Source organism: Exiguobacterium sp. s143 (assembly GCF_018618895.1).
Taxonomy (GTDB): Bacteria; Bacillota; Bacilli; order Exiguobacteriales; family Exiguobacteriaceae; genus Exiguobacterium_A; species Exiguobacterium_A abrahamii.
Map to the genome: position 1 here is coordinate 277900 of NZ_JACSMX010000001.1, position 224344 is coordinate 502243.

257 protein-coding genes, 1 tRNA gene, 4 pseudogenes and 1 riboswitch (2 of these 263 running past the window's edge) are annotated in these 224344 nt (G+C 47.5%); of the genes and pseudogenes, 110 read left to right on the top strand and 152 right to left on the bottom strand.

The genetic code is table 11. From position 1 onward, the window contains the following. Positions 1 to 233, bottom strand: the 5' end (the start) of a protein-coding gene (locus KNQ03_RS01610) for a DUF58 domain-containing protein (protein WP_214723213.1). 814 nt of this gene lie to the left of the window's left edge; 233 of the gene's 1047 nt are visible here — the first part of the coding sequence; its start codon is at positions 231 to 233; its stop codon lies off the left edge, out of view. A 2-nt stretch (positions 234 to 235) separates the two neighbouring features. After that, the gene (locus KNQ03_RS01615) at positions 236 to 1144 is read right to left on the bottom strand and encodes an AAA family ATPase (protein ID WP_058265957.1); all 909 of its coding nucleotides are present in this window, start codon (positions 1142 to 1144) and stop codon (positions 236 to 238) included. 222 nt (positions 1145 to 1366) lie between these two features. Between KNQ03_RS01615 and KNQ03_RS01620 the strand changes: the two genes are divergently transcribed. Further along, entirely contained in the window at positions 1367 to 1594 is a 228-nt protein-coding gene (locus KNQ03_RS01620) for a hypothetical protein (RefSeq protein ID WP_214723215.1), read from the top strand. 33 nt (positions 1595 to 1627) lie between these two features. Here KNQ03_RS01620 and KNQ03_RS01625 read toward each other — a convergent pair whose 3' ends face one another. The 9 genes from KNQ03_RS01625 to KNQ03_RS01665 form a co-directional block, all read right to left on the bottom strand. Then, positions 1628 to 1843 carry a DUF3006 domain-containing protein gene (locus KNQ03_RS01625; RefSeq protein ID WP_050677950.1) on the bottom strand — a complete coding sequence of 72 codons (216 nt, stop codon included), beginning with the start codon at positions 1841 to 1843 and terminating at the stop codon, positions 1628 to 1630. Between the two features lie 21 nt (positions 1844 to 1864). Further along, the gene (locus KNQ03_RS01630) at positions 1865 to 2725 is read right to left on the bottom strand and encodes a ComEC/Rec2 family competence protein (protein WP_214724280.1); all 861 of its coding nucleotides are present in this window, start codon (positions 2723 to 2725) and stop codon (positions 1865 to 1867) included. Continuing rightward, positions 2722 to 3273 carry a histidine phosphatase family protein gene (locus tag KNQ03_RS01635; RefSeq protein ID WP_029341723.1) on the bottom strand — a complete coding sequence of 184 codons (552 nt, stop codon included), beginning with the start codon at positions 3271 to 3273 and terminating at the stop codon, positions 2722 to 2724. Before KNQ03_RS01635 ends, KNQ03_RS01630 begins: the two co-directional genes overlap by 4 nt. A 46-nt stretch (positions 3274 to 3319) precedes the next feature. Further along, positions 3320 to 4114: a DUF3307 domain-containing protein gene (locus KNQ03_RS01640; protein WP_214723217.1), complete on the bottom strand. Its 795-nt coding sequence runs from the start codon at positions 4112 to 4114 to the stop codon at positions 3320 to 3322. Beyond that, complete coding sequence (locus tag KNQ03_RS01645) at positions 4111 to 4758, bottom strand: hypothetical protein (RefSeq protein ID WP_214723219.1); 648 nt, start codon at positions 4756 to 4758, stop codon at positions 4111 to 4113. Before KNQ03_RS01645 ends, KNQ03_RS01640 begins: the two co-directional genes overlap by 4 nt. Positions 4759 to 5043: 285 nt before the next feature. Next, positions 5044 to 5514 (bottom strand): NUDIX domain-containing protein, encoded by a 471-nt coding sequence (locus KNQ03_RS01650; protein ID WP_231681758.1) that lies wholly within the window; start codon positions 5512 to 5514, stop codon positions 5044 to 5046. A gap of 298 nt (positions 5515 to 5812) precedes the next feature. Continuing rightward, on the bottom strand, positions 5813 to 8218 hold the full coding sequence (gene parC / locus KNQ03_RS01655) for a DNA topoisomerase IV subunit A (RefSeq protein WP_064299873.1): 2406 nt from the start codon (positions 8216 to 8218) through the stop codon (positions 5813 to 5815). Next, positions 8211 to 10181, bottom strand: coding sequence for a DNA topoisomerase IV subunit B (parE, locus tag KNQ03_RS01660; protein WP_035407952.1), 1971 nt, complete (start codon positions 10179 to 10181; stop codon positions 8211 to 8213). Before parE ends, parC begins: the two co-directional genes overlap by 8 nt. A gap of 178 nt (positions 10182 to 10359) precedes the next feature. Further along, complete coding sequence (locus KNQ03_RS01665; RefSeq protein WP_023468336.1) at positions 10360 to 10761, bottom strand: CoA-binding protein; 402 nt, start codon at positions 10759 to 10761, stop codon at positions 10360 to 10362. Between the two features lie 429 nt (positions 10762 to 11190). Between KNQ03_RS01665 and KNQ03_RS01670 the strand changes: the two genes are divergently transcribed. From KNQ03_RS01670 to KNQ03_RS01710, 9 genes are all read left to right on the top strand, one after another. Continuing rightward, complete coding sequence (locus tag KNQ03_RS01670) at positions 11191 to 12231, top strand: tyrosine-type recombinase/integrase (protein WP_214723221.1); 1041 nt, start codon at positions 11191 to 11193, stop codon at positions 12229 to 12231. Between the two features lie 30 nt (positions 12232 to 12261). Then, positions 12262 to 14871, top strand: coding sequence for a DEAD/DEAH box helicase (locus KNQ03_RS01675; protein ID WP_214723223.1), 2610 nt, complete (start codon positions 12262 to 12264; stop codon positions 14869 to 14871). After that, the gene (locus KNQ03_RS01680) at positions 14868 to 15398 is read left to right on the top strand and encodes a glycerol-3-phosphate acyltransferase (RefSeq protein WP_214723225.1); all 531 of its coding nucleotides are present in this window, start codon (positions 14868 to 14870) and stop codon (positions 15396 to 15398) included. Before KNQ03_RS01675 ends, KNQ03_RS01680 begins: the two co-directional genes overlap by 4 nt. Positions 15399 to 15410: 12 nt before the next feature. Further along, the gene (locus KNQ03_RS01685; protein WP_214723227.1) at positions 15411 to 16961 is read left to right on the top strand and encodes a GNAT family N-acetyltransferase; all 1551 of its coding nucleotides are present in this window, start codon (positions 15411 to 15413) and stop codon (positions 16959 to 16961) included. Positions 16962 to 17250: 289 nt separating this feature from the next. Next, on the top strand, positions 17251 to 17928 hold the full coding sequence (locus KNQ03_RS01690) for a 50S ribosomal protein L25/general stress protein Ctc (protein ID WP_023468341.1): 678 nt from the start codon (positions 17251 to 17253) through the stop codon (positions 17926 to 17928). 95 nt (positions 17929 to 18023) lie between these two features. After that, positions 18024 to 18123, top strand: a riboswitch (TPP riboswitch). Positions 18124 to 18223: 100 nt separating this feature from the next. Beyond that, positions 18224 to 18796, top strand: coding sequence for an ECF transporter S component (locus KNQ03_RS01695; protein ID WP_047390306.1), 573 nt, complete (start codon positions 18224 to 18226; stop codon positions 18794 to 18796). Next, a complete protein-coding gene (locus KNQ03_RS01700; RefSeq protein ID WP_251140224.1) occupies positions 18793 to 20322 on the top strand; it encodes an ABC transporter ATP-binding protein in 1530 nt (509 codons plus the stop codon). Before KNQ03_RS01695 ends, KNQ03_RS01700 begins: the two co-directional genes overlap by 4 nt. Then, positions 20294 to 21016 carry an energy-coupling factor transporter transmembrane component T family protein gene (locus KNQ03_RS01705; protein ID WP_214723229.1) on the top strand — a complete coding sequence of 241 codons (723 nt, stop codon included), beginning with the start codon at positions 20294 to 20296 and terminating at the stop codon, positions 21014 to 21016. The genes KNQ03_RS01700 and KNQ03_RS01705 overlap by 29 nt, the downstream gene beginning before the upstream one ends. 55 nt (positions 21017 to 21071) lie before the next feature. Then, on the top strand, positions 21072 to 22103 hold the full coding sequence (locus KNQ03_RS01710; RefSeq protein WP_214723231.1) for an NAD(P)/FAD-dependent oxidoreductase: 1032 nt from the start codon (positions 21072 to 21074) through the stop codon (positions 22101 to 22103). A gap of 72 nt (positions 22104 to 22175) precedes the next feature. Here KNQ03_RS01710 and KNQ03_RS01715 read toward each other — a convergent pair whose 3' ends face one another. Next, a complete protein-coding gene (locus tag KNQ03_RS01715; protein WP_055968162.1) occupies positions 22176 to 22994 on the bottom strand; it encodes an alpha/beta fold hydrolase in 819 nt (272 codons plus the stop codon). A gap of 154 nt (positions 22995 to 23148) precedes the next feature. Between KNQ03_RS01715 and KNQ03_RS01720 the strand changes: the two genes are divergently transcribed. Together KNQ03_RS01720 and KNQ03_RS01725 are read left to right on the top strand one after the other, a co-directional pair. Continuing rightward, on the top strand, positions 23149 to 24417 hold the full coding sequence (locus KNQ03_RS01720; protein WP_214723233.1) for a hypothetical protein: 1269 nt from the start codon (positions 23149 to 23151) through the stop codon (positions 24415 to 24417). Beyond that, positions 24414 to 25670 carry a hypothetical protein gene (locus KNQ03_RS01725; RefSeq protein WP_214723235.1) on the top strand — a complete coding sequence of 419 codons (1257 nt, stop codon included), beginning with the start codon at positions 24414 to 24416 and terminating at the stop codon, positions 25668 to 25670. Before KNQ03_RS01720 ends, KNQ03_RS01725 begins: the two co-directional genes overlap by 4 nt. Position 25671: 1 nt before the next feature. Here KNQ03_RS01725 and KNQ03_RS01730 read toward each other — a convergent pair whose 3' ends face one another. From KNQ03_RS01730 to KNQ03_RS01745, 4 genes are all read right to left on the bottom strand, one after another. Further along, entirely contained in the window at positions 25672 to 25908 is a 237-nt protein-coding gene (locus KNQ03_RS01730; protein WP_029341740.1) for a hypothetical protein, read from the bottom strand. A gap of 118 nt (positions 25909 to 26026) precedes the next feature. Continuing rightward, positions 26027 to 26356, bottom strand: a complete 330-nt coding sequence (locus KNQ03_RS01735; RefSeq protein WP_035407890.1) for an antibiotic biosynthesis monooxygenase — start codon at positions 26354 to 26356, stop codon at positions 26027 to 26029. 32 nt (positions 26357 to 26388) lie between these two features. After that, positions 26389 to 27012 carry a hypothetical protein gene (locus KNQ03_RS01740; RefSeq protein ID WP_214723237.1) on the bottom strand — a complete coding sequence of 208 codons (624 nt, stop codon included), beginning with the start codon at positions 27010 to 27012 and terminating at the stop codon, positions 26389 to 26391. Then, on the bottom strand, positions 27009 to 27440 hold the full coding sequence (locus KNQ03_RS01745; RefSeq protein WP_214723238.1) for a GNAT family N-acetyltransferase: 432 nt from the start codon (positions 27438 to 27440) through the stop codon (positions 27009 to 27011). Before KNQ03_RS01745 ends, KNQ03_RS01740 begins: the two co-directional genes overlap by 4 nt. Positions 27441 to 27484: 44 nt before the next feature. Here KNQ03_RS01745 and KNQ03_RS01750 point away from each other — a divergent pair, with 44 nt between their 5' ends. Beyond that, positions 27485 to 28270, top strand: a complete 786-nt coding sequence (locus tag KNQ03_RS01750; RefSeq protein WP_214723240.1) for a pentapeptide repeat-containing protein — start codon at positions 27485 to 27487, stop codon at positions 28268 to 28270. Positions 28271 to 28337: 67 nt separating this feature from the next. Here the strand turns inward: KNQ03_RS01750 and KNQ03_RS01755 are convergent, their stop codons facing one another. Further along, entirely contained in the window at positions 28338 to 29060 is a 723-nt protein-coding gene (locus KNQ03_RS01755; protein WP_251140225.1) for a nucleotidyltransferase domain-containing protein, read from the bottom strand. Next, complete coding sequence (locus tag KNQ03_RS01760) at positions 29050 to 29523, bottom strand: hypothetical protein (protein WP_029341746.1); 474 nt, start codon at positions 29521 to 29523, stop codon at positions 29050 to 29052. The genes KNQ03_RS01755 and KNQ03_RS01760 overlap by 11 nt, the downstream gene beginning before the upstream one ends. A gap of 199 nt (positions 29524 to 29722) precedes the next feature. On the opposite strand from KNQ03_RS01760, the gene KNQ03_RS01765 reads away from it, so the two are divergent. Next, entirely contained in the window at positions 29723 to 30292 is a 570-nt protein-coding gene (locus KNQ03_RS01765; protein ID WP_064299856.1) for a recombinase family protein, read from the top strand. Positions 30293 to 30317: 25 nt separating this feature from the next. Here KNQ03_RS01765 and KNQ03_RS01770 read toward each other — a convergent pair whose 3' ends face one another. Beyond that, on the bottom strand, positions 30318 to 30725 hold the full coding sequence (locus KNQ03_RS01770) for a hypothetical protein (protein ID WP_023468357.1): 408 nt from the start codon (positions 30723 to 30725) through the stop codon (positions 30318 to 30320). 145 nt (positions 30726 to 30870) lie between these two features. On the opposite strand from KNQ03_RS01770, the gene KNQ03_RS01775 reads away from it, so the two are divergent. Then, entirely contained in the window at positions 30871 to 31254 is a 384-nt protein-coding gene (locus KNQ03_RS01775) for a hypothetical protein (protein WP_029341748.1), read from the top strand. Between the two features lie 18 nt (positions 31255 to 31272). Here KNQ03_RS01775 and KNQ03_RS01780 read toward each other — a convergent pair whose 3' ends face one another. After that, positions 31273 to 31800: a hypothetical protein gene (locus KNQ03_RS01780; RefSeq protein ID WP_214723242.1), complete on the bottom strand. Its 528-nt coding sequence runs from the start codon at positions 31798 to 31800 to the stop codon at positions 31273 to 31275. 110 nt (positions 31801 to 31910) lie between these two features. On the opposite strand from KNQ03_RS01780, the gene KNQ03_RS01785 reads away from it, so the two are divergent. Continuing rightward, positions 31911 to 32510, top strand: coding sequence for a TetR/AcrR family transcriptional regulator (locus tag KNQ03_RS01785; RefSeq protein WP_064299855.1), 600 nt, complete (start codon positions 31911 to 31913; stop codon positions 32508 to 32510). Positions 32511 to 32549: 39 nt separating this feature from the next. Here KNQ03_RS01785 and KNQ03_RS01790 read toward each other — a convergent pair whose 3' ends face one another. The 13 genes from KNQ03_RS01790 to KNQ03_RS01850 form a co-directional block, all read right to left on the bottom strand. Continuing rightward, complete coding sequence (locus tag KNQ03_RS01790) at positions 32550 to 33839, bottom strand: MATE family efflux transporter (protein ID WP_214723244.1); 1290 nt, start codon at positions 33837 to 33839, stop codon at positions 32550 to 32552. Then, a complete protein-coding gene (locus tag KNQ03_RS01795; protein WP_251140226.1) occupies positions 33833 to 34570 on the bottom strand; it encodes an ABC transporter ATP-binding protein in 738 nt (245 codons plus the stop codon). The genes KNQ03_RS01790 and KNQ03_RS01795 overlap by 7 nt, the downstream gene beginning before the upstream one ends. Then, the gene (locus KNQ03_RS01800; protein WP_214723248.1) at positions 34549 to 35295 is read right to left on the bottom strand and encodes an ABC transporter ATP-binding protein; all 747 of its coding nucleotides are present in this window, start codon (positions 35293 to 35295) and stop codon (positions 34549 to 34551) included. The genes KNQ03_RS01795 and KNQ03_RS01800 overlap by 22 nt, the downstream gene beginning before the upstream one ends. Further along, positions 35243 to 35986: an ABC transporter permease gene (locus KNQ03_RS01805; RefSeq protein ID WP_214723250.1), complete on the bottom strand. Its 744-nt coding sequence runs from the start codon at positions 35984 to 35986 to the stop codon at positions 35243 to 35245. The genes KNQ03_RS01800 and KNQ03_RS01805 overlap by 53 nt, the downstream gene beginning before the upstream one ends. A gap of 80 nt (positions 35987 to 36066) precedes the next feature. Then, positions 36067 to 37002 (bottom strand): ABC transporter permease, encoded by a 936-nt coding sequence (locus KNQ03_RS01810; RefSeq protein WP_156323168.1) that lies wholly within the window; start codon positions 37000 to 37002, stop codon positions 36067 to 36069. Next, positions 37002 to 38519, bottom strand: a complete 1518-nt coding sequence (gene nikA, locus KNQ03_RS01815) for a nickel ABC transporter substrate-binding protein (protein ID WP_214723252.1) — start codon at positions 38517 to 38519, stop codon at positions 37002 to 37004. The genes KNQ03_RS01810 and nikA overlap by 1 nt, the downstream gene beginning before the upstream one ends. A gap of 160 nt (positions 38520 to 38679) precedes the next feature. After that, positions 38680 to 39594 carry a methyl-accepting chemotaxis protein gene (locus KNQ03_RS01820; protein WP_231884657.1) on the bottom strand — a complete coding sequence of 305 codons (915 nt, stop codon included), beginning with the start codon at positions 39592 to 39594 and terminating at the stop codon, positions 38680 to 38682. Positions 39595 to 39710: 116 nt separating this feature from the next. Next, positions 39711 to 40469: an SDR family oxidoreductase gene (locus KNQ03_RS01825; protein WP_064299848.1), complete on the bottom strand. Its 759-nt coding sequence runs from the start codon at positions 40467 to 40469 to the stop codon at positions 39711 to 39713. A 107-nt stretch (positions 40470 to 40576) separates the two neighbouring features. After that, the gene (locus KNQ03_RS01830; protein ID WP_214723254.1) at positions 40577 to 40759 is read right to left on the bottom strand and encodes a hypothetical protein; all 183 of its coding nucleotides are present in this window, start codon (positions 40757 to 40759) and stop codon (positions 40577 to 40579) included. Positions 40760 to 41053: 294 nt separating this feature from the next. Continuing rightward, on the bottom strand, positions 41054 to 41491 hold the full coding sequence (locus KNQ03_RS01835; protein WP_023468370.1) for an Asp23/Gls24 family envelope stress response protein: 438 nt from the start codon (positions 41489 to 41491) through the stop codon (positions 41054 to 41056). A 42-nt stretch (positions 41492 to 41533) separates the two neighbouring features. Next, positions 41534 to 41740 carry a DUF2273 domain-containing protein gene (locus KNQ03_RS01840; RefSeq protein ID WP_035397250.1) on the bottom strand — a complete coding sequence of 69 codons (207 nt, stop codon included), beginning with the start codon at positions 41738 to 41740 and terminating at the stop codon, positions 41534 to 41536. 15 nt (positions 41741 to 41755) lie between these two features. Next, positions 41756 to 42298: an alkaline shock response membrane anchor protein AmaP gene (gene amaP / locus KNQ03_RS01845; protein WP_214723256.1), complete on the bottom strand. Its 543-nt coding sequence runs from the start codon at positions 42296 to 42298 to the stop codon at positions 41756 to 41758. A 284-nt stretch (positions 42299 to 42582) separates the two neighbouring features. After that, positions 42583 to 43026, bottom strand: coding sequence for a hypothetical protein (locus tag KNQ03_RS01850; protein WP_214723258.1), 444 nt, complete (start codon positions 43024 to 43026; stop codon positions 42583 to 42585). 85 nt (positions 43027 to 43111) lie between these two features. Between KNQ03_RS01850 and KNQ03_RS01855 the strand changes: the two genes are divergently transcribed. Beyond that, a complete protein-coding gene (locus KNQ03_RS01855; RefSeq protein WP_023468374.1) occupies positions 43112 to 43840 on the top strand; it encodes an SDR family oxidoreductase in 729 nt (242 codons plus the stop codon). 73 nt (positions 43841 to 43913) lie between these two features. Here the strand turns inward: KNQ03_RS01855 and KNQ03_RS01860 are convergent, their stop codons facing one another. From KNQ03_RS01860 to KNQ03_RS01870, 3 genes are all read right to left on the bottom strand, one after another. Beyond that, positions 43914 to 44882: an LLM class flavin-dependent oxidoreductase gene (locus tag KNQ03_RS01860; RefSeq protein WP_214723260.1), complete on the bottom strand. Its 969-nt coding sequence runs from the start codon at positions 44880 to 44882 to the stop codon at positions 43914 to 43916. 62 nt (positions 44883 to 44944) lie between these two features. Beyond that, positions 44945 to 45634 (bottom strand): ABC transporter ATP-binding protein, encoded by a 690-nt coding sequence (locus KNQ03_RS01865; RefSeq protein WP_023468376.1) that lies wholly within the window; start codon positions 45632 to 45634, stop codon positions 44945 to 44947. Positions 45635 to 45741: 107 nt separating this feature from the next. Further along, positions 45742 to 46134, bottom strand: a complete 393-nt coding sequence (locus tag KNQ03_RS01870; protein ID WP_023468377.1) for a hypothetical protein — start codon at positions 46132 to 46134, stop codon at positions 45742 to 45744. 197 nt (positions 46135 to 46331) lie between these two features. Here KNQ03_RS01870 and KNQ03_RS01875 point away from each other — a divergent pair, with 197 nt between their 5' ends. Continuing rightward, on the top strand, positions 46332 to 46850 hold the full coding sequence (locus KNQ03_RS01875; RefSeq protein ID WP_214723262.1) for a DUF4256 domain-containing protein: 519 nt from the start codon (positions 46332 to 46334) through the stop codon (positions 46848 to 46850). A gap of 137 nt (positions 46851 to 46987) precedes the next feature. Beyond that, the gene (locus KNQ03_RS01880; RefSeq protein WP_023468378.1) at positions 46988 to 47851 is read left to right on the top strand and encodes a sensor domain-containing diguanylate cyclase; all 864 of its coding nucleotides are present in this window, start codon (positions 46988 to 46990) and stop codon (positions 47849 to 47851) included. Here the strand turns inward: KNQ03_RS01880 and KNQ03_RS01885 are convergent. After that, positions 47813 to 48502 carry an alpha/beta fold hydrolase gene (locus KNQ03_RS01885; protein WP_214723264.1) on the bottom strand — a complete coding sequence of 230 codons (690 nt, stop codon included), beginning with the start codon at positions 48500 to 48502 and terminating at the stop codon, positions 47813 to 47815. The two genes, KNQ03_RS01880 and KNQ03_RS01885, sit on opposite strands and share 39 nt — an antisense overlap. Then, the gene (locus KNQ03_RS01890; RefSeq protein WP_214723266.1) at positions 48499 to 49344 is read right to left on the bottom strand and encodes an alpha/beta fold hydrolase; all 846 of its coding nucleotides are present in this window, start codon (positions 49342 to 49344) and stop codon (positions 48499 to 48501) included. Before KNQ03_RS01890 ends, KNQ03_RS01885 begins: the two co-directional genes overlap by 4 nt. A 39-nt stretch (positions 49345 to 49383) precedes the next feature. On the opposite strand from KNQ03_RS01890, the gene KNQ03_RS01895 reads away from it, so the two are divergent. Together KNQ03_RS01895 and KNQ03_RS01900 are read left to right on the top strand one after the other, a co-directional pair. Further along, positions 49384 to 50049 (top strand): HAD family hydrolase, encoded by a 666-nt coding sequence (locus KNQ03_RS01895; protein WP_214723268.1) that lies wholly within the window; start codon positions 49384 to 49386, stop codon positions 50047 to 50049. After that, positions 50046 to 50429 (top strand): GNAT family N-acetyltransferase, encoded by a 384-nt coding sequence (locus tag KNQ03_RS01900; RefSeq protein ID WP_075642370.1) that lies wholly within the window; start codon positions 50046 to 50048, stop codon positions 50427 to 50429. Before KNQ03_RS01895 ends, KNQ03_RS01900 begins: the two co-directional genes overlap by 4 nt. Here the strand turns inward: KNQ03_RS01900 and KNQ03_RS01905 are convergent. From KNQ03_RS01905 to KNQ03_RS01915, 3 genes are read right to left on the bottom strand one after another with little or no spacing between them, the layout of a single operon-like run. Beyond that, positions 50421 to 50858 (bottom strand): GNAT family N-acetyltransferase, encoded by a 438-nt coding sequence (locus KNQ03_RS01905; RefSeq protein WP_214723270.1) that lies wholly within the window; start codon positions 50856 to 50858, stop codon positions 50421 to 50423. The two genes, KNQ03_RS01900 and KNQ03_RS01905, sit on opposite strands and share 9 nt — an antisense overlap. A gap of 14 nt (positions 50859 to 50872) precedes the next feature. After that, positions 50873 to 51328, bottom strand: a complete 456-nt coding sequence (locus KNQ03_RS01910) for a type 2 periplasmic-binding domain-containing protein (RefSeq protein WP_214723272.1) — start codon at positions 51326 to 51328, stop codon at positions 50873 to 50875. Further along, positions 51325 to 51819, bottom strand: coding sequence for a sigma-70 family RNA polymerase sigma factor (locus KNQ03_RS01915; RefSeq protein WP_214723274.1), 495 nt, complete (start codon positions 51817 to 51819; stop codon positions 51325 to 51327). The genes KNQ03_RS01910 and KNQ03_RS01915 overlap by 4 nt, the downstream gene beginning before the upstream one ends. A 138-nt stretch (positions 51820 to 51957) precedes the next feature. Here KNQ03_RS01915 and KNQ03_RS01920 point away from each other — a divergent pair, with 138 nt between their 5' ends. The 7 genes from KNQ03_RS01920 to KNQ03_RS01950 all read left to right on the top strand — a co-directional run bounded on the left by KNQ03_RS01920 (position 51958) and on the right by KNQ03_RS01950 (position 56747). Then, positions 51958 to 52983, top strand: coding sequence for a serine hydrolase domain-containing protein (locus KNQ03_RS01920; protein ID WP_251140258.1), 1026 nt, complete (start codon positions 51958 to 51960; stop codon positions 52981 to 52983). Beyond that, positions 52980 to 53390, top strand: coding sequence for a hypothetical protein (locus KNQ03_RS01925; RefSeq protein ID WP_058713129.1), 411 nt, complete (start codon positions 52980 to 52982; stop codon positions 53388 to 53390). The genes KNQ03_RS01920 and KNQ03_RS01925 overlap by 4 nt, the downstream gene beginning before the upstream one ends. Then, positions 53387 to 53947 carry a P-loop nucleotide/nucleoside kinase family protein gene (locus tag KNQ03_RS01930; RefSeq protein ID WP_214723278.1) on the top strand — a complete coding sequence of 187 codons (561 nt, stop codon included), beginning with the start codon at positions 53387 to 53389 and terminating at the stop codon, positions 53945 to 53947. Before KNQ03_RS01925 ends, KNQ03_RS01930 begins: the two co-directional genes overlap by 4 nt. A gap of 164 nt (positions 53948 to 54111) precedes the next feature. After that, positions 54112 to 54918, top strand: a complete 807-nt coding sequence (locus KNQ03_RS01935) for a phosphotransferase (protein WP_214723279.1) — start codon at positions 54112 to 54114, stop codon at positions 54916 to 54918. Between the two features lie 38 nt (positions 54919 to 54956). Further along, entirely contained in the window at positions 54957 to 55388 is a 432-nt protein-coding gene (locus KNQ03_RS01940) for a hypothetical protein (RefSeq protein ID WP_214723281.1), read from the top strand. A 51-nt stretch (positions 55389 to 55439) separates the two neighbouring features. Beyond that, a complete protein-coding gene (locus tag KNQ03_RS01945) occupies positions 55440 to 56423 on the top strand; it encodes a DUF2268 domain-containing putative Zn-dependent protease (RefSeq protein ID WP_214723283.1) in 984 nt (327 codons plus the stop codon). Positions 56424 to 56432: 9 nt separating this feature from the next. Further along, entirely contained in the window at positions 56433 to 56747 is a 315-nt protein-coding gene (locus KNQ03_RS01950) for a hypothetical protein (protein WP_214723285.1), read from the top strand. 91 nt (positions 56748 to 56838) lie between these two features. Here KNQ03_RS01950 and KNQ03_RS01955 read toward each other — a convergent pair whose 3' ends face one another. Genes KNQ03_RS01955 through KNQ03_RS01975 form a run of 5 tightly spaced genes read right to left on the bottom strand, consistent with a single transcriptional unit; the run spans position 56839 to position 61513 of the window. Further along, positions 56839 to 58152 (bottom strand): HAMP domain-containing sensor histidine kinase, encoded by a 1314-nt coding sequence (locus KNQ03_RS01955; protein ID WP_214723287.1) that lies wholly within the window; start codon positions 58150 to 58152, stop codon positions 56839 to 56841. Next, positions 58149 to 58820: a response regulator transcription factor gene (locus tag KNQ03_RS01960; protein WP_023468396.1), complete on the bottom strand. Its 672-nt coding sequence runs from the start codon at positions 58818 to 58820 to the stop codon at positions 58149 to 58151. Before KNQ03_RS01960 ends, KNQ03_RS01955 begins: the two co-directional genes overlap by 4 nt. 16 nt (positions 58821 to 58836) lie before the next feature. Continuing rightward, positions 58837 to 59982 (bottom strand): ABC transporter permease, encoded by a 1146-nt coding sequence (locus KNQ03_RS01965; protein ID WP_214723289.1) that lies wholly within the window; start codon positions 59980 to 59982, stop codon positions 58837 to 58839. Continuing rightward, positions 59979 to 60656, bottom strand: coding sequence for an ABC transporter ATP-binding protein (locus KNQ03_RS01970; protein WP_058713134.1), 678 nt, complete (start codon positions 60654 to 60656; stop codon positions 59979 to 59981). Before KNQ03_RS01970 ends, KNQ03_RS01965 begins: the two co-directional genes overlap by 4 nt. Further along, on the bottom strand, positions 60656 to 61513 hold the full coding sequence (locus tag KNQ03_RS01975) for an efflux RND transporter periplasmic adaptor subunit (protein ID WP_214723291.1): 858 nt from the start codon (positions 61511 to 61513) through the stop codon (positions 60656 to 60658). Before KNQ03_RS01975 ends, KNQ03_RS01970 begins: the two co-directional genes overlap by 1 nt. Positions 61514 to 61681: 168 nt before the next feature. Between KNQ03_RS01975 and KNQ03_RS01980 the strand changes: the two genes are divergently transcribed. From KNQ03_RS01980 to KNQ03_RS17245, 7 genes and pseudogenes are all read left to right on the top strand, one after another. Then, positions 61682 to 62377, top strand: coding sequence for an ABC transporter ATP-binding protein (locus KNQ03_RS01980; protein ID WP_214723293.1), 696 nt, complete (start codon positions 61682 to 61684; stop codon positions 62375 to 62377). Positions 62378 to 62404: 27 nt separating this feature from the next. Then, the gene (locus KNQ03_RS01985) at positions 62405 to 63172 is read left to right on the top strand and encodes a hypothetical protein (protein WP_214723295.1); all 768 of its coding nucleotides are present in this window, start codon (positions 62405 to 62407) and stop codon (positions 63170 to 63172) included. A gap of 19 nt (positions 63173 to 63191) precedes the next feature. After that, positions 63192 to 65834, top strand: a complete 2643-nt coding sequence (locus KNQ03_RS01990) for an ABC transporter permease (RefSeq protein ID WP_214723297.1) — start codon at positions 63192 to 63194, stop codon at positions 65832 to 65834. Positions 65835 to 65886: 52 nt separating this feature from the next. Next, the gene (locus tag KNQ03_RS01995) at positions 65887 to 66303 is read left to right on the top strand and encodes an NUDIX hydrolase (RefSeq protein ID WP_214723299.1); all 417 of its coding nucleotides are present in this window, start codon (positions 65887 to 65889) and stop codon (positions 66301 to 66303) included. A gap of 14 nt (positions 66304 to 66317) precedes the next feature. Then, on the top strand, positions 66318 to 68936 hold the full coding sequence (locus KNQ03_RS02000; RefSeq protein WP_214723301.1) for an ABC transporter permease: 2619 nt from the start codon (positions 66318 to 66320) through the stop codon (positions 68934 to 68936). A 17-nt stretch (positions 68937 to 68953) separates the two neighbouring features. Beyond that, positions 68954 to 69280: an HAD-IIIA family hydrolase gene (locus KNQ03_RS17240; protein WP_371743232.1), complete on the top strand. Its 327-nt coding sequence runs from the start codon at positions 68954 to 68956 to the stop codon at positions 69278 to 69280. A gap of 15 nt (positions 69281 to 69295) precedes the next feature. Beyond that, a pseudogene (locus tag KNQ03_RS17245) lies at positions 69296 to 69481 on the top strand (HAD hydrolase-like protein); the annotation flags it as partial. 201 nt (positions 69482 to 69682) lie between these two features. On the opposite strand, the gene KNQ03_RS17145 reads toward KNQ03_RS17245, so the two are convergent. Next, complete coding sequence (locus KNQ03_RS17145) at positions 69683 to 69805, bottom strand: hypothetical protein (RefSeq protein ID WP_256443265.1); 123 nt, start codon at positions 69803 to 69805, stop codon at positions 69683 to 69685. A gap of 265 nt (positions 69806 to 70070) precedes the next feature. Between KNQ03_RS17145 and KNQ03_RS02010 the strand changes: the two genes are divergently transcribed. Both KNQ03_RS02010 and KNQ03_RS02015 read left to right on the top strand, forming a co-directional pair. Continuing rightward, positions 70071 to 71327, top strand: coding sequence for a hypothetical protein (locus KNQ03_RS02010; RefSeq protein ID WP_214723303.1), 1257 nt, complete (start codon positions 70071 to 70073; stop codon positions 71325 to 71327). A gap of 30 nt (positions 71328 to 71357) precedes the next feature. Next, positions 71358 to 72611, top strand: a complete 1254-nt coding sequence (locus tag KNQ03_RS02015; RefSeq protein WP_214723305.1) for a hypothetical protein — start codon at positions 71358 to 71360, stop codon at positions 72609 to 72611. Position 72612: 1 nt separating this feature from the next. Here KNQ03_RS02015 and KNQ03_RS02020 read toward each other — a convergent pair whose 3' ends face one another. Continuing rightward, entirely contained in the window at positions 72613 to 73143 is a 531-nt protein-coding gene (locus KNQ03_RS02020) for a nucleotidyltransferase family protein (protein WP_214723307.1), read from the bottom strand. Next, positions 73140 to 73727, bottom strand: coding sequence for a TetR/AcrR family transcriptional regulator (locus KNQ03_RS02025; RefSeq protein WP_214723309.1), 588 nt, complete (start codon positions 73725 to 73727; stop codon positions 73140 to 73142). Before KNQ03_RS02025 ends, KNQ03_RS02020 begins: the two co-directional genes overlap by 4 nt. A gap of 155 nt (positions 73728 to 73882) precedes the next feature. On the opposite strand from KNQ03_RS02025, the gene KNQ03_RS02030 reads away from it, so the two are divergent. After that, positions 73883 to 74599 (top strand): ABC transporter ATP-binding protein, encoded by a 717-nt coding sequence (locus KNQ03_RS02030; protein ID WP_214723310.1) that lies wholly within the window; start codon positions 73883 to 73885, stop codon positions 74597 to 74599. Beyond that, positions 74599 to 75627 (top strand): ABC transporter permease, encoded by a 1029-nt coding sequence (locus KNQ03_RS02035; protein WP_214723312.1) that lies wholly within the window; start codon positions 74599 to 74601, stop codon positions 75625 to 75627. The genes KNQ03_RS02030 and KNQ03_RS02035 overlap by 1 nt, the downstream gene beginning before the upstream one ends. Here the strand turns inward: KNQ03_RS02035 and KNQ03_RS02040 are convergent, their stop codons facing one another. Next, positions 75628 to 76308 carry a hypothetical protein gene (locus KNQ03_RS02040; RefSeq protein ID WP_214723314.1) on the bottom strand — a complete coding sequence of 227 codons (681 nt, stop codon included), beginning with the start codon at positions 76306 to 76308 and terminating at the stop codon, positions 75628 to 75630. It lies immediately after the preceding gene. Positions 76309 to 76411: 103 nt separating this feature from the next. On the opposite strand from KNQ03_RS02040, the gene KNQ03_RS02045 reads away from it, so the two are divergent. The 3 genes from KNQ03_RS02045 (at position 76412) to KNQ03_RS02055 (ending at position 77224) form a co-directional block, all read left to right on the top strand. Further along, the gene (locus KNQ03_RS02045) at positions 76412 to 76756 is read left to right on the top strand and encodes a DUF2200 domain-containing protein (protein ID WP_214723316.1); all 345 of its coding nucleotides are present in this window, start codon (positions 76412 to 76414) and stop codon (positions 76754 to 76756) included. Between the two features lie 12 nt (positions 76757 to 76768). Beyond that, positions 76769 to 76939 (top strand): hypothetical protein, encoded by a 171-nt coding sequence (locus KNQ03_RS02050; protein WP_214723318.1) that lies wholly within the window; start codon positions 76769 to 76771, stop codon positions 76937 to 76939. A gap of 75 nt (positions 76940 to 77014) precedes the next feature. Next, complete coding sequence (locus KNQ03_RS02055) at positions 77015 to 77224, top strand: hypothetical protein (RefSeq protein ID WP_214723320.1); 210 nt, start codon at positions 77015 to 77017, stop codon at positions 77222 to 77224. Between the two features lie 53 nt (positions 77225 to 77277). Here the strand turns inward: KNQ03_RS02055 and KNQ03_RS02060 are convergent, their stop codons facing one another. The 6 genes from KNQ03_RS02060 to KNQ03_RS02085 form a co-directional block, all read right to left on the bottom strand. Further along, entirely contained in the window at positions 77278 to 77820 is a 543-nt protein-coding gene (locus KNQ03_RS02060; RefSeq protein ID WP_050678013.1) for an NADPH-dependent FMN reductase, read from the bottom strand. 54 nt (positions 77821 to 77874) lie between these two features. Then, the gene (locus KNQ03_RS02065) at positions 77875 to 78858 is read right to left on the bottom strand and encodes a ring-cleaving dioxygenase (protein ID WP_035397186.1); all 984 of its coding nucleotides are present in this window, start codon (positions 78856 to 78858) and stop codon (positions 77875 to 77877) included. A 58-nt stretch (positions 78859 to 78916) separates the two neighbouring features. Continuing rightward, the gene (locus KNQ03_RS02070; RefSeq protein ID WP_214723322.1) at positions 78917 to 79351 is read right to left on the bottom strand and encodes a MarR family winged helix-turn-helix transcriptional regulator; all 435 of its coding nucleotides are present in this window, start codon (positions 79349 to 79351) and stop codon (positions 78917 to 78919) included. Between the two features lie 136 nt (positions 79352 to 79487). After that, entirely contained in the window at positions 79488 to 80111 is a 624-nt protein-coding gene (locus KNQ03_RS02075) for a Type 1 glutamine amidotransferase-like domain-containing protein (RefSeq protein ID WP_214723324.1), read from the bottom strand. A 25-nt stretch (positions 80112 to 80136) separates the two neighbouring features. After that, a complete protein-coding gene (locus tag KNQ03_RS02080) occupies positions 80137 to 80895 on the bottom strand; it encodes an aminoglycoside phosphotransferase family protein (RefSeq protein ID WP_214723326.1) in 759 nt (252 codons plus the stop codon). Beyond that, entirely contained in the window at positions 80892 to 81317 is a 426-nt protein-coding gene (locus KNQ03_RS02085) for an Lrp/AsnC family transcriptional regulator (protein ID WP_214723328.1), read from the bottom strand. The genes KNQ03_RS02080 and KNQ03_RS02085 overlap by 4 nt, the downstream gene beginning before the upstream one ends. 136 nt (positions 81318 to 81453) lie before the next feature. On the opposite strand from KNQ03_RS02085, the gene KNQ03_RS02090 reads away from it, so the two are divergent. Next, positions 81454 to 81612, top strand: a complete 159-nt coding sequence (locus tag KNQ03_RS02090) for a DUF1272 domain-containing protein (RefSeq protein ID WP_081637378.1) — start codon at positions 81454 to 81456, stop codon at positions 81610 to 81612. A 35-nt stretch (positions 81613 to 81647) separates the two neighbouring features. Here the strand turns inward: KNQ03_RS02090 and KNQ03_RS02095 are convergent, their stop codons facing one another. Next, positions 81648 to 82112: a DUF4188 domain-containing protein gene (locus tag KNQ03_RS02095; RefSeq protein ID WP_214723330.1), complete on the bottom strand. Its 465-nt coding sequence runs from the start codon at positions 82110 to 82112 to the stop codon at positions 81648 to 81650. Position 82113: 1 nt separating this feature from the next. Further along, the gene (locus KNQ03_RS02100; RefSeq protein ID WP_075642403.1) at positions 82114 to 82650 is read right to left on the bottom strand and encodes a PadR family transcriptional regulator; all 537 of its coding nucleotides are present in this window, start codon (positions 82648 to 82650) and stop codon (positions 82114 to 82116) included. A 147-nt stretch (positions 82651 to 82797) separates the two neighbouring features. Between KNQ03_RS02100 and KNQ03_RS02105 the strand changes: the two genes are divergently transcribed. Beyond that, positions 82798 to 83070 (top strand): hypothetical protein, encoded by a 273-nt coding sequence (locus KNQ03_RS02105; protein WP_214723332.1) that lies wholly within the window; start codon positions 82798 to 82800, stop codon positions 83068 to 83070. 5 nt (positions 83071 to 83075) lie between these two features. Here KNQ03_RS02105 and KNQ03_RS02110 read toward each other — a convergent pair whose 3' ends face one another. Then, a complete protein-coding gene (locus KNQ03_RS02110; protein ID WP_214723334.1) occupies positions 83076 to 83633 on the bottom strand; it encodes a histidine phosphatase family protein in 558 nt (185 codons plus the stop codon). Next, the gene (locus KNQ03_RS02115; protein ID WP_214723337.1) at positions 83630 to 84292 is read right to left on the bottom strand and encodes a Type 1 glutamine amidotransferase-like domain-containing protein; all 663 of its coding nucleotides are present in this window, start codon (positions 84290 to 84292) and stop codon (positions 83630 to 83632) included. Before KNQ03_RS02115 ends, KNQ03_RS02110 begins: the two co-directional genes overlap by 4 nt. A 90-nt stretch (positions 84293 to 84382) precedes the next feature. On the opposite strand from KNQ03_RS02115, the gene KNQ03_RS02120 reads away from it, so the two are divergent. The 5 genes from KNQ03_RS02120 to KNQ03_RS02140 all read left to right on the top strand — a co-directional run bounded on the left by KNQ03_RS02120 (position 84383) and on the right by KNQ03_RS02140 (position 87257). Continuing rightward, on the top strand, positions 84383 to 85102 hold the full coding sequence (locus KNQ03_RS02120; protein ID WP_214723339.1) for an alpha/beta fold hydrolase: 720 nt from the start codon (positions 84383 to 84385) through the stop codon (positions 85100 to 85102). Between the two features lie 81 nt (positions 85103 to 85183). Continuing rightward, positions 85184 to 85891, top strand: coding sequence for a hypothetical protein (locus KNQ03_RS02125; RefSeq protein WP_214723341.1), 708 nt, complete (start codon positions 85184 to 85186; stop codon positions 85889 to 85891). A 10-nt stretch (positions 85892 to 85901) separates the two neighbouring features. Next, a complete protein-coding gene (locus KNQ03_RS02130; protein ID WP_214723343.1) occupies positions 85902 to 86606 on the top strand; it encodes an AAA family ATPase in 705 nt (234 codons plus the stop codon). Between the two features lie 104 nt (positions 86607 to 86710). Further along, on the top strand, positions 86711 to 87058 hold the full coding sequence (locus KNQ03_RS02135) for a hypothetical protein (protein ID WP_214723345.1): 348 nt from the start codon (positions 86711 to 86713) through the stop codon (positions 87056 to 87058). Continuing rightward, entirely contained in the window at positions 87039 to 87257 is a 219-nt protein-coding gene (locus KNQ03_RS02140; RefSeq protein WP_214723347.1) for a helix-turn-helix domain-containing protein, read from the top strand. Before KNQ03_RS02135 ends, KNQ03_RS02140 begins: the two co-directional genes overlap by 20 nt. Here KNQ03_RS02140 and KNQ03_RS02145 read toward each other — a convergent pair. The 3 genes from KNQ03_RS02145 to KNQ03_RS02155 all read right to left on the bottom strand — a co-directional run bounded on the left by KNQ03_RS02145 (position 87232) and on the right by KNQ03_RS02155 (position 89231). Continuing rightward, complete coding sequence (locus KNQ03_RS02145; RefSeq protein WP_133207369.1) at positions 87232 to 87642, bottom strand: SRPBCC family protein; 411 nt, start codon at positions 87640 to 87642, stop codon at positions 87232 to 87234. The two genes, KNQ03_RS02140 and KNQ03_RS02145, sit on opposite strands and share 26 nt — an antisense overlap. Before the next feature lie 75 nt (positions 87643 to 87717). Continuing rightward, the gene (locus tag KNQ03_RS02150) at positions 87718 to 87948 is read right to left on the bottom strand and encodes a hypothetical protein (protein WP_214723349.1); all 231 of its coding nucleotides are present in this window, start codon (positions 87946 to 87948) and stop codon (positions 87718 to 87720) included. Continuing rightward, positions 87945 to 89231: a right-handed parallel beta-helix repeat-containing protein gene (locus KNQ03_RS02155; RefSeq protein ID WP_214723351.1), complete on the bottom strand. Its 1287-nt coding sequence runs from the start codon at positions 89229 to 89231 to the stop codon at positions 87945 to 87947. The genes KNQ03_RS02150 and KNQ03_RS02155 overlap by 4 nt, the downstream gene beginning before the upstream one ends. A gap of 117 nt (positions 89232 to 89348) precedes the next feature. On the opposite strand from KNQ03_RS02155, the gene KNQ03_RS02160 reads away from it, so the two are divergent. Then, on the top strand, positions 89349 to 89927 hold the full coding sequence (locus tag KNQ03_RS02160) for a hypothetical protein (RefSeq protein WP_214723353.1): 579 nt from the start codon (positions 89349 to 89351) through the stop codon (positions 89925 to 89927). A gap of 36 nt (positions 89928 to 89963) precedes the next feature. Here KNQ03_RS02160 and KNQ03_RS02165 read toward each other — a convergent pair whose 3' ends face one another. Continuing rightward, the gene (locus tag KNQ03_RS02165) at positions 89964 to 90578 is read right to left on the bottom strand and encodes a histidine phosphatase family protein (protein WP_214723355.1); all 615 of its coding nucleotides are present in this window, start codon (positions 90576 to 90578) and stop codon (positions 89964 to 89966) included. 144 nt (positions 90579 to 90722) lie between these two features. Here KNQ03_RS02165 and KNQ03_RS02170 point away from each other — a divergent pair, with 144 nt between their 5' ends. Next, positions 90723 to 91598, top strand: a complete 876-nt coding sequence (locus KNQ03_RS02170; RefSeq protein ID WP_214723357.1) for an alpha/beta hydrolase — start codon at positions 90723 to 90725, stop codon at positions 91596 to 91598. Between the two features lie 274 nt (positions 91599 to 91872). On the opposite strand, the gene KNQ03_RS02175 is transcribed toward KNQ03_RS02170, so the two are convergent. Both KNQ03_RS02175 and KNQ03_RS02180 read right to left on the bottom strand, forming a co-directional pair. Beyond that, a complete protein-coding gene (locus KNQ03_RS02175; RefSeq protein ID WP_064299789.1) occupies positions 91873 to 92583 on the bottom strand; it encodes a hypothetical protein in 711 nt (236 codons plus the stop codon). Continuing rightward, positions 92580 to 93110: a nucleotidyltransferase family protein gene (locus KNQ03_RS02180; protein ID WP_251140227.1), complete on the bottom strand. Its 531-nt coding sequence runs from the start codon at positions 93108 to 93110 to the stop codon at positions 92580 to 92582. The genes KNQ03_RS02175 and KNQ03_RS02180 overlap by 4 nt, the downstream gene beginning before the upstream one ends. Before the next feature lie 186 nt (positions 93111 to 93296). Here KNQ03_RS02180 and KNQ03_RS02185 point away from each other — a divergent pair, with 186 nt between their 5' ends. Together KNQ03_RS02185 and KNQ03_RS02190 are read left to right on the top strand one after the other, a co-directional pair. Beyond that, complete coding sequence (locus KNQ03_RS02185; protein WP_064299787.1) at positions 93297 to 93884, top strand: hypothetical protein; 588 nt, start codon at positions 93297 to 93299, stop codon at positions 93882 to 93884. A gap of 65 nt (positions 93885 to 93949) precedes the next feature. Further along, a complete protein-coding gene (locus KNQ03_RS02190; RefSeq protein ID WP_214723361.1) occupies positions 93950 to 97186 on the top strand; it encodes an FtsX-like permease family protein in 3237 nt (1078 codons plus the stop codon). Between the two features lie 52 nt (positions 97187 to 97238). Here the strand turns inward: KNQ03_RS02190 and KNQ03_RS02195 are convergent, their stop codons facing one another. The 13 genes and pseudogenes from KNQ03_RS02195 to KNQ03_RS02255 form a co-directional block, all read right to left on the bottom strand. After that, positions 97239 to 98162 (bottom strand): DMT family transporter, encoded by a 924-nt coding sequence (locus KNQ03_RS02195; RefSeq protein ID WP_064299785.1) that lies wholly within the window; start codon positions 98160 to 98162, stop codon positions 97239 to 97241. Positions 98163 to 98267: 105 nt separating this feature from the next. Continuing rightward, entirely contained in the window at positions 98268 to 98738 is a 471-nt protein-coding gene (locus KNQ03_RS02200) for a hypothetical protein (protein ID WP_149427462.1), read from the bottom strand. A 33-nt stretch (positions 98739 to 98771) separates the two neighbouring features. Next, the gene (locus KNQ03_RS02205; protein WP_149427464.1) at positions 98772 to 99089 is read right to left on the bottom strand and encodes a hypothetical protein; all 318 of its coding nucleotides are present in this window, start codon (positions 99087 to 99089) and stop codon (positions 98772 to 98774) included. 29 nt (positions 99090 to 99118) lie between these two features. Next, positions 99119 to 101563 (bottom strand): ABC transporter permease, encoded by a 2445-nt coding sequence (locus tag KNQ03_RS02210; RefSeq protein ID WP_214723363.1) that lies wholly within the window; start codon positions 101561 to 101563, stop codon positions 99119 to 99121. Then, positions 101560 to 102309 (bottom strand): ABC transporter ATP-binding protein, encoded by a 750-nt coding sequence (locus tag KNQ03_RS02215; protein ID WP_214723365.1) that lies wholly within the window; start codon positions 102307 to 102309, stop codon positions 101560 to 101562. The genes KNQ03_RS02210 and KNQ03_RS02215 overlap by 4 nt, the downstream gene beginning before the upstream one ends. A gap of 97 nt (positions 102310 to 102406) precedes the next feature. Next, positions 102407 to 102802 (bottom strand): annotated as a pseudogene (locus KNQ03_RS02220) (cytidine deaminase); the annotation flags it as partial. Positions 102803 to 102958: 156 nt separating this feature from the next. Next, a pseudogene (locus KNQ03_RS02225) lies at positions 102959 to 104034 on the bottom strand (RNA-guided endonuclease TnpB family protein). Between the two features lie 4 nt (positions 104035 to 104038). Beyond that, positions 104039 to 104436, bottom strand: a pseudogene (tnpA, locus tag KNQ03_RS02230) (IS200/IS605 family transposase). Between the two features lie 181 nt (positions 104437 to 104617). Beyond that, a complete protein-coding gene (locus KNQ03_RS02235; RefSeq protein ID WP_214723367.1) occupies positions 104618 to 105388 on the bottom strand; it encodes an ABC transporter permease in 771 nt (256 codons plus the stop codon). After that, positions 105385 to 106086: an ABC transporter ATP-binding protein gene (locus KNQ03_RS02240; protein WP_214723369.1), complete on the bottom strand. Its 702-nt coding sequence runs from the start codon at positions 106084 to 106086 to the stop codon at positions 105385 to 105387. The genes KNQ03_RS02235 and KNQ03_RS02240 overlap by 4 nt, the downstream gene beginning before the upstream one ends. A gap of 96 nt (positions 106087 to 106182) precedes the next feature. Next, the gene (locus KNQ03_RS02245; RefSeq protein WP_167507577.1) at positions 106183 to 106623 is read right to left on the bottom strand and encodes an NUDIX domain-containing protein; all 441 of its coding nucleotides are present in this window, start codon (positions 106621 to 106623) and stop codon (positions 106183 to 106185) included. A 10-nt stretch (positions 106624 to 106633) separates the two neighbouring features. Beyond that, positions 106634 to 107005: a hypothetical protein gene (locus tag KNQ03_RS02250; protein WP_214723371.1), complete on the bottom strand. Its 372-nt coding sequence runs from the start codon at positions 107003 to 107005 to the stop codon at positions 106634 to 106636. Next, positions 107005 to 108609, bottom strand: coding sequence for a M3 family metallopeptidase (locus KNQ03_RS02255; protein WP_214723373.1), 1605 nt, complete (start codon positions 108607 to 108609; stop codon positions 107005 to 107007). The genes KNQ03_RS02250 and KNQ03_RS02255 overlap by 1 nt, the downstream gene beginning before the upstream one ends. A 159-nt stretch (positions 108610 to 108768) precedes the next feature. On the opposite strand from KNQ03_RS02255, the gene KNQ03_RS02260 reads away from it, so the two are divergent. Together KNQ03_RS02260 and KNQ03_RS02265 are read left to right on the top strand one after the other, a co-directional pair. Further along, positions 108769 to 108975, top strand: coding sequence for a helix-turn-helix transcriptional regulator (locus tag KNQ03_RS02260; RefSeq protein ID WP_023468455.1), 207 nt, complete (start codon positions 108769 to 108771; stop codon positions 108973 to 108975). Further along, a complete protein-coding gene (locus KNQ03_RS02265; protein WP_214723375.1) occupies positions 108972 to 109670 on the top strand; it encodes a DUF3169 family protein in 699 nt (232 codons plus the stop codon). Before KNQ03_RS02260 ends, KNQ03_RS02265 begins: the two co-directional genes overlap by 4 nt. 44 nt (positions 109671 to 109714) lie before the next feature. Here KNQ03_RS02265 and KNQ03_RS02270 read toward each other — a convergent pair whose 3' ends face one another. After that, on the bottom strand, positions 109715 to 109864 hold the full coding sequence (locus tag KNQ03_RS02270; RefSeq protein ID WP_023468457.1) for a hypothetical protein: 150 nt from the start codon (positions 109862 to 109864) through the stop codon (positions 109715 to 109717). 100 nt (positions 109865 to 109964) lie between these two features. On the opposite strand from KNQ03_RS02270, the gene KNQ03_RS02275 reads away from it, so the two are divergent. Further along, positions 109965 to 110147: a hypothetical protein gene (locus tag KNQ03_RS02275; protein ID WP_023468458.1), complete on the top strand. Its 183-nt coding sequence runs from the start codon at positions 109965 to 109967 to the stop codon at positions 110145 to 110147. Between the two features lie 6 nt (positions 110148 to 110153). Continuing rightward, positions 110154 to 111017 (top strand): NAD-dependent epimerase/dehydratase family protein, encoded by an 864-nt coding sequence (locus KNQ03_RS02280; protein WP_214723377.1) that lies wholly within the window; start codon positions 110154 to 110156, stop codon positions 111015 to 111017. A gap of 46 nt (positions 111018 to 111063) precedes the next feature. Here KNQ03_RS02280 and KNQ03_RS02285 read toward each other — a convergent pair whose 3' ends face one another. Beyond that, the gene (locus tag KNQ03_RS02285; RefSeq protein WP_214723379.1) at positions 111064 to 112053 is read right to left on the bottom strand and encodes a phosphotransferase; all 990 of its coding nucleotides are present in this window, start codon (positions 112051 to 112053) and stop codon (positions 111064 to 111066) included. Between the two features lie 86 nt (positions 112054 to 112139). Between KNQ03_RS02285 and KNQ03_RS02290 the strand changes: the two genes are divergently transcribed. From KNQ03_RS02290 to KNQ03_RS02300, 3 genes are all read left to right on the top strand, one after another. Continuing rightward, positions 112140 to 112538: a VOC family protein gene (locus KNQ03_RS02290; protein ID WP_214723381.1), complete on the top strand. Its 399-nt coding sequence runs from the start codon at positions 112140 to 112142 to the stop codon at positions 112536 to 112538. Between the two features lie 122 nt (positions 112539 to 112660). Next, positions 112661 to 113002 carry a PadR family transcriptional regulator gene (locus KNQ03_RS02295; RefSeq protein ID WP_023468462.1) on the top strand — a complete coding sequence of 114 codons (342 nt, stop codon included), beginning with the start codon at positions 112661 to 112663 and terminating at the stop codon, positions 113000 to 113002. Further along, on the top strand, positions 112999 to 113343 hold the full coding sequence (locus KNQ03_RS02300) for a DUF1048 domain-containing protein (protein ID WP_326933877.1): 345 nt from the start codon (positions 112999 to 113001) through the stop codon (positions 113341 to 113343). The genes KNQ03_RS02295 and KNQ03_RS02300 overlap by 4 nt, the downstream gene beginning before the upstream one ends. Positions 113344 to 113392: 49 nt before the next feature. Here KNQ03_RS02300 and KNQ03_RS02305 read toward each other — a convergent pair whose 3' ends face one another. Genes KNQ03_RS02305 through KNQ03_RS02325 form a run of 5 tightly spaced genes read right to left on the bottom strand, consistent with a single transcriptional unit; the run spans position 113393 to position 115216 of the window. Next, positions 113393 to 113746: a hypothetical protein gene (locus KNQ03_RS02305; protein WP_214723383.1), complete on the bottom strand. Its 354-nt coding sequence runs from the start codon at positions 113744 to 113746 to the stop codon at positions 113393 to 113395. Then, positions 113743 to 113958, bottom strand: coding sequence for a helix-turn-helix transcriptional regulator (locus KNQ03_RS02310; RefSeq protein WP_214723385.1), 216 nt, complete (start codon positions 113956 to 113958; stop codon positions 113743 to 113745). Before KNQ03_RS02310 ends, KNQ03_RS02305 begins: the two co-directional genes overlap by 4 nt. 56 nt (positions 113959 to 114014) lie before the next feature. Continuing rightward, positions 114015 to 114470, bottom strand: coding sequence for a GNAT family N-acetyltransferase (locus KNQ03_RS02315; RefSeq protein ID WP_251140228.1), 456 nt, complete (start codon positions 114468 to 114470; stop codon positions 114015 to 114017). A gap of 16 nt (positions 114471 to 114486) precedes the next feature. Next, on the bottom strand, positions 114487 to 114831 hold the full coding sequence (locus KNQ03_RS02320; RefSeq protein ID WP_244290034.1) for a DUF3147 family protein: 345 nt from the start codon (positions 114829 to 114831) through the stop codon (positions 114487 to 114489). Continuing rightward, positions 114812 to 115216 carry a MarR family winged helix-turn-helix transcriptional regulator gene (locus KNQ03_RS02325; protein WP_214723387.1) on the bottom strand — a complete coding sequence of 135 codons (405 nt, stop codon included), beginning with the start codon at positions 115214 to 115216 and terminating at the stop codon, positions 114812 to 114814. The genes KNQ03_RS02320 and KNQ03_RS02325 overlap by 20 nt, the downstream gene beginning before the upstream one ends. A gap of 75 nt (positions 115217 to 115291) precedes the next feature. Between KNQ03_RS02325 and KNQ03_RS02330 the strand changes: the two genes are divergently transcribed. Both KNQ03_RS02330 and KNQ03_RS02335 read left to right on the top strand, forming a co-directional pair. Beyond that, positions 115292 to 115648 (top strand): hypothetical protein, encoded by a 357-nt coding sequence (locus KNQ03_RS02330; RefSeq protein WP_214723389.1) that lies wholly within the window; start codon positions 115292 to 115294, stop codon positions 115646 to 115648. A 12-nt stretch (positions 115649 to 115660) separates the two neighbouring features. Beyond that, positions 115661 to 116428 carry a nucleotidyltransferase domain-containing protein gene (locus KNQ03_RS02335; protein ID WP_214723391.1) on the top strand — a complete coding sequence of 256 codons (768 nt, stop codon included), beginning with the start codon at positions 115661 to 115663 and terminating at the stop codon, positions 116426 to 116428. On the opposite strand, the gene KNQ03_RS02340 is transcribed toward KNQ03_RS02335, so the two are convergent. After that, positions 116417 to 117127: a class I SAM-dependent methyltransferase gene (locus tag KNQ03_RS02340; RefSeq protein WP_214723393.1), complete on the bottom strand. Its 711-nt coding sequence runs from the start codon at positions 117125 to 117127 to the stop codon at positions 116417 to 116419. The two genes, KNQ03_RS02335 and KNQ03_RS02340, sit on opposite strands and share 12 nt — an antisense overlap. Positions 117128 to 117310: 183 nt before the next feature. On the opposite strand from KNQ03_RS02340, the gene KNQ03_RS02345 reads away from it, so the two are divergent. After that, positions 117311 to 117946, top strand: a complete 636-nt coding sequence (locus tag KNQ03_RS02345; RefSeq protein ID WP_023468471.1) for a homing endonuclease associated repeat-containing protein — start codon at positions 117311 to 117313, stop codon at positions 117944 to 117946. Positions 117947 to 117994: 48 nt separating this feature from the next. Here the strand turns inward: KNQ03_RS02345 and KNQ03_RS02350 are convergent, their stop codons facing one another. The 3 genes from KNQ03_RS02350 to KNQ03_RS02360 are packed head-to-tail and all read right to left on the bottom strand — an operon-like array spanning position 117995 to position 119266. Further along, positions 117995 to 118405, bottom strand: a complete 411-nt coding sequence (locus KNQ03_RS02350) for a DUF4362 domain-containing protein (protein ID WP_214723395.1) — start codon at positions 118403 to 118405, stop codon at positions 117995 to 117997. A 17-nt stretch (positions 118406 to 118422) separates the two neighbouring features. Continuing rightward, the gene (locus KNQ03_RS02355) at positions 118423 to 118884 is read right to left on the bottom strand and encodes an SRPBCC family protein (protein ID WP_251140229.1); all 462 of its coding nucleotides are present in this window, start codon (positions 118882 to 118884) and stop codon (positions 118423 to 118425) included. Between the two features lie 16 nt (positions 118885 to 118900). Then, positions 118901 to 119266, bottom strand: a complete 366-nt coding sequence (locus KNQ03_RS02360) for an ArsR/SmtB family transcription factor (RefSeq protein WP_055968349.1) — start codon at positions 119264 to 119266, stop codon at positions 118901 to 118903. Between the two features lie 136 nt (positions 119267 to 119402). Between KNQ03_RS02360 and KNQ03_RS02365 the strand changes: the two genes are divergently transcribed. Next, positions 119403 to 120257, top strand: coding sequence for a LysR family transcriptional regulator (locus KNQ03_RS02365; RefSeq protein ID WP_133207403.1), 855 nt, complete (start codon positions 119403 to 119405; stop codon positions 120255 to 120257). Here KNQ03_RS02365 and KNQ03_RS02370 read toward each other — a convergent pair. Then, positions 120245 to 120874 carry a hypothetical protein gene (locus KNQ03_RS02370; RefSeq protein ID WP_149427502.1) on the bottom strand — a complete coding sequence of 210 codons (630 nt, stop codon included), beginning with the start codon at positions 120872 to 120874 and terminating at the stop codon, positions 120245 to 120247. The genes KNQ03_RS02365 and KNQ03_RS02370 overlap by 13 nt on opposite strands. A 118-nt stretch (positions 120875 to 120992) precedes the next feature. Here KNQ03_RS02370 and KNQ03_RS02375 point away from each other — a divergent pair, with 118 nt between their 5' ends. The 3 genes from KNQ03_RS02375 (at position 120993) to KNQ03_RS02385 (ending at position 123672) form a co-directional block, all read left to right on the top strand. After that, positions 120993 to 121760 carry an SDR family NAD(P)-dependent oxidoreductase gene (locus KNQ03_RS02375; protein WP_214723399.1) on the top strand — a complete coding sequence of 256 codons (768 nt, stop codon included), beginning with the start codon at positions 120993 to 120995 and terminating at the stop codon, positions 121758 to 121760. A 62-nt stretch (positions 121761 to 121822) separates the two neighbouring features. Continuing rightward, a complete protein-coding gene (locus KNQ03_RS02380) occupies positions 121823 to 122620 on the top strand; it encodes an SDR family NAD(P)-dependent oxidoreductase (protein WP_214723401.1) in 798 nt (265 codons plus the stop codon). 26 nt (positions 122621 to 122646) lie between these two features. After that, positions 122647 to 123672, top strand: coding sequence for a phosphotransferase (locus tag KNQ03_RS02385; RefSeq protein WP_214723403.1), 1026 nt, complete (start codon positions 122647 to 122649; stop codon positions 123670 to 123672). Positions 123673 to 123689: 17 nt separating this feature from the next. Here the strand turns inward: KNQ03_RS02385 and KNQ03_RS02390 are convergent, their stop codons facing one another. Further along, positions 123690 to 124937 (bottom strand): polysaccharide deacetylase family protein, encoded by a 1248-nt coding sequence (locus tag KNQ03_RS02390; RefSeq protein ID WP_214723405.1) that lies wholly within the window; start codon positions 124935 to 124937, stop codon positions 123690 to 123692. Positions 124938 to 125131: 194 nt separating this feature from the next. Between KNQ03_RS02390 and KNQ03_RS02395 the strand changes: the two genes are divergently transcribed. After that, positions 125132 to 126547: an NAD-dependent succinate-semialdehyde dehydrogenase gene (locus KNQ03_RS02395; protein ID WP_029341858.1), complete on the top strand. Its 1416-nt coding sequence runs from the start codon at positions 125132 to 125134 to the stop codon at positions 126545 to 126547. Positions 126548 to 126724: 177 nt separating this feature from the next. Next, the gene (locus KNQ03_RS02400) at positions 126725 to 127171 is read left to right on the top strand and encodes an NUDIX hydrolase (protein ID WP_214723407.1); all 447 of its coding nucleotides are present in this window, start codon (positions 126725 to 126727) and stop codon (positions 127169 to 127171) included. Between the two features lie 144 nt (positions 127172 to 127315). Here KNQ03_RS02400 and KNQ03_RS02405 read toward each other — a convergent pair whose 3' ends face one another. After that, positions 127316 to 127750 (bottom strand): carboxymuconolactone decarboxylase family protein, encoded by a 435-nt coding sequence (locus KNQ03_RS02405; protein WP_029341860.1) that lies wholly within the window; start codon positions 127748 to 127750, stop codon positions 127316 to 127318. Between the two features lie 120 nt (positions 127751 to 127870). Between KNQ03_RS02405 and KNQ03_RS02410 the strand changes: the two genes are divergently transcribed. After that, complete coding sequence (locus tag KNQ03_RS02410; RefSeq protein ID WP_214723409.1) at positions 127871 to 128302, top strand: Lrp/AsnC family transcriptional regulator; 432 nt, start codon at positions 127871 to 127873, stop codon at positions 128300 to 128302. 52 nt (positions 128303 to 128354) lie between these two features. Here KNQ03_RS02410 and KNQ03_RS02415 read toward each other — a convergent pair whose 3' ends face one another. Together KNQ03_RS02415 and KNQ03_RS02420 are read right to left on the bottom strand one after the other, a co-directional pair. After that, positions 128355 to 130370, bottom strand: a complete 2016-nt coding sequence (locus tag KNQ03_RS02415) for a Na+/H+ antiporter (protein ID WP_214723411.1) — start codon at positions 130368 to 130370, stop codon at positions 128355 to 128357. A gap of 56 nt (positions 130371 to 130426) precedes the next feature. After that, positions 130427 to 131335, bottom strand: coding sequence for a helix-turn-helix transcriptional regulator (locus KNQ03_RS02420; protein ID WP_214723413.1), 909 nt, complete (start codon positions 131333 to 131335; stop codon positions 130427 to 130429). A gap of 83 nt (positions 131336 to 131418) precedes the next feature. On the opposite strand from KNQ03_RS02420, the gene KNQ03_RS02425 reads away from it, so the two are divergent. Continuing rightward, on the top strand, positions 131419 to 131943 hold the full coding sequence (locus tag KNQ03_RS02425) for a dihydrofolate reductase family protein (protein ID WP_214723415.1): 525 nt from the start codon (positions 131419 to 131421) through the stop codon (positions 131941 to 131943). Positions 131944 to 131993: 50 nt separating this feature from the next. Here the strand turns inward: KNQ03_RS02425 and KNQ03_RS02430 are convergent, their stop codons facing one another. From KNQ03_RS02430 to KNQ03_RS02440, 3 genes are read right to left on the bottom strand one after another with little or no spacing between them, the layout of a single operon-like run. Further along, entirely contained in the window at positions 131994 to 133214 is a 1221-nt protein-coding gene (locus KNQ03_RS02430) for a cation:proton antiporter (RefSeq protein ID WP_023468483.1), read from the bottom strand. Positions 133215 to 133217: 3 nt separating this feature from the next. Further along, positions 133218 to 133718, bottom strand: a complete 501-nt coding sequence (locus KNQ03_RS02435; RefSeq protein WP_029341865.1) for a cation:proton antiporter regulatory subunit — start codon at positions 133716 to 133718, stop codon at positions 133218 to 133220. Positions 133719 to 133742: 24 nt separating this feature from the next. Further along, positions 133743 to 133961, bottom strand: coding sequence for an AbrB/MazE/SpoVT family DNA-binding domain-containing protein (locus tag KNQ03_RS02440; RefSeq protein WP_058264909.1), 219 nt, complete (start codon positions 133959 to 133961; stop codon positions 133743 to 133745). 248 nt (positions 133962 to 134209) lie between these two features. On the opposite strand from KNQ03_RS02440, the gene KNQ03_RS02445 reads away from it, so the two are divergent. Continuing rightward, complete coding sequence (locus KNQ03_RS02445) at positions 134210 to 134515, top strand: hypothetical protein (RefSeq protein WP_214723417.1); 306 nt, start codon at positions 134210 to 134212, stop codon at positions 134513 to 134515. Here KNQ03_RS02445 and KNQ03_RS02450 read toward each other — a convergent pair. Beyond that, positions 134498 to 135121 carry a hypothetical protein gene (locus tag KNQ03_RS02450; RefSeq protein ID WP_214723418.1) on the bottom strand — a complete coding sequence of 208 codons (624 nt, stop codon included), beginning with the start codon at positions 135119 to 135121 and terminating at the stop codon, positions 134498 to 134500. The genes KNQ03_RS02445 and KNQ03_RS02450 overlap by 18 nt on opposite strands. Before the next feature lie 3 nt (positions 135122 to 135124). Beyond that, complete coding sequence (locus KNQ03_RS02455; RefSeq protein WP_214723420.1) at positions 135125 to 135694, bottom strand: GNAT family N-acetyltransferase; 570 nt, start codon at positions 135692 to 135694, stop codon at positions 135125 to 135127. 130 nt (positions 135695 to 135824) lie between these two features. Here KNQ03_RS02455 and KNQ03_RS02460 point away from each other — a divergent pair, with 130 nt between their 5' ends. Continuing rightward, complete coding sequence (locus KNQ03_RS02460; protein WP_214723422.1) at positions 135825 to 137036, top strand: MFS transporter; 1212 nt, start codon at positions 135825 to 135827, stop codon at positions 137034 to 137036. 16 nt (positions 137037 to 137052) lie between these two features. Here KNQ03_RS02460 and KNQ03_RS02465 read toward each other — a convergent pair whose 3' ends face one another. The 3 genes from KNQ03_RS02465 to KNQ03_RS02475 form a co-directional block, all read right to left on the bottom strand. Next, complete coding sequence (locus tag KNQ03_RS02465; RefSeq protein ID WP_214723424.1) at positions 137053 to 137598, bottom strand: ribonuclease FAU-1 family protein; 546 nt, start codon at positions 137596 to 137598, stop codon at positions 137053 to 137055. Positions 137599 to 137703: 105 nt separating this feature from the next. After that, positions 137704 to 139161, bottom strand: a complete 1458-nt coding sequence (bglA, locus tag KNQ03_RS02470; protein WP_214723426.1) for a 6-phospho-beta-glucosidase BglA — start codon at positions 139159 to 139161, stop codon at positions 137704 to 137706. Between the two features lie 24 nt (positions 139162 to 139185). Beyond that, positions 139186 to 141078, bottom strand: coding sequence for a beta-glucoside-specific PTS transporter subunit IIABC (locus KNQ03_RS02475; protein ID WP_214723428.1), 1893 nt, complete (start codon positions 141076 to 141078; stop codon positions 139186 to 139188). 163 nt (positions 141079 to 141241) lie between these two features. Between KNQ03_RS02475 and KNQ03_RS02480 the strand changes: the two genes are divergently transcribed. From KNQ03_RS02480 to KNQ03_RS02495, 4 genes are all read left to right on the top strand, one after another. Continuing rightward, the gene (locus KNQ03_RS02480) at positions 141242 to 141952 is read left to right on the top strand and encodes a GntR family transcriptional regulator (RefSeq protein WP_214723430.1); all 711 of its coding nucleotides are present in this window, start codon (positions 141242 to 141244) and stop codon (positions 141950 to 141952) included. Positions 141953 to 141964: 12 nt separating this feature from the next. Beyond that, the gene (locus KNQ03_RS02485; protein ID WP_214723432.1) at positions 141965 to 142411 is read left to right on the top strand and encodes a hypothetical protein; all 447 of its coding nucleotides are present in this window, start codon (positions 141965 to 141967) and stop codon (positions 142409 to 142411) included. 33 nt (positions 142412 to 142444) lie between these two features. Next, positions 142445 to 142516: a YnfA family protein gene (locus KNQ03_RS17250; RefSeq protein ID WP_371743246.1), complete on the top strand. Its 72-nt coding sequence runs from the start codon at positions 142445 to 142447 to the stop codon at positions 142514 to 142516. A gap of 142 nt (positions 142517 to 142658) precedes the next feature. Continuing rightward, positions 142659 to 143099 (top strand): hypothetical protein, encoded by a 441-nt coding sequence (locus KNQ03_RS02495; RefSeq protein WP_214723434.1) that lies wholly within the window; start codon positions 142659 to 142661, stop codon positions 143097 to 143099. 254 nt (positions 143100 to 143353) lie between these two features. Here the strand turns inward: KNQ03_RS02495 and KNQ03_RS02500 are convergent, their stop codons facing one another. Then, on the bottom strand, positions 143354 to 143707 hold the full coding sequence (locus KNQ03_RS02500) for a hypothetical protein (RefSeq protein WP_214723436.1): 354 nt from the start codon (positions 143705 to 143707) through the stop codon (positions 143354 to 143356). Between the two features lie 329 nt (positions 143708 to 144036). On the opposite strand from KNQ03_RS02500, the gene KNQ03_RS02505 reads away from it, so the two are divergent. After that, complete coding sequence (locus tag KNQ03_RS02505; protein ID WP_023468496.1) at positions 144037 to 145422, top strand: MFS transporter; 1386 nt, start codon at positions 144037 to 144039, stop codon at positions 145420 to 145422. A gap of 42 nt (positions 145423 to 145464) precedes the next feature. Here the strand turns inward: KNQ03_RS02505 and KNQ03_RS02510 are convergent, their stop codons facing one another. The 3 genes from KNQ03_RS02510 to KNQ03_RS02520 are packed head-to-tail and all read right to left on the bottom strand — an operon-like array spanning position 145465 to position 147397. After that, on the bottom strand, positions 145465 to 146097 hold the full coding sequence (locus tag KNQ03_RS02510; protein ID WP_214723438.1) for an HAD hydrolase-like protein: 633 nt from the start codon (positions 146095 to 146097) through the stop codon (positions 145465 to 145467). After that, positions 146094 to 146588, bottom strand: coding sequence for an AAA family ATPase (locus KNQ03_RS02515; protein WP_214723440.1), 495 nt, complete (start codon positions 146586 to 146588; stop codon positions 146094 to 146096). Before KNQ03_RS02515 ends, KNQ03_RS02510 begins: the two co-directional genes overlap by 4 nt. After that, a complete protein-coding gene (locus KNQ03_RS02520) occupies positions 146585 to 147397 on the bottom strand; it encodes an MBL fold metallo-hydrolase (RefSeq protein ID WP_214723442.1) in 813 nt (270 codons plus the stop codon). Before KNQ03_RS02520 ends, KNQ03_RS02515 begins: the two co-directional genes overlap by 4 nt. A gap of 129 nt (positions 147398 to 147526) precedes the next feature. On the opposite strand from KNQ03_RS02520, the gene KNQ03_RS02525 reads away from it, so the two are divergent. Next, entirely contained in the window at positions 147527 to 147910 is a 384-nt protein-coding gene (locus tag KNQ03_RS02525) for a VOC family protein (RefSeq protein ID WP_244290037.1), read from the top strand. 44 nt (positions 147911 to 147954) lie between these two features. On the opposite strand, the gene KNQ03_RS02530 is transcribed toward KNQ03_RS02525, so the two are convergent. Both KNQ03_RS02530 and KNQ03_RS02535 read right to left on the bottom strand, forming a co-directional pair. Next, complete coding sequence (locus KNQ03_RS02530; RefSeq protein WP_058703992.1) at positions 147955 to 148383, bottom strand: hypothetical protein; 429 nt, start codon at positions 148381 to 148383, stop codon at positions 147955 to 147957. A 328-nt stretch (positions 148384 to 148711) separates the two neighbouring features. Beyond that, a complete protein-coding gene (locus KNQ03_RS02535; RefSeq protein ID WP_241492567.1) occupies positions 148712 to 149107 on the bottom strand; it encodes an RrF2 family transcriptional regulator in 396 nt (131 codons plus the stop codon). Between the two features lie 296 nt (positions 149108 to 149403). Between KNQ03_RS02535 and KNQ03_RS02540 the strand changes: the two genes are divergently transcribed. The 7 genes from KNQ03_RS02540 (at position 149404) to KNQ03_RS02570 (ending at position 155367) form a co-directional block, all read left to right on the top strand. Continuing rightward, complete coding sequence (locus KNQ03_RS02540) at positions 149404 to 151719, top strand: HAMP domain-containing sensor histidine kinase (protein ID WP_214723444.1); 2316 nt, start codon at positions 149404 to 149406, stop codon at positions 151717 to 151719. Further along, positions 151709 to 152014 carry a hypothetical protein gene (locus KNQ03_RS02545; protein ID WP_133207422.1) on the top strand — a complete coding sequence of 102 codons (306 nt, stop codon included), beginning with the start codon at positions 151709 to 151711 and terminating at the stop codon, positions 152012 to 152014. The genes KNQ03_RS02540 and KNQ03_RS02545 overlap by 11 nt, the downstream gene beginning before the upstream one ends. Positions 152015 to 152026: 12 nt before the next feature. Beyond that, complete coding sequence (locus tag KNQ03_RS02550; protein WP_149427520.1) at positions 152027 to 152578, top strand: cysteine hydrolase family protein; 552 nt, start codon at positions 152027 to 152029, stop codon at positions 152576 to 152578. A 207-nt stretch (positions 152579 to 152785) separates the two neighbouring features. After that, a complete protein-coding gene (locus tag KNQ03_RS02555; protein ID WP_058264888.1) occupies positions 152786 to 153667 on the top strand; it encodes a manganese catalase in 882 nt (293 codons plus the stop codon). 5 nt (positions 153668 to 153672) lie between these two features. After that, complete coding sequence (locus KNQ03_RS02560; protein ID WP_055968392.1) at positions 153673 to 153891, top strand: hypothetical protein; 219 nt, start codon at positions 153673 to 153675, stop codon at positions 153889 to 153891. Then, positions 153884 to 154177 carry a spore coat protein gene (locus tag KNQ03_RS02565; protein WP_029341888.1) on the top strand — a complete coding sequence of 98 codons (294 nt, stop codon included), beginning with the start codon at positions 153884 to 153886 and terminating at the stop codon, positions 154175 to 154177. Before KNQ03_RS02560 ends, KNQ03_RS02565 begins: the two co-directional genes overlap by 8 nt. A gap of 74 nt (positions 154178 to 154251) precedes the next feature. After that, positions 154252 to 155367: a hypothetical protein gene (locus tag KNQ03_RS02570; protein WP_055968393.1), complete on the top strand. Its 1116-nt coding sequence runs from the start codon at positions 154252 to 154254 to the stop codon at positions 155365 to 155367. A 42-nt stretch (positions 155368 to 155409) separates the two neighbouring features. Here KNQ03_RS02570 and KNQ03_RS02575 read toward each other — a convergent pair whose 3' ends face one another. Next, the gene (locus tag KNQ03_RS02575; protein WP_055968395.1) at positions 155410 to 155799 is read right to left on the bottom strand and encodes a thiol-disulfide oxidoreductase DCC family protein; all 390 of its coding nucleotides are present in this window, start codon (positions 155797 to 155799) and stop codon (positions 155410 to 155412) included. Between the two features lie 202 nt (positions 155800 to 156001). Between KNQ03_RS02575 and KNQ03_RS02580 the strand changes: the two genes are divergently transcribed. Then, positions 156002 to 156745, top strand: a complete 744-nt coding sequence (locus tag KNQ03_RS02580; protein WP_055968397.1) for an SDR family oxidoreductase — start codon at positions 156002 to 156004, stop codon at positions 156743 to 156745. A gap of 55 nt (positions 156746 to 156800) precedes the next feature. Here KNQ03_RS02580 and KNQ03_RS02585 read toward each other — a convergent pair whose 3' ends face one another. The 4 genes from KNQ03_RS02585 to KNQ03_RS02600 are packed head-to-tail and all read right to left on the bottom strand — an operon-like array spanning position 156801 to position 158539. Continuing rightward, entirely contained in the window at positions 156801 to 157259 is a 459-nt protein-coding gene (locus KNQ03_RS02585) for an NUDIX hydrolase (RefSeq protein ID WP_214723446.1), read from the bottom strand. Then, entirely contained in the window at positions 157231 to 157956 is a 726-nt protein-coding gene (locus tag KNQ03_RS02590; RefSeq protein WP_214723448.1) for an alpha/beta fold hydrolase, read from the bottom strand. The genes KNQ03_RS02585 and KNQ03_RS02590 overlap by 29 nt, the downstream gene beginning before the upstream one ends. Continuing rightward, positions 157946 to 158359, bottom strand: coding sequence for an RDD family protein (locus tag KNQ03_RS02595; protein WP_214723450.1), 414 nt, complete (start codon positions 158357 to 158359; stop codon positions 157946 to 157948). The genes KNQ03_RS02590 and KNQ03_RS02595 overlap by 11 nt, the downstream gene beginning before the upstream one ends. A gap of 12 nt (positions 158360 to 158371) precedes the next feature. Beyond that, positions 158372 to 158539 (bottom strand): hypothetical protein, encoded by a 168-nt coding sequence (locus tag KNQ03_RS02600; RefSeq protein ID WP_156323149.1) that lies wholly within the window; start codon positions 158537 to 158539, stop codon positions 158372 to 158374. Between the two features lie 125 nt (positions 158540 to 158664). On the opposite strand from KNQ03_RS02600, the gene KNQ03_RS02605 reads away from it, so the two are divergent. Then, positions 158665 to 159588 (top strand): zinc-dependent alcohol dehydrogenase, encoded by a 924-nt coding sequence (locus KNQ03_RS02605; RefSeq protein ID WP_214723452.1) that lies wholly within the window; start codon positions 158665 to 158667, stop codon positions 159586 to 159588. On the opposite strand, the gene KNQ03_RS02610 is transcribed toward KNQ03_RS02605, so the two are convergent. The 3 genes from KNQ03_RS02610 to KNQ03_RS02620 form a co-directional block, all read right to left on the bottom strand. Then, positions 159570 to 160166, bottom strand: coding sequence for a hypothetical protein (locus KNQ03_RS02610; protein WP_214723454.1), 597 nt, complete (start codon positions 160164 to 160166; stop codon positions 159570 to 159572). The two genes, KNQ03_RS02605 and KNQ03_RS02610, sit on opposite strands and share 19 nt — an antisense overlap. Then, a complete protein-coding gene (locus KNQ03_RS02615) occupies positions 160167 to 160898 on the bottom strand; it encodes a DUF5694 domain-containing protein (protein WP_214723456.1) in 732 nt (243 codons plus the stop codon). It lies immediately after the preceding gene. A gap of 108 nt (positions 160899 to 161006) precedes the next feature. Next, positions 161007 to 162359, bottom strand: a complete 1353-nt coding sequence (locus KNQ03_RS02620) for a phenylacetate--CoA ligase family protein (protein WP_214723458.1) — start codon at positions 162357 to 162359, stop codon at positions 161007 to 161009. 334 nt (positions 162360 to 162693) lie between these two features. On the opposite strand from KNQ03_RS02620, the gene KNQ03_RS02625 reads away from it, so the two are divergent. Beyond that, positions 162694 to 163392: an AraC family transcriptional regulator gene (locus KNQ03_RS02625; RefSeq protein ID WP_371743247.1), complete on the top strand. Its 699-nt coding sequence runs from the start codon at positions 162694 to 162696 to the stop codon at positions 163390 to 163392. A gap of 55 nt (positions 163393 to 163447) precedes the next feature. Here KNQ03_RS02625 and KNQ03_RS02630 read toward each other — a convergent pair whose 3' ends face one another. Together KNQ03_RS02630 and KNQ03_RS02635 are read right to left on the bottom strand one after the other, a co-directional pair. Then, positions 163448 to 164797 carry a phenylacetate--CoA ligase family protein gene (locus tag KNQ03_RS02630; RefSeq protein ID WP_023468514.1) on the bottom strand — a complete coding sequence of 450 codons (1350 nt, stop codon included), beginning with the start codon at positions 164795 to 164797 and terminating at the stop codon, positions 163448 to 163450. Between the two features lie 245 nt (positions 164798 to 165042). Next, positions 165043 to 165432, bottom strand: coding sequence for a hypothetical protein (locus tag KNQ03_RS02635; protein ID WP_035397030.1), 390 nt, complete (start codon positions 165430 to 165432; stop codon positions 165043 to 165045). Between the two features lie 159 nt (positions 165433 to 165591). On the opposite strand from KNQ03_RS02635, the gene KNQ03_RS02640 reads away from it, so the two are divergent. Together KNQ03_RS02640 and KNQ03_RS02645 are read left to right on the top strand one after the other, a co-directional pair. After that, positions 165592 to 167016 carry an NAD(P)H-binding protein gene (locus KNQ03_RS02640; protein WP_064299730.1) on the top strand — a complete coding sequence of 475 codons (1425 nt, stop codon included), beginning with the start codon at positions 165592 to 165594 and terminating at the stop codon, positions 167014 to 167016. Positions 167017 to 167136: 120 nt separating this feature from the next. Next, positions 167137 to 170724: a dynamin family protein gene (locus KNQ03_RS02645; protein ID WP_214723462.1), complete on the top strand. Its 3588-nt coding sequence runs from the start codon at positions 167137 to 167139 to the stop codon at positions 170722 to 170724. Between the two features lie 284 nt (positions 170725 to 171008). On the opposite strand, the gene KNQ03_RS02650 is transcribed toward KNQ03_RS02645, so the two are convergent. The 3 genes from KNQ03_RS02650 to KNQ03_RS02660 form a co-directional block, all read right to left on the bottom strand. Further along, positions 171009 to 171917: a LysR family transcriptional regulator gene (locus tag KNQ03_RS02650; protein WP_214723464.1), complete on the bottom strand. Its 909-nt coding sequence runs from the start codon at positions 171915 to 171917 to the stop codon at positions 171009 to 171011. A 12-nt stretch (positions 171918 to 171929) separates the two neighbouring features. Continuing rightward, positions 171930 to 172880, bottom strand: coding sequence for a magnesium/cobalt transporter CorA (gene corA / locus KNQ03_RS02655; RefSeq protein ID WP_214723466.1), 951 nt, complete (start codon positions 172878 to 172880; stop codon positions 171930 to 171932). 481 nt (positions 172881 to 173361) lie between these two features. Continuing rightward, complete coding sequence (locus KNQ03_RS02660) at positions 173362 to 173910, bottom strand: hypothetical protein (protein ID WP_023468520.1); 549 nt, start codon at positions 173908 to 173910, stop codon at positions 173362 to 173364. Positions 173911 to 174194: 284 nt separating this feature from the next. Between KNQ03_RS02660 and KNQ03_RS02665 the strand changes: the two genes are divergently transcribed. Continuing rightward, complete coding sequence (locus KNQ03_RS02665) at positions 174195 to 175313, top strand: NAD(P)/FAD-dependent oxidoreductase (protein WP_035397025.1); 1119 nt, start codon at positions 174195 to 174197, stop codon at positions 175311 to 175313. A 42-nt stretch (positions 175314 to 175355) separates the two neighbouring features. Continuing rightward, positions 175356 to 175679, top strand: coding sequence for a hypothetical protein (locus KNQ03_RS02670; RefSeq protein ID WP_133207443.1), 324 nt, complete (start codon positions 175356 to 175358; stop codon positions 175677 to 175679). A gap of 78 nt (positions 175680 to 175757) precedes the next feature. Here the strand turns inward: KNQ03_RS02670 and egtD are convergent, their stop codons facing one another. From egtD to KNQ03_RS02695, 5 genes are all read right to left on the bottom strand, one after another. Further along, the gene (egtD, locus tag KNQ03_RS02675) at positions 175758 to 176714 is read right to left on the bottom strand and encodes an L-histidine N(alpha)-methyltransferase (RefSeq protein ID WP_055968420.1); all 957 of its coding nucleotides are present in this window, start codon (positions 176712 to 176714) and stop codon (positions 175758 to 175760) included. Then, positions 176714 to 177994, bottom strand: a complete 1281-nt coding sequence (egtB, locus tag KNQ03_RS02680) for an ergothioneine biosynthesis protein EgtB (protein WP_214723468.1) — start codon at positions 177992 to 177994, stop codon at positions 176714 to 176716. Before egtB ends, egtD begins: the two co-directional genes overlap by 1 nt. 124 nt (positions 177995 to 178118) lie before the next feature. Then, on the bottom strand, positions 178119 to 179102 hold the full coding sequence (gene guaC, locus KNQ03_RS02685) for a GMP reductase (RefSeq protein ID WP_214723470.1): 984 nt from the start codon (positions 179100 to 179102) through the stop codon (positions 178119 to 178121). A 160-nt stretch (positions 179103 to 179262) separates the two neighbouring features. Beyond that, entirely contained in the window at positions 179263 to 179769 is a 507-nt protein-coding gene (locus KNQ03_RS02690; protein WP_214723472.1) for an NUDIX domain-containing protein, read from the bottom strand. Further along, positions 179756 to 180313, bottom strand: coding sequence for a GNAT family N-acetyltransferase (locus KNQ03_RS02695; RefSeq protein WP_149427536.1), 558 nt, complete (start codon positions 180311 to 180313; stop codon positions 179756 to 179758). The genes KNQ03_RS02690 and KNQ03_RS02695 overlap by 14 nt, the downstream gene beginning before the upstream one ends. Positions 180314 to 180457: 144 nt before the next feature. On the opposite strand from KNQ03_RS02695, the gene KNQ03_RS02700 reads away from it, so the two are divergent. The 6 genes from KNQ03_RS02700 to KNQ03_RS02725 all read left to right on the top strand — a co-directional run bounded on the left by KNQ03_RS02700 (position 180458) and on the right by KNQ03_RS02725 (position 185175). Next, a complete protein-coding gene (locus KNQ03_RS02700) occupies positions 180458 to 180718 on the top strand; it encodes an RNA polymerase sigma factor (RefSeq protein ID WP_214723474.1) in 261 nt (86 codons plus the stop codon). Positions 180719 to 180961: 243 nt separating this feature from the next. After that, positions 180962 to 181162: a cold-shock protein gene (locus KNQ03_RS02705; RefSeq protein WP_023468529.1), complete on the top strand. Its 201-nt coding sequence runs from the start codon at positions 180962 to 180964 to the stop codon at positions 181160 to 181162. Positions 181163 to 181246: 84 nt separating this feature from the next. Then, positions 181247 to 181612 (top strand): nuclear transport factor 2 family protein, encoded by a 366-nt coding sequence (locus tag KNQ03_RS02710; RefSeq protein WP_047394207.1) that lies wholly within the window; start codon positions 181247 to 181249, stop codon positions 181610 to 181612. Between the two features lie 124 nt (positions 181613 to 181736). Then, a complete protein-coding gene (gene serC / locus KNQ03_RS02715; RefSeq protein ID WP_149427537.1) occupies positions 181737 to 182801 on the top strand; it encodes a 3-phosphoserine/phosphohydroxythreonine transaminase in 1065 nt (354 codons plus the stop codon). Beyond that, positions 182802 to 183959, top strand: a complete 1158-nt coding sequence (locus tag KNQ03_RS02720) for a phosphoglycerate dehydrogenase (RefSeq protein ID WP_214723476.1) — start codon at positions 182802 to 182804, stop codon at positions 183957 to 183959. Positions 183960 to 183972: 13 nt separating this feature from the next. Beyond that, positions 183973 to 185175 carry a DUF1015 domain-containing protein gene (locus tag KNQ03_RS02725; RefSeq protein WP_214723478.1) on the top strand — a complete coding sequence of 401 codons (1203 nt, stop codon included), beginning with the start codon at positions 183973 to 183975 and terminating at the stop codon, positions 185173 to 185175. Positions 185176 to 185230: 55 nt separating this feature from the next. Here the strand turns inward: KNQ03_RS02725 and KNQ03_RS02730 are convergent, their stop codons facing one another. Then, positions 185231 to 187003, bottom strand: coding sequence for a glycoside hydrolase family 13 protein (locus KNQ03_RS02730; protein WP_214723480.1), 1773 nt, complete (start codon positions 187001 to 187003; stop codon positions 185231 to 185233). A 194-nt stretch (positions 187004 to 187197) separates the two neighbouring features. Here KNQ03_RS02730 and KNQ03_RS02735 point away from each other — a divergent pair, with 194 nt between their 5' ends. Next, positions 187198 to 187911, top strand: coding sequence for a YebC/PmpR family DNA-binding transcriptional regulator (locus tag KNQ03_RS02735; RefSeq protein WP_214723482.1), 714 nt, complete (start codon positions 187198 to 187200; stop codon positions 187909 to 187911). Positions 187912 to 188156: 245 nt separating this feature from the next. Beyond that, a complete protein-coding gene (locus tag KNQ03_RS02740; protein WP_023468536.1) occupies positions 188157 to 188450 on the top strand; it encodes a hypothetical protein in 294 nt (97 codons plus the stop codon). A 40-nt stretch (positions 188451 to 188490) separates the two neighbouring features. On the opposite strand, the gene KNQ03_RS02745 is transcribed toward KNQ03_RS02740, so the two are convergent. Beyond that, positions 188491 to 188742: a hypothetical protein gene (locus KNQ03_RS02745; protein ID WP_029341919.1), complete on the bottom strand. Its 252-nt coding sequence runs from the start codon at positions 188740 to 188742 to the stop codon at positions 188491 to 188493. A 357-nt stretch (positions 188743 to 189099) separates the two neighbouring features. On the opposite strand from KNQ03_RS02745, the gene KNQ03_RS02750 reads away from it, so the two are divergent. The 7 genes from KNQ03_RS02750 to mnhG are packed head-to-tail and all read left to right on the top strand — an operon-like array spanning position 189100 to position 194887. Further along, the gene (locus tag KNQ03_RS02750; RefSeq protein WP_149427542.1) at positions 189100 to 191505 is read left to right on the top strand and encodes a Na+/H+ antiporter subunit A; all 2406 of its coding nucleotides are present in this window, start codon (positions 189100 to 189102) and stop codon (positions 191503 to 191505) included. After that, the gene (locus KNQ03_RS02755; RefSeq protein WP_056062059.1) at positions 191502 to 191942 is read left to right on the top strand and encodes a Na(+)/H(+) antiporter subunit B; all 441 of its coding nucleotides are present in this window, start codon (positions 191502 to 191504) and stop codon (positions 191940 to 191942) included. Before KNQ03_RS02750 ends, KNQ03_RS02755 begins: the two co-directional genes overlap by 4 nt. Position 191943: 1 nt before the next feature. Next, positions 191944 to 192285 (top strand): Na(+)/H(+) antiporter subunit C, encoded by a 342-nt coding sequence (locus tag KNQ03_RS02760; protein WP_023468540.1) that lies wholly within the window; start codon positions 191944 to 191946, stop codon positions 192283 to 192285. Then, positions 192278 to 193765, top strand: a complete 1488-nt coding sequence (locus KNQ03_RS02765) for a Na+/H+ antiporter subunit D (protein WP_149427543.1) — start codon at positions 192278 to 192280, stop codon at positions 193763 to 193765. Before KNQ03_RS02760 ends, KNQ03_RS02765 begins: the two co-directional genes overlap by 8 nt. 3 nt (positions 193766 to 193768) lie before the next feature. Continuing rightward, positions 193769 to 194245, top strand: coding sequence for a Na+/H+ antiporter subunit E (locus KNQ03_RS02770; protein WP_047395595.1), 477 nt, complete (start codon positions 193769 to 193771; stop codon positions 194243 to 194245). A gap of 47 nt (positions 194246 to 194292) precedes the next feature. Next, the gene (locus KNQ03_RS02775) at positions 194293 to 194529 is read left to right on the top strand and encodes a Na(+)/H(+) antiporter subunit F1 (protein WP_369792030.1); all 237 of its coding nucleotides are present in this window, start codon (positions 194293 to 194295) and stop codon (positions 194527 to 194529) included. Next, positions 194513 to 194887, top strand: a complete 375-nt coding sequence (gene mnhG, locus KNQ03_RS02780) for a monovalent cation/H(+) antiporter subunit G (RefSeq protein ID WP_047395592.1) — start codon at positions 194513 to 194515, stop codon at positions 194885 to 194887. The genes KNQ03_RS02775 and mnhG overlap by 17 nt, the downstream gene beginning before the upstream one ends. A gap of 53 nt (positions 194888 to 194940) precedes the next feature. Here the strand turns inward: mnhG and KNQ03_RS02785 are convergent, their stop codons facing one another. The 22 genes from KNQ03_RS02785 to gltB form a co-directional block, all read right to left on the bottom strand. Then, positions 194941 to 195384, bottom strand: coding sequence for an Rrf2 family transcriptional regulator (locus tag KNQ03_RS02785; protein WP_050678277.1), 444 nt, complete (start codon positions 195382 to 195384; stop codon positions 194941 to 194943). Positions 195385 to 195601: 217 nt separating this feature from the next. Continuing rightward, positions 195602 to 196498, bottom strand: a complete 897-nt coding sequence (locus tag KNQ03_RS02790) for a glycerophosphodiester phosphodiesterase (RefSeq protein WP_214723484.1) — start codon at positions 196496 to 196498, stop codon at positions 195602 to 195604. A gap of 152 nt (positions 196499 to 196650) precedes the next feature. Beyond that, complete coding sequence (gene odhB / locus KNQ03_RS02795; protein ID WP_214723486.1) at positions 196651 to 197907, bottom strand: 2-oxoglutarate dehydrogenase complex dihydrolipoyllysine-residue succinyltransferase; 1257 nt, start codon at positions 197905 to 197907, stop codon at positions 196651 to 196653. A gap of 35 nt (positions 197908 to 197942) precedes the next feature. Further along, positions 197943 to 200783 (bottom strand): 2-oxoglutarate dehydrogenase E1 component, encoded by a 2841-nt coding sequence (locus tag KNQ03_RS02800; RefSeq protein WP_214723488.1) that lies wholly within the window; start codon positions 200781 to 200783, stop codon positions 197943 to 197945. Between the two features lie 312 nt (positions 200784 to 201095). Continuing rightward, positions 201096 to 201824: an amino acid ABC transporter ATP-binding protein gene (locus tag KNQ03_RS02805; RefSeq protein WP_023468549.1), complete on the bottom strand. Its 729-nt coding sequence runs from the start codon at positions 201822 to 201824 to the stop codon at positions 201096 to 201098. Further along, on the bottom strand, positions 201821 to 202465 hold the full coding sequence (locus tag KNQ03_RS02810) for an amino acid ABC transporter permease (protein WP_023468550.1): 645 nt from the start codon (positions 202463 to 202465) through the stop codon (positions 201821 to 201823). Before KNQ03_RS02810 ends, KNQ03_RS02805 begins: the two co-directional genes overlap by 4 nt. A gap of 31 nt (positions 202466 to 202496) precedes the next feature. After that, positions 202497 to 203264: a transporter substrate-binding domain-containing protein gene (locus KNQ03_RS02815; RefSeq protein ID WP_214723490.1), complete on the bottom strand. Its 768-nt coding sequence runs from the start codon at positions 203262 to 203264 to the stop codon at positions 202497 to 202499. A 202-nt stretch (positions 203265 to 203466) separates the two neighbouring features. Then, positions 203467 to 203550, bottom strand: a tRNA-Leu gene (locus KNQ03_RS02820). Positions 203551 to 203592: 42 nt separating this feature from the next. Then, a complete protein-coding gene (locus KNQ03_RS02825; protein ID WP_029341930.1) occupies positions 203593 to 204525 on the bottom strand; it encodes an alpha/beta hydrolase in 933 nt (310 codons plus the stop codon). 21 nt (positions 204526 to 204546) lie between these two features. Then, entirely contained in the window at positions 204547 to 204888 is a 342-nt protein-coding gene (locus tag KNQ03_RS02830) for a hypothetical protein (protein ID WP_050678281.1), read from the bottom strand. A 15-nt stretch (positions 204889 to 204903) separates the two neighbouring features. Further along, on the bottom strand, positions 204904 to 205914 hold the full coding sequence (locus KNQ03_RS02835; RefSeq protein ID WP_214723492.1) for a S66 family peptidase: 1011 nt from the start codon (positions 205912 to 205914) through the stop codon (positions 204904 to 204906). A gap of 185 nt (positions 205915 to 206099) precedes the next feature. After that, on the bottom strand, positions 206100 to 206462 hold the full coding sequence (locus KNQ03_RS02840; protein ID WP_023468555.1) for a DUF779 domain-containing protein: 363 nt from the start codon (positions 206460 to 206462) through the stop codon (positions 206100 to 206102). A gap of 22 nt (positions 206463 to 206484) precedes the next feature. Then, on the bottom strand, positions 206485 to 208005 hold the full coding sequence (adh, locus tag KNQ03_RS02845; RefSeq protein WP_023468556.1) for an aldehyde dehydrogenase: 1521 nt from the start codon (positions 208003 to 208005) through the stop codon (positions 206485 to 206487). Positions 208006 to 208203: 198 nt separating this feature from the next. Continuing rightward, positions 208204 to 208728, bottom strand: coding sequence for a TraR/DksA C4-type zinc finger protein (locus KNQ03_RS02850; protein WP_023468557.1), 525 nt, complete (start codon positions 208726 to 208728; stop codon positions 208204 to 208206). A gap of 68 nt (positions 208729 to 208796) precedes the next feature. Continuing rightward, positions 208797 to 209594: a hypothetical protein gene (locus tag KNQ03_RS02855; RefSeq protein WP_050678284.1), complete on the bottom strand. Its 798-nt coding sequence runs from the start codon at positions 209592 to 209594 to the stop codon at positions 208797 to 208799. A 238-nt stretch (positions 209595 to 209832) separates the two neighbouring features. After that, positions 209833 to 210975, bottom strand: a complete 1143-nt coding sequence (locus tag KNQ03_RS02860; RefSeq protein WP_214723494.1) for a mannitol-1-phosphate 5-dehydrogenase — start codon at positions 210973 to 210975, stop codon at positions 209833 to 209835. Between the two features lie 2 nt (positions 210976 to 210977). Continuing rightward, the gene (locus tag KNQ03_RS02865; protein ID WP_231884652.1) at positions 210978 to 211415 is read right to left on the bottom strand and encodes a PTS mannitol transporter subunit IIA; all 438 of its coding nucleotides are present in this window, start codon (positions 211413 to 211415) and stop codon (positions 210978 to 210980) included. A 34-nt stretch (positions 211416 to 211449) separates the two neighbouring features. Then, positions 211450 to 212880, bottom strand: coding sequence for a PTS mannitol transporter subunit IIBC (locus tag KNQ03_RS02870; protein WP_050678286.1), 1431 nt, complete (start codon positions 212878 to 212880; stop codon positions 211450 to 211452). Positions 212881 to 213072: 192 nt separating this feature from the next. Further along, positions 213073 to 215085 (bottom strand): BglG family transcription antiterminator, encoded by a 2013-nt coding sequence (locus tag KNQ03_RS02875; RefSeq protein WP_214723496.1) that lies wholly within the window; start codon positions 215083 to 215085, stop codon positions 213073 to 213075. Then, on the bottom strand, positions 215078 to 215371 hold the full coding sequence (locus tag KNQ03_RS02880; protein WP_023468563.1) for a PTS sugar transporter subunit IIB: 294 nt from the start codon (positions 215369 to 215371) through the stop codon (positions 215078 to 215080). Before KNQ03_RS02880 ends, KNQ03_RS02875 begins: the two co-directional genes overlap by 8 nt. A 158-nt stretch (positions 215372 to 215529) precedes the next feature. After that, positions 215530 to 216996 carry a glutamate synthase subunit beta gene (locus KNQ03_RS02885; RefSeq protein ID WP_214723498.1) on the bottom strand — a complete coding sequence of 489 codons (1467 nt, stop codon included), beginning with the start codon at positions 216994 to 216996 and terminating at the stop codon, positions 215530 to 215532. Continuing rightward, a complete protein-coding gene (gene gltB, locus KNQ03_RS02890; RefSeq protein WP_214723499.1) occupies positions 216993 to 221465 on the bottom strand; it encodes a glutamate synthase large subunit in 4473 nt (1490 codons plus the stop codon). The genes KNQ03_RS02885 and gltB overlap by 4 nt, the downstream gene beginning before the upstream one ends. A gap of 294 nt (positions 221466 to 221759) precedes the next feature. Between gltB and KNQ03_RS02895 the strand changes: the two genes are divergently transcribed. Next, entirely contained in the window at positions 221760 to 222602 is an 843-nt protein-coding gene (locus KNQ03_RS02895) for a transporter substrate-binding domain-containing protein (RefSeq protein ID WP_064299704.1), read from the top strand. A gap of 2 nt (positions 222603 to 222604) precedes the next feature. Continuing rightward, complete coding sequence (locus KNQ03_RS02900) at positions 222605 to 223282, top strand: amino acid ABC transporter permease (protein WP_214723501.1); 678 nt, start codon at positions 222605 to 222607, stop codon at positions 223280 to 223282. An 81-nt stretch (positions 223283 to 223363) separates the two neighbouring features. Here the strand turns inward: KNQ03_RS02900 and KNQ03_RS02905 are convergent, their stop codons facing one another. Then, positions 223364 to 224344, bottom strand: the 3' portion of a protein-coding gene (locus KNQ03_RS02905) for a putative bifunctional diguanylate cyclase/phosphodiesterase (protein ID WP_371743233.1). It continues 861 nt past the right edge of the window; 981 of the gene's 1842 nt are visible here — the last part of the coding sequence; its start codon lies beyond the right edge, outside the window; its stop codon occupies positions 223364 to 223366.

A 224344-nucleotide genomic window follows, 5' to 3' on the forward strand; every position in this document is an offset into this window, starting at 1 on the left:
TCGAACGGTATCTGGATCGTTTCCTCTCGAAAAGCGCGAACGGTCTCAAGGAGGCGGACGCGAATCCGCTTCGCAACGTATTCGAGATAATACGGCATCACCCAGCCATATAATGTATAGGCGAGTAATAAAGCCGCAATCCAGACAGGACCATAGAGTCCCACGATGACGCCACTTGCACCTGTCATCGTAAGAATGATGAGGTTAAAGCCTTTTGGTATGATCAATTGCATGATTACACCTCAGTTGGAACAGTGAGTGAATCGAGAACCTGCTCGACGAGACGTTCGTTCGATAGCTTCAGCGTCGCTTCGAGCGTCAAAACAAGACGGTGGGCAAGCAATGGCGTCGCCAAGTGCTTGACGTCCTCTGGTGTGACGTACGTCCGCTCCTGCATCCAGGCCCGTGCTTTTGCTGCTTTTAAGAGTGCGAGCGTCGCTCGTGGACTCGGTCCGATCTCAACGTCACGATGGGCGCGGAGTGCGTCACAGACATCGAGTAAGTAGTTTTCGACGCTATCTTCGATTGAGACGGCGACGACTTCCTCTTTCCAGTCATTGAGTTGTTCGAGCGGAATCTGTAGTTCGGCTGCTGTTAAGTGCGCCCCGCGTAATAATGCTTTTTCCGCTTGACGTGTCAGGGGAGCGAACGACAACTTGAACAAGAAACGGTCGAGTTGGGCATGCGGTAATGGGAATGTACCGTGTCCATCGAACGGATTTTGTGTCGCGATGACAAGAAAGTGTTGCGGTAACGTATAAGATGTATCCCCGATCGTCACTTGCCCTTCCGCCATTGCCTCGAGCAATGCTGACTGTGTCCGTGGAGTCGTCCGGTTGATTTCATCGACGAGTACGATGTTCGCGAACAGCGGACCAAACCGTTGTTCAAACGATCCTGTCAGCGGGTTGAACAGCTCCATCCCAAGTAGGTCGGTCGGTAACGTATCCGCTGTACATTGAACACGTGAGAACTTCGCTTCGAGTGTCTGCGCCAGTGCTTTTGCTAATGTCGTCTTACCGGTCCCCGGACGGTCTTCGAGCAACACATGACCTTCTGCGAGCAAGCCCATCAATAAATGATCAATCACATCGTCCTGACCAAGGACAGATTGTTTGAGTGATGTACGTAACGTTTGAAACATGGATGATTCCCCCTTTAAGATGCATCGTATTTCTAAAGTGTACGAAAATTCAGAAAAAACTGCTAGTGATTTTCCAGGAATCACGCATAAAGAAATACGTCTATCTTTTATACTACCAGTTTCATCCAAAAGTTTCGTAAAATATCAAAAAAATTGAAACAGGATTATGAAGTTACTTAGCGAATAGAAGGATATAGTCATTGGAATAGGGAGGATGGACAGATGAAACCACACACTACCGAATCGAACTCTACTCTAAACCAGCAACAGGATGTTGCTCACAGTCCTATTGACGAGTATCAACGGATTGTTGCCGGAGGACCTCCGAATCGTCGAGCCTTTGCCGCGATTCGTCGGCTCCCATTCGGATTACGTTTGCTGACGTATACGCTCGGTTCCTTATTCACAGCAGGCATCATCGCTGGTCTCGTCATCAGTCTAATCGGTTAAAAAAAACTCCCTCAGTGTTCCGAGAGAGTCCCATCATTCTTCAAAGAGATCATCCATCAAATCGGTGATCTCTTTTTTACGTGCGTTCGTCTCATCGCGTAAGATCCGAATCGAGCGCCCGGTCCAGTCGAGTCGGTCGCCAATCGTCGCCTGTCGCGGCAAACGACTTTTCGGTAATGTGATCGTCTCGCGGTCGTCCGTCTCGCAAATCGCTAGATCGTCTTCAAAATCAGCTAGGGTCAATCGCATCTGATGCACCTCCACGTCTTGTTATTCCGGTCGTAAGTCGGTCCGGTTCGATTCCTTGATGCCGTCACCGGTCGAGATATACTGAATCGTTCCACTTTGATCAGTCCGGTCAATCGTGATCCGTTCTGCTTTCAGTTCCTGTAAGACGGAGGGGCGTGGGTGACGATAGGCATTGTCCTGCCCGGCTGAGATCAAGGCACGCTTTGGATCAACGGCTTGTAGGAAGGGCAGGGAGGACGATGTGTCTGCTCCGTGATGCCCAAGCTTCAAAACATCGGCGCTAAGATCGGCATCCGACTCGAGCAATTGTCGTTCCGTCCGGATCGGAGCGTCACCCATGAAGAGGAACCGGTCCTGTCCATGTTCGACCCGCAGAACGGCACTCCAACTGTTGAGATCCTGCGTTCCGTCCGTCAGGGGCGCAAGGAACGTAAAGCGTGCGGCTTCACTCGGTATCTCAAGACCCGCCTTAACCGACTTGATCGTCACCCCTTCGCGTTTGACGGCTAGAAGGAAATCGCGATATGTCTCTGTCGTATGCGTGACACGCGGGGCATAGACGCTATCGACTGGAAAGGCATCGAGGACGGTATCGAGTCCACCGATATGATCGGCGTCCGGATGTGTCGCGATGACTGCTGTTAAGCGTTTGACACCCAATTCTTGCAGGTAGCGGACGACATCCTCGCCTTTGCCGTTATTCCCACCGTCAATCAAGATTGCGTCTTCCTTCGTCCGGATGAACGTGCTATCCCCTTGACCGACGTCAAAACCATAGACCTCCATTTGTCCCTCTGTTGGGGCAGGGGGCTCTTCGTCCCGTGTCGTGTAGAAGATGACGATCAGGCAGAGGGCTAAAAGAATCGTTGAGCCCCATTTCAACATGTCGGTTCCTCTTTCTCGAACAGATAGAGCATGCCGTTACGCGGATGACCGAACCGTGGTCCCCGGTAACCGCGCCGTTTCAAGGCAGCCCGCATCAGAATCATCATACCGCCGTGCCCGACGAGCAATACTCGTTCATCATCCTCGAACATCAATTGATTCAATAGGACCTCAATCCGTTCGTTCGCTTCCTTGATCTCCGCTTGAATCCGTTTGCTGAACGGGGCTGCCAGTCGACCGAGGACCGCCCAGCCAAGAAACGGTAACCGGAGATTCGAGCGGATTGTCGGAAACGGTACTTCCCGTAGTAGATCCGTCACGATGATCTCTTTATCGTAGACACTTTGTGCCGTCTGGACGGCACGCGGCATGCTACTGGCATAACAGACCGTCCAGTCGATCTGACCAAGCTCGACCGGTTGAATATCGATGTCTGACGTATCATACCGTTCAATCCATTTTTCAATATCGCTGGCGCTGATCCAGCCTTTCGTCGGGTATCCTTCCGTCACCCGGTGATGTCTCACTAATCCAATTTGTTTCATGCTTCGTGCGACGGTCAAGACCGTCTCCCTCACTTTCATTCATCGTTTAGAGTGCGGCGCGAATCGCCAGTCCACATAAAATCGCACCTAAGATACTGAGCAAGCTCCCGATGATGTAATATTCCGCAAAGCGGCGATCTTCAAACTGTTTAAAACGTGCCAGTGCTTTCAAAGCAATGATGAACCCGATGGCTCCGGTTGCGTTCGTGACGACGAGCAGGGTAATGATTGCCCGTTCGACGAGACCGATATAACGCCCGATTCCGTTTAATTCCGTCGTATAACTGCGCGCAGAATCTTCGACTTCATGTGTGACGGTCCGCGAAACGCCGTCTAATTGCTCCTTACGTGTCACTTTTCGCTCGAAATGCGCTTCGATCAAGCGCGGAGCAAATGGTGCGAGCATCAAAGCAATCCCGTGACCGAGTAACTCCGTCGTCACTAAACTAAAGCACAGAATCCACAAGACCTGCTCGGGTCGTGAGAACGACAACGACCAATCGACCGGGATGAATATCCATGTCAAAGCGATGATGGCAGCGATATGTAACGCTTGATCGATCCAGTACGCCGCCGCTTGCTTGACGCGACGTTTAAGCGGGGAGGCATCGAGTAGGGCGTGAAACACGAGAATACTTCCTCCAAGCCATCCGGCGATGTCGATGGTTAATCCCCCTCGGATGACGAAGAACGCAAGGACAAGTAGCATCAGAGCCGCATGAACGGCAAGATGTTGGAATAAGATGCGTTGGTGTCGGTGTTTCAGTAGCGCCATCCGTCTCGTCTGTAATGGGAAATCAGCAAGTAGATGGACAAGTATAAGGCTAAGTAAGACGGTCACCGAATCGCCTCCCAGACTTGGAATTGCTCCAGTGCCTGTGTCAAGGCAGCTTCAAGACGCTTCCGTTGCTTTCGCTGCGAGCGGGAAACGAGTTTTGCGACATTCGCGCGGGCATCCTGTTCCTTAAAGCCCATCTTCAGACCAATCTCTTCATACGTATCATCCGGATATTGGTCCATCAACCGGTGCAGTTCAATCTGACGGTCCGTTTTCCCGAAATACGCCGGATAAAGCATTTCGAGATAGCCATTCAGCAGGGCGGTCGGTAAGTAGGGCGGTCCAGCAAAGGCGATCCGTGACGGAAGCGTCTTCGCCAATTCCTGTGCTTCAAAAGCATGAATGATCGCACTGCCATTGGCTTCTTCGGCTTGGGTCGTTGAAATCGTCTCATATTGACCAAATCCGATCCCGATGTAACCTGGTAATTCTTGATTCAATAAGTGCAGCATGACCGGATAACTAACCGGATAATCCGCAAATACCGCCAGTAAGCTATCACCGGATTTGATTTGGAACGGGACGATACTCGTAGGAAATGCCGTATTCAGATCATTCGCGAGTTCTCGGAGCGCTTGAAGTAATGCTTCTTTGCTCGGATAATCGCGGGAGCCTTTGACATCAAACGACAAGGCAACAGCTTGCATGACGATTCCTCCTGTTCATTTGTTGCCACAATCATGGAAACATTTTATTTGTTACCGTTAAACAGGTAACATTCGCAGTGTTACTGTTATTAGAGTAACAAAGAATGAAGAAGAAGACCAACAGGACAATAGACCGATTTTTACACGACAGGGGGGATGGATGAATCTGACTAAAAGATCATTTTTTTATTCAAGTTAACATAACATATATTATCAATAGTTATAAGATTTTGTCTCATAATCAGGGTAAACTTAAGATAGTGAGACAAAACAAAAAACACGGAATCAACCGTGTTTTCGACAATCATACGGACGTGTCCGTTCCAATCGATGAATCAAACGATCCAGGAATATATGATGGCGGCGTTCAAGTTGCGTGATCCGATCAAGTGGCAACCACGCGAAATCAAAGAAATCACCGCAATCCTGACCGTCACCAGCCACACAATGCGTCCAGCGGTTCTCTTGGCATTCGATGTGCGCATGGTAGAAATACGTATAATGCACCCGCATTCGCTCCGGATAGCGCATCTCTTCTTCGCCGATGTACTGGACGGATGCTAACGAGAGACCACTTTCCTCAAGCGTCTCACGGACAGCCGCTTCTTTTGCGATTTCAGCATCTTCGATCGTACCTGCGGGGATCTGCCAATCACTCTCAGGAGCCGATTGTGGATGAAAAACAAGTAGTTCCCATCCGTTAGGTTTTTCCCGAGTGATATAGATTGCTACTTTTTCGCGACGTCTGAATTTCATCTTCATCACCTCTCCAAGGTCGGCAGATTGCACAACAAGCAGCTAAAGGGACGGTCCCGTAGCTGCTTGATCAATTGACGCTATAAGCAAAGCTGCGGAGACGCGTGACCCGACGCTTGTTCGTGACGAATCGTGACCTGACTATTTCTTCTATTGTAGCCGTTATTGGTCAGTGTTTCAATTTGTAAACGATATTTATAGCGATAAATCTCAAAATTCCGAGCATTCGTCTCAAAATTCCCCTCTCCTGCCCCGCTAGATCTAAAAAAGCTCCCCCGTTATCCGGAGGAGCCTCGTCTTATCGTGTATACCAGTCGAGCAAGGGACCGAATTTCTCTTCATCGTAGGCAAATGAACCGTTCGATAAGCGGTCGAGGAACGATAACGAACCGATTTGGATCGTTTTCTCCTGCTCTTTTCCGCTGAGGACCAATTCTTTCGCTTGTGTGACGTCGATCAATGCTGCGACTTGGTGTGGTTTCGATTTCAAATCACGGAGCAACTGTAAGCCACGGAGCGCACGGCTCGAGACTTGGAACTGATCCGCGAGGCGCATCTTCTTCAAGGCACCCCGTTGCGTCAAGAGGACGATCTGTGGTGCTTCCTTGAAGCCAATTGCACCCGCGACAACATCTTGATCCTTCAGGTTGATCGCTTTAACACCGGCAGCCCGGACACCAACGACAGGAACGTCGTCTTCCGTGAACCAGAGACCGAAACCGTTCTGTGTTGCAAGGAACAGCTCCGTTTGACCCGTTGAGACCTGAGCATACAAGACTTCATCGTCTGCCTTCAAACGAACACCTTGAAGTGGTTTTGACTTCCGCTGGGCGTTGTAGTCACTCAGTTTCGAGCGTTTGACCATCCCTTGACGAGTCACGAACAAGCAATGCTGTGCTTCGTCGAACGAACGAACGAGATCCGCTGAGAGAACCCGGTCACCCGGTTCGAGTGGAACGAGGTTCGCGACGTGTTGACCGCCATCTTTCCACTTCGTATCCGGCAATTGATGGACCGGAATCAGCAAGTAATTCCCGCGAACGGTCCAGACGATCAAGTGATCCGTCGTCATCGCTTGCCCTTGGAGCAACGGACGATCCTGTTCCTTCAAATCCGGTAAGTCGTTCGAAGCACCGAATGAACGGAGCGACGAGCGTTTGACGTACCCGTTTTTCGACAGGAAGACCATCGTTTCTTCGACAGCGATCATGACTTCTGTCTTCAGCTTCAGTTCTTCAACTTCTGCTTCGATCGTCGAGCGACGTTTGTCCGCGACTTGTTCCTTCAAGACTGTCAATTCCTTGATGATGAGACGATTCCGTGTCTTTTCATCGTTAAGGATCTTCTCAAGACGAGCGATTTCCTTCTCGAGTTTCGCTGCTTCTTCCTGCAACTCGACGATATCGGTATTCGTTAACCGGTAAAGTTGGAGCATGACGACGGCTTCCGCTTGGCGATCCGTAAAGTTGAAGCGCGTGATCAGCTTCTCCTTCGCGTCTGCTTTGTTCGACGCAGAACGGATCAAGGCAAGTGTCTCATCGAGGACAGAGATTGCTGTCATCAAGGCAGAAACGACTTCCTGACGGCGTTTCGCTTGTTCGAGATCAAACGCTGTCCGGCGGATGACGACTTCCTTGACGTGTGCAAGATACGCATCAAGTAGTGTCAAGACGCCCATTTGCCGCGGTGTCCGTTCATGGATCGCGACCATGTTGTAGTTATAGGCAATTTGTAAGTCAGTCTGTTTGAGGTAGAAGTGTAAGACACCTTCTGCGTCCGCTTCCTTCTTCAACTCGATGACGACCCGTAAACCGTCGCGGTCGGTCTCATCACGGACTTCAGCGACACCTTCGACCTTTTTATCAAGACGGAGTTCTTCCATCCGTTTGACGAGATTCGCTTTATTGACCTCATACGGGAGCTCCGTGATGACGATTTGCTGACGACCACCCCGCAGTGTCTCAATCGTTGAGCGCGAGCGGATGATGACTTTCCCGCGTCCTGTCTCGAACGCCTTCTTGATGCCGTCAAGCCCTTGGACAACACCACCAGTCGGGAAATCAGGACCTTGCATGTGCGTCAACAAGTCATCGACGTTCTGGACCGTCCCTGAGATCCGACCAATCGCAGCATCGAGGACTTCTCCCGCGTGGTGCGGTGGAATCTCGGTTGCATAACCAGCAGAAATCCCCGTCGAACCGTTCATCAGCAAGTTCGGTAGGAGTGACGGTAAGACGAGCGGTTCTTCCGTCGTATCATCGAAGTTGAGCGTGTAATCGACGGTCTGTTTGTTGATCCCGTCGAGAATCAGACTCGAAACTTTTGATAAACGGGCTTCCGTATACCGCATCGCTGCCGCGCTATCGCCGTCGATTGATCCATTATTCCCTTGCATATCGATCAACGGGTAACGCAGTTTCCACTCTTGGCTCAAGCGGACCATTGCTTCATAGACCGATGAATCACCGTGCGGGTGGTAGTTACCGATGACGACACCGACCGTCTTCGCCGATTTCCGGTAAGCACGGTCAAACAGGTTGCCTTCCGTATGCATCGCATACAAGATACGGCGTTGAACCGGTTTCAGACCATCCCGGGCATCCGGTAAGGCACGATCTTGGATGATATATTTCGAATAACGACCAAACCGGTCGCCGACGACTTGCTCGAGCGACAGGTTCAGGATGTTTTGTAGATTAGACATGTTCGTTCACACTCTCTTTCGTCACGTGCTCATTCTCGATGATCGAGAGGTCTTCCGCGAGACCGAAGGCGACATTGTCCTCGATCCACGTCCGGCGGTGACCAACGTTATCGCCCATTAAGACCGAGACACGTTTTTCCGCAACAGCAGCATCGTCGATCGTGACCCGAATCAATGTCCGTGTCTCGGGATCCATCGTTGTTTCCCAGAGCTGTGGTGCATTCATCTCCCCAAGTCCTTTGTAACGCTGGATCATATAACCTTTACCGAATTTCTTCGTCGTTTTCTTGAGTGTCTCTTCGTCCCAGACGTATTCAAATTTCTCCGATTTGCCTTTTCCTTTTGAGACACGATAGAGCGGTGGTAAGGCAACGAAAACCTTCCCAGCGTCGATCAACGGACGCATGTAGCGGAAGAAGAACGTCAATAGCAAGACTTGGATATGCGCGCCATCGGTATCGGCATCCGTCATGATGATGACTTTGTCGAAATTACAATCCGACAAGTCAAAATCGGCTCCGACACCGCCACCAATCGCATGAATGATCGTATTGATCTCTTCATTTTTCATGATGTCAGCGAGTTTCGCTTTTTCCGTGTTCAAGACCTTACCACGGAGTGGAAGAATCGCTTGGAACGTCCGGTTTCGTCCTTGTTTCGCAGAACCACCGGCAGAATCACCCTCGACGAGGAACAATTCATTCTTGTCTGCGTTTTTCGAAGCAGCAGGTGTCAGTTTTCCGTTCAAGATGCTCGAACGTTTCTTTTTTTTCCCATTTCGTGCTTCTTCGCGGGCTTTCCGCGCTGCTTCACGAGCTTGCGCTGCGCGGATCGCTTTTTTGATCAACAGCGTCGCCGTTTGCGGGTTCTCTTCCAAGTACGTCGAGAGACGACGACTGATGACAGCGTCACAGCTCGTCCGCGCTTCCGGTGAACCGAGTTTCGACTTCGTTTGTCCTTCGAACTGAAGGAACTCTTCCGGAATTCGGATCGAGACGATCATCGTCAACCCTTCGCGGATATCATTTCCGTCAAGGTTCTTATCCTTTTCCTTCAAGAGCGTGTTTTTTCGGGCATATTCATTCATGACCCGTGTCATTGCCGTTTTTGCACCGACTTCGTGTGTTCCACCGTCGCGTGTCCGGACGTTATTGACGAACGACAGGACGTTTTCCGAGTACGCATCCGTGAACTGGAAGGCGATATCGACTTCGATCTCGTTTTCCGTACCTTCGAACGCAACCGTCGGATGCAGTGTGTCTTTATCATCGTTCAAGTACTGGACGAATTCGCTGACACCGTCTTGGTACTGGAAGATGTCCTGTTTATCGGACCGTTCGTCCGTCAGCGTAATCTTCAGACCTTTCAGCAAGAAAGCGGATTCGCGTAAGCGTTCCGCGAGCGTATCGTAGTTGTATGTCAACGTACTGAAGATCGAGCCATCTGGTTTAAAGTAAACGCTCGTTCCTTTTTGACGCGTCGTACCCGTTTCAAGCAACGTCGTCTTCGGAATCCCACCGTTTTCAAACGTTTGCTCATATTGTTTCCCGTCACGGAAGATCGTTACTTTCAAATCCGTTGATAAGGCGTTAACGACCGACGCCCCGACGCCGTGTAAGCCACCGGACGTCTTATAGCCACCTTGACCGAACTTACCGCCAGCGTGAAGGACCGTGAAGATGACTTCAGCAGTCGGCTTTCCCGATGCATGCATCCCCGTTGGCATTCCACGTCCATGGTCACGGACGGTGATTGCATTATCTTTATGAATCGTGACGTCAATTTGTTCCCCGAATCCTGCAAGTGCCTCATCGATTGCGTTATCGACGATCTCGTAGACGAGATGGTGAAGTCCACGGTGATCGGTTGAACCGATATACATACCTGGGCGCTTTCGGACTGCTTCGAGTCCTTCGAGCACCTGTATGGCATCATCATTGTAGTTATTTAAGTCTGTCGCCATTCATTTCACCTCAAAATTCGAAATTACGACGTCGTTTTTACAAACGTTCGTTCGTTATTTCGAGTAGTCTGTCTCTAATTGTAGGCATCTTCTTGCTTCCTGACAAGCATAACCTGTAAAGCGCATGAAAAAAGACACCTTCACGAACGGGTGAAGATGCCTGAAATCGTGCGATGACTCACAGATATTGATGCTCGATTTTGATGCAACGATTCTCAATATATGGAATACCAGCACCAAGTGCGAGACTTTCTGCTTCGACACTCGAGAGACCAAGCTGATTCCAAATCATCCCGACGTCACCGTGAGCAACAGCATCTTTGGCGACATCCGCTAAAAACTCAGACCGACGGAAGACGTCGACGATATCGATGTGTCCTGGAATGCTTGCGACGCTCGGATAGACTTTTTGACCGTTCCACTCGTTTAACGTCGGATTGACTGGAATGACTTCGTATCCATGTTGGACTAAGTAGTCCGCAATCCAGTTCGCGGTCTTTCCGGAATCACTCGAGACACCGACGACGGCAATGCGTTTGGCATCCTTCAAATACTGACGTGCTTGTTGATCGGTAATCATCTAGAACTCCCCCTTATGAAAATAACTCTTACCTAACACTCTATACCCGAACCAAGATGAAGTATGCGAAATCGAGCACGTTTTCGACGTTTTTCAGAAATCGTCTTGAAATCAAATGAGTCGACCAATGACCCGTCGAACGACTTCTCGATGCAACTGAGAGCGAAATTGAATATTCATTCTTTTTTGATGATTTAGGTGACATAATACTATTATTGTTATTAAAGAGAATGTTGTAGCTCAAAAACCATAAAAATAGGCTAAATTCTCACGTGCATCGAGTTGATCAACGACCCGTCTGATGCGTTGTCGATGCAACTGAGGGCTCCCTGTCTGACAATTTAACGTTGCGTGAAATAACTATTTCACGCAAACAAGTGTCTGACGTACCAACGTTTGGTATACTACTACTAGAGGGGTGATTGTCGGATGAGTTTATTTAAAAACCTAGGAAAAACGATACATAAAACGACCGTTTCGGCTACAGCACCAGCGATTCCTGGTTATGAGCGGATGCCACGCTTCATTCAGTCCTATTTGGATCAGTTAGCAGCAAAACATTTCTCATTAGCAACGATGCGTCGCTACGTCTATGACTACGAAGCGTTCTTTCAATTCGTCACTGCGGCGTCCGGTGAAGAAGTAACGGCGCGCAAGATTCCACTTGAAGCGTTCGTCGAGATCGATGCAGCAGGAATCGAAGCCTATGCCGAATACCTTGCCTTAACGAAACAAAATGCACCAAGCGTGATCAACCGAAAGCTATCGGCGTTACAGTCGTTGTTCCGTTATTTGGTCGATACAGGTCAGCTATCAGAAAACCCGGTCGCAAAAGTCAACCGACCAAAACAAGCGAAACGGGAACCGGTCTACCTGACGAAACGCGAGTGGGACGAATTGATTCAGTTGTTACCGTCGAACGTCGAGATGAATGCCCGGGAAGCGTCGCATTATGAACGTGATCGCGTCCGCGACGTGACGTTATTCCAACTACTCGGCTATAGCGGGATGCGTCTCAGTGAGATGACCCAACTCGTCTGGAATGATGTCGATTTCCATGAAAACACGCTCCGTGTCATCGGAAAAGGCAATAAAGAGCGGCTGATTCCACTCGCGAAACCAGCCCGGATCGCCTTACGCAAATACGCGATTCATTATCAGATGCCAACGAGTGGCGCCGTGCCTGTCTTCCAAAAACACGGGAAACCACTCAGTCCACGGGCAGTCCAGCATATTTTGCAGCGGCACACCGAACGATTAAAACCGGTCCTCCCCTTTTTAGAGCGCAAAAAAATTACACCGCATAAATTGCGGCATACGTTTGCGACACGTCTTGCGACCGGTGGGGTCGATGTCCTGACGATCCAGCAGTTACTTGGTCATGAATCCGTCGCGACGACACAAGTCTATGCCCATATCGGCGATTCGGAGAAAAAACGCGCCGTCGATTTATTCGATGGTGAACGATAATCACATTATGTTAACTAAAGGAGAAATGTCATGAATTACGGGCTCAGTGAACGCAAAATCAAACAGATGTCTGATGCCTATGCTTTTCGACGGGGAAAGAAGTATGTCGCCGCTCGAAAGGTCACGTTGCATAATTATCGAATGGGCGACGAGCTGATCGAAGCGAGTGTCGACGGTGAGGAACGATTCACGGTGACCGTCCGCGTCAAGGCGCACGGTGTCGACGCCGGCTGTAATTGTCCATCACTTGCGATGGATACATCGTTTTGTGGACATATCGTCGCCGTTTTACTAGCGATGCATCATGTTCAGGCGCACGGCACACCGACGCCGCTGTCACCACAGATTCGTCCCTTCACGGCGTTTCAAGTCGATGACGCTGGCGCGCGCCATTATTTACGCAGTCTCACACCGGATCGTCGGGTGGCGATTCATTTCGAACTGACAGGACCCGTCGTGACACTCAAAAGATTGACGGACAATCAGCAGCATCAACTGTCCCTGCCCTACTTCGATCGTCTCCTTGGACAGACGGAGTATTTGCAGCGACTCGCCGATGTTTCGTTCAGTCCTGATTTACAAGAACGAATCGTTTCCGGGACACCAATCGTCAAACTCCATCTCGACCGAACGGCTCAGGAAGTCGAAGTCCGCGTGTCGTTTGATTATCAAGGAATTCAGCTGAATCCGCTCGATGAGACGATTTACGCTGGACGGGATCAGGTAACGGAGCAAAGTGCCTTACGCTTCTTACGTGAATTCCAAGCAACACCACGAGACATGCGATACATCATCACGAGTGACGCCGCACAGTATGCCTTTTTGCGGAGTCTGCTTGACGAACGGGTTGCGCTCGGTCAACTGGAGTTATTTGCAACACAAGCGATCCGGACAACGTTACCAAAAGGTCCGTTCCATCCGCGAATCGAAGTCGACGTAACGGACCGCCTCGACTGGCTCGTGTTCAACTTTTCGATGGACGGGATTCCGGAAGATGAGCTGAAACGTGTCCTGAAGTCGCTCGTCTTACAAAAACGGTACCACCGCTTGAAATCCGGACAGTTCGTTTCTTTAGAAACAAGGGCTTTTCAGCAGTTACAACGGGTCCTCGCTCAGATGGAAGCAAGTGAACGCGACTTACGCGACGGACGGATCGTCTTACCTGCTGTCCGGAACATGAAGCATCTAATTGGCGCTTCCGTCCTCCATCTTCACGCCGATTTGCTCGAGAAATGGCTTGAATTGAAATCCGGACAAGGATTCCAGCTCGACTTGCCGAATTCGTTAGAATCACGACTCTATCCGTATCAACGGACGGGCATTCAATTTCTGAAGAATTTAGACGCGCTAGGATGTCACGGGATTTTAGCCGATGAGATGGGGCTCGGGAAGACGATTCAAGCGATTGGTTATGTCGCGACGATTCCTGACCGTCGCGCGCTCATCGTCGCGCCGGCGTCACTACTCCGCAACTGGGAGGCGGAACTGAAGCGCTTTTTACCCGGTCGACCGGTTCATGTCGTCACTGGTTCTCAAGCCAGCCGACTCCGCGAACTGGAGCACTTACCTGACGATACGGTGACGATCGTCTCCTATACGACGCTTCGGACCGACGTCCGTCGCCACCCTGTATATGACGTCGTCTTCTTTGATGAAGCACAGCACTTGAAGAATCCGCAGTCACAAACGGTCAGTCAACTACGGCATCTGCAAGCAAAACGCCGTTTCGCCTTAACGGGAACACCACTTGAGAATCGTCCGCGTGATATCTGGTCGATCTTCCATGTTCTGTTTCCAGAATTACTGCCGGATTTAGCGACGTTTGAGAAATGGTCATTTGATGACATGCAACAGTTCATCCAACCGTTCATATTACGGCGTGAGAAACAAGATGTCTTACAGGATTTACCGAAGAAACAGATCGAGCATCATTATGTCGAGCTCGGTCCGAACCAAAAACGCTTATATGCGTCGTATCTCGCCAAATTGCAACTCGAGACGCTGCAACACTTAGACGAGACGAAACGCGAAGATCGTCTGAAATTACTGGCTGGGTTAACGCGGTTGCGGCAAATTTGCAACGATCCGGGATTATTCGTCGAGGAGTACACAGGGGAAGCAACGAAACGAACGCGTCTACTCTCATTAATTGCCGAAAAACGGGCAGCCGGAAAGCGGATCTTGATTTTCTCGCAGTATACACAAATGCTCGAACGCATTCGCTCGGATCTCGCGCAACGTCACCTCCCCCACTTCCTGTTGACGGGTGAGACACCACTCGAAGACCGGTTGGCGTTATGCGATCGGTTCAATGACGGTGAAGTCGATCTCTTCTTGATTTCCCTGAAAGCCGGTGGAACGGGACTGAATCTCGCGTCTGCTGATACCGTCATCCTCTTTGACAGTTGGTGGAATCCGGCCGTCGAACAACAGGCAGCCGATCGCGCTCACCGGCTTGGACAACAGTCCGACGTGACGGTCATCAAACTGCTGACACGCGGAACGATCGAAGAAAAGATGACGGAATTACAAGATCGAAAAGCTCAGATGGTCGATGCCGTCCTGACGGCTCCAGACAGTGATGCCCTGACCGTCAAGGAACTCGTACATCTCGTAGAAACAAAGGAGGAACATCGGTGATCCTTGATCTCCTGCTTGGTTACCTTATCGGTAGTATTCTTGGCGGTACGCTCTGGAAGTACGTCAGTCGTACCGATTTGGCACAGGTCGGTTCCGGAAACATCGGTGCCCGCAACGCCCATCGCGCCGGTGGGCTCCCGGCTTTTTTATTCGTGTACCTGTTTGATGCCGCGAAGACGGTTCTTGCACTACAGCTAACAGACGCATTTTATCCCGTCGCTCTTGCCGTACTTATCGGTCACTTGTTTCCGTTGTTTCATCCGCGACGCGGCGGTAAAGGGTATGCCGTATTTTCCGGAATCGTCTTCGCCATCACGCCGTGGGCATATCTTGCCGGACTAGGCATACTCGGTCTGTCTTATCTCGTAACGAAAGATAGCGTCAAAGCGGGGCTGATTCCGGTTGTTCTGCTCCCGTTACTCCCTGTCTACTTTGACGCGGGACCCATCAATATCTTGTGTACCGTTGCTGTAAGTCTACTTGTCCTGTGGGCTCATGATGCACTTCACAAGCCAATCATTACATAAGGAGGACGTCTCATGATCGACTTTTCCATTGCTACCGCTTCGGACGCGGAAGCAATCCATGAACTGAACTACCTCACCTTCACGGAAGAGATTCCGCAACATCAACCGAACACCGAACGGAAACGGATTGACCGGTTTCATGATCAAAATACCTATCTGATCGGCAAGGAAGACGATCGACTCGTCGCGATGATTGCCATTCGGAAGCATCGTCCTTTTTCGCTTGAGGGAAAAGGCGTGACGCTAGATGAGACACTGACGGACCCAGCGGAAATCCGCTTACTCAGCGTTCGTCCCGAATACCGCAATAGTCGTACGTTCATGCAATTGATGCGTTTTTTGATGGTCTACTTGGAGCGGGAAACGATTGATCATGTCTATATCAGTGGTACGACACGGGAAGCTAAACTATATGCGCGGTTCGGCTTCACACCAATCGCAGCAACGCTCGGTAGTGGCGATGCCCAGTTCGTACCGATGTTGTTGTCGCGCGCAACATATGAACGATCCGTCATCGCGGACGTTTTACGTCCTCTGCATTTTCTAGCCGGTCCAGTCGAGGTTGCACCAACAGTCCGCCAAGCGGCACAACAAGCACCGCGTCCGCATCGGACGGCATCGATGCGTCAGCTCGATCAAGATTTACGGGACCGAATGTGTCAGTTGCTGGATTTGCCACATGTCTCGATGGCTGTCGGCAGTGGTACGCTCGCCAACGATATCGTCGCACAACAACTCAGTGGACATGGATTGATCCTAAACGGTGGCGAGTTCGGTCAACGCTTGATCGATCACGCGGCACGAGCCGGGAAGTCGTTTGATATCCACCTGCTTCCGTCCGGTCACCCGATCGACTTAGAACAACTCGCAAGCCAACTGCATCAAACGGAGTACGACTGGATTTGGTTGACGCATTGTGAGACGTCTACGGGCGTTCTCTACGATCTCGATGCGGTAAAAGCGCTATTAGATCAACGAACCGCACTCATCGTCGATGCGATCAGCGCCGTCGGGACCGGACGTTTCTCGTACGCCGGTTGCAGATTCGTCACGACCGTCTCCGGAAAGGCAATTGGTGGTTTACCGGGTCTTGCGTTCATCGGTCATACAGACAGCATCCTACCTTCTCCACGAATTCCACGTTATCTGGACCTCGGACTCTATGCGGAAGGCGTCGCCTTTTCCGGCTCATCGAACTTGTTGCTGGCTTGTCAGGCAGCGCTCGATGCCATTGATCTCGATCAAGCCGCCATCAAGATGACCTATCTCGAACAAGCCGTTCGCGCGACTGGTTTTAACCTTCTTGCGACGCAAGAAGCACAAGCGCCGGGAATTCTGACGATCGTCCATCCGTCGGCAACCGCTTTAGGAGACGCTCTCCGGATCCAGGGCTATCATGTTCAATATGAAAGCGACTATCTCGTCCGTAATCAATGGCTCCAAATTTCAACGATGGGACAGACGACGATGCGGCACATCGAACGTCTCATCCGCGTGTTGGTTCGTGAAAACCAACGCATCACCATAAAAAATGAAAAAAACGAAAGACCTCTCAACCCTTGATTTCAAGCGGTTTGGAGGTCTTTCGACTTTAAAAAATAAAAATTAGAGGTTTAAGGATTTAAAACATAGGGGTATAAACTCACTAGCACCGCATCAAACGGTGACTTACTCACACATGTTTCTCAATATCAGCGTAATGACCTGGGAGAGAAATGCAAAGTCACGAAAGCGTCAGATTCAAAAGAGTCTGAAACCGATTGTCTTAGCATATTTAAATTGTTCAGGACTTGTCCTGCTCCTACTTTCATTACCTTTTGAGGGCTATACCAAATTCAAGGGGGAAATGAACATGTCAGTTAAATTAACAGCCGAAAAACGCGAGGTACGTCCACGCTCACTCCGTAAACAATTACGTCATGAAGGAAAAGCTCTTGGTGTCGTGTATGGTTACAAAGTGGAAAGTACACCAATCGCATTCGAAGAAAAAGAATTGCTTAAAATCGTTCGAGAAAACGGTGAGAACGTCTTGATTTCACTGAAACTCGACGGTAAAAATATTAACGTCTTGATCAACCGTCGTGATATGGATGTCTTCACACCAACTGTCGATCACGTTGAATTCATCGCCGTTAAAATGGATGAAGAGACAGAAGTCGAAGCAGACGTCGTACTCGTCGGCGAAGCAGCTGGCGCTAAAGTCGGTGGATTCCTGTCACAGACACTCTTTAAAGTAACAGTCGCAGCTACACCAGATAAATTACCAGAGAACGTCGAAGTCGACGTCACGAACCTCGAAATCGGCGATTCGATTTCTGTTGCTGATCTTCCAGAACAAAAAGATTTCCGTATCGTCACAGAAGGCGACATTCAAGTCGCAGCTGTCGTCGAATCAACGCTTGAACAAGAGCTTGAGGAAATCGAAGAAGCAGAAGCTGAGGCACAAGCGGAAGCTGGTGAAGACAACGAAGCGGAAGCTACGGAAGAGTCTTCAGAAGAAGCAAAAGAAGAGAACGAAGACAACAAATAAGTCGTTTGACGATACGCCCTTCGTGGCGTATCGTTTTTTTGTGTCTTGACAATAGACAGAAGATTGCCTAAAGTGAACAGCGTATCACCTATTACCATATCCACTAGGGGAGCCCATTTGGCTGAGACGATTCACTTCGGACCCTTCGAACCTGATCTAGTTCATACTAGCGTAGGAAAGTGGAGCGATCACATCCAATGACTCCTGCTGCGCGCAGTTTTTCTGAGGACCGCTCTCTTTTTTACGGAGGGCGGTCTTTTTTGGCGTCTCCCCCATTCTAAGGAGGACGTACCTAATGCAACACTGGAAAATGAAAGAAATCATGGTCATGATGATGCTCGCCGTCGCTTGCGGGGTCATCTATCTTGGTTGGTCAACACTCTGGTTACCGATGTCTGCGATCTTCGGACCTGTCGGTGCCAACTGGATGTTTGGGATCTGGATCATCGCGAGCCCGCTCGTCGCAGCCATCATTCAAAAACCAGGTGCCGCTCTCATCGCGGAAATCGTCGCGGCAGCCGTCGAGCTGTTCACGGGTAGTCACTTTGGTTTATCGGCTCTTCTCATCGGGGTATGCCAAGGGCTTGGTGCGGAACTCGTCTTTGCGATGACGCGTTATCGCCGTTATGACACATGGACATTGATGTTATCGGGTGTTGGAGCCGCGATTGGTAGCATTGTCTATAGTCTGATTGCGAACGGATTCGGTTACTACACGACGACGACGTTACTTGCAACAACTGGCTTACAATTGATTAGTGGCGCATTACTCGGCGGCTTGCTTGCAGCGATTCTCGTCCGTCGCCTTGTTGCGACCGGTGTCTTGAACGGGTTTGCGGCAGGACGTGCGAAACGGGAAGTCGCATGATTACTGTCGACGATCTCAGCATCCGCTATCCCGGTCAGATGAAATCGGTGCTCAATCATGTATCGCTATCAATCGAGCAAGGAACGACCCTTCTGCTCGGACGAAGCGGGAGTGGCAAGACGACACTACTTCATGCCTTAGCCGGACTGACACCGGAGACGATCGAAGTCGAACAGACTGGAACCGTTACCCGGTCCGGTTCGGTCGGAGTCTTATTCCAAAATCCAGAAGAACAGTTCTGCATGGAAACGATCGGACGCGAAATCGCTTTTAGCTTAGAAAACCGGTCGATTCCGCGTGCGGAGATGGAGGGACGAATTGAACACTTACTCACACTTGTTGGTCTCCCTCTCCCCTTCTCGACACCGATCGCGAGTCTATCCGGGGGGATGAAACAGCGCCTCGCACTCGCCGCGGTCCTAGCGCTCGAGCCGACGATTCTATTACTCGATGAACCAACGGCTCAGATTGACCCGATTGGGCAACACGAGCTGATGGCGTTGATCTTTCGGATTCAGAAAGAACATGATTTAAAAATCGTCTTGATTGAACACCAACTCGATGTCTGTTTGCCGTATGTCGATCAGATCATCTTACTTGAAGACGGATCGGTGACTGCGACGGCGCATCCGCAGGATTTGTTCCCGCAGGCGTATACAGAGCTTCAATCGAAAGGGATCGCTGTTCCCTCTTTGTATCCGTACACGTTAGAGACGTTACCCATAGATGGACCACAAGCAGCGCGACTTCACGTGCTTCCTCCAGTCGCTACAGCAGGCACTGCCTTGTTACACGTCGCTGCATTATCGACGAAAGCCCCTTACTCGCTGACCGATGCGACATTTTCCCTGAAGACGGGAGAATGGGTGATGCTGCTCGGGGCAAACGGATCCGGGAAAAGTACGTTGCTTGCAACACTCGGTCGGTTGCTCTCGCATCAAGGAACATATCGGTTCCAAGAACGTCCGGCTCAGCGTTACTCCCGGCGACGCTTTTATGAGCACGTTGGCTATGTCTTTCAACAACCGGATCTGCAGTTTCTCAAACTGACAGTCGAAGCGGAAATCGACTGGAGTCACCGGGCAGCTACGAGTGATGAGCGCACAGCGTTGCTCGAACGACTGGAACTCGCATCTGTCAAACAGCAGTCACCGCTTGCGCTTAGTACGGGGCAACAACGACGGCTCAGCGTCGCGACGATGCTCGGGCAGTCGAAGGATGTGTTGTTGCTCGATGAACCGACGTTCGGACAGGATGGATTGACGACACGCCGGCTCATGGAACAGTTGTTGACGGAACAACAGAACGGAACGACGCTCGTCATGGCAACACACGATATGGAACTCGTCGCCCGATACGCGGATCGTGTCCTCGTCATGGAGCAAGGGCGGATTGCTTTTGACGGGCGTCCGAGCGAGTTATTCGCTGACGTTCCGTTACTCGAACGCTGTCAGCTACAACGTCCACTTTCGTACCAATTCCAGGAGGTGAAGCGCCATGCAGACAAACGCGTCACCGTTCGCTAAACTCAATCCTGTCATCAAGGGGAGCGGATTGTTTTTGATCATGTTTGCCTTAATTGCAACGAACGACTGGGTCAAGACGTTGGTGTTCCTGAGTTTTGCTATCGCGATGCTACTCCTCTCCGGGTGGGGTCCTCGCGATTTCTTGAAACGACTCGCACCTTACAGTCTATTATTCTTATTGACGTTCTGGATGATGGCAGCCTTCGGCAAAGGAACGAATCCTCTATGGTCGTTTGGTTGGTTTCATGTCACATCGGAAAGTGTCATGCACGGCTGGTTACTTGCCTTACGGATGGCAACGTTCGTCTGCTTAAGTTTCGCTTTCGTCACGACGACCGATGCGACCCGGTTCGTGATGAGCTTGATTCACCAAGCAAAGGTGTCGCCTCGCTTCGCGTACGGATTTCTTGCCGGGATCCGCTTTCTTCCACATTTGATCGAAGAAGTTCGCGTCTTACGGCAAGTCCGGATGATTCGGAACGTTCACAGTCGCTTTCCTGGTGATGCGTTCCTATCAATCGGCTTACCGCTCTTCTCGCGATCGATCCAGCGGGCAGAACGGATGGCGACCGCTTTCGAAGCCCGTCATTTTTCAGCAGAACGGACATATTATGAAGTGCCAGTCGTTCAGCGCCAGGATGTTATCTATCTCATGGTCATCCTCCTGTTCATCAGTCTTGTCTTTTGGCTATGATTACCGCCACCCGTATCCGGGTACATTCTAGCAAGACAGATTGAAGGAGAACGACATGAAACGAATCCTTTTGATTGGTGCAGGACACGCTCACCTGCATTGCATTACCAATGGACCCACAGAAGACGTCGAGTGGCTGATTTTAAATGCCTCGACGTACCAATATTACTCGGGCATGTACTCCGGACTTGCTGACGGAACGTACGATATCGATGAGATCCGTATCGACGTCGCCGCACTGTGTCGCGCCTATGATAAACAGTTCATCGAAGAGACCGTCATCAAAATCGACCCCGATGAAAAAGTCGTCTTCGGTGCATCCGGCAGACACTATACTTATGACGTCGTCTCGACGAATATCGGCTCGTTCGATTGGTCGGAAGACACGACACGATTATCGATCAAACCGAACTACCGGTTACCGGATACATTAAAGCGTCTGCAAAAAGCAAAGCGTCCGGTCGTGATTGGAAGCGGCGCAGCGGCCGTCGAGATGGCGGCGTCCTTGAAAGTGGCGGATGTGCCGATCACACTGATCACGGATCCCGAGTTACTTTCAGGACACCCCGCAGCGGAAGCGATTGCGAGACGATTAAAAGAACTCGATGTGTATTGGATCCGGGAACGTCCAATAGATGACGAACCATCACTCCGCTTCAAGCATCACCCTCCAATCGAGTCGGATGCGATCATCCGCTTAACGGGTGCGAAAGCACCGGCATTGTTTGCAGACAGCAAGCTCTATACGGAAGACGGGTTCCTACTCGTCAATGAACAGTTGCAAGCGCTCAATCATCCAAGTCTGTTTGCTGCGGGTGACGCGGCGACCCTCGTCGCTTATCCCGATATTCCAAAGAACGGTGTCACAGCTGTCCGGCAAGCACCAATCTTACTAGCAAATCTATTACGGTACGTCCAGGAAGAGGCACTGCAAACCTATCGTCCGCAAACGAACTATTTGACGATTTTATCGATGGGACCACGTCATGCAGTTTCAATGTATGGCAATCAGTATTCGACTCACCCGTTCGGTTGGTACCTGAAGCGCTGGATCGATCAACGGTTCATGCGGAAGTATCGCCCTTAAAAGTGTGCGCCGGCGCACGCTTTTTTCTGTACACAAAAACAAGCCATGGACGGGTGTCCATGGCTTGTTGGATTAGACGGTTTGATTTCCTTTAACGTACGAGAGTAACGTTTCGTTGAACTTCTCTTGTTCATCAAGCAACATACCGTGCCCACTCTCTTCGAAGACTTCAAGTCGTGCATGTGGGATTCCCTTTTGCATTTCTTCCGCGAACTCGAACGGACAAACTTGGTCTTTTTTACCGTGGATGATCAACGTATCGACTTTGATGTTCTCGAGTTTTCCACGTAAGTCTTCATCACGTAATGCGATTGCTGACTGAATCGTACCGTGGGACGAAGCGGCGATGCTAAGACCATGGAACCATTGTTGAAGTGGTTCTGGATGCTCCTTCGCAAAGAAGATTTCCCCAAATCCTTTGAGCATCGACGGACGATCTTGTTTCGTGTCGGCAATCAACGCATCGACTTCTTCTTTCGTCATCCCGTATGGATAGCCATCTCGCTGTGTAAAGACAGGTGCCGCAGCTCCTGCGAGGACAAGTTTACTAACTTTTGAATCTCCGTATTGCAAGAGATAGGACAAGGCGATTCCTCCTCCCATCGAGAAGCCAAGTAACGTGACATTCGTTAATTTCAGCTGTTCGATGACTTCATTGACGTCAGACGCCATTGTCTTATAATCGTATCCCGTTGCCGGCGCATCTGATTTGCCATAACCGCGATAATCGATTCCGACGTAACGGTACCCTTCTTCGACGAGCAGATTCTTTTGATACTCGAACATGTTGTTGTTTGCCGGCCAGCCGTGTAAAAAGACGACCGGTTGACCCGACCCGACATCCTCGACATAAATTTTCGTGCCATCAACTGCTTGAATGAATGTACCCATCATAAAACCCCCATAGTAATAGATTGACCGTGCATGCATCTAATATTCCCGAGTCAAGATATGTTAAACATCTTAATGTTAAAGTATTATAGAAAATTCTGTCTATTCTAGAAATTATGGTAAAATATAGTCAATAGGATAAAGGAGGTTTTTCATGAGACGCTATATACATACCGGTATTCTCGCAGGCGCAGTCTTACTTGCCGGATGCGTTAAAGAACAATACTTAGACCTTACATACGATGTTAATTACTGGGGCGGTATTTCGACTACCTTTGATGGGCAAGAGATACCGGATCTCCCGAAAAAACAAACCGCTGCTTTGTTGAAGGTTTGCCAGCAAAAACCAGACATGAAGCACTTACCTGATCGATATGTGCAACACGAAGGATTTGACTTATACTTCCTGCCTCCGAGTATCCAAGGGCGTGAGTTCCAACACGTCCGTTTCCTGTCAGACGAAAAAAAGGACTATCTTGCGTGTCAGCCGATTCGCCATGCGGATTATGCGGTCCATCAGATCAAGCGAAGTGATTATCCATTCGTCGATTGGTCAAAACAACCGGTTAAAGCTAAATCGACAGTCGTTCGCTTTGGACCCGTTCCAAAAGAAGTGACAGATCAACAAAAACAGGAAAACGAAGATCGTAAAGAAGTAAAAGAGCTCGGACGGTACCTTTTCCCGTCCTATCAACTATCTTTGCCACCGGAAGGACAACTCGTCGTCTACATGAAAGAGAAAGGCAAAGATAAAGAACAAACACTCTTTGAGACGACCGAGTCACTATCCGGTTCCGAATTGAATTTAGCTTTTCGCGCTAGTCCGGATGGTGGTGTCCAACAATCGTCGATCGAGCTGATGTTCAGTGGTGATCGTGTCGGATTCCCTTCGACGATTCAAGAATATATGAATGGACAAGCCTATCAGATTGAGCGAAAGCAACTGCCGGATACGATTGCGACAGGTCAGACTGTCCAGTTCGCAACCCTTCGGAAACAAGAGGACGGAAAAGTCGTCCAAGAAACATCGATATATTTGCGTTTTAATAAAACCTACACAAAACCAGTGAATTACGATTATGGATTCCTTCAAGCATCCACAAGCGATTATGTCGGTTTCATCCATCAATCACCGAAACAGCTCATCGATAGCGATTATAAGTTCGTCTCAGCAATACCGGATAAACTAGCGAAAAAAATCGCTCAGGAATTAAAAGAGACCGACGTCATGGAGCCACAAGGCACAAAACTAAAGCAGAAAAAATTAACGTTGATGCGCGAAGGGAAAAGCCAAATGTTCGAGCTATTCGAACGCAAACGCGCTAAAAAGCTTGAAATCTATGTCGTCAAACCAGGATCAAAGAACGGTGCCAAGCTGTCAGGTACGACCAGTGAAGCACTTAGTGAGGTGCTTAATCAATGAACAAACGTTACTGGATCGGACTAACACTTGGTGCAACACTAGCATTAAGCGGTTGTCAAAGAGACGCACCAAACTTTAAATGGGATTACTTATCACAACTATATGATGGAGGACAATTTAGTGATCAAGGTCCAAGAACCTTGTCAGCGAAGGAACGAATCGTCATCCAAAAAACGTGCGCGTCGAAAGCGAGCGATGCACCCGAAGATTACTCTGTCGGCGGCATCTATTCCGTCATGATGGCGAATCCATTCGATGACTATGCAGGTCAAACCGTTCGTTACGTTCAATCCGGAAAGAAGACCTACTTATATTGCGAAACGCCATTAAAAAGTGGATATTATCCGCTAGCAAAGAAAGACGATGTCTTCAAGAAGACAGATCTGACTCCACAACGACAGGACTTTAACATGAAGCCTACTGTATTGAAAAAAGACGATCGGTTCATTCGTAATGAGAAGGTTGCCGATCACTCCGCTCGAACATTAGAGCTCCCAGGTTCAGGTTACCTTGTCATCGACGTGACGGATGTCACGAAAAAAGATTCTCGGACGACGATCTTTACGTACACGCATTCACTCACACCATTTACACGTGACGTCAAACTCTATCTCGTCTACAATCAACAATTCGGTTCGACTTATGACGTGATGGTGCGCTTACCCGAGTTATACGGTGGACGCCATGTGGAACGCCCGATTCATTCGATGAAACAACCGGGCAAGGTCCGGTTCATCCCGGGTGACGGGACACCGGAACATTACGGAACGCTCATCGCAACGGAGAAGAACGGACGCGAATTCCGCTATGAATTATCGATTCGACATACGATGGAACGACCGCCTGAACTTCAAGAGCCGGAACAGACAGCAGACGACGTAGTAGCGGATCACCTGGAAGTGACGCTATTCCATCAAGAGCAGTTCCAGCATATCCGTTTTGAAGAAGATGATTTTACTTCGGAAAAAGGCTTCGATTGGGACAAAATGATCATGATGACCAGTGATGAATCCGGAAAATTACAAAAAGCCATCAAGACGAGTGAACAGTCTGATGTGCGGGGAAAACGGGCGAAGTGGAAATACCTGACGTTCCGAGAAGGGACGAAAGGACAGCAATACGAAGTTTATCTCGACAAGCGTGTCAAAAAGACCGAGATTTACTTGAAGGATCCGAAACGTGACGTGTCGATTCACTTATCAGCAACAGGTCGTGACATCATCCTTCCTTTGTTCGAGCAATACGAAAAATGACTCACGCCATGAAGACGAGATGCTGGAGCAAATAAATCAAGGAACACCAGAAGATGAAGGCAATCCCCTCTCGCAACCACTCTTTACGCGTCAACGGTTCACGTAAGAAAGAGACGCAAGCAAACAGCAAGACGAAGAAGTAGAGATAAATGAAGCCACCGCTCGTCAAGAAACCGAAAAGCAGGATCATACCCCCGAGGACGGACAGGCTAGAGACGACAGGTTTACGATATACCATACGGTGCCACCTCGTTTCATCTAGTTTGTTAGAATATACCCAGATTACGGAAAAACACTCTAATCTATAGTTACAAACAAAACCCCTTGAGAGACTTCCTCCCAAGGGGTTTTGTTTGTTATTCCGTTGCGGCACTGTGATCAGCGACGATCGCATATTCCGTGACGGTATTCGACGTCACGAGCGGTTTGACTTCGGACGTTCCGTTATCCCGCTTATGGTGCACGCCTTTGTACGCTTGACTCTCTTGCCATGCATGAAATGCTGCTTGATTCGACCATGTCGTCATAATCGTGACGATGTCTTCTTCTTCCTGACTGATATCGACGAGGACTTGCATCCGGTGGAACCCTTCCATCCGTTCAATTCCTTTCGTCGTCTTAAAACGCGCTGCGACCTGATCTGCTGCACCTTTGACGACGTGTAACTGGTTCATGACGATCCACATGTTCATTTCCCCCTTTTTTCGTCTTCAGTATACTAGAAGTCACGGGTCGTAGAAAACACGGATGCGTTATCGCTTGGTAACGTCAAGCGTTGGATCGTCTCTTTTCCGTCTACGCTCGTCGCGATCATCTCGAAATAGAGCGAATGCGGGAAGGCATCCGGTAACGGTTGGACGGTATGGAAACGTTCCTGATCTGCTACAGACAATGAGCGCTGCATTGGACGTAGTGGTGCCTCCCCATCAGCCGTCGTCTTATACGGCTCGAACCGGATCGATTTCATTTGCTTCGAACCATTCATGCCGTAGGCGACAAGGTATCGCCCTTCGTCCGTGGTCAACAAGCGACCTTCGAACCAATCCGTCTCCATCGTCTGTTTCGAGCGAATGATTCGATCAATCCGCTCGGATTCGTCGGTTTGGTGGATGAGCAGAAACAAGCGGTCGTGGTTCGCTTCAAGATACGCGACGGCATAATGCCCAGACAGTCGTTCGACGAAATAGACGTCGCGCGCTTCGACCGGTGTGTTCGTCATCTGTGTATATAACCGGGCGACTTGCTTCGCCGTAAAGGAAGTGCTCTCTTGACGTGGCTGTATCCCCGTCAGCGTTCCGAGCACGAGACCGAACAATAAGATGAGGAGGAGACGCCGTTTCATCGGTCGACCTGTTTGACGAGCAGGTGATTGCTCATCCCTGGTGGATAGTCATCGATTCGTCCGACTTCGACGAATCCCTGTCGCTCATAAAACGGAAGCGCTTGAAATGAGAACGTCTCGACGCGGATTCGCTGAACACCCGCTGTTCGTGCCCATTCCTCCAGTTGACGGAATAACTGAGTACCGAGCCCACTTTCCCGTTCCTCTTCGGCAACGAAGAACCATTCAATATGTAACCAGCCCCAGTACATTTCCCCTGAGATGCCGCCGATTGGTTGATCATCACGCGTCGCAAGTAACGTGACGGCTTTTGTTCCCTCGGAGCGTTTCGTCGCATGAAACGGTGATCGCTCGACATTGTATTGGCGTACTTGCTGCCTAAGCCAGTCCTGTCCGTTCTCATTTTCCTTGAGTTGAAATTGCAGCATGTCCAAACTCCTTTCTTGTTATAGTAGTGGTGGAGGTGAATCCGATGGAACCTACGTTCCAGATTGATTGTACGAAGTGTTTTGGTTTATGTTGTACCGCACTCGCTTTTTCGAAATCCAGTGATTTTGGTCATGACAAACCGGAAGCAACACCGTGTCGCAATCTTGACGCCGATTACAGCTGTCGTATCCATGACCGGTTACGCGACAGCGGCTACAAAGGCTGTACCGTCTATGATTGTTTCGGTGCCGGACAGCATCTGTCACAGCAGACATTTGAAGGCGATGATGCACCTAAGCGACGCCAAGCGATCTATGCTACCTTCCCGAAGATGGTTCATTTGTTTGAAATGATGTGGTACATAACCGACGGGAAACGTGATGTCACGCGTGACATCCACAATCAACTCGATGAGACGCTTGCTGCACTGACTCGGTACGCGGCATTACCAGCCGATCAATTTGAACGACTTGACTTGATACCGGTTCGTCAAACCGTCCGACCACTCCTTGAAATGATTGCATCGCGTGTTCAAGCTCAGTATAGCGGAAGACGCGAACAGACACCACGCGACTGGGTCGGAAAACAGCTACAAGGACGTAATTTCTCAGGTGCCAGTGTTCAGAATCAGTGGTTGCTCGCGACGAACTTGTCGCACAGTAACCTGCGCGGAGTCAACTTTCTCGGGGCGGATTTGCGAGACTGTAACGTCAAAGACGCCGATCTGACGGATGCACTCTTTTTGACACAGGCACAAATCAATGCGGCAATCGGCAATGCAGCGACGCAGTTACCGCGTCGCTTACTCCGTCCGTCCCATTGGCGTTAAACAGAAGCGAACGATAAGGAGGCACGTTTTCGGTCGATTGATCCGAAAGCGTACCTCCTTTTGCTTGTTATCGTTTCCCGAGCGTAAAGCCGTCAAAATAACGCCCGCCGAATGGTGCGAGATAATCATCGACTAACGCGACGACCTCTCGCCGGTCATCCGATTGATAATACAACTCGAATGCCGTTGTGTGTCGACTAGCATAGTCTTCGTCAAACTCCGCAAGAGCACAGATCGCCCACTTCCCTTGCCCGATGTAGCGACGATTGGCGCGAAGGACGAACTCGATGCTCTGTTCATATAAACGTGACGCAATCGCTAGACCTTCCGCGCGGTTCGTCACACTCTCGAAGTCGTCGAGCATATCACTTAAAAAATAACGTGCGCGCTCTTGTTCCGAAGTCGTCCACGCAATCGGTCCGTCCGCCAATTGTTGAACGGCTTCCTGACGGATAGATGCAAGTCGCGGATGATCCTCGATTGTCCAACTGTCAGCAATCATTCGTTGCAGGGACGGGCGACCACGTTCCCGATCACTCTCGAAAAACGACTGAATCGTCTCAAAGGAATGGACGAATGCTTCGACCGGGACACCGTCATGGATGAACGACTCCCGGTACGCCTGACCTCGACTTGCTTCAAAAATGATCACATCGACATCTGATTGTGCGGTCGCTTGCCCTCGCGTATGGCTGCCGGCAAGTAAAACAGCACAGTGATTCGGGTACCGTGACGCAACGAGCGGCATGATCCAGTCGCACCACTCCATGCGTGTCCACTTAGTCTTCAACTTGTTCACCGATTCCGGAGAAGACGGCCAGTTCGTCACCCGGTACGGCAACGATCGTCGCGTCGGCTCGGTGTGGTGCGAGACCGATATCGATCGCCCACGATTCATAATATGTATCCGATCCGTTCAAGACGAGCGTTTGTCCGTTGCTAAACGTTAGGAATAAGTGCGGTGCCGTCTTTCCGATCCGGACACCGGTGATGCGTTCCGCGTGAAGCGAGACGATCAAGTGTAACATCTCTTCCTTCGTCGCATGGCGGACGACCCAGTCCTGTGTCGTCTCGACATCGCCATAAAACAGACGATCCGTCTCGATCCGAAGTCGTAGTTCAGGCGCAGTCGTATCGAACAAATTGATGAATTCGAGCGTGACGTAGCCTGCGACATGGACCGTCGCTAATTGTGTACCGATGAAATAGGTCGTCAAGAGCTGACGGGCGAGTTGATGATCTTCTTTGTTCATGATGAGCACCTCATTTAAAAAGAATGAATGGTATCGGGATGAGTCCGAGAAACTTACTTCCACTCAATTTACCACAAATTAGTCGATACGAACATGAGAAGAAAGGCATGTTTTCGGTTTTCTGCGGCACGGAGGTGAGAATACGGTATACTGATGAGGAACTGACGTCGATCGTGATCGACAGAGAGGAGCTCCATTCATGCAATATTTCTACATGAGACCCTATCCGGATGATCCAGACTGTTCTACGCAACAAGAGGAAGCCGACAAGATTGATGTGACGACACGTGTCATCGAGACGCATGATTCGGCCAAACGACGGACGGAATTAGAACAGATGCTCGAGACCCTTCAGACGGGAGACGAAGTCATCGTCACGCATCTCTACATCTTAGCAGACTCGACGCGGCACTTGATCGAGATGCTCGAGCACATGGAGACACGCGGTGCGACGCTGTGGTCACTCCGCGAACAGATTCGGACGAGCGAGCGTGCCTCCTTGTCGTTTCTTGAAACGGCACGCCACCTGGTCCAGCTGCAAAGTGACGTCATCAGCATGTCGACACGTGCCGGACTCTCAAAAGCAAAAGAACAAGGAAAGCAGACCGGTCGACCGCGGAAGCCGGATGAAAATGTCCGCCGCGCGATCGCGATGTATCAAAGTAAAAACTATTCACTCGCTGATATCCGCGAACAGACCGGTATTAGTAAAAGTACGTTGTACCGATATCTCGAAAGCGAGACAATCGATGCAACGGATAAAGGCTGACTCCATCATGGAATCAGCCTTTTTTTCAGCTATTTTGCTTTAAGGTGTTGCCGAGCCATTTTTGGAGGGCTTTTCCGCCTTCATAGAACGAGCTGTCTCGTAATTCATACGTATGACCACCTTGTTCAATCAAGTCGAGGAACGTATTCCCGACATCCCGGTTTTCCCATTTCCGCTGATCCGTCAAATACTTGAAACCGAAGTTACATTCGACGTTGAAGATGATGTGGAAGGGTTCCTTGAACGATTGGACGGCACGAATCATCTCGATCAAGATCATCCGTTTCGGTGATGACGCTTCGAACGTATCGAACAGTGTCGTCCGGCGTCCGTGAAACTCGATGACGCGGATTGCGCGACCGGTATCCGCTTTAAAATCATAACTCGTCCGAATCGAGACGATGATCTCGCGTTGGTCTGGTTGTACTGGCATGGTGTATCGCTTCCTTTCTCTCGGTCGATTATAGCATGGACCTGCTTGAATTTAATAGATATCAACGACTCGGTCTCAAGAAGGATTGTCGTAACCCAAAATTTGTCTTATACTAAAATTACCAAATACATAAAGGAGCGTTTTCGTGAAACATCTATTTTCGATACTCCTCTCGGCGAGTCTTTTGTTCACGGGTTGCTACTGCACTCTCGATGAACGGACGGATGAGCCGCACTTCAAATCACGCGCCCGCTCCATCTCCTCGTATCATACCTTCGACATCGAATACGCGAAAGGACTACGGAAGGAGCAAGTTTCGAACCGAACAGTCACCGTGACGGATTCGAACGGTGAACGGATGCAAACGGAGATTGAAGTCCTTGACGGCAAAGAAATCCGAATCAAACCACCGCGCTCTGGATACAAAAAAGGACGCCGCTACATCATCCACATTCGGGATTCGATCGACGCCCGGAAACAAGTCCATACGAATACGATTCGGGAACGAACCTTCACTGTCGACCGCTGACAGACAAGGTTCGTTTTTTTATTTGGATCGAGCCGGAAAGACGGTGTAACTCATCGAGATGATCCCATCGATCACGAGGACGAGCCCCCACAGTTGTAACGTCCGTAAGAGACTCTCCGTCTGCTCAGCATCTCCCAGCCAGAGAATCATGGCACCGAGTAACGTACCACCAATCAAAAAGGCCAGGATGTGTCGATAGAAACCGTTGCGTTCCCGTCGCGCACGCGATATCCGTTCTTTTGCTACGTGCTCTTTTAGGACAAAACGGCGGTAGACTCCATCCGCCCAGGCAATCATTTGTTTCCCAAATGCAAGTGAGACGCCGATATAGATCGCAGCGAGACCGTGCGCGAGCGTTGCTGTATTGCCGCGACTTAAGTCAAACACCGTTAAGACCAGTAAGACGATATCAATCACCGGTGACATCGCCATCAATCGAAAACCGAGTCTTTCGCGCCTGAATCCATAACGCACGATCAGTCCGGCGACAATGAATACCCAAAATAGAATCTCACAACCGACGATTGCCCACGCGACGAGTTGCATATCAATCCTCTCCTTTTTTAATACGACTGTATCATAAAGATAACACCTCTTTCATCGCTTGACTAGTCTTTTTAATACATTCGTGCTAAAAAAGATGATATACTTGAGACATGCCAAAACAAGTCAATCACGAAGAACGCAAACGCCTCATCGCCGAAGCGACGTGGCGCACGATTTCTCAAGTCGGTATTGAACAAGCCAGTGTCCGGACGATCGCCAAGGAAGCGGGACTCTCACTGGGTGCCTTGCGGTATTACTTCACGACCCAGGACGAGTTGCTCCGCTTCTCGATGGACCTCGTCCAAGAACGGGTCCAAGCACGCATCACAACCATTTTCGAGAAAGGAGGAACCCCGGAAGAAACTTTATGTGACGTCTTACTTGAGGTCTTACCTTATGCACCCGAGCATCAGCTCGAGATGCAGGTCTGGTTTCAATTCATGATGTCCGCGTATACATCGCAAGCGGCGGAAAATCCGGACGATATCTACCATATGGTTCAAGTACTGTTGACACAGATCCCGGACGGTACACTCCGCGCGGGCTTAGACATTGAGCTTGAGAGTGAACGGCTCGCAGCACTCGTTGACGGGTTAGCCTTTCATGCTCTGTTTCGACCAGAACGATTACCAAAAGAACGCCTGCGTCATGTGCTCGTCCATCACTTGAACGCCCTCTTCGTCCGTCCTTTAGCGATCGACGACAAATAACCCGCTGTTCCCTTTACGCACGAGGGAAACAGCGGGTTTTCATCGTCTTGCTTCTACGAGAATCAACGAGACGGAACGAATCAAGAAGAACGTCAAAAACGCTGCCCAGACGCCCTGATTTCCAAAAGTCGGTGTCAGCAGGAGGACGACCGCAAAACCAATGCCTGCTTGAATCATCGAATTTCGGACGGGTGTTGCTTCAACCCGTCCGGCAAAGATGCCTTCATAAATCATCGCCCAACCGGCGAGAAGCGGTAGGATGATGATCCAGAAGTAATAATCGCGCGCTGCGTCTAAGATTGCCTCTTCTGAAGTGAACAATTGAAGGAGCGGTGTCTCAAGGAATAGGAGCACCAGTGACCAGAAGACGACCGAGTAGAATCCAAACGTCCGTGCCAAACGGACACTCGTCCGGTATCCTGCCTGATCCTGATTCCCTCTCGCCCGACCGACGAGAACGGTTGACGCATGACCGAGTCCACCGAACCAGTACGAAATCAAATACTGGATTTGTAGCAGAATCGCGTTGGCTGCGAGGACATCCGGTCCGAATTGTCCACCAGCACGTGTGAACCAGCCGGTGACGAGTAAAAGGAAAATCGTGCGAATGAACAAGTCACGATTGACTTGAAAGAATTGACGGTACGCGTGCCACGCCGTCAAGGCACGCCATTCATCACGCGTCATCGCCAAATGACCACGAATCAGGTACAGAGCACAGACGACGATGCTGATCTCCGCGATGACGGTCGCAACCGCAATTCCAGCAACACCGGCATCCAATCCGTAGACGAATCCGATATCGAGAACGACATTGACTCCTGTACTGAACAATTGGACGAACAAGGCGTGCTTGACCTGACCGGTACCAATCAACCAACCGAGTAACGCATACCCCATCAACACGAACGGTGCGCCGATCATCCGGTATGAGATATACGTTTTGACCGCATCAAGCAAGTCAGCAGGTGGTGCCAGTAAGTACAGTCCGATTTGCTCGAGCGGCTGTCGAAACAACAGGATAAGCAGACCGATACAGGCTGCTAGAAACAACGGTCGGTAGAGGGACGTCCGTAAGGCATGTATGTCATTCGCCCCGCTTGCTTGGGCACTGAATCCTGTCGTACTGACTTTTAAGAAACCGAACAACCAGTAGATCGTATTGAAGAAGACGGCTCCGACGGCGATGCCGCCGATTGCCCGCGGATCACCGGATTGACCGATGACGACGGTATCGGTCACGCCAAGCAAGGGTGTCGCAATACTTGAGAGAATCAGCGGATACGCGAGTAACCAGTACGTTTTGTGCGTCGGTTGTGCGTTCACCATGTTCCGGCCTCTACGAATCGTTGGGTATACGCACCACCTGTTTCCAATCGATCAATCAAATCAACAGCACGACCGTCACGTAAGACGAGTGTTTTTGAACAGAGGCGCCGGATGAAGTCGATATCGTGCGAGATCAATACGAGACTGACACCGAGTGTCTGCTGCAAGCGCTCTAGTAGTTCGATGATCTGTGCGCGGGAGACGACATCAAGCCCCGTCGTCGGCTCATCCATCACAATGATGTCGGGTTCAATCGAAATCGCGCGGGCAATCGCGGCACGCTGAATTTGTCCTCCGCTCAATTGATGGGGCAATCGATCGAATAACTGTTCATCGACCCCGACAGCAAACGCGAGAGCCGTAATAAGATCCACTTCTGACGTCGCTGGGAAATGCTGCAAAATCGGACGATGCTGACGAAACGGTTCGAGTATCGATTCCCGCACCGTCCATTCTGGATTAAAGGAAGCGAGAGGATGTTGAAAGACGGCTTGAATAGCTCGTCGCTCGTTTCGGTGCCCACTCGGAAATGCCTTTTCATGTAAGGAAATCAAACCATGCGTGGGTTTGAGCAGACCGAGAATCAATCGTCCGAGTGTCGTCTTGCCACTCCCACTCTCCCCGATGATGCCAATCGACGCCTTTTTCGTCACGTGAAATGAGATATTCGACAAGATAGACTGACCCTTTATCTGATAAGTAAGATCTGTTACGGATAAGACTGGTGACATGAACTCTTCCTTTCTTCCAGTGATGTACGATGCGCTTGCATCAAGCTCATCGTGAACGGATGACGACTTTGCTCGATCATCTGTGGTGTTCCCGTCTCGACAATTCGTCCATCCTGCATTAAGACGAGTTGCTCCCCGTAATGTAAAGCAGGTCCTAATTCGTGGGTGACGAACACAACCGTTGCCCCGTACTGGTGTTGGTACTTAGTCAACCAGTCGAGTAAACGACGTGTCAACACGGGATCGAGTGCCGTCGTTAATTCATCTGCTAAAATCAACCGTGGTTTTAAGGCGACGGCAAGCAGGATCGCGAACCGTTGCAATTGCCCACCGCTCAACTCTCCTGGATATCGGTCCAACCAGGTCGGGTCCAACTCAAGCGTTCGCAAGACGTCATCGATGTAAGGATGATCCATCTTTCGTCCATGTGCGCGATATGTATCCCGTAACATCTGACGCATCGTCAAAAACGGAAGAAACGCATCGGTATACTGCTGTGGTATGTAACCAATATCGAGACCACGCCGAAGAGGTTCGTCCGAGATGACTTCTCCACTCGACGACATCCCGTCCGGCAATCGATCCAGTAATCGTTTAAGCAAGAGCGTCTTACCGCTCCCGCTCGCTCCGACGAGACAGATGAATCGATGAGCTGGTAACGATAGATTCATGTCATGCAGAAGGACGTGTTTCGCCCGAACGTGTAAGTTCCGAATCTGAATCATTTACTTGTCCTCCTTTTTTCTTCATCCACCGTGTCCATCCCATCGTCACAACGACGGTCAAGACGATGCACGCACCTGGCAAAAGCATGAGCCGGGGTGCGGAACTGAAATAAGGACGTCCTTCGTTCAACATTGCTCCCCACTCTGGCAGTGGTGCTTGGACACCAAGCCCGATATAAGAGAATGCCGATAAGAATAAGATGACTTTGCCGACATCCAAACTCATCAAGACGACGACTTGCCGGATGATAGTCGGAAGGATGTGGCGTCGTAAGATCATGTTGTCTGTTAACCCGTTGATGCGTGCCATGCTGATGTATGGTTTTTGAATCGTCTCGGTCACGAGTGTCTCACTTAATCTCGCGTAGGAGATCCATTTGATGAGTAAAATCGCAAAGATCAAACTTTGAGGACTAGCACCAAATAGTCCGGCAATAACGAGTGCTAGAACGGTGTCTGGAAAAATCACGAGACCATCTTCTAACCGATGAATCCACCGCTTGAGACGTCCATCATAAAAGCCAGCTAGACAACCAAGGCAGGTACCGATACACGCTGTGAGCAACACAGTAAGCAGGCTGAAACCTAAGGATATCAAACCAGCTAAAAAAAGACGAGCTGCGAAATCTCGTCCTAGACCATCTGTTCCGAGCCAATGCTCGAATGAAGCGGGCTCAAGTCTTTTCGCCACGTTGGTATTAAAAGGATTAATATATACGGTATATGAAATAAATAATAGTAGACATCCTCCGAAAATGAGCCATCTTTTTTTCATGTGTGTGTTCCCTTCTGCCAATCTGGTCGTAATGTTCGGTTCAGCGATCTTATACCTTGATGCAGGACGAGAATGATTCCTGTCGTCAGCAAGATGTACCCTTGGATCAGTGGGTAATCACGTTGTAGGATCGCATCGACCATCAACTTCCCGACGCCCGGGTAAGCAAATAAGACTTCGAGGACGACGACACCTCCAGCAAGACTGCCGAGCGTCAGACCGAACACGGACAGGACCGGTGGCAAACTGCCGCGTAGCGCATAACGCCAAAGGATCGTCCGCTCAGATATCCCACGCATCCGTGCCAATTCGATGTACGGTTGGTTCAGTTCACGGCGTAGATTCAGTCGAATCAATGGAATATAGACGCTCGCAAGCGGAAAGCCGAGTGATAGAGCCGGGAGAATGAGTGACGTCATCCCTTCCCGTCCCATCACAGGTAACCACCCGAGACGGACGGCAAACAGATCGACGAGCAACAGACCGATCCAAAAGCCTGGCACGGCCGCTCCGCTCATGCTGACAAGGTGGGCGAGACGGACGACGCTTTGGCGCGTCGTCAAGGCGCTCCCGATCCCAAGGGGTAAGGCGATCAATAAGGCGATGGTAAGGCCGCCAAGTGCTAGTTCCGCCGTCACGAGATAACTCTCTTGCAACATCTCGATGACCGGTCGCCCCGTCTGTAAAGAGTTTCCGAGACGTAAGGTGAGTATGTCTTGCAGCCAACGGACGTACTGGACGAGCAACGGCTGATCGTATCCTAATTCACGGCGCGCGGCCTCGATTTGTTCGGGCGTCGCTGATAATTCATCGATATTCAATAACGTCAAGACCGGATCACCCGGCAGTAACCGCAGCAAGACAAAACAACCGAACGTGATGAGTAAAGTGAATAGACTCAGCGACAGCAGTCGTTTGACGATCGAACGCATCAATCGTTCACCTGCAACGTGTTCGTGATCATGTAGTATTCACTTTTTTCTGTTTTCCATCCTTTGACGCGTTTGCCGTCGTAGGCAACGAGTGTTGAAGGATGGAGCAAGAAGCTATTGTAGCGTTTCTCGTCGACATATCGCGCGATCTGCTCCGCAAGCCGTGAACGTTCCTCGATCTGAATCGTTTCATTCAACGTCTCGATCTGTTTCGTCAACTTCGGATCCGCGACACGACTGAAGTTCAGTCCCCCGTTCGGATGATAGGTCGCGTTTAAATAATAACCAGCATCCCCACGCGGAGCTGTCAGATTGCTGTACGTCGCGATATCCCAGTCCCGGTTACTCGCCATGTATTCTTCTGGGACATCGATCTGTTTGATCGTTATCGCCACGCCAATCTTTTTCGCGTCATCTTGAATGACTTGGGCGATTAACGGAAGGTCTGGTCGAGCCGCATACGTCAATAAGGTCAGTTTTAAAGGGCGACCGTCCTTTTGCATCCGTCCGTCTTGCTTCGTATAACCGGCTTGCTTGAGCCATTCCTCAGGCGTCTTCTGCTCTTGTTGCGGATAGTTCGGAGCAAATGGGAATGACGATAGGAACGGACCACGCGCTGACACCGCATATCCTTGGAGGACGTGATCGACGAGCTGTGTTCGATTGACCAAAGTGTCGATTGCCTGTCGAACCTCAAGAGATTGCATCGGACCGTTCGCGACATTCATCGTCAACTGATGGACGCGGAACGTATCCGTCGCTTGGACTGTTAATCCTTCAGACTTCAACTGCTTGACACTCTCGATTTCCGGTCGATAGACGATGTCCGCCTGTCCGGCACGCAAAGCGTTCGTCCGTGCGCCAGCATCTTCGTTGAAGACAAAATCAACGGAATCAAGTTTCGCTTGTTCTTGCCAATAGGACTTGAAACGTTTTAACTCGACTTTTGTTCCCGGAGCGAACCGCTCGACTTGGAACGGACCTGTTCCCATCGGTTCCTTCGTCACCCCGCTCGCTTTCGTGTCGATGATTGCTGTGTTCGGATTGACGAGTTCCGAGATGAACTCTGGATATGTCGTCTTCGTTTGAATGAGCAGATCGGGTCCGTCCGTTTTGATCGTCTCGATGTTCAAGGCATTCTTGACACCGGGATTTTCGTCAATCGAGCGTTCGAGAGACGATTTGACGGCTGCCGCATCGAGTTTTTTCCCGTTATGGAACGTCACGTCTTCCTGCAAGACGATCCGCCATGTTCGCTTTCCTTCATAGGACCATTTTTTCGCAAGCCACGGCTCGACCGTCAATCGTTCGTCATCAAGACGGACGAGTGTCTCCGTCACCCCTGCGCGAAGCGGAACATAACTGCTGTCGCGATGCGGATCGAGCGATTGTGTCGCGAAGTTATAGACGAACGTCAAATGGTTTTGTTCTTGTGGCTTATCAGAAGCAGCACAACCGGCAAGTGTCAAACCGAGGAAGACACTACCGATGAGGCTCGCAGTTTTATATGTAGACATTGTTCTCCACCTTTAATTCGGAATAATTACGTTTTACATCATATCGTAACGATTCCGATTTAACAAGCGTCTTTTCTATTTCTCTATATTGAATTCGCCATCAAAAAAATACCGAATCAACTACAAGCGAACAGCTCGTGTGATCCGGTATCGATGTGTGTCATAAGACATGGACGAATTGTTTTGCCTGACGCTCGAGTTGTTTCGCTGAATCAGCCAATTGATCAAACTCACTGACCGTATGTTCGAGTTGACCCGTACTGTCCTTGACCTTAGACGAAATGCGCTCGATGCTGTGCGAAACATCTTCAATCCGCTCAACGATCCCTTCAATGTTGTTCTTGATCTCCCCGATTGAGTGGGACACTTTGTTCGACAGGTTTCGGACTTCGGTCGCGACGACATCGAACCCGCGCCCATGTTCACCTGCACGTGCCGCCTCGATTGCCGCATTCAAGGCGAGCAGATTCGTCTGCGCTGCAATATCACGGATCGTCTTCACGATGTCGGTGATCGAGTTCGCATCCTTTCGTAAGGCAACAAGGCTCGACAGATTCTCGACGGATTCCGCCTCGACTTGTTGGACGGTCGCCAGCACGTTCAGACCGTCCTGACGACCACTCTCCGATTTGACCGTCAAGAACGCGGATGTCTCGTTGAGTTCAGCTGCCATCCGTAAGACTTCCTGTTGGCGAATCGTAATGTCCGATGCAATTTTTGAGACACCGACGACCCGGCGCCCGTCATCCGAATAGATCGGCATATACGTCGCTTCGAGCCATTTTTGTTGCCCATCGGCAGCACGGCGTTCAATCTTGTCCTGATAGGTGATGCCTTGCATCAATTTGCGCCAAAACAACTCATAATCCGGACTGTTGACGTACGCTGGAAAGCAAAGATCACGGTGGTATTTACCGATTAGCTCTTCCACTTCATACCCCATCGTCCGGGCAAACAACTCGTTGACATATGCGACTTTCCGTCGATCGTCAAAGCGGATGATTGCCAGATTTTGCTCGATTGCTCGAATGACTTGTGTGTCGGTGACGTGTGCTGCTTGTTCCTGCATCGACATGCCGATTCCTCCCTGGATTCAAACTCAAGGTCATAATGCTCCTATTGTCATATTATCCCTTATATCGACAGGTTCCTGCCATTTTAAACTGTAATCTAGTAAATAAGATACGATTTTTAATACGCACTCCATCCACCATCGGCGACGACGATCGCCCCGTTAATAAAACTCGCCTCGTCAGACACGAGGAACAATGCCAATTTTGCGATCTCATCCGGTTGACCGGCACGTGGATTGAGTCCCATGCCGAGCATCGCGCGGCCCATCCCGAATTCATTCAGGTTCGTCATCGATTGTCCGATGTTCGTCTCGACGGCTCCAGGAGCGATCCCGTTACAGCGGATCCCCTCTCCGGCGTAAAAGAAGGCTGTATTCTTCGTCAAACCAATGACGGCATGTTTGGAAGCGGTATAGGCTGCTCCTGCTCGGGCACCGTTCAGACCGCCAATCGAGATGTTATTCAGAATGACACCACCTTTTACTTCCTTGAAATGCTTGACCGCTTCGCGCATCAGACGCATCGTTCCCGTCGTATTGACGGCGAAAACATGATCCCAGCGTTCATTGGAGATGTCTTCCACTCCCTCCATTCCGTCCATGATCCCAGCATTGTTGACGAGAACGTCCAGTTTGCCGTAAGCCTCAAGCGCTTGTTGGACGAGTTCTGTTGCTGCGTTAGGTTTGGCGATATCACTTACAACAGCGATCGCTTCTCCACCCGCTTCCTTGATGTCAGAGACGACCCGTTCAACGGTTTCCAACCGAATGTCCGCTGCGACGATCCGTGCGCCTTCTTGTGCAAACAATTTGGCCATGGCTTCACCCATTCCTGAGCCAGCTCCCGTGACGATGATCGTTTTACCTGTTAGTCGCATCATGAATCATCCTTTCGTTTATCGTGATACTAATCTATTCCCGAAAAAGGCTCTAGTTTAGTCAAACGTCGTGTCGATTCCATGAAAAAAAGACCCGACGATTTTCGTCAGGTCCTGCAGTTAATGCGTTGCAATTGTTTCAATGCGACATCAACGTTGAGCCGGTTTCCGGATTTCTCCGATTCTCGGAACTTGCTCGGATCAAATAATCTAAATTGATGATTGATCCAGTTTTGTCGATAGATTTCGTGTGCTTGTTTTATGATTTCTTCGTCTGACAACTGTTTCATGTCTATTTCCACGCAGTCGAAATCATCTACACCGAACTCGAAACCACAGCATGGACAAATTTCGTTACTCCCCGCAAAGTGTTCATAATATGGTGGATCTTCAAGTTTATTGCATCCACACACAGGACAGATATAATACGGATCGTTTGGTTTCAAAGATACGATGCCTCCTTAGATAATGATCATTCTTTTCTTATATCTATCGTAACCCATCCAACCGTTATTTTAGAGAGGAAGTCATGTTATGAACACATGAAAAAAGACCCGACGAGTTCGTCGGATCTTTTGACTTCCTTATTGCAGTTCGCGGCTCTTTTCTTCTTGTTCATTGTTCGATTTATTTTTTGCTTCAAATTCAGCGCGTGTCATGACGTCCTCGACGTGCATGTTGACTTCGACAACTTCAAGTCCTGTCATATCACTGATCGATTTTTTGATTTTAGCGACCGTCTCTTGGAAGATTGACGGAATGTTTTTACCGTATTCGACGATGACTTTCAAATCGAGTGCGACTTGGCGTTCGCCTACTTCTGCTCCGATTCCTTTCGTAATGTCTTCCGAACTCCGGAGACGATCCGTCAGTCCACTCATGAATCCACCACTCATTGACAAGATGCCTGTCACTTCATTCGACGCAATTCCTGCGATTTTTTTGATGACTTGATCTTCGAACGTCAATTTATTCTCGCGTACCACTTCGTTTTCAGTTGTTGTGTTTACTTCGTTTGCCATTTGAAATCTCTCCTTTTGAATGTGTAGTTAGATATATATGAATCAGTCCCGTTGAAAGAACTGAATCCACCCTTCGATATCGAGCGCACCATCGCGCCACTTCCCAATCAAGAATCCGATCGCTGCGAAGGCAACGATGAGAATTGTCGGACCAAAGCCAATCGTCAAGAATAAGATGGCGAGGATTAGACCGACAAGTCCTCCGATCAGTCGGAACCGATACGGGTAAAGTGCTTCCCTTGTCTTCATGTTCCCTCTCCTCTCTTAGACGACACGTTCCGATGTTTTTGTTTTCGTGTCACTGATTGTGACCTTCGTACTCGTGACCGGCAACTCGAGTAAGGATTCGACGGCTTGTTTAGCGCGTTCTTGGATATCCTTCGCGATCGTCGGCAGTCCCTCTTGTCCGAAGACTGAGCAGTCGACTTTTAAAGCAACCGTCTCTTTTTTCGAATGGATATCGGCATGGACACGCGGTGTCCGTACGCCACCAACCCCACGAATCGACTCCAGTGCCGCCCGTTCGATCGTTTCCTTCGAAATCGTGATCGTTCCGTCACCCGTTTGAATCAACAGACGTTGACCTTTCGAGCGGCTGAATAATCCTGTGAATAATAGAATGACGAATACGAATGCTAAAAATCCTCCGATGGATAGAACGGTATAGCTATACCATTGCTGATCCTGCCACTGCTCAATCAATGAACTGAGCCGTGGAACATCATACACACCGAGCACAAGCAGCCCGACACTGACGAGTCCGAGTATGCCTATGATGACGAGTAAGAATCGATTGAACCCATTCATCTGCACCTCTCCTTTACGATTGTTAACTTCTTTCACCTAGGTGATTCAACACATGAACTATTATGTGTATGGTGTGTTTATTCCCGTTCATTCGAACCCGAAACATCTACATACACTTTTGTTAAAATGTTCATATATTCTGATTATTCAGACTATAATTAACGAAACAAGCGGATTATTTACTATATTTAACGAAAAAAGACCTCTTTCAACTAAAAAGAGGTCAACACTTTAATCCATTTATCATTTCCCGTATACTTCGTCAACACGTTTTTTGAAAATGATCATTCTACTTCGATCGGAATGGCAAAATAACCGTTTCCTTCTTCCCACCCTGCTCTAATCTGATAGACATATTTTCCACGGGTCGTTGGTAAAGTGATATTTTCTACGTCCTGAAACGTTTTAAGCTTTTTTCCATTTGCAACGGACCATAACTCAACGGCAACAGTTTTTGGATGCGGACCATTTCGAAAAAGAATCGACATCTGTTCTTCCGGTGCAACGCGTTCACTTTGTTTCTTTTTTACTTGTTCAACGGGTCCAACCTTTGCATCAGCTGTCTCTCCTAAAAAAAGTCCCGACCACGTATAAGTTCCTAAGTACACCTTTGCTTCACGATTTTCAATCGTCACGTCAGGTGCTGGTGGTTGATGGCGGAAAGGATCCATCGAGAAGAGTAACCCTAAACTAATCAGCACTATACCAATAAACGTTTGTTGTTTCACGAGGCAACCTCCTACAAAATGTTTTTAAATCAATAAAAGCGGCAATACCTTTCAAGGAGTACGTTATTCAAAAGGAGGAGTTCAGATGATTCAGGATAAAGTCGTCATCATTACAGGGGCATCAAGCGGGATTGGGGAAGCAACCGCTAAAGAACTTGCAAAACAAGGCGCAAAACTCGTTCTTGCTGCACGCCGGGAAGATCGTTTGCAAGAACTCGTCAAAGCCGTTGAAGCAGAAGGTGGTCAAGCCGTCTATCAAGTGACGGACGTCACGGATCGCGAACAAGTCGATGCACTCGCTAAGCTTGCGAAAGACAAGTTCGGCTCAGTTGATGTCATCGTCAACAACGCGGGATTGATGCCACTATCACACCTCCATAAGAATCAACAGGATGAATGGAATACGATGGTCGACGTCAACATCAAAGGTGTTCTCCACGGAATCGGAGCCGTCCTGCCGTACATGCGCGAACAAAAAAGCGGACACGTCATCAACATCTCGTCCGTCGCAGGTCACGAAGTCATGCCGTCGAGCGCCGTCTATAGCGGTACGAAATTCGCCGTTCGCGCGATCACGGAAGGTCTCCGCAAGGAAGAATCGGTCGACAATCACATCCGTGCAACGATCATCTCACCGGGAGCGGTCGATACAGAACTGAAGGACCATATCTCGGATGACGAGATCAAACAAGGGATTGGTGACTTGAAAGCGATCGATGCGAGCGCGATTGCGCGTGCCATCGCGTATGCCGTCAACGAACCAGAGGATGTCGCGATCAACGAGATCTTGATTCGTCCAACGGCTCAACGTTAATTATTTGTAGATTTGTAGATTTGTAGACAGGACCCCTCATTAGCCAAACAGCTAACGAGGGGTCCTGTTCTGTTTAGAGTAGTCGTTCCGCGATGAGCTGGTACGACTGTAATCGTTTTTCTTGATCAAAGGCATTGTTGATCAGTAAAAATTGATCCGTTTGATAACGGGTTGCTAACGCCTCAAGTTCTCGCACAACGACATCCGGTGTCCCAACAATCGCTCGCCGGCGATCTTTCTGAATCCGCTCCGCTTGCACGTCATTCCAGACCTTTGCTTCTGTCGTCTTAAATGACGGAACGATCGAATTCCCGAGTCGGACGCCTTGAATCCAGGCATCCTGTGTTCGAGCGAGACGTTCTGCTTCTTCTTGTGTCGGAGCACAAATGACGAAAACACAGGCGATGACGTTCTTCCCGCCTGCCTCGCGATATGTCGAGAGCGTCTCTTCCCAACGATCCGGATTGATGAAGTGACCAAACACGAGACCACGGTCTTGTTCTGCTGCAATCCGCGCGCTACGTGGCGACAGACCCAAGATCGAGATCGGCGACGGTTTTCGGTCACGCGGTGTCGTCTTGACGATCCGGTACGGGTGTCGATTCGATAGACTGTCTGTTAAGAAGCCCGCCGTTTCATTGACGAGTCGACTAAACTCCGCCGCCCGGTTTTCTTCTCCATCCGTCAATGCAAGTCGTGTCCGTTCACTCCCGCCCGGAGAATTACCGATCCCGAGTTCGATCCGTCCCGGATAAAATGCATCGAGCGTCGCAAAGCTCTCGGCGACTTTCAGTGGATGATACTGCGGCAACAACACTCCACCTGAACCAAGCTTGATTTTTGACGTCTTCGCACCCATTCGGGCGATGAACAACTCCGGTGCCGCACTGAGCAAACCGTTCGTATTATGATGTTCGGCGAACCAGTACCGTTCATAACCGAGTCGCTCGGCTTCTAAGACGAGTCGTTCCGTCGCTTCCATCGTCGCTTCGACCGTATCGCCCTCATGTAACGGTACTTGATCCAGTATTCCTAGTCGCATCACGCATTCCTCCTCTACCCTTTCAGTGTAAAGGGTGGAGGAACGGAGTTCAAAAACGAGGCTCAGACACGGACGAGACGATCTTCGATGATGACGCCATCTCGCATCTCGATCGTTCGGTTCGCCCGTTCGGCAAGTGCCGGATCGTGGGTGACGAACAGGACGCCGCAGCCTTTTTCTTCGTTTAATGATCGTAAAAGATTGAAAATGATTTCTCCTGTATCCGTATCGAGGTTCCCTGTCGGCTCGTCGGCAAGCAACCATTTCGGTTCATGGACGAGTGCTCGGGCAACGGCGACCCGTTGTTGTTGTCCACCGGAAAGTTGCGACGGCAAGCTGCCTGCTTTATCGGCGAGACCGACTTGCGCGAGTAACTGCTCGGCGCGTTCTTTTTTATCGTATGGTACTTTTCGACCGAACAAAGGCGCCATGACATTCTCAAGCGCCGTCAGCGTCGGAATCAAATGAAACTGCTGGAAGATGAAGCCGATGTTTTCGAAACGAAAATCGGATAGTTCCTTACTGTTCAATTTATTGATCGGCTTTCCGTCATAATGCAACTCCCCACTCGTCGGACGATCTAGTGTCCCGATCAGGCTGAGTAACGTCGACTTTCCAGAACCTGATGGACCGATGATCGAGATGAAGTCACCTGCTTCAAGCGTCACTTCGATGTCTTGTAACGCATGTGTCTCGACTCCGTCTCCCGAAAATGATTTTCCCATCTGTTTGCATTGAAATGTTCCTTCCATATGTAACCCTCCAAAATTCGTGATAACGTACTATTCAAGAATTTATTGGGAATTCCTTCTAAATGAAAGGAAATAAAAAACAGCATTCTTGAGGAACAAGAATACTGTCAAGAAACACGTGGTTGAATGGAAACGAAATTTTTACGATAGACGATCTCATACGGTAAAACGAATAATAGACAGGCAAGAGCCGTGAACTGAATCATGCTTCCGGTTGGTGGTAGCGGAGACAGCGATGCATCATGCCACGCTTCATACAAACCAATGAAAAGAAACAGGACGACACTACTCGTCGTCACGTAGATGAGTAAACGAAGGGTCAATGGATAATGACGGACGATCCACAACATTGGTAAACCAAAGATAAAATAAGATAACGTCATCGCAAACGTTCCGAATTGATAGACGATCTCAAAGTCGATCGTCGTCAAGAACGAATATGCTGTGAACGCTAAGAACGAAAGAATCGTCACAACAGCCGCATAACTGATCCAGCGCATACGGTTGGGCTCCTCTCCTAAATGTCGTTCCTGTACGCGCGATCGCAACAGAAACCGGATATGTACAATTAGTGTAGGCAGTCCGATTTCATTTGTCAATTGTCTTCAGATTGACTTATTCAGTCACTAAACGATTGCACTGGAAACGGATTCATTGAATAATGGAAAAAACGAACTAGGAAAGTGAGGTTTTACCGATGGATGAGCAACTCACGATGTTTCGTGATCGCTTTGAGGCTACTCCTGAACGCCACGAGGGTCTTTCGTATGACGTGCTCGAGTCTCGCCTGACGCCTTCGAAACGAACTGCCCTTGCTTGGATGGAACAGACAGGTGGAGAGCCGAATGTCGTAGCTCTTAATGGACGACTCGTCATCGTCGACACTGCCAAAGAGAGTCCAGTTGGTCGTCGAAGCGTCTGTTTGGACGAATCCGCTCGACTTGGTCGAAAGAAAAATGCGTCCGCAGCAAGTGTCGAGTCGATGATTGAGACGCTAGAGATGCACCTCTTAACACCAGAACAGTATCAAGAACTACAGACGCAGTTTTCGTTTGACGAAAAAACCTCCAGCTGGCTTAAGACGCCAGACCTGATCCGTCAAAAAGGTGGCGCCTTGTTCGGAGATCGTCGTTATGAGACGACGTTCATCTATCACAACGGAGCGGATTCCTATTATGCGAGCCGAGGATTTCGTGTCTGCATTGAGCTTAATTAATCAAAAAACACTCTACGATTGGAGTAGAGTGTTTTTTGTAAATTATAGGTAATAAAACCCAATTATGATATGATGGTCGATGAGTAAAGGAGGTGGACGTCATATTTGTATTGGGATTGATTGTAGGTGGTCTTATCATGTTGATTAGTTTCCGGTTATTCCGCCAGCAACAGCCGGATACGATCGCATTGTGTAAAGATATCTTCTACGTGTTCGAAGTGCAGCCGGAATATCGGTTTCGTTATATCAGTCCTTCCCTCGATGACCATATGGGGAAAGGCGTGGCAGCAGCCAGCTACATGGATCCGGACGAGTGTTTCGCGCGGATTCATCCGGAAGACATCGAAGTCTTGATGTCGAAGATTTCGGGCGATTGTGACTACGATCAGCCGTTTCGGCAACGCTGGCGGACCAATGACGGAACGTACGTCTGGTTCGAAGAGTATGCGACACCCATTTGCGAAAATGGGCAGATCGTTGCCATCCAAGGGGTGATCCGTAACATTGACGAGCAGTTGAAATCACAACAGGCATTACTCGATCAATACCGGATCGATGCCTTGACTGGTCTAGGGAATCGCCATGCCTTCAACGAGGCTGTCCACACACTCGATCAAGAGAAGACGGCGTATGGGGTGATTCTGCTTGACTTGAATGAACTAAAAGAGCTCAACGACCGGTTCGGTCACGCGGTCGGTGATGCCTTGCTTGAACAAACAGGACTTTGCATCCGCCGCTTGACAGACCATGGCTACCGGATCGGTGGTGATGAATTCGTCTTGATCGATGAGAGTCCGTCGATTGAGCTGTTCGAGGGATTCGTCGAACACGTCCGCTCGACGTTCGCGACACACGAAATCGGGCTCGCAATCGGCGCCGTACATACGACAACAGGACGCCGTGTCGACGACGTCCTGCATGAGGCAGATGAGCAGATGTATCAAGAAAAGATGAATGATCGCTTAAGTCGTCAGCATGGATTGATGCGCTTGAAGCAATAAGGTGTTGAAGCGTTCCGGTTGATCGAGATTCGCCGTATGCCCGGCTCCCTCGACTGGTAAGACGATGACGTTCGGCACGTGTTCCGCAACGAACGCGGTTGCGTCGACTTCGTATGTTTCATTCGTTCCGTTTAGGATGACGACCGGTAAGGTGATCGACTGCAGCATCGTTTCCGTTAATGCCGGAAAACGGAACGTCATCAAATCGAGGACTGCTCGCGCTGTCGTTTTCCAGGCAGGACCATGCAACTGTTCGAACTGGTCGGCAATTTCCGGTGCCTGCTGTTCGAGGTCGAGGAAGAACTCTCGTTGCTTGCGCATCAGCGGTTCCATCGCTTTAGGAATGAATGGTGAAAAACCCGTGATACATATCCCTTCGAGTTCGTCCGGTGGATCGAGTGCCAGTTGCATCGCAAGCGTTGCGCCAAGCGACAACCCGAGAATCCATCCTGGACCTTCCTGTGCCATCCGTTCGCGGATGGCACGTGTTGCTTGTGATAAGTAATCTTCCGTTGCCGGTTCCGTCGTCATTCCGTGACCAGGCAGATCAATCGGAATGAACGTAAAATCATCCGCTAAAGCAGATAGCTGTGGTGCAAAGTGTGTTGCTGCTGTTCCCATTAAACCATGTAGTACATACATACGTGTCATACGGTAAACTCCTTAAATTGATGTAGTGTCAATATCGCGTCTACGATGACGTCCGGACGATCGCGATGCATCAGGTGTGATGTTCCCGGAACGAACGTCACGTTCGCCTGATAGGATAGATTCGGCTGTCGCTGAATCAATTCCTGCCATTTTTCTTCCATCCGCTCCAGTTCGTCTTTTGGAAAACCAGCAGCGCTCATCGTTTCGATCGACTGCGCTTTGTCCCGTCCAAGAACGGTCAACGGAACACCGAGATCGCGCATGCGTGGTTGAAGATCTTTCGCATCACTTTTCCACTGCGAGATGATCGCATGCATCGACCGGTAATACGCCGGGTTCCAATCCGTGCGGTCATCCCCGTCCGGGAAACGGTCACGTAAATCAGTTGCTTTTGATAGTTCTTCGAACCGATCGATCCAGACGGCGTCATCCCCTTCTCGGTCGAGCATCGGTGTATCCAGCTGATCGAGTTCTGCTAAATCAACGGACGTCGCATCCACGAGAACGAGACCGGCGACACGTTCTGGATGATGTAGAGCAAAAGCTTGCGCAACGAGTCCACCGTAGGAATGACCGACGAGTGTGACCGGAGTCGCAATATTCGTCGCGTTAAGAAACTGATTGATTTGCCGTAAGATGCCGGTCGTCCCGTCGATGTAATCGCCCGACCATTCGTGTGGATGAAAGCTGACGACGCGGTAGTCCGGTGTCAGTTTCGTCAGAATGTCCGCCCAGTCCTGATACGTCCCACCGAGCGAGGGTAGGAGTAACAACGGTCGACCTGTCGAACCGTCGTCATAATACGTCACTTGTTTTCCCTGATGTTGCATAATTCGTTCCATTATAATCACTCCTCTATACTTTGAAAGATAATGTTTACCTTGATTCGTGCTTTATTGTTTGATTTAGACGAAACGTTACATGACCGGTCCGGTTCTCTTCCCTATTTCCTTCGGGATCAGCATCAACGTTTTCGTGAAGTTGTGCATGTTCTGATCGACGACTATATCACGACGTTCTTGGCGCTTGATCAAGAAGGACGCGTCTGGAAGGACGTCGTCTATGCCGAAATGATTCGTCGCTTCGAATTGTCGCTTTCTGTTGAAGTACTGCTACACGACTACGTGACGCGTTATCCGATCTTCGCACGGAGCTTTCCGGGGGTCGACACCTTTTTTGCGCAATTACCGCCTGATCTACCCATCGGCTTACTGTCGAACGGTCGGACGACGTTCCAACGTGCCGTCTGTGACGCAATCGGACTGTCTCCCTCCTTTACGCAGATTGGGATTTCGGAACAAGAAGGCGTCCGTAAACCGGATCCGATATTTTTCCTTCGCTTAACGGATCTTTTAGGTGTTCGCCCGGACGAAGTCCTTTATGTTGGCGACAATTACGACCACGACATCTTACCGGCACGCGCCCTCGGCATGCAGGCGATTTGGAAGCGCACAGGCGATGTTCCATTGACTGACACGCAATTTTCGGACTGGTGCCAGTTACCTGCCCCACTCCAAGACCTGATACGAAAGGAGAACCAGCCATGACGGAACAGATTCGCCGTTTCCAACCTGACGATTTTGAGCAGATTCATCGATTGAACGCATTAGAAGGATGGCAGGATCTCGTCGCTGATCAAGAGCGGACCCGCAACGCGTGGATGAATGCAAATGCCGCTTTCGTCCTTGAGTCTGACGGAGAAATCCTTGCCTATGTCCGAGCCTTAACGGACGGTTCGGTGACGACGTTCGTCTGTGAGCTCCTCGTCAGCCGAAACGCACGCAAGCGTGGGTACGGACAACAGTTACTCGATCACTTACAACTTACCTATCCGACGCGGATCGATCTCCTGGCAACCCGTCAGTCTGCTTCTTTTTATGAACAACAAGGATTTCGTGCTTTCCATGGTTTCCGTAAATCACGATGAAGCGAGTGATTTCGAATAACTCGTGCTCGTTACGCTGTAGCCCATCGCTTGATAAAAGTGATGGGCTGCTTCGCGTTCTGGTCGATTACCACTGTTCAGTAAAACGGCAGTTGCTCCTCTTGCATGCGCCCAGTCTTCCGCTGCTCGGATCAAACGGCGTCCAATTCCCTGCCGACGATGTTTCGCGTTGACGACAAACGCGACGATTCGGACATAGGTCGTATCATGCTCGAACGCTTGCGCCTGAAACAGACCGACGCAGCCGAGAAGCATATCGTCGTCTTCTAACACAAGCAATTCATAATTCGGATGACGAGTGATCCGCGAAAATCGTTCGCGTAAGACGTCCTCGCTTGCCGGATAACCAAGTTGCGTCATCAATCCGACCAATTGTGGTAGATCGTCTGTTGTCCAAGACCGGATGGTCATATTTCTCTCCCCCCTTATCGTGTGGGCGACAGAATCATCACCCGTTCTCGACCCTCTTCCTCACCGACGACCAGCACGTGCTCAGATACCGGATCGTCCTTGACTTGATAGACGGTAAACGCATCGAGGTTCGACGCAAAATCAGATGTGTCCTGTTCTAGTTGCGTATCAGTCAAGACATCATCCGTGACACCGAGTCGCTTCCCTTTCAGCTGTTGCCAATCTGTATCCGTAATTTTTTTGGCTACCGTGTATAACTGTTCATCATAATACATGCCGACGACCATCGATTGCGACGATTGCTCGGGAACGGTCTCATGCAAGGAACTAAAGCCGATGATCGTCAGACCGGCAGCGAGACAAGCAACTTGTAACGAGCGCCGGCGCCGTTTCGCTTTGCGGATACCTTGGATTGTCCGTTGCCTGACAGATGACGGTACGTCGATCAAGATTTTTGGCTCGTGATTCATAGACTCATCCCCTTCTGTCGTCGTACTTTCTCGAGTGCGCGGTACAACGTGCTTTTGATTGTACTCAGTGGCACATTGAAGGTTTGCGCAATCTCTTGCAATGACAAATCTTCTTCATACCGGAAGTAGACGAGTGATCGCTCGGTCGGCTCGAGGACATCCAGTAAATCGTCCAAGTACAAGCGATCGACGAGACGCTCTTCAAACGACGTCGTTTGACTGGGTTCGATCGCGAGCGGCTGAAACGACGCTCGATGTTGCTGGAAAGCGCAATTCATCGTGATGCGCGTCAACCACGTCTTAAAATACGAAGCATCCCGTAAACTCTTTCGCCCACGCCATGCCCGGTACGCGACCTCTTGGACGTTCTCAAGCGCTGCCGCCTCCTCTTTCAGATAAATGAAGGAAATACGGTACACATAGTCTTCTTCTGCGAATAAAGCTGCTTCAAAAGCAACGTCGGATAATGCTGCACCTGACTTTCGAAACACATCGGCATCCTCCTTTTTTGCAATCACTCCCCTATTAGATACGCGACACGTTTAAAAAGTTTCATTTTTTTCAAATTTTTCTTATAATTCCCTTTTCTTGCATGAATGAATTCGATAGGATGGGAAACAGAGAGGATGATGAACGTGTACAAGAAACTCATTGCTTTACCGGAGCTTATGCATCTCGAAGGGGCGGTCTCCATCCACCAGCAAGGTGAACAAATCTTTAGTCATGCTAACGGATTCGCACATCGGGGCTACCGTGTATTGAATAAAGAAACGACGCGATTCGGAATTGCCTCTGGTGCAAAACTTTTCACGGCGGTCGCCATCTTACGATTAGTCGAGGCAGGAAAGGTTGCACTCGACGAACGCGTCGCGACGATTCTACCGGACATAGGAATCGATCTAGCCGGTGTGACCATACATCATCTGTTAACCCATACGTCAGGCATCGGTGATTATTTTGACGAAGCGACGATGACCGATTTCGAGGAGGTCTTTCAAGATCTCCCAATGTACCGTTTGCGTCGTCCCATCGATTTTTTACCGTTGTTTCAGGACCAAAAAAGACAGTTCACTGCGGGCGAACGTTTTCATTACAACAATGCGGGATACATCCTGCTCGGTCTCGTGATCGAACAATTGACGAAACAACCCTTCTCGGATTACGTGACGAACGAATTATTCGCTCATGCGCATATGACACAGTCTGGTTACTTCCGACTCGACTCCCTACCGGCGGATACAGCCACAGGCCACATCGAGAATGAAGACGGAACGTGGCGAACGAATCACTATGCGTTACCGATCATTGGTGGACCAGATGGCGGTGCCTTCCTCACAGCATCAGACATGGAACGTTTCTGGCGAAGTCTTCTGACGCATCAGTTGCTGTCTGAATCGATGACCGCGCAACTGTTTCATCCCCACGTCAAAGTCAACGATGTTGCGTCTTATGGTTACGGCGTCTGGCTGAAACGACTCGATGCCTCGCACGAGAAGTGGCACATCATGGGTTACGACCCGGGTGTCAGCTTTCATTCCGCCTATTATCCACAATCGGAAACGATCGTCACTGTCTTATCGAATACGTCTGACGGAGCCTACGCGCTCGTTCAGGCCATCGAACTACTTTTACTTGAGAAAGGAATCCATACATGAACCTTTATATCGCTTCTCGCTTTGATCACACGTTGACCGTCCGCTGGCTCCGCGATGAACTCCGCTTGCGTGGACACGATTTAACATACGACTGGACGATGAATGATCGGGCAGAGGATCCCGAAGCATTACGAAAGATTGGTCTTGCTGAATTCGAAGCCGTGCAACAAGCGGACGCCTTCGTCCTCGTGTTACCAGCTGGAAAAAGTAGTCACGTCGAACTCGGGATTGCGCTCGCGACGAATCGCCCGATTTACTTATGCATGCCGGATGCGACCTACTTCACCGGACCATTGGCCAGTACGTTCTATCATATCGGACGGACGACCTCTTGCTTCGGAACGAAAGAAGATTGGCTCGCGCAGATTCTCGCCGATCGCTTACCGGAAGAACAACTGACGTCATGAGGACCGTCCTCTTGACGATTGGACCGACCCATGCCGGGAAAACGACGTTCGCACGACAGCTTGCTCAACGTCTCTCATCAAGCCTTGTCATCGATCAGGATCTTCAAGCACGCTTTTTGCTCGAACATTATCCGGACCTCGTTCCAACAAAAGGACCGAATCAGATCAAACATGACTTGACGGGATGGTTGATCGAACAGGCAATCACGTCTTCCTTTGAGACGATCATCTTATGTAATGCCAACACCACGCAGACCGGTCGGAAACAATTATTAGATCCATTCTCCCGTTCGACGTTCCGCTCGATCCTCGTCTGGTTCGATTTACCCGAAGTGACAATTGCAGACCGACTGACTCACTCCAAACGCGATGGACGAGAGATTCGTGGCGACTCGTCGTACTACGACATCTTTCAGCGGCAACGAATCGAGCCGCCAGTTACAGGTGAAGCGGACCAAATCGTTCGTCTTCGTTCGACGGAAGACGTTGACACATTCCTCGATCAAGTCACGGATCCGTCGCTTGATGCTCTTTTCGATGAGATGTTGACTGATTGAAGAACATGACAATCGCGTGTAAAGCACCCGCATGAGATTCGACCTTCTTTCGGTATTTTGATCGTCGCCTCCCGTCTCGCAGCAATGACCACCCGCTTCTTCATAAACGCATTCAAAAAGACCAGCGAATATGTAACCGATTACAAAAGAAAGAAGGAACACTCATGTCTGAAGAACAACGACTGACTGGTGGAAATGTCTCCGCTGTCTATCAAAAAGGTGAGCATGTCTATCGCTCACAAAAAGAGAACAGCAACAACGTCCAACGGTTATTACGCCACTTAGAAGCTAAACGCCTATCCGGTGTTCCGCGTTTCGTCGGCATCGACGAACAAAATCGAGAGATCCTGACCTTTCTCCCTGGCGAAACGGCCGATTATCCCCTAAAAGCATACATGTGGCATGATGACGTATTGGACGATGTCGCACGTCTGATGCGCCAGTATCATGACGCGACAGTCGACTTCGACGTCTCACCGAACTGGGCACCGTTGCTCAATACCCCGACTCCATACGAAGTCATCTGCCACAACGATTTTGCCGTCTACAATACGGTTTTTCAGGATCAAAAACTGAGTGGCGTGATTGACTTTGACCTCGCAGCACCCGGTCCACGTGCTTGGGACATCGTCTATACGCTCTATACGTTCGTTCCGCTTAGCAGCAGACGACAAGCACCTGACGGATCCGTTCTTGCTTATTCACCAGAGCAAGATGACACACGTTTCGCCAAGCGAGTGAGTCGGTTCCTTGATGCGTATGGCTATGAAGGACCGCGTTCCGAACTCCTATCCATGTTATTGTTACGCGTCGAAGCCCTCTATCTGTTGATTGATCAAAGAGCTGCGAACAATGATGCTGCCTTTGTCAAGATGAAAGAAGAGGGTCACGATACACATTACCGCGCGGAATACCGTTTCATCGCGGAACGTGGGGAGAAGTGGTTCATCGATAAATCTTCGATAAAATAATGTTCGACGACATCGATCATCACAAAGGAGTGATTTCTTTGAAAATTATTGATCTCGATTTTTTACTGACGACTGAAGAATATGATCTCGAACTGGATACGATGTCGTTAAAGGCAAACGACCATTACGCGATTGATTTCTATTTTTATGGCGCTGACGAAACATTCAAGCTTTTGATTGACGATCCTTCGCGCGATTACTTTTTGATGCGTTTCGAAAAGTACGCCGTTTTCTTAGGGACGTTGCAAGAGCATGGCATCATCGACGACAGACTCCGAAACCCTTATCCGGTCGTGAAGTCAAAAGAATCGATATTTGGAGAGTTCGCTGCAAAGTATATGAAAACGAAGGAAATTTATACGGAACGAGGAGACTTGCACTTATTTGCCATCAGGACACATGAACAGGATTTTTACATTTTGTCCTACAGTGATCCAATCATCATTGATCATATGGCGAAAGAGGATTAATTGAACAGCAGATGTTGTTACATCCTAAAAAAAGAGGGGGATGAACGTATCTTGAAAAAATCACTGATATTACTTTTAACTGCTCCCGTTCTGCTTTTATCCGCTTGTACAGAAGAGCAAAATTCATCACAGCCTACTACTCAACTGATGTCTAAGAGTGAAAAAATACAATCCGAATCTGTAAAAATTGATGATGAAAGTAAATTGAACATTGTTTTTCTCTATGAACCGTACAAAAAATATCTACAAGAGTCTTTAAAAAACAATGATCCTGAAATAGATAAAAAGAATTATGCGAAGTATGTCTTAAGCTATATCGACAAAATCGGGGAAAAGGAGCAGTTCGCGACAGCTGACTTAAAGGGTTCTTTGATGTTGCAATCAACCGTATACGAACAAGAGCTACTCGATAAAATCGAGAACTTGATGAAACAGCAGGACAACATTAAAAAAATCATCCAAAAAAATTACATCGCTTCACATAAGATCCTTCCCAAAAAGAAAAGTACCATTATTGTCGCTCCCATTAATCCTGAATCTTCTCTCGATATCCAGCCGATGAAAGGTGTTACTGGAGCCGCCTATAAAGATGCTTTCATTCTCTACCTGGATCCAAACTACGATCAAGACGTCTTAGCATATACGACGGCACATGAATATCATCACTTAGTCCTCATGGATACACCCGATTTTAGTTTAAATACGACTCTTAATTCCGTCATTTTCGAAGGAAAGGCAGATGCCTTTGCTGAGCGAATCGTCAAAGACGTTTCCATTCCTTGGAATGTCGCGATGGATGAAGCAACAAAGAAACATGTCGTGCATCTCGTCAACAGCTATGAAGTATCACAACTCGACTTCGTTGTAGGTAATGAACAAAAAGAGATTCCTCGCTGGAGTAACTACATGTTAGGGCGTGATATCCTCAATCATTATTTTGAGTTGCATCCAGATCAGTCCATTGCTGACTGGACCTATACGAATCAAACAGATATCTTAAAAGGATACAAGTATCAAAAGATTCTTGAGCAATGAGGTGCTTTCATGAAATACACATGTCCCGTCTGTGGATATGATCGAATGGACGACGTTGCTTATTATGAAAATGGTGACGCTTCGTTCGAACTTTGTTCTTGTTGCGGCTTTCAGTTCGGAGTAGACGATGATGTCGAAATCGAGGACGGTATCTTCTTATCGAGAAGTGAAGCACACGACTTGTATCGCGCGAACTGGCTCAAGGACGGTGCTAAAATCTTTAGTGATTATGCCTTTACACCTAATCAAGACGCAGGTGAACCTTTGGAAAGAAGGATACTACACAAACAATTACGAAGGATGCATATCAAGCTAGACAACTAAGCTGAATTCATATTGATGACTTAAGCAAATGAAAAGGAGCGCAACACTTCACGATAACATCGGGTAGGTCTGCGCTCCTTTTCGTCTGTCATCATTCACGCGTCTCGTTCGCCGTTAACGTAACGGTCACGATTGCGCCTTGATCTGGATGATTCTTAATCGTCAACTCACCGTCATGTAAATCGATGATTCGTTTAACGATCGATAATCCAAGACCATGTCCTTCATTCGCTCGTGACTGTTCGCCCTGATAAAAGCGATCGAACACGTACGGTAAGTCCTGTTCTGCGATTCCTGGTCCTTCATCGCGGATCGTGACACGAATGTTCTTTCCTTCACTTAAGGTCACTTCTAACACTCCCGACTCTGGCGAAAACCGAATCGCGTTCTCAAGCAGATTGAGCCAGACGTGCTGCATCAGTTCCTCTTCCCACTCGACGGACAGGTCTGGTAAATCAAGCTCCAGTCGAAGTGATTTCTCCGTCCACTGTCGTTCCAGTAGTAAAAGACATGTCCGAAGTTGTTCATCAAGGCGATACCGTTTCCGCTCGATGATCGTCTGATGATCAAGCCGCGATAAGCGGACGAGATTTGACGTCAAGCGTGATAGACGGGTGCTCTCTTGCTCCATGATCGTCAAGTATTGCTGCCGTTTATCCGAGTTTTCTTCTGTCAGTAACAACCTAGAAAATCCTTGAATCGAAGCAATCGGTGTCTTCAGCTCATGCGAAATCGAGGCGACGAGATCTTTTGCGAGATGGTCGTTTCGTCGCAGTGCTTCGGTCATGTGGTTGAAGTTTTCAACGAGGAGTGCGACCTCATCATTTCCACCTTCCTTGATCGAGACATCATAGTTCCCGTTCGTCACTTCAATCGCCGCTTCACTGATGCGACGAATCCGTCGTGTCACGAGCGTGACAGCAAGCCAGGTCAGGATGAAGGCGACGCCGATCGTGATGACGATACCGATTCCAGCTGACGTTCGTAATCCGTCAAGGATGCGTTGTCCGGCAATCGGTGTCGAGACGAGATATCCTGTCTCCGTCTGGCGAATGTATTGCGACGGTTCGAGCCACACCCCACCGATCGTGATTTCACCTTTTCGTTGTAACTGGTCACGTTCTGACGACGATAATGATTGTACTTGATTGAGCGACGTGTATTGTGTCGTCTGAATCAAAGACTGATCCATGTACTGACTCGCCTCAGCGAACGAAAGGTTTTGGTCTTGCATCAATCGTTCAATCTGATCCGTTCGTTGTTGCAATTGATTATTTAGGTCTTGATCGACTTCTTGGAACTGGAACCAGACCGTCATGATGAACGGTAACAGCAGTGGTAGTAACAATAAACCGAAGAGGATGACGAAAAAGCGACCAGAGATCGAGCGGACGAAGCGTTTCACTGGATCACTCCCTTATAACCGAGTCCCCAGACCGTCTCGATCGTAAAATCATCATAGGCACTGAACTTGTCACGCAACCGCTTGATGTGGACATCGACCGTCCGACTGTCGCTCTCGACATCATATCCCCAAATTTCGTCCATCAACTGCTGACGTGTAAAAATCTGCTTCGGATGTGCGAGCAAGCGATAGAGCAGTTGAAACTCCTTTTGTGGTAACGGTATCTCACCATGAGGCGTTACGACCGTCGCGTCCGTCATCCGTAGTTGTAGGGCACCTACGATTAATTCTTGCGCTGCTACGATCTTTGACCGTCGTAACAGCGCTCGGATCCGAAGCAACAGTTCGTCCAAATCAACCGGCTTGACCATATAATCATCAGCACCGGTCGTGAACCCGGCTTCCTTATCCTGAAAGGAATCCAACACCGTCAACATCAAGACAGGTTGTTCGTATCCTGATTCACGCAGCAGCTCAACCAGTTCGATCCCTGAAACGTGCGGCATCATCACATCCGTTACGACGAGATCGACGTGTTGTTGATCCAGTTGGTCGAGTGCGTCTTTCCCATCTCTCGATTCAATCACCGTAAAGCCGGCGGACCGGAGTGTCTCGCCTAATAGTAGACGGACATTCCGGTCATCTTCGGCAATCAAAATCGTTACCATCGTCCTCCTCCTTCACTTAAACATTTCGTAAGGCTTCGATCGGATTCAAACGAGATGCCTTTCGCGCTGGCATATAACCGAACAAGACACCGACACCGATCGAGAATCCGGCGGCAAGCAGAATCGTGCTCACGGAGAGTGTGAACGGTGTACTGATCATCAGACTGACGCCAAATGCGAGCATCGCTCCGACAAGAATGCCGATCACTCCACCCATCAAGGACAGCAGAATCGATTCCAAGAGGAACTGAAGGCGGATCGTACGTGGTTTCGCACCGAGTGCTTTTCGTAAGCCAATCTCCGTTGTTCGTTCCGTGACCGAGACGAGCATCATGTTCATGATGCCGATCCCACCGACGATCAAGGAAATCGACGCAATACCCGTCAACAAGAGCGAGAGCATCGTATTGATTTGGTCAATCGAATCGAGGGCTTCATCCAAGCTGACAACGTCATACGTATCGTCGCGTCCGTTATAGAACTGGTACAGCTTTGCCGTGACATCCCGTTTGACGGTCGCGACGTCAGCTGCGTCCGTCTTGAAGATATCCACTTGCTTAACGGCTGTCACCCCAAGCGTTCGCAGGGCCGTCGTATAAGGAATGACGATTTGATCGTCATCCGCGTCACTGACACCGACGATCCGGTAATCGAGTCCATCGAGCTTGATCGTCTTACCGATCGCGACCTGACCCGGATAGAGTGTTCGGGCGACGGATGGACTGACGACGGCGACGTGCGTCTGTTGTTTCACATCACTGATGACGATGCCACGTCCTTGCGGGACATCTTCAGATTCCCGGTAATAGATGTGATTTCGCCCTTCGATCGTCACCTGGTCGAGTATATGATTTTCGACACGGAGGTCCCGGACCGTCGAAACGGTCGGTGAGACACCGCGTGTTCCTTTAATCGTGTTTAACTCTTCCAGTTGTGCAGGTGATAATCCTTCTTTCAATGGCGTCTCAGTCGTTTGGACCGTTAATTTATTGGCACCGAACGACGCGACCTCTTCATTAATTGAGGCCGTCGCGCCGTTGACGATCGAAATCAAGGCGATGATTGATGCGACACCGATGATGACACCAAGCGTCGTCAAGAACGACCGCATCTTATGATGCCAGATATTCGACCATGCCATCCGTAACGTTTCGCGAATCATGTCGTCACCTCCGTCACCTGACCATCTTCGATTCGGATGATCCGGCGGGCTTGCTTAGCAATATTGACATCGTGTGTGATCATGATGATCGTCTTCCCTTCCTCCGAGAGGCTCTCGAACAACTCCATGATTTGTTTCCCTGTCTTTTGATCGAGCGCTCCGGTCGGCTCATCAGCGAGTAAGATCGTCGGTCGCGTCACGAGCGCCCGGGCAATTGCAACCCGTTGTTGTTGACCACCGGACAGTTGACTCGGTAAGGCATCGGCTTTATCTGTCAATCCGACACGTTCCAGGAGCTCAAGCGATCGCGCGCGTCGCTCTTTGCGCGAGACGCCGGCATAGATGAGCGGTAATTCGACGTTTTGTAAGACGCTCATGCGCGGTAGCAACTGGAACTGTTGAAAGATGAAGCCAATCTCTTCGTTGCGAATCGTCGCTAGCTGATCCTCGGATAGATCGTGGACGAGCTGCTCCTGCAAGCGATAGACGCCGCTTGAAGCGACATCGAGGCACCCGATGATGTTCATCAGCGTTGATTTTCCTGAACCCGAAGGTCCGAGGATTGTCACATATTCACCAGCCTCGATCGTTAGCGATACTCGATCGAGGACGATGTGACGATTGGTTCCTTCGCCGTAAGTTTTTTGGATTTCTTGCAAGTCAACGACCGGCATCAGGACGCACCTCCTGGTGGAGTCGGAAGAAGACCGGAACCACCGTCTTCACTCGGCAGGAAGACTTCGTCTCCGGCGGACAATCCGTCCTTGATTTCAATATCCTGTCCGTCCGTCACGCCCGTCTCGATGTATTGACGAGTCGTTTCCCCATCTTTTTTCACATATACATACGGACGATCCGACTTCGAATACGAAATGACATCGAGCGATAAGACAGGTACATCTTGTGCGAGTTGATATGGTAAACGTCCCTCGACCGTCATGCCGGGTAACCAGTTTGACGAGCTCGGTACCGATACCTTTGCATTGAAATACGTACTTCCATTTTCCGTCACAGCTTCCGGACTAATCGATTCGACCTTCCCTTTGATGGTTTTATCAGATGCATCCGTCTGTAGTTCAATCGTATCCTCAACTTCAATCCGTTCGATATCTTGTTCATCAATTTTCAGACGAGCAATCAACGCTTTGTTGTCTGCAACAACGAAGAGGACAGTATTCGGGGCATAGGCTTCGCCTTCCGTGACGTCAAGACGAACGAGTTGTCCGGAGCGAGGTGCCTTGACATCTTCTTCTCCTTCGACGCTGATGATCGTTTGACCCGACTTAACGGTATCCCCTTCTTCAAATCGAACGTCGGTGACACGGACATCACGATCACTGATGACCGTCTGTCGATCTTTCGCTTCAAGCGTGCCTGAGAAGTAGAAGAATGTTTTTAATGTCTTCGACTCGACGACCTCCTTCGTTCCTTGTGCCTCTCCTCGTCCTAAAAAGAGCGTGGAACCGATTAACAGGAGTACCAGGATAACCCCTCCACTGATCCATAACCATTTCTTGCGTGTTCGTTTCATGTTAAATGCCTCCCTTGATTGGTATTAATCCGATCATAGGGAGAAGTTATGAACCAACTATGAACAAATGTAAAAAAAGTGGTTTGGTCAAAAATAAAAACGCAATAGACAAAATTTTCTAAAAATAATACACTGAACATAACCAAATTATGTAAAAGGAGTGGTCATATGGATATTACCTTTCAAGATATTTCGCATACATTCGAACGAAGCGGTGTCCGGACCAATGTCTTACATCAACTAAACGGTCAGTTTTCGCAAAGTGAGGTGACGGCACTCGTTGGTCCATCCGGTTCTGGAAAATCAACGTTCCTGAGTCTCCTTGGTTCGCTTGATCGTCCGACGTCCGGTCAAATCCTCTATGACGGGCAGGACATCACGTCTTGGAAGAACAAACGGTTATCGCAATTCCGCTCGCAAGAGATCGGCTTCATCTTCCAACAGTTTCACTTGTTACCGGCACTGACGGTGTCCGAGAACTTAAAGGTCGCCTTGTTAAAGCAAAAAACATCCTTCAATCAAGAGGAGCGGATTCTCGAGCTGCTCGAACGGGTTGGACTCGACGATAAACGGAATGCTTTACCGGCTCAATTATCCGGTGGACAACAACAACGGGTCGCGATCGCCCGTGCCCTGCTTCACCATCCGCAATGGATTCTCGCGGACGAGCCGACCGGTAATCTCGATTCCGTGACCGGTGACGCAATCTTCGAATTGTTACTAGAGCTGCATCGTGAAGCTAAATGTGGCGTTTTATTTGTCACACATGACTTGGAACTCGCCGAACGTGCTGACCGGATTCTCTTCATGCAGGACGGACGAATCGTCGAAGATCGCCGGAAGCTCACGGTGCAAAGTGTCTAAGTACTGTTTATAGGGAGGTATCTCGCGTTGCACACGTTTCGTGCCAAATTAATCACGAGCTTCATCGGCTCAATTGTCGTTTTTCTGTTGCTGTCGGTATCGACGCAGTCCGCGTATGAAGCGTTTCAGAATGCGGACTTCTCGGAACAGGAGACGACGATCGTGCGTGGATGTAATCATAACGACTTATCCAATTTATTCTTCACAAAAAACAGTTGTAATTTCGATGACAAAATTGATGAAAAAGAAGACGGCGTCTATCTGGGAACGTCCGATGAAAAAAGTAAAAATACGGGAGGCACACCACGCGGTCGAAAAGTAAAGGATCTTCCTCCATTTTCTATTTTGAATGTTGTAGAAGGCACATCCTCCAACAACATTCTATTCTTCACCGCTGTACTTGTACTCGTTGCTTTCGTAGCATACCGGATTCTTCGTCGGCGGCGACGATCATCACAGTCACGAGAAGTTGAAAGTGAAGCAAACCATTGGGTCCAACCATCGTCTGAAAGTTATGTCCAACAAACAAACCTTCAATCGATGCTTACTCCGCCTGAAGAATCATTACGCCTGATGCTATTTGATTTTAACCAACGATTACCGCGTGCCCTCAGACGGCGAAGCCACGAATCGTTGACAGACTGGACGGAGCGCATTCATCTGGTGACGCCACTCTCCCCTTACTTCGTCACCCGCTACGCAGCGCAAGCAGAAGTAGAAGCACTCGATGCACAAGCGATTCACCATTTCGAACAAGATCTTGCGCGTTATTTAAAGACGCAGCTCTCCCAATAACAAGCAAAGGAGACTACATATGTTACGCTTCGTCATCAATCAATGGCGTCGGCAGCGCGGGAAATTCATTCTGACGCTCGTCGGTGCGCTCATCATCAGTGCCGGACTCAGTTTGATGTTCAATCTTACCGACTCCAGTCAAGGAACGGTCGAACAAACATTACAAAAGAAATGGTCGTCTGCGTACGACATCGTCGTCCGACCGAAAGGCAGTCAGCTTGCAAGTGAGTCGAACGATTTACTGGAACCGAACTATTTGAATGGAATCGATGGTGGGATTTCCTTCAAACAATACGAAACCATCAAAAAAATGAACGACATTGAAATTGCGGCACCCGTCGCCGTGATGGGCTATGCAAGCATCAATGTTAACGTTCCGAAGGTCTTAAAATTCCCAAAAGAAGACGGAGTATATCGGTTAACGACGCAAGAATACGATGACTCGGGTATTAAAAAAGAGCGCCTTTATGATCAGTCCTATCATATTGCCCAAGGATTAAAAAATCCTGCTCCAGAAAAGAAAACATTCTCTACCAGACCGATACAAGAGTTTTCGAATCTTACGATGAATCACCTGACACTTCTCGTTGCAATTGATCCAGACGCAGAAGCTAAACTTGTCGGACTAGATAAGAGTATTCTTAAAGGTAAAAATTCACGGTATTTTGAAGAGACGGACCAATATCGTAAAGGAGGAAGTGATGGCTCATTCCATACCATCCCAGTCATCATCGATCCCGATGCCGTGAGTCGCGGTAATTTTTCATTTAAAGTCGAAAAATTAAAGGTACCTTTCTCGACTGCCAAAGAGCAACACTCGTTTATCAATCGTCTTGCAAAAGAAGATCTGCACAAAACGTCGTTTAATTCATCTTTAAATGACTACCCAGCAAAAGTTCTACAGACGGAAACAGTTTCCGTCATGGATATGCAACGTATTTTTCTAAATTCATTGAATGGAAAAACGACACGATTCATGAATCGTGACGCTACTGGTTCCACTGAGGTAGGTCTATTCTTTAAAACGAGTCCACTAAAATACAAGGCTACTAAAAGTCCCTTTCCTACACGCTGGTCCAATGCGTATGCCGTTGAAACAGCTCCAACAAAATTAAAAAATTGGAGTTTTTCTGAAACTAATGTCCCTACATTCGGTTATCGCTCGATTCAATCGACGGGCAAAAAATTTAACTCGAAAGATCCGGGAATGCTCCCTTACGTCGTACCTTATTTTTCGATGAACATCATCGGACAATATGATGCTGACAACATTCAGGTTTCAAAAGATCCGTTAAATCAGTTACCGATGGAGACGTACAGACCATCAACGGCTGATTTAGTTCTTGACGAAAAACAACAACCGATCAATCCAGCTCGAAAAATTCAATCGTCTGGAAACCCGGTCGGACTACTGACAAACTCACCGCATATTCTAACAACACTTGATGTTGCAAAAGAGACATATGGTGAAAAATCGATCTCGTCGATTCGTCTAAAAATCAAAGGGGCTTCGACCGTCAGTGAAGAGTCCGAACAATTACTCCAAGACGTGAAGCAACAAATCGAGCGAGAAACCGGGCTCATCGCTACAATCACTAAGGGTTCTTCCCCGCAACCCGTCGTCACGAAAGTCGTCGAACAAGGCAAAACACTCGGTTGGATCGAACAACCATGGGTTCATATCGGTGCTGCGATGACGATCTTCCGTGAGACGAGCGTTGGGTTCTCCGGTGTTATCTTCGCGATGCTTGCTGTCGCGATTGTCTATGTCCTCGCGACGAGTTATGTTTCGATGCTCGCCCGCCGGAAAGAATTCGCTGTCTTACTCGCACTCGGCTGGCGGACGAAGGATCTCTACAAAATAGTCTTGATCGAGGCGGTAATCCTCGCCGGATTCGTCTCGACGATTGCCTTGATTGTCGAAGGAATCTTCTCAATCGTTCGGAGCGAAGCGATGAACGGCTGGAGTCTCCTCTGGATCACGCTGTTCAGTCTCGTCATCTACCTGGCTGGTGCGACCTGGTCGGCGTGGACGATCCGTCGTATCTCACCATACGAAGCGATCAAGACCGGTGAATACGCGAAAGCGGCTCGTGTCGGACTGAAGCTTCGTTCGACCGCGACACTCGCACTAAAAGAACTGATCGGGAAATGGAAGCGGAACAGTTTGTCGGTCCTCTCGATTGCTCTACCGACGGCGCTCTTGACGTTCTTCTTATTCGTGACGTTCCATTTACAGGGTGTTCTTTACACTTCGTGGCTCGGTCAGTTCGTTGCCCTGCAAGTCGGTCCGATGCATTACGTGACGATGGGTGTTGCGATCACGATCGCTATCTTAACGACGGGTGAGATCATGTGGCAAAACGTCACCGATCGTAGGGCATCGCTCGCCGTCCTAAAAGCACTCGGCTGGACGAACGGCGCAATCCGACAGTTGATCGTCCTTGAAGGCTTCCTCGTCGGTCTCATTTCCGGAGTCATTGGACTGATTGTCGCCTACTCGACGATTTACGTTTTATACGATCTTGTTCCCTGGAATGAGCCGTTGTTGATTGGCGTATCGCTCGCCCTACCGATTCTGTTCGGTGTCATTGCAGCCTTCATCCCAGCACAACTGGCAGCACGTGTTCAACCGTATCAAGAACTGAAAGATGCATCTTAATATTTGGCGGAGGGGCAACAGGCGTTGTCCCTCTCTTCACAGGAGGAAGTCTATGTTACCGACATCGATTTATTCGTTATCAGCAGGAGCGGTCGTCTTGAATGACCAAAACGAGATTCTTTTGATCCAAGGACCAGATCGCGGTTGGGAGTTTCCGGGTGGCATCGTCGAGCCTGGGGAAAGTGCAGCTGACGGTATCATTCGCGAAGTCAAAGAAGAGTCTGGAATTGAGATTGAAATCGTGAAATTTTGCGGCATCTATCAAAATCTCGAGGCGAATGTCTGTGCGACCTGTTGGCTTGCAAAAGCGATTGGTGGTCAACCGCAGACGAGCAGCGAAAGTTTAGCAGTCGGTTTTTTCCCGCTCGAAGAAGTGTTACGACGCGTAACGTGGTCGAACTTCAGCGAACGAATCATACATATCTTAGATGAACAGTCTCATCCGTTTTTCGTAGCTTTTACCCCATAAAAGGAGGAATGACGATGTTTCGTTTTGTCTTAAACCAGTGGCGCAGGCAACGTGGAAAATTCATTTTGACGCTCGTCGGTGCGCTCATCATCAGCGCTGGACTCAGTCAGATGTTCAACTTGACCGATTCAAGTCAGGGTACGGTCGAACAGACGTTACAAAAGAAATGGTCGTCCGCGTATGATATCGTCGTTCGACCGAAAGGCAGTCAGATGTCGACGGAGTCGAATGATTTGCTGGAGCCCAACTACTTAAACAGTATTACAGGAGGTATTTCTTTCGCACAGTATGAAAAAATCAAACAGATCGAGAATGTGGACATTGCCGCGCCAGTAGCGGTGATAGGATATGCCAATATCGGTCTAACCATCAAAGATCAGATGACAGCTCCGAAAGCCCCTGGGTTCTATCGCATTTCTCGCACGGAGTATAGTGATTCCGGATTGAAGAAGGAGAAGCTCTTCACAACTAACATCCATGCCATCAAGAGTGACCTCTCTTCTGAATTACGCATCCCAAACCTCGATAACTTCTTCGTCGAGGATATCAATCCTTCGAAGATGGCGATGATTGTCGCAATCGACCCGGAACAAGAAGCACGCCTCGTCGGTCTCGATAAAAGCGTCAAGAAAAGTCCCACATCCCGTTATTTCGAAGAGACGGACCAAGCAAATCCGACATCTAATGTCGTTAACGGTTTTACGTTACCGATCCTCATCAATCCGAATACTTCAGATGCGGGATATACCGACTTTAAAATCGAACGGCTTGATTTACCATTTAAAACGGAACAACAACAGACGGAGACAATCGACCGCCTCCAACAGCAATCAGAACTACAGGATTATTTAGGAACGATTAAAAGTAAAACACTCGAAACGAAACGTATTTCCGCAAAACGTCTAGATTCACTGTTGTTCAATGCTTTAGCAAAACCAGATTCCGTGAAACGAAAAGAACTTGAAGTCACCTCATCTGGACAGCTACTCTACCGGACGGGAGCTTTAAACTATACTGCAACCGATAGCCCGTTTCCGAAGCGATGGAGTCAAGCCTACTCGTTGAACAGCGAGACGCTTCAAACTGATCAATCGCTTTTTGATATTCCCATCCTCCCCTCAAAAGGATACCGTCCCGTCCAGTTCAGCAAGATGAAAGTCAAAGATACAGACACGAAAGAAGTATCTGAACTTACTCCAACCGTCGACTTTGATGTCATCGGATTGTTTGACCCGAAAAAAATCACAGTATCCAAAGATCCGTTGAATGAACTACCGTTAGAAACGTATCGCCCGGCGACCGCTAATCTGGTCCTTGATGCAACAGGAAAGCCGATCAATCCGTCACCTACCATCAATTCATCGAATAACCCGGTTGACCTATTGACGGGTTCACCGAATATTTTAACGACCTTAAACGCCGCTCAACTGATCAACGGAAAACAATCCATTTCGTCCATCCGTTTAAAAATCAGTGGTGCCAAACAGATGGGTGAGAAGTCCGAACAATTACTCCAAGACGTGAAGCAACAAATCGAGCGAGAAACCGGTCTCATCGCTACGATCACCAAAGGTTCCTCTCCTCAACCGGTCGTCACGAAGGTGATCGATGACGGGAAGACGCTCGGTTGGATTGAACAACCTTGGATCCACATCGGTGCTGCGATGACAATCTTCCGCGAGACGAGCGTCGGGTTCTCAGGTGTCATCTTCGCGATGCTTGCCGTCGCCATCGTCTATGTCCTCGCGACGAGCTACGTCTCAATGCTCGCCCGCCGGAAAGAATTCGCTGTTTTACTCGCACTCGGATGGCGGACGAAGGATCTCTACAAAATCGTTTTGATCGAGGCGGCGATTCTCGCTGGATTCGTCTCGACGGTCGCCTTGATTGTTGAAGGAATCTTCTCATATGTCCGTAATGAAGCGATGAACAGCTGGAGCCTTCTTTGGATCGCGCTGTTCAGTCTCGTCATCTACCTCGCTGGTGCGACCTGGTCAGCTTGGACGATTCGCCGCATCTCACCGTACGAAGCGATCAAGACCGGCGAATACGCGAAAGCTGCTCGCGTCGGACTGAAGCTTCGTTCGACGATGACACTTGCACTAAAGGAACTGATTGGGAAATGGAAGCGTAATAGTTTGTCCGTTCTCTCAATCGCTCTACCAACAGCACTGCTGACATTCTTCTTATTCGTGACGTTCCATTTACAAGGTGTCCTCTATACATCATGGCTCGGTCAATTCGTTGCCTTACAAGTCGGTCCGATGCATTACGTGACGATGGGTGTTGCGATCACGATTGCCATTTTGACGACGGGAGAGATCATGTGGCAAAACGTCACCGATCGCCGCGCCTCACTCGCGGTCTTAAAAGCACTCGGCTGGACGAACGGCGCGATCCGTCAATTGATCGTCCTCGAAGGCTTCCTTGTTGGTCTGATTTCCGGAATCATTGGACTGATTGTCGCCTATACGACGATTTATGTCTTGTACGATCTAGTACCGTGGAATGAACCGTTGTTGATTGGTGTATCGCTTGCCTTACCGATTTTGTTCGGTGTCATCGCCGCCTTCATCCCAGCACAACTGGCCGCACGTGTTCAACCGTACCAAGAACTAAAAGATGCTTCGTAATCAAAGGAGTTGTACACATGAATTCTATTCAGGCAATATTTCTTGACCGAGACGGAACGATTGGTGGAGATGCCACTGTCCACTACCCTGGAACGTTTGCGTTATTTTCTTACGTTCCTTCGCTAATCGAACGCTTACGCAATCAAGGGATTTTACTGATTGCGTTTACGAATCAACCTGGTATTTCAAAAGGATTGGCGCGTGAAGAGGATTTTCGAACAGAATTACAGAACTTCGGCTTTGATGATACGCTGATTTGTCCGCATGCAGCGGAAGATTGTTGCACTTGTCGCAAACCTTCACCTGAATTATTATGGCAAGCTCAAGTAAAACACGATCTCTGACTCGATCAATGTGTCGTCATTGGGGACCGATGGAGTGATATGATGGCAGCTGCGCACGCCGGGTGTATCAAAATCTTAGTTCGAACCGGTGCCGGAGAGAGCTCCATTCGTGATTACGCTGATCGCGTGGAACAAGCAAACGTCGACTATATTGCCGACGACTTGACGGCCGCGATTGCTTGGCTCGATACGCAAAACTGAACAAACAAAAAGGCGCGCTTCCACAACGGAAGTCGCGCCTTTGTTAATGCTTTGAACGTTTTGGTTGAGAAGATGCGTAGACACTAACCGCTAACACAAATAAGATTGCAAACCATGTCCAAAATGACATGTCATCGCCTCCTTTGAATGATGCGTAGGTACTTTAACTATCTTCTTTTCATTACCAATAAATCCCTGCAATCATTTATTAGCAATTTTTCGTAACAGATAAAGCGCGTAGATGATCGATGGAACAGCCATCGCCATGAGGATGAGATGGACACTTCCGAATAACACGTTCACAGCTAGATTAAAATCTGACACTTTTGTTTCCTCCTACAGCTTAATACTACTTCTAGTTACTCTTCTAGAATAATACATTAAACTGTGTTCGACGCCTTACAATTATGTAATAAATTTCAATTCACATTCTTTTTCCAATACTTCACGTTACACTGAACGTATGAGAAAGAGAAAGTACTCATCGATGGTCTTCTCTTTTCCTTGAACAATTAGCTGATATTGTACACCTGTTTTTGATCAATCATCATTATGAATCAGCTAATCGTTATTTAAAGGAGTGAACGTAGTGCATATCTTAACTACCCAATTAGTCGAATTCATTCTCGAGAAGTACCAATTAAATGATTACATTCTCTATGAGTCATCTTACGCTCGACACAAAATAAACGACCAAACCGTCTACTCTTTTGAAACGTTTTGGATTCCGCGAGGTGCATCTGTTATCGAGGAAGAGGATGAAACGATGCTTCCAGAAGGAACCGTGCAGATTACGATTGACCCTGTTACGAAACGAACGACGACGTTATCCTTACACGTTCCGACCTCGATTCATTCCGTGCCTAACGATTTACGTGATCCAACCACTCGGATGGCTTGGATCGAATCAGAGACCGACATGATCCATGGTACGCATTTCATGCTCGAAGAAGAAAACGACACTTTTTTCAGTTATGTGAGTTGTCACGAAGGGATTCGGCTGTCTCCCGGTTGTTTCATTCACTTAACGTTAACGGAAAATGGTCGACTCGATGAGTTGTTCCTATACGGTCCTCATCCGAGTGATCATCATGTGAAACAGGAACCTTTCGCTTTAACGCTCGAGGACATCGACTCGCTAGCTAAACAACAAATAAAGCGGTTCTCCTATACAAAACCAGGACATCAATACGCGCATACCGTCGTCGAGACGATCGTGACGCAAGAAGGATCTATCCTTGTGCCTAGTAAACTGGATTTCACGTCATCATTTGATCGAAATGACATCTTAACGTGGGCAAATCCGTCAACTTCAATTCTCAAACGCCATCCTTTCCAATCAGCAGCAAGCGTGACAGCAGAGGATGCGATCATGCAGACCGAACATCCTGATTTTCGTCCGATCCAGCAAGAGACGGTGAACGCCTGTCGAAACGCGATTCAAGAAATCGTCCAAAACGTCTACCCCAGTGAATCCGGACAATGGATGATTCGTCATATCTACCGGCAACACCCCAACCTTGCTGTCAAATTATCTCGCGCGAATCCGACCTCCTATGTTGATCAGCATCGGCGCGTCACGATTCTCCTTGACGAAAAGACGCTTGACTGGATTAGCTCGACCGACGATCAGGAACTCCATACCGCGCTCGCATCCGTTACTCCACCGAAGCTCGAGGATGATCAGCAAGATATCATTTTCAATGCATTACGTCCGTACCTTTTGCTCACGCCGCGTTATGTGTTCGATGTCTCAAAAGGTCACTACGTTCTTTGTGGTTTGCTTGACTCGAACCATGCCTACTTACCAGCAACAAATGAGATCGTTTTATTACGTGATCTATAAAGTGAAGTTAGATACGAAGGAGTGAACGAGTTGCATCCATTAACGAAAGATTTAATCTCCCATATCCAAGACAAATATCAACTGAACGATTATGTCTTACATGAGACCTTCTATCGCCGTGAAAAAATTCATGGTGAAACGCAATATTCGCTTGAGACGTGTTGGTTCCCCATCAATCACGGTCCTTGGTCTGAAGATGAGAATTATCCAGACGGTACGATAGAGATCCAAGTCGATACGGCTACAAAACGAACGACTTCGATCCACAAAAATGGCACTGTCGCGATTCATTCTCTTCCAGAGGATTTGCGTGATTTAGACATTCGGATTGCATGGCTTGAGCAAGAATTAGGAATGACGTTCGAGAAGCAGTTCATGTTCCTTACGCATCAAGATTCCCTGTATCAGTATGTCAACTGTCATCACGGGATTCGCCTCTCCCCTGGTCTGTTCATATCGCTTGAGCTAACGAATGAAGGAGCGCTCGATTCTTTCAGTGTCTATGGAACCCCCGCGCTGAGTAACAAGTATCTGACTGAACTGTTCACATTATCCCTTGAACAAACGGCTCCCATCATCTCGCAACAGTTCCGGAGTTTTTCAGTTCCTAACGAACACCAACGCAAACTAGCATATGCAATTGAAGAAATCTTTGTTTCTCAAGACGGCTTGCGCACGTATCCTCTAAGTAATCCCGAAACTTCGTCCGTTGCCATGAACGAGATCGTAACATGGGAAAAACCGTCCACGTTCTCCTATACGCGCAAATTGATTAAGCGGCGAGACACCGTCACGGCACGCGATGCCGAAGCTCAAACGCCACATCCGGATTACCGACCGTTGACTGACGAGATGCTGGAAACCTGTCAGTCGATTGCTGTAGACCTCATCGCTGCCGAGTATCCGGAGGAGTCCGGAGCGTGGACGATTCAAGAAATCAATCGGGATTTCCCATTCATTAACGTAGTAGTACGCCGGACTCGTGACGATATAAATCTCGCTTACAAACGTCGTTTGACGATTCTCCTGATGGAAGATACTTACGAAGTCAGCCTAATCGTTGATAACGAAGCATTTATTGATCTCTATCATGACTCGACACAAGGATTGCCTGATAGCGTTCCGGAAGAAGTCATACGTCACGCACTCATGCCTTACCTGACATTGAAACCGTATTATGTCTTCGACCGGGCACTTGACCACTATGTTCTCTGTGGTTTGCTTGACTCGAACCACGCTTACTTATCAGCAACGAACGAAGTCGTCTTATTACGCGACTTATAGGTCAATTCAGCCATTGATCTATCCGATTTCTTACGACTTGCGGAAGAACGAGGCTTCTCAGTTGTTCGAGACGCTTACGGTCGACTTCCTGTTTCATAAATACGTCTTCAATCATCGTGACCTTTTGTTCCCGCCCCGGAATCAGTTGATAGATGACGTACCAATCGACGAGTGCCATGAACGGACGTCCAGCTGAATCGATTGATTGTTCAGCAAACGGATAGACGAACACACCCTCGCCATGGCGAATCTGCAGTCCGCTCATCAGATCAAGATCGATTCCTTCGATCATAAATTCTTGGAATACTTCCGTCGCGTAAAGTGACGTCTCGTCTTGTTCAACGACAGTTCCCATCTCAGATAACAATAGGACTGCCCGTTCGGCGTCCGCTAACGCGACGACGAGATCGATGTCGCGCGGAGTGATAGGCAGGCCATGATGGTGTAACAATAATGAACCGCCGACCCCAAACTGAATCTGTTCATGCTGCAAACACGCGACGACTTTTTCTAAGACTTGCTCAAGACTCATCGTCGGAACCCCGCTGCTCGAAACGGACCTTCCATCGAAATCGTAAAGATGATTCGCGCAATTTCATCCGGCGATGTCTCGTTTGGATGGCTTAACCAGGATTCGATGACACCGAGATGGGCGGCTGAGAGATAGGCAATGAGATAATTTTCTGGAACGAGCCGTTCTCCTTGTTCCGGTAGTCCCGAGAACAGAATTTGTTGCATGTAATCACGGACCCGCTTCCGAAACATCCCATCACTCGTTGGACTGAGTAAGATCCGCATCAGCGTTCGGTGTTCATAAAGAAACGTTAGAAACGGAATGATTCGTCGGTACGGTGAGTCCTCTTTTTGGTTGATCAGGACAAAGGGAATCTCGCGTTCAAACGTCGCTTCAATCTTTTCAAAAATCTCATTCGTCATCCGCTCGAGTAGTTCGTATTTATCCGCGTAATGATGGTAGAACGTCCCGCGGTTGACTTCCGCCCGATCCGTCAACAACTTGATCGTCACAGCATCAAAACCAACTTCGTCGATCAGCTGAAGGAACGTCTCACGAATCCTCCGGTCAGTCCGGATAACGCGTAAATCCTGTTTTTTCATTCGAAATCGCCTCTTTCTTCAACATTTTGTAGAAATCTGTCGCTTAAGCGACAGATGAACGTTAACTGGTCATTGCTCCCAGTTTCTCTCCCTTTTATAATGAAATTAATCAACACGTTGTTCAATAATTATTTCATAAAAGGAGGGAGAATACGATGGATTTACGATTACGAGGTGTATCAAAATCATTTCATCAACAGAACGTCCTCCAACAGATTGATCTTTTGATTCCGTCCGGTGAAATTTGTGGTTTGCTCGGTCCGTCAGGTTCTGGTAAGACGACACTGATTCGTTTGATGATTGGTGCAATCCAAGCAGACGCAGGTTCGATTCAGATTGGCGACACTTCGATACCAAATTTCAAGATGTTATCGCAGATTGGTTTCATGCCACAAAATGATGCCTTATATGAGGATTTATCGGGGCTTGCGAACCTGCAATTTTTCGGTTCCTTATACAACATGTCCCGTCAGGATTTAGCAAAACGCATCGAGGAGGTCTTGACACTCGTCGATTTAACGAATGATCAAAAAAAGCTCGTTCGCCATTATTCCGGTGGGATGAAGAAACGATTGTCCCTCGCCATCTCAATCTTGCATCGTCCGACCGCCTTATTCCTGGATGAGCCGACCGTCGGGATTGATCCCGTGTTACGCCGCCAGATTTGGAATCAATTCCAAGCGATTCGTGCGCAAGGTACGACGATTGTCGTCTCGACCCACGTCATGGATGAAATCAATGAATGCGACCGGGCAGCATTGATCTATAACGGTCGGATCATCGCCTACGATCCGCTCGATCGTCTGCTCGCACAAACTGAAAACGGTCAGGTCGAGGAACTATTCCTGCTCGCTGGAAAGGACGTGACGTGATGTGGCAACTCGCACGACGGGTCATCCGTCAAACGTTGAACGATAAACGAAGCGTCGGACTCATTTTACTTGCTCCATTGTTAATCTTCACCTTGATCTATTTCCTACTTGGAAACGATGACTACACACCTGTCGTCGCCATCAGTCAAGATGTACCAGCTCCAGTCTCACAAGCGATCGAAAAACAGGATCTGTCGCTTAAAACGTATAACGGCAGCGATGCTGACGCCTATCTCAAGGATCATGAAACGGTCGACGTCGTCTTAGATATGAAAGACAATCAACTAGCGTTGAACCTCCGCGAACCTTCAACGAAAAGTTCCAAAGCGTTACGCGAGATTCAAGCTGGACTGGCGACCCTTCAGCCGACAATGCAACTCGAGACGAACTATCTGTACGGAGATGTCGATCAATCGACGTTTGATGCGCTTGGCTTCGTCTTTTTATCGCTGTTCTCGTTCTTCTTCGTCTTTATCTTGTCAGCAATGGCACTCGTCAAAGAACGCAGTGGCGGCACGCTCGAGCGGTTGATGATGACACCGATTCGCCAAACCGACGTCATCTTCGGCTATACGCTCGGTTATAGCGTCTTCGCCTCGATCCAGGCGATTCTTGTCGTCCTGTACGCGACGACAGTTCTCGACTTACCGTCTGAAGGTTCGATCATCTGGGTCTTCCTGACGATGCTTGGACTTGCCGTCGTCGCGGTCTTGTTCGGCGCAACGATTTCAATCTTTGCTCAGTCTGAATTACAAGTCGTCCAGTTGATTCCCTTTACGATCATTCCGCAGATTTTCTTCTCGGGCTTGATTCCGCTTGATTTAATCCCGTATGGACTCGGTAACATCGGATATATCACCCCGATTTTCTACGGAGCGAGCGCGATCAAGGAGGTGCTCGTCTACGGCAACGGTTGGTCAAGCATCTGGCCGTACTGGCTTGGATTGTTCCTCTATAGTGCAGTGTTGTTCCTGTTGAACATGCTCGCTCTCAATAAATATCGCGGACACCAAAAAAGACACGGCTGATTACACAAGCCGTGTCTGATTTTGCTCAAGCTGTTCGAGGAAAACAGTTCGTCGCGAAGGATCGAGTGTATGTTCCGGAACATCAGCATACCGAACGAGCTGATAGATCTCATGCGGAACCGTGACTTCTAAACGTGTTAACCACTCTGTCAGCGTCTCATGTGTCCGTCGCTGTTGCACTGGAGCAAGTGACCGATTGAACGCGTGCACCGCTTCACGAATTTTTGAATCAAGCATACTGTCTTCTGACGAGGACTCGGCTTCAGGCGTTAGCGGAAGCGATAGAGCGGTTCGTTTCGGTTGATGCTTTGATGGAAATGACCACTTCATACGGTTGAATCGTTGTCGACGATACAGGTAGAGGATGACTAGAGCGACCATCCAAGGAGTCACACGAGCGATTTGATTGACCGCATCTGTCAAGAAACCTCGTCCAAGCTCAATCGGTTTTTTCTTTTTAGGTTCCTTCCGATATCTTTCGTGCCCAATTTTTGAAGAATCCGGTTGTTTGATGATGTGTTCTTCTTTCACATAGATGACTTTTTTAATCGGTAAGATCTTGCTCGGAATATGTACCCAGTTTCCTGTCGATTGATCAATCGGTGGATCGATCAATGCTTGATACGATAGTTTTACACCTACGACGCCTAAAAGTAGTACTAGGCACGTCATGAAAGTCATTCCAATGATTCGATATCTCATTTCATCCTGCACCTCCAAACCGACTTGAAATCCGTGACACAAGACCTTTTCCCATATGTTACCATGAAAGGAGGCGATTCAGATGAGTTACGAAAAAGTATTTCAAATGCCGATGCAACAGCTGTATCAGGTATACCGTCAAAAAGTCGAGCGCAAGCAACGGACGCAAGACGAGCTCGATGACGTGCTGTTCTGGTTGACCGGACACACGCAATCAACTCTTGAACAAGCCATAAAAACCCAAAACGTCGCTACCTTTTTCGAGCAAGCACCCGCCCTGAACGAACGCCGCTTTTTAGTCACTGGCGTCATCTGCGGGATTCGAGTAGAGAACCTAACGGATCCGCACATTCGTAACATCCGGATTCTCGACAAACTCGTCGATGAGTTGGCGAAAGGAAAAGCGTTAGCTAAAATCTTACGATAAGGAGGAATGCTGATGTCTACTTTACTCAGTACACTGGCGATCCTCGTCATGGTGACCAGTGTGACCTATTTCATCGTCTATCAAGTCAAACGAAATAAAGGAACCCATTACTCACCCGTCTATCGACTTGCTTTTAGTGGTCTGTTGGTCGGCTTGATGGTCAGTTATTTTTTGTTGACGTGAGTCGTGATTTTTAGTTTTTGATTTAAACAATAAAATCATTAATACAGTATTTGAAATAATGAAGAAGGTATACGATTGAAGATTCGAAAATGGATCCTTCCGCTTTTGCTACTCATCTGTCTTGCTTCACCGAATGCCGTAACAACATATGTGAAATGGACGGTCGCTCCGACGGGTCACTATCTCGAACGTCTTCAAGCGGCTGACATTCCTTATAAAGTCCGCCAACACACGCTTTACATTCAAGAAAAGGATCTGCGCCGCGTCACGTCGTGTTGTACATGACAAAAAACCCCCTCATTTCATCGAAATGAGGGGGTTTTCTGATCAATCACGAATTAGCGAATCGTTTTTAACGCCGTTGCCCACGGAATGACTTGATCGAGCATTTGGTTGACCGATGTTTCTTGAACGGCTGCCGCTTTTAAGACCGATCCATTCTCGAAATCAGTGAACAAGGATAACGCTGGATGCACTCGGACATCGGCAATCAATAACTCACCGAGGATGCCACGCAAGTGTTCTGCCGCCCGAGCTCCACCGACAGAACCATAAGAGACGATCCCTGCCGCTTTATTGTTCCATTCGACCCGTAGATAATCGAGCGCGTTCTTGAGTGACGCTGCAATTGAGTGGTTGTATTCCTGAACGATGAAGACGAATCCGTCTTGTGCTGCGACATCCTTCGACCAAGCAGCAGCACCTGACGCATCCCCGTCCTTTTCACCTAGGAGCGGTAATTTGTAGTCCGCGATATCAAGAATCGTATAGTTCGCGTCACCCCGTTGATCAGCGAGTTGTTTGACCCAGTTCCCGACTTGTGGGCTGAGACGTCCTTCACGTGTGGATCCTAAGATGATGCCAATGTTTAATTTCTCCATTTTCATTTCCTCCTCTTGTTTAGATGCGGTTAGTTACATTATCGTAATGTTCTCTTAAAGGTATTCTTTTTCGATTTTCCGCGTACTCCGGACCGTATCGATCGGACGGACCATTTGTTCGATCTGTGCCCGTTGTGGCTCGAGGAATGGTGGTAATGATAATTTCTCCCCGACCGTTTCGTATGGCTCATCACCCATGAAACCAGGACCATCCGTTGCCCACTCGAACAAGACACCACGCGCGACACGAGCATAAAGGGACTCGAAGAAGAAGCGATCGACGTAACCGGACGTGTTGAAGCGTAGCTGTTGCATCCGCTCGATCCATTCCTGTAAGGCAGCCGTATCTTCAACTCGGAAGGCGACGTGGTGCACCGTTCCGAATCCTTGACGTCCGCTTGGTAGAACGACGTTATGCTCAACGATGACTTGGGCACCATTTCCGCCTTCACCCATCTCGAACAAATGCAGGGAACCCGCTTGATCGACTTCGCGCATCAACATCGCTTGTTCAAGTACCGCTTTTAAATTGTCGAATTCCGCGATCCGGATGTGAATTGGACCGAGTCCCGTGATCGCGAACTCGAGGGGTACCGGACCGTTTTGCCACGGTGTGCCAGAAGCGACACCTTGATTATGCTCGTCAGAGATCAACATGTATTGTTGCTCATCAAAATCGACGAACGAGAGCGTCTGCTTGCCGAATTGTTCTTTGATACCACGGTGCTTGACGTCATATTTGTCAAAGCGTTTAATCCAGTATTCAAGTGCCGCATCCGTTGGAACACGGAACGCCGTCTTGAAGATTTCATTCGTTCCGTGTGACCCTTTTTGAATACCAGGGAAATCAAAGAACGTCATATCCGTGCCGGCAGATCCTTTATCATCGGCGAAGAATAAGTGATACGTCTGGATGTCATCCTGATTGACGGTCTTCTTGACCAATCGCATCCCTAGGACGTTCGTAAAGAAGTCATAGTTTTTCTCGGCACTGCTCGTAATCGCCGTCACGTGGTGGATTCCTTTTAGTTCATTCATGAAAAATCGCTCCTTTAATGGTTATTATCTCGAATTCGAGATATCAGTCTAAAAAATTTTATTGTTTTTTTGCTTGATAGCCGATCGTTTTGGCTGTCTCGATGAATGCTTCGAGGTCTGACGGGGCTATTCCTTGAAATACTTGATTGATCGCTTGCTCGTGCTTTGGAAAAATAGCTTCCATCAGTTGGTGTCCTTCAGAGGTCAGTTCCGCAAATGTCACACGCCGATCCTCTGGACATGCTTTTCGGACAACGTAATTTTTCTTTTCGAGCTTATCGATGACATAGGTGATGCTACTGCTCGTGATCAAGACTTTTTTCCCAATCAATTGAATCGGTTGCCTGCCTCTGTGAAACAGCAACTCAAGAACCGAAAAATCCGTCGGGTTCAACCCCCATTGCGCAACATCCTTCTTGATGACTTCATGTAACGCATCGACTGCGCGCACCATGACCGTTAATGCTTTCAAGTTCGGATTCGGTCGTGTCATTTCGTTCACCTCTTTTGTATCTTTAATTCATATATCTTTAATTCGAGATAAATATACCATCCCGATTTTTATTCGTCAACTGTTTTGAATCACTTTAAATAATGATAAACACTCTAGATGTTCGAAGCGTTTATCATCATTTAAAACAAAGCACGTGCCCTTCGCCTAATCGATAGTGATTTGTCCCAGAAAGAATATACGCCGTATCGTCAGGTAATCCGATCGCGTGATCCATTTGAGGCAGGTGTTCCTGCAAACGGGTTGCCCGTTTTTCCTGGTTCAAGTGCGGACAAAGACAACCGCTCAGCCAGCCTTGCCCCGTATCCAGACAATAGTCCGTTCCGTTCTCACTCGTACGGATTCCGTATTCCATCGCATAGATTGCTCCAGCACTGACACCGACGTACAATGTTCCACGCTTAACGGCTTGTTCAAGCAATACATCCATGCCTTTTACAGCAAAAGTCTTGACGAGTAACGGATAATTGCCACCACCGACATAAAGAATGTCGGCATTTTCTATTAGTCGTCGTTGCGTCTCCATGGATTGTTCGTCGTCAAACAGCGTGACGATCGAGACAATCGCTCCAATTGCTTCATATGTATCTCGAAATTGTTGTTGGTATAGCAATTCATCTCGACTTGCCGTCGGCAGGAAAACAATATGTGGTGCGTGTTTCGTCAGTTGAACGACATGCCGATTGATGAATTGATGAGACGGAGCAACCAGTTGACCGCCTCCGATTAGCATGAGATTCATCTTTTTTCTCCTTTGCATCGGCTTTTTAGAAAAAGGAATACAGTCCGTGTTCGTAATAATCAAATTCTCGTGTAGTTAGTCGCTCAAATCGATAGCCTTCATAAAAGGCATCGAGTGCTACCGGATCATTGATGATTGGACTGATGGCAAGAGCGATATCATACCGCCGATCGCCCGGTCTCATCGCTCCGACATCAATGAACGAGAGCGTTCCGTCCGTCGCAACCAACAGATTGTCTGTCGTACAGTCGCCATGAATCCAACTGGCAGTTATCGGCTCCGGACAGGAGGACTTTAGTTGTTTCAGTAAATCCATCGTGCCGGACGTCCAAACAGATGTGACATAACGTTCCGCTGTCATGAGTCGTTCCGTTAACCATTCCTGTGACGTTCTCCCTGTCGTTCGTTGATGAAACTGGAAAAGATACGTTCCGAATGCTTGCCACAGCCGGATCCGTCGCTCGCTTGTCGCCTGTCTTAATACTGTCGTCAACGTTATCCCGTCTCGCCACTGCATCAAGAGATGGCTTTGCTGTTCCGTCTTTAAAAAGCCGACGTACTCAGGTAGGAACCCCGGTTCTCGTTGCATCCATTCTTCTAAGACGATTGCTTCTTCTGCGAGCCATTCTTGGTATCTCGCTCTCGTAGCAGTCTTGAGTAAGTATTTTCCTGTTTTCGTTTCAACCCGGTAGACCGTCGATGTTCCCCCTTGCTCACCGAGTTGTTCGACGTACTCGATATCCCCCGTCAGTTGTTCGATCCGTACACGTGTCGCTTCCGTCATACCGTATATCCCGTGAACGGCACTGGCGTCGACAGCCGAATCCAGGTCGACGGTTTGCCGTAGACCGATGCATCATCGAGAAAACGTTCCAGTGTTGCAACGGACGCGGTTTGCAACTTGACCATGAAGTTATAGCTACCGGTCAGGCGGTGACACTCGACGACTTCTGGATGTCCTTTACAAAATTCAATCAAGCCTGCGCAGCGTTTCTCTTCGAACATGACGATCGCGAGTAACCCTTGCGCGAGTGCTTCTGGATTAATGACAGCACGGAACCCTTCGATGATTCCCGCGTCCTCCATTTTTCGGACCCGTTCGATGACGGCAGGTGCCGATAATCCGATCTGACGTCCGAGTTCCGACCATGGAATCCGGGCATCGTCTTGCAGAATCCGGACAATCTGTTGATCAATTTGGTCCATTTTTCATCTTCCCTTCGAATTAAAACCACTTTCTTCAAATTAACATGGAATCAAAGGAAAATATAGCCTTTCTCTATGTTCTCCTACTGTGCTCATCAAAATGCTTTTCTTATACTAGTAACAGGAGGTGATACTTATGGAACCAACCTGTGTCCGGTGCCAAGAAACGATTGAAACGACGGTCTATCAGTGCTCGCACGCTTGTACATTTTGCGAACCGTGTACGAAAACGCTCGATCATATTTGCCAAAACTGCGGGGAGATGCTCGAACCCGTCACACCAGTCGCGACTTAAAAAGACGGATGCCTCGGCACCCGTCTTTTGTCTATTTAGATCGTCTCTTGTGATTGCCGCTCGGCTAAGCGCCCTTTTGCTTGTTCTTGATGCGGCTTGATCGCCGACTCCCCGAGTGCTTTCGCTAGACCTCGGGTTGGAAGATTGACATACATCGACTCATAATTGCTGACTTCGAACGTCTCATGGAAGATCCCGACCGTTTCTGATGTCCGTGCCTTCTGATTGAATCGTTTCCACACCGTCAAATGACGGGAACCATGGGCATATGCCATCAATTCTTCCGTCGAACGCCAATACTGAATCAACGTCACGGAACGCCAACCGACAAGTGACTCATGCGAAATCAAACCGACATCGTTTGCATAACACTCTTGTAGCATCGGTCCCATCGCCTGGACCGTCGGTAACCACTGCCGGACAGAACGTAGGCGATTGATCCGTAAACCGATGATGAACACGACGACGTCTTTGTTCGGAGTCGCAATGATCCGTTTCATGTCAATTTCCTCCTTCAAGGGTCTCAAGGGAAGCGTCGCACCAGTCGAGTAACGCCCGTGTCTTCCGAATGCCATAATCAAGCGTCAATAACCAATAGACGGCATCATTCGAGTCAGGATAAGAACGAATCATCGCATCGATCGCTTGATACGTCTCAAGCCGTTCTTCGAGCAATCGCGCGTGCTCCTGAATTTTCTGCAAGGTGACCTCTTTTGAAGCATGTCGAGCGAAGTACAGCTTCAACAACAGGTCGTTCCGTTGCACCGGCAGTTCGACGGACGGTTCAGCGACCCACCTCTCGAGCTCTGCATGCCCGTTTTCCGTCAGGGCGAATTGTTTCCGTTCCCCATCCGTGACCTCTTCAACGATCAAACCTTCCGCCTCTAACCGTTTCAGCGTCGGATAGACTTGTCCGAAGCTGATTTTCCAAAAGTGATTCAAGCTCGTATCGATCGTGTGTTTCATCTCATAACCAGACGTACATCCGCTTGCAAGAAGTCCGAGAATCGCATAGCGGGTCATATTTTCTTTTGGCATCGGTCCCTCCTATATCTAAAAGATAGTATCTTTTAGATATAGTTCCCGTTCATTCAAATGCCAAACAGGAAATTTACTGGATGAAGCAGGAATTCTCATTTTAAATCCGAATTCTTGTTCACATACTTAATTAAAAGGAGTTCTCACATGACATATGCTAAAACTTCTCTCTTCTTTAGTTTGCTCGGTCTGCTCATCGCCTCTATGATTTTCCCGCCGCTCAACTGGTCGTTCGGACCAAACTCGATGCTTACGATACCGATCGGACTTGTCATTTATCTGTTTGGAATCGGACTCGGGATCGTCGCCATCAGACGACGCGAACCGGGAATTCTCAAATACGTTAGTCTCGCCTGTGCCGTTCCACTTGGTGTGTTACTACTGCTCTTTCTCGGTTTCATCTTCAGCGGGCAGATTTAATCATTTTACAAGAGTTGTTCATGAGATGTTTTCCCGCCTGCATCGAACGTCAGCTGATGGATTGCTGGACTCCCCATCGCGCCCAGCCACTCATTTGCCGGTCGTCCACTGTAGTGTTCGAGCACTAACGCCAACACGAGACCATGCGTCGCGACGACCAATCGGTGGTGCGGGTGGGTTTTACGTAGCTGATCGATGGCTACTAGAGCACGATTGCGTGCTATTTGATTCGACTCTCCACCTTTTTGCGCGTAATCATCATTTTGGAATGATCGCTTCAACAGTTCTTCTAGCCGTTCAGGCGATAAACGTTCGTCTGTTTCCTGAAAACGCCGTTCTTGAAACGCTGCCTCGTAGATCGGCAAACCTCGTTGCTCAGCAAGTGGGCGAACGGAGTCCATCGCCCGTTGCATCGGACTCGAGTAGATGGCGTCAATCGGTATCTCTTTAAAGAACGCCACTAGTTCCTGTGCTTGTTCTTGACCTGCATTCGTTAATCCCCGCCCTCGATCACTGCCTGTTTTGATCGATTCGCAATGGCGAATGAAATAGATCGTCCTCATCGTAACTGGACCCACTTTCCTTCAGATATCACGTCTACGTTCGAACCGATGACACGGATCGCTGTCGCGTCGTCGATTGCGTAAGCTGGATTCGTTAATATCTCAGCCCAAGACTTGGCAGCTTGTAAGTGATTGTCCGGTAACTGCGGATGATCGAGATGCGGGAAGATTGAAAAATCAACGAGACCTAATGTTGCGTCCGATTGCTCCGGCGTCTTTTTCCACCCAACGAAATCTGTTCCAATTCGTGGCGTAAGCACCATGCTACCGGCACTCATCCCGACATAGACCCCTGTCAAATTCGGTAACATGCGATCAAAACCCGATTCGACGAACCAATGATGTAGAAAGAGCGGATCCCCACCATTAACGAGGATGACATCCGCTTGTTCGACCGCTGGTTGCCAAATTGCTGGATCAATTACCGAGACCGCTGATAATTCCAACAGACCGACTGACTTCCATCCTAAATCAACCATCGGTGCCTCATCTTTTCCTTGAATGAAGTTTGTAGCAAGCTCCAATCCTTTGGATAACGCATATGAAGCTGTCGTGATCGCGATGGCATGGCATTCCTCAATCGGTTTTCCGAGCATCTCGCGTAACGCTTTGTGAATCGTTGGATTTTGTATTCCACCAGACGTTAATAAATAGTCCATCGTGATACCTCCTGTTCTTTGCTTCAGTTTACAATATTTGTACGTTTCTGGTATCCTTACTTTTATTCCCACAAGAATAGGAGGAATCATATGTCATTCGATTTAATGACGTTACCTGAAACGACGTTACACTATCGTCTGATTCTCGGAACTTCCAATCAACCGACGTTTATCTTTGAAAACGGATATGGACAAGATCTTTCAACCTGGCAACCAATCATGGATCAAGTTGAAGGACTTGGAACGATCTTGATGTATGACCGTACGAACATCGGTGGCAGTATGCCCTATGATTCCGAGACTAGTCGACAGAGCGTGAATCGCCTTCGCCGTTTGATTCATACTTTATCTCTCAAACCACCATTCATTCTTGTGGGTCATTCCTATGGCGGCACGTTAGTTCGACAATTTGCATCGCAATATCCAAATGAAATAAAAGGTCTATTGCTCATTGATGCAACACCAGAGTCCTATATTCAACGCTTCTTACCCGTTATGCCAAACACGTTCCAATCCATTTACAAAAAACAATTCACGCTCGAATGTACATACGAAGATTTTAAAGAGAGTATTGAAGCGACGAACGTCGATGTCCTCTACCCATTTCCACTCATTGTTCTGTCTGCTGGTAAAAAGGATCATTATTCTCGTGAGGCGCAACTATTGTGGCACGAATTGCAACGACAAACTGCTGCACAGTCGATTCAAGGATCATTCATCGAAGTTGTCAACAGCCGGCACTTCATTCAACAGGATGCTCCCGATATTGTGATCGATGCGTTACATCGTTTGATTTCAGGTGATTCTTAAACTCTTTTCAAAGGAACTATTTCCCATTTACATACGTATAACTAATGTAAGCTTGATTCGACACACTGAATGGAGGCACATATGTATTCGATTCCTAGCTACTTCATACTCTACTTAAAAATCATGCTGACGGATAAGATTCCGGTCTTTTGGTCGTTGATTTTCCCATTGATTCTCGCCTTTGTCTTCGGGTCACGACTCGACTTCACCGAGAGCAGTTTCCTCTCGTTCCTCGCGCTTTTTTGGGGCTATATTTTACTTTCGATTTACGTGAATGGCATCGGTCTCCAGCTTGCCCGAATGCGGGAGCATGGTTTGATGAAAACGTATATCATGATTTCCGGTAGTAAGATCGGTTGTATTCTCGCACTCGTACTCGTTCAGCTCGTGTTCGCAACCGTTAGTTTAACGGTCTTTACGACGATCCTGATGCTCGTATTCAGCTTCTTCTCACCTTTGACGTTGTTACTTGCTTATCTCGTCTTGTTGCTCAGCATCCCGCTTGCTTTTGCAAGCATCGCCTTGACGATGCTTCCGGCAAAGATTTCGAGTATGTCGACATTGATCAACATCGTCATGTATCCCCTGTTCTTGTTCGCAAGTAGCCAACCGGATCGTTGGTACAGTTACTTGAATCCTTTTTATGTCATGAAAACACTCGGTCTCGCCGTCTCCGAGCACGTTACGGGAGCATCGTTACTTATCTTGACCGTCGTACTCGTCGTTTATTTATTACTTGGTCTATTCTCTGTCAAACGCTTTAATCTCATGTCATTGCTGACCCGATAGGAGGATTCAGATGCACGTCCAACACATACGCTTTAACTATCCGAAATCACCTGACCTGTTACACGATGTCTCCTTTTCACTCATTTCCGGAAAATTGAACGTCTTGATTGGGATGAACGGTGCCGGTAAAACGACACTGTTTGATTGCATGACCGGTGCTTTACCGATCACGTCCGGAGAACTGGACTTACCCGATATTTCGGACATTCTCTATTTGACGCAATTCATCTATTACTCGGACGAACTAAAGGGCAAGGATGTCGCTGTCTTCGTCGGCCGGCTCGCCCGTTTGAAAGCATATCGCAAGCAAGAGACGTATACGCGTCACCTGAAACAGCCACGAGAGCTCGATTTATTCGCTCATCTGTGGGAGCTGAAAATCGGTAAGATGTCCGCTGGCGAAAAGAAATGGTTGTTCGTGACCCTGTTGACGACAGTACCACGTTCGCTCTACATCTTTGACGAGCCAACGAGCGGGGTCGACCCGGCAACACGGCTTCATATCATGCGACGCTTCGAGCAGATGACAGCAAACGGTCAAACGTGCCTCTTCTCGACCCATCAATTACACGATCTATTGCATACGGACGCTCATGTCATCTTTCTCCATCAAGGTCGTATTTTGTACGAAGGCGACTTCAAGGATTGGTTGAACCGATTCGAGACGACCGATCCGGACGTCGCGTTCGTTCAGATGCTTGAACTGGCAGGATAACGTTAACCACCTCTCTTATGGAGGTGGTTTTTTGTAATATTTGAAATATAGGTTTTCGAAAAACATGTACAGGATATACACATTATAAGAAAGGAGGTCGTCCGATGAACTTCATTTCCGGTCAAGCATTTATCACGATGATGGATTCACTTTTCAACGAAGAGGAATGGAATCGACACGTCTTATACATCACTGCGAATTCAGCGGCTGTCCACTTACAAAAACGATCTACCACCATTCTCTCGCATCCTATGGAATATCAGATTTCGTTTCTCGTGCATTTACCAACGCTAGAAAAACGACTGATCGTCAAAACGAATCAACAGGAGACGCGTCAATTTTTCTTTGATTCAATGGCTTCCATCGATTGTATGTGCACTAGTATAATGCCGTGGGCGAATCCAGGGCGATTTAATGAGGAGGAAAACGTTCATGTCCACCAACACTCTTGAACAACGCATGAATGCCGTCCTCGATTGTTTGGCGACCGCAAAGGACTACCAACGCATCGCCGGACGGCATGATGTGTCGTATCAACAATTGTATAACTGGGTCCGGCGCTATGAGAGCGGCGGTATTCCTGCCCTGACGGATCGCCGTGGTCGGAAGTTACGAAGCGAACGACTTACTTCGACTCAGCATACGCCTTGAACCGATCAAGGATCGCCTGCCAACCCGCTTGTTGCATCTCAGGCGGGTTAATCGTTTCGGCATCAAACGATTCGACGACTTCGGTTTGTTCCCCGTTCCGAGAAAAGTCGATCGTCACCTGACGACCATCCTCAAGGACATACGCAATGCGCTCATAAGGAACGATTGCCTCATATGTACCCGTGAAATCAAACCCCATGCTACCGTCTTTTGCTTCCATTCGATTCGTGAATTGACCACCGACCGTCAAATCATTCGTTGACGCCGTCGTATGCCAATCGTCAGACGCTGCGTTCCAGCGTTTGATGTCTTCCGGTGCGTTCCAGATCTCCCACACGGTCTCGACCGGACGATCAATCACGGCTTGAATCGTTAGTTTCGTCATCTTTTTTCCTCCCTACTAATTTGAAGTTCCCTCCTTTTTTCGAGAATACCTAGACAAATTCCTTGTTTTTATCGATTAATTCAGAGGTGATTTTGAACGCTTTGTTTTCCATACCACAAACAATAGAATCGCCGGAACGAGACAGATGATTGCATCGGTAACGGTCGGCAGTCGTAACGCCGGACTGGTTAAAAACCGAACGCCTTCCACCGTCCAAATCGTTAACATACAGGTGGTCAACGCTGCAAGCCGCCAGCGTCTCGGAATCTGGATCCAGTAAGCGAGGAGTCGCTCCGATAACTTCATCTTCCTTCCACCTTTCGGACCGCTTTCAGAAAGCTTTGTTCCGTTTTATAGGAGGCGTCGCGCCACATGAAACGTTTTGTATGCTGGAACGTATTTTTTTCAAACTGATTTCCAGAACTCGTCTTGAAGTAATGGGCGACACTTAACGAACCATCGAATGTGTTCCCGATGATTGTATTGTCACGCACATCGTGCTGGACAAGCAATTGACCACCCTCGAGCCCTTTCGCATCATTCCCGATCAGCTGATTTTGCTCGATCCGGACACGTTTTGTACCGCCTCGCTTCGTGTCATACCCACCAATCGCAATTCCGGTGTAGACGTTTTGCCGTACATCATTCTGGCGGACGATGACATCTTCTGCGTACCGTCCGGCATGTTCACTCGTCACTTCAATCCCGATATCACTCGCTTCGACGAGATTCTTCTCAATCGTCAAATTCTTCCCACCATCGACATAGATACCGGCTGCGCTGTATTCCTTCCCGTAAGCAGGATTGCCGTAGCTCGACGTCCGGTAGACACGATTTTCCGACACGACGCCCTCACGGACGTAGTCGTCTTTCTTCGACTGAGCGATCCCTTCGTGTCCGATCAAATCAATTGCGATGTTGTCGTTATCCCGTACGACGTTCTTCGTCACACGGAAATGTTTGACGTTTCCGTTTAAGACGAGGGCTTCACTGAAACCGAGACGATTCTGCTCGACTCGGTTACCGGTGATCGTCAGGTGACGAATCGCTCCCGTTCCGTAGACGGCGATGCCGTGTGCATTCCCATCTTTCGCGAGCGTCTTGATCTGGCGAACCGTATTGTTCTTCAACGTGATGTTAAATCCTGATCCCGTGACCAAAATGCCGATCGGTGTCGCATCCGACCGTTTCGACTGAACGGCTTCGATCGTCAGTCCTTGGATTGTCACATATTTTCGATTTTTCACCTGAACGATCGGTAAGGTTGCGTCCCGATCTTTGATGTTTTTCCCGCTTAACGTGACCTGCTCGTCTTGATAGTTTCGGAAGGTGATCGGGCGTTCTTTCGTTCCGTTCTGTCTAACGTTCAGCTTCTCGTAATACGTTCCTTTTCGCAAGTAGACCGTCGTACCCGCAGTCGCTTTTTGTGTCGCCTGTCGAATCGTTTTAAACGGATGCTTCAACGTGCCAGTATTTTTATCACTGCCGTTCGGTGCGACGTATAACGATTTTGCCGTCGATTCGGCCTCTTCACTTGTCGAGGCACAACCGACGAGCAGGACGGTTGCTAATAACCATTTGCCTTTCATGATTTCCTCCTTTATTTAGCAAGAACATTGTTGGTATAATCTAGGTAACATTTCTAATTTTTTGAATATTTCAATTTCATCTCGATTCACTATGACTATGGAAAAGAGGATCACGTCATGAAATACGCGCTCTTATTCACTCTGCCCTTCTTGCTTGCTGGTTGCACAACGGAAGCAACCGTCCTTCCAAAAGAAACCGTCAACATCAAGAAGTCTTCCTTTTCGATCACACCTTCTACCACGAAGGACGAGTCGCAGCAACAGCGGACATTTTTCTTAACTGGTACACTCGATCGCCCACTCCAGCTCAAAGCGGTCCAATTTGACGATACAGAACCACCAGAGGTGCTGATCGACAAATCGATTCCTGCCGGTACATATGATCGCACACCGTTCCAATTGACGTATGATTTGAACCTGCTCAACGATTCGCATGCCTTCACCTATTCGCTTGATACGAAGAATGGTATTCCTGAGACGAAAACGGTCTATACCTTACCTCAAAACGTCCAGACTGACAGCGGTCAATTCAATGATCAGAAACAGACGATTGCTTCGTTCTATCCCTTACTCCTCAAACGCTATACGACAGGAGAATCGATCATCGGTCGCTCGATCGACACGTTATCCTCTCCTCATCTAAAAGTCAGAAAACAAGAAGGCGCAATTTTGATTTATTTGGCGAAATCACGATAAGGGGAACGGCGGACCGAGAAAAAGTCCGCCGTTTTTTTAGTCCGCTATGACATGCGACATGTCAGCTTCTAATCGAATCACGGCTTCCCCATCCCTGTATTCAACGATCGTCAAACTCGTTCCATGAATGAACGGCGGATCCCATAATGTCGCGAACGGCTTTCGTTGAAGATATGTCAGCAAGATGTTAAGGAAGATGCCGTGGGTGACGATCAAAATGTTTTCGTCTTCTTCATGGTCTGCTAGTCGTTCCAAAAACGATAGAATGCGCTCGCGGACCGCGTCAAAGGACTCTCCACTCTCCGGTATGTAGGTATGCGGCGTTTGCCAAAATGCAACATGAGCAAGCGGATGCGCGACTTCAATTTCCGCTGCCGTCCGTCCTTCCCAGGCCCCCATGTGCATTTCACGCAATCGATCGTCGATGGTGACCGGAATCGCTGGATCGAGATCCATCATTCGAACTGTTTCTCGGACGCGACCAATCGGACTGATATAGAGGTGATCCAGATGAATTTCACGTAAGCGGTGACCAAGATCCCGCGCATTTTGTCTGCCCTTTGCTGTCAAAGGAGAGTCTTCCCAGCCTTGCATTCGTTTTTCGAGGTTCCATTCCGTCTCGCCATGACGCGTAATGTAAAGTGTTGGCATCTGTTCCATCCTTTCGATTTCTAGTTTCTTTCAAAAGTGTATCAAACTCTGGCTGCTTTTTCCTGCAACTAGAGAAAACGAATCCAGTAGAGAAATTCACCAATCCGTTCGGTATGATGAAGATAGACCTAAAGGAGGAATTCGATGAATCGCCAAGAGATGATTGACCTTGCCAAACAAATCCGCTCGGATGAGGAACGTCCTCAAGTCACACCTCCTCATCCATCGCAAGCGACAACGACTACACTACAAGTGTCGACTTCAGTCGGAGATGTCCGAGTGTTGTGCCACTCACCGATTGATGCAGTAGAACCGTTACCCGGATTCATCAGTTTCCATGGTGGTGGTTTTATCACCGGAACGCCAGAGATGGATGAACCATGGAATCTGTTTCTCGCTGAGACCGTCAACTGTCATGTTCTCAATATTGAGTATCCGTTAGCCCCGGAGCATCCATTTCCTGTTCCGGTTCACGTCGCCTATGAGGTCGTTCAGTGGATTTTCCAACATGCTGATACGCTACACCTCGATGCTTCACGCATCGCAATCGGAGGGCATAGTGCTGGTGGCAATCTTGCGACTGCCGTATCGTTATGGAACGCTGAGCAGACAGATCCTGTGCCGCTCATCGCTCAAATTCTGGACTATCCTCCGCTTGATCTCGCGACGGATCCCGCGGATAAACCATTCTTCGAGGAGGCGATCCCCGCTGAACAGGCACGGCAGTTCAATGCGATGTACATCGCTCGTGCGGAAGACGCGTATCATCACCTCGCTTCGCCACTCTATGCGGGTCAACTCGATGCGTTACCACAGACGCTCGTCCTGACGGCGGAGCACGACTCGCTGGCGCAGGAGGCGCGGCAGTATGCGAAACGCCTTCAGGCGGCAGGTGTCGCTGTTGAGCACCAGGAATTCGCCGGTCAAGCTCATGCGTTTACGCATCACGGTGACTTAGACGTGGCACTTCAGGCGTGGCAACGTATCGCGGATTACCTCAAGTCTGTCTATCGTTCGTAAGTATACGGAGCTGACTCAAAAGTCAGTTTCCACAAAGATAAGGATAGCAGAATGATGATTTGCTACCCTTATCTTATAACAAAAAGAATGACGCGTTTCACGCAACTCCCACAGGAAAAAGCGCATCTTTGCGCTGTCAGAGACAAACAAGACCCGCTTTCCTGCTTGAATAAGGCAGGAAAGCTGGCTTGTGTCTCGCCTGAGGAAAGGGCGTGAAAAGACGTGTCATTCTTTTTTGAGTCAGCCTCTTTGTCTTTTTAGCCTGTCTAATCGTTTACTCGGTGAGAAGCGAGTCAATCGGACTGTCTAGTGATCGCTGAATCAATCGTATGATCGTCTCTTCCGGTCGATCACTGACGATCCACATCACGTCTGTTCCGTTTTGGTAGGCAAGATTGAGCTGTTTTCCTTGCTTTAGAACGTGTACTTTCAATCCATTAACGGTACGTACCCGTTTTCCAAATCGTGCCGGAATCTGCTCACTTTTCAGTCGTGTCTGAATCACTGTATAATGACGATTCGTTACAAGTTTCGTCGTCATTTTCTTCTTGTTTCCTTCCCACGCTAGGCTCCCTTCGATTGCCTCGCCTTTCGTCGATTGATCCCGAATGAGATCCATTGAACTGCTTAACATCCAGTTCGACTTTTTTTCGTAAATCATCAGCGTATCGTATCGTCCTTCAATCACGCTTGCTAACAGTAGATTATAGTCACCGAATCGAGCGTCCACTCGAAAATCGTCTTGCTTTAACGTATAGGTGGACTTGTCACTCAAGTCATACTTAAACTGATGCTCAGCGGTCTGAGACGCAGTCGGATAGGAACCACTGTCGAACAGACTCATACCATCAACGTGAATCTTTTCCTTCACCTCGACATTCTTTTCCGGCGCGCATCCGCTGATACAGAGGAGTCCTACTAGTAAAATCGGTATCGTTTTTTGATAACTGATTCGTTTCATCGCATAAGCTCCTTCTTGTTTCATGGACGTATATGTAGACTCGGATCGTCTCTCCATCCTTTTTTACTCACCCGTTGCTGAAAGATCGAATGACGTTCAGTACCAACTTGAAAAGACGGTGTCGGTCGAATGATCCGATTCGTAAAGTCACTTGCGCCGTATGGAAGATAGAGTTCAAAGTCTGGTCGTCTCGTCACACCGATTGCCGTGACGGTCTCCGGGAACTGCGCGATTGCATCTTGTGCTGATGTGTATGGATGCAAATCGTTGACTGCGTGCATGCGTGCTTGATTCTTGACCGACCACGGTAAATCAAGCCATTCACACAATTCTCGCTCATGTCTTTTTTCCGTCGCTTCTGAAATATCCGATGGATCAAAATAGACGATATCGATGTCCGACTGTGCGTTTAAGTCGGTTCCCCAAACCTTCGAACGTAAGACACCGGCACAGATCCACCAATCCGGCAAATCAAGTCGTTCTACATTGGCCAGCATGAGTTGCACTTCCGCATCCTCTCGTAATCGCTGTTCGATGTCAGCTTGATTCATTTCGTTTTCTCCCTCCAACGCAGCATGATGCTGGTTGCTTATTTTCTATAGTTTACCTCATTTCATCAGAACGGGAATCATTTCCTGACTTTTATCCCATTTTTTGTATTATCACTTGTTTCCATTCCTTGTAAATAGTATATTTTGTATAACTATTCTGACAATTCAACGAAAAGGAGTGTTTTCATGTCACGTTCTCGTAAAACGATTCCCGTGCTTGTGACTTCTTTTGCTCTGCTTGGTGGTGTTGGTTGGTACTGGGCTTCACATCAGGATAAACCCGTCAACGTCTCATCACAAACGAAATTAGCTGGTGTTAATGAAACAACCGAAGATCATGTTCAATCGATTCAAGAATTGATGAAGCTAGGAATTGTTAAAACGTATCCTGGTGATCCGGAATTAAAAAAGAAGTCATTCCGTGCTGAAGCACTTTTAGCTTCTCCCCCAAAAGAATTACAGTTAAAAGAAAAGACGGGTTTCCGCTACGTAACCGTACCACTTGTCCTGCATGATACGACTGAGACTGTGGGAGGTTACAGCATTTATAAACCGAACTTGTTTGTTCTAAATGACGGTAAGGGCAACGAATACAAGGTGGTCGACTATGTCAACCATAATCCGAAGGCATGGCGTAACAGTCATCAGTATTACGCTCCACAACGTGCTCAACTCGATCTCGTGTATCAAGTACCAGTCAAATCGAAAACGTTCGTCTTACTCGCAGATTCCGACGCGTTCCCGAAAACACATGCGATTAAGATCGAGTTATGAACTGTCGCGCTTGCATGAATGTGTAGGCGCTTTTTACATAGTATTTTAGAAGGGATGTGGTGTGAGTGCTACGATTCATTTGGAATTCTTGGTGGCGCAACAAAGAACGATTCATCCTCTTACTTGTCGGCGTACTCGTCGTCAGTACCGGATTGAGTTACTTGATCGGCACGACGCAAGCGAACAACGGTACCGTCGTTGACGAGTTACAAAAACGCTGGAAATCTTCCTACGATATCGTCGTTCGTCCACCGAACAGCCGGAGCGTGACGGAAGACCTCAAACTACTCGAACCGAACTATATGAGTGGTCTAGACGGTGGGATCACGATGAAACAATACAAAACAATTCAAGCCCTTGCAGATGTCGACGTCGCTGCTCCAATCGCGATGATTGGAAATCATGCGACAGGTGCAAACGTCGGTACGCATCGTTTTGATGATTACGGTGTCTATAAGTTGACGATCACTGACAAACAGAATACCGGACTAAACGTCGAAAAGTATTCTTCCGTCAACTATCTTGCTGCTGGGTGGACGCCGGATGAAAATGCCACTATCTCTGGTGTCTCACCTGCTGCGCTCGGTGAAGAACCTTTGCTCGAGTTCGGGAGCGATACGATGATTGCCGGAATTGACCCAAAAGCGGAAGCCCGCTTGATTGGTCTAGACGAGGCGACAGTCGACGGCAAACATAGCCGTTATTTTGACGAACAGGACACAGCAAACATCGTCGATCCGGAACTTGGAACGGTCGAGCTTCCCATATTGATGAACGAGCGCGAGTATGTCGACGCATCGCGAACGTATACGTATGAAAAGTTAGATCTTCCCCTCATTAATGATTCGATTCAGGAGACGATTCGAGATGTGACGAAACGGGGCGGTAAAAAATATTTAAAAACGTTAAAGACGACGGATAGTCCTGGAAAAACCTATTCCGTCACGACACAAGACGTTCAGAAAAAATTGATCCAGCAAATCATGACCGACTCCTTTCCGACATTACCCTCTGGTAACTCCGAGTGGCTGATCCTCAAACCGTCACCAATCAGTTACCAGACGATTTCGAGCCCTTTCGCTTCTCGTTGGCCTTTCAGTTATCAGGTCGAACCGAAAAAAGTCAATCCTGATTCCTTACTTGCGAAACGGACGATGTATCGTGAGGCACGGATGTTCGGAAAAACGAGTGACGATTGGCCACGGATTCGCTTGAACTATATCGGCGTCTTCAATCCGAAGAAATTGAATTTATCAAAGGATCCGTTAACCGAATTACCGATGGAAACTTACTTCCCAGCTAAAGCACAATGGGTCATGGACAAAAACGATCGACCGGTCAATCCGGTCAAGGACGTCAAGCCGACGAACGACGCCTATGATTTCTTGACGAAACCACCTTCTATGTTGACGACGCTCGATGCCGCCTTTAAGATTCGCGGTGAAAAAGCGATTTCCGTCATTCGTGTCAACGTCAAAGGTGTCGATCAGATGAATGCCGCGAGTGAGCAAAAACTCCAAGATGTCGCTCGCGAAATCGAGGATAAGACCGGTTTGATCACGGACGTCACGCTCGGTTCGTCACCGCAACTTGCATTGACTTACTTACCGGGTCTAGAAAAAAAATCGGCTCTCGGCTGGGTGCAGCAACCGTGGATTAAGCTCGGTTCTTCGATGACGATTTTCCAGGAAGCGAAAGTCGGTATGTCTGGTGTCATCGCTAGCGTCATCGCGGTCGCACTCGTCTATGTCTTTAGTTCTAACATCATCCTGCTGTACGCTCGTAAAAAAGAGTTCTCGATTCTATTATCACTCGGTTGGCGGCCACGTCAGCTCTCTAAACTGCTATTCCTTGAAGCGACGCTACTCGGTTCTCTCGTCGCACTAATCGCCTGGACGATCCTCGGTACGTTCTGGTTGACGACGGACCATCCAATCGCACTGGGTCGGATTCTTCTAATCGGACTAGCCGGTTTACTCATCTACTGGGGTGGTACACTCGTACCGATGACATTGATCCGAAGAATCAAGCCGTATGAGAGTATGCGTTCCGGGGAAGTCTCTCGTTCACGACGCTTCGTCCGCTCCCAATCGATTGTTGGTATGAGCATGAACCAACTCTTCACATACTGGCAACGAACGCTTCTTTCCATCATCGCGATTGCCTTACCCACGGGTCTGTTCATCTTCTTCCTGTTCGTGACATTCCGTCTAAAAGGAGTCTTGTATGCAACGTGGCTCGGCGAATACGTCGCTTTAGAAGTCGGCACGATGCATTATGTCGCGATGGGTGTCGCCTTATTGATTGCTATTTTGACGACGACGGAAATTCTTTGGCAAAACGTCAATGAACGTCGCAGTCAACTCGCCGTCTTAAAGGCGACAGGTTGGCAAGACACACTCATCCGCCGACTTGTCTTACTGGAAGGTTTGTTGACAGGGCTACTTGCTGGGATTGTCGGACTTCTCTTTGCGCTAGCGATGATTTGGCAAGTCTACCGTCAATTCCCGACATCGGAACTCGGTTTCTTATCTGCTACGATTCTAATTCCGCTTGTAACTGGAATTATCGGAGCCGTCTTGCCAGCTCAACGGGCTGTCCGAATCGTTCCGAATGCAGCGATCAGTAGTGTCAGCGTCAATTTCAAAGAGACGGAGCGTCGCTTCAAGCTGGCCCTCTCAACGATTGGTGCCGTGCTATTTGTCGGTGTCTTATCGCTATTCCTGTTTGCGACAAATGAATCGCCAGCTGAACAGACACCGATCGCTCAAGCACCGAAGGTCATCACGACAGGTAGCAAGATTACAGATGGTGTGACCGGATCGAAGAGAACGCTTAAGAAAACAGAAAAACAAGCTTCCGGTGTGATTGAAGAAACGATGGCGAAAGGCGTCATCAAGTCGTTCCCGGGAGACCCCGTCGTCAAAGATACAAGTTTTTGGGTTGGTACGTTATTGAAGCAACCGCCTGCCTCCTTGAAATTAAAAGAAAAAGCCGGTTATCAATACATCACTGTACCGACGTTCTATCAAGACCCATTTTATCAAGAAATCGGTGAAGAAAGGTTTTACCATCCGAATCGTTTCAGTCTGACTGGAGTCAGCGGAGTCTACGAACCGATTGATTATGAAAATAAGAACGAAAAAACTTGGAAACAAGGACTGAAATACGTCGCCCCGGGCAAAGCACACGTCAATCTCGTCTATCAAGTTCCGGCAGACGAGACGGAATTCGTCCTGTTCGTCTCAGGGGATAACTTCGCGAAGACGATTTCAATCAAAATCGATTTAAAGAACGACTAAAAACAGACCGTCTTGCGCGTAGATTCCCCTATGCGCGAGACGGTCTGTTTTTTCATAAACGAATCAGGATGATGCCACCTAGCATGACAAGTAGACTGACGATCTGCACACCAGTGACCGGTTGTTTTTTCGCACCGAACCAGCCGAAACGGTCAATCAATAGACTGCCAGTCAGAAGACCGATCGTGACGATGACGACAGCGAGTCCTGTACCAACGAGCGGAACGATGAAGGCATTACCGGCAACGAACAACGCACCGATCAACCCACCGATCCAAATCCAGGCAGGTAAGGATTGCGACCGATCGATGTGCCACTTCGTTCGGAGGATCAGATTCAGCAATAACAAGGTGATCATCCCGATGACAAATGAAATCAAGGCGCCTTTGACGGCTGACCCGAGAACACTACCGAGATGACCATTGATCGCCGTCTGGGCAGCACTCATCATACCGGTCAGAATCCCGAGCAGACGCCAGACAAGCACCGAGTTTTCTGATGATGCCACCTGTTGCTTCCGCCGTCGTGCGAAATAGTCACCAAGCGCGACCGTCCCGACGACACCGAGTAACACAAGCACTGCGCCGATGACTCGTGTCAGTGAGAGTGAGGTGACCGTTGACTCAAACAATCCGAAATGATCGATCAACAGTCCCATGATGACCTGACCGAAAATGGGCATGATGACCGTTTGGACGCCTCCGAGTCGTGGAAACAACAAGATGTTCCCGGTCAAATAGATGACGCCGAGCAGTCCCCCACCCCAAATCCAGAACGGTTCATCGGCAGTAGCCGTGAGACCTGTGAGATTCCCATCGACGAGCAACACGAGAATCAGTAAGAAGAGTGAGCCGATCGAAAAGGAAATCAGCGAAGCGAGGAACGGCGAACCGACGACGCCCCGCAGTCGTGTATTGACACTCGTTTGAACCGGTACGAGCAGACCGATGATAAATCCAATGATGATTGCAAGCATACGAGGACCTCCTTTTTCATGTGCCCCTTCATCATACGGTAGCGGCTCATGTTGAAGCGACCGGAATGCTCAAAAAGGAGCCGGTTCATCGACCGGCTCCACGGATTAGATCTTTTTCCACGACTTCGGATAGGTCCGGAGTTCCTTCTTCGTTGGATGCTCAGCATCGAGACGTTTTCCGTTTCGTTCAAGCAACATATCGGACACGAGCAAAACAATCGCAAGAACGACATAGACGGCAAAACTGAGGAAGAATGGCAAGTCGAATACGATGATCAGTGGGAAAAATAATCCCATTAAGATCACGAACAAAAAATCGGTCACATACTGCCATTGAATGATTTTTTTCATCTGTGGTTCTACCGTTAATGCCATATCACGTTCGACTTCTTGCGAGTGAATCCGCGCAATCCAGACCAATGCTACAAGTAAAAAGAACAATGGCCAGTACACGTCCCGATTGGCGACGACTAATAAGATACTGACGCCGTACAGCAACGAGCTGTACAAACGTGGTTTGACGAGTTGACGCTTTTCTTCTTGAATGAACGCGATGCGTTCGGCTTTCGTTTTCACCTATATTCCCCCAAACGGATGTAACATCTACTATTAATTCGATCGAACCGTCCGAGATCGACCGATGTACTCGACTTTATTTTGAAGTACACGATACATCCGGTATTCTCCCGTCGGTGCCGACTTCAGCTGAACGGCAATCTGATGACGTCGTGATTTCGATGATTCCGACGCTACGAAGTACGGTTTGACCGATGCGATATCATCGCGTCCAAACTGCTTCGTCACGTGTCGAACGACTTGTACTTCAACAATCTGTTCATATGTCGCATCCCGTTCATCTGCGATCATCCACCAGCCGACACCGCTAATTATTACGAGTAATAGAATCGCCCCGATCGTTTTTCGCATTTCGATCCCCCCGGTTCACGTGCCCTTATTTACTGTTTCAATTCGTGAACGAGGTTTTCCTGCTTTCGTCGGGTGACGAACCAAGCGATGCTTATGACAAGCACTATTAAACCGACAATGGTTCCGGCAATCGTCGGTACGTTGAAGTAAAATGATCCCGCATCATCAATCCGTGTCACGAAGAAGGTCGCCCCGATACCACTGATCAGTCCAAAGGTGATGCCGCTCCCAATGAATAAGAGCATTTGAATGAGTGTCAGCTGACGGAGCTTGTTCCGTGTCAACGCAATCGTTCGTAGCAAAGCATACTCACCTCGTTTTCCACTCACGAAACTGAGTAAGGCGTTCGCAAGTCCGAACCAGACGGATCCACTCATGACGACGAGCGCAATCAAGAAGACGAACCAGCGTTCCGTCGTTTGTTGCTCCGCATCGCGAAGCGCGTCAGATAGTCGACTCACTTGCAATGTCGGATAACTTTCTGTGATCTCTGATAATGTTGTGGTCACTTGCGCCTTCGTTAACTCGGACGGAACGTCGATAAAGACATTCAAGATGTGATCGTTTGGTTGCCGCAGTTGCTCGTTCCGCCAATCCACGAGGACGTCTGGTGCTATCTTCTTTTCAATTCCAACGATTCGGAATTGACCGACCGAAACGCTTCGTTCTTGTTCCCCGTCCCATCGCCCGAGCGGCAACATATCGCCTTTTTGAAGACTGTGTGTTTTAGCAAAGGCACGTGAGACGATGATTCCTTCTGCGTCACTCGTCTGTTCTCCCGCTAAGACATCAAGACGACGATAATCCGTCACTTCGTATTCGATCGAGACATCTTCTTGAGGCGACTGGTATTCGAAGGAATTGCGAGACGACAGGAAGGTCGCTCTTGCGCCAGGTAGGTCGGTTTCAATTTGTCGAATCAATTGCAACGGGTTTCCTTGCGATCCTTCATCCAAACGACTCTTTAGGACGACTTCTGTCGGATATTGGCTGATGATGTACTTCCGCTCGTTTTGTTGCACCGTCTCAAGGAACGTCGATCCGATGACGACGATGATCATCAATACTTGAACGATCAGCATCAACCAGGCATTTTTCCGAAGTTGCGGCAACACACCCCGGAAGGCAACGAAACTCGTCGGTCCCGCTAACCGACGAACAATCGGTTCCGCTCGCTGGAGCACTCCCTTCAAGAGGAGTGGCGTCGCAAGATACATCGTCAGTAAAAAGGCGACGGTTGCACCGAGCCAGGCGATCGCCCGTGACCCACCCGTACTGGCAATCACTTCAGCGAATAATACTAAGCTGACAGTCAATCCACTACTGAACAGGACGAGACGTTTTCGCCGGGTCGGTCGTGACGCCGTTTTCAGATTTTCTCGCAAGACGTGGAGTGGTAACACATCCCGTTTTCGATAAGCCGTACTCGCAAGCAACAGCAGAATCAACAAAGCACTACCGAACGTTACGAGCATCAAGAACGCTCCCTGATCAATCATGAGGGAGACGATCATTTTACCCTCTGTCGGCCATACGAGTTGACCGAGTAACGGGAAGAAAATACTGCCTAGAATCGTAAGCATCATTCCGGCTAAGACAATCAATCCAGATTGAACGAAGAACAGCTGAAACAATTGCCGGGTCGTTGCTCCAAGCGTCCGCATGATCGCAAATTGAACAGCATGTTTACGTAAATACAAGTCGAAGTTCGCCATCAAGATGAAGCCGGAGACGACAAGGATCAGTACTGACAAGATTCCGATGTAGCCGTTCAGCGCCGGTGAGAGCGCTTGCCCTTCCGCAAGTTCAACCCGGAGCTTCGGATTCGCTTTGAAGAGTGTATCGGCATAGTGGACGAGATCCACCTCTTTTTTTAGATTGAGCAAGACGGCTTTCGTTTCGATTGGATGGTTCTTTTTCAGATCAGCATACGAAAGCAAGACTTGATCGTGCGAAGCTTCAGATGTTTTTGCATTTGGTAAAATCTCACGGATTCGATACGTCGCTTCTCCAACGCGAAGCGTTTGTCCGACACTACGATCAAGCGACGTCGCGAGTCGAGCTGACACGATCGCTTCTCCCTGTTTCAAATCGTTCATGAAATGATACCGACTTTTCGTCAGAGCATCCGAATGAACTCCCATCGTTTCCACGTCGGCCATCGTTTGACCAGCGACGCGCGCTGTCGTCTGTAAGATCGACTCTGCGCTCAAGACATCGTGATCCTTTTTAAGTTGCTCCAACACGGACTGATCCATCCGCTCGTCTTCAGGTGTATATTTGAGCGTCAGATCGACTTGACCATATCTTTGTTCACGATCCGCTTCGATTGCGGCTTGATTATGTAGTAAAAAAATGACCATCGTTAAAACGAGACCAATCGAAATCATGACGCTTCCGATTGAGGTCACTAAAATCATCGGACTTTTACGGTACAGTCGGTGGGAAAGACGGAAGAGATGTTGTCGTTTCATACAGCCCCCACGAACTGCTCGTATGTCTCTAAGATCGGCGCCACGTCACCGGTCGACAGCTGATCGGCGACGATCTGTCCGTCATGGAAATACAGCACCCGCTTCGCATGAGCGGCTACGGTCGCATCATGGGTCACGAGCAGGATGCTCGTCTGTTGTTCGCGATTAAGTTCTTGTAGCAACTGCATGATTTCCGCAGATGTCTTGAAATCGAGGTTCCCTGTCGGCTCATCCGCTAAGATGATCGGTGGTCGACTGATCAAGGCACGTGCGATCGCAACACGTTGTTGTTGTCCACCCGACAGCTCTTGCGGTCGATGATTGTTCCACTTCGTCAGTCCGACTCGTTTGAGCCAAGTCTCTACCTCTTGATTGATCGTTTTATCATCCGTCCCCTTCAACATCAACGGTAAGGCGATATTCTCATGCACCGTCAAGTCATCGAGTAAATGAAACGATTGAAAGATGAAGCCGATATGTTGTTGTCGGTATAACGTCGCAGCGGGTTCAGTGAAGATGTCGCGTTGCCGTTTTTCTTTTAAGGTCAACGTTCCGCTGGTTGGCGCGTCAAGCGCTCCCAGGATATTCAACAGTGTACTTTTCCCGGAGCCACTCGTGCCCATGATGGCGATGAACCCTCCTTCCTCTAACGTAAAGCTGACTTGCTTCAATGCATGGATCGTCTCCTTTCCACGTATGTAGGTTTTTGATAACCGTTCGACTTCTAATAAAGCTGACACACGCATCCCTCCTTAGTTATTCCGTCTTTATAATAACCATAATAAGGATTATTTAGAAGTAAATGCAAAAAAACTCCTCATCCAAACGACGAGGAGTTACTGGTTATTGTCGAACATATTTCAAAGGAATCAAATCCGCAATCCGGACTTTCGTCAATTGATCGTCGATCGTCAAGAGGACAAATGCGTCCGGTGCATAGTCGGAAATCAATTCGCGACACATGCCACACGGACTGACGACACGAATCGTTCGGTCCGTCTCATCCGAATAGGGATGTCGGACAGCGACGATCGTCTCAAAATCCGTCAATCCATCCGTGATGGCGGAACCGATCGTGATGGCTTCCGCGCACACCGTCACCCGTCCGATATAGGCTTCGACATGAACACCTGTTTTTATTGCGCCATCTTTTGTCCGCAATGCAGCTGCGACGTGATGTTTATCGTCAGCGTAACGGCTTTGAATCGTTTCGGTTGCTAGTTCGACCAGTTGCAGGTCGGCTTCTTTGACACTCCCACGGCTAAAGCCGTAAGCTCATTCTTCGGGATGAGTGGGATTCCAAAGTGCTTGTGCGAGCGCAGTCCATTTCTGTTTTGCTCAAGCCTTCAGATGAGGGTGTGCCATCACCCCTCCTAAGACAGACCATATAGGTTCTCAGGCTGATTGACTATTACCATCAACCACAGGTGCGTATCGAATGTTCATCGCACCGACGATGTCTCTGTGTTTCTTGAATCCACATGAACAAGAATATGTTCGATCTTTCGCTTTGTTTCTTTTGCCGCAGGAAGGGCATGTCTGAGATGTATATGCCGGATTGACATATTCAACTTTAATCCCTTCTAATTTTGCTTTGTACTCAATAAATGTTGCTAAGCGATAGAATGACCACGTGTGTAGATTCTTATTGTTTTTACGGCTTGTTCTTGCCGTCTGTCGGATGTTCGCCAGTCTTTCGAGGCAGATGACAGAAATGTTGTTTTCTTTTGCAAACTCAACGATTTCACGACTGACTTTGTGATCCTTATCTTTCATCCAACGTTGCTCTTTATTATCTAACTTCTTGATAGCCTTTAACTTTTTCTTTTGACCGAGATCTTTTCGTTTTGCACGAAACTTTCGTTTCTTATACTTATTTTCTCGACCGTTACCAAAGAACCTAACTCGATCACAATCTGTAGTAGCGACTGCTGGAATCTTTAATCCCAGATCAACTCCTATTGTTTTTATTCCTGTTTTCTCTGTTGTCAAAATCGTGACAGCAATTTGTGCATCCATTTGTTCGATTTTTTGATAATCCGGAGTGCTCCGAGTTTGTTGTTCAATAGTGAAAAAATACGATTGTCTTGATCGACTATCTCGGCGCGGATTGCCGTTTTCTTCGCTTTACCGTTTATCATGATGGGTAGAGAAATCGACTCGAAATCGAACGAATAGTTCTGGTTGTTCCATGTGCAGTACGGTTTCTTGAGAATAGGGATGATTCCAAACTGTGATTTTTTCGCTTTCTTGAAAACACTTTGGGCGTCCTTGATAGCTTGGTTCTTGACGGCGCTAGGCAAACGAACGTGAACATTCTTGCTTGTCATTTTTATCATTGTTTCTGCCTCTACCATGTCTGAAACAAGCTGGTTGACCGCGTGAATATAAGCCCCCATCATACTTTCCAAAATAGGCTGCTGTTCTCTAGTAGGAAGAAGCTTGATATTTACCGTCAATGTCTGAGACACGGTTTCACCCCCTTGTTTTTTGTTGTTCGACATAACGTCTGATTGTCTCACTCGATACATTTCCAGCAGTAGAGACGAAGTAGGAACGCGTCCAAAGACTTGGCAAATGTTGAAGATGAGGAAATTCTTCTCTCAACTTTTTAGAGGTCACTCCTTTAAATTTTGCCATGATGTCAGCAGGGCTAAGTGTTGGTAGAGTATTGAGAAACATATGCGAATGATCTTTATCGCATTCCAAAGCAATCACCGTGATCTCCAACTCTTCACATACCTCCCGTACCAATTGTTACGTGCTTCGACATCCTTACGAAGAAATATCTTTCTTCTGTATCGAGGGCAGAATACAAAATGATATTTAATCAAAGAAACGGTCGTGTGAGTTCTTCTGTAGTTGTTTTCCATAACATGATTGTGTCAGTTCATATGATTAGTTGAAACGAAAAACTTTCGGATACATGAAGTGTCAAAACCGGTGGTTTATTACTGATACTCCGTATCCGACATAGCTTTCATCCCACCCCTAAAGGAGTGGGCTTTCCCGCTATGAAGTTCTGTAATCGGATAAGTCTGCATATCGTACTCCTTACATGTCTTTTTTCTTATAGGTCAAACCGATGAATTGTGCTTTTTCATTGAACAGTCGACGGTAGGATAGAAAACCAACGAGGACCGATGCCATCGCCGCCGTCGTCAAGATCAGGAATAGAATCAATAGTTGATAGAGGACCGCTTCCATTGGATCCGCGCCACCGATGATCAACCCACTCATCATCCCTGGCAGTTGGACGAGCCCCATCGTTTTTTGCGCTTCGATTGTTGGAATCATACTTGTCCGGATTGCGCCTTTTAAGCTCGTATCAATCGCTGTCTTCGCATCTCCACCGAGTGAAAGAATCAGTTCGATGACCTCGTCGCTTCGTTCGACCTCGTCCTTGAACTTATTGAGAAACAATAAGGACAAGATCATACAGTTTCCGATGACCATCCCGCTGATTGGAATGACTTGCTGGGCTTCGAACGGAATGATTCGTAACCCGAGCAAAATGCCCATCGTCAATGCTTCGACCGCAATCAGTGTGAACAAGATGATCCACTGGATCCCGGGAATCCCGTCCCCTTTACGGATGACGTTCAGTGTCGCTGCACCGATCATCAACAGAATCATCAGTAACATGAAAATTGGACTTCCGCTTTCAAAGACGAACGTCAAAATATAACCGATGATCAACAGCTGTACAATCGATCGAACGGTTGCGATGATGATGTCCTTCTCTAGACCCAGCCGTAACGTCCGCGCTAAGACAAGGGGGATCAGAATGAAGATGAGCGAAGTTGCCAGTTGGAGGTAACTCATATCGATTCCCCCTTCAAGAATGCTTGTGTCTCTGCTTGACCACCTGAAGCGAGTTCTTTAAAAGCACCAGACTCGATCAATCGTCCATCCTTTAAAAACCAGATGTCGTCGCTGACCCGCTTGGCTTGCTCTAAGTCATGCGTAATCCAAATGATCGTCGTCTGTAACTCCTGCTGCAAATCAAGAATTAACTTCTCAATCTCCTGTACCATCCGGTAATCAAGACTTGCCGTGATTTCGTCGAGCAACAGGACGTCCGGACGATTGACGAGTGTTCGTGCGATTCCGAGTCGGCTCCGTTCGCCACCGGACAAATCTTTGACCGGTCGCTCAAGTTCGACGGATAGGTCAACTTGTTGTAACAAACGTTCCGCTTCTTCGCGCGGTAACGATTCACCGAAGATCGATTTCGGCAAATTGATATTATCGTAGACGGTACCTGGAATCATCGGCGCGCTTTGGAACGCCATCCCGATCCGTTTGCGGACATCGAGCAGATCCATCTGTTCAAGTGGTTCGCCTCGAAAACAAATTTCGCCGCGATCGGGAGAAATCAGTCCATTGATGTGCTTCAAGGTCGTGGATTTCCCGGCACCACTTGGTCCGACGAGCGTCGTAATGAGACCTTCGCGGAACTCACCTGTTATTTCGTGTAAGATGTGTTGATAGCTGACTTCGTGAAACGTAAGAATCGACATACTGTGTGTTCACCTGACTTTCTACAAGTTTCGAGTAATACTCCTGTAAAGTTGTACCCGAAAATTCGTCACCTTAGTACGTCAAGCAACACTTCCTTACGAATGGATGATCTCTCCGGCAAAATCATACGGTACCGTTCGACCAGCAAAGAACGATTCTTTTGACGCTTCCGGAAGATTGAGGTGTTTGAACGCTTCATCACGATCCATCCAGACGAGTCCAGAAATCTCTTCCGGAACATTCGTCTTCAATTGACCAGAACTGATTTCTCCCGCGAAGAAGAAAAAGAGACAATGTTCCCCCGCTTGCGGGAAGAATGCTTCTGCCACATGGACGATGTCACCTGGAATGATCGTAAATCCTGTCTCCTCCAGAACTTCACGCGTGATTGCCGTATGTAGCGTTTCGTCACGTTCGACCGTCCCGCCTGGAAGTGTATAATAGTCACCGTGATCGCCACGATTCTCAACCATCAATAATTGATCGCCTGTGGTATTGAATAATGTCGTATAGACGATGTTTTTACGGATATTCATGTTCGTCCTCCTATTTTCTTCTTTCCGTCTGAATGATACAAAATAACGGATCCAGTTGAATCTCACTGATGCGGTAATATTCATCATCACTATGATCAAGTAACAGACGTTTTCCGTTTTCTTCAACATATTTTAAGGATTGAATTGTTTCAATTCGTAATCGTGACAGCGTCTCCCCAGTCGGTCGGAGGACATGGAGTTCCATTTCAGTAAATGCCGGATACAGAATAAACTGAATACGCTCTTTTGAGGAGTTGTGTAACATGTATTTAGACCGCTGATAGAATGCTTCTTCCTCCGGAAACTCAAGAATCGGCTCTACTCCGAAAAAATAGAGGCTTTCTAACTCTTCTGGTATATGAATTTTCTTGTCGTCCTTCATTATATCGATGTACCGTCCTGTAAAATTATCTTCCAAGTCTCCACTTCTGATGTCAAAAAGTTCACTAATTCGCTCACCTCTCCTTCAGTCGGCAAGAAAGATACACCCGCTCTCGCGTAGACATCTTGAACCGAATGGGTTTGACTAAGCGCCAAGGCTGCGATGAAGTCTTTCAGTGTTTGGTCAGGGTCTTTCGTGAAACGATGATACAACTGAAGAGCGGCAATCTGAGCAATCGCGTACTCGATGTAATAAAACGGTGTCTCAAAGAGATGGATGACACTCATCCATTCGTGGCCTTTCCAATCGGGTGTTTCCGACCAATCGATGACGTCCGTATCGTATGATTCTCGGAAATCGGCATAATAGGCATGTCGTTCTTTTGGATCATGACCCGGGTGAGCATAGAGCCATGATTGAAAACGATCGACGATGATCGTCTCGGGTAAGAACTCGACAATGGAACGCATCTGTTCGAGTTTTGCCCGGGCAACGTCTTTTTTATCCGGAATCACCTGATGCCATTCGTTCATCGTCAACAACTCGAGCGACATGGCAGCGAACTCCCCTACTTCAAGCGGAATCGGTTGTAGTCCGTCGTACGTTTCTTTCATCGCATCATGATGGACGGCATGGCCGATCTCATGCATGAAGATGACGAGATCATCAAACGTATCGATGCGATTCATGAATAAGAACGATTGCTGTTCGACCGGTAAATACTCACAAAATCCTCCGCCGGCTTTGTTCGACCGGGCACCGATATCGAGATGATTCCTATGTCGCATTTCTTTTAATACGTCCGCAAAATATGGATGCACGCTCTCGAGAATTGCTTGTGCCTTGTCTAAGAATGAAGTGTCAGAACCGGTCGCGTGATGATCAATCTGTGTATAGGCCGATTGCCGGACGTCCCACGGATGGAGCACCTGTTTGCCGAGAAACGTTTGTTGTTCGCGCTGAAATCGCCGTTTGACCGGTAGAAAGTCGGATTGAATGATGGTGGCGTAATGATCGACATCTTGACTCGTATAATCGACGCGTCCGAGTTCTACAAAAGCTAGTTCCTCGTAACCGTTCTTACCACTTGCAGTGGCACGCGCTTGTCGTAACTCAACGAGTCGTGAAAACAACGGTTGAATGACGGATTCCTTCATGCGGAATGCTTCCTCAATCGATAAGAGCGCTTGTTTTCGAGTTGATTCATCCGCGTCAAATAAAGCAGCATAGAGATCCGAAACCGGCTCTCCCGATTTTGTCAGCATCGTCGCCTCAATTCGGAGATAGTCTTGAATAAGACAAGCTTCCTTTTCTGTCACACTTGTTGCTCTGAGTGATTGTTCAAAACGTGCTCTCGTTCGAAGTGTGACGTCATCACGCGAGACGAGATCCATTTTTACGGAACGTCTCAACGTATCGAGCTTATCCGATAGCTGCTGACGCCCTTGTTCGTATTCAGAAGTAGTACCGGAGTCTGTAACGTCCTGGAGATACGTGATTTTTTGTTTGAGCAATGTCTCTTCCATTTGGAGAATCGAAGCGATTCGGTGCGCAACATCCTCATCATTATAAAAAATATCGTTTACAGGTGACTGAGATTTCATCGACGTATTTCACATCTCCTTTCATCTTATTTTAGTATACAGTTTATGCCATTCATATGATGGGTTTACGAATAAATGACCACTATATTGTCCTTTTTGACTATTATAGTTGTCAAAAAGACCATGATAAGTTACATTATATAGGAGGTGAATCCCCATATGAAATCCAGGTTAAAAGAATTACGTGCCCGTCACGGGTGGAATCAGTCTGAACTGGCACGACGTGCAAACATTTCGCGCCAGACGATCAGCTTAATCGAACGCGAAGAATTCATGCCGTCGCTATTGATCGCTGTCAAAATTTCTCGTGTGTTTGATACGCCGTTAGAAGACATCTTTTATTTCGATGAGGAGGAATTAACATGAACAAGGAAGCAGGCAAGGTCATCATCGCAGCTTTACTCGGTTTCATTAGCAGTTATTTCGTCATGTTTGTCCTCAAAAATACCAATTTGTCACAGTTTGAACGATCGCTCTATCTTGATTACATATTCACTGGTCTTTTGGTTATCTTGACGATCTTGACTCTCAGTTACGTCGTACGCTATTTACAAATTCGTCAATTGACTCAACGCTCTGTTTCTTCCGACGAAGAGGACGCGATTGACGATCAAGTGAATCGCTACTATGCGGACGGCATGATGATCGTGCAGTTCTCCAATCTCCTCAGTATCGGGCTCGCTTCTTTTAGCATCATTGAAAACCAGTTCGGTCTTCATTTGATACTGAGTGGATTCTTTTTCGTCATCAGTTGTATTTCCTCGATTTATTTTCTCAATCTTATGCGCCAGATCTATCCCAACCGCTATTTCCCAAAGTATTCGGAAAAGAACTATGCTGAAAAGCTATTCGCTGCCTCAGATGACGGAGAACGTCACGTCATGTTCGAAGGTCTGATTCGGTCACAGTCCCTGTTACAATTTTTATTGATGGGTATCATTGTCGTATTAGTCGTGTATTCGTCTGAGACCGGTCAATCTCAGATCTTTGCAATCAGCTTATTGATTATCGCCTTGATCTGGAGCAACGCAAAATATTTTCTCCATGTACGCAATCGCTAAAAAGGAGCATCCGGTCCGTCGACCGGGTGCTCCTTTACATGCCTTCAAAAATCACGATGATTTTGTTGCTGATGGACATCATGCTGGTTCAATGTATATTCCTGATCGTCGAGCGAGCGATGTTTCGATTGACTCCGCGCTGAAATGAACCAAACGACTCCACCAACGGCGAGAAAAATAGCAATGAAGATCATAGACACCCTCCTTTAGATTCCTTTTTTACTTTATTCTTCCAACACTCTGGTTTTTCCTTTACGATAAGATAGAAGATATTAATTTATAGGGGGCGTTAGGATGTTCGGCAAAGAACCGACATGTATGCATTGCGGCAAAACGATTGAAGGAAATGAAAAAGTCTACATCCAGATGCGCTATCCGAAACATCGCGGGATGACGGAAGTCAAAGCATACCTAAAAAGCGAAGGACGTTTCATTTGTGAGCAATGTTTCGCTGAAAAGACAGAGTCAAAGGGGTAAGCACTTATGAACCTGAAAGAGAGTACGATTTTAGTTACAGGAATGACCGGAACGCTTGGTTCTCGTGTTGCGCGACGTTTTCTAAAAGAAGCGCGTGAAGTGCGAGGTTTGTATCGCTCTCAGGAACAAGCGGATCAATACGCTTTCAAAGGTGTCCACGCAGTCATCGGTGAACTCGGTGATCCGAATTCGCTTCTTACAACACTTCAAGGCGTCGATCTGTTGATTCACTGTGCTGCCTATCTCGGAGATGATCCCGATTTAGCACAGGAAGCAAATGTTACAGGTGTACAACATCTCGCGGATGCTGCGACAAAAGCTCGTGTCAAGCGCATCGTTCACATCTCGACGACTTCCGTGTACGGCGAAGTCGTGAGTGGACATTTTACGGAAACGTCACCGCTCTTACCGTCCGAGCACGTCTATATCCATACAAAACAGGAATCCGAACGCCTGTTACAGGAATATACACCCGATTCCGATTTAATCATCTTACGTCCAGGATCAATTTGTGCCGAGGAGCAGTCCTATTGGGGGGATCGTCAAGTCGAGCGGATGAAGGAGGCGGATGTGATTACCTGGGTGCACCCGGACGATGTCGTCCCGTGGGTCCATACGGATAATCTAGTCGAAATGATCGTCCTTGCCGCAACGAATGCGCATAATGGGGATATCTTCAATGCGATCGATGCGAATCTACCTGAGACGGATTTTCGGATGAAGTTGATCACAGCAAGTGACAAGCCGTACCAAATACCGAAGCGTGCAGCGGAACACGCGACATTTGCGAATGACCGAATCAAGCAACTTGGTTATATTCCGATTCGTACTCCTGAATCAACTATTGAACAGTTGGTCAAATCGTTTTAATAACGAAGAGGCATCGAATCGAGTGATTCGGTGCCTCTTTTTACGCTTATCTTACCGACATCCACTTGATCCAGCGATTCCGGTCGTGCGCTCGTAATTCTTCTATCGTTAAAAGGACTTGCTTCGTTCCAAGTACTCGTTCCGCCTCAGGGATTCCACTTTTCCCAAGTGAGCGATTGAGATTAAAATTCAGCCAGTCGAGCTTTCCTTGAACACTGCTATCGATGACGTGCGTCCAGTCGACATCAGACAAACGTTGGTTTGTCGCGTAACCGTCAAGAAATGCGTTAAATCGAACGCGGTCAAACGTATTGTTTTTCAGCTTCGACCAATAACAGGCTGTCTCGAACACGTCGACGGCTCGATGGATCAGACCCGCAGACTCCCAGTCAATCAGGACTGGACCCGTTGGTGTCCAGAGGACGTTTTTTGGATCGAGATCACGATGACTGACGATCCAGTCTACTGGCAGTTGTTTCTGTGCTTTCTGTGCTAATCTTTCAATTCGTTGCAAATGTTCCTGCTCTTCCATGAATAGCTGCAGCCACTTTCCTTGCTGCCGTTTTCCTTCTTCTAAATGACCGTTCCAATCGATTGAAGTACTTGAGGTATCCGGCTTTATAAAGCCAGTCGTCGCTATAGAAAGACCGTGCAATCGTCCTAATTGAACTCCGATTTGTCGTGCATGTGCCGATCGAAGCTGGTCGGTTGATAACGTCTTGCCATCGATCCAGTCAAACAAAAGGTAATCCGAGCCGTCAATCGTCTGTACCGCTTGATCGTTGATGCGACGTGCTGGTAATGCTGCTAAGCGAAATGACGCTTGCATGGCGACATCTTCTGACATTTTAAAATTTTTTCGCGCTTCAGTCCGTTGCATGATGTCGGGATTCAATCGTTTTAAGACGTAAGATCCAGTCGTCGTCTGTAATCGCCATGTCTCATGCATGAGTCCGCCAGTCAATCGTACAGGTTCGCTAATCATTTGCCCTATTGTAAAACGTTCACAAATCAAATTCATCGTTTGTTGCATCATATTCTCCATTTCGTTCGTTCCGACCGATCCATGAAATGCTACACTAGTTTTGCATGATTTCATTGAACACGAAGGAAGGTTTTAGTATGAAACAAATTCATCACATCTGCATTCAGACGACGGACTATGCTGCGTCTAAACAATTTTATGAACAACTTGGATTCTCCCTCGTTCAAGAGTCACCTGGTTTTCACGACCGCGCCTTTAACAGCTGGTTACGACTCGGTGATTTCTATATCGAATTGCAAACACCCAAATCGGGTCAATCGTTCACCGATTACACGAAACAAGCAGCGGGTCCCGTCCATTTCGCACTTTACGTTGACGACTTGCAAGAAGAAGTAGCACGCCTCGAACGACTCGGGATGCCTTTCCTACCGAAACACGGCGGAAACATCTACTTCGTCGTCGATGGTCATCTCAGCAAATTAAAAGCACCAGAAGGAACAATCATCGAATTACGGGATACGTTTGCGATCTCTTAATTTCGATTCAACCGCCCATAATAAGGCGGTTTTTATATTGTCCAAACCAGTACTTCGTGTTACTATATAGTAGTAGTCATTAATACTAAGTAGCTGATTTATTAAGTATCGAGGTGAATAATTTGGAAAATATCACAGAATTGCTCAAAGGTATTCTTGAAGGATGTGTACTTGAGATCATTAGCCGCGGTGAAACTTATGGTTATGAAATCACTCAACAGTTACGTCAACTCGGATTCTCAGATGTCGTGGAAGGTACAGTTTATACGATCACGATGCGCTTAGAAAAACAGCAACTCGTCCATATTGAAAAAAAAGCATCAACAATGGGACCTCCTCGAAAATTTTATACGCTAAACGAAGCAGGACACGATCGTTTACGTATCTTTTGGGAAAAATGGGCGTTCGTATCTGACAAAATGCAAGAACTGCAGCAGTTAAAACAAGAAGGGAGTACGAGATGATGAGAATATTCGAGCGGATCACCGGTAGTATGGAAGCTAAACGAGAATGGCGGTCGATGGAGAAGCGGGCTAAATCTCTTCCTCCTCGCTACTATGAGGCTTATCAAGCGATTCAACGCTATTTAAATGTCACGGGTGGACTAACGAGTTGGCAAAGTAGTCATCGTGTACTGACCGTCGTCCTCGAGTTGATGGAACAAGCCGCCTTCGAGCAAAAACCAGTGACAGATTTCACTGGAGAGGATGTTGCTGCGTTTTGTGATGAGTTAGTGAAGGACGAGCAGTCTTGGCAAACATCGTACCGTCATAAATTGAATGAAACCATTCGTCAGAATTCATGAAGATGCAAAAAGTAAAGGGATGTATCCGCCACATCCCTTTTTTTATTCATCAAATCCGTCGATTGACAAACCATAATGCGATTGGAAAGAACAAGATTTGTCCTCCTAATGCAAGTAATAAAGCAAATTGAATGTCTTGAATGACCGACAGATTAACGAGTACCAAAATCAAGTAAAGATAACCGATACTAATTAAATAGGCGATATGTCCACTACGTATTTTGACCTCGTTTTGCCGCTCATCATACGGTTCGTCCGGTGAGAAACTCACCGCTGTGATGCGTGAGGCAATACCTGCTAAAATCAGGACGATACCAAGCATTTTCATTTCTGGGATCTCCATCGTCATGTATATCCCTATTCCAATTAACGCAAGATCCAACAATATATTTAATCGCTTCATTCTATTCCCTCCTCGTTCGTTCGATTCGGTGTAAAGATGTCTTCGATTCGCCGTTCAAACAGATCAGCTAGTGAAAACACGAGGTCGAGTGACGGATTATACCGCTCTTTTTCGATGGAAATGACCGTCTGACGCGACACGTTCAATCGTTTTGCCAGTTCGCCTTGCGACCAACCTCGTTCTTCGCGCATCTCCTTGACCTTATTTTTCATGATCCCACCTCAAGCTTCCACTATATGTAAATAACACACTACTTGTCAAGTTTCCTTTACACCCTCTTCATACGCTCCCACATGATATACCGATCGTCTCTCACGACCTGAATCAATCCCGCTTTTTCGAGTACTCGGATTGATGCTTGATTCGTCGACTCCGTCTTCGCAAGTACCCCTGTCACTTCCGTTTGTTCAAACGCCCATTCAATCAATGCTTGAACTGCTTCCGTCGCAAACCCTTGATTGAGATACGCTGGTAACAGACCATAACCGATTTCGACCGCTTGTCGTATGTCCGGCTTCCCCTTGAATCCGATATCCCCGATTACTTGACCATCCTTTGTCATGACGAGCCAGCTGCCCCAGTATAGCAGCGAGGGATCTGACGCGAGTAACGTCAAGTGATACTGAACTTCCGGTCCGTTATCGTAGTGCTGTTGTTGTAAACGTGTCACGTCATTCGCTGTACATGGATGAAGCGTCAATCGCTTTGTTTGAAGGGTTATCATTACTTTGTCTCCTTTTTTAGGTTTGCCACCACTGTTGTAGGTGACGTTGGATATACCAACAAGCAATAAAAAAGCTCGTTGCACCGAGTATACTGTAAAAAATAGGAATGCCTAAGCGAATCAATCCATATAAGACGGCAAGCAATAAGAACGTCGCTGGTAATCCGAGTAACACACTCTTTAAGAATGTACTCAGTTCTGCCCGTTCACTTCCCTGTTTAACGAGCCAGGCAAAGCTAATCAGACTGACGACGGGCAATGCAGACAACACGCCTCCCAGTGACGGTGAACGCCGGGCGACTTCCGTGACGAGACCGATGACCAGTGCGCTCGACAGCACCTTAACGAGAAAAGCAGTCATCTGCCGCCTCCCGCAACAATCGAAACGCCTGTTCAATCGCCTGTTGATCTGTTTTTGACATCGTAGCAAAGACTTGATTCAACCGTTCAGGATCGAGTTCCGTATGACGACGAACGATTGTATCCCCCAAGTCTGTCAAACCAATCGTCACTTGGCGTTGGTCTTCTGGATTTCGTTTTTTTTCAATATAGCCTAATCCCTCCAACTTTTTGACGTGCTCGGACGTCGTATTATGTGAGAGGCGAAATGCCTCGGCAATCTGCTTGATCGTCGGATTCGTCGCAAATTGAATGTATTGCAGGATGCGGACGCTTTGGTGAGACAGGTTTTCTTCGAACCGTGGATGTAGTTGATAATAAATTTTTGCAAAATCAGCTGAAATCATGATGCTCCCCCTTATATCGTATAATCCGAATATATCGTAAATTACGACATATAACCAGAGAAAGAGGTGTGTTTCATGAAAAAAGTGTTAGCTACTTTCGTATTGGTCATTCTTTTTCTCAGTGGATGCTTAGCGGAGACGACGATGACAACGACGGACCTCATCGCGGCAGAAGCCATTGAACAAGATCAAGACGTCATCCGCTTGAACGATCGCGTGTATCGACTAGATCAGGTCGTAACCGTCTCCGATCTCTCCTTGACTCCTGGTCCACGTGTTCAAAAAATAACATCCGAAAAGACGCTCGAGGACGGCATGGCAACTCATCTTAAGAGCGGTACGGTCATCTATCAAGAAAAAGATGATACGATGTTTATATATGTGCAGCGAAACAAGAAGTGGTATCGCTATCAATCCATTCCTGAAGGATGAGGAGGAAGACAGATGCAGTATCCTACGACATTGGGCACGAAAAATGGCTACATCCACAATCCGACTTCCGCTGAAGCGATTCCTGTCCGTTATCGTGCAGTGATTCAGGACGTCGTCGCCTATGTACAAACCTTATCCGCGTTTCATGGCGTGTACTTGTATGGCAGCGTCGCCAAAGGAACGGCGCGTCCCTTTGAATCCGACCTCGATTTTACACTGATTTTGACCGAACCGTTGACGGAAGAAGAACACATGCAGTTAGATGAACGGACAGAAGACTGGTTGAAGGACTATCCATTCGTCACCAAAATCGATTATGACATCGGTCTGCTTGGCGACGTCATACGGGATGACGAAGCACTTCGTTGGGGCGTCTGGTTGACATCCGTCAACTTGTTTTTGGCAGGCGAAAATCTCCAATGTCGATTTCCATCCCTTCGTCCGACACGCCCTCTTGGCTTCGCGTTAAACAATGGAGTATGTGAGCAGTTGAAAACGGATTTATTTCTCTTAGAAACCGGTCAGGTCGCTCTGCTTCATTCCGATTCGATCGTGAAACGGATTGTTCGGAGTGCCTATCACCTTATTCTAGAAGATGATCAAAGCTTCGTGCATGACCTAGAGACACTCCGCCCGATCCTGCTTCATTATTTTCCTGACGAACCGCGCTTTTTGTCACTGTTCGCCGCTTACGATACAGACCAAATCGTATCGCTAGAGGATGTCCATTACTTTGTAGACTGGTTCATGTCTCGAATGCCGGACGAATCAATCCTTTAATTGAAACAAACCGGTCCACAGTCCAGCATGACCAAATAATGCCTCTGGATTGTCGACGGGTTTCATTTCCGTTAGTTCGATGACGTCGAATGCATCGAATATGGAGAGTAATCGCTCTTTCGTATAGCCGAGTCCGCCTTGGAGACTATTTTCTTGATAGACTTCCCAGTCCGTCAACGTCGCCCCACCAAGCGGACCACCCGCAACAAAACACGTTAATCCGAAGTATCCTCCTGGGCGCAACATCTCCTTCAGTCGCGTCACATAAGTCATACGTCGATGTGGCGCCATATGATGAAAACAGCCGGAATCGTAAATGAAATCATATGTATTCTGTTCGGTCGTCTCTAGAAAATCTTGCTTTCGAAACGCAACATGTGCCCCAGTCTGCTGCGCTTGTTCTGTTGCCCAGTCTAACGCGGTTGCTGAAAGATCCAGTCCCGTCACCGAGAAACCGTGTGTTGCGAGATAAATCGCATTTCGACCCGGTCCTGTTCCGAGATCTAACGCATCACCAGGCGAGAGCCAGCCCTCTTCGACGTAGCGAACTAAGTTCTCGTCCGGAATATTCTTAAAAAACGGGATCGGTTTCGTCCGATCTTCATAAAACTTGTCCCAAAACGGTTCTGGTTCACGCAATCGCGCATCAAGCATCTTTAAAATATCCTCCATCGTATCAATCGTCTGTGTTTCTGTCATTGATCAGTTCCCCCTCTTTTCTTCTATAATATTGTATTCGTGTTCAACCTCTTATTTTCCTGTATTTCTCGGATGAAAATGCGCTATTTTTCTTACCTTACGATATTGTTAGTATGTTCTCGTAATCTCCCATGCTACACTAGCTTTTAATTGAAACAACCATTCAAAAGGGAGATATCTTGCATGCGTCAACATCCGACTTCCACTTCCACCTTAGCAACGGATGAGAAGATCATCCGCTTGATTCAAGGTCTTCATCAAATGCACCATTCACCTATGAAAGCTACCCATTATCAAAAGTTAGCAGCTCAACTTCCTTATCCTTCTCTTGAAGAGATCAATGCCCGATTCGGTTCGTGGGCACACCTGTTAGAACGAGCTGGAATCGTCAAGACTTCCCATTTATCGACGAAAGAACGCATGACGTTGAACCGTCCCGCCGCGGTTAAGCGAACGAAACGGTGGTCGATCGAAGAGAGCGTCGCCTTTTATGTCGCACAAAAAGGAACGAACATGACGATTCGCTCCTACACAGAATTACGAGATTTACACCCAGAGATGCTAAGCGCAAATACGATCATTCGTCGTTTCGGCACGTGGAAAAATGCCTTAGCGCACTTCGACCTCACCTCGAACGGCTTCTTCACCGATCAAGACTGCTTAGACGCTCTTCAACAAGCTGCTGCCACACATGGACCGCTTCTGACGAGTCAGCAATATGCCAAGTGGGCGCGTGCGCACCAAGCACCTTCACTGACATTGTTGATTGAACGCTTCTCCAGTTGGCGCGAAGCCTTACGTCGGCTCGACAGCGAATAAAAAGGATCGTGCCCGCTGATTGATTCGACGGGACACGATCCTTTTTGATTATTGTTTTGGCAATCGTAAGAGCTCATGATCCGCTCCTTCAGCGCATTGACGTAACGTATAGGTTGCCTTCTGCTTCACGATCGTCTTGTCGAGTTGTCGACAGACTTCGTTTTTACGATCATCGTCTGTCGTACCGAACTGATCACGCGATGAATCGGACGTATAGTGATACGACTTGCCATCATACTTGACGTCATACAACACCGGGTCGCCTTCAGTCGTAAACGCCGTGATGCGAATCTGATCCGATTCCCCTTGCTTCGACTTCTTCAAAAAGGACTCGAATCGGTCGCTGTTCGTAACATCCTTCTGGACGATGATGTCGCCATTCTCCTTCGCCTCTTCCATCGTATATTTTCCGCAACCGGCTAAACAAAGCAGACATACTATAAGACTGAGCTTCCGCATCCCTCACCGACTCCTTCTCACTGTTTCACTAATAGACGATCGAGGCGATACAGTTGCGACGTAAAGCCTTCCTTCATCCCCATACCGAGCACTTCTTGCACGGCTGCTTCTGTCTCATAGGTCGACTCGAAGACGATCAACGTCGTCTCCCCGTGATCCAGGAATGTCGTGACATTCTCGCTTCCTGGTAAATGTTCTGAGATCGCCCCTGACGCGTCCGAGAAATAATCGGCATGACTATACGTGTTCGGAGCATCGATGTGTCTGAAAATCGCTTTCCCCCACGACTCCATGCCGTAAAAGTCACCTTGCGCCGGATCAACACAGCGCATGCAATAATGCCATACACCACCCGGTTGAAACTCAAACGTCTTGATCATCGTCTCCCAGCCTTCCGGTCCCCACCACGCTTCGAGTTGCTCTTTTTCTGTGAATGCAGCAAAGACACTATCTCGAGGAGCCTCACATGTCCATTCCATTCGTAAAGTCTTCCCCTCAATCGAGGTCTTCAATTCCTTTTTCATTCGTCCCGTCTCCCTTCACGTTCGACTGAATCTGCTTCAAATGTGCGTCTAGACGATGCATGCGGGCTTCCATTTGTGCAAGCGAGTTGCTCCACATGACGAGCTCTCGAAACGTTTCTGGGCGAAGGCTATACAAGCGACGATTCGCCTGCCGTTCGACAGTGATTAGTTCCGCGTCAAGCAACAGCTTTAAATGCTTCGAGGTTTGCGGTTGGCGTAAGTGTAGTTGTTCAGCTAACTCATTGACGGAGCGAGGACCATTTCGTAACGCTTCGATGAGTTGAATCCGTGTCGCGTCTCCGAGAGCTGAGAATCGTATTGGTATCCGATCATTCATATCCGTTCACCTCTTTATTTTATATATTCCCAATTTAGAATATTCCAAACTAAGAATATAAAAAATGCAAAATGATTGTCAGATGCGTTCAAATGGCGTAAGTTCTAAACAACCTGTATGAAAAGAGCGTGAACCAATGAAGACCGAATGGATGGAAGCATTCCTCGTCACCGCGGAGACCGGTAGCCTGACGAAAGCAAGCGAAGTACTGCATATGACGCAACCGGCGTTAAGTAAACAAATCAAAAGTCTTGAGAGTGCACTCGAAGTCTCGTTGTTACACCGTTCGGCACATGGTGTCACGTTGACTACAGCTGGCGAAATCGTCTTTGAAGAGAGTCGCGAACTGCTTGACCGGATCGATCAGATGAAACGACGGATCGGTACGATTGACGAACGGACGACGTTGACACTCGGATCATGGCCAAGCGTCGCTATGACGTATCTCCCGCGTCACGTCTCGCGTCAAGCGACGGCCCCGGATCTCAAATTGAAGACGGCGCATACGACGATAGATTTGATGCAAGGTCTTGAAGAACGGCGATACGATGCTGTCTTACTCGACGATCGTCACCATGTCCATCCGTATCATACGACGCATTTGTATACGGAGAACTTTTTGCTTTATGTGCATCAAGACGATGAACGATTTATAGGCTGTACGTCTGTGGCGTTTGAGCAAATTCGTGACGCCTCTTTCTTATCGCTTCCGATCGATTGTGATTCGACGAACATCCTAAAGGACGCGTTCATCGAGCGAGGTGCCGTCTACCAAGCAGAAAACGAGATGGAATTCGGTTCAAGCGTCCTCGGTTTCATCCGTGCAGGGCTCGGTATTGCCCTGTTGCCGGAGATTTTCCAAGACGGACTATCCCCAGAAATCAAGACGTTACCGGTCGACGGGTTTGATGTCGTCCGTGAATTGTCACTCGTCTCACGGGACGCCTCTCATCATGCGATTCTGCTTGATTTACTTGGTCAGTCGCGCTGAAGGTGCACTTGTAGTTCATGCCTCAGCCCATCGACTTGATCTTGTGAAATCGCCGAATCCGGTGTGTCACCGTACCGGACGAGATGGTAGATCGATGGATCAAGCGTGACATCAATCCGTTGTAACCATTCGCCGACCGTCTCTTCGGAGCGGCGGCGTTTTTGTCGTGTCAGTTGCCGATCGAACGTTTGTAACAGACGGCGAATCTCTGACTCTGATTCTTCACCAACAAGTGTTTGTCGTGTCGAACGATTTGGGGAAAACACCGGCGGCGGATCCATTAAATCGTCGATTACATTCTCTCGTTTGCGTCGTTTTCGCAAACGCTTCAAGAAATATCGCACACTGAAGATGACAATCAGTAGTATGATAAGACCGACGACGCCATAAAAGGTAGCAACACCTAAGGCATCCTTATCCGCAAATCCCCCGCTTTGGATGTCCATTTTTTGCTTGGTCGGTTTTCCTTCTTCTTTCCCGCCTCCATCAAACATAAATCGGGCTTGATAGGTTGCCGGATCATAAAAGAAATAACGATAGACTTCGGTACCGACTAGTTGAATAGCAGCAAGGCTCACGAGTGCTATACATAATGTCACAACTAAACCACGCTTCATCTCATCCCTCCTTTTCAATATTTTACCATCTCTACTTTACTATGGAGTGATTTTTCTTTCTTTTCAGTCAATTTTTCATTAGAGTAAGTGGTGACTCTCAATAAAAGGACGTGACATCATGTATCTTCCAAGTTTTTCGTTAACCGATCAGACATTTCTTATCACTGGAGCTGGACGAGGCATCGGACGCGCGCTCGCCATCGGGATGGCAGAAGCCGGTGCTAACATCATTCTCGTCGCCCGGACGGAACGGGATTTGAAGGAGACGGCACAAGAAATCGAACGACTCGGTCGAACGGCTTACATCTTCCCGTGCGACATCACTGACCGGAAACAAGTCGTCGAGACGGTAGCTCGTGTCTACGAACAAGTAACGCAGATTGATGGGCTCGTCAACAACGCTGGAATGAACATTCGCTCGAAGGCACTCGATGTGACGGAAGACGAGTGGGAAACGATCCAACAGACGAATCTGAAATCCGCCTTCTTCTTTGCTCAAGAAATTGGTAAACGGATGCAGGAGACAGGTGGAAGCATTCTGAACATCGCCTCGGTTGCTGGTCACGTCGCCTTACGGACCGGTGTCGTGTATGCGACGACGAAAGCGGCAATGATTCAGATGACGAAAGTACTGGCGCTTGAATGGGGACCACAAAATATTCGTGTCAATGCGATCGGACCGTGGTATTTTAAGACACCATTAACGGAACCATTACTGAAAGATCCTACATACTTGCAGGACATCGTTGACGTGACACCGCTCGGTCGGGTCGGTGAATTAGAAGAACTGGTTGGACCAGCTGTCTTCTTATCGTCTGCTGCAGCCCGTTACGTGACCGGACAAACGCTTTATGTCGATGGTGGGATGACGATTAAAGGTTTTTAAAGACAGAAGAAGACGGATGCGCATCTGCCCATCCGTCTTCTCTATCTGAAAGGAGTTTCATCATGTCAAAACGGATTGCACTCGTCGCTGGCGCCTCCCGTGGTGCCGGACGTGGCATCGCTTATGCCTTGGGTGACGCTGGAACGATTGTCTACGTCACGGGACGGAGTACGAATGAACAGACAACGGACAACCGTAGAGAGACGATCGAAGAGACAGCTGCTGGTGTCACAGCACGCGGCGGACTTGGCATTCCCGTCGTTTGTGACCATACGAATCAAATGGACATCGATCGTCTGATTCAGCAGATTCAGCACCAACATGGTCGAATCGATCTCCTCGTCAACTGCGTGTTCGGTGGTTCGGAAAGCCACTTGCCGTCTGGAACCGGACGACGGTTTTGGGAGCGACCACCGGAACATTGGGACGCGATGATGTCTGCCGGACCAAAAGCGTATTTGTGGACGATTCGGGCTGCGATGCCATTGCTACAACAAAGTCCAGCTGCGCTCGTCATCAATTTGACGTCATTCACTCCAAATCAGATGGCGGGAAACCTCTATTATGATTTGGCGATGCAAACGATTAATCGGATGACGCACGTCATGGCGCAGGAGTTAGCTCAGACGACCATCTCCGTTATCGCGCTCTGCCCCGGTTTCATGCGGACGGAACGGGTTGTCGATGCCGGTTTCGCGAGTGCCGCGACTGAATCGACGACCTATATCGGACGAGCCGTTACAGCGCTGATGGCGGATGACGATGTTAGCCGTTATTCTGGACAAGCCGTCTTCGTTGCCGATCTCGCGAAGACCTATCACTTTACGGATCAGGACGGGACGCAGCCACTACCGTTTTGAGCTATACCGTTTGAGGAGCGTGAACTATGTGTCCTGAAGATAATCAATTGATTTCGATCGCTCTATCACGATTTGGGATTTCATATGATTCTGCTCTAGATCATTCAATCTCTTTATCGACTTTCGGAATTCATGGTGACAAACATTATCGAATAATCTGTAATAGTAACGCTTATTCTTTACGCCTTCTTGCGGATGATCGATATAGTTCTGAGACAGAACTTGCCTCTGCATCTGATTTGAATCAGCAATTATACGCAACTGATAGGATACGTGCACACGGACTCCCCTTCATGAAACGCGTTCAACCGACAACTGACTCAAATACATTTTCATTGATTCGGGATGATGCTGGTCAAGCATGGCGCTGTGTCCTCTTTGATTGGATAGACGTCACACATATTACTGCACAAACTAAATCATCAGCGTCAAAAATGGGTGCGTTGCTCAGGCAGCTACATGATATACCGGTCGATTCACAATTTTCTTTTCCGGTCGTTGACCATACCGTCGCCTACCAAAAATGGCATCATGATCTATCAAAGGTGGGTACTGTCATCACCTCAATAGACCAACAAAGGTTAGGTAACTATCTCGATCTCGTCCAGTTCCATATCTATCAGGCACAACGCAGATTGAAGAACGATGTGCTACCTGTATTATCAACAGACCTCAATGCACTAAATATATTATGGAAGAACAATCATATCGTCGGAATCGTTGATCATGAGCATATCGGTTACTCTGATCGTATACAAGACCTCGCATGGATCCTTAAATGGTACGCACGTAATGAAGGGATTCATTCTTTTAGCGTGTCCCCTGAACTAGCGCAAACGATTTTAGAAAACTATGACATGAATATTTTTGATCACGATGATTTTGTTCGACTTAAATCGTTACTCTGGCTTTCGGGTTGTTTCAATTTTCATTTCGTTCGACAAACATTTAATCTTTTATCTGATTCTATCGTTTCAAACGAGGAATTGAGCAATCACCTAGAACGTTACCGTCAAAGAGGAAAAGCTCTCCTCTCACTACTAGCTAGTTGATCAATCGAAGGACCATGTCACTTCCGTTCCGGTCGTGCTGGATCAAAGACCTCTTTCGCATCAAAGAATGGATCGAGGACGCTCGTCTTTCCAGCAACGGCTTGACGTAAACGAATCCCATCAACGTTGATTCGAGCTTGGCGGAAGTAGTCGGGTCCAACTTGTTTCCACGCATGTTGACTCGCATCAACATTGAAGAAATAACGGAAACCGCTATCGATGAGCAAACGATATTTCTCACCCGAATACTCATGCCAATCCCCGACATCACTGCCATATGGATAAATCAGTTGCGTCGTTTTTCCGATCAGCGGGGCAACGTCCTGTTTGTAGCGTTTAAGATCCGCACGAATCGTCGCGACTGATTCTTTTCCGACCCAAATATGTCCGTACGTATGACTCGCGAACTGCCAGCCGTCCTCTTTTAATGCGATGGCGGTCTGTTTCGCTTGTTTTCGTGCCGTTTCGACCTTTTTATTGTGTCCATATTGATTGTAGGAGGAACGATACCCGAGCACCCCGTTATAACCTGTGATACCGAGCAACCCTTTTGCTCCTTTATAGGAAAAGTCAGGATGCGACTGGACGAACGCATCGACGATTGGTACGAGATCATAGGCACCATCCGGCTTTCCAACCATTGCGTTGACGATTTTGCCGTCCTTCACTTTTAAATTTTTCGCAAATCCATCGCCTTTCATGTATTCGTAATAATTGACATCATCTTGCGAGAGCACGAGCGGGTGTTTTCCTTTTGGTAAACGGACAGGTGTTTCAACGATCTTCCCGTTCATCTCTTTTGCTAAGTCTGTTGGTCGGACGAGTACGTAATCGTTTTTATACAACGCATCTAAAATCCGTTCGAATTCCTGTTGCGTCACCATGTAATCATCGTACCCCGCTTCCTTCCGGTCGCCGTCAAATGCTTGTTTTGGATCAGCAATCAATGAATGGAAGAAGAGATGCGGCACAGGTTTTTTCACAGGCAGGAGCGCCTGCTTTTTCTGTTCATATTCTTCCGTTTTCTGTTTCGTCTCTTTTGTGCGCACGGGTTTTAACACTTTAATCGCCCGGTCATAATCGTACTGGGCAGCGTAACGATCCGCACGCTGCAGTGTCTTTTCTATGTATGCTTGTTGCGAAGCTTGTCTTTTTTGCTGTGTCTCGCGTGGTTTGTCCGACTTTTTATCAACGACTTCTTTTTCCCCACATCCACTTAGCAGTAGGCTCAGCGTCACACCGCCAATGATCCAGTTCCGTTTCATTTCTTTCGACCCCTTTATCAATTTTGACATTTTGATTCCCCATATATTGTAACTGTTCCCGATTATTCAGTCGATTAACTATTTTGTTGAGCTATTCCGTTTCGTTATGACGGTCCATCCAAAGCGGAACTTCCGCTTCTTCTTCTTGAGGTGTTTAATAGGGAGCGTAACGAAATTCACGGAGGTGCAACAAGATGATTGAAAAGAACTTAATTAATGGTGAATGGTACGATACGACAGAAACGATTCCGGTCTACGACCCAGCAACGAAAGAACTGCTCGGACATGTTCCTGCAAGTTCAGCGGAAGACGCACAACGTTCCGTTGACGCAGCGAGCGAAGCATTCGTCAAGTGGTCAAATGAAACAGCAGACACACGCGCGAATTTAGTCGATGCCTGGTATCGCTTGATCAACGAACACCGTGAGGAACTCGCTCGGATCATGACGACAGAACAAGGAAAACCGTACGTCGAAGCACTCGGTGAAGTCGATTACGGCAATCAATACGTCCGTTGGTACGCTGAAGAAGCACGCCGGATTTACGGTGAAACGATTCCGGCTTCTGTTCCAGGAAAACGACTCTTCGTCGAAAAAGAACCAGTCGGTGTCGTCGCAGCGATCACACCATGGAACTTCCCGGCAGCGATGATCACACGTAAACTTGCACCGGCTCTTGCAGCGGGTTGTACGATTGTCCTTAAACCATCGGAAGAAACACCGTTTACGGCACTTCGTCTCGTTGAATTAGCAGAAGAAGCAGGTATCCCTAAAGGTGTCATCAACGTCCTAACAGGTGACGCGGCAACAATCAGTGGCGTCTGGCAAGCCGATTCTCGCGTCCGGAAGATCACGTTCACAGGTTCAACAGCCGTCGGGAAGTTGATCATGCGTCAAGCAGCCGATACGATGAAAAAACTATCACTTGAACTCGGTGGTCACGCACCCTTCATCGTCACGGAAAATGCGGATCTCGATAAAGCCGTCGAAGGCGCGATGCGCTCTAAATTCCGAAATGGTGGACAAGCGTGTGTCGCGACGAACCGCTTCTACGTGCAAGCGTCTGTTCTTGACGCATTCACGGAAAAATTCACAGCAGCCGTCAAACAACTGCAAGTCGGTAACGGGATGGACGCTGACTCGACAGTTGGTCCATTGATCAATGCGAAAGCCGTCGCAAAAGTCAAAGCACACATCGATGACGCTGTCGCAAAAGGTGCAACGATCCTGACTGGTGGTACGATTGACGAATCTGTCGGCTACTTCGTCACTCCAACCGTGCTTGCGAATGTCACAGAAGACATGCTTTGCATGCAGGAAGAGACGTTTGGTCCGCTCGCACCGATCTCTGTCTTTGAGACACTTGATGAAGTCATCGAACGGGCGAACAACACGCCATACGGACTAGCGGCTTACGCGTTCTCTGAACGCATCGATGAAGCATTGATGCTCGGAAAACGACTCGAATACGGGATCGTCGGTCTGAACGATGGTGCGCCATCTGCAGCACAAGCCCCATTTGGTGGCTATAAAGAGAGTGGTCTTGGCCGTGAAGGTGGCGTCTACGGCATCGAAGATTATCTCGAAGTCAAATACTTGTCGCTCGGTTAATCAATTAAACATTTCGTTTGAAACGAACCATCTTTATTCATAGGTAACCCCTCATTTCTAAATCGAAATGAGGGGTTTTTGTATCGGTGATGCCCATGAATGAGTAGCTCCTCCGTGTAAGTTACTTTTTAAGGTATAATTCAAAATGAGAGACCATATGAAAGGACGGATGCAGGAATGGATGTCATCTCCTTTGGTCAGAAAGAAAATAATCAACGCTACATAACAAGACCGGCTGTCTATGCTGTAATGTTCAATCGTCAGTTAGACAAAATAGCTGTCATTCAAAAAAGTGACGGTAAATATTTTCTTCCAGGTAGCGGAATCGACGCACACGAAACGCACGAGGACTGTCTTAAAAGAGAAGTTTTAGAAGAAACCGGACTGGATATCGAAATCAGTGCTTTTATCGGACGCGCAAATCGATATTTCTACTCTCATAATGAATGTACTTACTATTTGGGTGAAGGTTATTTTTATGTCTGTCATGTGGATAAAAAAATAAAAGATTCCATTGAAGAAAACTACTTTTTAAGGTGGATTAATCCTTCTAAAGCAACAGAAGATTTATTCCACGAACATCAACGTTGGGCTGTTCGGAAAGTACTAGAGGAAAACCTCTGATGTAAAGAAAATGATTAAGACCAACAAAAAATTCAATTTTTATCACTTTATTAAAGAGTTACATTTTTATCTTCAGACTAACAATAACGAATCAAATATATCCTAGTATTTCTTTATATTTACGTTGAACTAATGAGCATTCAATTAAGTATAAGTCGAATCAGGGATATCTGTTGGCTGTAAATTCATGATTGCTCCAAAATATTGAGATGCTGTACAAAACGTAATGAACGCACATAACTCGCTGATTTCTTGAGCAGTAAATGTTTCTTTCATCAATGAAAATATGGAATCAGGAATATTCCCCTTTACCGTTAAAAAGAGATCTGCAAATCCAATAGCTAAAATCATTTTTTCATCCATGATGTTCTTCTTCGGCTTTCCTTTAGCCTTACAATAGGCACATCCATTTGATTGTGCCAATGTTCTTCGAACTTGTTCTTTCAAATCTGAACTTAGGATTCCTTCTTCAACCAAGTCTCTTTCAAGCATCGTCCAACTATTTAAGATTTTGGCGTTGTGACCTAATAATTTCTGAAACGGTGTTTCTCCTATTTGGGATAAAGGTATTTTTGTCATTCTCGTCACTCCTTCTACAAAATATTTTATATAATAATCAAGCATCCTTGCATTTCATTTGATACATTTGACGATAAAATACTCACTGTTCAACATTTTATTTCGGAGGAGGATTTACAATTGAAAATTGACATAATTGATCGACAAATTTTAAATGAATTAGCTCAAGATAGTCGATTATCGATGCGTTCATTAGCAAAACGAGTTAATTTATCCGCTCCCTCCGTAACAGAGCGTGTCCGACAAATGGAATCTTTTGGACTCATTCAAAAATACAGTTTAAAAATCGATTACGAAAAGTTAGGGTCTCCTATTGAATGCTTAGTAGAAGCAACCATTAAAGAAGGACGCTACGATATATTTAAAAATCACATACAGCAACTTACTAACGTTGACTTTTGTTATCGAATATCAGGTGATTCTTGCTTCATGCTAAAATTACATTTCCAAACGTTTCAAGAGGCAGAATTTTTTATAGAACAAATCCATCCATATGCCCATACAGTTACTCGCTTTATTTTTTCGGAAGTTGGCACTCAAGTCATGATATAAAAAAAGACAAGAAGAGCATTTGAAGTTTGCTCTTCTTGTCTTTTGATAAATATTATTCAACGTATTCGTACAAAACGACGCTCTCGATGTAGTGAATGAAGCGGCGTAATTCCTTCTCCTCTTCGTTCGAGAGATCCCCTTCTTTCGACATATTCGCGATTTCAAGACGCTGAACTTCGATCGCTTTCAAGCAAAGTTCTTCTTTTTGCTGATCGACGTCCTTGCCACCGATTGGTGACGACCAGCGCGTATGTTTGAAGCGAAGTCGTTTATAGAACTCCAGCACGCTTTGAACGACGTCTGGCGGATACGATGAACGGCAATTCTCGAGACGTTCAATCACTGTGCCCATTACCTTTTCATATAGTTCATGCTCGACTTGTGTCATTTGAATCAACGCATCAGACGACATGTTCGATCGTTTCCGTTTCCACCAGAGTTTACGGATCGGTTGGACGATTTGGAAACGCGAATCCTTGCCGATCGCCTTACGACGATTTTCGATCGAGCGGAAAACGTCCTTCTTCAGCAGATCCGGCACCTTGTGTTCAGCGACGAAGCGTTTCGTTTCTTCCTTCTCCCACTGAACGGCTTCAAGACGTAAGGCTTTTAATTGGTCATTGAACTGGTTTAGTTCTTCCTGACTTTTCTCCTGCGCTCGCAGTAATCGAAGCATGACATGATACTCATTGAGAAGATCAAACGCAACGACTGCATTGTCTTCATCCGTCACTTGCTTAATCTCTGAGATCGCCCGGCGAATCATCCGTTGTTTTTGGGCATTCAGGTCGAGTGCGATCGGCGTTGCCGCCTCACCACGGTTCAATACCGGTAAGAGAATTGTTGCGAGAACGAGCGTATAGATGATGACACCCGCTGCAAGGAAGATGATCAACGAGCGTTCCGGGAAGGCTTCACCGGACTCCGTCAGGAACGGTAAAGATAACACCCCGACCATCGTGATCGTTCCGCGAACCCCGACTAGTGTCGTGATCAAATCTTGTTTGAAGGACGGTCGACGGTGCTCCCGGTCCTCTTTTTTGAAGAACCGATGATCAAACCAATTGAAGAACATCGTCCAGACGAGACGGATCGCGAGAATGAATGATCCGATTTCGATGACATATAACATGAGACGCCAGTTGTTGATCGCGTCATCTGCGAAAATCTCGCGTGTCGCTTCTGGCAACGTCAAACCAAGCAATAAGAAAATGATTCCGTTTAGCGTATACGCAATCATCGTCCAAATGTTATCCGTCAACGTCTGCTCTTGTGCAAAGAACGTTTCTGTCCGTTCTTTGATCAAGGCATGCAAGATACCACCTGTGACAACGGCGATGACGCCTGACGCGTGAAACCCTTCTTCGGCGATGAAGAAGATGATGAATGGCGTCAAAATTTGCAGCAAGGCATAAAAGACAACGTCTTCAATGCCGGCGCGACGCAAACGAACCTTGAGAAAGTTCATCGCGAGTGAGATCGTCAATCCGATCACCGCTCCGACGATGAACATGTAGAAGAACTCAGTCGTCGCACTTTGAAGCGAGAAATACCCTGTGACGACAGCAGCAACCGCATAACTAAACGCAACTAATCCTGAGGCGTCATTGATCAGCGATTCTCCGCGAACGAGCGTCAGAATCTGTTCTGGAATCTGGACACGTTTCGCGATCCCGTTGACGGCAATCGGATCAGTCGGCGATAAAATCGCAGCTAAAGCAAACGCAGCAGCGACTGGAATGACCGGAATCAACCAGTTGATGAAGTACCCTCCGACGATCGTCGTCAACAAGACGAGGATGATTGCGTTCCCAAAGATCGCTGTCCGCATCCGCCATAAATCTTCTCGTGGGAAGTGAGAACTATCGTTATAAAGTAACGGTGCGATGAATAAGAGGAGGAACCACTCGGATTCGACCTCAATCGTAAAGCCACTCATCAAAAGGGCAGCAACGGTTCCGGCAATGATTTGAATCAAAGCCGTTGGGATGAAACGGATGTAATGTCCGATGACTTGCGTCAATAAAATAAGCGCAAGCATCAATAAAATCAATGATAGTGTTTCCATGGAAGACCCCTTCCTCTATTGTTTCTTTCTACCTATATCCTAACATAGTTTTTTAATCAATCCTGTCCGAGCGCCTTATCGGACCGTTGCACAGCAATCATTTCTTCTGCTTGACGAATCAACTGCTCCCGGAGTTCGAGTGGTTCAAGGACTCGCACTTCCGGACCGATCCGCATCAATTGGCGTCCGAGATACGGCAGTTCGGTTTCCGGAACCAACCATGTTCGTTCCGACTGAATCGGTAAAATCCCCTCTAGCAACCGTTCGCCTAATGGTGATACTTCCAGTTTCACCGTCGTCATCGGTACACGTGTCATGTCTTGTTCCAAATCTGAAAAGGTTAACTCGGTTGCTGGCAACTCATGAAGCATCACGTCTTTGATCCGATCAACACGGAACTGGCGATACCCTCGATTCGTCTGTCCATAGAAGTACCAGCGATTCTGTTCGAACGATAAACCAATCGGATCTACGACGATCATGCGTTGTCCTTTTGTCGTCTCATAGAGAATATTCCCCATCCGTCCGCTCTCTAACAAGTCGAGTAACGCTGGATTTTGCGGCGACGGTGGTGTGTCGACCGTTTGAAAGCGAAAGCGGTCTTTCCATTTTACGATCTGTTGCTCCGTCATCTTCGGTAACTCGTTCGCATAACGTTCAGCGACTTCCTGTCGAATCGTACCGAATGGAAAATCGGGAATCTGTCCGACCCATTCCAGAAGGATGAAGAAGACAATCGTCTCTTCATCCGTCAAAACGAGTGGCGGCAGGTTCCGATGTGGCAACATCCGGTAACCCCCTGCCACGCCAGGTTCGCTGTAGATTGGATAACCATTTGCTTCAAGTACCGTCATGTCTCGTTGAATTGTCCGGATCGACACCTGACATTCTTCCGCGAGCATCCGTGCAGAGAAGTGTTCGCCCCGGTTTAACAAGCGTACTAAACGCCACTGTCTCGTATTCATACAGTTCCTCCTTAAATGACGACATCTTTTGTCGTCATTATACGCTAAGATGAAGTCACACGACGCAAAAGGAGGAATTATGGATGTCACAACCTACGACCGTTCTTTATATCGCTTGTAGTCTTGACGGGAAAATTGCCAGACTCGATGGTTCACTTGATTGGTTATTTGCCGTTGCCGGAGACGGGGATAATGGTTATCAAGCGTTCTATGATCAAGTCGGTGCCGTCATCATGGGACGAAAAACATATGATGAAGTCCTTCAACTCAGCGAGACGTACCCTTACGCAGATATTCCGAGTTATATCTATAGCCGGACGCAACGAACGTCTGAGACGGTCACCTATACGGATGAACCGCTCAATCAACTGCTCGACCGGATTTCGCCAACGATTGAAGGTAATGTTTGGCTGATCGGTGGTGGCGAGTTGATTCAAGAAGCGTTGCGCTTAAAACTCATCCGCTCGATTGAACTGGCAATCGCCCCTGTCATTCTCGGAACAGGCATCCCACTGTTTCCGGAAGGAACGAATGAAACGCATCTTCGTTTGACAGCGAGTCGCCATTCGGGACAATTCCTGATGGCGACGTATGAAGTCTTGACTTAAATAACAACAACCGGTTCGGGAAAGCGAACCGGTTGTTCGTTTACATCAGATTAGGCATTTTTCTTCGTCTTTTTCGCTTTTGGTTCTGTCCACTTAAAGATTTTATTCATGACGTTGTAAATCCGCTTCGATTCCTTCGTCATCAACGGTCCAAGAATGGCGAGAATCAAGACATATAAGGCAGAGAATGGTGACAAGATATCCATCAATCCACCGGCGATTCCGAGATTCGCGACGATGATCGAGAACTCCCCGCGCGAGACGATCGTCAAGCCGATGTTCGAGGATGCTTTGTGTGACAAGCCTGCTTTACGCCCCGCAATCATACCAGCTACGTAGTTCCCGATGATCGTGATGACGACGGCACCGAGTGCGAGCCAGACGGCGTCAAGTAACATCGTCGGATCGATGCTCAATCCGAAACTGAAGAAGAAGATCGCACCGAAGAAATCACGGAATGGTACGACGAGATGTTCAATCCGCTCTCCTTGATCGGTTTCTGAGAAGACGAGACCGAGTAACAACGCCCCGATCGCTTCTGCAACATGAATCGTTTCCGAGAATCCAGCGATGAAGAACAAGGCAGCAAAGACGACGATGATGAAGACTTCATCCGAGGCGATCTTCAGCATCTTATTCAAAAGCGGTGTTGCCTTCCGAGCGACGATGAAGAACAGCAACATATAGCCGAGGGCGATCAAGATTGAGGTAAGGGATGCGAGTAATGTCGTCCCACCGCCGAGAAGCAGTCCCGATAAGACCGACAAATAGACGGCGAGGAAGATGTCCTCGAACATGATGATTCCAAGAATCAGCTCCGTCTCCGTATTACCGGTCCGGCGGAGATCAACGAGGACTTTCGCCACGATAGCACTGGAGGAGATCGTAATGATCCCGGCGATGACGAGTACTTCATAGAGTGGGAATCCAGCGATGAATCCGTATAAGAGACCACCGGTAAAGTTAATCGATAAATAGATCGTTCCGCTTGTGACAATCGATTTTCCGGACCGGATCAGCTTACCGATCGAGAACTCGAGTCCGAGATAGAATAAGAGGAACAGGACGCCGATTCGTCCGAGGAAGCTGATGAACTCAGCACTTTCAATGAACTTGAAGTCTAGTATCCCGATTGTCGGAGCGTGCGGTCCAACAATCATCCCGAGAATGATTAGAAACGGGATGATCGAGAAATTGAGTCTGTTCGCGAGCACTGCCGCGATTGCCACTAAGATAAGCGCGGTACCGACTTCAAATATGAGATGATCCATATATTATCCGCCTCCTTCGATTGAGAATAATGCTTTCGTGATGTGACGGATGTTTTGACGCTCTCCAGATAAGACGATCGTATCACCGGCTTCAAGGCGTGTATCCGGTCCTGGATTGAGCGATTTTGAACGGTCATGCTTGAGCACCGCAATGATTGAAATATCGTAATGGTTACGGACATCGAGTTCACCGATCGTTCGATTGTTGACCTTTGAATCCTGACCGACTTTGAACCATTCAATGACGAGATCATCAAACGCGAGTTCAATTTTTTCGAGATCCTTCGGCTTATAGGATAATCCTCCGAGAATTCCTGCCATCTGACGGGCTTCTGCGTCATTGAACGTCACGCTCGAGATGCTCTCATCAAAATCGTCATCATCATAGTGATGCATCTCGCGTCGTCCGTCGTCATGGACGATGACGACCACCTTATCTCCTCGTGTCGTGATGCCTTCGAACTTCCGTCCGATTCCTGGTAAATCTACTTCGCGCATATCCATCTGTTATTTCCTCCTTTTTTGATTTTACAAATGATGATTCGCTTTGTGGATGAGTGTCTTGAACGCCTCATCACTCAATATATCTTGAAGGTCATGCAGCTGTTTCAAATCCGCTTTCGCCATGATGACAAACCCGTCCTCCTCAATGAATGCCACGCGATCTCCTTCCTCCACTTGCAAGGCCTGCCGAATTTTTTTGGGGATGGTGATCTGTCCTTTTGACGTTAACTTTGATAGCTCCATCACGAACTTCCTTCTTTCTGTGTTTTTTCTTGTATTCCTTACTTCCTTACTTTTCTTATTTCCAATATAACATAGTTCTAAACTTATTCCGAGTATTTTGCTTTGAATTAAAATTTAAAAATCGATTTTCTTTTTGTTCAACCGTATTCATACGATTATTTTCAAGACATCTTACAATAAACATAGAAAAACGCATCCTAATCTAAATGGATGCGTTCTTCGTCTTATTGTTATTCGGAGGTGATTTTATGTCGCAATGGTTTTCAATTGCGTTCGTGGTCTATATTTTATCGTTGAACGTGGCAGCGATTTATCTTATCTATAAACGAATCGTACCAGCTATAGTCGCTGGCTTAACAATTCTCTTCCTGATTCCAACCGTCAGTTGGACCGTCATGGTACTTTTTGTATTCGCTTTATTCGTCACACCAGTCATGGATTGGTTTGAAGGTTTAGAAAGTCTCATTAACCTGATGTGGATTGGTCTGCTGAACGGATGCTGTTACATATTATTCGGAATCGTCAGATGGATCATTTCAATGATTCAGAAATGATTCTTTGGCTGGATCAATCTTTAGCCCTTTTTCACCTAAGTGATGGATGGACCGTTCAATCGCTGTTTCGATGTATCCATCCAATTGACACGGCAACAAGATATCATATTCTTGTGGCAGAACGGTTCGTCGGTCCTCTTCTACCTCTCTAATGAAATGCGGAAGTGCTTTCCACCTCGACTGCACACTCACTTCATGAAGCGCTCCGTTGATCGCTTGTTCATTCCAGTTCACGAACGGAGCAATACGTGTATTGTACCGCCTGAAGTCATCATGATACCTTGAACCGATCGAGGCGTCGGCTATGATTGCTTGTCGTAACCACCCCATATAAAAACCGCGTAACCAAATATCGTCCGCTATCAGATGGACGTAATAGCCACTTCGAAAAGATGGATCCCAAGACGCCGAGTCTCTCCAAAATGCTTCGTAGTCAATTGTTCGTGTCCCGTTCGCTAATTCACCCGTATAATAGTGGGCTTGCTCCTTCTCGTCATGGCGTGCATCAGGAGCGATCGTACCTATAAGGAATCGAGCAGGGTCTAGTTCCGGAAGTAACGTAATCAATCGTTGTCCGATGTAGGCATGCATCAGTCGTGAACCCATCGCTTACCTTCCTTCATAATCACTGCGCGTGATCGCATAAATCTTTAAGTCCCAGAAACGCTCTTTAACGAATAAAGCACTCCGCGAGACTCCTTCGAACGTCATACCGATCTTTTCCATGACACGAGCAGATCCATCATTTGCAACAAAACAACGGGCTTGAATGCGCTCGAGTCCGAGTGTCTCAAAACCGTACTGTACGAGACGCGCTGCTGCTTCCGGCATCAAACCCTTCCCCCAGTAATCGCGCGACAGCGCATAACCGAGTTCTGCTTGCTGTTGCTCAAACGAGACTTTGATGAAATCAATCGTTCCGATGACTCGTCCGTTCGTTTTGTCTTCAATCGCCCAAGGTGCCGGATTCCCTAGTTCGTATTGGCGAAGGATGTGATCGACGAATTGCTCAGAATCCGTGAGGCTTTTATGCGCATGCCAGCTGACATATCGCGCCGTCTCTTCATCTTTCGTGTAGGCATAGATATCTGCTGCATCTTCTGTGCGAACCGGTCGCAAACGGAGTCGCTCCGTTTCAAGTACAGGCAAAGCTTGATATAAATCGATGGTCGTTAACATGATTGAACCCTTCTTCCTTTGATTTTTTCCAAGTATACCCACTCTTCTATAAAAAGTATAGAGATATACGAAAACGTTATCAGAATTTTCTGGTATACTATTGGAAAATGATGTAAGAAAGGGTGTTGTCATGTCTTCTAGGGAACGAACGCTCTTAAGTGCGCTCGGTATTTCACAGTTTGGTGACTTCATTTATCTCGTTGCGATCAACGTATATATCTATCGATTGACCGGCTCAGCGTCAGCCGTTGCTGCCCTGTGGATCATCAGTCCAGTCGTATCTCTCGTCATCAAGTCGTTCGCAGGAGGTTGGGTCGACCGATCCGACTTACGTCGACTGTTGATTCAGACTGATGTGTTGCGTGCTTTCTTAATCGGTATCATGCCATTTCTACCATTATCGTTGCTTTACATCGACTTGATCGCCTTAGCCATCATCAAAGCGGTCGTTGAACCGGCAACGTTGACCTACATCACGACGCTTGTTCCACAAAACGATCGGACGTCGTTTAATGCCTATCGTAGTCTGATCACGTCAGGTGCCTTTTTGATTGGTCCGGCTCTCGCTGGAGGACTGCTCTATGTTACTTCTGCTGATGTTGCCATTTGGCTCAACGCTGTCTCGTTTCTCGGATCAGCTGTCCTGCTGATGCGCTTGCCGCGTTTTACCGCTTCGGTCGAACGAGGGATGCGGCTGCAAGACATTATATCCGATTGGCGGCTTGTCTATCAGTTCAGCAAAAGCGCACGCTACGTGACCGGATTATACATCCTCGCGATGCTGATGATGATTGCGACACTTGCACTTGATACGCAAGAAGTCGTCTTTTTACAGCGAAGCATCGGCTTATCGGAAACCGATTATGGTTTACTGATGAGTCTGACTGGGATCGGTTCCGTCGCCGGCAGCTGGGTCGTCGCCCGCTACGCCAAAACACTCTCCGTTCGGATGATGCTGACGATTGGCTATGTGTTCGTCGCCGTCGGTTACATGCTGTATGCGAGTGCGAATTCGTTTTCAATCGTCTGTACTGGTTTCTTGTTGCTCGGTTGTTTCCACGCATTTGCGGGAACCGGTTTCCTGACGTTCCAACAGACGAATATTCCACTCCACTTAATGGGACGCTTTACGAGTCTATACGGTGTCGGTGTCAGTCTGCTACAGATTCTAGCGATCGTCGCAATCGGTCTGCTCGGTGACATCTGGTCGATTCGTTTCAGTACGATTCTATTTGCCGGTCTCCTCGTGATCGTGACGATCTGTTTCCTTGGATGGGTTCTCCTCCCGCGCAAGCAACAGTATTTCGCAACGAACGAGATCAACGAAGAACAACATGCCTAAAAAACAGGGAACCCCGTCAACGCGGTGTTCCCTGTTTGAGTTGCTGTTTCATCACTTCTGCGTGTGCGACGAGCGGAAAAGATCCATCTTGTAATTGTTTCTGCAGTTGTTTGGCTTCCACCCAAGCGAGCGCATATTCCGCTTCTGAGACAATCCCTTGCTCCCGTGCTGCTTCCAGTTCATCCACATCGACTAACAAGACTTGTCCCGATGGCAAGGCGATGAGATCGAGAAACAGATCCTCCCAGTAGACTCGTCCGTCCTCTAATCCGGTACGTAGACAGATATCGATATAGGTTTGTACTAACTGACCCGTGGCGTCATACATCGAGGTCACGGCATGATGGGCATCGATTGGGAATTGTTGTACCCAGACGTAACCAGCGTCAGCGATTCGAACTATTTCGTCACCATAACGGACATCTAACGGTGAAGTGACTTCAATCAGTTGAAGGAGTGTCACATGTCCGTTGAACACCTCGTTTTCTACCTGTTCATGAACATAGTGTCGTTGTGTGATGCGACGCCAGTCACGTCGATCGGCATAGCGTTTTTTGATCATTTACCGGTCCCCCGTTTTTTCCTTAGTGTGCCATACCCCACTTCTTTCTTATTCTAATTCTTTAAAAAAAGGGGCAACGGATTTTTTCCGTTGCCCCTTACTTCATCATTTTGCCGTCTCTGAACCGTATAACGCAGCACCATTCGTCTCGATGACGTGACGGTACCAATCGAACGAGTCTTTTTTCATCCGTTCCATTGATCCGTTGCCTTCGTTATCCCGATCGACATAGATCATGCCGTAGCGTTTTTTCATCTCACCTGTCGTAAAGGAGACGATGTCGATGACGCCCCACGGCGTGTAGCCAATCAATTCGACGCCATCTTCGAGCACGGCTGCTTTGAACGCTTCGATGTGCGCACGCAAGTAATCGATCCGCGCCGTGTCATGAATCTGACCATCCTCGATCGTATCGATTGCACCAAAGCCGTTCTCGACGATGAACAATGGAATCTGGTAACGATCGTATAGACGATTCATCGCATAGCGCAGACCAACCGGATCAATCGCCCAACCCCAATCACTCGACTGGATGTATGGGTTCTCAACGCCGTTTGCGAGACCACCGTTGACGATATTTCCCGTGTTATTGACGATAGCATCATGTTTAACGGTCGTCGACATGTAGTAACTGAATCCGAGATAGTCGACTGTTCCGTTTCGCAAGATTTCTGCGTCACCGTCTAGAATCGGAATATCATACCCTTCCCGTTTGAACTCATTCAACGCGTAAGACGGGTAGTAGCCGCGGACTTGGACGTCTGGGAAGAAATAGCGCTGACGCATCGATGTCTCAGCGAGCAGGATGTCTTCCGGGTGCGATGAGTACGGATAGATCGGTACGTGCGAGACCATTGCTCCGATTTCGAAGTCCGGGTTGATCGCTTTCCCTTTTGCGACGGCAAGTGCACTCGCAAGCAACTCGTGGTGACCCGTTTGATACATGACTTCCATCGCGTTCTCATTCGGGTCAAGGAGGACACCGGAATTCGTCCAGAGGAATAATGGATTGCTGACGTCCATCTTGTTGTTAATCTCATTGAACGTCATCCAGTACTTGACCTTGTCTTTGTAACGCGTGAAACAGACTTCCGCAAATTTTTCGAAGAACAGCGCTACTTTCCGGTTGCGGAAACCGCCATATTCACGTGCGAGGTGGAGTGGCATCTCAAAGTGCGACAGCGTAATGATCGGTTCGATGCCGTATTTCATTAATTCGTCGAAGACGTCATCATAAAACTTCAGTCCTTCTTCGTTCGGTTCCGCTTCGTCTCCGTTTGGGAAAATCCGACTCCAACCGATTGACGTCCGGAGACACTTTAGTCCCATCTCAGCGAACAGCGCGATGTCCTCTTTATAACGGTGATAAAAATCAATCGCCTCGTGATTCGGATAAAATTCATTCTCCTCTACCTGATCCGTGATACGTCGTGCAACGCCGTGTGCTCCTGCCGTCAATACATCAACGACGCTCGGTCCTTTTCCGCCAGCATTCCATCCACCTTCGAATTGATGCGCCGCTAACGCACCGCCCCATAGGAAATCATTTGGTAATGTCTTCATCTTCATGTCCTCCTTCTTTTTCTCTTACTTGATGATCGTCAAGATTTCTGTATTTGCCGTCGTGACTGTCTCGTCCGTCGGTAGGATTTGTGCATAACTCTGCGTGTTCGTGATAATGATTGGCGTGATCGTCTCGAGTCCATGCGTCTCAATCGCTGTCGCATCAAACGTTACGAGTAGATCACCTGTCGTCACGGATTCGCCTTCTTTGACGTGAAGCGTAAACGGTTTACCGTCGAGCGTCACGGTCTCAAGACCGACATGGATCAAGACTTCGACACCACTCGTCGACCGAAGTCCAATCGCGTGACCTGACGGGGCGACCATGACGACGGTCCCGTCAAACGGTGCCGTGACCCGGTTGTTCGTCGGACGAATCGCTACCCCTTGTCCCATCGCACCGGAAGCAAAGACAGGATCCGGTACATCCGATAAGGCAACGATTTTTCCTTCAAGTGGTGCACGAAGCGTCTCTTCGTTTGTCAGCGTAGCGCTGACTTCTTGTTTTGCAACTGGTGTCGCTGTACTTGCAGGTGCTACGACCGGAGCAGCCTGCTCCCCGAAGCCGAACACTTGAATTAAGACGATCGGTAGAATCAAGGCAATCGCCGTTCCGATCAATAAGCCGATGATCGACGATGGATAGTCGGAGTCGATACCGTTGACGAGCGTCAATGGTCCCGGTAATCCGGCGTAGGCAAAGTAATATGGTTTAAAGAAACTCGCCGTGACAGCGCCGATTGCTCCCGAGATACAGCCATAGATGAACGGTTTCTTAAAGCGGAGCGTCACCCCATAGATAGCCGGTTCCGTGATACCGAAAATACCTGTCAGTCCGGCCGAAACCCCGACTTTTTTCGTTTCTTTGTTGCGTGCTTTCAAGATGACTCCGATGACGGCACCGATTTGAGCGATGACGGCAATCGTTTGGTAGGCCTGGAACGAGTCGCGACCATATTGTTCGAAGTTCGCAAGCACCATCGGCGTGACACCCCAGTGGACACCGAAGATGACGATGACTTGCCAGAAGCCACCGATGATGAGACCAGCGACCGCAGGGGCATTCTCTGCTAAATAGTTATACCCGTTTGCGATCCCTTCTGCACCAAGTGTCGTGATCGGTCCGATCAAGAGAATCGTAAGCGGCACCATCAATACCATACTGAAGAATGGAACGAACAACGGACGAATGACTTCATGAATCGTCTTGTTCAGGAATCGCTCGACATAGGACAAAATCCAGACGAGGAATAATGGCGGTAAGACCGATGACGTATACGTTGTACCGGATAAAGCGATTCCTAGGAACGTGATGGATTCACCGGCAGTGATGCGTGCTGCGATATCTGCCCATGTTGGACTGACAAGTGCCGCACTACAGGCGACCGCGATGAAGGCGTTGACCTTAAAATGATTCGCTGCCGTGATGGCAATGAAAATCGGCAAGAACGTAAATGGTGCCCATGAGATGAAGCTGAAGACTTCATAAGTACCTGTCTTCGCAAATGCTGGAAAAGCGAGCGTCGTCAAAATTAAAGTTCCCTGCAGAATCCCCGCTGCAGCTAAGATGTAGACGAACGGTGCAAAGACGGCTGACATCGTCGCAATGATTCGGTTGAGGACCGTCCCTTTCGGCGCCTCTTCCGTTTCTGGTTGCTCCAAATCGACGAGCTTCACAAATTCTTGATGGACTTCCCCGACGTGTTGACCAATGACGACTTGAAACTGCCCGCCAGACTCAACGACCGTAATGACGCCAGGTAGTGCACTGACTGTTTCCTTAGCTGACGAATCCGATCGTTTCAAGACGAGACGAAGTCGAGTTGCACATCGGACGGCGCTGATGACGTTGTCTTCGCCACCGACAGCTTCTAATATCGAATGCGCCAATTGTTGATAATCGCGAACCTTGCCCATATCGTGTACCTCCCCTGAATATGACGCTTGAATACCCTTTCATTTTAATTGTACATGCACAATTAATCAATACATAAATAATTAAATTTAACATGTTATTAATCAAGAGATGGCTTATGCTATACTGAAGAAAAAAAAAGTTCGCAAGAAAAGAAGGTGTCCTATGCTGAAATACCAACAGACGGCCGATGAAATCGAACGGTACATAGAACAACATCAGTTGAAACAAGGAGACAAACTACCGATTCTCGAAGAGTTGATCCGGCAGTTCGCCGTCAGTAAGACGACGATGACAAAATCACTTGAGTTACTCGAACGAAAAGGAATCATTTTTCAAGTCCGCGGAAGCGGGATTTTTGTCCGGAAGACGAATCGCACCGGCTACATTCGTCTGTTCTCGACCCAAGGATTCAAGCAGAATCTCGTCGGTCATACGATTGAGTCGACTGTTCTTGCACTCGAACCAATCGCTGCAACCGATAACATCGCGAAGAATCTCGGGATCGAGGCAGGTGAGACGGTTTATTACGTCAAGCGAATCCGCTACATCGACAGCAAGATCCTCTGTCTCGAAGAGTCTTACTATCGCCAATCGATCGTTCCGTACTTAAATCGTGAAATCGTCGAGCAGTCGATCTTCGAATACTTAGAGACGGCACTCCAATTGAATATTGGGTTCTCAGATATGTATATGCACGTCGGGAAGTTAAGCGCTGAGTCTGCCCGTCATCTGGATCTCACCGCGGGCGATCCTGGATTGACGATCGAGACGGTGTTTCATTTGACGAACGGTCGTCCGTTCGACTATTCCGTCATCACATACCACTATGAACATTCGCATTTCGTCGTCCAGGCAAACGGTTTGCATTTATGAGGGGATGATCGCATGAATGAAGAAATACTGTTTTATTACGCACTTTTCGCAGGCGGTATCCTCTGTATAATCTTGAGTATCTTGTTATATTTCTGGCTCCGCGAGGATACTGGGATCGAATTTTCCACGTTCGGTCGACTCGTTTTCATGTGTTTACTCGGTGTCGGATTTATTTGGTATACGGTTCCGAGTCTGAAATACGTCGTCAATCATGACTATGTGACGACTAAAGGAACCTGTACGGTCGAGTACGATGATCAATCCTCACCGCGGACGATTGACCTTTATTACGATAAAACAGGCGACTATTTCAGTTTCTTTGATCGTGCCGAACTTGGCGCTTATGGACCGGACGTCCCGTATACATGTCACGTGACGACGACAAAAAATCATGAGTTCGAGATTTCTTACCAGATTTATAATTTCAAGACAAACAAGTTATTGTATTCGTCTGAATAACTGATACGTTTAAAAAGGAATACTGTTTAGTTTATGTCATTGCTATTTTTTTCACTGACCGGACTCGCTGAAATCGGCGGTGGCCACTTGATTTGGCTGTGGTAACGAGAGGGACGCCTTGCTTATTTCACACTGCTCGGCGGTGGGATTTGTTTGCTTGGTGTCGCTGTTATCTTATTTGGTCCGAGGAACTAACACTCACAGGAAATTCGGATTGACGAACTTTTCCTTGAAAGGACGTATCCAGATGAATGCCGAGATCATTACATATATTTTCATCTTTTTACTAGGTGTCGCGTTTGTCTTACCGGCCTGTTATGTTCTTGTCCTTCGCTTCGGTAATAAGCAATATGCTTTTTTCAACAAACTTAAGTGGACGGGTGTCCTGTTGCTAGGATTACTCTGTCTCTCGATCACGATACCGAGTTTTACCGAAATGGTGTTTCCGGATTACCGTGTATTAGAAGGTCCGTGTATTCTAGAACCGTCTGAGTCAAAAGGAACATCGATCGACATTACATTAACGGAGACCAACGATACGTTTTCTTTCCGTGACGCACCTGATCTTGATGCTTACGGCAAGAAGGTTTCGTATTATTGCCAGGTGACGACGACACAAAATCAGGCGTTCGAAATCAATTACCAGGTCTTCAACAAAGATACGCAAACGTTGCTCTATCCGAATTGACGACACAAACGGGACTGATTCAAAAATCAGATTCTATAAAGAAAAGGGTGGCAGAATTGGAATCTGACACCCTTTTCGCGTTAAAAAAAGAAACACTCTTTTCACGCGACTCCTACAGAGAAAAGCGCATTTTTGCGCTTTCAGAGACAATCAAGACCCGGGGTTCTGCCTGAACGAGGCAGAAACACTGGCTTGAGTCTCGCCTGAGGAAAGGGCGTGAAAGAATGAGTGTTTCTTTTTTGAGTCAGCCCCGTTTACTGTTCGATACCCGCTCGCACAGCCGCTTCAAGGAACAGTTCATCATCAAAAGTCGTCAGCTCAATCATCCGGCCGTCTTTTTCGTACCAGGCAGCTAGTCCTTCTCGGTCAACCAATTTCCAGCCGGCTTGCCGGATCCGCGTTTCGTATAATACGCCGGGACCTTCGATTTCCGATACGAGATGCGTCTTGACTAATAAACACTCCGGCTTTTCCTCGACCGTCCCTGTTCGCGGAATAGGAAAACCGTTTACGTTTGATGTTTCAAACAGATAATACCAAGCCATTCCACTGACGATTGCTATACCTAATAAACCTGCTAGCCATTTTCCCATGCGTCGAGTCTTCATCACAATCTACCCCTTTAAATACGTATATGTATCCTATTTATTTTACCAATCATTTCCTTACTCCAACCTCCTGCTTAAGACGGATTGTTAAGCGCAAAACAAAATGAAAATGAATGAGAAGCATGTCATTTTTGCGAAAATAAATGAAAAAAATTAATATATTTTCATTTATTTTGACGACAAGACTTCTTCCTTAGAGTCGCAACGGTTTGATAACTCCCGACACAGAGCCATTTTCAGTCATTTTCAAGTGGTTAAGCGTCTTAGCAACTTGACTTCATTTCCTGCTATGGTACGATACGAACTTATTAAGGGAGTGAACAGAACTTATGAAATTCAGAAAAGAAAAAGTCAATGTCGTTGACATGCAGCAAACCAAAAAGAGTGTCTACGCGACCGGAATTGGGAATGCGATGGAATGGTTCGATTTTGGTCTTTATTCCTATCTCGCAATCATCATCAGTCAAAACTTCTTTAGCGCTGTTGAAAATGATGAACTGAAGCTCGTCTTTACGTTTGCGACCTTTGCGATCGCTTTTTTAATGCGACCAATCGGCGGAATCGTCTTTGGACGCATCGGAGATCGACTCGGGCGGAAGGTCGTCTTAACAACGACAATCGTCATGATGGCTGGTTCCACGCTCATCATTGGACTATTACCGACCTACGATCAAATCGGAATTTGGGCACCGATCCTGTTATTGTTAGCCCGGATCTTACAAGGATTCTCGACTGGCGGTGAATATGCCGGCGCAATGGTCTACATCGCTGAGTCATCACCAGATAATAAACGAAGTGCTCTCGGAAGTGGACTTGAAATCGGTACACTCGGTGGATATATTCTCGCCTCATTACTGGCTACAACACTTTTCGTCACCTTATCGGATGATCAAATGGCATCTTGGGGATGGCGGATTCCCTTCATTCTTGGGGCACCACTCGGTTTATTTGGTCTCTATTTACGTCGTCACTTGGATGAATCACCGATCTTCGAAAATGAGATTAATGAAAACACAGAAGAGCCTGCGACATTCCGCGAAATTCTTCGCGACCACAAACGTGATATCATCGTTTGTTTCATCGCTGTTGCCTTCTTCAATATTACGAACTACATGCTCTTGTCCTACATGCCATCGTACCTCGATGAAGTCATCGGCATGTCAAGTTCGACAAGTACGATTCTAATTACTGGTGTCATGGTGATCATGATTCCGCTCGCTTACTTCTTCGGGAAGCTCAGTGATAAAAAAGGCAATCGTAATATCGTCCTTTTCGCGTTAGCCGGACTATCGTTGCTTTCAATCCTGTCGTTCTTCTTGATTGGTCTTAAACCACTCTTGTTCGTCGGGATCGGAATCTTCATCCTTGGCTTCTTCTTGGCGATCTTTGAAGGAACGATGCCAAGTCTTCTACCGAGTATCTTCTATACGGATGTCCGTTACCGGACGCTATCCGTGACGTTTAACGTCTCTGTCTCGATCTTCGGTGGAACGACGCCACTCGTTTCGACATGGCTCGTTCATACGACACAAAACCCGCTCGCTCCTGCTTTCTATCTAACAGCAGTCAGCGTCATCGGCTTCGTCACGTTCTTCTTCTTCTTTAAGAATACAGCTGGTAAGGCACTGAAAGGGTCGCATCCGACTGTATCGAGTGAAAAAGAAGTCGCGTCGATCGCGAAGAAACCAGACGATGCTCTCTGGTGGGCAGAATAATCGCTATAAGTAAGAGCCGTCTTCCGCAGAAGACGGCTCTTTTTAGTAGACAGCACTCAACTCTTTTACAACGCGGTCCGCGACTGCGAGTTCCTGCTCTTGTGCAAAATCGAATTGACAACCGATCGCAGCGAGCCCGTTCGCATGCGCCGCTTTGAAATCAGATAAGCGGTCACCGACAACGTAGCCTGACGAGATATCGTGCATCTTACAAATCTCCCGTACGAGTGCTGATTTATCACCGGAACGAATGTCTTCAATGCTATAGACATGATCGATATACGCTTCAAGTCCATACGTCGTCACGATTGCTGACAAGTAGGATGGCCACCCATTACTGGCGATATAGACGGAGTGACCCGCTTGTTTCAAACGAGCGAGCAACTCGACCGTTCCTGGATATAAGCGACCGTGCCCCGCCTTGACTGCCTGCTCTATGCTACGTCGAAACTTTTGATCCGCAGCCTGTTGGTCTGTGGCTGAAAAGTCCGGTAGTAACGTCTGCCAGACTTCCGGTAACGAGACGCCCATGATCTGCTGATAGAGGGCGACTGGCGTCTCTCCCTCCCAGCGTCCCGTTTGACGCAACTCTTGAAAGACCTCTTCTAGCGCATGCGACAGCACGGCATTCGTTTGAAACAACGTTCCATCCATGTCAAAAATGTAGTGTGTCATTCGCTCTCCCCTTTTTGCTCTTGATTTATCATTTGAATCACGGATTCTATCGATCTATCCTCAGCAATTAGACGATCTGTCGGGCGGTGATCCCGATCAATCCACCAGCGTTTCATATCCGTCACAGAAAACTCCGTGGGCTGGCGCATTTCATGGCGACGGACCGTTTCTTCGAAGGAGACGTCAAAATAATACGCCGCGTATCGTGAAGTAAAGCGTCGTTCCAACCGGTCAATCATCTCACCGTACCAGTCCTGTGCGAGAATTCCTTCCAGCAGAATCATCGCGTGGCGTCCGTCAGCAAGTCCGATCAACTCTTCGATCCAGCGAATCGCCGGATTTCCTGGTCCATCTTTTACGTTCAACATCTCCCTGCGGATGACATCTTGCGAGAATAAGATGCTATCCGGTAAGACCAATCGTAACGCTTTTGCAAGCGTCGTTTTTCCACTACCAGAATTCCCGCGAATGACGATCAAGCGCGACTTCATGTCGTGAACCAGTCCCCGTTCAAGGCAGCAATGTACCGCTCTGCAGAGCGTGCTACTGCTTCAGACGCGCCGGTTTCGATTTTCCGATGAAAGGCGTCATATAATTTTTCAAAGTGAAGCGGACGTAACGTTTCTGCCATTCGCGCGACCGTCTTTGCCGGAAGCGGAATCACATTCGGATAGCTGTACATAAAACTGACCCATGCCCGATCGGCAACGATCCGAATGATGTCCCCTGTCAACAATATCCCCGCCGATGCGTCTTTTCGTTCACAGATGACTGCTCCTTTGAAGTGACCACCGACGCGATGTAACATCACATCTTCCGCCAATTCCAAGCGTTCACCACTCCAGAAGACGATGCGTTCGCTTGGTCGCGTCACGAACGATGCATCATCTTCATGAATATAGATCGGCACGTCAAAAGTCTCCGCCCATTCGACTTGTGTCGCGTAATAATGCGGATGTGATAAAGCAATCGCCTGAATTCCGCCTAATTTCTCAAGTTGCTCTTTCGTTGTTGAATCAAGATATGTAATGCAGTCCCATAACAGGTTGAACGATTTTCCTTGGACAAGATACGCCGTCTGACCGATACCGAACGCCGGTGTCGTCTGAATCGCATAGACGCCTGCTCCGTCGTCACTAATGACGTTTTGATATGTTCCTGACGTTTGCATGGCAGCGAGCGTCGTCCACGTTTGACCAGTTGGATTGACATACTGTCGTTCCTCTAAGCAAATCGGACACGTTTCACGTTGCGGATTAATTTGTTCGACACCACACGTCGTACAGATGATGGTTTCCATATTATCATTCCTTTCCCATTCGTAAATGATTTTCCTGATATATCATACCATATTCCATTTATAGGGATTGAAGGAATTAAGAGGTGGTTATCGAAAGGAACATGTATGAAAACAAAGGAGGAGATGCTCATGTCAATTTCGACCCACCTTATTGCGCCCCGCTTGAACGCTGTCTTTTTGCATGTTCAGGATGTGAAATGTGCCGCCGCTTGGTATCATCAGTTACTACAGCTCCCGTTTGATGCATCGCGCGTCTCGTCACCTGTTTATAATCTCCCACTCGAAGGTCCAACGAGTTTGACGCTTGATGATCATTCGAATGACGCAACGTACCAACATCATCCCTCCCCTCATGCCTTATTTAATTTTTATACGACGGACATCGATGCCTCCTATCAGTTCGTCTTATCACTACAAGCACCCATCATTCGTGACATCGAACGTTTCGATAATTTTGCTTACTTTACGTTTGCAGATCCCGACGGCAACGTCTTGATGCTCTGTACAGGGTAAGACAAAAGCAGGCCGAACCACTGATGTGGCTCGACCTGCTTTGTTTAATAAGACGTTCGATCATCATTTATGACGCTTTGAAAACGTTCTGTGAACCGATTGATCGCCTCTTCAGTATCAAGAATGCCAGAAAACCAGATCTTTTTGTCTTCCGAAAATATAAGATGCAATGACCCTTCTATTGTAGACTCCACATTAAGTGTAGCAATCGTATCTGACTTCAATAATGTCTTTTGTGATAGAGTGACCAGTTCATTTGTCAACGTTTCGCGTGTATCTTCTGACGTTTTTTCATGAAGAAGATCAACTGTTTTATGAAGCAATACGGCTTTTGAGACACGCGATAAATTCAACTCACGAATTTCAAAAATGTAGGCGTCCTCATATTCATGATGACGCTGGACGATGAATCGTGGAGAATGCACTAAGTGTTGAATGAAGTGAACGAACATTTCGATGGTCATTTCGGACATACCGAAACCCTCCCTTTTACGTGGATCAATGGACGAATGCCTTTAATCCTTTATCTGAATGGACAGTAAGAGTCCTGTATAAAAATCAAGCAGGTGAATTGGAAATATCCCCTCCTTCCTGTAAAGTTATACCACAAAAACAAGTACAAAGTGTACATGTTTTTGTTTCAAAATTAAGATTCGAATAGCGTCCGAATCTTGTTTATAGTAACATAAAAGATACTAGTTTTAATCATAATTAACATGATGATCTGATAAAAATCTGCATGACTGGAATATGTACACGGATAAAGAGTCAGAGATCATCTATCCCTCTCTGACTCTTTCTTCAGTCGTTCATCGTCGGCGCGATTAAATCTTGTAACGTGTATGCCTGCAACGCGTCCGTAAAGGACATGAATGCTTGATCGAACGCTTGACGTGTGTTTTGCAAACTACCATTTTTATTGGGAACGGTCACATTTTCAAGATAGGATACTTCTTCAAATAAATGAACGATTTCTCCTAACGTAATCGTCTCTGGCGATTTCGCTAATTTGAATCCACCATTACGACCTTGTACGGAAATGATGAGACCAAACTTGCTCAATGAATGGACAATCTTCATCAAATGATTTTTAGAAATATCATAATGGGTTGCCACTTCTTGAATTTGTACGAGCCGATTCGGATGCGACGCTGCGAAAATAAGCACACGAATGGCATAGTCCGTAGAGCGAGTCATCTTCATCCATTTCACCTTCTTTTTCTTTCCTTTATATAAACATAGTACAGAAGCTTACTCATTTTCACAATCAATAGTATGGCTTGAAGTGTTATGTCGAGTGATTTTGCACATATGTATATCGTTTATCTTAAAGGATATGAAGTGTCAAAATCTAGGGATTTTTTCGGAAAAAGGCAAAATGATATTTTAATCGATGAAGCAATTCATGCAGAATGTTTAATGTCTATGATAAGATTTCTTTAAACATGTATTTTTATTGTTTGTTTATATATCTTTTAGAAAGAGGTCTAGTCATGAAGTGGCTTTCATCAAGTCTGTTCCATCGATTTTATATCCTATTGTTTTCGAATTTCTTGATTTTTGCAAGCATCGGCGTCTTAACATTCTACTTTGCTCAAAAAGAGCTGGAGCAACACCGAACTTCATCACAGAAGATCACATCACAAAAAACGCAAGCTCGCACACTATGGAATGAAGCACAACAAGTCAATCTTCAAGTCCAACAAATCAACTTTAATGATCAAACCGATCTTAAGCAGGTCAATCAGCGGTTGGAACGCTTACAACAACACGTTCAATCATTTAATCAACGTTATTCAGATCCATCAGACGAACGCTTTACGCGTCAACTTGTTCAATTTTCAAGATTTTTAGAACTGGAACTCACCTTACAAGTACTCACGGATAATCAAAAGCTGGTTCAACAATCTGACTCCGCTATCAATGACTACTTTCGATTGATTCATAATGAAGAGCGAAAAGCACAACAATCACTACAACAAAGAACCGTTGAAGTTTTACGCTACGCCTTTGGTGTGATGATCATTGCTTTTTGCCTTCTCAGTTACTTGATTTTAAGACTTGTGCGGTCTTTTCGAACGGACTTACTTGACCTCGTCGATCAAACGAAACACCCTGACCGATTGGAGCAGAACGATTTTCAGAACCGTCACGATGAGATTGGTACACTTGGGCGATCGATGCAACAAATGACAACGTTGCTCGCCTTTGAACACCAGCAAACGCAAGCTGTCAATTCACAACTCCAAGAGTCTTTCTATCAACAAAAAATAATTGAGCGACAACTTCAATTTCAAAACCAGTTAGCTACTCAAATTTTACGTCATCAATCAATGACAGGTCTTCACACGTGGCTACAAGCAATCGGTAGTCATTTTCGGGCGACGCATATCTTTTTTTCACCACAGTCGGAAAGTTTTGAAGCTGTCCATATCGCACTATCAGACGAACCGACTTATGACCAAGAACGGCTAGAGTTAGAAGCCAAGACCGAGCTAGATACATCGATCCATCTAATTGAGGAAGAACAATTGACGTTGTGTGCTCTCCCATTACACAGTCCGTCAAAATTCATCGGTACATTGACGTTACAATTTCATCATCGTTTCACCGAGACTATCGCACTTCAGAAAACGACACATTTATTGAATATCGGGTTGATGCGGTTGCTTGATGACATCCGTATAAAAGATCACCATCAATTAATTCAACGCATTTTAAATGGTCTTCGAGAAGCTATATTGTTCGTCGATGTGACGAACACAAATATCTTTACGAATCACATGTTCCATCAATTGTTCCCGAACTGGTCACCATCTGAAAAACAATCTGAAAACTTAGCATTCGTTATCGAAGCCTTCGAACCGTTGATTCTCGAAACAGATGCGTTGCATGTATATGTCGAACAAATCAAAGCAGGCTTCGAGCATGCATCAATCGTTCCGGCTCAGGATTTCTCAATGCCAGATGATCGTCATGTACGACTTTACACAGAATTTTTGCCCGATCGTCAAGGTATTTTATTTGTTTTTCGTGAACGCACAATTGAAGTCAACCATGCTAAAAAAGAGCAAAACTTCATTTCGGTTTTATCTCATGAGCTACGAACGCCGCTTGCCTCCATTGAAGGGTTTAGCGAACTGATGTTACACCGGACATTGTCTCCTTCAAAGCAGCGCAAATACTTAGAGACCGTGCGAAGTGAGACGCAGCGACTCAGCCAATTATTAACCGAATTCCTAGATTATCAGCGACTTAGTCATCAAAAAGAATCCTATCATTTGGTATCATTTTGTATTGAACGTATGCTCATTGAGTTAACCGAGTGGTTGAACGTTTCGACATCGACGCATCATTTACAAATCCAAACCGACGGACCTTGTCTGATCACGGCTGACCAAGAAAAAATCCGGAGAGTCTTATTAAACATCTTGAATAATGCGATAAAATATTCTCCCGTTGATTCAAATATCCAAGTCTCGCTAGCGTGCTGTGAATCTGAAATCGTCATCACCATTAGCGATGAGGGATATGGTATCCCAACTCAAGATCTTCCCTATCTGTTTGATCCCTATTACCGCGTCGAACAGGCAGACCACCTTCAAGTTCAAGGAACAGGTCTCGGTTTACCGATTTGTAAGGAAATCATTGAGGCACATGGCGGACGTATCACCGTTCATTCAGAAATCGGAAAGGGATCCGACTTTTTTATCCGTTTACCTCGTGATGAAGAGTGGAACACAACCAATAACATGTATAAGAACAGTATGAATAATCTACAACTAGGAAGTGAAGAACGTGGAAGCTGATTTAAATCAAATCGTTCGCTGTTTGAATCAAGATTTTAAACAGCAAAAAACTGTCTTCAGTGCAATGGCATTGAAAGAGACCAACCCCTGCATCGTCTTGATGGAAGATCACCGCAAAAGACTGCTGAATGACGCTTTATATCAATACCCAGATTTCATCGCAGAGTTGGAATCCCTCATCTATCGTTGTTTAATTGATGTCCGGGGAGCCCGTGAATCAGCCTCCCCTTCTGAGATTTTTATCTCTAAAGCCCAGCTCTATTCACCTTATCATTATTTAATCACTTTTTTATGAGAGGAGTCCGCCATGACTGTTCAAGAAAATACAGCATTGTTGATCATCGATGTCATCAATAAGATGGATTTTGAAGGAGCTGAGCAGTTATTGCAACAAACGCTCCCTGTCCTTGAACCACTCTCAAAATTAAAACAACATTGTAAACGTCAAAACATCCCGGTGATTTACGTCAATGACAATTTTGGTCTTTGGCAGGAAAATGTCAATCAAATCATAGATGAGTGCCGCGGTGGTCTTGGAGATGTACTCATCGAGACAATGCACCCAGAAGAGAACGATTACTTCATCATCAAGCCAAAACATTCAGGTTTTTTCGGGACCCAACTTGATATTTTATTAAAGCATTTGGATGTCTCACGTCTTATCATCACCGGTCTAACGACGGATATGTGTATCTTATTTACTGCAAACGATGCCTACATGCGAGAATATGCCATTCATGTTCCTGCAGACTGTACGGCAGCAGAAACCGCCGTTGCAAAAGATCATGCTTTAGAAATTCTCAGTTCGACATTAGCTCTTGATTGCTCCTCAAGTTTAAGCTTGATGGAGGGGGAATGACGATATTGCATTATTTTTTTGAAACGTTTAAAACTGCATACGAAATACTGCCTTGGCACTATCCCAAACTTGTTCATAAATCATTCTTTGATTGAACGTTCACCTCAGCATATCGAAAAATAAGGTAAACAGGTTTGAAAGGAACCGATTAAGGTATATAACATGTGTAAGTCATATATGTTTAAAACTTAAAAGGGGGTTCTTTTCATGTTTCGCCATCAAAAAGAATTACAATTCGAAGTCAAGGTTGATCGACCCGATCCAAAACTCGCTCGGGCCGTGCAAGAGGTACTCGGTGGACAATTCGGTGAGATGACGGTCATGATGCAATATCTTTTCCAAGGCTTCAATTGTCGAGGTGAAGAAAAGTACAAGGATATGCTGATGGATATCGGGACGGAAGAAATCGGGCACGTTGAAATGCTATGTTCCCTCATTTCTCAATTGCTCGACGGGGCGTCACCGGATGATCAGGCAGAAGCTGCCAAAGATCCAGCGACGGCAGCAATTCTCGGGGGTATGAATCCACAGCATCTTTTAGTTAGCGGTCTCGGTGGACTGCCATCAAACGCAAACGGCATTCCGTGGAACGGATCCTATATCGTCGCGAGCGGTAACTTATTGGCAGATATGCGCTCGAACCTACATGCTGAATCACAAGGTCGACTTCAAGTCGCCCGTCTCTATCATATGACGACGGATGAAGGCGTGCGTGCTACATTCCGTAAGATGCTTGCTCGCGATCGTTATCACCAGTATCAATGGATGGCTGCGATCGAAGAGCTGGAAACGAAAAACGGCGTCGTCGTGCCTGCTACTTTCGCACCGGAAGATGAGATGGAAGCGCAACCGCATGCTTATGAGTTCTGGGACCTATCGGAAGGAACAGCTTCAAAAGAAGGTCGCTGGGCTCAAGGGGAAGCACAAGATGGCACCGGTGAATTCGTTCATCTAGAAAACCCTGCACCACAAGGAAATATTCCGAATATGAAGGTACCAGCACACAAACTTCACCACGACCTAGCAGAAAAAACAGGAATGCAAAACGTTAAAGATACTGTCAAACGGATGTTACATGATAAGGAGTGAGACCGATGGCTAAATCACCACTTGCAATCCATGAAACACTCGAAATCCATGAAATCATGACGATGAAACAAGCCTGTCTCGTTAAAGCTGTTGCTGTTCGTTCTTTTGTTAAAGATGAGACGCTTGAAAAATTGATTGCTCAAGACATCAAAGATAGCGAACAAGCATTAAACGATTTACAAAAGCTATTGGCAGATCATGAAGGAGGCGGTTCTCATGAATGAAGCTCTCCAATCCATCAACCGTCCTAGTAAAAAACGCGACGAGTTGATTGCGACAGACTTCTTGATCAGCAGCAAATCACTTGTCCGTGCTTATGCTGTCGCAATTACGGAAACGGCTTCTCCTGATGTGCGGAAAGTCTTGACCGAACAACTGAATAAAGCCATTCAGACTCACGCTGCGATCGCCGGATACATGATTGATCACGATATGTATCACGCGCATGACTTGAAAAAACAATTAAAACACGATCAAGAAAAGCTAGAGGTCGCAAAAGGATTACTATGACGTTTCCCCTTCCCTTCTGATCCTGAAGCGGAAGGGGTTTTCTTTCATAATTCGTGTAAGGAGCGATCAGTCCCATGATTGACATCAATCACATTCAAATCAAACAAAGCGGAGAAACCGTTTGTCTCACCTGGAAAGGAACAAGTAACGTCCGACTCTTCTTAAACGGTATACCTTGTTTCATTCAGAACTCGAATACCTATCAAACGGATGTACTCCCTTTATATGAGCCTTTGTCGTTCGAACTGATTGATTCAGATTCGAAGACACGTATCGTCACGGCTCTTGTTTCAAGTACGGATGATTTGTTCTGGAACCGAAAAGTGACTGTCCTGATTCAACAAAATCATGCTGTCCGACTATTATGGGGTGAAATTCCAGAGGTATCGCATTATTCGATATTTCAAGATAAGCATCGATTAGGTCAAACTACAACACCCGAATGGAAAGGAACGATTGACCCTGAACAGTTTACACGTTTCGAAATCCGGATGTTACGTCCCATTTCTAGAAAATCGATGCCGTTCGCACGTATTATCGAGACGTTCGCCCGCGTTACGAATCAGATAAAACAAGAACAAGACCGAGAACGGGAATTTGAACAATTCGTGCTCTATTTTTCTTTGTACCCGCTATCCGCTTCACATACGAAGGTTTCTTCATACCGATTGCGTGTACTAACGTTCATTGCTCCTCCGATTCTCATGAACCCGAATCCGTTTTCTCCGCATCGTTATTTCGAAGGCGATGCGCGACAATATTCGCCTTTTTCTAAAGAGTATCGTACCTTTACAGAGGTCCTGACATGTAATGGTGAAACCACTCATCAACTATCAAAACAAGCAAATCCTACTCGCTCTTTTGATGCTCGTCATCAGTTATATCGAGAAGATGTCGCTTCGACACAGCAAGTCTATTTATCACATCAATCACCAACTCGATATACGCTTCATCATTCTGTTGGTAATCCGCTCGTCGTCTCACCAAACATCGACTACGAAATAACGGTGACACACCGTTCAAATCTTTGGCGTATCGCAGGAACACACCTCCAATCACCGCATCATGAAGTGTATCTGGATGAGGGAGACGATTGTTTTGAAACAATCCACCAAGCCCATGATTTAGGATTAAGTTTCCTCGGCGATCCATTGCCAAGTTGTCACTGGTTGCATGTGACCAACCAATGAACAGAAAGAAAACCGCGACCGATTCGTCGCGGTTTTTCATCTTTAGTCGTGAAATCGAGCTCGCGTCTCCGGAGACGGTAACGCGCACTGCTGCTTTTGTCCAAACCAGCGATGACGGTTGTTTGCAACGAAATCATAGACGCGATCTCGAAGTGAACGTGGAACAATCTGAAACACACTCAACAGACGCCATCCACCTTTTAAATGACGGGCAATCCGTAACGCTGCATCTGATTTGATATAGGGTACACCCCGGTCAATCACAACGACACTGTCGATCGTTTCCGGAAGATGATGACGACGGACGATTTCTTGTCCTGTTTCCCCTTGCAACGAAGCAAAATCATGATATCCTTTGTCTCGTTTCAAAATGAACTGGACACTCGCGTCACAGAGATTACATTCTCCGTCGAATAAGACGATTGCTTTCATGATCGATTCATCCTTCCCCACCTGTTTAACGAATAATTTCGTACACTTTTTCTTTACCACATTTCAAGTCAAAACATGCATTTAATCAGTATGTTAAATCATGATAACGCTTCCGTTCATTGTCTTTCTTACGCTATACTGTTTTTGTAAACATTTGGAACCATTCATTTATTTGAATGTATCTATGTAAAGGAGCGTACATATGACGAAACGACCGATTGCCATCGTGACCGGTGCCAGTCAGACACGCGACATCGGAGCTGCGATTTGCCGCCAGCTTGCCTCGTCCGGACATGACCTGGTCTTTACTTATTTTAAAGCAACAGCGGATTGGGCGGCTAGTTTTACGACCGAACTCGAAAATCAAGGTGCCCGCGTCCTTGCGATCGAGCTAGATTTAGGTCAAGCAGATGCTGCTGACGATTTATTCAATCAGGTAGAAGACTTTGGAACACCAAGCATCCTGATCAACAACGCTGCCCATTCGACGATGACGGATTGGAAAACACTTGATGCAGCCAGTCTTGATCAACACTATGCCGTCAATCTCCGGGCACCGTTGTTGCTCGCGACACGTTTCACGAAACGATTCGCTGAAGCACATCTAACGTCCGGTCGTATCATTCAACTGACGTCCGGACAAGATCTCGGTCCGATGCCTGACGAGATTGCTTACGCTACGACAAAAGGTGCCTTGTCGACGTTTACGAAGACTTACGCGGCAGCCGTGGCACCGCTTGGCATCACCGTCAATGCTGTCAATCCGGGTCCGACAGACTCGACTTGGATGGATGAAGCAACCCGGACGGCGCTTAAACCTAGTTTTCCGTTCGGGCGAATCGGTGCGCCGGAAGACGTCGCACGATTGATCCAATTCCTCGTCAGTCCTGACGGTGGCTGGGTGACCGGGCAAGTCATCCATTCCGAAGGTGGCTTTGAACGCTGAATATGTCGCATGTAAAAACATCCCTCTGACGTGAAAATCAGAAGGATGTTTTGCATTATCGAAAGACCGGACCCGTTTCCGTCAAAAAATCGTTCCAGGCTGTTTGATGCAGTTCGCTATAGAGTTCTGGCATTTGGTCTCTTTCAAAAAAAGCAACGTCGAGTGATTCATCGGAATCAATCGTCAATTGCCCCCCATTGATTCGGCAAACGAAAAAATGGACGATCGGCTGAGCGACATCCCCGTTCGGATACATCTCTTCGTACTTCGAATAGACACCACTCAAACGTTCGCTCCTGACATGAAAACCGGTCTCTTCAAAAATCTCACGCTGTGCGGCTTCAACGAGCGACTCTCCCAGTTCCAGTGCGCCGCCGGGAAAGCCCCATGCTTGTTGCTCCCGCCGTTTTTGAAGAAGAATGCGCCCCTTCTTGTCAAAGACAATCCCACCCGCAAAGTTCAACATCACTTTTTCTTGACCGACCTTACTGCGAAGAAAACGTATGTAGTCCATCTGTCGCCCCTTGAAGTTTGACGTGCTTCAGCCAGGCGATTAGTTGCTTGATCATGGCATCGGTCACGGTATGGTTGACACCCGGAAAAACGTCTAATACAGTCGTTTGCGCCATCCCCGCTCGAACAGCTGACGCGTGATAGAACTGTTGGATCGATAATGGAATGATGTCATCGGCATCGCCGTGCAGGAGCAATCGCGGACGCTCATCCATCACACTGATTGGATCAAGCTTCCATGGTACATCCGTCTCTTTGATAACAGGTCGCCCGTCGCGCGCGCGGAATAAGCGTTCTGCTTCAAGATAGGCACCGCCCCCATTGATCGCAACAAGTGCTTTAATCGGCAGACGCGCCATGATCCCGTGGGCAATGAACCCACCCATCGAGACGCCAACCGCCATCACATCGGAAACATGCCAGCCTGATTGTTCGATGATAGCTGTCGCTTCCGTAATCGATTGTTCGACGACCGTCCAAAAATAGGTCGTCGTTACTTCTGAATCAAACGGATGATCAAACGGTTTACGTTGATCATGCCGAAGGAGTTCCGGAATAAAGACATCGAATCCTTCTTCAGATAATTGTTGTGCAAACTCTAGATAAGAAACAGCCGTTCCGCCCCAACCATGATAGAGCAGAATGGCTCCCGTTGGTTGAGAGGCACGGACACTATGGACATGAAAATCAAGCTTCATTTTTTAGCTTCTCCTGGTTCAAGCGGACGATCGTTCTCGCGAAGTCATCCTCCGGTAATCGTTGTCCGTTCTTGAGAAACGGTTTCCAGTACGGTCGAATCTTAAATAGTGAGACCGTATCACGATAGACTGTTCGGCGGACGATTTGTTTCGTCGTCAATGGCAATCCGTTCTCGCTTTCAACCTGGATGCCGCAAATCTGACCACCAATCGTTTTTCCGTTCAACAGTTTCAATTGCGCGACTTCTCCTAGAAAACTGATCGTCGGTTGTGTCACGACGGCGTGAACAACTTCTGACTTCACACGTCGTAACACCGTTTTTTCGATGACGACAGAAAGTCCGAAATAAACAGCTTGGTTGATGATATACGCACCGATTCGTCGTTTTGTCGTTGAATGCATGGATGGTCCTCCTTATACGTTGAAATAAACGACAGCGCCAAGTCCACTGACGGCAATCAAATAAAAGACGATTGCGAGTCGTTTGTTTGCGGCAGAAATATCCTTTCGGACGAGGATCTTACTATACCGAAACGTCAAAAATGCGAACACGAGCAATGCCAAAATTAATAATGGTGCCATTTGATTCCCCCCTCTTCTTTTTTATTCTACATCATTTCTGGTTTCGAATTGTTATATTTTACAAATAAAGTGGTATATGCTTAATCCATATATCATCAATCCAACAATGAAATGAGGTTTACATGTTGAACACTACAACAATTTGCTGTCTTGTGGAGTCGAAGACGCCTGGTTATCTTGTTCGTGAACTGCCGCCGCTTGGCATCTATGACGTCCACGTCCGCACCTTAGCCGGTGCCATCAGTATTGGTGCCGAACTTCCCCAATGGCTTGAACAAGATATGACCGAAACCAGCTATGACTATCCGCTCGAGACCGGATATGAAAGCTACGGCGAAGTGCTTGCAGTTGGTGACGCCGTCCAAATCGTCAAGCCCGGTGATCGGGTCGTCAGCTTCTATGGTCATCAAGATCAGGCGATCGTTCCTGTATCGAAGGTCATCCCGGTTCCTGCTCATATCTCACCGCGCGAAGCCTTACTACTGATTCTGTCCTGTGACGCGGCAAAAGGCGTCCGAAAGCTAAAATTGACACCCGACACAAGCGTCTTAGTTTCTGGAATGGGTACGATCGGTTTGCTGACGGTACATTACTTACGGCATTACGTCAACGTTCGTCAGATTGATATCCTCGAGCCGCTTACGTCCCGAGCGGAGTTAGCGCGTCAATTAGGTGCACGTGTTGTCACACCGGGTTCAAGTATGTATGACGCCGCCATCGAATGTTCCGGACGTCAAGCGGCCTTTGCCGAGCTTCAATCCGCTGTCCGTCCTCATGGTTCAATCTGCGTCTTATCGGACGGCAACCGGGAAGCCTTGGCGTTGACGCCCGCTTTTCACGCGAAAGAACTTCAGATCGTTGCATCGAGTGACGGCTGGGACTACCGCAAGCACGCAGACTGGCTCTTTGCAGACGAGCGTCACGCGACATTGCCCGCTTTGTTCGAACACGAGACTTCGTTTTCGAAGCTTGCCAGTTGCTTCGCTGCCTTGATGGAAACACCAGATCTACCAATCAAAGTATTCGTTGATTATGAGCAGACGAGCTGAACACCGTTCGGATCCGTGCCTACGAGCGACGTATCGGAAAAGACTGCTTCTTGTAAGACGGTCTTCTCTCCGCGGACGGTTTGGATTTGTGAAATCGGTCGATCGAACAGTTTCGCTAAATCCGCCTCTAATCCTTCGCGTGGCGTCGCCAGAACGAGACGCTCAAGTGTCGTTCCATCAGTATCCGCAATCGCATCTTCATGGACTTGCAGTTCAATCCGTAATCCGTATGGTGTCTGTAAGAACGTCCGCCGCTCGTTCGCTTGGACCGTGAACGATAACTTTTCTGCGCGATCAAGAATCGTTTGCACGTCACCAGGCTGAATCAAAAATCCGATGTGATCGAAGCGAACCGTTTTTCCGAATCCGATCGTCACATTGACCGCTCCCCGTTTCATTTCAATGATTCGGAATAAAATTTGATCCGCTCGAAAATCATCCCATGATAGAGGTGGATTAAACGACGAAAATTCTCCGTTCTTCTTCCCGATACGCTGGGAAACGTGAAATCCGCGTGCCGTGTACCAAGCTTCTGTTTCTTCCAAATGTGGTGTCCAGATATGGTAGTGAAATAGCATTTACATACACTCCTTTTCGTTGTTCCAATCGTTCCACGTCATCACTTCGACTTGGTTCGATTCATTCAAGTACTGTCGTAATAACGGGAGGTGCGCAGCACCGTACAAACAGACGATTCGCTCGTTCGTCTGAGCGAGTTGCAGTAAACGATTTGTGATCTTTTGATTGCGGACTTGCCAGTAGCGTTCGATCCAAATCCGCCCGCTTTCCAGTCGTTCGATTTGATCATAGATTCTAGCCGACGCTGCAATCGTTTCTTCAGCGTGCAATCGGTCGAGCCATTCGGAGAAGGATAACTGCTCCATCGCGTGCTCTAACTGTTCTGTCCGCTTCATCTCAGCCGCGACGATCGTCTCAAAGGCTTCCGGATGATGTGAACGTACGATTCCTAAATCCGGTACGCCAGGTACGACTTCGTTCCAATCGACCCCATGGAGATCTGCTACTCCCGCCATCCGGGCTAATCGAAAGCCAATTTGTTGCCGTTCATTTTCGGTTAAATCGCTCTCGGATTGACGGGTTTCATATGTATGTTGCAAATCATTCATGCGTTCAGGTGCCGTCTCTAGGGCAACGCCTGTCGGTCGAAATGCGTTCAATCGAGCAACGACTTCTTGGATTTCTCGTTGCCTTCTCTCTGACGCGACATCAAAAATTGCCGGACGAATCAAATCACCATTTGCCGGGCGATCGAGGTGGAACATGCCTAACAGTAAAATCTGAGGTTTCATCTATCCCCCTCCTTTTCCTGATTTTACCTTATACTTGGTAAAGGAAGCGACCTTTCTGCAGTGACTAACAAGAAAAAGTGGACAGATGGCGCCATCTGTCCACTTTTTTTATCCTGTTAACCTTGATTTAACGAGTAAAATTTTCCCGCTTTCCTCGGCAGCGATATAAGAAACGGCTTTCACATCAAGATGGATATCACGACCGAACAAACGGTATAGCCGTTCCATCAGAAGTCGTTCGTCTGATTGACTGAACCGCTCTGCGTCCGGAACGTAGTAAATCGATACGCTATCTGTCGTCATTTGGACATATTGAATACGTTCGATACTGTTTGGCAAATGTTTGACGAGACTCGACAGTTGCGCTTCAAAAATCTTTTGCCCATCCGGTTTTTGAATGAATGCCCGCCCCCTGCCGTCAATCGATTCGATGATTGGTCCCGGGTGACCACAGGAACAGGTGCGCTGACTGAGCGTCATCCGATCTCCGACCCGGTAGCGAATGAGGGGGGTCCCGTGTGTATCAAAACTCGTCACGAGAATCTCCCCGTCTGTATCGAGTTCGATGATCCCCATCTCATGATGCAGATGTTTTTGACCAAACCGGCATTCCGAAACGATTGGTGCCCCTTCAGACGATGCATATTGATCAAAGACTGGTCCGTGAAACACTTCTTCGATGACTTGGCGCTCTTCCGCGTCGATCCGTTCAGCCGTCGGAAAAATCGCAATCGGTTGACACGTCAAGCGGATCCCTTCTCGCTTCGCGAACCGGGCGAGCTCAATCATCGCTGACGGAAGACCATCGATCGTTTCTGGTTGAAAACGTTCGATGGCTTCAAGATACGCTGCCATCGTCCGTGGGGATAATCGTTTTACCGTGAACAAGAGCTGATTCGCCGCTCGATTCATTCGCCAATAGACGTCCACCTGTTGACGCTCGGGTACGAGATCCTGTGCCGTAAAGCTGATTCGTCGCATGCCACGGTAGACACCATGGGTCGCCTTGAAATAATCCAGATGGGCCATGCGAATTTGCATATCCGGTATCGTATATCGTACTTGCAGTGACGTGCCTGTCGTTCCGCCCGTTTTCCCTATGATTGGCGCAGCGACATCTGTTTGAATGTTCTCCATGTGCGTTCGTAATATTTCTTTTGATAGTACAGGAATATGTTTTAGTTCGGATAAGTCCGTTAAAGGTAGGCGAATGCCATGTGAAGCGAAGAGTTGACGGTAATAGGGACTGTGTTCCGTACAGAAGTGAAGGAAGTCATTTAAACGATCAAGTTGTTCCGCTTTAACGTCGATCGTCGTATGTTCTCGTTCGAGGAGCATCCGGAACCGTTCTTGATAGGCCGGTCCATAACGTTCGCGATGCAATTGATACCCATAGAGGGTTGTGAAGAGGTGCTGGAGAAATAGAGGAGAGCGATTGTAGATCTGCTCTTTGATACCCATGTCATCACGTCCTTTCGCAAGGGAAGTAACGGTTTCGATGTCTCTACGATAGCCGATGTACCTGACAAGAATATGACAAAAATAAGGGAACATGCATCCTGACAAATTACTATCGCCTTGGACAGGTCCGACGATCATCGCTCTATTATACTAAAAACAAGGAGGTGACAAGATGTGGCTCGAATCAATTCAACGCGTCATTGACTATATCGAAGATCATTTAGAAGATTCGCTCGATCTCAACTCAACGTTTTGACAAGGGTGGCGCAGATGCAAACGTATCCTTTACAACGGACGTTTTCGTTACTTGCGATGATGACCTTACCGGAAATACATTCGGGGGCGACGTCTGACGCTCGCTGCCCAACAATTGACACAGACGGACGAAAAAATCATCGATCTCGCCTTACGTTTTGGTTATGAGACGCCGGAAGCTTTCACAAAAGCTTTCAAACGTCAGCATGGTTGTTCGCCAACGTTGATGCGAAGCGAGCGACGTCCGATTCACGCCTATAACCGCCTGAGCATTCAGGTGACCTTGAAGGGACTGGAGCAAATGGATTACCAACTCATCGAACGACCGGCTTTACAAATTTCAGGATGGCGAAAACATTTCCCGACGCAAGATGGTGCCCAACAACAACTGATTCCGTTGTTTTGGAATGATGTGAATCATTCTGGTCAAGATGCTACCTTGTTTAAACAAAATGACGGTCAGATTGAAGGTGTGATTGGTGTCTGCTCCAATTTCACCGAAGCATCGATGGATTATTGGATCGCGACGACGACAACGGAAGTTCTGCCCGGTCAGGAAACGATGACGATTCCGGCGAGTCTTTGGGCGACGTTTCCGGTCGTTGGTCCGATGCCGCATGCCATTCAAGAGATGTGGCAGCGTATCTATCAAGAGTGGATCCCATCGCATGGATATGATCCTCTACCTCACGCTGAACTCGAAGTTTATTCGGCAGGCGACCCGTCTGCCGCCGATTATCAATCTGCCATCTGGATTCCGGTGCGGCCACGCGACTGACAGTTTCAGGACATACGAAAAAGCGAGATCATCGGTGACCTCGCCTTTTCATGTGTCATGCATACTGTTGTTTAATCAGTAACGTTTTTCCACTGATTTCTTTCGGAATTTCGGGTACCGCGCGCATGACGACATTCAATTGTCCGTCAAACAGTCGGTCAAGAACGAAAAAGAGTTTCTTCTCATGTTCTTTCTCGAAGCATCGTTCATCCGGAACATATAATAAAACAATCTCATCCCGCGTCTCTTGAATATATTGCACGCGTTCGATACAGTTCGGGAACGCTCGAACGATTCCCGCAAGTTCGCCTTCAAAGACACGGTGCCCGTTTCTGAGTTGAATGAAGCTTCTCCCCCGTCCGTCGATCGAAGCGATGATCGGACCTTGATGACCACAGGGACACGTTTCCTGACTAAGCGTCATCCGATCGCCAACGCGGTAACGGACAAGTGGTGTACCATGCGTATCGAAGCTCGTCACAAGGATTTCACCGTCCTCATCACGTTCAATGATTCCCATCTCATAATGTAGATGTTTTTTCCCATACGGACATTCGGCGACGATCGGCGCCCCTTCTGACGACGCATACTGATCATAGATCGGCGCATGGAAGACTTCTTCGACGAGCGTTCGTTCTTCTGCCGTCATCATCTCAGCCGTCGGGAAGATTGCTTTGGGACGAAACGTACAGGTCATCCCATATTTTTTAGCATATCGTGCGACTTCGATCATTCCTGAAGGCAAACCATCAATCGATTCCGGCTGAAACCGATTCAGTTGTTCGATGTATGCAGCGGCGGTTTTCGGATTGATGTTTTTGATCGAGAACAACATCTGATTGATGACTTTATTCGTCCGCCAATAAACCGGTGCCTTTTGTTGCGGGGAAGCAAGCGTTTGACCGGTAAAACTTGCACGGCGCATCCCTTGATCGACTCCATGGGTCCACTTGAAGAAGTCAAGATGTGCCATCCGGATTTGCATGTCTTCCTTTGTATAATGCACTTGAATCGATTTACCGGTCGTACCGCCCGTTTTTCCGAGAATCGGGGCATGGACGTGCGCATGGACGTCCTCATTTTGTTGGCGTAAGATTTCTTTCGTCAAAGGGGGAATCTGTTTTAGTTCGTCAATCGATTTTAACGGGAGCTCTAGTGCAATGGTAGAAAACAATTCCTGATAGTATGGACTATGTGTTTGGCAAAAAGAAAGGAAGTCGTTTAATCGATGCAATTGTTCTGCTCGAACGTCATGCGGTCGTCCTAACTTCTGTTTCAGTTCTTGTAAACGTTGCTGATAGGCGGGACCGTATCGTTCATGGAACAGGCGACGTCCTTGTAAAGTCGTCAACAAGTTTTGGATGAAAATCGGTGAGTGAAAGTAGATCGATTCTTTGAGCTGCATGATGTCACTCCTTCCATAGTTAGACCACCTTTTACTGATACTTTCATCTTATTTCCAGTCGCCGCCCATCTCAATTAGTTCTTCGTGAATAAACTTAGCTTTTATTTTCATGGCGATTTATTTTAATGAACTCTGATTCACGAACATCTTCTTACCGATTCTTGAACTTACAACTTTTCTTCCCTCACAAAAAATCCGATTGATGAAGAGGAGTTTCTTCATCAATCGGATTCATACGAGTGGCATTACGATTTCGCACCTTTTTGTAGCATCTGACATCCGTATGCCCGCAATTTAATCGCTTCGAGTACGAGCGACATCTGTTGCTCATCCAATCGTTCAATCAGCTCGATGATCGTGATCGTCGTTCGTCCATTATACAATTGGACGATCAAGTGGATGATTGCTTCTAACGCTGGACTCGGATAGGGTTCAGCCAGAAATTCACGATCAAAAAACTCACCACTATCCGGAAAGAAGTAATCCGAGAACCGTTCGAGCACTTCTGGCTGTCCTGTCGCAAGGTACAGCATCGAGACCATCGCTGCATCTTCTCGTTGTTTCGGCTTTAATCGTCTCCACAACAGATCGAATCGTCGTTCATGTCCCTCTTGCATGAATTGTATCGTCTGCATGGTTGAAGCCCCCTTTGTTTTCATACTTCCTGTTGGTTCTTTTCCATATGTTACTATTCCCTATTCCATTCAACTGAATCGTCTCAGCATATCCTCTTGCGATTGAACCGACTCGATTGGGGGTACATTACAACAGATATAAGAGAGGAGTTTACATCCATGCCAACGCGCCTAGCTTTAGCCGGAGCCACCGGATACATTGGTCACAATTTACTGAACGAACTAAAGAAAAAATATGACGTCATCGCCCTTTCACGAAATGGTGACGACAAGGACAATGAGGAACGCGTCGAATGGCGATCGTGCGACCTCTTTTCTCTAGACGATACGATCGCTGGTATGAAAGGAGCAGACATCGCTGTCTATCTCGTCCATTCGATGATGCCATCTGCTAAATTGACACAAGGATCGTTTGAGAATATGGACTTATTGTTAGCCGATAACTTCGCCCGTGCCGCAAAAGAAAACGGCATCCGGCAAATCATCTACTTAAGTGGTATCATCCCCGAGGAAACAGAAAATCTATCGCGTCACTTAAAGAGTCGACTTGAAGTCGAACGCGTTCTCGGTGCGTACGGAACACCGGTGACGACGATCCGTGCTGCGTTAATCGTTGGTCCTAAAGGTTCATCGTTCCCAATCTTATCGAAACTCGTCAAACGCTTACCCGTCATGGCACTCCCACGATGGACACGTAACAAGACCCATCCTGTCGCCTTACCCGACGTCATTCATGCCCTTGGTGAAAGTGTCGATCGCGATGACGTCAAAGACCGGGCCATCGATATCGGTGGACCGGAAGCGATGACCTATAAGGAGATGATCCTTAAAACAGCCGACATCATGGGTAAACGACAACCGACGATCGATATTCCTTTATTGACCGTTAAATTATCGCGCCTTTGGGTGACGCTCGTGTCCGGAGAACCAAAAGAAACCGTCTATCCACTCGTTGAAAGCATGGTCCATGAGATGGTTGCGGATCCAGAAAAAATGGTTCCCGGCATCAGTGACGGCAAAATCACATTCGAACAATCAGTCCGAGATGCATTAAAAGAGGAGGAGGAACAAAAAGGATCTTCTTCCTCGTCGTCTTCGACACCAGACGTCCTTGACGTCCGATCGGTACAACGTGTTCTTTTGCCAAAGGATCGCGATGCCGACTGGGCAGCTGACGATTATATGAACTGGTTGTCATCATTTGCCCGCCCTTTCCTATCGTCAACTGTGAAAGATCAAGTCGTTGGAATCCACATTCCGTTTTACGAACAACCGCTGCTTGAATTGACGAAGGAACCGGTTCACGATCGACAAATGGCGACATACCGGATTACCGGCGGATTGTTCGCAAAAGTCGAGCAAGATAGCCGTGGTCGGATTGAATTCCGGCAAATTCCCGGTACGCAAGAATGTATCATCGCCATCCATGAATTCGTCCCTGCGCTACCGTGGATACTCTACAAGGCAACACAGGCGAATGTTCACCTGCTCGTCATGTATCTCTTCAAATTACACTTGTTGCGCCGGATTCATTCGACGGAACAAGAATCGACACGTGCGGACGAAATCGTTCCGTCGTCTTGAACCTAATTAAAACAATCTGCCTCTTACTGGGCGGATTGTTTTTGTCGTTTGCGGAAGGATGACGAAACGGAAAAAATCGTGATACACTGGACGATGACTGAAAGAAAGGGGTTTCATTGCATGCGCTCATTTGAGGAACGATTATCGAACCAACTCGAGGCGACGGCTTCACTCGCCACATTGATTCAACCTTCAACGGATCAACTCCGTTTAGATAAACTAGATAAATTTGCTAGCAAACTATTAAAACGAGAGTTCACGATTGCGTTTGCTGGTCACTTTTCAGCTGGAAAGTCGAGCATGATCAACGCCTTGACGGGTGAATCGGTCTTACCGACGAGTCCGATTCCGACGAGTGCAAACATCGTGACACTTCAGCAAGGTGAGATGGATTCAGCAATCGTTCACTTTCATGAACAGCCGTCTGTTCGTCTGACTGCAAAAGAGCAAGAGAAGCATCTTCAATCGCTTGGGAAAAGTGGTGATGTCCAACAAATCGATTTGACGCATGCCGCGTCCGCGCTGCCTCCTGGTCTCGTCTTAATGGATACGCCAGGCGTCGACTCGGTCGATGATGCCCACCGTGTATCAACGGAGTCTGCCCTTCACTTGGCTGACATCTTGTTTTACGTCATGGACTACAATCATGTTCAATCCGAATTGAACTTCATGGTGACGGATGAATTACAAGCTGCCGTACCGGAATTATATTTAATCGTCAATCAAATCGATAAACATCGTAACGATGAACTATCATTCGACGCCTTCCGCCGCTCGGTTCATGCGTCCTTCGCTGAACACGGTGTCGTACCGAAAGGAATCTTCTTTACGAGCCTACGGGACCCAGCCCATCCGCATAACGATTTCACGGAAGTCGAACAGCTCGTCAAACAAAGCATTCGCGACGCTCAACCGAAGTTGTTGACTTCTGCCGCTTTGACACTCGAAAGTCTTCACCAGGAGCATACACGTTATCTCACACGTCTCGTCTCAGAAACAAACGAGACGATGGCTGAGCAATTGAATGACGCTGAACGACGGAATCCGGCGAAAATCGAAACCGAATTAGCACGTGTCTCGCAACAGTTAGAAGCACGTCAACCGGACCGCTGGGTACAGACGTTTTCGCTTCATCGGGATCAACTTTTGAAAAATGCGACATTGATGCCGTTCGAATTACGCGAGAAGATGCGCCGTTTCCTCGAGTCACGTCAGCGTGATTTCAAGGTTGGATTATTCCGTAGCGCGAAAAAAACGGAAGCGGCTCAAGCAGAGATCGCACAAGACATGCTCCGTGCCTATCAGACAGTGACTGCTTCCGAAATTTCGCTTCATTTACGTAACTTGATGAAACAATCGTTACGTGACCTTGGTCTCCTGCAGGATACGCATATCGTCGCAATCGATCAGCTCTCACTTGACCCACCGCTTTCCGTACTCGAGAGTGCCTTGCCAACCGGTATTACGATCACAGGTGAATCAGTGCTCCAGTTCACGAATCGTGTCGCCGAACAGACACAAGCGTGGTTCGTCAAGGAAACGAACGCATGGCGTGAGCTTATTCGTCAAGAGTTGACGGCAACTTTCCCGAAAGAACAAGCTGAGCTATTGCAGCAACAGACGTCACTACAGCATAAATGGACTAGCGTTCAAGCATGGCAACAGGCTACCGTAGCACTCGAACGATATGAGCATGGCGTTGCTAGTCCATCCGACCAACAACTCGAACAGGCTCGGACGCGAGTCTCAGTTTGGGAGGAGCAATTGATTCAGCAAGAAGCGGCGATCGTTTCCTTTACCGGATATGAATCGGTGACAGAAATTACTGCGTTTGAAGTTGCGACGACGATCAGTGAGCAACAAGCCGTCCGTTATGCACCTGAAGACGTCGCTCGAATCCGTCAGCATCTGAATGGTCTTCAAGGTTTTGAAGATGCCGTCGCTTATTTGAATGACAAATTGGACCGACTGACACACCAATCCTTCACGATTGCCTTATTCGGTGCCTTCAGTGCCGGAAAATCATCGTTTTGCAATGCCTTACTCGGAGATAAGGTTCTCCCGGTCTCTCCGAATCCGACGACAGCATCAATCAACCGGATTCACCCTGTTGACGCTGCACACCCGCACGGCGTGGCAGAAGTCACGTTCAAGTCGGAAGCAGCGATGCTTGAGGAATTAAATGAAGCAATGGTCGAAACAATGACGTTCGAGTCAACGAAACAGGCATACGATACGCTCTTATCACGTGCCGCGTCACTGACGGACCCGTTCTTGCGTGCTTTCTTGAAAGGATTCCCTACCGTTCAATCCTTCATCGGTACCGCTCAGACAGTCGATCAAGACGCTTTTAAACAGTATGTCGCGCAGGAAGAACGAAGCTGTTTCGTAGATGTCATCGATTTCTATTACGATAGTCCGTTAACACGTCTCGGCGTGACGCTCGTCGATACGCCAGGAGCAGATTCAATCAATGCCCGTCATACTGATGTCGCTTTTGATTACATCAAGAACGCGGATGCCATCTTATTCGTCACGTACTTCAATCATGCCTTTGCCCGCGCTGACCGTGAATTCTTGATTCAACTCGGTCGTGTCAAAGACGCATTCGAACTCGATAAGATGTTCTTCCTTGTCAACGCGATTGATCTCGCTGCGTCAGATAGCGAACGTCAAGATGTCTTGAACTATGTCGCGACGGAATTGCAACGCTTCGGGATTCGATCGCCTCGACTGTATGGAGTCTCGAGCTTACAAGGACTCACGGAAAAGCAACAAGAGCTATCGGATTCAACTTCCGGTTTACCTGAATTCGAGGAGGCATTCCATCACTTCCTAGCGGAGGATCTGACCGGTCTCGCCAAAGTATCGTTGTCTGAGCAGACGGAAAAGACCGTCCAGCGACTCGAACGATTTATCGCTGCGACTGAAGCGAATCTGTTGCGAAAAGAAGAACGGTTGGCTGAGCTGTCTGCTTTAGAACAGCAGGTCACGGATCGTTTCGAAGACAATCGCGCCGCTTTGATCGAACCTGCACTCAAAGCAGAGATCCATGAGCTATTGCATCATGTCGTACAACGCATTTATTACCGTTTCCCTGACTTTTTCAAGGAAGCCTATAATCCTGTTCGTTTTGCTCAAACTGGCAAAGGAGCGGCGTTACAGGATGCATTAACGGAACTGTTGACGTTTCTTCGGTTCGATTTTGAACAAGAGCTCCGGGTCACGCATTTCCGTGTCGATCAATGGCTCGAATCGGCCTTGATCCGGCGTCAACAAGAGGAGCAACAGTTGCTAGAGCAATGGAACGAATCCTTCCAACTCGCACCTGTCACGGTCTCTCGATTAAACGAAATGACGTTCGATGGTCCATTCGAAGATGCAACGCCTTATGTCGGCGTCAAACGCCACTTCCGGAATGCGAAAGCTTTCTTTGAGAAAAATGAGAAGGAGCAGTTGAAGGAGGAGCTTGCGACATTAACTAAGCAAGAAGCACTCGCGTATACTGCCACTCAAGAAGAACGCTTGCTTGCAGTCGCGTCGGCACATCTGGACGCTTCTTTGACAGCCGTTTCAGAGCACCTATTACGCCAAACACTCGAGCAACTTGAGAGTGAACGCGCGACGTTACAGGCACAAGAGACGCTGACTCCTTATAAACAAGCAGCAAAGCAGATTCGTAGTCTGACGCCACACGTCACTTCTTGAAACACGATCGCTCCAACGTAAAAGAGGCTGACCCAACAGTCAGTCTCTACAAAGATAAGGGTGGCAGATCATAATTCTGCCACCCTTATCCCGTAAAAATAGAATGACCCGTCATACGCCACTCCTACAGGAAAAGCGCATTTTTGCGCTGTCAGAGACAAACAAGACCCGTTTTCATGCTGGAATGAAGCAGGAAAACGGGCTTGTGTCTCGCCTGAGGAAAGGGCGTGAATAGACGAGTCATTCTTTTTTTTGAGTCAGTCCCCTTTTTGATTGCCTTCTCGTCAACGCGATGGCGTTGGCCAGTACGACTGAAAATAGTGGACGATGTATTGGTGGACGTGCCGGATGACAGGACGTAATTCCGTCCCAACGAGTCGGTTCAATGAGACATCCCATAACATCGGTGGGTCGAACGGGATGATTTTAATGTCATCCGCATGGTGAAACCGTAGTATCGGCTCCGGTAGGATCGAGATGACGTCAAGTTCTTGGACCATCCCGATCAACAAGTCCCATGCCCCTGACATGAAGAAGATATTCGGCTCTTGCTGCACTTTACGAAACTCCGATAATATTTGATGATGTAACATGAATCGGTCGTTCAAGATGACGAGTGGTTCATTTCCGATATCACGATAGGATAGCGCTTCTTTTGCTTGAAACGGGTGATTCGGACGAACGGCGACGACGACCTCATCTTCGATCAATCGAAAACGTTCGATGCCATAGGATTCACCCGGTTCGATCAAGATGGCCAAGTCGAGTTCTTCAAGTAACAGTCGACGTTTGAGTTCAAACGCCCCCTCCTCGATGATTTCGAGTTCGATGCCAGGGTGTTCCGCCATGAACTTCGGAATCAACTGCGAAAATAAGACAGGGAGGATGACGGGTGGGATACCGAGACGGACTTTTCCTCGGACGACGTTCGAGCGTTCACGCAGATGCCCCATCAATGCTTGATGACGTGTCAGAACGATCTTCGCATCCTCATACAATTGACGTCCCGTTTCCGATAACCCTGTCAACCGTCCGTGCTTTCGAATGAACAGTTCCACTTGCTCCAGCTGCTCGAAGTCGCGGATCATCTGACTAAGCGCCGGTTGCGAGATTGACAAGTGCTTCGAAGCACGCGTTAAGTTATAGCCTTGCTCAACGATTGTCGTAAAAAAAAGTAACTGTCGAATATCCACTTACATCTCCCCTTATTCATCAAACCAGCGATTTTTTTTGAAAAACAGAATCATTCCTAAAGCGAGGAGTCCCATTGCCCCTAATGTCACGAAATAACCGTACCGAGTGGTCAGTTCTGGCATATGTTCGAAGTTCATGCCGTATATTCCGGCGATGAACGTCAACGGCATGAAAATCGTCGTGAAGATTGTCAACGTCTTCATGATGCTATTCATCCGGTACGAGTTGAGGGAAATGAAATTATCCCGAAACTCAGAGGTCATTAATCGATTGTATTCGATCATTTCCGATAACTTCAGTAAGTGATCGTACAAATCGCGAAAGAATGCTTGTTTCTTTGGATGAATCGATAACCGCTTTGATTCGACGACACGATACAGTAAGTCCCGCATCGGCATGACAGTCCGCGAGATTCGAAGTAACCGCGCGCGTAGTTCGAAAATCTCCTCCATCAACCGACGATCATTGCCACGCGTTCGGTAGCGTTCTTCAAGCGCAAACAATTCATCTTCCGTCGCATGAACGATCGGAAAATACCCGTCGACGATCTTATCCATGATTTTATGTACGAGGTCGACTGTTTCTTGTTTGTCGAGGCGTTGGCTACACTGTTCAAACACGATATCAATTTCTGGTGAAGATTGCTCATGGTAGCTAACGAGATGCCGATCACTTGCGAACAAATTGATTTCACGACTCGTCAACGTTCCTTCATCGAGCGCATGAAGGACAAAAAAGCTATGTTCTGTATAATATTCAAGCTTTGGGCGTTGCAAGTAATGAAAACAATCTTCAATCGCCAGTGGATGAAAATCAAAAACCTCAATCAATTTTTGCTTCTCTGCGTCTGTCGGTTGATCGAAATCAACGAAATAACGTTTGATGCCCGACTCCTGTATCCGACTTACATCATCGGTCAAAATGATTGTGTCATTCGCATCGATCAGTATACAACGAATCAACTTTTTCTCCCCCTTTTCCTATGTAAGCGTACTATATTTTTTCGTATGCAACAAAAAAAGGATTTCCTCGAAGAGAAATCCTTTCAGATTGTAGACAAATGAACTGACTCAAAAAATGACACACCTTTTCACGCCCTTTCCTCAGGCGAGACACAAGCCAGTTTTCCCGCTCCATTCGAGCAGGAAAACGGGTCTTGTTTGTCTCTGACAGCGCAAAATCGCACTTTTTCCTGTAGGAGTGGCGTGTAATGCGTCATTTTTTTATATCCGGAAGAAGGACCGAGAAGCATTTTGTTCACTCGACATCGCTTCCTAGGGAAAAACAAGCAAGAGCGACCCTGAAGCGAAGCGGCGCGATGCTTGTCCCAGGAAAACGATGCGAGTCGAACAAAAAAAGCGCAATCCTTCTCGTTAGAGAACAATTGCACTTGTCTTCAGTCTCAAAAGATTTCCCCGAAGAGAAATCCTTTTCATATAGCAATCAACCATGTTCAATATAAAATCCGCTCCAATAAACCTGACGATACGTAAACTCTTTTCCACTCTTCGTCGTCACAAGCATCTCATCTTCTGCCATGACGGCAATTTTAATGGGTACTTCACCGTGATCCGTCAAATAATTGAGGATCTCAAGATGCCGATTCAACCAAAGACGACGGCGGAACCAACGAAAACGACTGAATGCCGCACTGAAGTGGAGTAAGGCAAGCGCAAGGATAATTAAAGCAAACGGAAGTGGAATATCGAACAACGCAATCAAATATACATCTGCGATCAGCAAGGATAACGAGAGACCCATTTCCGTCATCTCCATGAAAGATGCTTTATAGGTCGCAAAGTAGGTCATCACACGAAATAGGAAGATGACCGTGAGGTACGGTACAAAGTACATTTGAAACACATGGTCCGTGCCGCTGTTGACGAACATGAGCAGTGGCAGGAAGAATAGCAATTTCCAGATTAGGATGGCGGAATAAAATAAAGTATGATCCGTGTAGCGTCTGCGTACGATGGCTTGACTCATATTCATTGCCTTCCCCTCCTTCATGATGGACCGTTTCAAAGTCGATGATGACAGGACATGATGCCTATAAGGGTATGTTTCCGAATTCAGCTGTTTCTAATCGTCTAATTCACAGTTTTTAGAAACTGTATATTTAGTATACGTCATCATTCACCAAATGGTTCACTTTCCCCATCATTTCCCATCATTCGATGTGCTACAGATTGGAAACCCGCTCTTGCTAGTCGTCCGGATCTTCTACTGCTACAATAAAAGATATTCCAATTGAACAGAATCGAGTTGAATCTTTCATGTACACCCATATCATCATTGGCGCCGGAATTCTCGGTGCCTCGACTGCCTATCATTTATCGAAGGCTGGTGAACGCGTCTTACTCGTCGATCGGAAGGAACCCGGTCGAGCCTCTCATGCGGCAGCCGGCATCATCTGTCCATGGATGACACAGCGGCGAAATAAGGCATGGTACAAATTAGCGAATAACGGGGCTCATTTTTATAAGACGTTGATTCCTGAACTGGAAGCACTCGGTGAGACGAGTACGGGTTATCAGCAAGTTGGCACGATCGCCTTACACGAAACATCAAAAATCGAAAAGATGGAGACGATTGCGCAAAACCGTTTTCCGGAAGCGCCTGCCATCGAACGTATCGAACGACTGGACCAAGATCGTGTCAAAACGCTCTTTCCACTCGTCGAACAGATCGAGGATGCCTTATTCGTTTCCGGTGGTGCCCGCGTTGACGGACGTGCCTTGTGTGCCTCATTGATTCGTGGTGCTGTCGAACACGGTGCGACCGTCCTAGAAGGAGATGCTACTCTTGTCGTAGACAAGGGAGTCGTCACTGGTATAACCATGGAAAATGAACAGTACTCGGCAGAACAGTTCATTTTAACGGCGGGTGTTTGGTTAAATGACCTACTCCGTCCACTTGAGCTTAAAATCGATTTGCATCCGGAGAAGGGACAGATCCTGCAACTCGATTTGACGGATTCTACATCAACGACTTGGCCCGTCGTCATGGGACAACGCGGATTATATCTCGTCTCAATCCACGAAGGGAAACTGATCGTCGGTTCAACACACGAAAAACAGACCGACTACGACTTGAAACCAACCGTTAAGGGGATGTATGCCTTATTGAATCGGGCTTTACCTGTCTTACCGCGTCTCGAAGAAACAACGATTGATGAACTGCGTATCGGCTTACGCCCGTATACGAAAAACTCCCTGCCGGTGATCGGACCGCTTCAAAATCATCCGAACGTGTTCCTAGCGAACGGACTTGGTGCATCTGGTTTGACGATCGGACCCTATCTCGGTAGCCAATTAGCGAAGCTTGCACGTCATCAAGCGCCTGATATCGAATGGACGACTTATGAGCCGACCTATGTCTCTCTCGACTCCTGACCAACTCTATGCTTCACTTTGAAAGGAAGTACACCATTGTCCATGAAACCAATCGTTCCTCTTGAATTATTCGATGCTTTAGATATACGTGTTGGTACAATCCAGTCGCTTTCGGATCTTACCGATGGCTCAATTCAGCTTGAACTACAATTCGACGGATTTACGCGTTTATTCTCACTCGACTGGGAATCACTGCGACCCGATGTCCATGAATTGCTTGGAAAACAAGCGATTGCCGTACTCAATATACCTGGTCGTACGCCTGAAGAGTCCGGTCGGGTGCTTGAGATCGGTCGCTCGGAACAATGGATGCCGATTCTCGTCGTACCGGAACATCCGATTCCGGAAGGAGCACGTGTCGAATAAGGCATATCATTTAGAAAAACACTCCCTGTGTCGCTTCGTAATGGAAGCTTTCAAGTGGGAGTGTTTTTTGATGTGCCGTTACATTTTTTCTAAATAATGCACGCTGAATCGTTCATCGTCATCGATCCAACAATTGACTGAATGAAAACCACTTTGACGGGCAAGTGTCTCAAACTCTTCTTTACTATACTTATAGGAGTTTTCCGTATGAATCGTTTCCCCTTGTTTGAATGGAACCGTCACATCTCCAACTTGCACGAGTTGATCGAGTTGACTCCGAAGATGCATTTCGATTCGTCCTTTTTCTTCATTATAAAAAGCATGATGTTCGAATCGTGTCACATCAAACGTTCCCTCGAGCATCTGATTCAAATGCGTCAACATGTTCAAATTGAATGCTGCTGTGACACCGGCTGCATCATTATAAGCCCGTTCAAGCACATCAACAGACTTTTTCAGATCAACACCGATCAAGAATCCATCGCCCGTTTCAAGAATTCGTGAGGAATGACGTAAGAAGCGCATCGCTTCCTCCGGTTCAAAGTTACCAATCGTCGATCCCGGGAAAAAGATGACTCGTTTTTGAGACTCCTCGACCGGTAAAGAAATCGATTGTGAGTAATCCCCACAGACCGCTTTAATATGCAGCGCAGGATACCGTTCCGACAATTGGCGTGCAGATTCCATTAGGAAGTCTTTTGAGATATCAATGGGCATATACGTATCGAGATGTGTAAATGTCTCCAGTAACATCTGGATTTTACGACTGCTGCCACTTCCATATTCAATCAGTGTATGCACATCGCCGATACTTCGTGCAATCTCCGCTCGATGCTGCTCCAAGATGGCGAGTTCTGTCCGTGTCGGATAATATTCCGGTTGTTGCGTAATCTGTTCGAACAACTGGGATCCGATATGATCATAAAAATATTTTGCCGGTAAGACCTTTTGTTCTCGCATCAGACCTTCAATGACTTCTAAACGCATGTTTTGTTGCGGCGTATATAAATCGTACCCAATGACTGTCTCTCGCATCACATGTCACCTGCCAATCGGAAGCCGCCAAATAACCAACGTTTATCAGGCGGGAAGAAGTTGCGGTATGTCTCGCGAATGTGATCGTCAGGCGTCACGCACGCTCCTCCACGCAGTACCATTTGATTACACATGAACTTCGCATTGTATTCCCCGAGCGCTCCTTCGAGCGGTTTACTGCCTGGATATGAACTATAAGCGCTCGACGTCCACTCCCAGACGTTTCCGAACATGCTCGCAAGCGTTGTCTCTGACTCTTCGACGGCTACCGGATGGAAGGTTCCGCTTCCCATCATATTACGCTTCGTGACAGAATCGACTTGACGAGAAGCCCATTCCCATTCCGCTTCTGTCGGCAAGCGTTTCCCTATAAAGCGACTATAAGCGTCCGCCTCATAAAAACTGACATGACAGACCGGTTCATCGAGACGAAGTGGTTCGACACCGTTCATCGTAAAGATCGTCCATTCTCCCGCGTCATCTTTCATCCAATATAACGGGGCTTTCCAGCCTTCTTTTTGAACCGTTGCGTACCCATCCGATAGCCAGTACTCTGATTTTTGATAGCCCCCTGCTTCAATGAACGCCAAATACTCCCCGTTCGTGACAGGACGCGTTGCGAGTTTAAACGGATGTAACCACGTTTTATGACGTGGACTCTCGTTGTCAAACGCAAAACCGTCTCCTGTATGACCGATCTCGACGAGTCCTTCCTCGAATTGGATAAACGATGTTTCCTTGACTGCATTTTCAGGCACATCTGTTGTCAACGACTTTGACTGATAAGCAGGTAACAGTGGATTCGTGAAAAAGTTATACTTCACGTCCATCAAGATCAATTCCTGGTGTTGTTGCTCGTGTTGCAGTCCCATCTCGACTAACGATTCGATTTTCCATTGGTCTTCTGGAGTCCGTTCTTCTTTCAAGAACTCGACCATTTGTCCATCGACATATGACCGGTAAGCAATGATGTCTTCGACGGTCGGACGTGACAACATCCCCCGTTGTTGACGAGGCTGGTAAGGACCGATTGAATTATAGTAAGAATTGAATAGATAATTGTACTTCGGATGGAAGACTCGATAGCCTTTACTATATTCTTGTAAAATCATCCGTTCAAAAAACCAGGTCGTATGGGCGATGTGCCATTTCGGCGGACTCACGTCCGAACTCGCTTGAATGATGAAGTCTTCTGCTTCGAGCGGTTCAATCAAGGCAATTGTTTGGTTACGAACAGTGGCAAATTTTTCGATTAAGTACGATGTCGTTTCAAATAGCATGTCAATCACTCCCTATCCAAAATATTCCGAATCTTTTGGTCCATTTGATGTATACCCCTCCTATGGAAGAGTTATGCTAAAGAAACAAAAAAAAGTCCGCTCCGTTAAGAGCGAACTGATCACTTTAATATACTTTATCGCCGTTGAAGATCGAGTTCTTGACGACGACGTAGTCGACCGTCCGAATCGCCTGCAATTTGTTTCCGCCAGCGTATGAGATTGCCGATTGTAAATCTTGCTCCATCTCGATCAACGTATCCGCCAGGCTTCCTTTATGCTCGACGAACATCTTTTTTCCTTCAACGTTCTTGCGTTCCCCTTTTTGGAACTCAGAAGCAGAACCGAAGTATTCCTTGACGAGCACTCCGTCCACTTCATGTGTCTCACCAGGCGATTCTTCATGCCCCGCGAAGAGTGAACCGATCATGACCATCGACGCACCGAACCGGACCGACTTCGCGATATCGCCATGCGTCCGAATCCCACCATCCGCGATGATCGGTTTACTTGCTGCTTTTGCACACCAACGAAGTGCCGCGAGTTGCCAACCGCCTGTACCGAATCCTGTCTTAATCTTCGTGATACACACTTTACCTGGTCCAATTCCGACTTTTGTTGCATCGGCTCCCGCATTCTCAAGTTCACGCACCGCTTCCGGTGTCCCGACGTTACCAGCGATGACGAAACTTGCAGGTAGAAGCGACTTGATGTGGCGAATCATTTGAATGACGGCTTCCGAATGACCGTGCGCGATATCGATCGTGATGTATTCCGGAGTCAGCCCTTCTGCTGCGAGATGTTCGATCAGCTGATATTCCTCTTCCTTGACACCGACGCTAATTGAAGCGAACAGTTGGCGTTCTTGCATCATGCGAACGAAAGCCAAACGACGAGCCGGTTCGAATCGATGCATGATATAGAAATAATCGCCTTCCGCTAAGAACAAAGCGATCGATTCATCAATGATCGTTTGCATGTTTGCCGGTACGACCGGAAGCTTGAAACGTCTACCACCGAACTCGACTGACGTATCACATTCCGAACGACTACCAACGATTGATTTTGCTGGAATTAATTGAATATCTTCATAATCGAATACTACATCCATGAATAACACCTCTAATTACGAATATTTTTTAATATATTGGCGATAATCATTCGCCCCTTGACTACTATAACGAACTGTCCTCATAGTGTCAAAGAAATTTTCGCATTTTTAAGGCTTTTTAAGAACTTTATTCAGATATCAACAGTTAAATGTTCGTATTTTACCGATTTTTACATTGTAAATTTATCAACCAGTGCTCTTCCCAGTCAAAATAGCTTGTTGCTTCGGATACTTCGAACACATGATCAGGATAAGGGAGTGCTAGAGGTGGACGATCCTGTTTTGGGAAATATGCCAGTTGTTTGGATTCCCCATCGACGGCTTCGAGCGTTCCCCCGACTACCTTACACTCGAATACTGTCGCTACGTATTCAACTTCGTTTCCGTCTGGGTACGTCAAACGAAACGACTCTCCACCGAAGGTCGCAATCAGACGGACCGGTCGGACGAATAGACCCGTCTCTTCATAGACTTCGCGAATGACTGCCTGTGCCGGCGATTCCCCCAGTTCGATCGCTCCAGCAGGCAAACTCCAAAACGGACCTCCTGGATCCTGAAAGAGGATGTGACCTGCTTCGTTTCGAATGATCGCTGCGACGCATGGTGTAAAAAGACGCTGCGTTCCGACAAGTTGGCGCAGATTGGCATAATAATTAGAGATTGGCATGACGTGACTCCTTTCGGTCTTCTTTTAATAGGGCAAACAAAACAAAGTCTTCCCAGGCATCGTTGATGAAGAGATTTTGTTTCGCGATTCCCTCTTTACGAAATCCGACTTTTTCAAGGACACGGATCGAGCCGATATTCTCTGGCATGACTTCAGCACGGATCCGGTGGAACTGGTGGACATCAAATAAATGATCCACGAACAATCCGACCGCTTGTGCCATATATCCTCGTCCTGAAAAGGCGGCATCCAACTGGTAGCCAATCATGCATGTCTCCGCTGGTCCACGTTGAACGAACATCGCCGAAACATCCCCAATCAACTGGTCCGTCTCGGATAAAAAAACACCATACGCATAATAAGCATCTTGACGCATTAACTCTTGATGACGATGAATCCGTTCACGTTGCCCTTTTATCGTGTATTGTTCTGGTGACGGCTTGATTGGCATCCAGTATTCAAAGTGATCACGGTTTCGCAAATTCACCTCAAGGATCTCCGCTGCATCCTCCAAGATGTACGGGCGAATGTATACAGGAAGCATATAACGTTCCTCCATTTCCATTATTATCTTCAGTTCAAGAAGTTTGGGTGTTTCATAATTCATATAGCGGGAATCTACATTATAGTTTCATTACATTACAGTGACAGCATACTATAGAGAAAACTGTCGAAGAAGGAGTGACTTATGTATTCAGACACTGATTTGCTTAATCAAATCAAACAACGCGATTCTGTCGCGTTAGAACGATTATACGATCGTTACGAAAAAACACTCTTTCTTCTATTCCGTCGCACACAAGTCGAGGATGCACTCATTCATGCCGCGATGACACAACTATTCCGAACTGTTTGGGAACAACCGACACGTTATCCGAACTTCCAAGGATTCATTTTGCATACATTACGACAGCTCAGTAGTAAAAGAGAACATATTCCGACTCGTTGAAAGAATCAGTTATACTCTTTCGACACGGGTAGAATGAACCCTTTAATTGCATGATTTATTCAAAGAAGAACAGCTTCGTTTGTTCTTTTTTTGTTTTGTCCTTTCTTTTTCAATTCAGGCATGCTATATTATTAAGTAATTATTGTTGTTCGGTGGAGATACGAAGTGTTTCACTTTATATTCGATGAAATTGATCACGGTAGTAATAATCAGTGTGCCAGTCACACGCAGGAGGCAATACACATGGAACAAGGTAAAGTAAAATGGTTTAACGCAGAAAAAGGATTCGGCTTCATCGAGCGCGAAAGCGGAGACGACGTATTCGTACACTTCTCAGCAATCCAATCTGAAGGTTTCAAATCACTTGACGAAGGTCAAGAGGTTTCTTTCGAAGTTGAAGAAGGTCAACGTGGACCACAAGCAACTAACGTTGTAAAACTTTAATTTCTTTTAGACCCTGCTCACGCAGGGTCTTTTTTTGTGTTTATATATGCTACACTAGCGATTCAGGAAGAAAGGAGATGTATTATGACACTTGAACAAACGATGCAACACCTTCAAGATGCTATGCTAAAAGGCGACCTAACACAAGTCTCGCATCTATTATCTCCCGAATTTACGTTCATCGATGCATTAGGGCGGTCATTTGATGCCGAGACCTACCTCGATCATTACGTGGATCCTGCAAACATCCGCTGGTTATCCCGGACCGATGATTTTTCATACATTGATCATTTCGAAGATACGGCAATCCAGTATAGTTTGACAGAAGACCGATTTGAATACGGGACAACTCAATACGTTGGTCGTTTCCGGATCGTGTCCATCTATCGTGCTACGTCAGATGGTTGGAAATGGCACTTTGGTCAATTAACATCTCTTGATCCGTCGTAACGGATTCAAGGGATGTTTTTGTTTTCATTTTCCATTCATCGTCAGTTGGAATTGCTTCTCATTTTTCATTCCGTTACACTTGAGGGGTACATATTTTCTGAAAATTCAAGAAGGAGTGTTCCTCATGACGGTTTATAACTTCTCTGCCGGTCCAGCAGTCCTTCCTGCCCCGGTCCTATTGAAGGCTCAATCCGAGCTACTCGATTATGAAAATTCAGGACAATCCGTTCTTGAAATGAGTCATCGTTCGCCAATCTTTGAATCGATTCGAGATGCGGCTGAACAATCCTTACGGCGACTGATGTCGATTCCCGATACGTACTCCGTATTGTTTCTTCAAGGAGGAGCTACACTTCAGTTCGCGATGTTACCGCAAAATCTGGCGACGAAGACCGGACGAATTGATTTCATCGATACCGGCGGCTGGTCGACGAAGGCGATTGCAGATGCCAAACTGTACGCCACGGTCAACGTGCTCGCCTCTTCCGCTGATCACGGGTATCGCTTCATTCCAAAAGGTCCGTTCACGTCAACAGCCGACTATTTGCACATCACTTGGAACAATACCCTCGAAGGGACGACGTATCAGACACCGCCTCTCGTCGATGTGCCACTCGTCGCTGATGTCTCGTCATCGATTTTGTCTGAACCATTGCCAATCGAGTCATTCGATGTGTTGTATGCTGGTGCTCAAAAAAACCTTGGTGTCGCTGGTTTAACGGTCGTCATCGTGAAGAACGAGTTGCTTGATCGTGTTCCTGACACGATCGGTGCCTACTTACGGTATGACATCCATGCAAAACAGCGGTCTCTTTATAACACGCCACCGACGTTTAGTCTTTATATGACGAAATTAGTGCTCGATTGGATTGAAGAGACGGGACTCGAGACGATCGCGGCACGAAACGTCTCACAAGCGCGCATGTTATATGAAGCAATTGATCAATCCGATCTATTTCATAACCATGTAGCCGTCAAGGATCGAAGCCGGATGAACATTCCATTCTCGACCGGAAGCGAATCGGAAGACGCTGCTTTCTTGAACTTCGCTGCGCGTAACGATTTAATCAATCTTGCCGGTCATCGCTCGATTGGTGGAATGCGCGCGAGTCTTTACAATGCGATGCCGACCGAAGGGGTTACGGCACTGATTCATATCATGCACCGTTTTGAACAGGGGGAACGTTAAATGTATCAAGTCCAACTATGGAATGATCTATCAGACAAAGGATTAAAACGATTTACAGACGACTATCACGTCCAGCGGGAAACGGAGCAACCAGACGCCTTTCTCGTCCGCAGCAAGGATTTACATGACATGCGCTTTCCAGATAGTCTCAAAGCCGTCGCCCGAGCTGGCGTCGGTGTCAATACGATTCCACTCGATCAACTCGCGAACCGCGGGATTCCCGTCTTTTCGACACCAGGTGCCAATGCGAATGCCGTCAAGGAACTTGTCATCGGTAGTTTATTCCTGACGGCGCGAAAACTCGTCCCGAGTCTGCTTTGGACGAACAACTTACGCGGACCAGATATTCCGGAGAGGATCGAAGCGAACAAAAAACAATTCGTCGGAACGGAGTTGCTCGGGAAACGAATCGGGATCGTCGGACTCGGGGCAATCGGGGCAAACTTAGCCAACACCCTTCACGAGCTTGGCATGACCGTCACAGGCTATGATCCACATATGTCCGTTGAGTCTGCCTGGCGCGTCTCGAATCAGATTCAGCGGGCAACACAGCTCGAGGATCTCCTCGCGACAAGCGACTACATCACGTTGCATCTGCCGCTCGTTGAAGCGACGACGGGTTTACTCGATGGGTCACTCTTCTCGAAGATGAAACACGGCGCGACCCTACTCAACTTCTCGCGTGGTGAACTCGTCGATGAACAAGCGTTAGCAGAAGTGCTCAGGTCCGGTCGCCTGGCGAATTATGTGACGGATTTCCCGAACGCCTTCATCTTGTCCCTCCCCCGGGTCATTGCTTTACCACATATCGGGGCATCAACAAGTGAAGCGGAGGAAAACTGTGCTATCATGGCGGTCGATCAACTGCGTCTGTTCCTTGAGACAGGAAATATCCGCAATGCTGTCAATTTCCCAGCCGTCGAGCTACCGTTCACTGGAAAACGACGAATTACGATTGCTCACCACAACATTCCGAACATGGTCGGTCAAATCGCCTCGGTGTTAGCGCAAGAGTCGATCAATATCGCGAATATGATCAATGGTAGTAAAGATGCGATTGCCTATACGATCATCGATATCGATAACCATGCGGACGAGATGATTTCGCTAGACCGACTGAATCAGATTCCTGGCGTCTTGAAAACACGCCTACTCTAAAGGAGTGAACCCCATGCCAACTTTCGAACCTTTTGCGGCGTTACGACCGGACTCAAAATATGCGGCAGAATTTGCCGCCTTACCGTATGATGTTTATTCGCGCGAAGAAGCACGTTCCGAAATCCGACGTCATCCGCTGTCTTTTTTACGGATCGATAAAGCAGAAGCTACCCTTCCGTCATTGATCGCTGAAGATGACCCACGCGTTTATCAGCAAGCGGCGCTTGCCTTCGAAGAGAGTCAAACAAACGGCATCTTACAGCTCGATACGGACGAAACGTATTACATTTATCAGTTGTCAGATGGAACACATACACAATCCGGTTTCGTCGGATGTGTTGCCGTCAGTGATTATGAGACGAATCAAATTCGTAAACATGAGTTCACACGTCCTGATAAAGAGCGCGACCGTGTCCGACACGTCGAACAGTTACAAGCACATACGGGTCCGATTTTACTTGCGCATCAGACGGATGCACAACTCGAAGCAATCGTCACGACGATTACTGCTGGCGATCCCCTATATGATTTCACCGTCGATGGAGTGACGCATCGAATTTTTAAAATCACCGATCGCAATCATCTGTTGACGATCGGGAGCCAGTTCGCCCGTCACGATGCTCTCTATATCGCTGATGGTCACCATCGCGCTGCAGCAGCAGCCATCGCTGCCATTCGGACGGACCAGGAGGAAGCCCAACGTTTTCTTGGCGTCTCCTTCCCGCAGGATCAATTACGGATTCTCGGTTACCATCGGGTCGTTGAAGATTTGTACGGTCAATCCGTCGTTGATTTCCTTGAGCGATTAGCCCATCGCTTTACGATCACAAAAGGACGTGCCGAACAAACGAAGCCTCACCAAATCGAGATGTATCTCAACCGGCAATGGTATACCCTTTCGTACGATTCTGAACGAACAGGAACGAAAGCGAATCTCGACGTCTCGATTTTACAAGAAGAGTTGTTGACACCGTTACTCGGTATCGAAGATCCACGGACGGACGCACGGATCCAGTTCGTCGGTGGTCATAAGGGGTATGCCGGCCTTGAGCAAATCGTGGACTCTGGACATGCCGCTGTCGCTTTTCACTTGCATCCGACTTCGATCGAAGATTTAATGGCTGTGGCTGATGCGGGAGAAGTGATGCCGCCGAAGTCGACTTGGTTCGAACCAAAGCTTCGGAGCGGTTTACTGATCCATCCGTTTGATTCATAATGCACACGCACTAAAAAAGCAAGTCGCGGATTCGATATCCACGACTTGCTTTTTCTTATACGTGTCGCAAAAGAAGAGCTGACACAGCTTCTACTTGAATAGTTCCCGAAAACGTCGTTGCGTCTAACAGACTTTCATACGTTCCCTCAAGCGAAAGAGATTGTGACTCTTCACTGACGTTGACCACGAGCAAGTAAACCTGTTCGCCTTGACGTCGCTCAACAATAAATGTCTGTCTTGTATCATCGATCCTTTGGAAATGATACGTTCCGGCATTTGCTAAAACCGGATGCTGTTTTCGAAGGGCGATCAACTGTGCAACGTGATCGAACAACTCACGGTTCTGCTTCGTCTCATCCCATTCCATACACGCACGGTTTACCGGATCTTGCCCCCCAGTCATTCCAATCTCATCGCCATAATAGATGACGGGTGAACCCGGAAACGTCAACAGTGTAGTGAAGAGTAACTTCATTCGATCGATATTCCCTTTCGCACGTGTTAGAGCACGCGGCGTATCATGCGAGTCAATCAAATTGAACATGACCTCGTTGACATTTTGAGAATGCCAGTTTAAATTCCGGCTGACTGCATGTGAGAAATCACGAACGCTCGTCTCGCCCGTCGCAAAACAAGTCAAAAAGCTCTCGGTCAAACCGTAATTCATGACGGCATCAAATTGATCGCCGAGGAGCCATGGTTGTGAATCCGTCCAGCATTCGCCGACGATATAACATGTTCCGTTCGCAGCCCGGACTTCCTTTCGAAACTCACGCCAAAACGCATGATCGACTTCACTAGCGACATCCAGACGCCAGCCATCGATTCCGAATTCCTCGACCCAGTAACGTCCGACGTGAAGCAAGTATTGTTTGACGTCCGGATGGGCAGTATTCAACTTCGGCATGTTTCGTTCAAAGGCAAACACTTCATAGTTTGGAATCGATGGATCGACTGGGAAGGAACCAATCGTAAACCAGTTGGCGTATTTTGAATCTTGCCCCTTTTCTAAGACGTCCTGAAAGGCGGGGTGCTCTTCACTAATATGATTAAAGACGGCATCGAGTAATACGCGGATACCGTTCTCATGTAGCACATCGATCATCTTGCGGAACGTTTTCTCGTCACCGAACGCAGGATCAAGCTTCAGATAATCAAGCGTATCGTATTTATGATTGGATGGTGCCTCAAAGACTGGGCAGAAGTAGACACCCGTGACGCCAAGACGTTGTAAATGATCGACGTGATCGATGACCCCTTGAAAATCTCCACCAAAGAAATTCTGAAAAGCCGGTGCTTCACTTCCCCACTCCTTCGTTCCCGCTGGATCATTCGCCGGGTCACCATTCGCGAATCGTTCCGGGAAAATTTGATACCAGACCGTATCCTTCACCCACTCCGGTGTATCAAAGACATCCGTCGCATGAACATATGGCACAGAAAAATAATAGCCCGGATGATCGAGTGGCGCTTCGTCATACCAGCCACGCTCGGTTAATACGGCTGTCGTATCGCCATGAACCTCAAACCCATACCGTACCCGCTTCCGTTTTGGACGGATGGCAATGAACCAATAGTCATACGTCGCATCACTTCCATTGTGTTGCATCGGCGTCCGCTCTACTTTCCATGATTTTTCTTTCTCCGGATCAAAATTCCAATCTCGGTCTTCTTCTTTTTCCGCTTCCCATTCGTACGGATCACCATATATCAATTCAACTTTTTCAATATCGTCTTTAGCCGTCATAAGTCGGACATGGACCGTCTCTTGATCGTAAGCATAAACGAACGGTGATAATGCGCGATGAACTACCCCAGCCTGGTTCAAATTCTGCCACTCTCCCTTAAATTGATATTTCTCTATCGGTAAAGTTCCTTTCTTCCACATCGCTTAAACGTATTTAATAGAAATTCAACGGTTCCACCGACATTTTAGTTCAGTCTGTCAGGTAGTTTAAGGTATACTGATAACGCATAGGAAATCACGGATTTCTGACATTACGGAAAGAGAGTGGATACGAAATGGGTCGTAAATGGAATAACATCAAGGAAAAAAAAGCATCAAAAGACAAAAATACGAGTCGGATTTACGCAAAGTTCGGTCGTGAAATTTATGTAGCGGCTAAACAAGGTGAACCCGATCCAGAATCAAACCAAGCATTAAAGGTCGTTCTCGAACGAGCGAAGACATACAACGTGCCACGTGCCATCGTCGATCGGGCGATTGAAAAAGCAAAAGGTGGAGCGGAAGAAAACTACGATGTCTTGCGTTATGAAGGGTTCGGTCCAAGCGGTTCGATGGTCATCGTCGAAACGTTGACGAACAACGTTAACCGGACGGCTTCTGACGTTCGTGCTGCATTCGGAAAAAATGGCGGAAACATGGGCGTGAGCGGATCCGTCGCTTATATGTTCGATGCGACGGCAATCTTTGCGTTTGAAGGTAAAACTGCAGATGACGTTCTCGAATTGATGATGGAAGCGGATATTGATGTGCGCGATATCCTCGAAGAAGACGAATCTGTCATCATCTACGCTGAGCCGGAACAATTCCATGCTGTACAAGAAGCGTTGAAAGCTGCAGGCATTACTGAGTTCTCACTTGCCGAACTGGTCATGCTCGCCCAAAACGAAGTCGCGTTGTCTGAAGACGACGTCGCACAATTCGAGAAAATGACCGATGCACTGGAAGATCTTGAGGATGTGCAACAGGTCTACCATAACGTAGAACTATAATCAAAAAGACAAGGGGATGGTCACGACCATCCCCTTGTCTTTTTGATTATAGTTTCTGTATCGGTTAACGCCCGGAATCGGTCACGCACCGTCTGTATTCATCATAAAGTATGAAACGCGTTTCATAACAAGAACTAAAAAAAGATTCATTTATGATGTTTATTTCTTGAATTTAATGGGAATAGTAATATTCGGTGTTAAATATAACTTATTTTATTTTGAAGAAATAAAAGGAGGAACGAACGATGACATATTCTTTAATTGAAACATTCAAACACATCGTAAGCGAGGCAACTAGCTTTAAGCGTGTTGATTTCGGAGGATACGATATTTATATGCAGACAACAGATGGACGAACGATTACGGCACACATCCGCTATGATGGTGGTGGAACAGACTTCAATGAAGCTTATTTAATGCTCGAATCGAGTACCGGTCAACGTCGCACAGCGACCTTAACGCTTTATCAATTCGAACATCTCTCTTCTTATACTGCACACAGTGAACGGACACGTGCCCTAGTCACAACAAGTGCTTAATGACCATAAAACACGCCTCTCATTCGAGAGACGTGTTTTTTTAATTTTCTTCTCGCTCGAGGCGTTCGAGTTCTGCGTGTGTTTGTGGGAATCCATTCGCTTGCCAATCTGCCCGATGAATGGAATCCAGTTGTGTCAGTCCGACTTCAGCCGGATCGCGTTTCGCGTCGACACTTGGACGATGGTCAATATCATCTGAAGTCGATTTTCGTTGTTGGTATTGTTGATAGGCGATTGTCGCAATCGCTGCTAGACCACCTAAAATAACACCTGTCTTGAATGTTGCTCGCATGAAAGTTCCCCCTCTATGTTCATTAGTTGTGCTCTAGATAGATGTACCCGCGTTCCTTGAGTTTGAATCATTCTTCTCATGGATCCACGTGTTTTTTGAAAAAAATCAAAAAAAATTTCAGCCTATTTCTGCCGTGTTCCTACATATTTAATAATCAAGAGAAAAAATGGCTCTATCCCTTATGCTTCAACGCTTCACGTCATGCAAGAAGGAAAAAAGTACGCTATACTTGATTCAGAAACATCTTCGACGAACAAAATGAATCGTGTCTTCTACTGGACAGTTCCGAGCTTCAACAGCTTGCGTTCGCGTCCCTTTTTCATTTTTGGTCGTCGATGTCACAAAGGAGGGAATTTCGTGTCCGTGATGCACGGGGCTATTTTACTGCCCATATTGATCAGTCTTTTCATTCCGCTTCTAGCGAAACGCCTTCCGAACATTCATACCGGTTGGTTTGTACTTGTCGTACCTGTACTGCTCGTTTCGTATTTCAGCCGCTTTCTCCCTGGTTCGATGTCAGGTGAGACCTTTACGGCACGCATGCCGTGGATACCATCGCTCGGTATCGATTTCGTCACGTATCTTGACGGACTCGGCTTATTGTTCGCACTATTGATCACAGGAATCGGATCACTCGTCGTTCTTTATTCGATTTTTTATCTAGATGCGAAAAAAGAATCACTCGGAACATTTTATGTCTATCTGTTGATGTTCATGACCGCCATGCTTGGGGTCGTGTTGTCAGATAACATGGTCGTCCTCTATCTGTTCTGGGAATTAACGTCGATTTCGTCGTTCTTATTGATTGCCTACTGGTACGAGCGGGAACGTTCTCGTTACGGCGCTCAAAAATCGATGCTGATCACCGTCTTCGGTGGACTAGCGATGCTTGGGGGAATTGCGATTCTCTCTACACTCAGTGGATCGTTAAGTATTCGTGAGACGTATGCGTCACTTGAATCGATTCAAGGTGAACCCTTCTTTACGGTCGCCCTTGTTTTATTCTTGCTAGCTGCGTTCACGAAATCGGCTCAGTTTCCGTTCCACATCTGGTTACCAGATGCGATGGAAGCACCGACTCCTGTCAGTGCCTACTTGCACTCGGCAACGATGGTCAAGGCAGGGTTGTATCTTGTCGCTCGTTTTAGTCCGATTTTTGCGGATGAGTCGCTTTGGTTCTATCTCGTCTCATCTGTCGGAATATTCACCTTATTCTGGGGTTCACTCAATGCGGTGAAACAACATGATTTGAAAGGAATACTTGCTTACTCGACGATTTCTCAGCTTGGATTGATCATGTCCTTACTTGGACTTGGAGCTGCCGCCTTACACGTCGATGCCTTAGATGACGGATTATATACAATCGCGACAGTTGCTGCGATCTTCCATCTGATCAACCACGCGACGTTTAAAGGCAGTCTCTTCATGATGGCGGGAATCGTCGATCACGAGACTGGTACTCGCGATATTCGGAAGCTCGGTGGTCTTGCGCAACTCATGCCGATTTCGATGACGATTGCGATGATTGGGACGCTTTCAATGGCGGGGATTCCACCATTCAACGGGTTCTTGAGTAAAGAGATGTTCTTGACAGGTGTACTTCAAGTTTCAGGATCTGACTTGTTCCACTTACCATCTTACGGTTGGATCATTCCTGTACTCGCCGTCGTCGGAAGTATCTTTACATTCGTCTATAGCATCTTGATCGTCCGCAAAACATTCTTCGGTAAGCGTCAAGACGATAAGTTACCGAAAACACCACACGAGGCACCGATTGGAATGTTGATTCCACCTCTCGTCCTCGTCTCGCTCGTCGTTATCATCGGACTCTTCCCGAATCTATTATCGGATACGTTGATTCGACCGGCAGTCGAAGCGATCTTACCGCAAGTCGTTGATGCGGGTGGGAAGATTGATGTGCATATTTCAATGTGGCATGGATTCCAACCAGAATTTTTCCTGACGTTACTCATCTTTACAGTCGGGTTCATCTTGTATAAAACACTGCCACGCTGGCAATCGCTCTATAACCGGATGCCTCGTGCCGTCTCCTTGAATCATCAATATGACGCTTTATTACGTCGTGGTGAACAGACCTCGACAAAGATTCACGATACGGTCATGACCGGATACATGCGGTCATATCTCGTCTACATCTTCGGATTCATCGTCATCTTGATCTTGACGGCATTATACGGGTTTGATGCCTTCCGCTTCGCAGTTGATCCAATCAGCTCGATTGACGCGTATGAGATCATCCTTGCACTCGTTCTCGTTTCGAGTGCCCTTTCGATCACCTTTGCGCGTTCACGACTGACATCGATCATCTTGCTCGGTGTGACCGGTTATACGGTCGCTCTGTTCTTCGTCTTGTTCCGAGCGCCAGATCTCGCCTTGACACAACTCGTCATCGAGACAGTATCGGTCGCTCTATTCCTGCTCGTTTTCTATCGTTTACCGGAAATCAGTCGGAAAGAAGAACGCATTCCGTTCAAGCTCGGCAACGCCTTGATTTCAGCACTCGTCGGATTGACGGTGACACTCGTCGCCCTTGCTTCTCTCAGCCAACGATCGTTTACTTCAATCGCCAAGTATTACATCGATAATGTCGCTGATCTTGCCGCTGGCGGTAATATGGTCAACGTTATTCTCGTCGACTTCCGTGGCTTCGATACGTTGTTTGAGATTGCCGTTCTCGCACTTGCCGGAATCGGTATTTACACGATGATTAAATTCAGACGAACAGGAGGGATCGATAAATGAAAAAGCAGGCGAAAAAGCATACGAATGACGTCATCTTAGAGTCCGCGACTTCCTTTATCACGTTCGTCATCTTCCTGTTTGCTGTCTACTTGTTCTTTGCTGGACACTATACACCGGGTGGTGGTTTCATTGGTGGTCTTGTGACGGCGTCTGCTCTTGTCTTGATCTTACTTGCTTATGACATCAAGACGTTACGCCGGATTTTGCCATTCGACTACAAATGGATCACAGCACTCGGTATGTTGATTGCCGTACTGACGGCGTCAGGAGCGCTTCTGTTCAACGTACCGTTCTTCACACATGCACATGATTATTTCAACCTGCCGTTGTTCGGCAAGACATCGCTTCACACCGCGATGCTGTTTGATCTTGGAGTGTATCTTGTCGTCGTCGGTGTGACGATGACGATTATTCAAACGATTGGGGAGAGTGATTAATATGGAAATCATCATGGCGATCGCCGCAGGCATCCTGACGATGTGTGCCATTTATCTCATTCTTTCGAAAAGTATTCTTCGCATTATCATCGGAACAGGGTTGCTCAGCCACGCTGCCCATCTGCTCGTCATGACGATGGGGGGATTAAAACGAGGCGCGGCTCCGGTTTTAAAGGACGGCGTGACTTCCTATACGGATCCGCTACCGCAAGCACTCGTCTTGACCGCCATCGTCATCAGCTTTGGTGTCACTGCCTTTTTCTTGGTACTTGCTTATCGTGCCTATCAAGAACTCGGAACCGATAATATCGAAGAGATGAAAGGAACCGATTCGAATGATTAACTTACCGCTACTACCAATCATCATCCCTTTGTTGACGGGTGTCCTCTTGATGTTTTTCCCGCGACACCTCAAAGGACAACGAATCGTTTCCCTCTTTTCGACGATTTTGACTGTCTGTGCCTCCATCTATCTCGTGCTGACTGTCCGGTCAAACGGCATCTTAACAGTCACACTCGGTAGCTGGCCAGCACCTTTTGGTATCACGCTTGTCTCTGACATGCTATCCGCTTTACTCGTCACGACGACAAGCATTCTTGTTCTTTGTATCATCTGGTATGCCATTGTCTACTTGAGCGTTTCCTATCAACGGTACTACTATTTCATCGCCGTCCAATTCCTGCTCGTTGGTGTCAATGGTGCCTTTACGACAGGTGATATCTTTAACATGTTCGTCTTCTTCGAAGTCTTCTTGATTTCGTCTTATGTTTTGATCGTTCTCGGCGGGAAACCGGCACAATTACGAGAATCGCTGAAGTATCTTTTGATTAATGTCATCTCGTCTGCATTATTCGTCATGACCGTCGCCTTCTTGTACGGAATCATCGGATCACTCAGCATGGCGGATATCAGTCAAAAAATTTCAGAGGTCGGACAGCCGGCAATCCTCAACGTCATCGCCTTATTATTCCTGATCGTCTTCGGATTAAAAGGTGCGATCTTCCCGCTCTACTTCTGGTTGCCTGGTTCTTATCAAGTACCACCGACACCTGTTCTTGCTTTGTTCGGTGCCTTGTTGACGAAGGTCGGGGTCTACGGGATTTTACGGACGTATAGTTTGTTCTTCTCAAATGAGATTGGAACGATCCATCAAATCTTGAGTATCCTTGCGCTCAGTACGATCGTCATCGGGGTGATCGGTGCGCTCGCGACACGAGATGCGAAGCAAATCATCATCTACAACATCATCGTCGCAGTCGGAGTCATCTTGTACGGGGTTTCCCTCATGACACCGCAAGCGCTAGAAGGTGCGATTTTCTACCTTCTTCATGATATGTTGATTAAAGCCGCTTTATTCCTACTCGTAGGAATCATGGTCGGAATTGCCGGCTCGAGTAAGCTGAAAGATATGGGCGGGATGATCAAAGCCTATCCTGTATTAGGTTGGACGTTCTTCATCGCGGCGTTATCACTTGCCGGGATTCCACCGCTCAGCGGATTCATTGGGAAATTCCTGATTGTTCGTGGTGGTATTGAAGCCGGTGAGTTGATTGGACCAATCATCGTTCTACTATCCAGTCTACTCGTCTTGTATTCGGTCGTTCAATTGTTCATGCGTGCCTTTTGGGGAACACCGAAGACCTACTCTGGTGATAAACAAGCGCTTGTTCCCAAGCTGCTAGTTCCTACGATTGCCTTAGTTGCGCTCAGCGTTCTCTATGGAGTAGGTGCTGAGGCGATGCGTCCACTGATTCAACAAGCCGTCGAACCGTTGACGAATCCAACGCTCTATATCGATGCCGTACTAAAAGGAGGTCGTTAATTCATGCCATTTCAAGTCTTGCTCAACTTATTTCTTGCATTCTTGTGGATGTTTCTCTCAAACAATTTCTCGGCCTCCGGTTTCGTCATCGGTTACGCGCTAGGGTTGATTGCGATGTTCGCTTTCCGTCGCGGCTTCAAAGGACGCTTTTATCTCGGACCCGTCGTCGCACTCGTCCTATTGTTTTTCCGCTTTCTCTACGAGCTTGTCGTCGCGAACATCGATGTCTTGAAAATCATCTTAAAGCCGAAGTTAGATATTCAACCTGGTATCTTTGCTTATGAGACCGAACTCGATCAACCGTGGCAAATCACGTTGCTGTCAATGCTGATCACGCTGACACCGGGAACGCTTGTCGTTGATATCTCGGATGATAATAAGACACTCTACATTCATGCACTCCACATGCCAGAGGTCGATGAAGCGGTCGCTTCGATTCGTGATAGTTTTGAGAAAGCCATTCTGGAGGTGAGTCGGTGATGTTCGATATTTTAATCTATATCGCACTCGGGGGTGTCTTTCTCTCGATGCTTGGTCTGTTTTACCGGGTCATCAAAGGACCAAGTGTGGCGGATCGTGTCATTGCTCTTGATTCGATTGGTATCAGCTTGATTTCAATCGTTGGCCTTGTCTCGATCATCTTACGGACGAGCGACTACCTCGAAGTCATCCTGTTGATTGGTATACTCGCCTTCATCGGTACGGTTGCCTTTTCAAAATATATCGAGAAAGGAGAGATCATCGAACGTGATCGCAATCAATGAATTGATCGTCGCGGTCTTCGCCTTGCTCGGTATGGGATTTAGTCTCGTCACCGCGCTTGGTCTGATCCGCTTACCGGATGTCTATACGCGTGCTCACGCTGCATCTAAAAGCGCGACATTAGGTGTCATGTCGATTTTAATCGGCGTCATCATCTATTTCGTCACTGAAGATGGATTCTTCTCCTCTCGTGTCGTTCTCGGCATCCTGTTCGTGCTCATTACAGCACCGATTGGAGGACATCTGATCGCTCGTGCTGCATATTACAGCAATGTGCCGTTATGGAAATCATCTGTTCGTGACGACTTGTCTCAGAACAAAGAACATGTGGAACCAAAGAAACGCCAAGATGATGTATAAGTATCGCTATGACAAAACCCTCGTTTCCGTGAATGGAAGCGAGGGTTTTTTGATTAAGAACGCTGTAAAGGTGAGGCAGCAAACAAGAGTGCCAACTCATCACGATTATCCAGCAATTCTTCTAATGTATGTTGTTCCAGTTCCCGGATAAAAGCTCGAAGCGCTCGTCCGAGCACACCTTTTAGACGGCATCCAGGTTCGATGACACAATGACCGTTGCTTCCAAAACATTCGACGATATCCATCGGTTCCATCTCCCGAACGACTTTCCCGATGTTGATGTCTTTTGGATCACGAATCAAACGGAGTCCGCCTGACCGGCCTCTTGTTGATTCGACATAGCCAAGTTTCGCTAATTGTTGTGTCACCTTCATTAAATGGTTGGATGAGATGCCATAATGATTGGCAATCTGCGGCATTGGTGTGATGACATCCCGGTGCACCCCAAGATACATCAACACACGTAGTCCATAATCCGTATACTGTGTAATTCTCACGATCCTCACTCCATTCCTTCCCAAAACTGCACTGTTATCGTACCATGAAATACGAAACTGACTACATTGTTTTGTCTCATGATTCGAAATTCTGATAAACCTCTATAGGGTTTACGTATGGAATGAAATATTGGATTTAAAATACGAGTTTTAAAAACAAAAAAACTATTCCTCCTTTCCTGTTCGAAAGAAGAAATAGTGCTATTTCCTTTTTACCTTATTTTTTGTACAGTCCTGTCACGACATCATTAAAACGGTCGGCATAGTTCGTAAAGACACCTGTAACACCATAATCAAGCATACGTAACATATCTGCTTTTTCATTCACAGTATACGGGTGAAGTAACAAATCATGTGCGCGAATCGCTGCGACGTTCTCACGTGTCAATGCTTTGAAGGAAGGACCGACACCGACCGCATACTGACGGATTGCGGTTAATCGATCATCCGTCAAAGCCTTGACTTCATTTGCTTCCATCAATTGAACCAGTGGAACGTTCGGGTCGATGGCTCTGACTTTTTGAAGACTCGCTTCACTAAACGACTGAATCAAGACTTGTCCTGATTTGACCTTGTTACTCGACAATCCGTTCTGCTTTAGTACGTCGAGCAATTTCTGTTCCATTCCCGGGTACACTTCCGGTGATTTCGTCTCGATGTAGTAATTCGCATGTTTCCCATACTTACTCAAGACTTCTTGAAGCGTCGGTACTTTCAGACCGACATATGATTTTTTCGCAAGGGTCGGGTTCGCTTCATTAAACCAGCTACCGACATCAAGTTTCTTGATTTCAGCAAGCGTTTTATCTTTGACGGCACCCGTTCCGTTCGTCGTCCGATCAACCGTTTCATCGTGCATCGCAATCAATTGACCGTCTTTTGTCATCTGTAAATCAATTTCGATGTAATCTGCTTTGAATGTCTTATGTCCCATTTCATAAGCTGGCATCGTATGCTCTGGCGCGTATCCTGAAGCTCCACGGTGAGCAACATTGATGATTCGATTTGGATCGAGTAACGATTTTCCTTTTGAATGTGCGCTGACATCTTTTGTCGGAAGACCCGTGCTTAATACGGCTCCTGCTACCATCGTCAATCCAAATTGTTTCAACATAATCAATTCCCCCTTGAAATATTCTTACAACACTTATCCTAAATCGTATGTATGAAGCTGATATAGAGATGATGTAAATGTCGTTTCGTGTTTTGATGACAAAGTGATATCAACAAAAAAAAGACCCGCATCTAAAACGGGTCTTTTTATGATTACGCTTCGAAAATCAAAGACTCTGGATCTTCAAGGAGATCTTTAATGTGCTTCAAGAACGTAACGGCTTCTTTTCCATCAACGATTCGGTGATCATAAGAGAGTGCGACATACATCATCGGACGGTTTTCCATGCGTTCAGCATCAATCGCTACAGGACGTAAGTTGATTGCGTGCATTCCGAGAATCGCGACTTGTGGACCGTTTAAAATCGGTGTCGACATGAGTGAACCGAACGTACCACCATTCGTGATCGTGAACGTACCACCCGTCAAATCAGATAGACCGAGTTTATTATCACGCGCCTTGACCGCTAGTTGAATGATGTCTTTTTCAATCTCAGCGAAGTTCTTCTTATCCGCATCACGAACGACCGGAACGACGAGACCGTCTGGTGCTGAAACGGCAATACCGATATCATAGAATTTTTTGAGGACGATTTCATCGCCTTGAATCTCAGCATTCAAATATGGCATCTTTTTAAGTGCTGCGACTGCTGCTTTCGTAAAGAATGACATGAAGCCGAGCTTGACTTCGTTTTCCTTCACGAATTTCTCTTGGCGACGTTTACGCAGTGCCATGACCGCTGACATATCGATCTCATTGAATGTCGTCAACATCGCTGCCGTTTGTTGAACTTCAACGAGTCGGTTCGCGATTGTCTTACGACGGCGTGACATCTTGATTCGCTCTTCCGGTTTCCCAGGAGTGGCTGCAGGTGCTGGTGCCGGTGTAGCAGGTTTCGTAGGAGCCGGTTTTGCTTGCTCACGTGGTGCTACTTCAAACGTCGCGACGTCTTGCACGCGAATCCGACCGAGCGGATCTTGCGTTGCCACTTGTGCTAAATCAATTCCTTTTTCACGAGCCAGTTTACGGGCAGCAGGTGAAGCAATCGGACGATCCGCAACAGATGTACTTTCAGTCGCTGCTGCAGCCACCGGTTGTTCCGTTTTTTCTTCTACTTTTGGTGTCTCTTTTGGCGTTTCTTGTACTGTTTCTGCCGCAGCCGGTTTTGGAGCCTCGCCACCAGCAGAGATGACAGCAATCGTTTCCCCGACGCGAACTGTATCTCCTTCAGCAGCCATCACTTCCGTCAACGTACCCGCTTCATCTGACGGTACTTCGATGTTGACTTTATCTGTCTCGAGTTCAACGATGGCTTCCCCTTTTTCTACGTGATCACCTGGTTGTTTTAACCAAGACGCCACCGTTCCTTCTGTAATTGATTCGGCAAGTTCTGGTACTTTGATTTCCATCGTATTCTCCCCCTATGACTCGATTCTATCTTAAGTTATGATGTGTGATTTGATACGTGTGATGGTGCTGTTGGAGTAGAAGCAGTCGCTGTGAGTGCATCATTAATGATACGTGCCTGCTCTACTTTATGACCTGACGGGTCACCTTCTGCTGTACTCGAACGACGACGACGACCGATGTAACGGACGGTTTGGATGCCGTTCGGTGCAACTGTCTCAAGTCGAGGTTCCATGAAGGACCAAGCCCCCATGTTTTTCGGTTCTTCTTGTACCCAGACCATCTCTTCGACGGCTTCATAGCGCGCGATGACTTCTTTTAAGGCTTTTGCCGGGAATGGATACAACTCCTCGACCCGGACGATTTGTAGCCAATTGAGATTCTCATCTGATTTCGAAACGGCTTCAGCTAGGTCGATTGCCATCTTACCAGAACAGAACACAAGACGTTTAACACGATCTGGCGCTTCTCCGAGCCCTGACTGTTCGATGACACGTTGGAAACTACCTTCCGTCAACTCAGAGACATCCGATGTTGCAAGCGGATGACGCAAGAGACTCTTCGGCGTCATGACGACGAGCGGTCGGACTTCCTCTTTTCCGAGAATCGCTGCTTGTCGGCGCAATAAGTGGAAGTACTGGGCAGCACTCGATACGTTCGCGACTGTCCAGTTTTTCTCACCCGATAACGTCAAGAAGCGTTCTAAACGACCACTCGAGTGTTCTGGTCCTTGCCCTTCATAACCATGCGGAAGCAACATGACGAGACCTGACGTTTGTCCCCATTTCGCGCGGCTAGCTGAGATGAACTGGTCGAAGATGACTTGTCCTGAGTTCGCAAAGTCCCCATATTGCGCTTCCCATAATACGAGAGTTTCCGGAGCGAAGACGTTATAACCGTATTCAAAACCAAGTACACCTGCTTCAGACAACGGACTGTTGTAGACCGAGAATGATGCAGTTGCCGTTGATAAGGCATGGAGTGGCGAGAAGCCTTCTCCTGTTTTCACATCATGAAGATTAATGTTCCGTTGTGCGAACGTTCCTCGTTCAGAATCTTGACCGCTCAAGCGGATTGGTGTTCCATCTGAGAGAATCGAAGCGAACGCCAATGTTTCGGCATGTCCCCAGTCAATTCCGTTCTTTGTCGAGAACGCATCCGTCCGGCGCTTCAGGACCTTCTCAAGTTTATGGAACACCTGGAAGCCATCCGGCCACTGTAATAATTCTTCGTTGTACGCTGTTAGTGTTTCGATCGAGACCCCTGTCTCGATTGTCGGTACGCCTTTAAAGACGACGTCCGGCATGACCCCACCATACTCTTTCTCGACGTTCGGTACTTTTTCACGAGCCGCTTTCATTTGATCATTGATCGACGTTTCAATCGATTGAATTTCGTCAGCTGTCGCATCCCCGTTCGCGACAAGCGTTTTCCCGTACAAGACACGAATTGGATCATGTTTATGAATCAAATCGTATAAGACCGGGTTCGTATTCATCGGTTCATCCATTTCGTTATGACCAAAACGACGATATCCTATTAAATCAATCATGACATCCTTCTTAAACGTTGCCCGGTACTCGCTCGCGAGCAAAGCGACTGCGAGACAGCTTTCCGGCTCATCCGCGTTGACGTGGAAGACTGGGATCTCGTATCCTTTGGCAAGATCACTCGAGTAACGCGTCGAACGGGAGTCCGTCGGCTCCGTCGTGAAGCCGATCGTGTTGTTCGCGATGATATGAATCGTTCCGCCGGTGTTATATCCTTTGAGATTCGCTAAATTCAATGTTTCAGCCACAATTCCTTGACCTGGGAACGCTGCATCCCCATGAATGAGGATCGCAGCTGCTGCTGCTTGCTCTTGACGTGGTGCCCCTTTTTGTGAGCGATCATCTTGAGCCGCACGTGTGAAGCCTTCGACGACTGGGTCGACGAACTCAAGGTGCGACGGATTGTTCGCAAGCGTCATCCGCACGTTACGTGTCTCTTGCTCGAGTTTTCGGTTTAAACCGAGGTGATACTTCACGTCGCCCGTCCAACCGTACGTGATCCCGATCGATCCTTCAGATGGTACGAGGTCGTGGTTCGGTGCATGCTGGAACTCAGCAAAGATCATTTCATATGGCTTCCCAAGTACGTGCGCCAAAACGTTCAACCGTCCACGGTGTGCCATTCCGATATTAATCGTCTCCGACCCGTTCGAGATGAGGTGTCCGACGATCGTGTCGAGCAATGGCACCATCGCGTCAAGTCCTTCAATCGAGAAGCGTTTTTGACCGACATATGTTTTGTGCAAGTATTTTTCGAAGAGGTCCGTTTCAGCTAAGCGTTTGAACAACTGTTTCTTTTGTTCAGCGTCTAGCGTCGCCGTCAAAGCACCTTGCTCGATTTTCTGTCGGAGCCATTTCTTTTCATCGAGATCGTCGACATGCTGGAACTCAACTGCGGCTGCTCCCGTGTACTGCGCTTTTAAATGTTCGATGCCTTCAAACGCGTCCTGTACACCAGTTGGTGGTTCAGGACAGACGAGTGAGACTGGCATTTTTCGAAGATCTGCCTCTGTCAATCCGTACTGACTCAATTCGAATAATCCTGTTTCTCGCGGATGGTCCTTCAGCGGATAGATATCCGCCGCAAGATGTCCTTTTGCACGAATTTGTTCCGCTAAACGATTCGCCGCAAGATATTTTTCGAAATCTCCTGTCTCGACTTGCATCGGTACGACTGGTTCCGTCACGGGTGCACCATGCTCTTCAAAATAAGCACGTGTCTCCTCATCAACGGATGTCTTGTCTTCTAAAAAACGCTCGTACAATTCAATGATGTAGCCAAGGTTTGGTCCATAGAATGCTTGTTGATCTTGCTCGTGGCCTGCCATGTACGGTTCCCCCCGTTTCTATATTTCTCCCCACACATCCAGTGGATACTCGATGTGTTTCCAGCCCTCTACCTGTTAGCGCTTTCAAAAGGAATTGCATGAATAAAACGCTGAACGTCATGAGAAGGAATGATCGTGTCATTCTTCCATGAAAGTGCCTTCGTTACTATATTACTACTCTTTTCCTGTGTGTGCATTTCGAATTCCCAAATTCTCACGCTTAAATGTATAAGTTTTTCTTATGAGCGCTTAGACAGTTATTTATGATTCGTCAAAAGACCGGCGTATCCGCATTTAGATACGCCGGTTCCATCATAAGACTTTACTAAGGAACGATTGCGTCCGTTCGTGTTGTGGAGAATCAAACAATGCTTGTGGCACGTTCTCTTCGACGATATAGCCACCATCCATGAATAAGACGCGATCTCCGACCTCTCGAGCAAATCCCATCTCATGGGTCACGACGACCATCGTCATGCCTTCAAGGGCAAGCTGTTTCATGACGGCAAGCACGTCACCGACCATTTCCGGGTCAAGCGCTGACGTTGGCTCATCAAATAACATGATTTTCGGATTCATTGCAAGCGCGCGGGCAATCGCGACCCGCTGTTTTTGCCCCCCAGATAATTCACCTGGATAATTATCCGCTTTTTCACGTAATCCGACTTTATCGAGTAATTCAAGTGCCCGCTGTTTCGCCTGTTCTTTATCCGATTTACGCACTTTGATCGGTGCAAGCGTGACGTTTTCTAGCACGGTCTTATGCGGGAAGAGATTAAAATGTTGAAAGACCATCCCGACTTCTTCCCGGACCTTGTTGATATCGACCTTTGGACTCGTAATATCGAAATCATCGACGATGACCGTGCCACCTGTAATCTCTTCCAATCGATTCAAACAGCGTAAAAACGTACTTTTCCCAGATCCCGACGGACCGATGACACAAACGACTTCTTTTTCGGCAATCGAGACGTTGATGTCTTTTAAGACTTCATTCGAACCGAATGATTTCTTTAGATTCTTTACTTCTATGATACTCATCGTAATGTAAACCTCCGTTCCAAGAACTTCGCCACTAAGGACAAGAGATAAATGATGACGAAGTACATCAATCCGACGACGGACCAGACGATGAATGGTTCAAACGTCGTTGACTGCTGCACTTGACCTTGTTGTGTCAAGTCAGCGATTCCGATAATCGACAACAACGATGTATCTTTTAAGCTGATGATCGATTGGTTCGTAATCGTTGGTAACATCCGTCGGAATGCTTGCGGTAAGATGATCTGTACCATCGTTTGACGCCCTGTCATCCCGAGTGAACGCGCAGCTTCTGTTTGTCCTTTATCAATCGACTGGATACCAGCTCGAATGATCTCCGCAAAATAAGCACCGGCATTGATTGCGACCGTCAGTATCCCTGCATACATCCGGTCCATCGATAACCATTCGAGCGAATTGAGTCCAAAATAGATGAAGAATAACTGAACGATGAAGGGCGTTCCGCGAATGACATCAATATAGACAATTGCGATCCCGTTTAAGATTTTTGATGGTGATAACCGCATCAATGCGACGACTAAGCCAATCAGAAAGCCGACGATGACCGCGATGATGAAAATATACAATGTGACTTGAAGCCCTTCCAAGAAAAATGGAAATGCGGTTTTGACCACTTCCATTGGCTATCCCACTCCCTTATCGCCTTGCGACTTATTTCAGATACGTGTCAACGATTTTATCGTATTCACCGTTTTCTTTCAGATTCGCAAGTCCTTTGTTGATTTTCTTCATCAGATCCTCGTTCTCACCTTTTAAGACAGCGATTCCGTAGTTGTCCCCGTTGAGACGGTCTCCGACAAGTTTTAATCCAAGGTTTTGTTGTTTGTTTGCATATGAGATGACAGGATAATCTTCAATCAAAGCAGCAGCGTTACCGTTCTTCACTTCTTGGAACATCGCTGGACTGTCATTGAACTGTGTGACCGTGAATCCCAGTTTGTCTGCGTTATCCGTTGCATATTTCGCACCCGTCGTTCCCTTTTTGACGGCTACTTTTTTCCCTTTTAAATCGTTGACGGATTTAATACCATTCTCATCTTCTTTGACGACTAGAATAAGACCAGCTTTGAAGTATGGATCCGAGAATGTGACGACTTTCTTCCGTTCTGGCGTAATACTCATACCAGCAATGGCAACGTCCAATTGATTTGCTTGAAGTGCCGGAATAATGCCGCTAAAGTCCATCGCTTCAAATTGAATCTTGAAGTTCTGATCCTTCGCGATTGCTTTCATGAGATCGATGTCGATTCCTTTGTACGTATCCCCGTCTTTATATTCGAATGGTGGATACGTGACGTCAATGCCGACCTTATAAGTCTTTTCTTCAGACGACTCTTCTTCTTTCGAACCGATGCTACATGCACCAAGTACGAGAACACAGCTCATCAAGAGCGCTAGCAAGATACTCCCTTTTTTCATGTTTGTTTCCCCTCTCCTATGTGTTAAAGATTGTCTACTTCACTTAGTACTTTCCCTGAAGAGTACCCTCTTTAAAACGTATTTTACCAGAAAAATTCTAAAAAGATAAATATTTCTGAATTTTTATTCGTTGTAATCGTTTTCTATTCAGCAACAAAAAAGAAGGCAACCCCTTGCTGGGATTGCCTCCTTCAATCATTTATGCCGCCGAGAGGACTTGAACCTCCACGGTGTTGCCACCACTAGATTCTGAGTCTAGCGCGTCTACCAGTTCCGCCACGACGACGTTGATTTATGATATTAATATAGCGGGTAACGAACTGAGTTGTCAATCATTTCGCAAGATGTTGCGAACGAACTTCTCGACGACATCATCATACAATGCCGGATCCTCAAAATAGGCCATCGCGTGAGCGGCATTTGGAATGACGACGAGCTCTTTTTCCGTTGGACAAGCTTCATACAGCTCATATACCATATCTGTCGGTACAAACGTATCCGCCCCACCATGGATGAACAAAATCGGTACCTGTGCTTTTTTGACTTGTTTCAACGCTGATGCTTCACGGAACGTATAACCTGCCTTTAGCTTCGTCAATACGCTCGTCATGCCTAAGAACGGAAAGTGTGGTAGTCGATACATCCGCTTCATCTGATACGCAAGGACAGCATTGACGGACGTATAGGCACAATCAGAAATGATTCCTTTGATTTGTGGTGGGAGTTGTTCGCCACTCGTCATCAATACGGTCGCCCCTCCCATCGACACCCCATGCAAGAACAGTTTCGCATCCTGTCCGATCCGTTCAATCAGATAGTTCGACCAACTGAGACAATCTTCCCGATCATGCCATCCGAATCCGATATAGTGACCGTCACTCATTCCGTGTCCACGATTATCGGGCATCATGACATGGAAACCCGCCTGATGGTACAGATAGGCGAATCCGGCTAAATCCGTTCCGACGCCTCCGTACCCATGCACAAGAATGACGATCCGATCTGACGGAACAGGTGACGGAAGAAAATGCCCGCGTAACGTTAAACCGTCTTTCGCTTCAATCTCGATCCGCTCAAGCGGTTGCTCCTTGATCCACGTCTGACCAGGTTGCATCAATCGGACCATCTCGTCACTTAAATCTCGATTATTCGATAAGAATGGCTTTGGATTCGTGGCGATTGCCATCTCATAAAAATAATAACTCGCTGCTACTAATCCGGATCCGATGACTCCGATTCCAATTTTTGTTCTGCGACGCATCTGCCCCACTCCTTCTTTCCGTTATAGCTCGATCTTCAGTTGAGCAGCATGGTCATCCTCTTCATCCTGCAAGACTTGTTGACGTAATCGTTGTTCTTGTTGCTGACGCCGGTAGGCAAATTCCTGGACAAGCTCTGTACCCGTGAATCCATCTTCTACGAGTTCGCTCAATAATTCCGTTTCTGTCTCGACGACCTCCCCCGGACGTCGCATGACGAGAACATCTCCGACTTGTGCAATCAGCAATTCATCTTCTAGACGAAGTGCATCGTAAAATGGTTCAGGTAACGTCATTCGACGTGTCTCAGGATTGATATGGACGCGTTTATAAACGCCTAATGCTTGAAACTTACGACGTGCCATTGCGTGCTCTCCTTTTTAGTTGAACGTCAGATCGATTCGTGAATCTTTCCCTTGAATACGAACCGTCCCCGTCGCTCCATTGATTAACGTCAACTGTGGCGGTTGATGACCGATGTCAAGATCATATAAGACTGGTAAGCCCGTCTCATCCGCGAGAGATTGATATACGTCTAGCCATGTCAGATCTTCTATAATCCTTGCAGACGTACGGCCAAATAAAAAGCCAGCCGCATGGTCGAACCACCCAGCATACGCCATTTGTCGCAGCGTCCGGTGTACCTCTGCAGAATTCGCTTCAGACACCTCAAAGTACCAGAGTATCGGTTCTCCGTTGATCTCTTCACGCTGGAAACGCTGCACATCTCCATACGGTGTCCCAATCAGATGGCGAATCGTCTCCAGACACCCACCAAGTAACCGTCCAGCCACTTCTGTTCGCTCATCAAGTGCTTTCCATTCCGTCGCTTCCGTTAGCTGAAATAACGAACCTGTTGGACGTTCTTCATCAGTCCACTCGGGTTGATAACGATCGGAAGCCCATTGTGTGACGGTTCCTCCAGTTGGCGTCGCGAGCACCCGTCGCCAGGCACTTGTCGTCTCGTCCCATTCTTCACTCCGAAGCTCCACGAAATTCGGACCATGTGCTGTCGCGATTCCCGTCTGAAGCGTCAGACTGAGCAATAACGTACTGATATCGGAATAGCCAAGCAACCATTTTGTTTGGTAAGTAGCTAGCGTCAACTCGGGTAAAAGATCAATGGCGCGTTCCCCACCAAATGGCGGGATGACGGCATCAATCGTCTCATCCGTCATCATGTGATTCAATTCCTCCGCCCGTTGTTTGACCGGTGTACTCTCAGCAAGTTGATGCGACCAAATCGTTTCGCCTAAACGGACGTTCATTTGCCGTGCTTGTACCTGTTCAACTGCTTGTTCGACCCATTCCTGTTGCTGTTCACGTAATCCGGAGGAGGGCGCCGTCACTCCGATCGTTTGACCTGTCCAACCTAAAAATGGATATTTCATGGTGACCCCCTATAATGTCATAGTGTGAAACTATCTTCTCGTCAAAATATGAGTTCATTATACCGTTCTTATGCCGCATTACCAACTTTTATCCTGTTCGAACGTCGTGATACGAACAAAAAAACACGATTCCGTACGAGCGACCTGAATGAACAAGTCAACTCGACGAAACCGTGTTTGATTCCTTAGCTTGATGCTGATAGTTCAGCGTATTCCTCTTGCGTGAACGCACGGGAGCGTGTCAAAAAACGTTTCCCTTCGACACCTTCAAGAGAGAACATTCCGCCTCGACCATCCACGACATCAATGATGAGTTGCGTATGTTTCCAGTACTCATATTGATCTTCATGAATATAAAACGGACAACCACCGATCTCTCCCAGTTTTTTATCCTGATCTCCCAGGAATAGATCACCCTGCGCAAAACACATCGGGGAACTGCCATCGCAACAACCACCAGATTGATGAAACATCAACGGACCGTGTTTTTCTCTCAACTGGTCGATTAACTCTAGACAAGCTGCTGTCGCCTGAACACGTTCCACCATTTGCATCCACGTCCTTTCCGACTTAGAAGAAACCGAGTTTATTCGGGTTGTAGCTAACGAGTAGGTTTTTCGTCCGTTGGTAATGGTTGAGCATCATCTTATGGTTTTCACGTCCGATCCCTGACATTTTGTAACCACCAAACGCCGCGTGAGCTGGATATTGGTGATAACAGTTCGTCCAGACGCGTCCTGCTTCGATCGCACGCCCAAACCGATAAGCACGGTTCATATCACGTGTCCAGACGCCGGCACCAAGACCATATAACGTATCATTCGCAATTTCGAGCGCTTCTTCTTCCGTCTTGAATGTCGTAACCGACAAGACCGGTCCGAAAATTTCCTCTTGGAAGATTCGCATCTTATTGTGTCCTTTGAAGATCGTTGGTTGGATGTAATATCCTTCTGCGAGATCCCCTTCAAGCATGTTGCGTTCCCCACCGATGAGACATTCTGCGCCTTCCGACTTACCGATTTCAAGATATGAAAGAATTTTCTCCATCTGTTCGTTCGAAGCTTGAGCACCCATCATGACGTCCGAATCAAGAGGATTTCCGATCTTGATGGCTTTAACGCGCTCAAGAACACGTTCCATGAACGGCTCGTAAATCGATTCTTGAATCAAGGCACGCGACGGACACGTACAGACTTCTCCTTGATTCAACGCGAACATCAGTAATCCTTCGATTGCTTTATCAAAGAAAGCATCGTCTGCCTGCATGATATCCTCAAAGAAGATGTTCGGTGATTTCCCACCGAGCTCGAGGGTGACCGGAATCAAGTTTTGCGATGCGTACTGCATGATCAAACGTCCTGTCGTCGTCTCTCCCGTAAAGGCGATTTTTGCGATTCGTTTGCTTGAAGCGAGCGGTTTCCCTGCTTCAAGACCAAAACCGTTGACGATGTTAAGAACACCCGGTGGGAGTAAATCCTCAATGAGCTCAACGAGTACCATGATGCTCGCTGGTGTTTGTTCTGCCGGTTTTAAGACGACGCAGTTCCCTGCCGCGAGTGCTGGCGCTAGTTTCCAGACAGCCATCAAGAGTGGGAAGTTCCACGGAATGATTTGACCAACGACGCCAAGTGGCTCATGGAAGTGATACGCGACCGTATCTTGGTCGAGTTCACCGACCGAACCTTCTTGGGCACGGATGACCCCCGCGAAATAACGGAAGTGATCGATCGCGAGCGGTAGATCGGCGTTGAGTGTCTCACGGACCGCTTTCCCGTTCTCAAGTGTCTCTGCATAAGCGAGCATCTCGAGGTTTTCTTCCATCCGATTCGCGATTTTATTTAAAATGTTTGAGCGTTCCGTTACAGACGTTTTCCCCCATGCTTCTTTTGCCGCATGTGCTGCGTCAAGAGCAAGTTCGATGTCTTCCTTACCGGAACGAGCGACTTGACACAATACTTTACCGGTAACAGGTGTTACATTATCAAAATATTCTCCCCCGACAGGTGCCGTCCACTTTCCATTGATGTAATTTTCATACCGTTCCTTGTACTGTACCTTTGACCCTTGCTTGTTCGGAATGTCATAAATCATGCTTTATTTCCTCCCTCAACTAAAATGGTCAAGCAGTGAGACGGATGCTTGTATGCGCTTACATTTTAATATAGGCTAAAAACAGCCCTCTCGATACCATCGTACCAAAATTATATGAAAAGTCAAAAAATTCCGGTAAATATTTGTGATTTTTTTCGAGAAAAAAAACATCTCCATTTTCGGGAGATGTTTTGCCGGTCAAGACCGTGTCGGGTCAATTCCGTCTTCTTGGTCAGACGGTGTATCAGAACTACCAAAGTCACTCACTTTCGAGAATCCGTCCGTATCACCGTCGATGTCTTTGCCGCGGGCTGTGACAGATGGATCCAGTACGTCTTCTTCGCTTGGTCGCGAATTGGGATCGTTCTCGTTTTGTTCTGCTTCTTCTTTTGCATGCTCGATGCATAATAACGTTTCCGGAATGATATCAAGACGTTCAATCTCAATCTCTTTTCCACAGACCTTACAAATGCCATACGTTCCGTCCTCGATCGCTTTTAGGGCACGGTCCACATCCGAAAGCATATCCTCTTGCATGTCCGTGATTGCTTGATCGCGTTCCCGCAAGAACAATTCATCGCCGGAATCGGCAGGATGATTATCGTAACTCGACAATTCACCTTCATCGTAGTCGGTATCGCGTTGTTCGATGTTTGATGTCGTCTTTTCTTTTTCCTTTAATAACCGTTGCTTGAATTCTTCCGTCTGTTGTTTAGATAACATGATTGTTCGACTCCCCTTCGTTAGAACCTCTGTTAAGAATGTAGCCTATTCGAAGAAGAGTTAAACCATCACGAACACTTATAAGAACGAATTGATCCATGAAGATCACAGATGACCGTCATGCATTCATTCCCATCGTTAAAACAAATCTGATGTGATCGTCCGTTCTTGGATGTCGTGATGTCATCAATCCACAGTTGCGAAGCATCTGCCGAAGACAGCATCGCAATTTTGTCACGAATCATGAATAAATCAAACGGTAACAGATTCAAGGATTGAATCGTCAAACCATGTTTACGGAAGAGTGGATCAAGCTGATATTGCGAAAGACTATACAAACACTTCTCGGCCCCACCAATCAACAACTGAATCGAATGGGAGGGCTCATGACTATCGATGCGCTCCTTGTGCAGGATGATTCGTCCTCGAACACCAGACTCATTGAAAATTCGTTGCGTATCCTCTTGTGAAAGGCGTGGTCCACCTTCCTTCACCTTTAAGACGATGTGGGCGAATTCAGCAAAATCAGGTTTCCCGATTTCAAGAGCCGGGATATGACGGACTTCTTCGCGTTCAATGATTTCAATCAAGTCACGCTCAACTTGGACACTGACCGTATCTGTCGAAAAGACACGGACGTCGATCACGAATTGATCAAGTACCGCATTTACTTCGATCGTGTACGTCAAATCAAGGTTTTTTTCTTGTTCAACCAATAGTCGATTCAAGATGAGTTGATGCAATAAATGGACTGGCGTACGCGAAGAAAATTGACTCGAATAAATCAAATGTTTTGGTCCGGTTCCTTTTGTAGTTTTTGGTCGTGCTCCGTTTAATCTATATACGTTCACTTTATAATTCAACATATGATCACCTTCTCTTACCTGAAAAATCGGAATAGAGATGTTCCGTTCATATAGCGTACAATGTATTTTAATCGCTAAATATTCGTTTTCGAATATTCCAAATTTAATATACAAATTGTAATCAAATTGTGATAGAAGAATTTCAAAAACTGATCATTTCGATGACGACACGTCGCATTTAATTCGATATACAAAAACACCTTTCACATCCCGTGAAAGGTGTTGAGAACACTTATTCTTAAGCAATCGAATTGACTTGGTGTTGCATCGCTTCATAATGTTCGATGATTCGAGATCCAAGTGGATCCGTTGCCGATAATTGTAAATACGCGTTTAGCGCATCTTCGATTCCATGTTTCGTAATATATGCATTTAATTCTGAAGATTCTGAATCATTTGGATCGAAATAGGTTAGAGCTGCTGCGATCCCACGCGCTAATCCATCTGCTTCGATGCCACGCTCCATCAATTCCTTTGCTGGTTTGACGAGTCGGTCACTTGGACTCAGTTTACGAATCGGTGAACGAGCGACACGTATGATTTCATCATGAATCCGCGGGTTTTCAAAGCGTTTCATATTCTTTTGGATATACGCACTATGATCGACCGGATTAAAGCCGTACTTTTCAAGTAATAGCCATCCTGTTTCGTAAAGTGCTGTCTGGACACCACGACGGATGCGTGGATCCGTTAGACTTTCAGCGATCGTCTCTTTATGGAATAGTGCTCCGAGATAAGAAGCGATCGCATGTCCCGTATTAACGGTGAACAGCTTCCGCTCGATGAACGGTTCGATGTTCTCGACATAGGTGACGCCTTCGATCCGTGGATAAGCTTCCGGTAGTCCAGTCGTCTCAATCACCCATTCGAAGAATTCTTCCACTTCGACGTACAACGGGTCTTCGTGATGTTGAAGCGGTACGATCCGGTCAACCGCTGCATTCGGGAAATACCAGTTCTCCGCTACGGGGTGATGTTTCGCCACCTCTGCTTGCAAGTGTTTTGACCCACCGATCATGTTCTCACACGCAATGACGTAGACAGGTGTCTGTTGATCACGTTGACGTAACCCTTCCGCGATCAAAGGAGCTACTTTCGATAACAAGCTCGGGCCGACAGCTGTTGTAATCACGTCTGCATCGCGAATCGCTGCAATGACTTGATCCGGTTCAGATAAACTGTTGAGTGCTGTCACGCCGTTGACCCGTTCACGTCCTCCTTGTTCAGAGGCATAACCTACTTCGTAGGTTTGTCTCGTTTTTAATGCATCGACGACCGTCGTATTGACATCTACGAAACAAACTTCGTAACCCGTCTTGACGAGTTGTAAGCCGATGAACCCACGTCCGATGTTACCGGCACCAAAATGGATGGCTTTCATGCTTACACCTCCGCTGTCAATAAGGCGATGATTTCTTCTTTTGATGTCGCTGCCACGATACGCTCGACGTTCTCCTCATCGGAGCAAATGACCGCGATATTCGAGAGCAACTCGAGATGTTCGTCCCCGACGCCAGCGATACCGATGACGAGTCGTGCTTGTTCCGTTCCGAACGTTACGCCTTGCGGTACTTGTAGAATCGATAGTCCTGTTTTCTTGACCTGCGATTTAGCCGACTCTGTTCCGTGGGGAATCGCGACATGGTTGCCGATGTAGACCGTCGATAAAGCATGACGCTCCTGCATTGAATCGATATAACCCGCTTCGACATACCCGTGATCGACGAGGAGTTGACCGGCAGCCGTAATGGCTGCCGTCTCGTCTGCGAATTGTTGGTCCAATAATACAAGTTCCGGTGAAAGGTTCATTGTCGTTGTCATGTTTATTCCTCCTTGAGTGTCTCTCTCTTTATTTTTAAGAAATCTTATTCCGTGCTGTTTCGATCTCATGGACGAGTTGATCATAATACCCGGCATTTAAGAAATTATCGACTGATCGGTGTTCTGCCGTTGGGACTTGTTCCATTGCTCGCTCCGTCAAATCACGATGCGTGATGATCAGTTCGGCGTTTTGCGGCAGTTGACTGATCGACGTATTCGTCACTTTGATCGGTAAGCCCGCTTTATTGATTTTATTGCGAAGGACAGATGCCCCCATCGCACTCGATCCCATACCAGCGTCACAAGCGAAGATGATATGTTCGACTTCCGCAAGTGGTTTGGCATCAGCTGAAACGAGTGTCGAGGCAATCGATTGTTTGCCTTTCATCGCACTGACGTTCGCGCTTGCTTCTTCAAGGGATGTCTCTTTTGCTTTGCTTGTCTTCAGCAGAACAGTTGAGACAACGAAGGTCACAGATGCTGAAACAAGGACACCGGCGATCAATCCGACGTAAGAACCGCGGGATGCCATTGCAAGAACCGCAATGATACTACCTGGTGAAGCAGGTGCGACTAAACCGACATCAAATAGGACGAATGTGAGGATCCCACTCATACCGCCTGCGATCATCGCAAGCAATAAGACCGGCTTCATCAAGACATACGGGAAGTAAATTTCGTGAATCCCACCGATGAATTGAATGAACGCAGCACCCGGTGCTGTTTTCTTTGCTGCACCAGAACCGAAGAACGAGTAAGCGAGTAACAATCCGAGACCTGGACCTGGGTTGGCTTCGAGTAAGAACAGTACCGATTTTCCTGCTTCATTCACTTGATCGAGACCAAGAGGGCTTAAGATACCGTGGTTGATTGCATTGTTTAAGAATAAAATTTTCGCTGGTTCGATGAACAAACTGGCAAGCGGTAATAAGTGTGCACTGACAATCGCACCAACTGCTGCAGCCATGATGTCGTCAAGACCTGTCATGAGTGGTCCGAACACTTTGAATCCACCGAGCATCAACAAACCACCGATGATTCCGACCGAGAAATTGTTGACGAGCATCTCGAGACCTGGTTTGATTTTTCCTTCGATCAACTGATCGAACTTTTTGATGACGTATCCGCCAAGTGGTCCCATGATCATGGCACCGAGGAACATCGGAATCTCTGTTCCGACGATGACCCCCATCGTCGCGAGCGTCCCGACGACGCCTCCTCTGACGTCATGCATTAATTTCCCGCCCGTGTATCCGATCAGCAACGGTAAAAGATAGGTGATTGTCGGACCGACGAGTTCACCGAGTTCCTTATTTGGTGCCCATCCAGTTGGGATGAACAGTGCCGTGATGATACCCCAGGCGATGAATGCACCGATGTTCGGCATGACCATACCGCTTAAAAAGCTTCCGAACCGTTGAACTTGTACACGGATGCCCCGTGCTCCATTTTGAGCTGTCGCCATTGCGTTAGCCTCCATTTCGTGTATGAGTTGATAAGATGATTGCTTTGCTATGACCTTATTGTAAGATTACTGCAAGCGCTTACTCAATCTTTCCTAGTTCAGTCTTTGTCCAAGAAGTTGGACAGACTGAAAAGAAGCCTGCTTGACGTGAAAAAATCCCTGTCACTTCAGGAATGGAGTGACAGGGATTTTTCAAGTGTGACCTAGGAATTGATCAATGACCGTTCGAAACGTTCGATTCAAAAGCAGACGAATCGTCTGTTCCTCCCCGAACTCGAATTGATCCATTTGTTCGGGACTCTCGATGATCGCAGCACTGATCGAACTGAGTAATTCAAGTAGTTCGTTCGAGGTCTCTTCCGGTGCGACCAAGACGAGGAGCCGTTCGACGGATTGTAACTGTTGATCCATTCCGAGCAAGTCGATCGGTTCAGGCAATTCAAAGATGAGGAATCCCCCTCGTTGAATCGTCGCATCGCGTCCGTGAAACAGCGCAAGCCGCGTTCCCGGAATACCAAGACCTGACATCTCATGACGACGTAGCAATTGTCCAGAGAGCGAAACAGCTGACTTCGCCAATCCTTGCTCGACCATGCGTGTACTGATCTCAAACAAGAGCGATTCAATCCCATCGCCTACACGCTCTAACCGTTCCATTCGGAATCCGTCCGATACTTGAATGGACGATGCAACGAGCCGATGCAATTGCTCAAGATCGAGCCATTCCGTTTTCGTCTTTCGCGGTGCCGGTTGAAAGGATTTAGGCAAGGCGAGTATTAATTTCCGAATCCGTTCGACCTCATCCTGAGGAAGCAACGGGTTGACGAGAAGATGTGGTGGGCGAATGTCAGGCAATGGTACAGTCGACAATACAAAGTCGTACGAATCGATTGGTAACCGTTCGATGCCAAATAGGGACGAGTTATCGATGTGCTCGAGTTCAGCGAATTCTTGCCGTAGCCGATTCATCAACAACTTCGAGGAACCGAGTCCAGCAGAGCAGACGACTAGAACACGATATGGGAGTTTTGGTGTCGGTTTGCTGAGAACGGCACCGAAATGCATGACCCAAAATGCTAAATCTACGTCTTCAAATGTCGCATCGGTGAAGATCGACAGTGCTGCTTGTTTGACCGCATCAAACAAGCGCGGATATTCCCGTTCGATTTGTTTGATGACATAGGACGGATTGACGCTATTTTGACGTGTGTACGATTGAATATGCGAGACGAGTCCGCGTTCTAGCGCATGATCCTTCGTAAAGTTCGTTCCATATAATAAGGAGACATGCTCAATCAATCGTTTTACACGAAGGCGCGTGACGAGTTCTTCCGTATCCCCTGCGTCCGATTGAAAGAAAGCACGCAATTCTTCTGATAACCATTGGCGTTCGGCAATCGACAACGTGTCAGGTAATCGCTCTTCGACGCGTTCCACCCATTTGAGGATTTCGACCGGATATGCTTTTAACTCGTAACGCATCGGAAACGGATCTTTACGTAACGCTTGTAACGCTAAGCTGAGTGTCGCACGCATGATTTGTCGGTCATTGAGACGCCCTTCTTTCGTCAATGGCGCAATGACCGCGTACGCTTGATTGATCATCTCAAGCCAGGTTGTTCGATTCATGCGTAACAGATGAGGTAATTGTCCGGCGTCGCCTTGTAACAACCGATAGAAAGCGAGAACATCCCATTGCGTAAAGATCAATGAAATCAGTAAACGGCGTTTGTTGATTTCTTCGCCGATGACTTCGGCACCAATACCTTTTTTGCGCTTGATTTCAAGGTCATATTGTAGAAACCACTCATCAATCCGCTCTAAATCCTGGCTAACCGTGCTCGGAGCCACATACATCGCATGGGCGATCGCCTGTAATTTGACCATCCCTTCTTCTTGTAGTAGCCGATACGCTAACTCGACTTGGCGATCTTCAGCGTTCGGTAATTGTTTATGTGACAACAAGAGTTGGTCCCGTAATACATGTTTGGCTTCGTCTGTTCCCTCAATTAAGAGACCTCTGCCGCGAACATATGTCAAACGCAAATCATGATCTTCTAAAGACTGGGCAAGACGATCGCGTTCACGTTGAATCGTTCGTTCCGATGTCTCGAGCGTTTCCGCAATCTCTTGTATTTGAACAGGTTCCTCACGTGATAAGAGGAAAAATAAGATATCATGTTCCCGTGGTGTAAATTCAGTCATGCAGCCTCACTCTTTTCTGCCAAGATTCGAGGATAACGTCATATGCAGTCGGATCAAGAATCCGATCGACTGGATGAACCGAACAATGTGTTTTCCATACGTGTCGATGGACGAGTTGCGTTTCTCCGACGATAAAAGCTGCTTGATCAGGTAGTTCTGCGATCCGACATGTCTTGACGTCTGTCGTAATACCGCATTCAAGTAAGCGCTTTCTTAAAATCGTAGCCCCCATGATACTACTCGCCATTCCACTCTCGCATACGAAATAGATGATTTCTGAATTCATCTGTCATACCTCCTCTTCATTTTATAAGAATAGCAGAAATATTTTCGGTGTTTCACCTTGAAACAAAATCAATAGTTATTTTTGAACTGGCAGATTTCTTTGCCAAACACAAAAAAGCCTGGATTTCCGATGTTGCCAGAAAATCCAGACGATGTGATTTAGCCTGTTTGTTGCATTGCTTTTAAATATTGTCCGACGGCTTCCGCTACTTCACGACCTTCGCGAATCGCCCAGACGATCAGTGATTGACCACGTCTTGCGTCACCTGCGGCAAATACGCCTGGTCGGTTCGTTGCGTAACGCGTCGTCTTGATTTTCCCTCGTTCCGAGGCGACTGCTAAATGTTCGAGTACGTTCTCTTCGACACCACTGAATCCAATGGCAATCCAGACTTGATCGACTGGGAAGTAACGATCGCTCCCTTCGATCTCCTCAAAGATCACTGTACCCGATTCATTTTTTGTTTTCGTCGTCTGAATCGTCCAGACACCGGTGACTTTACCCGATTCACTTGTTGTGAAACGCTTGATCGCGATCAAGTATTCACGAGGATCCCGACCGAATTGTTGAAACGCTTCTGCGTACCCATAATCGATGGAGTAGAGTGACGGTGTATCCGGCCACATGTTTCCTGCTGCACGCGTCGTACCCGGTTGTTCATGTTTACCGAATTGGACAACGGAGCGACAACGTTGACGGAGTGCTGTTGCCACACAGTCCGCTCCGGTGTCGCCTCCACCGATGACGAGAATATCTTTATCTTTTGCGTCATGATCAGCAGACAACGGTTCTTGCGAGAGCACGTGACGTGTCACCCCTGTCAAATAATCCATCGCATAACCAACTCCACGCGTTGGCGCATCCGTTAATTTGCGTGGTTCCGTCGCGCCGACACATAAGATGACGGCGTCATACTCCGCTTCAAGTGTCTCGAGAGTGATATCTGCACCGATCGTGACGTTCGTCCGGAAGTGGATCCCTTCTGCTTCAAGCAAATCAACACGGCGCTGTACGACCTCTTTATCAAGTTTCATGGCTGGTATACCGTACGTGAGTAATCCGCCAATCCGATCTTCCCGCTCGTAGACCGTCACTTGGTGACCGGCTTGATTCAGCTGATCGGCAGCCGCAAGACCGGCAGGACCAGATCCAACGATGGCAATCGAACGTGTCGATCGTATTGCTGGAATTCGGGGCACGACCCATCCTTTTTCGAAGCCAATGTCGATGATTGTCCGTTCGATATCTTTGATCGCGACCGCAGGTTCATGAATCGACAACGTACACGATCCTTCACATGGCGCTGGGCAGACACGACCCGTGAATTCCGGGAAATTGTTCGTCTCAAGAAGGCGATCGAGTGCCTCTTGAAAACGTCCTTCTTCTACGAGCAAGTTCCATTCTGGAATCAAGTTATAGACTGGACAACCAATCTTCACTTGATCAAATACTTCCCCTACATGGCAAAACGGGGTGCCACAATCCATACATCGACTTGCTTGTTGACTCGCTTCCGCTTCCGTCAAAGCCGTCTTATATTCCTTAAAATCACCCACCCGTTCGCTTGGATGTCGTTCCGTTCCACCCGAACGAGCAACTGTCATGAATTGATCGCGTCGTTTCATCGTACCCCTCCTGTTCTGCGCCCTAGATGTGTCTCAAATGCGAGCAACATCGCTTCTTCGGTGTTGTGTCCTTGTTTTGCGAAATCAGCCATCAACGTCGTCACTTTCTCATACGTCGAAGGAATGACGCGGATGAACGAATGAATGACATGATCCCAGTTCGCTAGAATCGCATCGCCCTGCTCACTACCGGTCCGTGCAACGTGACGTTCGATGAACGTCTTCAGTCGCGCAATCTCTTCGACATGCGTGACGGGTCCCGTCGTGACGAGTTCGCGGTTGACGCGCTGTAAAAATTGTTCAGGATTACGCGGTAAGACATAGGCGACACCACCTGACATACCGGCAGCAAAGTTTTTTCCGACATCGCCAAGGACGACGACGGATCCACCGGTCATATACTCGAGTCCATGATTACCGATTCCTTCGACGACAGCGACTGCTCCACTGTTTCGAACCGCAAATCGCTCACCTGCCTGACCGTTGACATAGAGTTCTCCACTCGTCGCCCCGTAAAGTGCGACGTTACCAATGATCGACTGATCGGACGAGACGAACGAAATCGAACGTGGAGGATGAACGGCGATGATACCTCCGGACAATCCTTTCCCGACGTAATCATTCGCTTCTCCCGTGACATCAAGCGTTACTCCGCGTGGTAAATACGCGCCTAAACTTTGTCCGGCAGATCCATTCAGTTCGAGTTTCAATCGATCCGTCGGCAGACCAAGTGCCCCAAACCGTCTTGTCAGCATGGCACCGGTCTGTGTTCCAATCGCACGGTCTGTATTTTGAATCGTTAAACGTAGTGTCTGAGGCTGACTGAAATCTGCCGCCTCCAAATACGGCGATATTTCACGAGCGTCAAAGGAACGCTCGACATGATGCTGTTGTTGTTCAGCCGGACCGTGTGTCACATGGACGAGGAGACGCGAAAAATCAAGACTCTTCGCTTTCCAATGCGTCCGTTGTCGCTCCGATGGTTCGAGTAAATCCGTCCGCCCTACGAGATCTTGCAGCCGTCTTACACCGAGTTTCGCTAAATGTTCTCGTACTTCCTCAGCAATGAACGTCATGAAATGGACGACGTCATCGGCAGATCCCGTGAATTTCTTACGGAGCTCTGGATCTTGCGTCGCGACACCAACAGGACACGTATCGAGATGACAAGCACGCATCATGATACATCCGACGGCGATGAGCGGAGCTGTCGCAAACCCATACTCATTCGCTCCGAGCATCGCGGCGAGGATGACGTCGCGACCAGTCAATAGCTTTCCGTCGGTTTCAAGGACGACACGCTCGCGCAACCCGTTTAATGTCAACGTTTGGTGCGTCTCAGCAAGACCAAGTTCCCATGGCAGTCCGGCATGTTGAATACTCGTCTTCGGCGAGGCACCCGTGCCGCCGTCATGACCACTGATGACAATGACGTCCGCAAGCCCCTTCGCAACTCCAGCCGCGATCGTTCCAACGCCACCTTTTGCGACAAGTTTAACGCTAATCCGGGCTTGATCGTTGGCACGTTTTAAGTCATGAATTAACTGGGCCAAATCTTCAATCGAATAGATATCGTGATGTGGTGGTGGGGAAATCAATCCAACACCCGGTGTCGATGCACGCACCCGTGCGATCCACGGATAGACTTTTTCACCAGGCAATTGACCACCTTCTCCGGGCTTCGCACCTTGTGCCACCTTGATTTGTAATTCGTCCGCGTGAACGAGGTAATGACTTGTCACCCCAAAACGACCAGAGGCGATCTGCTTGATTCGGCTCATCCGGAAGTCACCATTTTCATCCCGTTCGTATCGTTCCTCCTCTTCACCGCCTTCACCACTGTTACTCTTTCCGCCTAAGCGGTTCATCGCGATCGCAAGCGTCTCGTGCGCTTCTTTTGATAACGAGCCGTATGACATCGCACCCGTCTTGAAGTATTTGACGATTTCGCTGACAGGCTCGACTTCCTCGATCGGGATCGCCTTCGTCTCCTTGAACGTCAACAGATGTCGTAGCACCGTTACCGGTTCCTCTTGAATGCGTTGTGCATACTTTTGATAGAGCCGGTAATCATTCGTCCGGCATGCGTGTTGCAACAAATGAATCGTTGCTGGGTTAAAGGCATGATGTTCTCCCGCTTGACGGTACCGGAAGACACTGCCGGATTCTAAATAAATCCGTTCATCTGCAACCTGTTGTGCTCGTCGGACTTCTTCTTCCATCAGTTCAAGCGTCATCCCGCTCAATTGAGAGACCGTACCAGTGAAATGCTGGTCGATGACGGAGCGATCGATTCCGACTGCTTCAAAGATTTGCGCACCACGGTAGCTGAAGACCGTCGAAATGCCCATCTTCGACATGACTTTGACGACGCCTTCCGTGACTGCTTTTTGGTAACGTTTGTCTACATCCGTAAAACGATCCCCTACCGCTTCTTCAAGCGTCGCATATGCCAGGTACGGATAAATCGCATCCGCACCATATCCGAGCAACGTCGCGACATGGTGGACTTCACGAATCTCTCCCCCTTCAACGATCAAGCTGAGATTTGTACGTAATCCCTTGCGGATCAGCGCATGATGAATCGCACTCGTCACTAAGAGGATGGGCATCGGCAATGTGCCGGGGCGTACGAGACGATCCGATAATGTCAATAATTCATACCCGTTTCGTGCAGCGGTCACAGCCTCATCAACGATCATGTCGAGCGCTTCTGCAAGCGAGTCGGTGAACGTCGTCGAAATCGTTTTTTGCTTAAGTCCACTTTGTTTAAGCGCATGGGCTTCGTCTGGTCGCAGAATCGGGGTCTCTAAGCGAACACGACGACAGTTCGCGCGGTTCGGCGTCAGCAGTTCCCCTTGTCGACCAAGCCATGTCAGCGTCGAGGTGACGATCTCTTCGCGTAACGCGTCAATTGGTGGATTCGTGACTTGTGCGAACAGCTGTTTAAAATAACGGAACAAGGATTGAGGGCGTTCACTTAAGACCGCTAGCGGTATATCCGTCCCCATCGCACCTAACGGATCCTTTTGTTCTTCGACGAGCGGGATCAAGTATTGATCGATATCTTCACGCGTATATCCGAAGTGTCGTTGTTTCGTTCCAAGTTCAACGAGTGTTTCCTTGAAGTCGTTACTTGAGAGGGAAACGACTTCTTGCGCGAGCCACTCCGCGTAGGGATGACGTGTCGCTAGCTCCCGTTTAATCTCTTCGTCTGCGATCAACTGACCGGACGCAAAGTCGAGTAAAAGCAGTTCACCCGGTGCTAATCGTTTTTTGTACAGGATGTCTTGTTCACGAAGAGGGAGTACTCCTGCTTCTGACGACAACATGAAGTGACCATCGCGTAACAATACATATCGCGCTGGACGTAAACCGTTTCGGTCAAGCGTCGCACCGATCTGTTTTCCGTTCGTAAAGACGATTGCAGACGGACCATCCCATGGCTCCATCATGCTACTGTGGTACTCATAATACGCGCGCTTCGCTGGTCTGATCTCAGCATGTTCGAATGGTTCCGGTACGAGCATCAGTGCTGTCTCAGCGAGTGAGAGTCCGGACAGATGAAGAAACTCAAACGCATTATCAAGCATCGACGAGTCGCTACCTGTCTCATCTAGAATCGGTAACACTTCCTCTGCCCGATTACCATATGTCGTCTCAGCAAGTCGACGTTCTCGACCGCGCATCGCACGAATATTTCCTTGCAACGTATTGATTTCGCCGTTGTGAATCAAATAACGGTTCGGATGGGCACGTTTCCAACTTGGGAACGTATTTGTACTAAAACGCGAATGCACGATACCAAATCCTGATTGATAACGCTCGTCTCGTAAGTCATCGAAGTACGCGCGCAATTGATCCGTCGTCACGAGTCCTTTGTAAACGATTGTTTCACTCGAGCTACTCAAGACGTATTGTTCAAGACCGAGTTGCTCCGATTCACGTTCAAATGCGCGACGAATCAAAAAGAGTGTTCGTTCAAATGTCAATCCTTCCATCGCCTTTGCACCAATGAAACATTGACGAATGACTGGCTCCGTGCGGCGGGCACCCGACCCAAGCACTTCGGACTGAACAGGTACGGTACGCCATCCTAAGACGTCTTGTCCTTCCGTCAAAATGATTGACTCTAACGTTCGTTCGAGTCGCACCCGTTCCCGTTCCTCACGTGGTAAGAACATCATGAAAACGCCATAATCTCCTTTTTTAGGGAAGGAAATGTGACGAACCGTTTCACGAAATAAACGATCTGGTAATTGCGTTAAAATACCCGCCCCGTCTCCGGTCTTCGCATCGCTTCCTTGTCCACCACGGTGTTCCATTTGACAAAGCATGGCCAATGCATGTTCAACGATTTCATGACTCGCTCGTCCTGTTTGATGTGCGTAAACCCCGATCCCGCACGCATCATGTTCCATACGAGGGTCGTATAATCCCTGCTGTTCAGGGTATTGATGAAATGTCATAGTAGCACTCTCCTTGCCTTCTTAATTTTCTGTATATTCAGTTAAATTATACTTTACACCCTTTTATGTTTATTCGCTACTATGCATAATCACCATTTTGTCCAACCTTTGAAGTTAGAATTACCATATATCAACATTGATAACGCTTACATAAACTTGGATATTCATTCAATATTTTTTTTGGTTGAATTCTACACTTTGTGCGCGTATTACTTTGCCCGAACATATGATTCCGTGGTATTTTTAACTATGAAAAGAGTTATTGATCATGGAAATAAAGAGAGGAATAATACGATGAAAAAAACAATGCAATTTACGGGTCTCTTGATCGCAGGAAGCTCGATTTTATTAAGCGCATGTGGTCAGCAAGAGGAGAAGGCAACCGCATATGATAAGATTCAAAAAGAAGGAACGATCGTCGTCGCGACGGCTGGTACACTTTTTCCGACATCTTATCATGAAGAGAAAAACAATAAGTTGACTGGATTTGATGTCGAAGTCGTCAAAGAAGTAGCAAAACGTCTTGATTTGAAAGTGAAATTCAAAGAGATGTCATTCGACGGTATGTTGACAAGTGTTAATACGGGTCAAGTTGATCTTGCCGCTAACGACATTACGATCACCGATGATCGTAAAGAAAAATTCGCGTTCTCAAAACCATATAAATATACGTATGGTACGGCAATCGTCCGTAAAAGTGATTTGTCAGGCATCAAGTCTCTTGAAGACTTAAAAGGGAAAAAAGCTGCCGGAGAAGCTACAACGACGTATATGCAAATCGCTAAAAAATTCGGTGCAAAAGAAGTCACGTACGATAACGCGACGAACGATCAATATCTACGAGATGTCTCAAATGGTCGAACAGACGTTATCTTGAATGATTACTACTTGCAAACACTCGCTGTCGATTTCTTCAAGGACTTCGATATTACGATTCATCCTGATATCGCTTATAATCCAAGTCAGGTTGGTTTAATCATGGATTTAGATAACAAGGAACTTCAATCCAACATTAACGAACAACTCGATAAAATGAAGGAAGATGGCACATTAAAGGAAATTTCGAAGCAATTCTATGCCGGAAAAGATGTCTCCCAAATGCCTGACGTCAAAACGACGATCGTCGATGTGAACTAACGATGTCTTCAATTGATTGGCGGTCCGTCTTCAATCCGGAATTGGCGGTCGAATCGTTTCCTTATATTTTGAGTGGACTGGGACAGACGCTATGGATTTCCTTGCTCAGCATGGCCATTGGTCTCGGAATCGGGTTAATCCTTGCCCTTTGCCGTCTGTCTCACCTTCGACTTTTACGCATCGGAGCTAGCGCTTATATCTCGTTCATGCGTGGTGTTCCGATTCTCGTATTGCTGTTCATGTTGTATTTTGGACTGCCGGTCATCAATATTCAACTTGACGCGTTAACAGCAGCCATCACCGGTTTTAGTTTGAACAGTGCTGCGTACATGGCGGAGATCATTCGCTCCTCCTTGTTGTCGATTGATTGTGGTCAAGAAGAGGCGGCAGCGTCACTCGGTTTATCCAGGTATCGGACGTTTGTTGGTATCATTTTGCCACAAGCGATCCGGATTGCCATCCCACCACTCTCAAACGTTTTGCTTGATCTGGTTAAAGCTTCATCGCTTGCTGCCATGATTACAGTTCCTGAGATTTTTCAAAAAGCAAAAATTGTCGGTGGGCGCGAATTCGATTATATGACCGTCTATTTTGTCGTTGCGTTCATTTACTGGGGAATCTGTTCTTGTATCGCAGTCATTCAAGAGATTCTTGAACGTCGTTTTGCGCGGTATCTGTGATTCATTGATATACAGTTATACAAACAGGCGATGGACATGATCCATCGCCTGTTTCCTTTCTTTTTTTGATATACCATGTCGTCAGCCTTCTCGATATATCGTCAAAAAGTGTTCTAATTGTCTTGGTTGTAACGGGCGATGGAAGAGATATCCTTGCAACGTATGACATCCCAATCGCTCGAGCAATGCCGCCTCTTCTTCTAATTCAATCCCTTCAGCTACGATTGTCATATCTAATCGCTTCCCTAACTGAATGATCGTCTCGATCATCGCTCGTTTTTTCTCTGAATGAATAGCTTCTTGAACGATTTCTTTTGGAATCTTCAATTGATCGAACGGTAACTCCACTAACGATTGCATCGATGAAAATCCCGTTCCGAAGTCATCGAGCGCAATCCGGATCCCGTATAAATGAAGTGCGTTTAATGTCTCGATGATTTGCTCTGTTCCTTCAATGAAGATGTGTTCTGTCATCTCGATTTCGAGTAATGACGGAGGGAAGCCAGACTGTTTTAAGATCGCCAATACGCGATCCATAAAATCGGGTTGACGTAATTCCCACGGTGAGACATTCACAGAAATCGTTAACGGCTCCTTCCCTTCTTCCAACCATGCTTTACCCTGGAAACAAGCTTGACGCATGACCCAAACGCCTAATGTCTCAATGAAACGTGTCCGCTCCGCAAGTGGAATGAACTCATTTGGCGGAACGAGACCATATTCCGGATGATTCCAACGAATCAATGCTTCGACTCCTGTAATTTGACGCGTTTTTGCATTGACCTGAGGTTGAAATAAAATAAAAAAGTCGCGATCCAGCTCTGCATCGTATAAGTCGCGTGTTAATTGAAGCGCCCGTTTTCGTTCATTTTGTGTCGCTAAATCTGTAATTGCATAAGTATTTTTCCGATTGGATTTAGCTGTGAATAAGGCAATCTCCGCATCATTAATGACATGGTCCGTCGTTTCGTCATTTACATAGGAAACACCGATACTTGCAGTGACGTTAATCTGTTTAAAGTCAATTTGAACGCGCTCTGATACACTCGATAAAATATCGTC

Excerpts from the sequence above, each read along its gene's own strand:
- KNQ03_RS02115 (WP_214723337.1), bottom strand. The coding sequence starts at position 84,292 with ATGGACTATTTATTAACGTCTGGTGGAATACAAAATCCAACGATTCAC.
- odhB (WP_214723486.1), bottom strand. The coding sequence starts at position 197,907 with ATGGAAATCAAAGTACCAGAACTTGCCGAATCAATTACAGAAGGAACG.
- KNQ03_RS17240 (WP_371743232.1), top strand. The coding sequence starts at position 68,954 with ATGAATTCTATTCAGGCAATATTTCTTGACCGAGACGGAACGATTGGT.
- KNQ03_RS02135 (WP_214723345.1), top strand. The coding sequence starts at position 86,711 with ATGAACTTCATTTCCGGTCAAGCATTTATCACGATGATGGATTCACTT.
- KNQ03_RS02360 (WP_055968349.1), bottom strand. The coding sequence starts at position 119,266 with ATGAATGATCGGATACCAATACGATTCTCAGCTCTCGGAGACGCGACA.
- KNQ03_RS02740 (WP_023468536.1), top strand. The coding sequence starts at position 188,157 with ATGACATATTCTTTAATTGAAACATTCAAACACATCGTAAGCGAGGCA.
- KNQ03_RS02460 (WP_214723422.1), top strand. The coding sequence starts at position 135,825 with ATGTCTTCTAGGGAACGAACGCTCTTAAGTGCGCTCGGTATTTCACAG.
- KNQ03_RS02560 (WP_055968392.1), top strand. The coding sequence starts at position 153,673 with ATGGCTAAATCACCACTTGCAATCCATGAAACACTCGAAATCCATGAA.
- KNQ03_RS01645 (WP_214723219.1), bottom strand. The coding sequence starts at position 4,758 with ATGCAAGCTGTTGCCTTGTCGTTTGATGTCAAAGGCTCCCGCGATTAT.
- KNQ03_RS01835 (WP_023468370.1), bottom strand. The coding sequence starts at position 41,491 with ATGGCAAACGAAGTAAACACAACAACTGAAAACGAAGTGGTACGCGAG.
- KNQ03_RS02825 (WP_029341930.1), bottom strand. The coding sequence starts at position 204,525 with ATGCGTCGCAGAACAAAAATTGGAATCGGAGTCATCGGATCCGGATTA.
- KNQ03_RS01615 (WP_058265957.1), bottom strand. The coding sequence starts at position 1,144 with ATGTTTCAAACGTTACGTACATCACTCAAACAATCTGTCCTTGGTCAG.
- KNQ03_RS01760 (WP_029341746.1), bottom strand. The coding sequence starts at position 29,523 with ATGAACAAAGAAGATCATCAACTCGCCCGTCAGCTCTTGACGACCTAT.
- KNQ03_RS02875 (WP_214723496.1), bottom strand. The coding sequence starts at position 215,085 with ATGACTGAATTTACACCACGGGAACATGATATCTTATTTTTCCTCTTA.
- KNQ03_RS02900 (WP_214723501.1), top strand. The coding sequence starts at position 222,605 with ATGTCTTCAATTGATTGGCGGTCCGTCTTCAATCCGGAATTGGCGGTC.
- KNQ03_RS02835 (WP_214723492.1), bottom strand. The coding sequence starts at position 205,914 with ATGAAATATCCATTTTTAGGTTGGACAGGTCAAACGATCGGAGTGACG.
- KNQ03_RS02630 (WP_023468514.1), bottom strand. The coding sequence starts at position 164,797 with ATGCAGCTCAAAGAATCGATCTACTTTCACTCACCGATTTTCATCCAA.
- KNQ03_RS01745 (WP_214723238.1), bottom strand. The coding sequence starts at position 27,440 with ATGCTGCAATTTCAACTCAAGGAAAATGAGAACGGACAGGACTGGCTT.
- KNQ03_RS02390 (WP_214723405.1), bottom strand. The coding sequence starts at position 124,937 with ATGAAACGGAACTGGATCATTGGCGGTGTGACGCTGAGCCTACTGCTA.
- KNQ03_RS01650 (WP_231681758.1), bottom strand. The coding sequence starts at position 5,514 with ATGAAATTCAGACGTCGCGAAAAAGTAGCAATCTATATCACTCGGGAA.
- KNQ03_RS02670 (WP_133207443.1), top strand. The coding sequence starts at position 175,356 with ATGAAACCAATCGTTCCTCTTGAATTATTCGATGCTTTAGATATACGT.
- KNQ03_RS02050 (WP_214723318.1), top strand. The coding sequence starts at position 76,769 with ATGTCTACTTTACTCAGTACACTGGCGATCCTCGTCATGGTGACCAGT.
- KNQ03_RS02830 (WP_050678281.1), bottom strand. The coding sequence starts at position 204,888 with ATGGCACGTCGTAAGTTTCAAGCATTAGGCGTTTATAAACGCGTCCAT.
- KNQ03_RS02250 (WP_214723371.1), bottom strand. The coding sequence starts at position 107,005 with ATGAAGGACGACAAGAAAATTCATATACCAGAAGAGTTAGAAAGCCTC.
- KNQ03_RS02120 (WP_214723339.1), top strand. The coding sequence starts at position 84,383 with ATGTCATTCGATTTAATGACGTTACCTGAAACGACGTTACACTATCGT.
- KNQ03_RS02725 (WP_214723478.1), top strand. The coding sequence starts at position 183,973 with ATGCCAACTTTCGAACCTTTTGCGGCGTTACGACCGGACTCAAAATAT.
- KNQ03_RS01970 (WP_058713134.1), bottom strand. The coding sequence starts at position 60,656 with ATGCCGGTCGTTGACTTGCAAGAAATCCAAAAAACTTACGGCGAAGGA.
- KNQ03_RS02520 (WP_214723442.1), bottom strand. The coding sequence starts at position 147,397 with ATGGAAACCATCATCTGTACGACGTGTGGTGTCGAACAAATTAATCCG.
- KNQ03_RS02790 (WP_214723484.1), bottom strand. The coding sequence starts at position 196,498 with ATGTTGAAACAATTTGGATTGACGATGGTAGCAGGAGCCGTATTAAGC.
- KNQ03_RS01725 (WP_214723235.1), top strand. The coding sequence starts at position 24,414 with ATGAACAAACGTTACTGGATCGGACTAACACTTGGTGCAACACTAGCA.
- KNQ03_RS02260 (WP_023468455.1), top strand. The coding sequence starts at position 108,769 with ATGAAATCCAGGTTAAAAGAATTACGTGCCCGTCACGGGTGGAATCAG.
- KNQ03_RS02355 (WP_251140229.1), bottom strand. The coding sequence starts at position 118,884 with ATGGAATGGACATGTGAGGCTCCTCGAGATAGTGTCTTTGCTGCATTC.
- KNQ03_RS02550 (WP_149427520.1), top strand. The coding sequence starts at position 152,027 with ATGACTGTTCAAGAAAATACAGCATTGTTGATCATCGATGTCATCAAT.
- KNQ03_RS02850 (WP_023468557.1), bottom strand. The coding sequence starts at position 208,728 with ATGTTATCTAAACAACAGACGGAAGAATTCAAGCAACGGTTATTAAAG.
- KNQ03_RS02405 (WP_029341860.1), bottom strand. The coding sequence starts at position 127,750 with ATGACAAAAATACCTTTATCCCAAATAGGAGAAACACCGTTTCAGAAA.
- KNQ03_RS02035 (WP_214723312.1), top strand. The coding sequence starts at position 74,599 with ATGTGGCAACTCGCACGACGGGTCATCCGTCAAACGTTGAACGATAAA.
- KNQ03_RS02765 (WP_149427543.1), top strand. The coding sequence starts at position 192,278 with ATGATTAACTTACCGCTACTACCAATCATCATCCCTTTGTTGACGGGT.
- KNQ03_RS02340 (WP_214723393.1), bottom strand. The coding sequence starts at position 117,127 with ATGACAGAAACACAGACGATTGATACGATGGAGGATATTTTAAAGATG.
- KNQ03_RS02810 (WP_023468550.1), bottom strand. The coding sequence starts at position 202,465 with ATGGAAGTGGTCAAAACCGCATTTCCATTTTTCTTGGAAGGGCTTCAA.
- KNQ03_RS02855 (WP_050678284.1), bottom strand. The coding sequence starts at position 209,594 with ATGTTGAATTATAAAGTGAACGTATATAGATTAAACGGAGCACGACCA.
- KNQ03_RS02285 (WP_214723379.1), bottom strand. The coding sequence starts at position 112,053 with ATGATGCAACAAACGATGAATTTGATTTGTGAACGTTTTACAATAGGG.
- KNQ03_RS02130 (WP_214723343.1), top strand. The coding sequence starts at position 85,902 with ATGCACGTCCAACACATACGCTTTAACTATCCGAAATCACCTGACCTG.
- KNQ03_RS02215 (WP_214723365.1), bottom strand. The coding sequence starts at position 102,309 with ATGCGTGTGTCAGCTTTATTAGAAGTCGAACGGTTATCAAAAACCTAC.
- KNQ03_RS02110 (WP_214723334.1), bottom strand. The coding sequence starts at position 83,633 with ATGAGGACGATCTATTTCATTCGCCATTGCGAATCGATCAAAACAGGC.
- KNQ03_RS02535 (WP_241492567.1), bottom strand. The coding sequence starts at position 149,107 with ATGACTCGCTCTACGGACTATGCCATTCGTGTGCTTATTTTCGCAGCG.
- KNQ03_RS02170 (WP_214723357.1), top strand. The coding sequence starts at position 90,723 with ATGAATCGCCAAGAGATGATTGACCTTGCCAAACAAATCCGCTCGGAT.
- KNQ03_RS01965 (WP_214723289.1), bottom strand. The coding sequence starts at position 59,982 with ATGATTCGCGAAACGTTACGGATGGCATGGTCGAATATCTGGCATCAT.
- KNQ03_RS02160 (WP_214723353.1), top strand. The coding sequence starts at position 89,349 with ATGAAATACGCGCTCTTATTCACTCTGCCCTTCTTGCTTGCTGGTTGC.
- KNQ03_RS02100 (WP_075642403.1), bottom strand. The coding sequence starts at position 82,650 with ATGCCAAAAGAAAATATGACCCGCTATGCGATTCTCGGACTTCTTGCA.
- KNQ03_RS02860 (WP_214723494.1), bottom strand. The coding sequence starts at position 210,975 with ATGAAAGCCATCCATTTTGGTGCCGGTAACATCGGACGTGGGTTCATC.
- KNQ03_RS02640 (WP_064299730.1), top strand. The coding sequence starts at position 165,592 with ATGCCAACGCGCCTAGCTTTAGCCGGAGCCACCGGATACATTGGTCAC.
- KNQ03_RS02385 (WP_214723403.1), top strand. The coding sequence starts at position 122,647 with ATGTGTCCTGAAGATAATCAATTGATTTCGATCGCTCTATCACGATTT.
- KNQ03_RS02125 (WP_214723341.1), top strand. The coding sequence starts at position 85,184 with ATGTATTCGATTCCTAGCTACTTCATACTCTACTTAAAAATCATGCTG.
- KNQ03_RS02710 (WP_047394207.1), top strand. The coding sequence starts at position 181,247 with ATGACACTTGAACAAACGATGCAACACCTTCAAGATGCTATGCTAAAA.
- KNQ03_RS02365 (WP_133207403.1), top strand. The coding sequence starts at position 119,403 with ATGAAGACCGAATGGATGGAAGCATTCCTCGTCACCGCGGAGACCGGT.
- KNQ03_RS02090 (WP_081637378.1), top strand. The coding sequence starts at position 81,454 with ATGGAACCAACCTGTGTCCGGTGCCAAGAAACGATTGAAACGACGGTC.
- KNQ03_RS02595 (WP_214723450.1), bottom strand. The coding sequence starts at position 158,359 with ATGCATTCAACGACAAAACGACGAATCGGTGCGTATATCATCAACCAA.
- KNQ03_RS02105 (WP_214723332.1), top strand. The coding sequence starts at position 82,798 with ATGACATATGCTAAAACTTCTCTCTTCTTTAGTTTGCTCGGTCTGCTC.
- KNQ03_RS01710 (WP_214723231.1), top strand. The coding sequence starts at position 21,072 with ATGAAACGAATCCTTTTGATTGGTGCAGGACACGCTCACCTGCATTGC.
- KNQ03_RS01975 (WP_214723291.1), bottom strand. The coding sequence starts at position 61,513 with ATGAAACGAACACGCAAGAAATGGTTATGGATCAGTGGAGGGGTTATC.
- KNQ03_RS02350 (WP_214723395.1), bottom strand. The coding sequence starts at position 118,405 with ATGCGGAAGCTCAGTCTTATAGTATGTCTGCTTTGTTTAGCCGGTTGC.
- KNQ03_RS02540 (WP_214723444.1), top strand. The coding sequence starts at position 149,404 with ATGAAGTGGCTTTCATCAAGTCTGTTCCATCGATTTTATATCCTATTG.
- KNQ03_RS01990 (WP_214723297.1), top strand. The coding sequence starts at position 63,192 with ATGTTACGCTTCGTCATCAATCAATGGCGTCGGCAGCGCGGGAAATTC.
- KNQ03_RS02235 (WP_214723367.1), bottom strand. The coding sequence starts at position 105,388 with ATGAGTTACCTCCAACTGGCAACTTCGCTCATCTTCATTCTGATCCCC.
- KNQ03_RS01910 (WP_214723272.1), bottom strand. The coding sequence starts at position 51,328 with ATGAATCACGAGCCAAAAATCTTGATCGACGTACCGTCATCTGTCAGG.
- KNQ03_RS01960 (WP_023468396.1), bottom strand. The coding sequence starts at position 58,820 with ATGGTAACGATTTTGATTGCCGAAGATGACCGGAATGTCCGTCTACTA.
- KNQ03_RS02485 (WP_214723432.1), top strand. The coding sequence starts at position 141,965 with ATGAATGAAGAAATACTGTTTTATTACGCACTTTTCGCAGGCGGTATC.
- KNQ03_RS02755 (WP_056062059.1), top strand. The coding sequence starts at position 191,502 with ATGAAAAAGCAGGCGAAAAAGCATACGAATGACGTCATCTTAGAGTCC.
- KNQ03_RS01625 (WP_050677950.1), bottom strand. The coding sequence starts at position 1,843 with ATGCGATTGACCCTAGCTGATTTTGAAGACGATCTAGCGATTTGCGAG.
- KNQ03_RS02070 (WP_214723322.1), bottom strand. The coding sequence starts at position 79,351 with ATGACACGACCGAATCCGAACTTGAAAGCATTAACGGTCATGGTGCGC.
- KNQ03_RS02870 (WP_050678286.1), bottom strand. The coding sequence starts at position 212,880 with ATGGCGACAGCTCAAAATGGAGCACGGGGCATCCGTGTACAAGTTCAA.
- KNQ03_RS02155 (WP_214723351.1), bottom strand. The coding sequence starts at position 89,231 with ATGAAAGGCAAATGGTTATTAGCAACCGTCCTGCTCGTCGGTTGTGCC.
- KNQ03_RS02495 (WP_214723434.1), top strand. The coding sequence starts at position 142,659 with ATGAATGCCGAGATCATTACATATATTTTCATCTTTTTACTAGGTGTC.
- KNQ03_RS02185 (WP_064299787.1), top strand. The coding sequence starts at position 93,297 with ATGTCACGTTCTCGTAAAACGATTCCCGTGCTTGTGACTTCTTTTGCT.
- KNQ03_RS01810 (WP_156323168.1), bottom strand. The coding sequence starts at position 37,002 with ATGCGTTCGATCGTCAAACGACTGCTGTCGCTGAGTCTATTCACTTTA.
- KNQ03_RS02455 (WP_214723420.1), bottom strand. The coding sequence starts at position 135,694 with ATGTTAACGACCATCGATTTATATCAAGCTTTGCCTGTACTTGAAACG.
- KNQ03_RS02020 (WP_214723307.1), bottom strand. The coding sequence starts at position 73,143 with ATGAGTCTTGAGCAAGTCTTAGAAAAAGTCGTCGCGTGTTTGCAGCAT.
- KNQ03_RS02370 (WP_149427502.1), bottom strand. The coding sequence starts at position 120,874 with ATGAAGCGTGGTTTAGTTGTGACATTATGTATAGCACTCGTGAGCCTT.
- egtB (WP_214723468.1), bottom strand. The coding sequence starts at position 177,994 with ATGCTATTTGAAACGACATCGTACTTAATCGAAAAATTTGCCACTGTT.
- KNQ03_RS02030 (WP_214723310.1), top strand. The coding sequence starts at position 73,883 with ATGGATTTACGATTACGAGGTGTATCAAAATCATTTCATCAACAGAAC.
- KNQ03_RS02305 (WP_214723383.1), bottom strand. The coding sequence starts at position 113,746 with ATGAAGCGATTAAATATATTGTTGGATCTTGCGTTAATTGGAATAGGG.
- KNQ03_RS02280 (WP_214723377.1), top strand. The coding sequence starts at position 110,154 with ATGAACCTGAAAGAGAGTACGATTTTAGTTACAGGAATGACCGGAACG.
- KNQ03_RS01875 (WP_214723262.1), top strand. The coding sequence starts at position 46,332 with ATGGATGAGCAACTCACGATGTTTCGTGATCGCTTTGAGGCTACTCCT.
- KNQ03_RS02445 (WP_214723417.1), top strand. The coding sequence starts at position 134,210 with ATGTCGCAATGGTTTTCAATTGCGTTCGTGGTCTATATTTTATCGTTG.
- adh (WP_023468556.1), bottom strand. The coding sequence starts at position 208,005 with ATGATTTATGACATTCCGAACAAGCAAGGGTCAAAGGTACAGTACAAG.
- KNQ03_RS01705 (WP_214723229.1), top strand. The coding sequence starts at position 20,294 with ATGCAGACAAACGCGTCACCGTTCGCTAAACTCAATCCTGTCATCAAG.
- KNQ03_RS02240 (WP_214723369.1), bottom strand. The coding sequence starts at position 106,086 with ATGTCGATTCTTACGTTTCACGAAGTCAGCTATCAACACATCTTACAC.
- KNQ03_RS02635 (WP_035397030.1), bottom strand. The coding sequence starts at position 165,432 with ATGCAGACGATACAATTCATGCAAGAGGGACATGAACGACGATTCGAT.
- KNQ03_RS02665 (WP_035397025.1), top strand. The coding sequence starts at position 174,195 with ATGTACACCCATATCATCATTGGCGCCGGAATTCTCGGTGCCTCGACT.
- KNQ03_RS02805 (WP_023468549.1), bottom strand. The coding sequence starts at position 201,824 with ATGAGTATCATAGAAGTAAAGAATCTAAAGAAATCATTCGGTTCGAAT.
- KNQ03_RS02045 (WP_214723316.1), top strand. The coding sequence starts at position 76,412 with ATGAGTTACGAAAAAGTATTTCAAATGCCGATGCAACAGCTGTATCAG.
- bglA (WP_214723426.1), bottom strand. The coding sequence starts at position 139,161 with ATGAAGACATTACCAAATGATTTCCTATGGGGCGGTGCGTTAGCGGCG.
- KNQ03_RS02425 (WP_214723415.1), top strand. The coding sequence starts at position 131,419 with ATGTCACAACCTACGACCGTTCTTTATATCGCTTGTAGTCTTGACGGG.
- KNQ03_RS02450 (WP_214723418.1), bottom strand. The coding sequence starts at position 135,121 with ATGGGTTCACGACTGATGCATGCCTACATCGGACAACGATTGATTACG.
- KNQ03_RS02760 (WP_023468540.1), top strand. The coding sequence starts at position 191,944 with ATGGAAATCATCATGGCGATCGCCGCAGGCATCCTGACGATGTGTGCC.
- KNQ03_RS02575 (WP_055968395.1), bottom strand. The coding sequence starts at position 155,799 with ATGAAAGCAATCGTCTTATTCGACGGAGAATGTAATCTCTGTGACGCG.
- KNQ03_RS02145 (WP_133207369.1), bottom strand. The coding sequence starts at position 87,642 with ATGACGAAACTAACGATTCAAGCCGTGATTGATCGTCCGGTCGAGACC.
- KNQ03_RS01635 (WP_029341723.1), bottom strand. The coding sequence starts at position 3,273 with ATGAAACAAATTGGATTAGTGAGACATCACCGGGTGACGGAAGGATAC.
- KNQ03_RS02510 (WP_214723438.1), bottom strand. The coding sequence starts at position 146,097 with ATGACACACTACATTTTTGACATGGATGGAACGTTGTTTCAAACGAAT.
- KNQ03_RS02325 (WP_214723387.1), bottom strand. The coding sequence starts at position 115,216 with ATGATTTCAGCTGATTTTGCAAAAATTTATTATCAACTACATCCACGG.
- KNQ03_RS02245 (WP_167507577.1), bottom strand. The coding sequence starts at position 106,623 with ATGAATATCCGTAAAAACATCGTCTATACGACATTATTCAATACCACA.
- KNQ03_RS01870 (WP_023468377.1), bottom strand. The coding sequence starts at position 46,134 with ATGCGCTGGATCAGTTATGCGGCTGTTGTGACGATTCTTTCGTTCTTA.
- KNQ03_RS02270 (WP_023468457.1), bottom strand. The coding sequence starts at position 109,864 with ATGATCTTCATTGCTATTTTTCTCGCCGTTGGTGGAGTCGTTTGGTTC.
- KNQ03_RS02775 (WP_369792030.1), top strand. The coding sequence starts at position 194,293 with ATGCTTGGTCTGTTTTACCGGGTCATCAAAGGACCAAGTGTGGCGGAT.
- KNQ03_RS02720 (WP_214723476.1), top strand. The coding sequence starts at position 182,802 with ATGTATCAAGTCCAACTATGGAATGATCTATCAGACAAAGGATTAAAA.
- KNQ03_RS02080 (WP_214723326.1), bottom strand. The coding sequence starts at position 80,895 with ATGACGGAAGCGACACGTGTACGGATCGAACAACTGACGGGGGATATC.
- KNQ03_RS02000 (WP_214723301.1), top strand. The coding sequence starts at position 66,318 with ATGTTTCGTTTTGTCTTAAACCAGTGGCGCAGGCAACGTGGAAAATTC.
- KNQ03_RS02600 (WP_156323149.1), bottom strand. The coding sequence starts at position 158,539 with ATGGCACCATTATTAATTTTGGCATTGCTCGTGTTCGCATTTTTGACG.
- KNQ03_RS02435 (WP_029341865.1), bottom strand. The coding sequence starts at position 133,718 with ATGGATATGCGCGAAGTAGATTTACCAGGAATCGGACGGAAGTTCGAA.
- amaP (WP_214723256.1), bottom strand. The coding sequence starts at position 42,298 with ATGAATGGGTTCAATCGATTCTTACTCGTCATCATAGGCATACTCGGA.
- KNQ03_RS02525 (WP_244290037.1), top strand. The coding sequence starts at position 147,527 with ATGTCAATTTCGACCCACCTTATTGCGCCCCGCTTGAACGCTGTCTTT.
- KNQ03_RS02430 (WP_023468483.1), bottom strand. The coding sequence starts at position 133,214 with ATGGATCATCTCATATTTGAAGTCGGTACCGCGCTTATCTTAGTGGCA.
- KNQ03_RS02180 (WP_251140227.1), bottom strand. The coding sequence starts at position 93,110 with ATGAATCAAGCTGACATCGAACAGCGATTACGAGAGGATGCGGAAGTG.
- KNQ03_RS01715 (WP_055968162.1), bottom strand. The coding sequence starts at position 22,994 with ATGGGTACATTCATTCAAGCAGTTGATGGCACGAAAATTTATGTCGAG.
- parE (WP_035407952.1), bottom strand. The coding sequence starts at position 10,181 with ATGGCGACAGACTTAAATAACTACAATGATGATGCCATACAGGTGCTC.
- gltB (WP_214723499.1), bottom strand. The coding sequence starts at position 221,465 with ATGACATTTCATCAATACCCTGAACAGCAGGGATTATACGACCCTCGT.
- KNQ03_RS02705 (WP_023468529.1), top strand. The coding sequence starts at position 180,962 with ATGGAACAAGGTAAAGTAAAATGGTTTAACGCAGAAAAAGGATTCGGC.
- KNQ03_RS01790 (WP_214723244.1), bottom strand. The coding sequence starts at position 33,839 with ATGGTGAACGCACAACCGACGCACAAAACGTACTGGTTACTCGCGTAT.
- KNQ03_RS02700 (WP_214723474.1), top strand. The coding sequence starts at position 180,458 with ATGTATTCAGACACTGATTTGCTTAATCAAATCAAACAACGCGATTCT.
- KNQ03_RS02255 (WP_214723373.1), bottom strand. The coding sequence starts at position 108,609 with ATGAAATCTCAGTCACCTGTAAACGATATTTTTTATAATGATGAGGAT.
- KNQ03_RS01900 (WP_075642370.1), top strand. The coding sequence starts at position 50,046 with ATGACGGAACAGATTCGCCGTTTCCAACCTGACGATTTTGAGCAGATT.
- KNQ03_RS02465 (WP_214723424.1), bottom strand. The coding sequence starts at position 137,598 with ATGATCAAAAAACGCTATGCCGATCGACGTGACTGGCGTCGCATCACA.
- KNQ03_RS01795 (WP_251140226.1), bottom strand. The coding sequence starts at position 34,570 with ATGTCACCAGTCTTATCCGTAACAGATCTTACTTATCAGATAAAGGGT.
- KNQ03_RS01855 (WP_023468374.1), top strand. The coding sequence starts at position 43,112 with ATGATTCAGGATAAAGTCGTCATCATTACAGGGGCATCAAGCGGGATT.
- KNQ03_RS02165 (WP_214723355.1), bottom strand. The coding sequence starts at position 90,578 with ATGCCAACACTTTACATTACGCGTCATGGCGAGACGGAATGGAACCTC.
- KNQ03_RS02505 (WP_023468496.1), top strand. The coding sequence starts at position 144,037 with ATGAAATTCAGAAAAGAAAAAGTCAATGTCGTTGACATGCAGCAAACC.
- KNQ03_RS01770 (WP_023468357.1), bottom strand. The coding sequence starts at position 30,725 with ATGCCAGTACAACCAGACCAACGCGAGATCATCGTCTCGATTCGGACG.
- KNQ03_RS02580 (WP_055968397.1), top strand. The coding sequence starts at position 156,002 with ATGACGAAACGACCGATTGCCATCGTGACCGGTGCCAGTCAGACACGC.
- serC (WP_149427537.1), top strand. The coding sequence starts at position 181,737 with ATGACGGTTTATAACTTCTCTGCCGGTCCAGCAGTCCTTCCTGCCCCG.
- KNQ03_RS02320 (WP_244290034.1), bottom strand. The coding sequence starts at position 114,831 with ATGACTGCTTTTCTCGTTAAGGTGCTGTCGAGCGCACTGGTCATCGGT.
- KNQ03_RS01865 (WP_023468376.1), bottom strand. The coding sequence starts at position 45,634 with ATGGAAGGAACATTTCAATGCAAACAGATGGGAAAATCATTTTCGGGA.
- KNQ03_RS02565 (WP_029341888.1), top strand. The coding sequence starts at position 153,884 with ATGAATGAAGCTCTCCAATCCATCAACCGTCCTAGTAAAAAACGCGAC.
- KNQ03_RS02065 (WP_035397186.1), bottom strand. The coding sequence starts at position 78,858 with ATGAATGAACTAAAAGGAATCCACCACGTGACGGCGATTACGAGCAGT.
- KNQ03_RS01670 (WP_214723221.1), top strand. The coding sequence starts at position 11,191 with ATGAGTTTATTTAAAAACCTAGGAAAAACGATACATAAAACGACCGTT.
- KNQ03_RS02690 (WP_214723472.1), bottom strand. The coding sequence starts at position 179,769 with ATGCCAATCTCTAATTATTATGCCAATCTGCGCCAACTTGTCGGAACG.
- KNQ03_RS02085 (WP_214723328.1), bottom strand. The coding sequence starts at position 81,317 with ATGGACCAAATTGATCAACAGATTGTCCGGATTCTGCAAGACGATGCC.
- KNQ03_RS01820 (WP_231884657.1), bottom strand. The coding sequence starts at position 39,594 with ATGTCGATGCAGGAACAAGCAGCACACGTCACCGACACACAAGTCATT.
- KNQ03_RS02515 (WP_214723440.1), bottom strand. The coding sequence starts at position 146,588 with ATGAAGTCGCGCTTGATCGTCATTCGCGGGAATTCTGGTAGTGGAAAA.
- KNQ03_RS01880 (WP_023468378.1), top strand. The coding sequence starts at position 46,988 with ATGTTGATTAGTTTCCGGTTATTCCGCCAGCAACAGCCGGATACGATC.
- KNQ03_RS02060 (WP_050678013.1), bottom strand. The coding sequence starts at position 77,820 with ATGGAGAAATTAAACATTGGCATCATCTTAGGATCCACACGTGAAGGA.
- KNQ03_RS01800 (WP_214723248.1), bottom strand. The coding sequence starts at position 35,295 with ATGATTCAGATTCGGAACTTACACGTTCGGGCGAAACACGTCCTTCTG.
- KNQ03_RS02315 (WP_251140228.1), bottom strand. The coding sequence starts at position 114,470 with ATGATAACCCTTCAAACAAAGCGATTGACGCTTCATCCATGTACAGCG.
- KNQ03_RS01830 (WP_214723254.1), bottom strand. The coding sequence starts at position 40,759 with ATGAAACAGTTGTCAGACGAAGAAATCATAAAACAAGCACACGAAATC.
- KNQ03_RS01950 (WP_214723285.1), top strand. The coding sequence starts at position 56,433 with ATGAAATACACATGTCCCGTCTGTGGATATGATCGAATGGACGACGTT.
- KNQ03_RS02335 (WP_214723391.1), top strand. The coding sequence starts at position 115,661 with ATGCAGTATCCTACGACATTGGGCACGAAAAATGGCTACATCCACAAT.
- KNQ03_RS01685 (WP_214723227.1), top strand. The coding sequence starts at position 15,411 with ATGATCGACTTTTCCATTGCTACCGCTTCGGACGCGGAAGCAATCCAT.
- KNQ03_RS02395 (WP_029341858.1), top strand. The coding sequence starts at position 125,132 with ATGATTGAAAAGAACTTAATTAATGGTGAATGGTACGATACGACAGAA.
- KNQ03_RS01920 (WP_251140258.1), top strand. The coding sequence starts at position 51,958 with ATGAACGTGTACAAGAAACTCATTGCTTTACCGGAGCTTATGCATCTC.
- KNQ03_RS02610 (WP_214723454.1), bottom strand. The coding sequence starts at position 160,166 with ATGCTATTTCACTACCATATCTGGACACCACATTTGGAAGAAACAGAA.
- KNQ03_RS02375 (WP_214723399.1), top strand. The coding sequence starts at position 120,993 with ATGTATCTTCCAAGTTTTTCGTTAACCGATCAGACATTTCTTATCACT.
- KNQ03_RS01825 (WP_064299848.1), bottom strand. The coding sequence starts at position 40,469 with ATGCGACTAACAGGTAAAACGATCATCGTCACGGGAGCTGGCTCAGGA.
- KNQ03_RS01890 (WP_214723266.1), bottom strand. The coding sequence starts at position 49,344 with ATGGAACGAATTATGCAACATCAGGGAAAACAAGTGACGTATTATGAC.
- KNQ03_RS02040 (WP_214723314.1), bottom strand. The coding sequence starts at position 76,308 with ATGACTTTCATGACGTGCCTAGTACTACTTTTAGGCGTCGTAGGTGTA.
- egtD (WP_055968420.1), bottom strand. The coding sequence starts at position 176,714 with ATGCGAGAGACAGTCATTGGGTACGATTTATATACGCCGCAACAAAAC.
- KNQ03_RS01720 (WP_214723233.1), top strand. The coding sequence starts at position 23,149 with ATGAGACGCTATATACATACCGGTATTCTCGCAGGCGCAGTCTTACTT.
- KNQ03_RS01620 (WP_214723215.1), top strand. The coding sequence starts at position 1,367 with ATGAAACCACACACTACCGAATCGAACTCTACTCTAAACCAGCAACAG.
- KNQ03_RS02420 (WP_214723413.1), bottom strand. The coding sequence starts at position 131,335 with ATGAATACGAGACAGTGGCGTTTAGTACGCTTGTTAAACCGGGGCGAA.
- KNQ03_RS02500 (WP_214723436.1), bottom strand. The coding sequence starts at position 143,707 with ATGAAGACTCGACGCATGGGAAAATGGCTAGCAGGTTTATTAGGTATA.
- KNQ03_RS02885 (WP_214723498.1), bottom strand. The coding sequence starts at position 216,996 with ATGAAACGACGCGATCAATTCATGACAGTTGCTCGTTCGGGTGGAACG.
- KNQ03_RS02290 (WP_214723381.1), top strand. The coding sequence starts at position 112,140 with ATGAAACAAATTCATCACATCTGCATTCAGACGACGGACTATGCTGCG.
- KNQ03_RS02195 (WP_064299785.1), bottom strand. The coding sequence starts at position 98,162 with ATGCTTGCAATCATCATTGGATTTATCATCGGTCTGCTCGTACCGGTT.
- KNQ03_RS01980 (WP_214723293.1), top strand. The coding sequence starts at position 61,682 with ATGGATATTACCTTTCAAGATATTTCGCATACATTCGAACGAAGCGGT.
- KNQ03_RS02530 (WP_058703992.1), bottom strand. The coding sequence starts at position 148,383 with ATGTCCGAAATGACCATCGAAATGTTCGTTCACTTCATTCAACACTTA.
- KNQ03_RS02205 (WP_149427464.1), bottom strand. The coding sequence starts at position 99,089 with ATGCGAAAAACGATCGGGGCGATTCTATTACTCGTAATAATTAGCGGT.
- KNQ03_RS01785 (WP_064299855.1), top strand. The coding sequence starts at position 31,911 with ATGCCAAAACAAGTCAATCACGAAGAACGCAAACGCCTCATCGCCGAA.
- KNQ03_RS02345 (WP_023468471.1), top strand. The coding sequence starts at position 117,311 with ATGCGTCAACATCCGACTTCCACTTCCACCTTAGCAACGGATGAGAAG.
- KNQ03_RS02590 (WP_214723448.1), bottom strand. The coding sequence starts at position 157,956 with ATGAAGCTTGATTTTCATGTCCATAGTGTCCGTGCCTCTCAACCAACG.
- KNQ03_RS01750 (WP_214723240.1), top strand. The coding sequence starts at position 27,485 with ATGGAACCTACGTTCCAGATTGATTGTACGAAGTGTTTTGGTTTATGT.
- KNQ03_RS02025 (WP_214723309.1), bottom strand. The coding sequence starts at position 73,727 with ATGAAAAAACAGGATTTACGCGTTATCCGGACTGACCGGAGGATTCGT.
- KNQ03_RS02300 (WP_326933877.1), top strand. The coding sequence starts at position 112,999 with ATGATGAGAATATTCGAGCGGATCACCGGTAGTATGGAAGCTAAACGA.
- KNQ03_RS02440 (WP_058264909.1), bottom strand. The coding sequence starts at position 133,961 with ATGGAGCTATCAAAGTTAACGTCAAAAGGACAGATCACCATCCCCAAA.
- KNQ03_RS02400 (WP_214723407.1), top strand. The coding sequence starts at position 126,725 with ATGGATGTCATCTCCTTTGGTCAGAAAGAAAATAATCAACGCTACATA.
- KNQ03_RS01860 (WP_214723260.1), bottom strand. The coding sequence starts at position 44,882 with ATGCGACTAGGAATACTGGATCAAGTACCGTTACATGAGGGCGATACG.
- KNQ03_RS01840 (WP_035397250.1), bottom strand. The coding sequence starts at position 41,740 with ATGAAGACAAGGGAAGCACTTTACCCGTATCGGTTCCGACTGATCGGA.
- KNQ03_RS02310 (WP_214723385.1), bottom strand. The coding sequence starts at position 113,958 with ATGAAAAATAAGGTCAAGGAGATGCGCGAAGAACGAGGTTGGTCGCAA.
- nikA (WP_214723252.1), bottom strand. The coding sequence starts at position 38,519 with ATGTCTACATATAAAACTGCGAGCCTCATCGGTAGTGTCTTCCTCGGT.
- KNQ03_RS02475 (WP_214723428.1), bottom strand. The coding sequence starts at position 141,078 with ATGGGCAAGGTTCGCGATTATCAACAATTGGCGCATTCGATATTAGAA.
- KNQ03_RS02880 (WP_023468563.1), bottom strand. The coding sequence starts at position 215,371 with ATGAATTCAGAAATCATCTATTTCGTATGCGAGAGTGGAATGGCGAGT.
- KNQ03_RS01665 (WP_023468336.1), bottom strand. The coding sequence starts at position 10,761 with ATGATTACCGATCAACAAGCACGTCAGTATTTGAAGGATGCCAAACGC.
- KNQ03_RS01765 (WP_064299856.1), top strand. The coding sequence starts at position 29,723 with ATGCAATATTTCTACATGAGACCCTATCCGGATGATCCAGACTGTTCT.
- KNQ03_RS01690 (WP_023468341.1), top strand. The coding sequence starts at position 17,251 with ATGTCAGTTAAATTAACAGCCGAAAAACGCGAGGTACGTCCACGCTCA.
- KNQ03_RS02480 (WP_214723430.1), top strand. The coding sequence starts at position 141,242 with ATGCTGAAATACCAACAGACGGCCGATGAAATCGAACGGTACATAGAA.
- KNQ03_RS01925 (WP_058713129.1), top strand. The coding sequence starts at position 52,980 with ATGAACCTTTATATCGCTTCTCGCTTTGATCACACGTTGACCGTCCGC.
- KNQ03_RS02745 (WP_029341919.1), bottom strand. The coding sequence starts at position 188,742 with ATGCGAGCAACATTCAAGACAGGTGTTATTTTAGGTGGTCTAGCAGCG.
- KNQ03_RS02265 (WP_214723375.1), top strand. The coding sequence starts at position 108,972 with ATGAACAAGGAAGCAGGCAAGGTCATCATCGCAGCTTTACTCGGTTTC.
- KNQ03_RS02645 (WP_214723462.1), top strand. The coding sequence starts at position 167,137 with ATGCGCTCATTTGAGGAACGATTATCGAACCAACTCGAGGCGACGGCT.
- KNQ03_RS02895 (WP_064299704.1), top strand. The coding sequence starts at position 221,760 with ATGAAAAAAACAATGCAATTTACGGGTCTCTTGATCGCAGGAAGCTCG.
- KNQ03_RS01885 (WP_214723264.1), bottom strand. The coding sequence starts at position 48,502 with ATGACACGTATGTATGTACTACATGGTTTAATGGGAACAGCAGCAACA.
- KNQ03_RS01735 (WP_035407890.1), bottom strand. The coding sequence starts at position 26,356 with ATGTGGATCGTCATGAACCAGTTACACGTCGTCAAAGGTGCAGCAGAT.
- KNQ03_RS02840 (WP_023468555.1), bottom strand. The coding sequence starts at position 206,462 with ATGGTGGAACGTGTTCAGGCGACAGCAGCTTGTCTAGAGTTAATCGAC.
- KNQ03_RS02800 (WP_214723488.1), bottom strand. The coding sequence starts at position 200,783 with ATGGCAGGCCACGAGCAAGATCAACAAGCATTCTATGGACCAAACCTT.
- KNQ03_RS01695 (WP_047390306.1), top strand. The coding sequence starts at position 18,224 with ATGCAACACTGGAAAATGAAAGAAATCATGGTCATGATGATGCTCGCC.
- KNQ03_RS02865 (WP_231884652.1), bottom strand. The coding sequence starts at position 211,415 with ATGACAACGACAATGAACCTTTCACCGGAACTTGTATTATTGGACCAA.
- KNQ03_RS02815 (WP_214723490.1), bottom strand. The coding sequence starts at position 203,264 with ATGAAAAAAGGGAGTATCTTGCTAGCGCTCTTGATGAGCTGTGTTCTC.
- KNQ03_RS01935 (WP_214723279.1), top strand. The coding sequence starts at position 54,112 with ATGTCTGAAGAACAACGACTGACTGGTGGAAATGTCTCCGCTGTCTAT.
- KNQ03_RS01780 (WP_214723242.1), bottom strand. The coding sequence starts at position 31,800 with ATGCAACTCGTCGCGTGGGCAATCGTCGGTTGTGAGATTCTATTTTGG.
- KNQ03_RS02415 (WP_214723411.1), bottom strand. The coding sequence starts at position 130,370 with ATGGAAACACTATCATTGATTTTATTGATGCTTGCGCTTATTTTATTG.
- KNQ03_RS01730 (WP_029341740.1), bottom strand. The coding sequence starts at position 25,908 with ATGGTATATCGTAAACCTGTCGTCTCTAGCCTGTCCGTCCTCGGGGGT.
- KNQ03_RS02150 (WP_214723349.1), bottom strand. The coding sequence starts at position 87,948 with ATGAAGTTATCGGAGCGACTCCTCGCTTACTGGATCCAGATTCCGAGA.
- KNQ03_RS02695 (WP_149427536.1), bottom strand. The coding sequence starts at position 180,313 with ATGCTTCCTGTATACATTCGCCCGTACATCTTGGAGGATGCAGCGGAG.
- KNQ03_RS02585 (WP_214723446.1), bottom strand. The coding sequence starts at position 157,259 with ATGGACTACATACGTTTTCTTCGCAGTAAGGTCGGTCAAGAAAAAGTG.
- KNQ03_RS02330 (WP_214723389.1), top strand. The coding sequence starts at position 115,292 with ATGAAAAAAGTGTTAGCTACTTTCGTATTGGTCATTCTTTTTCTCAGT.
- KNQ03_RS02140 (WP_214723347.1), top strand. The coding sequence starts at position 87,039 with ATGTCCACCAACACTCTTGAACAACGCATGAATGCCGTCCTCGATTGT.
- KNQ03_RS01995 (WP_214723299.1), top strand. The coding sequence starts at position 65,887 with ATGTTACCGACATCGATTTATTCGTTATCAGCAGGAGCGGTCGTCTTG.
- guaC (WP_214723470.1), bottom strand. The coding sequence starts at position 179,102 with ATGGATGTAGTATTCGATTATGAAGATATTCAATTAATTCCAGCAAAA.
- parC (WP_064299873.1), bottom strand. The coding sequence starts at position 8,218 with ATGTCTAATCTACAAAACATCCTGAACCTGTCGCTCGAGCAAGTCGTC.
- KNQ03_RS01700 (WP_251140224.1), top strand. The coding sequence starts at position 18,793 with ATGATTACTGTCGACGATCTCAGCATCCGCTATCCCGGTCAGATGAAA.
- KNQ03_RS02660 (WP_023468520.1), bottom strand. The coding sequence starts at position 173,910 with ATGAATATGAGTCAAGCCATCGTACGCAGACGCTACACGGATCATACT.
- KNQ03_RS02735 (WP_214723482.1), top strand. The coding sequence starts at position 187,198 with ATGGGTCGTAAATGGAATAACATCAAGGAAAAAAAAGCATCAAAAGAC.
- KNQ03_RS01740 (WP_214723237.1), bottom strand. The coding sequence starts at position 27,012 with ATGAAACGGCGTCTCCTCCTCATCTTATTGTTCGGTCTCGTGCTCGGA.
- KNQ03_RS02075 (WP_214723324.1), bottom strand. The coding sequence starts at position 80,111 with ATGAATCTCATGCTAATCGGAGGCGGTCAACTGGTTGCTCCGTCTCAT.
- KNQ03_RS02175 (WP_064299789.1), bottom strand. The coding sequence starts at position 92,583 with ATGAAACAAGAAGGAGCTTATGCGATGAAACGAATCAGTTATCAAAAA.
- KNQ03_RS02555 (WP_058264888.1), top strand. The coding sequence starts at position 152,786 with ATGTTTCGCCATCAAAAAGAATTACAATTCGAAGTCAAGGTTGATCGA.
- KNQ03_RS02275 (WP_023468458.1), top strand. The coding sequence starts at position 109,965 with ATGTTCGGCAAAGAACCGACATGTATGCATTGCGGCAAAACGATTGAA.
- KNQ03_RS01905 (WP_214723270.1), bottom strand. The coding sequence starts at position 50,858 with ATGACCATCCGGTCTTGGACAACAGACGATCTACCACAATTGGTCGGA.
- KNQ03_RS02615 (WP_214723456.1), bottom strand. The coding sequence starts at position 160,898 with ATGAAACCTCAGATTTTACTGTTAGGCATGTTCCACCTCGATCGCCCG.
- KNQ03_RS01675 (WP_214723223.1), top strand. The coding sequence starts at position 12,262 with ATGAATTACGGGCTCAGTGAACGCAAAATCAAACAGATGTCTGATGCC.
- KNQ03_RS02620 (WP_214723458.1), bottom strand. The coding sequence starts at position 162,359 with ATGGGTATCAAAGAGCAGATCTACAATCGCTCTCCTCTATTTCTCCAG.
- KNQ03_RS02570 (WP_055968393.1), top strand. The coding sequence starts at position 154,252 with ATGATTGACATCAATCACATTCAAATCAAACAAAGCGGAGAAACCGTT.
- KNQ03_RS02770 (WP_047395595.1), top strand. The coding sequence starts at position 193,769 with ATGCCATTTCAAGTCTTGCTCAACTTATTTCTTGCATTCTTGTGGATG.
- KNQ03_RS02095 (WP_214723330.1), bottom strand. The coding sequence starts at position 82,112 with ATGAAACGGATCATTGCGACTCCGAACAAAGACGTCGTCGTGTTCATC.
- KNQ03_RS02380 (WP_214723401.1), top strand. The coding sequence starts at position 121,823 with ATGTCAAAACGGATTGCACTCGTCGCTGGCGCCTCCCGTGGTGCCGGA.
- KNQ03_RS02210 (WP_214723363.1), bottom strand. The coding sequence starts at position 101,563 with ATGAAACGACAACATCTCTTCCGTCTTTCCCACCGACTGTACCGTAAA.
- KNQ03_RS01930 (WP_214723278.1), top strand. The coding sequence starts at position 53,387 with ATGAGGACCGTCCTCTTGACGATTGGACCGACCCATGCCGGGAAAACG.